Below are 187,547 nucleotides of genomic sequence, written 5' to 3'. Positions count from 1 at the left end.
TGCCGGAAGTTGCGCCGCAAGTTCCGGAAATGACTATCGAACTGACCAGCCCGACACCGCCCGCGCCGGAACCGCCGCCGCCCGAGCCACCACCTCCGCCACCTCCCCCGCCGCCGCCACCCGAACCGGAACAACCGGTCGAGGACCCGGACGCGGTCGAGCCGCCCCCCAAACCGGTGGAGAAGCCAAAGGTCGAGAAGCCCAAGCCGGTGAAGAAAGTTGAACCGGTGAAAAAGCCTACACCGCCCGCGCCGACGCCTGCTGCTGCACCAAGTCCGCCTGCGCCGCCAACCCCTGCGCCCGCGCCTCCGGCACCCGCTGCAGCACCCGCCCCGGTCAAGGAGAGCGCTGCTGTTTCCGGGCTCGCCAGCCTGGGCAATCCGCCACCGGAGTATCCGGGGCTGGCCTTGCGCCGCAGTTGGGAGGGTCGTGTGGTGCTGCGCATCAAGGTGCTGCCCAACGGCCGCGCAGGCGCTGTAGAGGTGACCAAATCCAGCGGCAAACCGGTACTGGACGAAGCGGCTGTAGAGGCCGTGCGCAACTGGAAGTTTATTCCGGCCAAGCGCGGGGACACGCCGATAGAAGGCGTCGCGACGCAGACCATTGACTTCAAGCTGCCGGAATGACCCGGCACCTGACAACCGACCATTCAATTATCAAAGCTGGTGAGGTTTAAACCATGAACGCATCGCTCTCTTCCATGATCGTCCCGGCCGTGCTCTGGGCATTGATTGTATTTTCCGTATTGAGTTGGGCATTGCTGCTGATCAAGTCGGCGCAGTACGTCCGGCAGAAGTCGCAGAACAAGCAGTTCACCAAAGCGTTCTGGAGCGCACCGGACCTGCTCACCGCTGCCGAGCATTCTGCGCAATACCCTGGCGCGCTGGCGCGTATCGCCAACAGTGGCTTTGAAGCTATGGCGGTCGATGAGTCGCCGCGCACCACGCAACAATTGGCGCACACCATCAACCGCTCGGACCGTCTGGAGCGCAACCTGCGCCAGCAGATACAAAAAGAGCGTCGCGCGCTGGAAAGCGGCCAGGCGATTCTCGCCAGTATCGGCAGCACCGCGCCCTTCATCGGCCTGTTCGGTACGGTCTGGGGGATCATGGAAGCGCTGCAAAGCATCGGCGTGACCGGCTCGGCCAGCCTTGAAGCGGTCGCCGGGCCTATCGGTCACGCGCTGGTCGCCACCGGCGTGGGTATCGCCGTCGCCGTGCCGGCAGTGCTGATCTACAACTTCTTCCTGCGCCGCCTCAAGCTCGCCGTGGCCGACATGGATGACTTCGCCCACGACTTCGACGCCCTCGCCCAGCGCAGCGCCTTTGCTGTCACGCGCCAGCCCATCGCCAGCAAGAATGGCCATGCCGTTCGGGAGGCCAGCTAATGTCTTTCTCCACTCAGGACAGCGATGAAGTACTCAGCGAAATGAACGTCACGCCGCTGGTCGACGTGATGCTCGTGCTGCTGGTGGTGTTCATCGTCACCACGCCGCTGATGACCAACGCGATCAAGGTCAACTTGCCCAAGACCGACGCAGTCGCCCCCGCCGAGAAGAAAAACCCGGTGGTGGTCAGCGTCGATCAGGACGGCAAGTTCTACCTCGCCAAATCGGAAATCGCCCCGGAGCTGCTGGAAAAAAGCCTGCAGGACGAAAAGGCAAAGGACCCGGAAATCCGCGTTCAGCTGCAGGCCGACACTGCCGTGAATTACGGCCAGGTGGCCAAGGCGATGGCGTCCATCGAACGCTCCGGCATTACGAAGATCTCCGTCATGACGGCGAAATAACCCTTGAGTGATTTGACGGTTTCGCCGCGCGCAGCCGTCTGACCCGACTCCCGTGAATGCGGTCGTCCGTGGGCTGAAAAGCCCCTGGAGGGGAGCGGCTTGCTGGAAAAAAGAAGTGGAATACCCGCTCGGCACAACCGCGTCGGGAACAGAGGGCTCACAAGGCCATTTCAATAAATGTCTGGATCAAGTCGGAACTAACCATGCTGATGAATCTTCCCGGTTGCACCCTCAAACCACTGGCCCTCGCGGTCCGACGTCATCCACGTGCCTTGCTCTGTGCATTGGCGATGGGCATGAGCGGTGCCCAGGCGGCTGAAGCCGTCGATGCGGACACAGGCGCTTCGGCGGTGTCCACCAGTGCAGCGGTTGTGCCTGCCACGACCCAATTGCAACGTGTCGAAGTGACTGGTTCGGCGATCCGTCGGGTCGATGCCGAAACGGCTGTGCCGATCACCATCCTGCGTGCCGACGACCTGAAGAAACAGGGCGTGACCACCACTCAGGAAATGGTCCAGCGCATCACCGGCAGCCAGTCGATCCAGAACAGCGCCGGCTCGGTTGGCGCCAGCACCGGTGGTGCCTCCTTCGCCGACATGCGTGGCATTGGCGCGAACAAGACGCTGGTGCTGCTCAACGGCCGTCGCCTGGCCAACAATGCGATTTCCGGTGTGGGCACACCCAATGGCAGCGCCATCGACCTGAACATGATCCCGTTCGCCGCCATCGACCGCGTCGAAGTGCTGCGTGACGGTGCCTCGGCGCTGTACGGCACCGACGCCATCGGCGGTGTGATCAACTTCATCACTAAAAAGTCGCTGACTGACGGCACCCTGACGCTGGGTGGCGAGACGCCGACTGCCAGTGGTGGCGGTGCCAGCAAGGACATGAGCGCCAGCTGGGGCTTCGGTGATCTGGAAGAAGACCGCTTCAACGTCATGGGCGTGGTCAACTACAACAAGCAACAGAACCTGGACGCCAACGACCGCTCGTTCACGCGGGATTACCAGCCAGGACGCGGGCTCAATCAGACTTCCGGGACCGCCTACCCGGCCAACTATTATCAGGGCGACAACTCCGGCAACCCGCTGGGCAGAAACTGCAGCGGCCCCAATCTGATCGCCAGCAACGGTATCTGCCGGTTCAGCACCCGCGAATACATCGACTTGATCCCGCAGACCGAGAAGACCTCATTCTTCGGCAAGGCCACCGGCAAGCTGGCCGACGATCACAACGTCAGCCTCGAATATTTCTGGGCACGCAACAATAACCACACCGGCATTGGCCCTGCGCCGCTCACAGGTCTTTCGCTGGACGCGTCGTCACCCTTCTACCCTGGCAACGGCATTACCCCGGCACCTACCGATTTCACCATCGACCCGACGCTACCGGTCAACACCGCCTGGCGCGAAACCGCAGCAGGCCCGCGTGGCGGCAACGATCAGAACACCAGCCAGCGCTTTCTGCTGAATTTCGACGGGCTGGTGGGCGGCTGGGACTATAACGTCGGCGCTTCGTACAACCAGAACAAGGTACTTTCATCGGTTACCAGTGGTTATGTCAGCGACTCGGCGATGCTGAACGGCCTTGCCAATGGCGTGCTCAACCCGTTCGGCCCGCAAACGGCGCAAGGCCAGGCGCTGATCGATGCCAGCGAATACCACGGTCAGTACTCCAGCGCCGTAGGCCGGGTGGCCGGGCTGGATGCACGCATCAGCCGGGAAATCGGCGACTGGTTCGGCGCGGGCCCGTCCGGCCTGGCGCTGGGCGGCGAATACCGCAAGGAGAAGATGCACCAGGACTTCGACCCCTTCGTCAACGACATCAGCAGCCTGGGGCTGGATGCAGCCGGCAGCGTAGAAGGCGACCGCAGTGTCAAAGCCGAATACGCCGAACTTAACGTACCGGTACTGGACAGCCTGGAGCTGACCGCCGCTGTTCGTCACGACAAATACAGTGACTTCGGCAGCACCACCAACCCCAAATACTCGTTCCGCTACCAGCCGTTCAAGCAACTGGTGGTCCGTGGTGCCTACAGCGAAGGCTTCCGCGCGCCGTCACTGTATGAGCTCTATGCACCGCGCAGCCTGAGCTACACCCAAGGCTACTACAACGATCCGGTACTCTGTGCCGGTGGCACTGTGCAACCGGGTGGCAACGCCGGACGCGATTGCGCGCAACAGTTCCTCAACAACAGCGGTGGCAACACTGAGCTGGCCCCGGAAAAAGCTCGCAACATGACGCTGGGCTTCGTCTATCAGCCGGTCAACAACCTGTCGATGGGCCTGGACTTCTGGTGGATTCATATCTCCAACCAGATTCAGTCGTTCCCTGAGTCGACCGTTTTCGATGACCCGAACACCTACGCTGACCGCTACGTACGCGCCGCCGACGGTTCGATTGCCAACATCGTCACCGGCAACGCCAACCTGGGCATCGTCAAGACCAGCGGTATCGACGTGACCCTAGACTATCGCTTTCCGAACACGCCGTACGGTCAGTTCGGTCTGGGCATGACTGGTACTTACGTCACCCGTTATGACTTCCAGAACATCATCGACGGCCCTTACACCGACAAGGTAGGCGACTTCCAGGGAGATGGCGTGATCGCGCGCTGGAAACACGTACTGACCGGCACCTGGTCGCTGGGTGACACCCGTGCATCCCTCACCAACCGCTTCACCAGCGGCTACAACGACTATGACCGCACCACCAACGCCCGCGTCGCGTCGTATGCGCTGTGGGACATGTCGGTGGGTCATACCTTCGACAAGGTGCTGGATATCGATGCAGGGGTACGCAACATGTTCGACCGCAACCCGCCGTTCTCCAACCAGGCCTACAACTTCCAGTCCGGCTATGACCCTCGCTACGCCGACCCGCTGGGCCGCACCCTGTTCGCACGCGCGACTTACCACTTCTGAGTGTAACGAGGTGGCCCATACACGCTCCGTGGGCCACGTCTGATTGCGAGCTCGCCCCCTCCGGCCCAGGCTTCATCCACCTTCCCCGGCCGGGGGCTTTTTCGCGGCTCATCGTCATTCAGTGCGCACGAGGAAAGCCCCATCATGCTGCGTCATTCCCGTTTTCTGCGGCGCCTGATTCTGGGTGTCACGCTATTGAGTTGCTGGCCAGTCGCGCAGGCGGCGCCGACCCATGCCTTGACGGTCTATGGCGAAGCTCCGAAATACCCGGCTGGCTTCCAGCACTTCGACTACGTCAACCCGAACGCCCCCAAAGGCGGCTCGCTGACACGCTCAGCGGAAGAAATCGGCCAGTTCAACTACCTCAACCCTTACGTCGATCAGGGCATCAACGTGAGGGAGGTCGACAGCTGGGTCTACTCGCCATTGGCCTACCGCTCGCTGGATGAGCCGTACACCGTGTATGGGCTGATTGCCGAAAAAATGGAGATGGATCCCGACGGTCTGTGGATTCGCTTTTTCCTCAACCCCAACGCGCGCTTCGAGGACGGCAAACCCGTCACTGCACAAGACGTGCGCTACACCTTCGAGCTGATGACCACCAAGGCCAGCTTCAGCTATCGCCCCATGTTCGCCGACGTCAAAGAGGTGACCATCGAGGGGCCGCTACAGATTCGCTTCGACTTCAAGAACAACCTCAACCGCATGCTGGCGCTGGACATTGCCAGCCTGCACATCCTGCCGGAGCACTGGTGGAAGAACCGCGACTTTGCCAACGGTGGCGGTTTCGAGCCGCCGCTGGGCAATGGCCCTTACCGAGTCTCCAAGGTCGACGCCGGGCGCAGCGTCACATTCGAACGGGTCAAGGACTGGTGGGGCAAGGACCTGCCGGTCAGCCGTGGGCTGTATAACTTCGACAGCCTCAGCGTGAACTACTACGGCGACACCGAGATAGCCCGCCAACTGCTGCAGGCAGGAACCTTCGACTACAACCGCGAGTTCTCTTCTTCCGGCTTCGTGGTCGGCTACAGCGGCCCGGCGATAGACGACGGACGCTTGCAGAAACGCATCTTCGCCCAGCAGCGCCCGGTCGCCGCGCAGGGCTTTGTGTTCAATCTGGACAACCCGATCTTCAAGGATCGCCGCGTGCGTGAAGCGCTGTCGCTGCTGTGGGATTTCGACTGGATCAATCGCCGGGTCATGCGCAATTTCTACGTGCGCGAGCAGAGCTACTTTCCGAAAAGCGACATGGCCGCCACCGAACTGCCGACACCCGCCGAGCTGAAGATTCTAGAACCATTGCGCGCTCAGGTGCCGGACGAAGTATTCACCACGGTCTATCAACCACCAAAAACCGACGGCAGCGGTTACATTCGTGACAAACAATTGCAGGCCCTGAAGCTGCTGGCAGAGGCTGGCTGGCACCCGAAAGACAACAAGCTGGTCAACGCTGCGGGCGAGCCGATGGTGTTCAGTTTTCTCGACGGTCAGGGCGGTTTCGACCGACTGATTCTGCCGTTCAAACGCACCCTGGCGCAGATCGGTATCACCCTGGATTTTCTGCGTATCGATTCGGCGCAGTACATCAACCGGCTCAACGCAAGGGACTACGACATGATCGTGGTCACACTGCCGAAAAACGGCAACCCCATCATTTCTCCAGGGCGCGAGCTGTACAACCTGTACGGCTCGCAAAGCGCCACAGAAGTGGGCAGCTCCAATGCAATGGTGCTACGCAACCCTGCGGTAGACACGTTGATCGACGGGCTGGTGAGCGCCAACACTCGCAATGACATGGTGCTGTATGCGCGGGCGCTGGATCGGGTCCTGCAATGGGGCTACTACATGATTCCCAATTACTATTCCAAAGGCACGCCGCTGGTGTTCGCCAACCGTTTTGGCATGCCTGCGGTGGCGCCGATCTACGACGTGGGGCTGGAAACCTGGTGGCAGATAAGCCCGACGCCGCTGACCAACGCTCAGGCCGCGGCACTAAACGGCAAGACCACCGCTGCGAAGGAGCATTGAGATGCTGGCTTACGTGATTCGACGCTTGCTGCTGATCATCCCCACGCTGCTGGCAATCCTGATCGTCAACTTCCTGATCGTGCAAGCCGCGCCCGGCGGCCCGGTCGAGCAGGCCATCGCCCGCATTCAGGGTTTCAGCCCCAACGGGGTCGGTGGCGGTGGTGGTGAAGTGGCTGCCAGCGGCACCGCCAGCCGTAGCACACGAGGGCTTGACCCGGCGCTGATCGAGCAGATCAAGGAGCACTACGGTTTCGACAAGCCAATGCACGAACGACTCTGGCTGATGCTCAAGAACTACGCGCAACTGGATTTCGGCACCAGCTTCTTCAGGGGTGCGTCGGTCACCGAACTGATTGCACAGAAACTGCCGGTGTCGCTGTCTCTCGGGCTCTGGGCGACGCTGATCACCTACCTGATTTCGATCCCGCTGGGCATTCGCAAAGCGGTGCGGCATGGCAGTGCGTTCGATGTGTGGAGCAGCACGCTGGTGATCATCGGCTATGCGACGCCAGCGTTTCTGTTCGCCATTCTGCTGATCGTGGTATTTGCCGGCGGCAGCTATCTGAGCTGGTTTCCGGCGCAAGGGCTGTTCTCGGACAACTTCGACAGCCTGAGCACCTGGGGCAAGGTGAAAGACTATCTGTGGCACCTGGTGCTGCCGGTCAGTTCGCTGGTGATCGGCGGGTTCGCCACGCTGACCATCCTCACCAAGAACAGCTTCCTCAACGAGATCAGCCGCCAGTACGTGGTCACGGCGCGGGCCAAGGGCCTGACCGAGCATCGCGTGCTGTACGGCCATGTGTTTCGCAACGCCATGCTGCTGGTCATCGCCGGCATTCCGCAGGCATTGATCGAGGTGTTTTTCGCTGGCTCGCTGCTGATCGAAACCATCTTTGGCCTCGACGGTTTGGGGCGAATGAGTTACGAGGCAGCGGTTTCGCGCGATTACCCGATTGTGTTCGGCACGCTGTTCCTGTTCACGCTGTTCGGCCTGCTGATCAAACTGATCGGTGACCTGTGCTACACGCTGGTCGACCCGCGCATCGACTTTTCCGCGAGGAGCGCCTGATGTTCGAATTCTCTCCCCAGACCCGGCGGCGCCTCGACCTGTTCAAGGCCAACCGGCGTGGCTGGTGGTCGCTGTGGATCTTCATCGGGCTGATGCTGGTGTGCCTGTGCGGCGAGCTCATCGCCAACGACAAACCGTTACTGATCAGCTACGACGGGCAGATGTATTACCCGGTGTTGCACACCTACATGGAAACCGATTTCGGCGGCGAACTGCTCTTCGAACCGGACTATGCCAGCGACTACGTGCGCAAGCTGATCGCCGCGAAAAACGGCTGGATGCTGTTTGCGCCGATCCCGTTCAGCTACGACACCATCAACTACGATCTGGACGCGCCGTCGCCCAGCCCGCCTGACCACATCAACTGGCTGGGCACCGACGAGCAGGCGCGTGACGTGTTGGCACGAGTGCTGTTCGGCGCGCGAATCTCCATTCTGTTCGCGCTGTTGTTGACGTTAATCAGCACGGTGATAGGGATATGTGCCGGGGCGATTCAGGGGTATTACGGCGGCATGACCGACCTTATCGGCCAGCGTATTCAAGAGATATGGTCGGGTTTGCCGGTGCTGTACCTGCTGATCATTTTGTCCGGCTTTGTATCACCGAGTTTCTGGTGGTTGCTGGGCATCATGGCGCTGTTTTCCTGGCTGTCGCTGGTGGACGTGGTGCGTGCCGAGTTCCTGCGCGGGCGCAATCTGGAGTACGTCAAAGCCGCCCGCGCACTGGGCCTGACCGATGCCGCGCTGATGTGGCGGCACATCCTGCCCAACGCGATGACCAGCACCCTGACCTACCTGCCGTTCATCATCACCGGCGCCATCGCCACCCTCACTGCGCTGGATTTTCTCGGTTTCGGCATGCCGGCGGGCAGTGCTTCGCTGGGCGAGCTGATTGGAGAGGCCAAGCGCAATCTGCAAGCGCCCTGGCTTGGCCTGACGGCGTTTGTGGTGCTGGCCTTGATCCTTTCGTTGCTGGTGTTCATCGGCGAAGCCTGCCGCGATGCGTTTGATCCTCGGAGCTGACATGCAAGACAACCTGATTGAAATTCGCGACCTGCGGGTCGCCTTCAACGGCCACGAAGTGGTGCATGGCATCAGCCTCGATATCCGCCGTGGCGAATGCCTAGCGCTGGTGGGCGAGTCCGGCTCCGGCAAGTCAGTCACCGCGCATTCGATTCTGCGCTTGCTGCCACCGAAAAACGTCAGTACACAGGGTTCGATTCGCTATGACGGCCTGGATCTGGTCACGGCCAGCGACAAGCAATTGCGCAGCCTGCGCGGCAACCGGGTGGCGATGATTTTTCAGGAGCCCATGAGCTCGCTGAACCCGCTGCACACGGTCGAAAAGCAAATTGGCGAAATCCTCGTCACGCACAAGGGCCTGAAGGGCAAGGCCGCACTGAGCCGGACCCTGGAGCTGCTGGAGCTGGTCGGCATTCGCGATCCGCTGTCGCGGCTCAAGGCCTATCCGCACCAGCTATCGGGCGGGCAGCGTCAGCGCATCATGATCGCCATGGCGCTGGCCAACGAGCCCGACTTGCTGATCGCCGACGAGCCGACCACGGCGCTGGACGTGACCGTACAGGTGAAGATTCTCGAGCTGCTCAAATCGTTGCAGCAGCGACTGAACATGTCACTGCTGCTGATCAGTCACGACCTCAATCTGGTGCGGCGCATTGCTCAGCGGGTCTGTGTGATGCGTGAGGGTGAAATTGTCGAGCAAGCCGATTGCCAGACGCTTTTTGACTGCCCGCAGCACCCTTACAGCCGTCTGCTGATCAACGCTGAACCGGATGGCGAACCGGTGCCGTCCACGCACAGCAACACGTTGCTGTCGGTGCAGGACCTGAAGGTCTGGTTTCCGCTGGGCAAAGCCTGGTTCAAGCGCGAGCCGCATTATGTGAAGGCAGTGGACGGCGTGAGTTTCGAGCTGCTCAAGGGCAAGACGCTGGGCATCGTCGGTGAATCAGGCTCGGGCAAGTCGACGTTGGGCCAGGCAATTTTGCGGCTGGTGGATTCAGAGGGCAGCATCCGTTTCGGCACCAAGGAACTGAGCCTGCACAGCCAGCACTTGATGCGCCCGTTGCGTCGGCAATTGCAGGTGGTGTTTCAGGACCCGTTTGGCAGCCTCAGCCCGCGCATGACCGTAGAGCAGATCATCGCCGAAGGGCTGGTGACGCATAAAATCGGCACTTCGAAAGAGCGTGAGCAGACGGTGATCCGGGTATTGCAGGAAGTGGGGCTAGACCCGGCGACAAGGCATCGCTACCCGCATGAGTTTTCCGGTGGTCAACGCCAGCGCATTTCCATCGCACGGGCGCTGGTACTTGAACCGGACCTGATTCTGCTGGACGAGCCGACTTCAGCCCTCGACCGTACCGTGCAGAAGCAGATCGTTGCGCTGTTGCGCGATCTGCAAATCCGCCATGGCCTGACCTACTTGTTCATCAGCCACGACCTGGCAGTGGTTCACGCGCTGGCCCATGACCTGATCGTGATCAAGGACGGCAAGGTAGTCGAACAAGGCCCATCCCGCGACATCTTCGCCGCGCCGCAGCAAGCCTACACACAGGAACTGCTGCGCTCGTCGGGGTTGGTGTTTGCCTGAGCTCAGGCAACTGTGTTCTGGAATCCTTATGGGAGATCCCTGTGGGAGTGGACCGGGCGACGCTGCGCCTGTCCACGAAGACTGGCTATCAACCACCGAATTAATATGCCGTAAAGCATTCCTCCGCTGCTTCGCCGCGCCAAGCGCTAACGTTCCCCTTCAGATAGCCTTTGAGGTCATGGAATGCATGCTTACTCTGCGTCACGCCGTTTGCGCACGGGCCTATGCTCCGTAATAGGCCAGATTTATATGGTGACGTCAGTCACGAAGGGGCGCGAACCTGTGTTTGCCGACTTCCGCCTCGGACGCTTGCTGGTGAAAGAACTGAGGCGTTGCAAAGAGCAGGAACTGGCCAAGTCGCTTGCCTGGGTCGTGATGCCCGACCACGTTCATTGGCTTTTTGAGCTAAGACAGAATGATCTGCCCATGCTGATGCGACAGCTCTCGCAGCTCGATAGCCATCGGAAAAGTCAGAGACCACCCCGAAACTCTATGGCAGTCCGGGTACCACGATCATGCCGTACGCAACGAGCAAGACATGGTCGGCCTGGCTCGCTATGTCGTCGCTAACCCGCTACGCGCCGGGCTGGTGAGGAAGATTGGAGATTATCCATTATGAGATGCGGTCTGGATGTGACCTGTGTCTCTACACAATCAAACGTCACAGCAAGCCGGCGCTCTTTTTTAGCCGCTTCAATGCCGCAACAATTTGCGCAACGGCACGCCGTCTTTCATGACCGGGGATTTGATGACGATGTAGCTGAAGTACTTGGAAATGCCGATGTTCTTGTCCAGCAGTTCTTCAATCACTTCCTGGTAGTGCTGAATGCTGCGGGTCATGAAGCGCACGAGGTAATCGTAGCCGCCACTGATCAAATGGCACTCGAGCACTTCGTCCACATGGCGGATGTTGGCTTCGAACTTGGCGAAGTCTTCGCGCTTGTGGTCGCTGAGGGAGATTTCCGTGAACACGGTAACCGATTCGGTGATTTTCGCGAGATTGAGGTGCGCCTTGTAACTGGAGATGTAACCCGCCGACTCAAGTCGTTTGACGCGTTGCAGGCAAGGGCTCGCGGAAAGCCCTACTGCATCGGCCAGGCTGACGTTGGTCATGCGCCCGTCTTTCTGGAGTTCTACCAGGATATTGATATCAATCCGATCCAGTTTGACCAAGCCTTCCATCACCTACCTCATGTATTGCCATTACGGTGCCTACCTTCTAGCAAAATCAGCGCCGTAAAGACAGCTGATGCTGAGCAACGAGGTCCGCCATGCTGTTGATGCAGATATCTGCGGCGCAAGGCTGACTGTGCTCTTCGCGGCTGCGGCGGATCAGGCACAACCCGCCCAGGCCCGGCGCAGAGGCCGGTGGACGGGATACTAGCAGGGTGTCTCGGGTGTCCAGATCCATTTTGGCAAGCCAGCGTGTGTCATCCAGCGGGTGCGTGGTCAACGACAGCAGGCTGTCAGGCTCGAGCCCCAATCGCTCGCACAGGATGCCGCGATCCTGCAGATCACGGTCGGCGTAAACCAACAGCCGGTAGAACTTGCGCAGGTAGAGCATCGCGCCCGGTGCATCCTCGAACAGCGTCCAGTTCGACACTGAGCGGGCGAAACTCATGCCTTCCTCCCAGCTCGCCTTGATCCCCAGTCGTTCAGCCAGCTGTCGATGCGCAAAGCACAGCAGCCCGCTGAAGCCCAATTCATCAAAGCGCGGGTACAACGTGCGGATGACATCATTGAATTCAGTGAGTATCTGGTCTTTGCCGGGTGTACTCAGACCGTTATCCAGCAACGGCTGCAAGGCCGACCAGACGCCTGAGTCGCGGTCCACCAGAACCTCATCACAATCGATCAGTAATGCGCGGTAATCAATAAGCCCCATGGCAGGCAACGTCTCCATTCAACAATGATCCCCAGCGCTGGTGGTCGCAGCGTCTCGCAACAGCTGCGACCACGCTCACGCTCAGCTGGACTTCAATACTCGTGCCAAGGCGGCATCGAGGATGGTCAGCGCTTCATCAATCTGCTGCTCGGTGGTCACCAGCGGTGCCAGGAAACGCAGCACGTTGCGGTACACACCGCACTTGATCACCAGCAGACCGCCAATGCGCGCCTGATCGATGATTTTCTGGTTGAGATCGGCGTCCGGACTGCGCGCGGCATCGTCCTTGACCATTTCCATAGCGAGCATAAAGCCAGTGCCGCGCACGTCGCCGATGAAGCTGTAACGCTCTTTGAGCGCTAGCAGACCGGCACGCAGGCGATCGCCCAGTAGCTTGCCACGCGCCAGCAGGTTTTCCTGCTCGTACGTATCGATGACCGCCAGCGCGGCGGCGCACGACAGAGCATTACCGCCGTAAGTGCCACCCAGGCCGCCCGGAAGCGGTGCATCCATGATTTCAGCGCGTCCGACAACGCCTGACAGCGGCATACCGCCAGCGAGGCTTTTGGCAACGGTGACCAGATCTGGCTGGATGCCCGAATGTTCGAAGCCGAACCACTTGCCGGTACGACCGAAACCGGTCTGGATTTCATCGAGAATCAGCACGATGCCGTGTTTCTCGGTCAGGGCACGCAATGCCTTGAGGAACTCGACCGGCGCGGCCAGGAAGCCACCATCGCCCTGCATGGGTTCGATCAGAATGGCTGCCACTCGATCCGGGGCTACTTGGGTAGCCAACAGCTCATGCAATGCCGCCAGTGCCACTTCGGTGGTCACGCCACGGTACTCGTTCGGGTACGGGGTGTGGAACACTTCAGGCGCCATCGGGCCGAAGTTCTGCTTGTACGGCTGACTCATGCCGGTCAGCGTGGTGCCGAGCAGCGTGCGGCCATGAAAGCCGCCCCGGAACGAGATGATCGCCGGACGATTGGTGTGGGCGCGGGCAATTTTCACCGCATTTTCCACAGCTTCGGCACCGGAGGTGAAAAACACTGCCTTGTGATCGATGCCGCTCTGGCCTGCGATCAACAGACTCAAGCGTTTAGCCAGGTCGATGTAGGGCTGGTAGGAGGCTACCTGAAAGCAGGCGTGGGTGACTTTGGTCAGCTGTGCCTGAATCGCCTTGACCACATTCGGGTGGTTGTGGCCGATGTTCAATACGCCGATACCGCCGACGAAATCCAGGTAGCGCTTGCCATCGACGTCCCACAATTCAGAACCCTGGGCGCGGTCGATGACCAGCGGGTGGGCCGTGACAATGCCACGCGGCACAAACTGGTCGCGCTGGCGGATCAGATGAGGGGTGTCGTCGACTTTGCTGTTCATGGTTTTACCTATCATGGGCCAGGCAGCCGGCGGGGGTGGCTGCGATGGTGTTCAGGTTAAGCGTTCAGCGAAATGATCTACGCCGAACTTCGCCCCTCAGAAGTCCATATCGACTGTTTTTCGCCTTGCAAACGGCAGATTCCTTCATGCCCCGCAAGCACCATGCAATCTGCCGGGCAGCGCTGCTTTTCAGGCGTGGCGAGGCGCTGGAAACGGCCGTTTCGACAGATCCTGCTCCCGACTTGCGGCATGATGGGGCTCCACTTTCATGCTCAGGAAATGCCCATGCCCGCCCTGCTCTACAAAGCTGATCCCGCACGCGCCGAACGCTGGCGTGTCCTGTTTGCCGAGCACGCGCCGGACATCGAATGGCGGGTGTGGCCAGATATCGGCGACCCGGCCGACATCCACTACTTGGGCGCCTGGCTGGCGCCTGATGACCTGCAGGAGCTGCTGCCCAACCTGAAAGTGCTGTTTGCTCTCTCGGCCGGAGTGGATCAACTGGACCTGAGCCGTATCCCGAAAGCCCTGCCGGTGGTTCGCCTGCTGGACCCCGGCATCAGTCGCGGGATGTGCGAGTACGCTTCTTTTGCGGTGCTGAGCCTGCACAGAGAGATGCTGCGTTATCAGCAGCAGCAGGTTGAAGGCGTGTGGAAAGCTCACCCGCTGATACCGGCGCACAAGCGTCGGGTGGGCGTCATGGGCCTCGGTTTGCAGGCGCAACAGATTCTGGCGAGCCTGAAGCCGTTCGGTTTCGAGCTGTCAGGCTGGGCACGCAGCGAACATCAGCTTGACGGTGTGACGTGTTATGCGGGTGAGGTACAGCTGGAGGCATTTCTCGGGCAGTGCGACATTCTGCTTTGCGTGTTACCGCTGACGGGGCAAACCGAAGGTATCCTCAATCGCCAGTTATTCGATCACTTGCCCAAAGGTGCAGCCCTCATCAACATGGGCCGTGGTGGGCATCTGGTAGAGGCTGATCTGCTTGAAGCGCTGGACAGCGGCCAGTTGAGCGCTGCGGTGCTGGATGTGTTGCAACAGGAACCCGCGCCTGCCGATCATCCATTCTGGAAACACCCGAAGATCCTGCTGACGCCGCACGTCGCGGCCATGACCCAGCCGGAAAGCGCATTCCCCGGTCTGCTCGACAACATCCGCCGCTTTGAGCGGGGTGAGGCAATGCAGGGCGAGGTTGATCGCGGGCAGGGTTACTGACTAATTATTATCGTTCCAGAGTTCCGTGTGGGCATGCAGTTCTGGACGCTCCGCGTCCGGGCCTGAGCGTGCGGCGCTCTGTGGGTTTGTGACGCGGGGCGTCACGAACTGCATGCCCACGCGGAGCATGGGCACCATCGTCACGCGGGCACGGGCGCGAGAGTCGGTTGTACTGCGCGCCCTACAACCCACCCACGTGAAACGCCTTCACTTCCAGGTATTCGTCCAGACCGTAGCTGGAGCCCTCGCGGCCCAGGCCGGACTGTTTGACGCCGCCGAACGGGGCGACTTCCATAGAGATGATGCCGGTGTTGAGGCCGATCATGCCAAACTCCAGCGCTTCGCCGAAACGCCACGAACGGCGCAGGTCCTGGGTAAAGTAATACGCGCCAAGGCCATAAGGCGTTGCGTTGGCTAGTGCCAGCGCCTCGGCTTCATCGGTGAAGCGCATCAGCGGGGCGACCGGGCCAAAGGTCTCTTCGTTGGCCAGCAGCATGCCTGCATGAGCATCGCCCAATACCGTTGGCTGGACGAACTGGCCGTCGCCCTCGGGACGTTTCCCATACAGCAATTTCGCGCCCTGGCTCAACGCGTCATCAATGTGCCGGGCTACCTTGCTGACGGCTGCCGGGTTGATCAGCGGACCAATCGTCACGCCGTCTTCCAGGCCATTGCCAACCTTGAGTTTGGCGACCTCTTCCACCAGCCGCGCAGCGAAGCGGTCGTAAATGCCGCTCTGCACCAGAATCCGGTTCGCACACACGCAGGTCTGACCGGCGTTGCGGAACTTGCTGAGCATAATGCCAGCCACGGCCTGTTCCAGATCGGCGTCGTCGAACACGACAAACGGCGCGTTGCCGCCAAGTTCCAGGCTCAGACGCTTAATGTGTTCGGCACTTTGACGCATCAACAGACGGCCCACCGCCGTGGAGCCGGTGAAGGAAATCTTGCGCACCACCGGGTTTCCGGTCAGCTCTTCGCCGATGCCGGCAGGCATGCCAGTGACCACGTTGAAGACACCAGCAGGAATGCCTACACGCTCGGCCAGCACTGCCAACGCCAGAGCGGACAGCGGCGTAAGGTCAGAAGGCTTGACGATGATCGGGCAGCCCGCGGCCAGCGCTGGTGCGCATTTACGGGTGATCATCGCGTTGGGGAAATTCCATGGCGTGATCGCGGCGCAGACACCCACCGGCTGCTTGAGCGTCATCAGGCGACGGTCGGCACTGGGCGCAGGGATGGTTTCACCGTAGGAGCGACGCGCCTCCTCGGCGAACCATTTGACGAAGCTGGCACCGTAGCGAATCTCGCCCCGAGCCTCGTTCAGCGGCTTGCCCTGCTCGAGGGTCATGATCAGCGCCAGGTCTTCGACGTTCTCGAGCATTGCCTGATGCCAGCGATCCAGCAGGGCCGCCCGCTCGGCGGCAGGACGGGCACGCCAGGCCGGCCAGGCGCGATCAGCGGCCTCGATGGCACGGCGGGTTTCAACCCCTTGCAGGGCAGGAACCGTTGCGATCACTTCGCCCGTTGCCGGGTCGGTTACCTTCAGCGTTGCGCCGTCGTCAGCGTTGATCCATTGGCCATCGATGTAAGCGCGGTCTACCAGCAGGCTGGGGTCTTTCAACTGATTCTTGAGCATGGTCGAGTCCTGTTTCGGGATACCTGCCAGTCTAGGCAGACGTCACAGTCCAGGATGCTGAAAGCGGGATAACGGCAGTGTCCGATGCTGAAATTTACGCCCGGACGGCAGCCTCTACTGCTTCAGCGAGCCGAGCAGACTTTGCAGAAAACGCTCGCCTGCGTCCATCTGACTCTCTTCGATAAACTCGTCCGGCTTGTGCGCCTGCTCGATGGAACCCGGGCCGCAAACCACTACCGGCACGTTGAGTCGCCCTGCAAACAGACCGCCTTCGGTGCCATAGGACACCTTGATGTGTTGCGTACCCGGCTCGGCAAAAGCATGCAGCATGCGCACCGCTTCGACGCTTGGGTGAGTCTCCAGTGCCGGGTATTCGTTCATGACTTCGATCTCGATGGCGGCCACGCCCGACAGCAGTCGCGCTTCACGTACCAGCACCTCGGCACGCTCGCGCAATTGCTCCAGCAATGCATCGGGATTGTCACCTGGCAGGTTGCGGTACTCGAACTCCATGGTGCACAGGTTCGGCACAATATTCAGCGCCTTGCCGCCATCGATACGGCCGATGTGTACGGTGCTGTAAGGGATGTCATAACCCTCGTCACGCGCGCCTTGCTGTTCGATCTGCTTCTGGCTCTTGCGCAGTTCGGCGATGAAATCGCTGGCCAGATGAATCGCGTTAACCGCCCTGGGCGCCAACGAAGAGTGCGCTTCCTGACCGCGACAGAACGTGCGATAGGACGCCTTGCCTTTGTGTCCGACCGCAAACTGCATCATCGTGGGTTCGCCCACCACACACAGGAAGGGCCGCATCGGTGCCAGATGCAGCACGTCCAGCAGCCGACGCACGCCGACGCAGCCGATTTCTTCGTCATGCGACAAGGCCAGTTGAAGCGGACGGAGCAGCGTCATGTCTGCGGCATCGAGCATTGCGTCGATGGCCAGCGCAACAAAACCCTTCATGTCGCAGGTGCCACGACCATAGATGCGCCCGTCACGCAGCGTTGCCTGAAAGGGCGGCATCGTCCACGCCTGACCAGCCGCCGGCACGACGTCGGTGTGGCCGGAAAGCAGCACACCGGGCACGTCTTGCGGTCCGGTACTGGCGAACAGGTTGGCTTTCTTGCCAGTTTCGTCCTTGACGATCAACGACTCGATGCCCTTGCTGGCCAGCAGCTCGCGGACATATTCGATCAGTGCCATGTTTGGCTCAGACGACACAGTGTCGAAGGCAATCAGGCGCTTGAGGATATCCAGTGCGCGTGGGCTCATGAGGCTTTGCTCGCTTGTTCATTGAAAAGGTCGAAACGACGGATGTCGAACGGGCTGATCGAAGTGCTGGTCGCGCCGGTACTGATCAGCTCGGCCATCACGTCGCCCACGCCAGGGCCGAGCTGAAAGCCGTGGCCGCAGAAGCCGAACGCATAGAACAGCCCGTCGACCTTACCGCTGGCGCCCATCACCGGCAGTGAATCGGGCGTGTAGCCTTCGATGCCGCTCCACACGCGGATGATGTTCAGATTACCGACGCCGGGCAGCAGACGACGCATCTGCTGCACCTGATTGATGATGCTGCGTGGCTCGACATGGGCACGACGATTGGCCATGTCCGGCTTGCTGCGAAAACCACCGCCGATGACGATGTTACCGCGCGCAATCTGCCGAAAATAGATGACTTCATGAGGGATTTTGGTGAACACACCGATCACTGTCGGCAGCGCGTAAGGCACCGGTTCAGTAACAGCCATCTGCGGGCCGTGAGTGTCCAGCGGTACCGGCTCGCCGAATTGCGCGGAGATTTTCTGCCCCCATGCGCCTGCGGTGATCAGCAATTGATCGGCAGTGAAGACACGTCCGTCAGTGGTGGTTACTTCGAACGCGTTACCGACCTTTTCGACCTGTGCCACTTCGGTGCGCTCTTCGATCCGCGCCCCGGCCCTGATTGCGGCGCGGGCAAAGGCCGGTGCAGCGAGACGCGGGTTGGCGTGGCCGTCGTGCGGCGCATAAGAGCCGCCCTTCACGTCGGGGCCGAGAAACGGAAAGCGCTCGTGCAGTGCTTTCCCGCTGTAGATTTTCAGGTCCAGCTCGCGCGCTTCAGGAGCCGCCGCGTAGGCTTCCAGTTCGCAGATTTCGTCTTCGCGGTAGCAGACGCGCATATGGCCGCTGGGCAGGAACTCCAGGTCTTCGCCGATCAGTTGCGGCAGCTTCTGCCACAACGCCCTGGAGCGATTGGCCAACTCCAGTTGCCCCAGATGGCGACCCTGGCGCCGTACATTGCCGAAGTTCACGCCGCTGGCATACTGGCCGATCACGTCGCGCTCCAGCAGCGTCACCGACTTGCCGTGCTGCCGCAGAAAAAACGCCGACGCCGAGCCCATGAAACCGCCACCAACTATCAGTACATCGACCTTGGGCTGCTTCATGAAATCACCTCGTCCACCAGCATCGACAATGGTTTGACCGGCGCTTGACCGCGCTGGCGACCGACTTGCTCGACCGGCACACCGGCCTCGGCAGCGATCACTTCGGCGCCGGCCTGCGAGCAATAACGCCCTTGGCAGCGGCCCATACCGACACGGCTGAACGCCTTGGCGCGATTGACCTCGCAAGCGCCTTTCTCACGCACCACGCCACGGAGCTCGCCTGCGCTGATCATTTCGCAACGGCAGACAATGGCGTCATCGGGCAGTGCAGCGGCTTGAGCGGAGGGCCAGGGGAATGCTTCGGTGAGACCAACGCGGAAGCGATCCATGACCACCAAATGCTTGCGCACGTCTTCACGACGCGCGTTATCCACAGGCAGGCCAAGGTCGTCCAGCAGCGCTATCGCGGCCAGTCTACCTGCTTGCTCGGCGGCATCGGCACCGCGAATCTTCGCACCATCGCCCGCCGCATAGACACACTTGACCGAGGTGCGGCCCTCTTCGTCGACCGCCAGCACCCATTGCCCGGAATCCTCATCGAAACGCAGGCCGCAACCGGCCAGATCTGCCAGCTGGGTTTCCGGGCGCAGGTGATAACCCAGCGCCAGCGCATCGCAATCGACGGTCAGCAACTTGCCATTGGCAAGCTTCACACGCACGCCCGAGACACCGGCCTGCTCGTCACCCAGAATTTCTTCAGGTTGCACGCCAAGATGCACCGGCACCCTGGCGCTGTATAAACGGGCCAAAAGCTTCATGCCGTCGAACAGGACACCGGGGCGCGCCAGCAATTTGGGCATCGCGGCAACGCGCTTGCTGAACGGAGAAGTATCGAGCACCGCTGCGACATCGGCACCGGCCTTGACGTACTGGCTGGCAACCAGATAAAGCAACGGGCCACTGCCCATGAACACCACGCGACTGCCAATCGAGACCGATTGCGACTTGAGCGCGATCTGCGAACCGCCCAGGCTGTAGGTGCCCGCCAGTTGCCAGCCCTTGATCGGCATCAGACGGTCGGTGGCGCCTGCGCACAGCATCAGCGCGTCGTACTCGACCACGGTGTGCAGGCCTTGGCTGGCGCAGCACAGCTCGCCTGGCGTGAGGTTCCAGGCGAGGGTATCGGGGCGATAGTCGATCTGCGTGCGCAAGCGATCGAAGCTTTCGTGCAGGTCGCGCGCCTTGGCTGCTTCAGTGCCATACAACGCCGGATAATCACGCTTGAAGCCTTCCGGCTGGCGACGGTAGATCTGCCCGCCGTCACGCCGGTTCTCATCGATCAGAATCGGTCTGATCCCGGCGGCCAGCAGGGTTTCTGCACAACGGGTGCCCGCCGGGCCAGCGCCAATGATGACCACTCGAGGGCTGGCAGGGTTCTGAACGTCTAACCGTGAAGAAGTGGCCATTTCGCCTCCGGTTGAGTGGTGACGATATCCAGCCCGTCGCGGACTTCACTGGAGCAGGCGCGCAGCCGTTCACCGCTGCGCGTCCAGACCCAGCAGTCCTGGCAGGCACCCATCAGACAAAACCCGGCACGCCGCCCGGCGTCGAATTCGGACTGGCGCAAAGCGGCCGTGCGTGTCAGCAACGCCACCATCAGCGTATCGCCTTGCAAGGCTTCGATGGACGCGCCATCGACCGTGAGGCTCACCATCGGACGATCACGCTCGCCCAGCCTCACAAAACGGCTGTTCATGCGTACGCTCCGGCAGTGACAGGGTTCAGGTCTTTCTGCACGGCTTGCAGCTCGTCGCCGTCACGATGGCAGAGGATTTCGCTGCCGCCAGCAATCCGGCGACGGCCTGGAGCGGTCTTGTTGCACAGGCCCTCGACGCGGGACGGGCAGCGATTGAGAAAAGTACACAGCTCAGGATTACTGGCCGGAGCACTGATCGGCGGCAGCTTGCCGCTGGTCACGCCGCAGCTTTCCAGCCAGCCCTGACGCAGCTCCGGTACAGAATGCACCAACAGGTCGGTGTACGGGTGGAAGGGCACGCGGCTGAAGGACTCGCGGGTGCCCTCTTCGACCTTGTGGCCGCTGTACATCACCACAATGTCATCGCACAGCGCACGCACAGTGGAGATGTCATGGCTGATGAACAGGTAGGAAACACCCAGCTTGCGACGCAATTCGCCGAGCAGTTCGAGAATGCACGCGCCGACCACGGTATCCAGCGCCGACGTCACTTCATCACAGAGGATCAAATCCGGTTTGGCCGCCAAAGCACGGGCCAGGTTGACGCGTTGTTTCTGCCCGCCAGACAGTTCATTGGGGCGCCGATCCGCCAGCTCGCGCGGCAGGCGCACAAGGTCCATCAGCTCACCAATACGATCGTTCAGCGGCTTGCCTTTCAGCCCGAAATACATCTTCAGCGGTCGGGCGAGAATAGCGCTGACGCTGTGCATCGGGTTGAGCGCGGTGTCGGCATTCTGGAACACCATCTGGATGCGCCGGAACTGCTCTTCAGTGCGGCCTGACAGCGAGCCGGACAACTCCGCACCGTCGAATGTCAGGCTGCCGAGGGCCGGGTCCAACAGACCGGCAACCACACGAGCCAAGGTTGATTTGCCCGAGCCGGATTCGCCGATCACACCGACCGCCTGACCACGGCGGATGGTAAGGTCGATGCCTTCCAGCACCCGAATCATCGGCATGCCTTGCAGGTCCTTCTTGCCGTAGCCAGCGGTCAGGCCCTTGATGGTCAACAGCGTGCTGTCCTTGGCCACCTCGCTGGCCGGGGTCAGCACTCTGTCCGGACGCGCCGCCGCCAGCAGGCTCTGGCTGTAAGGGTCTTTTGGCCCGCCGAGCAGCGCCGCGGTGCTGCTGGTTTCGACAATCTGCCCGCCGTTGAGCACGACAATCTGGTCAGCCATTTGCGCCACGACGGCCAGGTCGTGAGAAACATACACCGCTGTTGCCCCACGCTCGCGAACCACACGCTTGAAAGCGCGCAGCACATCGATCTGCGTGGTCACGTCCAGGGCCGTGGTGGGTTCGTCGAGGATCACCAGCAATGGATCGCTGATCAGCGCCATCGCCGCCATTACACGCTGCAACTGGCCGCCTGAGACCTGGTGCGGATAACGCTTGCCGATGGTGTCCGGGTTGGGCAACGCAAGGTCTCGGAACAACTCGACAGCTTTGGCCTCCAGCGCCGCACGGCTGCCCAGGCCATGAATCAGCGCGCCCTCGATAACCTGATCGATCAGCTTTTTCGCGGGGTTGAAAGCCGCTGCCGCACTTTGCGCGATGTAGGAAACACGATTGCCACGCAGGCCCTGCAACTGGCTTTCCGGCAGGTTGAGCATGTCGTGCTCACCAACCTGAACCACGCCGCCGGCCAGCTTGCAGCCACGTCGGGCATAGCCCAGCAGCGCCAGGGCAATGGTGGTCTTGCCTGAGCCGGACTCACCGATCAACGCCAGCACTTCGCCTTTTTCCAGCGAGAAACTGACGCCTTTGACGATTTCCAGTTCGCCGTGATCGCCGTCGGCTACCACGCGCAGGTCTTGCACTCGAATCAACTGGCTCATATCAATGCCCTCCCGAACGGCGACCGCGCCGTGAAGCCAACCGGTCGATGAAAAGGTTGACACCGATGGTCAGCGTACCGATCGCCAGCGCAGGAATCACGATGGCCGGAGCGCCCTGACTGAGGCCGCCGATGTTTTCGCGCACCAGCGAACCAAGGTCGGCGTCGGGCGGTTGCACGCCGAGCCCCAGAAAGCTCATGCCGCTGAGCAGCAACACAATGAAACCGAAGCGCAGCCCCAAGTCAGTCATGACCGGGTTGAGCATATTCGGCAGGATCTCCCGACAGGCAATATAAATGCGGCCTTCGCCTCGGGTACGCGCTACCTGCACGTATTCCAGCGCTTCGATATTCACCGCCAGGCTGCGCGCAATACGAAATGCACCCGGCGTGTAACTGAGCACCGCCGTGCAGATCAGCAAGACTTCAGACGATCCGAATGCCGACACCATGATCAGCGCCAGCATCTTGCTGGGGATCGAGATGAACGCATCCATCAGGCGACTGATGACTTCGTCCAGCCACTTGGGCGCGACCACCGACAGCAGCGCGCACAACGTGCCGAGACCACTGGCCAACACGGCAGAAATCAAGGCCAGGCCCACCGTGAAGCGCGCGCCGACCAGTACCCGGCTGAGCATGTCACGGCCCAGGTAGTCAGTACCAAAGGGGTAAGCAGCGCTGATGTTTTCGAACATGTTGTCGGAAACCACCTCACCCACCGGATGCGGCGCGAGCCAGGGTCCGAACAGCGCGACCATCAGCCAGATGAAGCACACCGTCGCGCCCAACAGGCCCAACCAGGAGGTCGGCCGGGACACTTTTTTGCTCGGCATCGGTTCCGCCGCAACAGGCGTCGATTTCGCAATGAATTCAGTCATTGGGTTCTCAGCCTCGGGTTAGAAAGAATTGCACACAGGTCGGCCATCAGCACCAGACCCAGGTAAGCGGAACAGAACAGCATGGTGCAGCCCTGAACCAGCGCCATGTCTCGGTTGGTCACGGCATCGACCATCAGGCTGGCAATGCCGGGATAGTTGAAGATGGTTTCAACGATGACCACCCCGCCCAGCAAGTAGGAAAGGCTCAAGGCCACTGCATTGACGATCGGCCCGATGGCGTTCGGCAGTGCGTGACGTAATACGATGCGAACCGGTCCGACGCCCTTGAGGCGCGCCATTTCCACATAAGGGCTGTCCAGTTGGTCGATGACTGCAGCACGTGTCATGCGCGCCATCTGCGCCACGATTACGCAGCACAGGGTCATGACCGGCAATGCGTAGGTGCGCATGAACTGCCAGGGTGAACTGACATCGCCGCCATACGACAGGGCTGAGAGCCAGCCCAGGTTGACGGCGAAAATCAGCACCGCCAGGGTTGCCACCAGAAACTCGGGCACCGCCACCAGCGTCAGCGTGATGAAGTTCAAGGCGCTGTCCAGACGACTGCCGCGATACATCGCGGCACCAATGCCCAACGCCAGAGCGACAGGCACCGACACCAGCGCGGTGGTTGCCGACAGCATCAGGGTCTTGGGAAAACGCCCTGCAATCAGCTCGGAAACCGGCATCGCGTTGGAAACGGACTCACCGAAGTTGCCACCGAGCAGATTGGTCAACCAATGCAGATAACGCACCACACCGGGTTGATCCAGGCCCAGTTTTGTCCGCAATGCCGCGACTTGTTCAGGCGTCGCAAATTGCCCAAGAGCCTGTTGCGCAGCGTCTCCAGGCAGCACCGCCGTAATGGCGAAAACCACGATGGAAACGATCAACAACGTCACGATCGCCGCGCCGAAGCGCTGCACGATCAACCAGAGTGTGTTGCTATTCATCTGCACCTCCCGCTCGATTCAGCGTTTCATTTACGCGTCCAGCCACACCTGCTCGCTGAACATGTAACCCATGAAGCCGCCCAGCGGGTTGCTGGAATAGCCCTGGATACGCTTGTCCACACCATCGATATTGCTGATGAAAACCGGGATGCCGACGCCGCAGTTCTGGCTGACCAGCGTCTGCATGTCGCCATACATCTTGGCGCGTTTGGTGTCGTCGGTTTCACCACGGGCCAGCATCAGCAACTGGTCGAACTGATCGTTCTTCCAGCCGGATTCGTTCCATGGCGCGGTGGACTGGAAGAACTGCGAGAAGATCACGTCGGCGTTCGGGCGCGGGTTGATGTTGCCGAAGCTCAGCGGATGCTTCATCCAGTGGTTGGACCAGTAGCCGTCGCTTGGCAGACGGTTGACGTTGAGGGTCAGACCAGCCTGCTTGGCCGACTGTTGCAGCAACACCGCAATGTCCACCGAACCGGTCGCAGCAGGCGATGCCGCCACGGCCATGGTGATACTTTCCATGCCGGCTTTCTTGAGCAGGAATTTGGCTTTCTCGGGATCGTAGGCGCGCTGCGGCAGATCCGCGTTGAAATAGCGCGAGCCAGGCGAGATCGGATGGTCGTTGCCGACGCGTGCATAACCACGGAACACCGCCGACTTGACCTGTTCGCGGTCCAGCAGGTATTTCATGGCCTCGGTAAATTCCGGGCTCTTGCCAGGCATCTGATCCTGACGAATGATCAGGTCGGTGTAGTTGCCGGACGGCGCATCGACCACACGGTGCGTGGAACTGGCCGCAATGCGCGAGGTGGAGCGCGGGTTGACCTCGTTGATCATGTGTACGTCGCCGGACAGCAACGCGTTGACCCGCGATGGTTCGTCGGCAATCGCGATGAACTCGATCTCGTCCAGGTAGGGCAGACCCGGCTTCCAGTAGTTGGGGTTGCGCGCACTGACCGAACGCACGCCAGGGTTGAACTCCTTGACGGTGAACGGGCCGGTGCCGATGCCTTTGCTGAAATCGGTGGTGCCTTCGGGCACGATCAGCAAATGCGATACCGCGAGGATCGACGGCAGCTCGGCATTTGGCGAACTGAGGGTGATCTGCACTTCCATCGGGCCGGTGGCCTTGATCTCGGAAAACTGCGCCATCAGTGGCAACACTTTCGAGCCGGTGGCCGGGTCCTTGTGACGCGACAGAGAGAACACCACGTCGCCAGCAGTCAATGCCTTGCCGTTGTGGAAAGTCACGCCCTTACGCAAGGTCACGGTCCAGACTGTGGCGTTGTCGCTTTCGATCTTCTCGGCCAGCTCCATGTGCGGAACCAGATGGCTGTCGAAACGGGTAAGACCGTTGTAGAACATGAAATGGCGAACATAGTCGGTGGACAGCGCGCCCTTGGCCGGGTCGAGTGTATCGGCCGTGGAGCTGGACATGCCGGCAACCCGAATGCGACCGCCCGGCTTACCTTTGACCGGAGCATCCGCGTCATCGGCAAAGACTTTACCCGCCGCGCTGAACAGGCTGGTGGAGCCGGCTGCGACCACACCTGCAACGCCCAGCATGCGCAGCGCATCGCGACGTGACAGACCGCGATTGAGCCCTTCGAAAACCCGCAGGCTGTCTTCGCCTGTGATCAACGTGGAGTCGTTTTTTTTGTCAGTCATATCAGTTCTACCTGTCGAAAAGGGGAAATTCCGAGTTGCTCACGGTTGGCCGGAGCGTCCTTCATGCACACACAACGACGGTCAAACGAAAAATCAGTGGCGGCTGTCCTGATAGCGGTAATAAGCGCCTACCAAAGGCAGAAACCAGGGCTTGCCGAAGTGGCCGGGAATGGCGGACCACTTCAGGTCTTTCCAGGGGTTGGCTTGCGCCTTGCCTTCCATGACCTCGGCCATCACCTTGCCCATGTGTACCGACATCTGCACACCATGACCGCTGTAGCCCATCGAGTAGAAGACGCCGTCGTGTTCGCCTGCACGCGGCAAACGATCGGAAGTCATGTCCACCAGTCCGCCCCAGCAATAGTCGACCTTGACGTGCGCCAGCTGCGGGAACATCTGCACCATCGCCGCTTGCAGCACCTTGCCGCTTTTGGCGTCGGAGCTGCTGTTGGACATGGCAAAGCGCGCCCGACCGCCGAACAGCAAACGGTTATCCGGTGTGAGGCGGAAATAGTTGCCGATCAAGCGACTGGTCACGTAAGCACGCTGATGGGGGAACAACTGATTGATCAGCGCCTGCGGCAACACTTCGGTGACAATCACAAAACTGCCGACCGGCACGATGCGACGCCGATACCAGCCCAGCCCGCCATGCTGACAGGCACCCGTCGCCAGCAACACTTGGCCGGCCTGAATCGAGCCCTTTGAAGTGTTTACCACGAAGCCGCCACGGTTGGCTTTCCAGTCCTTCACCGTAGCGCCCTGATACACCCGTGCGCCATGACGCACAGCGGCATCAGCAAGGCCCAGGCCAAAACGACCAACGTGCATCTGCACGCCGTTGCGCTGCAGCAGGCCACCGTGAAATTCGTTTGAACCGATCTCGCTGCGTACGTCTTGAGCCGAAAGCAGCTCGACGTCCGGATCGACCTCACGGCGTATCAACTCGCAGGTGCGCGCCAGACCTTCGTAATGCCCAGGCTTGGCGGCCAGCTTGAGCTTGCCGTTACGCTTGATGTCACAGGCAATGCTTTCCTGCTCGATCACGTTCACGACGCTCTGCACGGCGCTTTCATAAGCCTTGTAATACTCACGCGCCTGATCGGCACCCAGGGTCGTGCTCAAAGAGGCATAGTCCTGAGCCACACCGGTATTGCACTGCCCGCCATTGCGGCCAGACGCTTCGCCGATCACCCGACCAGATTCCAGAACCACCACGCTGGCACCTTTCAAGGCCAATGCACGTGCTGCCGCGAGCCCGGTAAAACCACCACCGACCACCACCACGTCAGCTTGCCCCTCCACTGCGCCATCTTGCGCGCCGGTAAAATCTGGAGCGGTGTCGAGCCAGTAAGACTCACTGCGCATTCTGTTCCCCTTCTCACTCATTGAAGAGCACCTTGAAAAATGCCGATGTTGCCCGTGCGCCTGGCTTAAAGGCCTACCAGCCCGGCCAGACCGCCGATGTCCGGGATCTGGTGGTATTCGTAGGAGCTGTTGGCTGGTTGCTCGTGGCCTCGAGCCACAAACGCCTTGTTTCTGATTTTCATGTCGTGAGCCGAGAACAGGTCGTAACGGAAGCTGGAAGACACATGCAAGATGTCGTCCGGACCGCAACCCAGGTTGTCGAGCATGAACTCAAAAGCAGCCAGACGGGGCTTGTAGGCTTGGGCCTGTTCAGCGGTGAAGACCTTGTGGAAAGGAGCGCCGAGTTTCTCGACGTTGGACATGATCTGGCTGTCGCTGGCGTTGGAGAAAATCACCAAGGGGATCTTGTCGGCGATTTTCGACAGACCGGCCGGCACGTCGGCATGCGGGCCCCAAGTCGGCACGGCGTCGTAATAGAGCTGGCCTTCTTCACGGTATTCAACGTTCCAGCGCTTGCAGGTACGAGCCAGTGCGACTTTCAGGATTTCGTCATAAGGCATCCAGTCACCCATGACCTGGTCCAGGCGATACGCCGAGAAATCCTTGACGAACTGATCCATTTGTTCAGCCGGAACGCGGTCGGCGAAGAGCTCGCGCGTCATGGTGCCCATGTGGAAATTGGTCAAGGTGCCGTAGCAGTCGAACGTAATGAATTTTGGTCGAAGAAAGCTCATTTTGTGCGGTCCTGAAGGTTTGTTGAGGTCATGGCATGACGAGCAGTCCGACCTCGTCTCAAGGGCGGTGATGCACGCTGCAGCACACCCTCATTACAACACCGTGAAATCAGCATATGGCGTTAAAAGTGATGGCTGCTTGATAGAAACCACCGTTTTGAGGCATGCGCTCAGCAGACTTTGCGGGGCGCTCCAGCCTTGGGCAAACCCCGGTTTTCAGTGCCTTTTTGACCCTTTTCAGGGCGCTCAGGCTCAAGCACGCGGCTTTGCACCGCAGAACCTGCGCCGCCATGCCGATTAGTGAGAGAGCAAAATCCGACAGCTATATATAGAGCTTCATCGGCACGAAAAACCACAAGCATTTGCTGCCGGGTCTTCGACTCATTTAAGCAGTAACTGTGGTCTGGCGAACGGTGGTTTGCGGAATCTGCCGAATGCTCGCCCGCCTCTTGTCACCTCTCGCCGCAGGTGGGATACAGCACGTCTGCAGTATCTTTTTATTGCCTGTGCATTCTTCTGGACGGAGACACGTCATGCTCGCTCAGCAACGCCTCGACTTTGAATACCGCCCCATGACCGCAGCCGACGTCGGCAACGCTCATGAATTGTCCATCGCCTTGAAGTGGCCGCATCGACTTGAAGACTGGGCCATGCTGCAACGTGTCGCGCAGGGCTTCGTCGCGTTACATAACGGCCGTTTGATCGGCAGTGCGTTCGCCTGCCATCAGGGTAAATTCTCGACCATCGGGCTGGTTATCGTCAGCGGTGACTATCAGGGCAAGGGCATTGGTCGCAAGTTGATGGAGATGGCGGTAGGCAGCGTTCCACCGCGTACCGCCGTGCTCAACGCGACGCTGGCAGGCGCGCCACTGTACGAAAAAATGGGGTTCGTCAGCTTTGGCGAGGTTCACCAGCGCCAGGGTCAGGCGCAACAACCGACACCGAACGGGTTGAACGCCGGGGAAGACTGTCGCGCCCTCAGCGAAGCTGACCATCCTCGCGTGCTGGAACTGGCAAACGCCGGTTCGGGCATGGATCGCTCAGTCACGCTGGGCGATTTGCTGAACGACATCGAACATGCCGTCGGTATCGAACGTGACGGCCAACTGCAGGCCTTCGCTTTACTCCGCCCATTCGGCCGTGGCCTGTGCATTGGTCCGGTGGTTGCCCAGACAGTCGATCAGGCCCGGCACATGATCGGGCAATTGCTGACCAAAGTGCCCTACGCCTTCGTTCGCATCGATATCCCGGCCGAGTGTGGCCTGGACGACTGGCTGGAAGAGGCGGGCCTCAAACGCGTCGACAGCGTGACCTGCATGAGCATGGGCGCAGTGCCGCAATCTAGCCAGGGCGTGCGCCAGTTTGCGCTGATTACTCAGGCAATCGGTTAGGAGCCAGCTCAAGAACACTGTCTTGCCAATGCTCCGCGCTGGCAAGCAGCTCCGGACGCGCTGCGTCCGGGCTTGAACATGTGACGCAGAGGTCACGAAATGGATTACCACGCCAGAGCGTGGGAACGATCATCGACTCGTCAAACTCAGGAACCAAGTCAATGCCCCACCCAACTGTATTGCTGCTTGCCCGTGCCGACCTCAGCCCGGTAGACACCGAATTCACCGCCGGCCCCCTCGACGCGCATGACCCGTTCGATAATGGCCGTCGCACGGCGTTCATCGATGATCAGGGCATCGCTGCCGGTGTGGTTCACTTCGGCACATCACTAACAGTAGAGGCCTATCCCTACACCGAAATGCTCGTGATGCATCGCGGGTCCGCAACGCTGAGCTCCGGCACCCACCGCATCACCATCAGCACCGGTGAAAGCGCGGTGATCGGTCGCGGCACTCACGTGCAAATCGAAGCACAACCGGACAGCCTCTGGGCGTTCTGCACGTCGACTAAGACCAGCGGGCCAGACAAACCCGGCATCGTCCCGCTCGACCGCCTCGCCATGCTCACGCCCTCCTCGCCGCCAGACCCGGCGATCATGATCAGCCCGCTGCCGCAGTGCCGCAGCAACAATTTGTTCGAGGACACCGCAAGCACCCTGCGCATCGGTGTGTGGGATTCCACCCCCTACGAACGCATCTCGCGTCCGCACAAGATCCACGAACTGATGAACCTGATAGAAGGCAGCGTCGAGCTGAGTCTGGAAAACGGCCCAAGCCTGACGGTGAACACAGGCGACACAGTATTCGTCGCCCAAGGCGCACCCTGCAAGTGGACCAGCACGGGGTATGTGCGCAAGTTCTATGCGGTGACGTGAAACGAGTTTGTTGCGCCCTTCAGCTCTGTAGGGCGCATTTTCTACATAGGTATATAACTCCCGCCAGCGCAGTTAATCCAACACTGCACTAAAAGACAAGCGCAATAATGTTTATTAACTGATTAACAAACAATCAGAAACGTCCTACTTTACTCACCTGCCTACTGTGTTAAATATCTTCACGGGCTGCGGAAATTTAGATTTTTCTTCTGCCCCACCCAGCGGAACAGCGCTTATCTTCGGCGCAGACTTCCTCTATCTATTATCTAATCAACAGTAATTAATGTGACTGACGCACCCACTTTACGTACAGGCACATCACCATGCTTGCCTGAACGATAACCGTCGGCCGTGAATTCACGCTGACCTTTATTGCCCCGGACACGCATTACCCAAACAACAAATTCGGTAATAAACTCAGGAACTACCACTCATGGAAAACAAAATTTTTTTACGCTCAGCCATTGCTCTTGCAACACTATTCAGCATCGTTGCGGCGCATGCGGGACCGCCGGTAACGGTAGTGTTCAAAAATCTGGGGACAGAGGTGGCGGAATATAAACCTGTCACCCGCAATGAGATGTCAGCCAAGCAAAACGCCAGATCACCGATTGAATCTAACGTTCGCCCAGGTGGTTTAGATACGTACTCCATACAAAGCAAGATCTCACCAGATACCAACTACGCCAGTGTTCGTTACGTCATGGGTTCCAAAGCCTGTGCATTCTCGACCACCTTCATAAAGGCTCAGGGTGCGGGCGGGGTCAAGCTGCCGAAATGGAACCGGACCGCAACGCCAGAAGGAGGTGCAATTTGTACTGCGACCTCCAGAGTAACCAGCCTCTCCACTTATGCATGGACTGCCGAGTTCACCATGAAATAGTATAAAGGCGTGCGCGTTGCATGTCGACGCGTACGCCTTTTCTCGAAGAAACCTAAAGCGAACCCTGGCAGTGCCGATACAGAGACAGAATATTAAGCCATGGATCGGCCACTGACGCGAGGACGCAGCATGTTCGACATCTCTTACATCACAAATCTCACCCCCAGTACTGTCATAACAACTAGCGCGAAAACAGCCTCCCCTCTTGTTCGCACATTAGCACCCACTGAACTACCTTCTGAACGCTCCGCTGACAGAGCAACACTTTCAACATTATCCAGTCAGTTGAACAGTAGCGCGGTGCGTGCCTTGGCTCGCGACGCCAACCTGAACGTCAAAGAACTGAATGCGCTGGCAAAATCCATTAACGATAACATCGCGGGTACACATTATTACGCCCACAGGGCGCTGCACGATGCGGAAGTACCCGACACGGACGATCCAGCGCTGCTCGAAAGGGCCAGACAGGCTACAAAATTCAATAATGGTTCTGGGGCGAACCCTTTTGCCGGTTTGCCTCAGGATCAACTGAGGCTGATTATGTACGACGAATCTGGCGATTTTACAGTGAACGAAAGAAGTGCAGCCTCATTTGAGAACCACATTCAAGAGCAAACATGGAAAGCAGCTATCTGTAAGCGCTACACCGATGAATACAACGAAACCGGCGAAAGCACTCAAACACTGGTCATGCTTCTCGCACACTACGACCAACTGCCACCCATAGAAAAAGCGCAATACCCTGCCAACTATGCCGCCACCATCACCTCGGGTGACAGCTCGGCCATGGGTATTTTCAGCGCACTTAAAAACCAGTCAGGCATACAGCAAACCTAAACGTGAAGGGGCACGCGGTTTCGCCTGCGTCTTATGCTGCCAGCAGTACACGGATGTGGGCTTAAGCCGATCCAACGCCTGTGCGGCCAGGCGACTACTCTGCGCTGAGTTCCAGCAGGTAGAACTTGCTGTCAACGGCGATCAACGGAAAGCTCGCGGGAAGCGCTTCTTTGACGATTTCTCTGAAACCGTGCTTTTCATAGAACCGATGCGCAGCAAGGAATTTGTCGGTCGTGCCCAGGAATATGTCAGTAACGCCCCTGAGAGTGGATTGCTTGATCAAGCAATCCAGCAACCTTGCCCCAACCGAAAACTCACGCCCGCGAAACGGCGCCGCAACAAACATCTTTCGTAGCGCAGCGTGGCCTGAACCGATGTCTTTGAGCGCAATGCTTCCGATCACGCGCTCACCTTGTACGGCAACCCAGAAGTCGCCGGCACCGGTCTGATAAAACACCGAAATCGCCTTCAGGTCAGGCTGATCCTCGGCAGTGATGGCTATGTCGAATTCCTCGCGCTGAATGGGCAGAATCAGCGCCAATACACCTGACTCATCGCTCGGCACAAAACGGCGTATCTCAATCTCGTCCGCGCTCACAGCCACCTCCTTCATCCTCATAAACCGAAAACCAGTATTCCAGACAAGCAAACTTCCCGACAAATCGAGGCGTTTACCTGCGCATTTCCGGCGGTCACACGAGCGTATGACCTCGAAGATGTTTAATTACAACATAGCCAGCGGCCTGTCGGTCGCGGCCGTAGCTTTGACCCACGCTGCAGATCTGGCGCTTCAAACCTGGCAGTAGGCAGTTCCCCGACATGCGCGATTGATGGCTTAAGCGATGCCGACGCCTTATAAAGCGAATAGATGACGGTAGCATGATGCTTCGCCCCTACACCTTAAGCTGATCACTGGCTTCCTGAGCAGTGGCCGAAGCGCAATGCATTACGTCGATATGAGTATCAGCGTTTATTCAAGACTTGAGTAGGTTTAGGATAGGTCTAGAGTGGGCCCGGAGTGATGCTGGCGATACGCCTAATCAATGTCGTTACTGAGTTTACAATGACAAAAAACAGGCTAGGTCCAGTAGAGATCGAACGCCACCTGCTGGATAATCTAGGAAATTTCACACAAGAGACAGGGAAAGACCTCTCAAACTTGAGATATTTTCAAACTCAGTGCTGTAGACATCGGAACATTAACAAGATTAATTATTCGCTTGCAGCAAACAAAACCCCCTGATATTTTTGATTCTGAACACCACTGCTTGAACGTAAAAAACACAAGGAAACAGTGAAATGGCATTTGGTGCGCATATAAAAACAGAAGGCATACCCGGTGAAGCTTTGGATGATGCTTATAAAGATTGCATCGAAATTACTGGCTATGGTTTCGAAATGCACCAAAGCACCTCGGCCACAGCAAGTTCCTCCGGAGGAACCTCTTCGGGAAGGTCGTCTTTAAGTGACTTTACTTTCACAAAAGCCTTAGACAAAGCAAGCTGCAAAATTATCGGAACAGTATGTGCAGGCAAACATTTGAAAGAAGTTGTCTTATCATTGACACCGCGCAGGTGGAGACAAGGTTAAGTATTTTGAGATAATATTAATGGGAAAATACGTGTGCAGTCAGAATGAGCTATGTATTAGATTATTCGGGCTTGATCATACCCAAGACACCTGGACAAACAGTTTCCGGTAACGACCAACGGCAATATTTCTTCCGCGTCAAAAACCTTATACATTTTCTGGAAGCACGGTGGGGCAAGCCCGACGTCGTTAAGTACCCTCCCACTGGCGGCGGTGCACTGGCTAACAAGAAAGGCTTCATACTTTTTGAAATATCTGGATGGCAGGATGCGTCAGGCCATGCAACGCTATACGATGGAAACATTTGTTATGATCACTGCTATTTTAATGAGCCAGGCGCTAACTAAAGTACAGAAAAAGCAAACGTCTGGAGTCTAAGTTAATGAGAGTTATTTTTGCTGTCGGTTTATTGTTTTCGTGCCTCGCGCCCACAAGTTTTGCATCGCCTCCTGAGTCCTCCCCCCAAGGAATGGAGAGGACTTACGCACAAAATTACAGGGATATGGTGCTGGCGACCTGTATAGCCAATGCCTACAAGGGAGAAAAAAGCACCGCGATGGATGCAGGAAGCAGTGTCACTGCTTTACGCGAATGGGCCTATTATGATTTCGAGAAAAGCCCTGACGCCGTCAAAGCGCTCATTGATAAATATTTGGCCAGAGACTATACAAACCCACTGGTTGAATCTGAAATAAAAGGAGTCAAGTTTGATTTACTGAAGTGCCTGGATCTCTATCACAGTAAAGAGCTCAACGCCCTGGTAAAGGAGGTTGTGATAAAACCTGGCCACACTTATGTTCAAGACAATAAATAACAGATCCTAAAATTCGTAAAACGAAGGCAAAAAAAACCGCCCGATGAAGGCGGTTTTTTTAAACGTTACCCGTTACAACTTTGGACCCGCTGCCTTGATGGCATCGCTCACGTCGAACTTCTTGAAGTTCTCCACGAACAGGCCAGCCAGTGCTTTGGCCGCTTCGTCGTAAGCAGCCTTGTCAGCCCATGTGTTGCGTGGGTTGAGTAGGCCGGTGTCTACGCCGGGAACCAGTTTCGGTACGTCGAGGTTGATGGTGTCGAGGTGTTCGGTTTCGGCACCGATCAACGCGCCGCTCTGGATAGCTGCGATCACGCTGCGAGTGGTCGGGATGTTGAAGCGCTTGCCGACGCCGTAGCCACCACCGGTCCAACCGGTGTTGACCAAGTACACCTTGGATTTGAAGCCGCGGATGCGCTTGATCAGCAATTCAGCGTATTCGCCAGCCGGACGCGGGAAGAACGGGGCGCCGAAGCAGGTGGAGAAGGTGGACTTGATGCCCGAACCCGAACCCATTTCGGTCGAACCGACCAGTGCGGTGTAGCCCGACAGGAAGTGGTAGGCGGCTTGTTCTTCGCTGAGGATGGATACTGGCGGCAGCACGCCGGTCAGGTCGCAGGTCAGGAAGATCACGGCGTTCGGCTCGCCACCGAGATTTTTCGGTGCGCGTTTTTCGATCAACTCACGCGGGTAGGCTGCGCGGCTGTTCTGGGTCAGGCTGCTGTCGGCGTAGTCGGCTTTTTTGGTAACCGGGTCGAGTACGACGTTTTCCAGTACAGCACCGTGCTGGATAGCTTTCCAGATGACCGGCTCGTTCTTCTCGGACAGGTCGATGCACTTGGCGTAGCAACCGCCTTCGATGTTGAACACCACGCCTTCACCCCAACCGTGCTCGTCGTCACCGATCAGGTAACGGCTTTCATCGGCGGACAGGGTGGTTTTGCCAGTACCGGACAGACCGAAGAACAGCGTCACGTCGCCCTCTTCACCCATGTTGGCGGCGCAGTGCATCGGCAACACATCGACGGCTGGCAGCAGGAAGTTCTGCACCGAGAACATGGCTTTCTTCATTTCGCCGGCATAGCGCATGCCTGCAATCAACACCTTGCGGGCTGCGAAGTTGATGATGACGGTACCGTCGGAATTGGTGCCGTCACGCTCAGGGTCACAGACGAACCATGGCGCGTTCTGGATTTCCCACTCGTCCTTGCCTGCCGGGTTGTACTGTTCAGGGTTGATGAACAGGCAACGGCCGAACAGGTTGTGCCACGCGGTTTCGGTGGTCATCTTGACGGGCAGGTAGTGCGCAGGATCAGAACCTACATGAACGTGGGAAACGAAACGCTCACGTTCTGCCAGGTAAGCACCGACACGGTTCCACAGAGCATCGAATTTCTCGGCCGGAAACTTGCGGTTGATCGGTCCCCAGGCGATGGCGTCCTGAGTGCTCGGCTCTTCCACAATGAAACGATCGACCGGCGAACGGCCAGTACGATGGCCCGTTTGCACAACCAGTGCGCCAGTGTCAGAAAGTTCGCCTTCGTTACGGGCAAGGGCTTCCTTGACCAGTTCGTCGGTGCTCAGATCGGTGTACACAGCGTTGTTGGTTTGCGTCATGAGGTTCCCCGTCGGCCTGTAGCCGAGTGCTCCAAACGGTTTTGTAGTAAAAAAACAACCACTACTACAGCGTAAAAGTGGGCCGGATTATGCCAGAAATGCCCAGAAATGGTAGGACCCTCCTGTCAGAACAGCATTACAGGCGCCCACACCGTATTCTGAGAGCCTTTACGCGTTGATCAATGGCGCGTGTCAGATGGCGAATCGACACCGCCGCCAGCAAACAGCTGCGCGACGTCAGTGGCATCGAACAGGTAGCGCTCGTTGCAGAACTGGCAGTCGACTTCAATTTGGCCGTTATGCTCGATCACCAGTTGCTGCGCATCTTCCAGACCGAGGCTGACCAGTGCATTGGCGGACCGCTCGCGCGAGCAGCTGCAGCGGAAGCAGATCGGCTGCACGTCGAAAAAGCGAACCGGGTCCTGGTGATAAAGGCGATGCAGGATGGTCTCGTTGTCCAGGCTTAGCATTTCTTCGGCCGACAGGGTGTTGGCAAGCGTGATGACGTGTTCCCAGCTGGCAGAGCGCTCGTCAGGGTCGGTGATCTGCGCGGCAGGCAACTGTTGCAGCAGCAAGCCGCAAGCGCGGTGACCGTCAGCCTTGAGCCAGAAACGCGTACCCAGCTGCTCGGACATCACGAAGTAGTTGGAAAGGCTTGCCGACAGGTCGACGCCGTCCAGCGCTACGATGCCCTGATAACGCTTGCCCTTGCGCGGGTCGACAGTCAGCGCCAGCGAGCCATCGGGCATCAGGTCCTGAAGCCCGGCACCTGGCGTTATCTGCGATTCGTCGTACCGGGCAATGCCCCGCAGCTCTCGCTCGCTGGAACATTCGACCATCAACAGCGGTACGGCGCCATTGGAGCGCGCCTGCAGAATCAGCAGGCCGTCAAACTTTAGCGTGCCGACCAACAAGGCCGCAGCCGCCATCAGCTCGCCAAGCAACTGCGCGACAGGTTCCGGGTAGGGGTGCTTGGCCAGTACTTCGGCGTAGCTACGCTCCAGCTCTACCAGCTCTCCACGGACGTCGCTTTCGTCGAAGATGAAACGCTGGGTGAAATCGGTGTCCGGTAAATCATGCATAGGAAGGGGGTATCTGAGTTGATGACAATGGATGGCCGTCGGCTGCAAGCGCGCCAAACGGCATTTGAAAGTGCTGTGCACCATGAGGTTTGACCGGCATTTTAGGAGCTATACGGCGCGCTTCCAAGCTGGAAGCGCGCTTGGGCGACTGTCCGGTATGCCATTCGGCGGTTTTTCAGTCGCTGTCCCGGGCACCGCGGAAATCAAAAAGCTGCCTGCGCTGCTTCTTGGTCGGCTTGCCGTCGGTGGTCACGCCCAGGTTGCCGGCCTTGCGCTGAGCCGCTGCATTTTCTCGCCGGGTAATGCTCTCTGGCGTCTCGCGATAGAGCGTCTGGGCTTCCGGCGCGCCTCGTCGAACAACCGAGAGAGCCTCGACAACGACCGTGCGCTCGTCGAAGCCCATCCGGATCTGAAATTCATCGCCGAGACGCGGCTCCTTGCCAGGCTTGCAACGTTCGCCGCGACAGTGCACCTTGCCGCTTTCGATGGCAGCCTTGGCCAGCGCACGCGTTTTGAAGAAGCGCGCCGCCCACAACCATTTGTCCAGACGAACCTTGTCGTCTTCAAGCTTTTGTGCCATTTGAATTCCTCATCGATGCGGCAGTCTGAACGATATCTGACTCATCGGGAAACTTGACAGCACTCGGATGGCTAACGTTTCAACATCCTGCCAACATGAAGTAACCGATCCTTGCTTGTCAAAATCAGCCATTCATCATTGTATTGCCCCGACCTCACATGGAGTGCGACGTGACAGAATTTCCAACTTCGTTAACCTCCCCCAGGAAGGGGTGTGAGGGCTGCACCGGCAGTCCGGAACTGGGCTTCTCGTTCGATTATGCCTATCAGCCCATCGTGGACCTGCGCGACCAGTCCACTTTTGCCCATGAAGCGCTGGTGCGTGGGCCGAATGGCGAGAGCGCGTATTCGGTGCTGAGTCAGGTCAATGACAAGAACCGTTATCGCTTTGACCAGATGTGTCGCACCACGGCCATTGCCGGTGCGGCAAGGCTGGGCATGACCGAGCGTTTATCGATCAACTTTTTGCCCAATGCCGTGTATCGTCCCGAATTATGCATCCGCAGCACACTGGAAGCCGCCAAGCTTCACGACTTCCCGATCGACAGGTTGATTTTCGAAACCATCGAAAGCGAGCACGTGTGCAGCAAGGGCCATTTGAGCAACATCCTGCGTGAGTATCGACAGTTCGGCTTCATGACCGCCATCGATGACTTCGGCGCCGGGTATTCAGGCCTGACGCTGCTCGCTGATTTCCAGCCCGACCTGATAAAACTCGACATGCATCTGATCCGCGATGTTCATCGTGATCGCGCGCGTCAGGCAATTGTTCGCGGGGTTGTCACAATGTGTTCGGACTTGGGGATTAAAGTCATCGCAGAAGGCATAGAACAGATAGAGGAGCGGGATTTTCTCGCCGACTGCGGCATTGTGCTGATGCAGGGTTATCTGTTCGCCAAACCTGCCTTCAGAGCCTTGGCTCAGGTAACACCGGAAGCCTGGAAGACGCCTTGAAAAATACGGAATCGCATTGAAGACATTTGATCACCTGACCGTTATCGGCCTGCGCGAGTGGGTAGCGCTGCCCGACCTGGGGGTGGCTGGCCTGCGGGCAAAAATCGATACCGGCGCAAGCACTTCAAGCCTGCACGCCACTGAAATCGAGCCTTTCGAACGCGACGGACAGAAATGGGTTCGCTTCAACGCACACCTCGGAACGGTGGTTCAGCTACGGCATCGTCGATGCGAAGCGCCGCTGGTCGCCTTGAAAACCATAAAAAGCTCCAACGGCCACGCACAGGTGCGCTACGTCATTCGCACCACACTGGCACTGGGCGATCTTATCTGGCCGGTGGAATTCACACTGGCGTGCCGCAAGTCGATGCGCTATCGACTGCTGCTGGGTTCAAAGGCTCTGATAGACGGCCAGCTGGTCGTCAATCCGGGCATAACGTATGTACAAGACAAGCCGGTGTTCCCGGCCTCTACTTCCTCAGGTGTTGCATGAAGATCGCTGTGCTTTCGCGTAATCCGCGTCTGTATTCCACCCGTCGTCTGGTTGAAGCCGGTATCGAGCGGGGCCATGAGATGGTGGTGATCGACACCCTGCGCGCCTACATGAATATCGCCAGCCACAAGCCGCAGATCCATTATCGCGGCAAACCGCTGGAAGGCTTCGACGCAGTGATTCCGCGCATCGGTGCCTCGGTGACGTTCTATGGCTGCGCGGTGTTGCGCCAGTTTGAAATGATGGGCGTGTTTCCGCTCAATGAATCGGTCGCCATTGCCCGCTCGCGGGACAAGCTGCGTTCGCTGCAGTTGCTGTCACGTCGCGGTATCGGCTTGCCTGTTACCGGTTTTGCCCACTCCCCGGACGATATTCCGGACCTGATCCAGATGGTCAACGGCGCGCCGCTGGTCATCAAGGTGCTGGAAGGCACTCAAGGGATCGGGGTGGTGCTGTGTGAAACTGCCACCGCAGCAGAATCGGTGATCGAGGCCTTCATGGGCCTCAAGCAGGACATCATGGTTCAGGAGTACATCAAGGAAGCAGGTGGCGCAGATATTCGCTGCTTCGTAGTCGGTGACAAGGTCATTGCCTCGATGAAACGTCAGGCCAAACCGGGGGAGTTCCGCTCCAACCTGCACCGTGGCGGCAGCGCCAGCCTGATCAAGATCACGCCGGAAGAACGCATGACTGCGCTACGTGCAGCGAAGGTCATGGGGCTGAGTGTGGCGGGCGTGGATATCCTGCGCTCCAACCACGGGCCGCTGGTAATGGAAGTAAACTCGTCTCCCGGCCTGGAAGGCATCGAAGTGACGACCAGCAAAGACGTGGCCGGGATGATCATCGAATATCTGGAAAAAAACAGCGGCCCGCACATGACACGCACCAAGGGCAAAGGCTGATCCATCAGAAACCTGTCGAGCGCCTGAGCCATCCATCCATTGCGGATACGCAGGCTTGGGCGTCTTGATACCGTACATCTGTTAAATACCTCGGGTAATCGATTCAGCACTGCGATATTCGTCTTTCCACCACTATCTCTTCCACCACGCCAAAGGCGACGTTTTAGCCACCTTTGCGCCGAATAGCCACTTCCTCGCCTGACATAAATCAATACTTATTTACGTTTTTGTATGCCGATTCGGCATGAGGTAGTCGTTTACGGCATTAGACGTGAGCGCGCGCCATGGGAATAGTTGCGACTTTTTTCGCCTGCTACAGAGCTCGGATGCTCGCCTGCGGTGACCTTCTCGGGACATTTCCAAAGGGATTCCCCTGCCCTGAAAATGCTGCAAAAAGCACGCTCGGCGCATCGGTTTTGGACTTGCCCAAGCCACTTCCAACAAGGGTAATAATATGAAGAAGGCAAAGCTGAGTCTGGCCTGGCAGATTCTGATCGGACTGGCACTGGGCATCGCTGTGGGCGCGCTGCTCAACCATTTCAGTGCCGAAAAGGCCTGGTGGATCAGTAATATCCTGCAGCCAGCGGGCGACATCTTCATCCGTCTGATCAAGATGATCGTTATCCCTATCGTGGTTGCGTCGCTGATTGTGGGTATCGCAGGCGTGGGCGATGCCAAAAAGCTAGGGTGCATCGGCCTCAAGACCATTCTGTATTTCGAAGTAGTGACCACCATAGCCATTCTGGTGGGGCTGGTTTTGGCCAACGTGTTCCATCCGGGCACCGGCATCGACATGAGCACACTGGGCACGGTCGACATTTCGAAATACCAGCAAACTACAGCTGAAGTTCAGCACGATCATGCCTTCGTCGCGACCATTCTCAACCTGATCCCTTCCAATATCTTTGCCGCGATGGCGCGCGGCGAGATGCTGCCGATCATCTTTTTCTCGGTACTGTTCGGTCTGGGCCTTTCCAGCCTGCAAGCCGAAGTTCGCGAGCCTCTGGTGAAGCTGTTTCAGGGTGTCTCGGAAACCATGTTCAAGGTCACGCACATGATCATGAGCTACGCCCCGATAGGCGTATTCGCGCTGATCGCGGTGACCGTGGCCAACTTTGGCTTTGCATCGCTGTTGCCGCTCGCCAAGCTGGTGATTCTGGTTTACGTGGCGATTATCTTCTTCGCCTTCGTGGTACTGGGCCTGATCGCCAAGGCTTTCGGCTTTTCGGTCATCAAGCTGATGCGCATCTTCAAGGACGAGCTGATTCTGTCCTACTCCACCGCCAGCTCGGAAACCGTCCTGCCGCGCGTGATCCAGAAGATGGAAGCCTACGGCGCACCGAAAGCGATCTGCAGTTTCGTGGTGCCCACTGGCTATTCGTTCAACCTCGACGGTTCGACGCTTTATCAGAGTATTGCGGCGATATTCATTGCCCAGCTTTACGGCATCGACCTGTCGATAGGTGCACAGCTGATGCTGGTACTGACGCTGATGGTCACCTCCAAGGGCATCGCGGGCGTACCGGGTGTCTCCTTCGTCGTGTTGCTGGCGACACTGGGCAGCGCCGGTATCCCACTGGAAGGCCTGGCCTTCATCGCGGGCGTCGACCGGATCATGGACATGGCGCGCACGGCCCTGAATGTGATCGGCAACGCACTGGCGGTACTGGTGATCTCGCGCTGGGAAGGCATGTATGACGATGCCAAGGGCGAGCGCTACTGGAACTCCCTGCCGCACTGGCGCAGCAAGCAACCTGTGCCACTGGCTCAGCCGACCGCCGACTGACCTTCACGCCTGACTGACAGACCCCGGACTTCCGGGGTTTGTTGTTTTCAGGTCGCCGGTTAGACTGCCCGCCTTACTTGAGGATTTACCATGACCGACGCAATCGACAACGACGAAGAAGAATTTGCCGCTTCGACCCTGATCGAAGCCATCGAGAACCAGATAGAAGCCGGTAACCCGCCAGCGGCCAAAGCGGTATTCAACATGCTGACCCTGGTGAATTACGAGCGTGAAGACATTCTCGAAATGATGGCGCACGTTCTGGCCATCGAAATCGACGCCTTGCTTGAACAGGACCGTCCGTTCGACACGCAATGGTACGAAGCTGCCTTGCGCGCCCTGCCTGAGCTGCCGCCCGAGAAATAATCATCCGACCGTTCATGTCGTCGATATATATGCTGCAAACACTTCGGACGCTGACTACACTGCAAATGCCCCGCTGCCGCTGAATCCTCCGGGGCCATCTCGCCAAACCGGCTTTAACGGTCATCCAGAACCGACGAGCGAAGAACGGACACGTCGATTCCAGAACCCACCCGCCAGCCGGCCAGGTCGTACCATTACAAAAAGTCTGGAGTACCTATGTCGTATACCCCTGAGTTGGTTGCCGAACTGGAAATCCTTGCACTGTTCAATCTGGGAAATACCCAGGAAGGCCTCAAAGTTCATCACGTCGCGGCCCCCACTGCCGTCGCAGCAGCAAAAAGACTGTTCGAAAAAGGTCTCACGACTCAGGTCGATGGCGGTTATCTGACCAGCCTCGGACTTGAAGCGGCGCAACACGCCCAATCCCTGCTGACCATCCTCAGCGTATCTGAACAGGCGGCCTGAAGGCCGCGGGGCCTGCACAAAAACCTGTGGCAGGCCCTTCACTTATCTGACTCCCGGTCGATAACCGATACTGGCGCCAGAACGACAACCCGAACGAACCCGTTTCTCTCGGCTGCAAACCTTCTTCGCCATCTTGCTCAGCAATTCCACGGCTGCATAGGCCAGATGCCTTGAGTTGCGATGACGCGTAATCCTGAAATTCGCCCCGACCTGGATGAGGGCATCGACCGCAAGGTGCTCAGCCAGTTGCGCAACCGCTTCCTGTCCCTCAATGACGGGCGGTACGCGCGCGCCCTCGAAGGGCTCTCAACCCGCCAGCAAAGTGTTCTGACCCTGCTGCCGCTGTTTTTCCACGTCAATCATCCTCTGTTGCCGGGCTACGTTTCAGGCAGCACGCCAGCGGGTGTCTCGCACTATGAGCCAGACACCCTGGCGCTGGCAGAAGCTCAGCGCCTGACGCGCTCGTTCTCGTACAAGGCGCGCCACGGTCATCCGCCTCAACCTATTCATGGCCTGTTCCTGATGGGCAGCCTCGGCACGCTCGCTCAGGCTGAACAAAGCGATATGGATGTGTGGGTCTGTCACGACAGTACGCTGGACACAGACGCCATCGCCGAGCTGCGCAAGAAATGTCAGGCCCTCGAAGCCTGGGCGGCCACGATGGGAGCGGAGGCGCATTTTTTCCTGATCGACCCACAACGCTTCAGAAGCGGTGACCGCGACTCGCAGCTCAGCTCGGACGATTGCGGCACGACTCAGCATTACCTGCTGCTGGACGAGTTCTATCGCACCGCAATCTGGCTCGCTGGCCGCACCCCGATGTGGTGGATGGTGCCGGTCTATGAGGAGCAGAATTACGAGGAATACACCCACACGCTCCTCAACAAACGCTTCATTCGCGCCAGTGAAGTGCTCGATCTAGGCCCGATGTCGCACATTCCGCCGGCGGAGTTTGTTGGCGCAGGGTTGTGGCAACTGTTCAAAGGCATCGAATCACCCTACAAGTCAGTGCTCAAGCTGCTGTTGATCGAGGTGTATTCCAGTGAGCATCCGCGCGTCCAGTGCCTGAGCCTGCGTTTCAAGCAGGCTGTGTTCGCCAATCAACTGAACCTGGATGAGCTGGACCCGTATGTGGTCGTCTACCGGCGTATCGAAGAGCACCTGCAAGCGCGCAATGAGCCGGAACGGCTGGAGCTTGTGCGCCGCAGTCTGTACCTGAAGGTCAACAAGAAGCTCAGCGGGTCCACTCGTCAGCGCAACATCGGCTGGCAGCGCCAGTTGCTGGAACGCCTGACCTCGGAATGGGGCTGGGACGAGCGGCACTTGGCGCTGCTCGACAGCCGCAGCCAATGGAAAGTACGCCAGGTAGCGAGTGAGCGCCGCGCGCTGGTCAACGAGCTGAATTACAGCTATCGATTTCAGGCCCAGTTCGCCAAAACGCAACGCACCGCCGACACGCCCGGCGCCCGCGACCTGACTATCCTTGGACGCCGCCTCTATGCAGCGTTCGAGCGCAAGGCGGGCAAGGTCGAATTCATCAACCCGGGGATCGCTCCGGACTTGGCCGAAGACACACTGACGCTGGTGCATTCGCCCAATAAACGCGAGCCCGGCAAGCATCAATGGGCGTTGTACAACGGCAACCTGAGCATTCATGAATGGCCAAACTTCACGCCGATCAAACGTAGCCGGGAGTTGCTGGAACTGTTGACCTGGTGCCACCGCAACACCGTGATCGACTCCACGACCCGTTTGGCGCTGCACCCGGGCGCCAGCGATCTGAGTGAATCCGAGCTGTTCAACCTGCTCGGCGCCCTGCAGCAGAGCATCGAATTGCCGCTTCCCGAAGTGGACGACGAGGCGTTGCTCAAGCCAAGCGTGCCCAGTGAAATATTGCTGCTGATCAATGTCGGCGTCGACCCGCTCAGGCATCACCGCGATCTCAACATCCTGATGACAACCGAGCGCACGGATGCGCTCAGTTACGCCGGGGTGCGGGAAAACCTGGTGCTGACGCTGGACCAGATCACGCTCAATAGCTGGAACGAAACGCTGGTCAGCCGCTATGACGGCCCGCACGCCTTGCTTGATTGCATGAGCGAACTGCTCGGCAGCTTGCCGGTAGATGGAGAACAGCCACGGATTCAGGTGCGTTGCTTCTGTCATAACCGCGCGCCAGCCATCGCCCAGCGTGTCGAGGAACTGATCAGCACCGCGCGGTTGTTACTCGCCAGACGGCTGAACCATCGCTACCTGATTCAGGTGCAGCAGCAGTACCACGTTCTGGAAATAAGGCCAGGGCAGGTCGGCCATGTGGTGGTGAACAGTTTGCCAGGGTTATTCAAATACCTGGGTGAGGAGCTGCCGACTTACAGTCCCTTGCACCTCGACCCTCAGGCACTCGACGGCCACGACCTGGCCCTGATTCTGCCGTTCGGGCAGCCGGAATGCATTCAGGTGTTTTACCGGATCAACGAGCCGGATACCGATCTGTACGTGCTAGACGAGCACAATTCGCTCTGGCACCAGCGCGTGCCCTACCACGACGAGCAAAGCCTGTTACTGCCGCTGCAGCGCTTTTTCCACTCATTGGTCTATCGTCGGGGCGCCTCCCTGCCGCTGGATAATCCGTCCGAGCCGCTTTCCCTCGAGACCCTTTACTATCAGGTGCTGCCTTCCGGGCCCGGTCTTGCGCGACGCATCGAACAGCGCCTGGCGCCAACTGCAACGGACAAACCGTTTTACGACGTGCAGGCAATCATCGAAGAAGCCTCACCGGGACAGCTGAACACTACGCTGTACTGCGACAACAGCGAGTTTTCCGAGCTGGAATACGGCGATCAGCTATACGCCGCCGTTGCTCGGCAAATCCTCGGCAAACGTCTGGAACCGCAGCGCTATCGCTGTTACATCACTGACCTGGATATTTCCGGCCTGCTGGATGAGCGGCACGGGCAGAGCATCCTCTTTCTGCGCCACAAGGCCGAGCTGGAAAAGCTGCTGAACGAGGCGATGGATCAAGCGTGACTATCACCTTACTTATCGTCCCGGCGCTCCGCGTGGGTATGCAGCTCTGGACGTTATGCGTCCGGTATTGATCGTGCGGCGCCGCAAGAGAGGTTCTCGATTACTCGTACTCACCCGCCGCTTCCGGCTGATATTCCACCGCCAGCAAGGTCAGTTTCAGGGTCTTGCCGCCCGGCGCGGGCCAGTCGATATGCTGGCCGACCTGCAGGCCCAGCAAGGCCGAGCCCATAGGCGCGAGAACCGAGACAGTGCCCTCTGCGCCAGCATCCTGCGGGTAGACAAGCTTGAGGTGGTAATCCTTGCCACTGACTTCTTCGCGGCAGTGCACGCGTGAGTTCATGGTCACAACGCCTGCAGGCACTTCATCGTGGCCAACCACTTGCTCGGCACGGTCCAGTTCGGCCTGTAACGCCTGGATACCCGGCGCGTCTTCGTCCTGGCTGGCGATAAAGCTTTCAAGACGCTGTACGTCGAGACGGGTGAGGATGATCGAAGGTGCTGTGGTCATGGTCTGGGCAGACTCCTTTATTCTCCATGAATAAAACAAAACCCCGCCGATAGGCGGGGTTTGACGGGCTTCTTTATCTAAAGAAGCAGCCTTCGACACTAACACAGCGCAGCAAATACACAACCCGACGACGTCTCAGCTAGCAGGCTGGCCGTTCTCGACGCTGGCACGGCGATCTTCTGCCTCGCGGCGAATCTGCCGACGCCGGTCGTCATCGGCCGAGCGCCATTCGCGGATGTCTTCGACGTGACGAAAACATCCCAGGCAGACCTTTTGCTCATCGAGCCGACACAGACTGATGCAGGGCGACGCTACTGCAGGGCTGACGTTGCTGAACAATGGCTTGGGCGGTCTGGCGGTAGTCTGGCGAGAAGTCCAAGTCGGCACCAGCCTGCTCGAGCGTCATGCGCGCAAGCATCTCGCTGAGCAGCTCGTCACTGGTGTCACATGCCCAACGGCTCTCGTCTTCATCGTAGTCGAAGTGAAAACCACCCGATTTAGCGGCTAGCCAGAGCTGACGGAGCGGTTCCTGACGGCTGAAAATCAGCTGCGAGCCGCCTTCGAACTTGACGGTCAGTACACCGGCCGAGTTTTCCAGATCGACATCCAGACCGCTCTCGTCGAAAACGTCTTCGATATTCTGTTGAGTCGCATCGACGAGGTCGTGGAAACGCGCTTCGGTCAAACTCATTACGGGAACCTCGATTAATGTCTGCTGATAGCGCAAACGCGCAAGATACGGACGCTGTCGGGCAAATGCAAAGCCTAACCGTCGGTTGTTGTCAGATGAACACATTAATGCACGAGCCCCGCTCGACGGGAGGCCCCTCGCATAGGCAAGGTGCCGGGTGGTCGGTATACTCGGGCGCAATTAATGCTTTTACAAAGGATTTCGCCATGAAGCGCCTGATCTCTTCGCTTGCTGCGCTTGTCGCGGTCGCTTGTCTTGTTACCGCCTGCGGCCAAAAAGGCCCGCTGTATCTGCCGGATGACACCAAAACTCCGGAAGAACAAGCCAAATCGCAATCGCACAAGCACCTTTAAGGGAATCCAATGGACGCCTTCAACTACCGCGACGGTGAGCTGTTCGCGGAAGGGGTAGCATTGTCTGCCATTGCCGAGCGCTTCGGCACGCCGACGTATGTCTACTCACGCGCTCACATCGAGGCGCAATATCGTGCCTACGCCGACGCGCTGAGCGGTATGCCGCACATGGTCTGCTTCGCTGTCAAAGCCAACTCCAACCTGGGTGTGCTCAATGTCCTGGCGCGTCTTGGCGCCGGTTTCGACATTGTGTCGCGTGGTGAACTTGAGCGCGTGCTGGCCGCTGGCGGCAAGGCGGAGAAGATCGTCTTCTCCGGCGTCGGCAAGACCCGTGAAGACATGCGCCGCGCCCTTGAAGTCGGCGTGCACTGCTTTAACGTCGAATCAACCGACGAACTAGAGCGCCTGCAGGACGTCGCCGCTGAACTCAACGTTCGTGCGCCGATTTCGCTGCGCGTCAATCCGGACGTGGACGCGGGCACCCACCCGTACATCTCCACCGGCCTGAAAGAAAACAAGTTCGGCATCGCCATTGCGGCGGCCGAAGACGTTTACATTCGCGCCTCGCAGTTGCCAAACCTGGAAGTGATCGGCGTCGATTGCCACATCGGTTCGCAGCTGACCACGCTTGAGCCGTTCATCGATGCACTGGATCGCCTGCTGCAGTTGGTCGATCGTTTGGGCGATTGCGGCATTCACTTGCACCACATTGACCTGGGTGGAGGCCTGGGTGTGCGTTACCGCGATGAAGAGCCACCGCTGGCAGCCGACTACATCAAGGCTGTGCGCGAGCGTCTGGCCGGTCGCGACCTGGGCTTGCTGTTCGAACCGGGGCGCTTCATCGTCGCCAACGCCGGCGTGCTGCTGAGCCGTGTCGAATACCTCAAGCATACCGAGCACAAGGACTTCGCCATCGTCGATGCGGCGATGAACGACCTGATCCGCCCGGCCCTGTATCAGGCCTGGATGGACGTAACGGCGGTGCGCCCTCGTGACGGCGAAGCTCGTGCCTATGACATAGTGGGTCCGATCTGCGAGACCGGTGATTTTCTCGCCAAGGGCCGCGAACTGGCACTGGCCGAAGGCGATCTGCTGGCGGTGCATTCAGCCGGTGCCTATGGCTTCGTCATGAGCTCGAACTACAACACCCGTGGCCGCGCCGCCGAGGTACTGGTCGACGGTACTCAGGCTTTTGAAGTCCGTCGTCGCGAAACCGTGGCCGAGCTGTTCGCTGGCGAAAGCCTGCTGCCGGAGTAATCCCATGCTGCTGCGTTTTACCAAGATGCACGGGCTGGGTAACGACTTCATGGTTTTGGACCTGGTCAGTCAGCACGCGCATATTTTGCCCAAGCACGCCAAACAATGGGGCGACCGCCACACCGGCATCGGTTTCGACCAGTTGCTGCTGGTCGAGGCGCCTACCAACCCGGACGTTGATTTTCGTTACCGAATCTTCAATTCGGACGGCTCTGAAGTCGAACAATGCGGCAATGGCGCACGCTGTTTCGCACGCTTCGTGCTCGACAAGCGCCTGACCGCCAAGAAACAGATTCGCGTCGAAACCAAAGGCGGCATCATCGAGCTGGATATCCGCAGCGACGGGCAGATCAGCGTCGATATGGGGCCGCCTCGGTTCGCTCCGCAAGAGATTCCGTTTCAGGCAGCGGAGCAAGCCAGCAGCTACTCGGTCGAATTAGACGGGCAGACGGTCGAGCTTGCCGCTGTGTCGATGGGCAATCCTCACGCCGTACTGCGTGTCGATGACATCAACAATGCGCCGGTACACGAACTGGGCGCGAAGATCGAACATCACCCGCGCTTTCCGGCACGGGTCAATGTCGGCTTCCTGCATGTTGTGGATCGCCAGCGCGCGCAGTTGCGCGTCTGGGAGCGCGGCGCAGGGGAAACCCAGGCCTGTGGCACCGGCGCCTGCGCGGCAGCAGTTGCCGCTATCAGCCAGGGCTGGATGGATTCACCCTTGCTGATCGACCTGCCCGGAGGTCGCCTGTCCATCGAATGGGCTGGCCCGGGACATTCAGTGATGATGACCGGCCCTGCGACTCGGGTCTACGAAGGCCAAGTTCGTCTTTAAGCGAGTAACCATGATGACCGATCAGCCTCCAGCTTCAACCGGCACCCCCCGCGAATCGCCCGTCGATGCCGCAGCGCCAGACCTTGAGGCAGAAGCGGTCATCGCTTTTCTGCTGGAACACCCGGAGTTCTTTGCCGAGCACGACGAGCTGCTGGTATCGATGCGCATTCCTCACCAGCGTGGTGACACCGTCTCGCTGGTCGAGCGGCAGCTCAAACTGTTGCGTGAACGGAACATCGAAATGCGCCATCGCCTGTCGCAGTTGATGGACGTCGCACGGGACAACGATCGCCTGTTCGAAAAAACCCGACGCCTGAACCTTGCCCTGATGGACGCCACCAGCCTGGACGAGCTTGTCATCGCAGTGGAAGACAGTTTGCGCCAGGACTTTCAGGTGCCCTTCGTCAGCCTGATCCTGTTCAGCGACACCCCGATGCAGGTAGGTCGCTGGGTCAGTACTGTCGACGCGCAGAAAGCCATCGGCGGTCTGATTGGCGACAAGATCATTTGCGGCGCGCTGCGTGAGCATGAGCTGGCCTTTCTGTTTGGTGAAGAGCAAGGCAAGGAAGTCGGCTCGACCGCTATCGCCAGCCTCAACCATCTGGGCCTGCATGGCGTGCTGGCAATTGGCAGCCGTGATCCGCAGCACTACAAAAGCTCCGTCGGCACGTTGTTTCTCAGCTATATCGCTGACGTGCTGAGCCGTCTTCTGCCCCGTTTCGCCCATTCGTTACGCTCGGTCCGCTAGCCGTGGAACAGCACCTGGACGCGTACTGCATGCACCTGCGCAGTGAGCGCCAGGTGTCGCAGCATACGCTTGAAGCCTACCGACGCGATCTGGGCAAGGTTCTGGCGTATTGCCAGAAAGCCCAACTGTCGAGCTGGAATGAGCTGGATATCCAGCATCTGCGCAGCTTTACTGCCCGCCAGCACCAACAAGGCCAGTCTTCACGAAGCCTGGCGCGAATGCTGTCGGCGGTGCGTGGCTTCTACAAATACCTGAACCGTGAGGCCATCTGCGCACACGATCCTGCCAATGGCCTGTCTCCGCCCAAGGGCGAACGCCGCTTGCCCAAGACACTCGACACCGACCGCACCGCGCAATTGCTGGACGGTGGCGTTGAAGATGATTTTCTGGCGCACCGCGATCACGCCATTCTGGAGCTGTTCTACTCATCAGGCCTGCGCCTGTCGGAGCTGACCGGCCTGAACCTTGACCAGCTAGACCTTAGCGATGGCCTGATACAGGTTCTGGGCAAGGGCAGCAAAACCCGTGTGCTGCCTGTCGGCAGCAAGGCACGTCGGGCGCTGGAAACCTGGCTGCCGCTACGCGCGCTGGCCAACCCGCAGGACGATGCGGTGTTCGTCACCCGGCAAGGCAAGCGTCTCGGCCCACGGGCGGTTCAGGTCAGGCTCAAGGCGGCTGGCGAGCGAGAGCTGGGGCAGAATCTGCACCCGCACATGCTGCGTCATTCTTTCGCCAGTCACCTGCTGGAATCGTCCCAGGACTTGCGCGCAGTGCAGGAGCTGCTCGGCCACGCTGACATCAAAACGACGCAGATCTACACGCACTTGGACTTTCAGCACCTGGCGACTGTCTATGACAACGCCCACCCGCGCGCCAAACGTAAAGGATCTGCAGATGATTAAGCTGGTGACGTTCGATCTTGATGACACGCTCTGGGACACAGCCCCAGCCATTGCCAGTGCCGAAGCCATTTTGCGTGACTGGCTGACAGAACATGCGCCGAAGCTGGGGCCGGTCCCCGTCGAACACCTGTGGGAAATCCGCTCGCGGCTGCTGGCGGCAGACCCCTCACTTAAGCACCGGATCAGCGCGCTGCGTCAACGTGTGTTGTTTCACGCCCTTGAAGATGCCGGCTACGACTGCGACGAAGCGCAAAGCCTCGCCGATGAGAGCTTTGAGGTCTTCTTGCACAACCGTCACAAGGTGCAGATTTTTCCGGAGGTGCAGCCCACTCTGGAAATCCTCGCCAAGACTTTTACCCTGGGCGTGATCACCAATGGCAACGCCGATGTACGGCGACTGGGGCTGGCAGACTACTTCGCCTTTGCCCTGTGCGCCGAAGACCTCGGCATTGGCAAGCCAGACCCGGCGCTGTTCCACGAGGCACTGAGGCGCGCAGACGTTGATGCCTCGGTGGCAGTGCATGTCGGCGATCACCCCAAAGACGATATTGCAGGCGCACAGCAGGCTGGCATGCGCGCGATCTGGTACAACCCGCAGGGCAAGGTCTGGGACGCAGACCGCCTGCCGGATGCCGAGATACACAACCTGTCGCAACTGCCGGAGGTATTGGCGCGCTGGGCCTGAAACCGGCATGAAACGCCCACAATAGAAAAAGCCCGCAGCGACGGCGGGCTTTTTCTCATACAGCGTCTGTGCCCTTAAATAGGTCGGCTGCCGTATTTGTTGTCAGGCTTCTTGGGCGGATCGGCGACCACATTGGCCTCCACTTCCTGCACCTTGCCGCCGCGCGCCAGGAATTCTTCCATGGCACGCGCCAGAGCATCACGCTCCTTGTTTTTGGCTTCTACGCTAGGCAACTCCTCGACCGACACTGCGGCCTTGGCCTTGCCTTTGGCGGGTGCTGCCGGAGCGTCGGAGTCGTCTGGCTCAGCAGACTCGTCTTCCGGGGAAGCAGCTGCAAGCTCCTCACCGTCCTCTTCGCCTTCCAGGTCGTCTACCAGATCGTCGTTAGTATCGTCGTCGTCGCTCATGTTCTACCTCATGACTTGCGAAAGCTGATTAGTTATAGCCCAAGCGCCGGGAACTGCTATGGCGATCGGAAAAATTCAACACCGCTGACAGCAGCGGCGATGTCTACTCACCCTGAAGGGTGGCGAGGACGTTACGAGACCCACCAGCATCTCGATGTTCGCCCAGGTAAATACCTTGCCAGGTGCCCAGCGCCAGTCGACCCGCCGTGACCGGCAAAACCAACTGGCAGCCCAGCAAACTGGCCTTGAAATGCGCTGGCAAGTCATCAGGGCCTTCGTCGTCATGTTCGTAGCCGTCCACGCCCTGAGGCACCAGACGGTTGAAAAAACGCTCAAAGTCACGACGTACCGCCGGGTCGGCATTTTCGTTGACGGTCAACGAAGCCGAGGTATGTTGCAGCCATACATGCAGCAACCCGACGCGACAATCCCGCAGCTGGGGCAAGCCTGCGACTATTTCGTCAGTCACCAGATGGAACCCGCGGGGCCTCGCCCGCAAGGCAATCCTGGATTGATGCCACATACCGTTCTCCGCACCTTCGGCGCGCATTCTAACTCGACTGAGAAAAAAGCAAAGCGCGCAATAAACCGGCTTCCCTGCAAGTTAACGAAGACTGCTGCAGCATCGTCACCTGCTCTGCGTCACGTCGCCGAAATCATTGACACAGGCAAGATCAATGACAGCAAAACGGCGCGGTTTATCCGCAAACTTCAGACAAAAAAAATGCCCGGAGACCGGGCATTCTTTTTTGCATCGCCAGCGGGTTACAAGTTGTAGCCACGCTCGTTGTGTTGCGCAAGGTCCAGACCGACAGACTCTTCCTCGTCGGTGACACGCAGACCCATCACCGCATCCAGCACCTTTAGGATGATGAAGGTCACGATCGCGGTGTAGACGACGGTGAACGCAACGCCCTTGAACTGAATCCAGACCTGAGCACCGACGTCGGTCACGGTGCCGAAGCCACCCAGTGCCGGCGCGGCAAACACGCCAGTCAGGATTGCACCGACGATGCCGCCGATACCGTGCACGCCGAACGCATCCAGGGAGTCGTCATAGCCGAGCTTGCGCTTGAGGCTGGTGGCGCAGAAGAAGCAGATGACGCCTGCTGCCAGACCGATGATCAAAGCGCCCATCGGGCCGACTGTACCGGCGGCCGGGGTAACGGCGACCAGACCGGCAACCACACCCGATGCGATGCCCAGAGCGCTTGGCTTGCCGTGGGTCAGCCACTCGGCGAACATCCAGCCCAGTGCGGCAGCGGCGGTAGCGATTTGCGTGACCAGCATTGCCATACCGGCTGTGCCGTTGGCCGCTGCGGCAGAACCTGCGTTGAAGCCGAACCAGCCCACCCAGAGCATTGCTGCGCCGATCAGGGTGTAACCCAGGTTGTGCGGAGCCATCGGCGTGGTAGGGAAGCCTTTGCGCTTGCCCAGTACCAGGCAAGCCACCAGACCGGCCACACCGGCGTTGATGTGCACCACAGTGCCGCCTGCGAAGTCGAGAACGCCCCAGTCCCACAGCAGACCACCAACGCCGCCCCAGACCATGTGGGCGATAGGTGCGTAGACCAGAGTGAACCAGATACCCATGAAGATCAGCATCGCGGAGAACTTCATGCGTTCTGCGAAAGCACCGACGATCAGCGCGGGGGTGATGATTGCAAAGGTCATCTGGAAGGTGACGAACACCGCCTCAGGGAACAATGCGGCAGGACCGGTAATGCTCGCCGGCGTGATGCCCGCCAGGAACGCTTTACCCATACCGCCAAAGAAAGAGTTGAAATTGACGACGCCCGCTTCCATACCGGTTGTGTCAAACGCAATGCTGTAGCCGTAGACGACCCAGAGGATGCTGATCAGACCGGTGATAGCGAAACACTGCATCATCACAGACAGGATGTTTTTCGAGCGAACCATGCCGCCGTAGAACAGCGCGAGGCCGGGAATGGTCATGAACAGGACCAGAGCGGTCGCGGTCAGCATCCATGCGGTGTCGCCAGAGTTCAGCACCGGCTCGGCCACTGGATCAGCCGCCAGGGCAAGACCAGGTATTGCGAGGGACAACAGGGCACCTAGCCCTGCGAATTGACGCAGAGTCATATTGTTTTCTCCTGGGGCGTTGGGGTTTGGCGGCTTAAATTGCGTCTGTATCGGTCTCGCCGGTACGGATGCGAATGGCCTGTTCCAGATTGACCACAAAAATCTTGCCGTCACCAATCTTGCCGGTGTTGGCGGCCTTGGTTATGGCTTCGATGACACGATCCAGATCCTTGTCATCGATAGCGACGTCGATCTTCACTTTTGGAAGGAAGTCGACAACGTATTCAGCACCGCGGTACAGCTCAGTGTGACCCTTCTGACGCCCGAAGCCTTTGACTTCAGTGACGGTGATGCCCTGCACGCCGATCTCGGACAACGACTCGCGCACGTCATCCAGTTTGAACGGCTTGATGATGGCAGTGACTAGCTTCATGAAAACTTTCTCCCGAATTTGGTGGACTTGCCCCAGGAAAACAAACCCGACTCAAGTCTAAGCGCAGTGCCTGGCTTTGTAACGTGTCGGCCGCCTGATCAGGCCAGACCAACGCCAGAAGACCGCGTATGACGAAACATCCCCGCTCCGCCTGCCGCACTGCATTCGTCACAGCGACTGCATCAGTGCATGGGTCATAAGCCACTAAGCAGAAAGCTTGCCATCTCGTGAATATTCATTGAATACAGGTTCTTGGGCAGGTTTTGCGTGGTCAGAGCGGTGTCGCAATGAAGCGAATGCACAGCAATGGTGCCCGCGTGCACGTCACAGCGCCCCATAAACGTGCACATCACACCTGAAAATGACTATAGACACTGCGTGTTACACTGCCGCCATCTGTTTCAGGGAAATCATCATGCTCGCACCCAAAGCCTTTCTCGACGCCCTCAGCGGCCACGCCTCCCGCCTGTTCAACGGCGAAACGCCAGTGCCCCGCAGCGAATTCGAAACCCAGTTCAAGGCCCTGCTGCAAAGCGGCTTCAGCAAACTTGATCTGGTCAGCCGCGAAGAGTTCGACAGCCAGATGGCCGTCCTCGCCCGCACCCGCGCCCGCCTTGAAGCGCTGGAGGCCAAAATGGCCGAGTTGGAAGCGAAGACAGGCGCGACTGAAAAAACTGAGGCTGAAAAGGCTGAGTAAGGTTTTGCTGGCTACGCTGACTGGTGAGTGTCATCAGGCGCAGCGGGCCAGACACCTGACTTGCTCACGAATCTGCGCGCCCTTCTCGATCTCTGCCTTGCGCAGATTGTGCGTAGGCGTCTCTGTCTATTGATCACCCAAAGACGCTCTTGAAAGCGATCTGTACCTGTAGGTCATTTTTCCTCATCAATGGACTGAAGCATGACGCACAACCTTCCCCTGCTCCGATGGCTCGTAACGGCAACCGTTTCATTCTTTGCCGGCATATCCGCCGCCGCTGACAATTCGACACTGCATTCCGGCAAATACGAGCAATTGTTGCTCGCCGTGACGCCCGAGCATCAAGTCGAAGGCTACTACGCGGAAGAAATAGGCGAAGACCCACCCTTCAGTTGTGCGTTCTATCTAAAAGGCGCTGTCGAGGCCGGGAAAGACGTAACGATAGCGTCTTGGTCTGACGGCGCCTATCCGGGAACACTAAAGCCCTCGACTGATGGTGTGACACTGACCATCGAGCACGGCCAGCAACACTCTGGCTGTCTGAATGTATTGGTGCCGGAAATCGCCACAGGCCTGGACCTGAGCCGCACGGCAAGCAAGCAGTGGATAAGTCTGGTAAAGGTCAAGGCTGACAAGGCATGGCTGCAGAAGACGCCAAATGCCAAAGCCACTCGTGGCTCCTACATCGTCAAAGGTGATGTCGTCGGGGTATTGGCCTTCAAGGATGGCGCGGCCCAGGTTGAGTTCATCAACGCCGATGATCGTTCGTTCACGGGATGGGTCAGTCAGGATCAATATGCGCATCTGACAGCGCCCAGGCAGTGACTGCATGACGCTGCGTCAGACTATCTGACGTACCCGGCTCAGGTCTGTTGAAGGCGGGCAGCCAAATTGGCGGCTGTACTCCCTGCTGAATTGCAAAGGGCTTTCAGAACCGACGCGGTAGCAGGCGCTGGATACATCCAGACCTTCATTGATCATCAACCATCGGGCCTCTTGCAGTCGCAATTGTTTCTGATACTGCAGCGCCAGCGGCGCGAGCATGCCGATGTCTCTGGGTGTATCGAGCAGGCGCACGAGTCGCAGCACCGTATCAAGCAGAAGCTGGTCAATGCGATCCAGAAACAGACCGCGCTGTGGCTCGTCCGATACGCCACTGAGCGGCGCATCGGCAATAAGCCGGGCGATTTGCACAGGGTCGAAATCCAGACGAATACATAGATAAGGTGCGTCGCAACTCGCTTCAATCACCTGCCCGGAAACCGGCACAGTCACCGCGACCACAAGGTAGCTGAGCGGGTCGTACACATACTGCTCATCGCCCAGCCCAACCTCTTTGCGGCCCTGAACAATCAGGCAAAGGGCTGGCCGATGAACAGCATGAATCAATTCGGACGGCGCGTCGGAGCGGATGACGTGCAGCGGCGCACCGAGCGTTTGAAGGCGCTGGCAACAGACATCGAAGCGCAAGGCGGCTCGGTGCGTTTCCGCGCGCTGGACGTCACCGATGCAGCCGACGTGCAGGCATTTGCCGACTTCGCCAAGCGTGAATTCGGCAAGATCGACGTGATCGTCAACAACGCAGGCGTCATGCCCCTGTCGCCACTCGCCTCGCTGAAAATCGCGGAATGGAACCAGATGCTCGACGTCAACATTCGCGGCGTGCTGCACGGCATCGCCGCCGTACTGCCGGGCATGGAAGCACAAGGGCATGGTCAGGTGATCAATATCTCGTCCATCGGCGGCCTCGCCGTTTCCTCGACCGCCTCGGTGTACTGCGCCACCAAATTCGCTGTCTGCGCCATCTCCGATGGCCTTCGGCAGGAAACCGACAAAATTCGCGTTACGGTCATATGCCCCGGCGTGGTCGAGTCAGAACTGGCCGACTCGATTTCAGACGAAACGGCGCGTGAAGCAATGAAAACGTTTCGAAAAGGTGCGTTGGGGCCGAACGCGATCGCCCGGGCGCTTGTGTATGCGATCAAGCAGCCTGACGGGGTGGATGTAAGTGAGATTGTGGTCAGGCCTTCGGGGAGTGCTTATTGAGGCAGTACAAACAGGGGGACACAGCTTTTTATCGTCCGGACAATATTGCATACAGATAACGAGTTCACGTCTTGTATCGACCGCTCCAGAATAAGGCGCTCAACACGATACCCAATAACCCACATTAAATGCGTCAAACGACGCTATACTTGCGTCAAATGTCACACACGGAGGACGCATGATGGTTTCCGCCAACACACGTAACGTCGAGTCCGCGCCGACCACCCGAAAGCCAACGGAATATCTGCTCAGGACTGACGTGGGTCAGCTCAGTCAGGTCATGGTCTATAAGATGACTGTCAAAGGCTTCGAACTTAAAGACGTACAAGACATGCTGTCGATCTCTGACCTTTATTCGACAAATAAAATCATGAGCCGCATCGTCGGCAAGTCCATAAGGACGATCCAGCGTCAAGGCAGCAGCAAGCAGCCTGTACACCTCAATTCCCAGCAAAGCGCAGTGGCGTTCCAGTACGCGAAGGTTCTGGAGCACGCTATTCATGTTTTCGGTAACCAGAAGCTTGCAGAAGAGTGGCTCGGGCGTCCCTGCAAATACTTGGATGGCGACATACCGCTGGACGTTATCGACAACCCCATCGGGTTCCAGGCAGTCGAAGACTACCTGGAGCGTATCGAGTACGGTGTCTATCAGTGAATCCATTGCCCTGGACTGACTCATGGCGCGCATGGCGGCTTGATCGCGAGATCTACAAGGACAGTTGGGACAGCGGCATTGGTGCTCATAAGCTGGGTGGGCGCTGGAACCCTCCGGGTCGATACGTTGTTTACGCATCGGCTGACCCCTCAACGGCCATCCTTGAGGTAGCAGTGCACGCTGGTTTTGATGCGCTGGATACCGTTCCGCATGTGCTCACCTGTTTCGAAGTACTTGATCAAAGTCTGATCAAAACAGTGCAGCCGGAAGATGTTCCCAACCCTGTCTGGCTGACAAGCGCATCAGCCTCACCGAACCAGCAGAAATTCACCGACGCCCTTCTGGCTAAGCACCCATTCGTGCTTATCCCATCTGCCGTCACACGCCACTCCTGGAATTTGCTGATCAGTTGCGAGCTGGCCAAGGACAAATATCGTGTGATCCATCAGGAACGCTTTGGTCTGGATACGCGGCTCGTGAAGGGTTGAGTCTTCTTCGAATGAGGGGTTACGCCTGCTTGCAGACTCTGGACATAGTTTGAATCCAATTGTCATGCGCTAATTTCTCTACTTCATTTTCGTCTCCACATTGCTGGCCGCTATTACCAGCCGCATGCTCGGTTAGGGAAACGCTGAAGAAGACTTTCATATCTTGTAGAATGTCTGATCTTAATCGCCGAGATGCTTGATGAAGCAGATGACCTTCGCCACCGTCAAGTACGCTGAAAAGAGACTGATCAACCTGATCGAACCTCATTACCCGAGGGCGAGTTGTGATGGCTTTTTTATTCTGCTCGCTTCTTTTGATTTCGATTAAAACCAAACTCCCTGTCAAAGCAGAATTTCAATTCTGCTTTGACAGGGATGTAAGTTACTGAAGATTAGTGCTGTCTAGAAGTGCCTGATATTGGTCAGGGTCTTTTTGTTTAATTGTGTCCAGCACAAAATTTGCTAGCCTAGTAATTTCGGGAACATCGAGAGGCCTCATACTTCTATCGAACATTTCTTCCAGATGCGATAGTTCATTATTAATCCTATTGGCCAAGCTTGTGGCTATTTGGTCTCCTCCAAAAAAAGCTTTCAAATTTTCATCATTAGATTTGTTATTCGGAAACTTGTAAAATAGATAAGCCTCAAGGAATTTTCTGAGATTGTTCCCGAAGTTATAAAATGATTCATGCCCGATCTCTATAGCTGTCGAGTTAGCACAAGCATGTACCTGGCTGAACAGATAGTTAAATTCAGTAACGTACTGCTTCAGGTACTTGGGCATCAACTTCAAATGACTTACATCGTTCGAACGCTCAAGTATAAAGTACTCACAGTCGATTTTGGGCTTGAGGGAATTATCCATCGGCTTGGATAGTTTTTTAAGATATTTCAAGAAGTCTAAATTATGAGTCGAGATGAAAAGCTGATTATATTTGTAGGTGTTTTTTTGATTTGGCATCTTTATTGGACTTGCAAGTACGTGCTCTATGAGGCTATAGACGAAGAAAATATGGTTGCTGTCCAAGCTTGAGATTGGATCATCAATCCATACGACAAGTTCTTTTCCCTGTGTTTCAACGTCCTCTAACTTCGCAATAAAGTAGCAAAAAGCGACGAGACTGCACTCTCCTTCACTGAGATTTTCCGCAGGTAAATCACCGCGAAATATTCTAAAGTTTATTTCTGTTACCGCCTCGTTATCTAACGCTGATAGTTTTAATCCGGTATGACCAAAGTGATTTTCGAGGTAGTGATTTACGCGCTCAGCTCCTCTTCTTTCGTCTTTGAGTTTGTTCTTTAACTTCTGAATATCTTTTTCAAGCTGAAGTATTTCTGTACTTGTCTTGCTTTTGGTATCGGCTTTTGAAGTAATCTCTTCTTTGAAATCATCTATTGCGCCAAGCTCTTTTTTATAGGATATGTCGGTTAAAAATTTTGAAACTTCGTCGAGACGCAATACGCTTCTTGCGGTTGATTGGTCATTGTCTAGGGTTTCCGTTTTTTTGTTGTGTTTTGTTACCATTTCTGACACAAAGCTATAGACTGCATCTATGCTTGAATCTTCCTGTTTTAATATGGGCGTGGGGAATATGCGAAAAATATCGTTAAGACGCAATGACAGTACAGTAGCAATCAATAGTAAGTTATTATCATATTGCTTAACAGACTCTAAAAACTGCTCATTTAGGCCTGAAAACTCTTCATGGTAGGTGCTATAAAAATCTAACTGTTTTATCGGCAACGATTTAAGTATCTGCTCTCGCTCTGTATTGACTTTATCTAAAAGCGCTTGGATGTCCGTCCGCAAGCTGTCGGACTCCTTACTAAAGTGCGCGTCTAATTTTCTCCATAGGTCTGCGGGTATTGGACTACCACAAAAGGCACAAGCTGAACGAATATTTTTATGGCTTTCAATTCCCTCGCGGACCCATTTTTGCAATAAAGCATCATTAATTAAGTCCTGAATGCTTTGTGTCGGCTTAACTTCTTTTTCAAGCAAGATCCGAGCTTCCGCCAAGAACGTGTTTCTTTTATCAATAAATTTTTCACTAAACACTATTTCGGGTTTTGCTTGATCACTCAACAATGTAATTAATTCAGCTTGTTGTTCAGGCATAAGTGTGGGCTGTGGCTTCTTATCTAGAGCGGCAATATCAGCCTTGATGTTAGCAATCGTATACGTGAATTGCCTATAGTTCGGATTTGTTTTTATAGGACCGTTAGCTTTGTCACGAAGTTTGTTATCTAATCCAGTTTGTGCTGCTTTCACTCGGCGTTGAACTGCCGCTAAATCTTCTGACTCTATCTTTAGTCGATTCCGCAGACTACCAATAGTATCTTCTGTTCCGAGCAGACTTTCCTTTTCTTCGATTTCTTTTTCGAGTGCAATGTTCTCATCACCTAAGACAGCAAATGGTTTTATACTTCCGTCAGGATTTGAAAGCCATCGAAGATTATCGTCAACAAAGTCTTTGTTATACACTCTGACGCTGTATTGGCAAGTGTCTAAATTTTGCTGATTTAATAGTTCAGGACCTTCATGTGAGAAGCTGTACTCTGCATTTTGATATTTATCATGCTTCTTTTTTAACTCTAGGCTTCGGACAATTCTTGAAAGACTGGTTTTCCCGGAATAATTTCGGCCATAGATAATGTTCAGCTTTTTAAATTTACCTATGGTCCTGCCTTCATCCCTGACTGAAACGTCCCAGTCAAACTCCTTGAAGACAGCGAAATTCTTAATTTTATTGATTTTTGTGAACACAGCCCGCTCCTTGTGCTTGTCGGTAGTGGCAGATTGTTTGCCCTCTACAATCTGGCACATACGGGGTGCTAATTGAAGGGAGAACATTTTTTGATTTTGTCTGTTAAGTAGCTAGTAAATCGCGCGCAAGAGAGTAGTAACCGGGTGCGCAACGCCATTCTGAATTCCGGACTGGTATACCAGCGCGGTATATCACGCTTCATCTGGCCACGATTGATCTGCCCAAAGATGGCGTTCGGTTTGACATCGCGATTGCGCTGGGTTTGATGGTCACCAGCGGGCAAATGCCTCTGGTTGCGTTGCAGGATGTCGAATGCTTGGGCGAGCAGGCGTTGTGGGGGGCGATTCGGCCTTTTCAGGAGTGTTGCCTACTGCGATGGCTGCGCGAGCGGACGCTGATCATCCCGGCTGTGAATACCGAAAAAGCTTGTCTGGTGTCTGGCGTCGGGATTGCGGTCAATCACTTGCTGGAGCTGGTCGTGCATTTCAACGAAAATGCGGTGATTGCGCCGTCTCAGTCCAGCGGACTGCTGCATTAACCCAAGCCGTATTCCGATTTAAGCGAAATGCAGGTCCAGACAGCTGCCAAGTCTCAGAAAAGCTCTAGTTTCCTGAGCATCGCTTCGCTTTAGCGTTGACCTGAAGCTTTGCTCAAAGCCTTTGCCACTCGTCATTACAAGCCTCAGTAGCCCATGTTGTAAGTGGACCACGCAGCTTGAGCACTAACTGAATCCCCTTAACCAGCCCCCAGAACTATTCCAGCGGCACAAGAAAGCAAAGGGTGCTCCCCTCAGTCGCTAGTGCCGCCCGAGCTTCAAGTGCTTCATTTTCTCAATGGCATTTCTGAAACACTCCCACTAAAACCACGTTTCCATCTGAACACCGAATTGCCATACGCCACCGGCGCTGAAGTCGCTTTTGCCGAAATTGCCGGTCGTGCTATATCGGTCCAAGTCCGAGGACCAGTTCATAAGGCTGGCGAACACTCGCAATTCGGGACGGGTGAGCAAATCGCCCATGTCCGGCTTGAATGTCGGCGCGACCGTAAACTTCCAGAAGTTGCCGTCAACTGCATTGCGTTGCAGGTAGCCTTTGGGGTCCAGGTCCATGGTTTGCCAGCTAAGTTCGTAGGCCATCTCGAAGTTACTGTTGATTTCATTGGCCAGGCGCATGTTCAGAGTAAGCCAGCGATAGTCGTCGCCTTTGACGTATCGGTCTTTGCTCTGCTCGGCCAGCAGGCTGGGGCCGATGCGCCATCCAGGTGCGATGGGTGTTTCGCCATACAGCGCCAGACGCAGTGCACGGGCGTCGTCGAGCAGTTCGCCATCCGAGCCAATGTCCTTAACCTGCGCGCCCAGGCCTTGCCCATAAAGCAACGCGGCCTTGGAGAAGCCCTCCCTGCCGAAAAAGTCTTTCTGGTGGATGGCCAGCATGGAATGCAAGCCCGAGTCTGCAGGCGCAAAGCCGGCCTGATTGGTGCGAGTGCCTATGTCGTTTTTCTTTGCACCAATGGCATTGAACATCCACTGCCACTGACCATCGTCGAAAAACTGGTTGGAGGTCAGGATGTAGCTTTCTACATCGGCATCGACGCCGCCCTCACTGAAATCGCCGTAGTTACGTCCGATCAAGGAATAGTTCGAACGCCAGTCCTTGGTCATCTGCACATCGTAAATACCGCCGCCGGTCCCGGCCAGAAAGACCACGTCCGAGTCCAGCCAGTGAATATCGAAATTATCCCTGTCGAAGCGCTTGCCGGCCCACAGCGTGGAGTTCTCGAACATTGAATTGCCCTTGAAAGCGGCGATGTGGTCGAGTTCGGTAAACACCTGGCGCACGTTCAGTTTGCTTTCGGTGGCCGTCCAGTCGTTGTAGCTTTCGACGCCATCGGCGATGGAAACCGTGAATTTGGAACGAGTGCCGTTCTGCGCGTAGATTTCTTTCGACAGGTCGAAACGCATGTAGGTGTCGTCTTCATTACCCAACCGCCCCACCGCGCCACCGACCGAACCCGCCGGGGTCGTATAGGGCCCACCACGACCGCCGCCCAACCCGTCGTTGATCAACAAGCCGGAGCGAGCATAACCCTTGAAGCTGAACCCGTCGGTGAGGTGCCCGGTAACGCTTGGCTTTTCCATGCTTTGCTGGCGTGCTTCGAGTTTTGCCACGCGATCGTCCAGGGCAGGCGCTGGACTGGCCGCCACAACAGGGGCAGCACCAGAGGCGGCAGGCTGCAAAGCAGGGTTGGCGAGTTTGATTTGCTGCAGCTCCCTGGCGAGCGCCCGGGTTTGCTGTTCGGCTGCGGCTGCACGCTGTTCAGCAGCGCTGGCACGGGCTTCGAATGCGGCCATCCGCTCTTCCAGAGTGGCTGCCTGAGTGACCGTCGTCGAGGTACCGAGCACCCCGGCGAGTACCCATCTTGATGCGTTCTGCATATGGACTTCCTGCTTTGTTTTTATTGTTTTTGTGGCGTAGGCCACGCCTTTTTTCCTTCGAGGCTGAATCGTGCAAATCGAAGAAAAAAGGGTGCCACATCGAAAATACGCTGTTACATTAACGATGTTAACGTTAACTTTTATAAAAACAAAAATAAAGAGGGCTCTATGAAACAGCTGAAATCTCTTCTCGCCGCCGTGCTGCTCACCTCCTCTGCGGGGGGCTCTGCGCTATCGAACGCCGCAAATCTGACGATCTCCTGCGGGGCCGTCGGGGCGGAGTTGCAACTGTGCAAAGAGGCTGTTGATACGTGGTCGAAACAGACCGGCAACAATGTCCAAGTGGTGTCGACGCCCAACTCGGCAACCGAGCGCCTGTCGTTTTACCAGCAGATCCTCAGTGCCAAATCCACCGACATCGACATCATCCAGATCGACATGGTTTGGCCAGGCATGCTCGCCAAACACCTGACGGATTTGCATGAGCTACTCCCGGCGGATGCTACAAAAGGCTACTTCCAGGCGCAGGTAGACAACGCCACGGTCGATGGCCGGTTGGTGACGATGCCGTGGTTCACCGATTCGGGGCTGCTGTACTACCGCAAGGATTTGCTCGAAAAGTACCAAAAGCCGATCCCCCAGACCTGGGAGGAAATGACCGCTACGGCCACGCAAGTGCAACAAGCCGAGCGCGATGCAGGGAACGCGAATATGTGGGGTTATGTCTTCCAAGGGCGCGCCTATGAGGGGCTGACGTGCAATGCCCTGGAATGGATCAGCAGCCAGCCGGACGGCGGGCTGATCAACCCACGAGGAGACATCGTGGTCAACAGCCAGGCCTCAAGAGCCGCATTGACCCTGGCGAAAAGCTGGGTCGGCGTCATCTCTCCGCGCGGTGTACTCAACTACACCGAAGAAGAAGGACGTGGTGTGTTCCAGTCCGGGAATGCGCTGTTCATGCGCAACTGGCCTTACGTCTGGGCCTTGGTGCAAAGCCAGGACAGCGCCGTAAAAGACAAGGTCGGCATCGCGCCCCTGCCCCGAGGCGGCGCAAACGGTACCCATGCCTCCACGCTCGGAGGCTGGGGCCTGGCGGTTTCGCGATACAGCAGCAATCCCAGGTTGGCGGCAGAGCTGGTGGCCTACCTGACCAGCGCCCGACAGCAAAAACAGCGTGCCTTGGCAGGCGCTTACAACCCGGTTATCGAGTCGCTCTATGACGACCCCGAGTTGCTCGCCGCGATGCCTTATTACACCCAATTGCGCGGCATTCTCAGCAATGGGGTCATGCGCCCCGCCGCTATCACCGCCAGCGGCTACCCGCGCGTATCCAACGCATTCTTTGACAGGGTGCATAGCGTGCTGGCGGGCGATTTACCGGTCGATCAGGCACTGGTTGAACTGGAAACCGAACTGAAGCGCATCAAACGACGCAACTGGTAAGCCACACGCAAGGAACTCACAATGCCTTCCTCTTCTATCGACTTTCCCGGTGACGACGCCTTCATCACTCGAGAAACGCCTGTACAACGTCGCAGGGTACGGGCCGCCTGGCTGTTTCTGACGCCGATGCTGGTGTGCCTGACGCTGGTGGCGGCCTGGCCGTTGCTGCGCACATTCTGGTTCAGCCTGACTGACGCCGACCTGTCGGACACTGAAGCTGGCTCATTCATCGGTTTGAGCAACTATCTGTTTTACGACGGCACCCTTTGGTCAGGCGTTCTGGTCGATCCACAGTGGTGGCACGCAGTGCGCAACACCTTGCACTTCACTGTGGTGTCGGTAGGCCTGGAGATGATCCTGGGACTATTGGTGGCATTGCTGTTGAACGTCAAGTTCACTGGACGCGCGCTGGTCCGTGCGTTGATTCTGATCCCTTGGGCGATCCCGACTATTGTCTCGGCGAAGATCTGGTCATGGATGCTCAATGATCAGTTCGGCATCATCAACCACCTGATGCTGGGCCTTGGCCTGATCGATGCGCCTCTGGCCTGGACTGCAGATGCGGATCTCTCTATGTGGGCAGTCATCATCGTCGACGTCTGGAAGACCGTTCCCTTCGTCACCCTGCTGATGCTGGCAGCCCTGCAGATGCTGCCAAGTGATTGCTACGAAGCCGCCAGAGTCGACGGCATTCATCCGTTGCGCGTGTTCTGGCGTGTCACGTTGCCGCTGCTGATGCCGGCCTTGCTGGTCGCGGCGATCTTTCGCATCCTCGATTCGTTGCGGGTCTTCGACGTTATCTATGTCCTGACCTCCAACTCCTCCAGCACCATGAGCATGTCTGTCTATGCCCGCCAGCATTTGGTGGAGTTTCAGGACGTCGGCTATGGCAGCGCAGCCTCGACCCTGCTGTTTCTGGTGGTGGCGGTGATTGCCATGCTTTATCTGTACCTCGGACGCCGCCAACTGGAGGTGCGCTCATGAACCTGCGCCAACTGAAGAAAGCACTGCTGCGCGCAGGTTTCTGGTGCCTTGTCGGGATCTTGCTGTTCTACGCGATCTTCCCTTTCTACTACGCCATCGTGACATCGCTGAAGCCTTCCAGTGCCTTGTTTGAGGCGAGCTACTGGATCACCGAACCCGACTTCTCCAATTACACGACGGTCCTCAGCCAGCCTTCATTCCTTCAGGCCATCGCGAACTCGCTCGTGGTTTCGCTGTGTGTAGTGATGCTCGCGTTGTTTCTCGGCCTGACAGCGTCCTATGCCTTGGGCAGGGTCAAGTTTCGTGGGCGCGGCACGGTGCTGATGATGGTTCTCGGGGTCTCTATGTTTCCGCAGGTTGCGGTGCTGTCGGGGCTGTTTGAAGTCATCCGCATGCTGGGGCTCTATAACACCTCATGGGCGTTGATTTTGAGCTACACCATTTTCACCCTGCCCTTCACCGTCTGGGTGCTGACCACGTTCATGGGGCAACTGCCGCATGAACTGGAAGAAGCAGCCATCATGGATGGCGCCTCGCCTTGGGTCACGCTGACCCGTGTGCTGTTGCCGCTGCTGTGGCCGGCATTGGTCACCACAGGCCTGCTGGCCTTTATTGCCGCGTGGAACGAATTCCTGTTTGCCCTGACCTTCACCCTGACAGACGCCCAGCGCACGGTGCCGGTCGCCATCGCCCTGATTTCGGGTGGCAGCTCCCACGAATTGCCCTGGGGCTTGCTGATGGCGGCGTCGGTGATTGTGACCGTCCCGCTGGTGATTCTGGTGCTGATATTCCAGCGCCGCATCGTTTCCGGCCTCACTGCCGGCGCGTTAAAGGGTTGATGCACAATCATGACAAGGAACAGCATCGTGATGAAATTAAAGCTAGCCAACATCAACAAGCAATTGGGCGGCGTACGTATTCTGCGCAACGTGAGCCTGGAGATCGCTGCAGGTGAGTTCGTTGTGTTCGTTGGGCCATCGGGCTGCGGAAAGTCGACATTGCTGCGATTGATCGCAGGGCTGGATTCGATCTGTGGCGGCGACCTGCTGATCGACGGACGACGCGTCAACGCACTGGAACCGCGCGAGCGTGGCGTCGGCATGGTCTTTCAGTCTTATGCGCTTTACCCGCACATGAGCGTTTACGACAACATCAGTTTTGGTCTCAAGCTGGCCAAGACCGAAAAAAGCAGCCTGCGTGAACGCGTACTGAAAACCGCAAAAATCCTGCAACTGGACAAGCTGTTGCAACGCAAGCCCAAGGAACTGTCTGGCGGGCAGCGCCAGCGTGTGGCAATGGGCAGAGCCATGGCGCGGGAACCGGATATTTTGCTGTTCGATGAACCGCTCTCCAACCTCGATGCCTCATTGCGGGTGCAGATGCGCAACGAGATCGCCCGGCTCCATCAACGGCTGGGCTCGACCATGATCTACGTCACTCACGACCAGGTAGAGGCCATGACCCTGGCGGACAAGATTGTCGTACTCAACGGCGGTCGGGTCGAACAGATTGGCTCGCCACGCGAGCTCTACGAACGCCCCGCCAGCCGCTTCGTCGCCGGTTTTCTGGGCTCGCCCAGAATGAATTTCCTGCCAGTGCGCCTGCACGCGGCGAACCGCAGCAGCCTGATTGATATCCCGGCACTGGGCATGGCATTCCTGCCCTTCGACAGCTCGAACCTGGCTGACGACGCGCAACTGACGTTGGGCGTACGTCCGGAGCATATATCCCTCAGTGCTGCAAACAGTGGCAGTGGCGTTAGCGTGACCGGCGTTGAATATCTGGGCAGCGAGGTCTATGTACACCTCGCTACAGGCGAGAACGAACCCTTGATCTGTCGTTGCGAAGCCACAGCCGGATGGCAAGTGGGCGACCGGGTCGCGCTGCAACTGGATACTGGCAATGTGCACTTGTTCGACGCCGATGGCGTTGCATTGAGGCGACACCCAAATACCCATCAGCACCAGACCAACGACACCACGGCGCACGTCGTACAGGCGGGTACCCTATGAGTGTTTGTGTGAATGGCATGAGCGATCCAATGCCCGCCGCCCTCGAGCGTGCGCACGATGCGCTCAAGGATGGCCTGTCGCAGATCGTCCACGATTATCGACCCGCTTATCATCTGGCCCCGCCTGCTGGCTGGATGAACGACCCGAACGGTGTGGTGTACTTTCGCGGCGAATATCACGTGTTCTATCAGCACCACCCCTTCGACGCGAAGTGGGGTCCAATGTACTGGGGCCACGCCAAGAGCGCTGACCTGGTCCATTGGCAGCATTTGCCCATTGCGTTGGCACCCGGCGCTGACTTCGACCAGGACGGTTGTTTTTCCGGCAGTGCCGTGGTGTGTGGCGATACCCTGGCACTGATCTACACCGGGCACACCTGGCTGGGTGACGTGGGCGACGAGCGCTTTATCCGTCAGGTGCAGTGCCTGGCCACGAGTGTCGATGGCATCAGCTTTACCAAACATGGCGCCGTCATCGATACCCCGCCGCAAGATGCGATTATTCATTTTCGTGACCCCAAGGTCTGGCAGCAGGATGACCATTGGTACCTGATTGCTGGCGCGCGTCTGGGTGACACGCCGCTACTGCCGTTGTATCGATCTGCGGACCTGCACGTCTGGGAATTCGTGAACTATGTGTCCACCGGCAACGAGGGCGATGGCTATATGTGGGAATGCCCCGACCTGTTTCGCCTCGACGCACGCGACGTACTGCTTTACTCGCCCCAAGGCATGCCCGCTGAGGGCTACGAGCGACTGAACAAGTTTCATACCGGCTACCGAGTAGGTCAGGTCGACAGGCAGTGGCAGTTCACTGGCGGGCCTTTCATCGAGCTGGATAACGGCCACGACTTCTATGCAGCGCAAACGCTGGTGGCTGCCGATGGCAGACGTCTGGTGTGGGCGTGGCTCGATATGTGGGAGAGCCCGACCCCCAGCGCGGCGCATCATTGGCGCGGCATGCTCGGCCTTCCGCGCGAACTTGAATTGCGTGCCGATCGCCTTTGCGTGCAACCCGCACGCGAACTGACGGCATTGCGCAACACGTCGATGTCAGGCACCTCATGGTGGAGCGAAGCGGGTACCCGGTGGCTGACTGATGTACACGGCGACCTGCTCGAAATTCATGTGAGCCTGGACCTGCGCGACTGCATCAAAGGCCGCCTTGGCGTGGCACTGCGCTGCAGCACAGATGGCAAAGAGCAGACTCTGCTTTACTACGATGCTTCGCTGAAGCGCTTGATATTGGACCGTGACCAGTCGGGTACCCACGTTTTCGGTCAACGCAGCGTGGCAATAGATCCGCAACAGGACCGGCTCGAGCTGAGAGTCTTCCTTGATCGCTCCTCCATCGAGGTGTTCGACCAAAATGGCAGCTTCACCCTCAGCAGCCGCTTTTATCCACAGAACGACAGCCTGGGGGTCAAGCTGATTGCCAACGGAACCGGAGGCCGAGTCTGTATTGCAAACGCCTGGACACTCTCCTCGGGCTACGTGTAGGTAAATCATTGACGTCGCGAAAAAAATCAGGCCTCTGTAGCATGATAATCATCAGTCAACCTGACAGGCCCCGCCTCGCATGACCTCAGTTAAAGACGTTGCACGATTGGCCGGTGTTTCCCTGATGACGGTGTCTCGAGCGCTCAATAATCCGGAAAAACTGAGCCCCGAGACCTATCAGCGAGTCCGCAGCGCGATTGACGAGCTTCAATTCGTACCCAGCCTGTCGGCTCGCAGAATTCGCGGCGACAACCTGCAGACACGAACGATCGGCGTGTTTGCCCTGGACACCGCGACAACACCCTTCGCGGTCGAGCTGCTGCTGTCCATCGAACAGACCGCGCAGCAAGCAGGCTGGAACGTATTTATCCTAAACCTGCTAAGCAACCCGCCAACCGACCAGAACATCGACCTGATGCTGTCACACCGGCCTGACGGGTTGATCTTCAGCGCCATGGGGTTGCGCGAAGTGAGCATTCCGCAGCGCTTGAAGAGCAAACCACTGGTGCTCGCCAATTGCGTGGCTGATGACAGCAGCCTCGTCAGCTATGTGCCAGACGACGAAACCGGGCAGTATCGCGCCTTGCATCACGCGTTCAGCCAGGGTTATCGACGCCCGTTGTTTATCAATCTGCCAAAACAGAGCCTGGCCTGGAAAATTCGGCAAGCGGGTATGCAGCGTGCCTGCCAGGCATTCGGCCTGGCTACCGGCGAGCTCTTGCAATACAACCTGTCCGAACATGACGCCTATGGAGAAACCGCAGGCATCCTCGAACGGCACATGACTGATGGCCGTCCGCAGTTCGACATTCTGATCTGCGGCAATGACCGCATTGCCTTTTGTGCCTACCAATTGCTGCTGGGCCGTGGCCTGAAAATCCCCGGTGATGTCGCCGTGCTTGGCTATGACAATATGATCGGCATCTCCGAACTGTTCATCCCTGCACTGACCACGGTGCAACTGCCGTATTACGAGATCGGTCGCAATGCCGCCAGGCACTTGATAGAAGGTCTCGAAGTTTCAGGCACCCAGCAGGTGGATTGCCCACTGGTGGTCAGGGAATCGTTATAAAGAACTTGCGTGGCACAGGTCACGCATCAGCGCTGAGCACACGCGGTTTGTATAACGAACGTTGACCGTCAGCGAAACGACTGACGAATCAACAAAACAAATGAAGCGACCCTCAGGCCGCTTCATTTGTTGTTGCAGGGAACAGCGAAATCACCGCTGCGTCTTATCGAGTTCGCCCCACGTCATGTCACGTACGGCATCGCTGAAGCTGCGCTCACCCTCAAGAGCAGCGCGGTTTGCCTGGTCCAGGCGTTTAGCGGTCGCGTCCATCGCTTGCTGCTCGCCAAGCCAATGGGCGCGCAGCCATTGCAGCGATGAATTAATGCTTTGCAGCTCCAGCGCCATCTCTTCGCTGTTGCCACTGCCCTCCTGACCGCCGCTTTCAAGTTGCATCAGGAGCGCGTCTCGACGTGCGACCTTGTCATCCACTTGCGATGAGATGCGGTTAATTTCAAGCCCAGTCGCCGTGCCCACTTTCGCCCCTTCTTCAGCAAGTGTTCTTATGGCATTTCCGAGTGAACGCCGACGCGTTTCAACAGTAAGCAGATGGGCCGAAGCCGGGTTCTCCTCCTGCGCGGTCTGATCGCCAGTTGTCGTGTACACCATTTCGCTGGCCTGACGCATGTCCTGCTCAGCCTGATCCAGTGTCTGATGATATCGATCAAGCGACGCAAACGTCCCCTGCGCGCCTTCTCCATCAGCGTCACGGTCATCAATTTCAGGCACTGGCAATTCAGGGATGCGTACAAGCAGCCTGTCTATATGTGCGGACGTCAGCCCATAAACCTGCTGAAACGAACCGATAGCCTTCGCCTCACGCTTAAGCGCCGAACTCATACGCTGAACTCTACCGTCAAGTTGGCTTATCAGGTCATTGGTTGTTCGCTCAGCAACATCGCCTGTGGCGCGTATCGTTGTCTCTCTACGCGGCGACGGAGGGGAGTAAGGAACTTCCCCAGCCTGCGTTCTCTGCCCCAAGGCCTGAAGACCGAATCCTTGTAATGCGCTTAACGGTCTCTGCAACGCTCTGTTTCCGGCTTCCAGTACTTCAATACCTTGCAAACCGTCATAAAGACCGTAGCGGAACTGGATCTCTGCTTCGAACAGTTGATGCGATGTCGCGCCAGTGGCCGAAACATTCAACAGCGGCAGGCCTATTCTTGAAGTCACCGGGTTTTCATCAGTGTTGTGTACGGCAATCGCCGCCAGTCGATACAGATCAGGCGTGTTTTTGATCTTGTCCAGAACGCCGCGCCAATTCAGTTCGCTTGCAGAGGGCCCCTGCAAACCGATCGCGCGTGCCGAAGCGTTCTGCTCCCGTGCCAGTAACGCGTCGTTGATGGCGAACCTCGCCTGTGGACGCATCTCGAAGACATATCGCACCTGATTGACGTTGGGCAACGACTGGAAACAGAGCATGACCTGATCAAGGCCAGGTATCTTGCGACGCAGCTCCGCCAGGTCGTTAAGTTTGCTGCCAAGCCCCAGATGACCGATGGCGTGAAAGACTACTGTTTCCAGAGATTCACGCCCGAACAGGTTGAACTCCACGCGCGCCCCCGGAATGGCCCTGGCACGGTGCTGAACGGCGCTTTGGTCCTGCTGACGCAATTGATGCAGCATCTCCACTACCGAGGCGCGGTCAATTTCGGAGCTCGCACGCCACACGCTGCTGTGCGCATCCGACATTTCTCTGGCCGCATTGAAGCGCTGACGGCGCAGAGCCCCACCCTCAAGGGCACCACCGGCTTCCACCCTGCGCGCCTCGGGACCCTGAATGCGGTCGATCATCTGTTCGATTGCTGCAATACGCTGGCCAGCGCTGGCAGAGTAATTGAGGGCACTCAACTCCCCGCTATTGTCAGGAAAGGCGCTGGCCAGACGCTGACGCATAATGTTCCATTCCTTGGCCGTAACAGGCTTGGCGACCTCAGTATCAAAGGTGCGCTTATAGCTGGCCGTCGACAAAAAAGGGCCCCGACGCTTATCGTCCACTGCGGCATCGGTCGGCAACTGCACATCGCTTGACGCAACGCGGATGCCGGCGAGCTGCAAGTTACCGTTCCCAGTGGACGCATTTATCAGCTTTTTAGGGTTATTGCCGAGTGCAGAAGACAGCGAGCCCCCAAGGTTCAGATTGCTATTGAACTCAAGATTGAAATCCGTGCGCCCCTGAAATTCCAGACCGATGATATCTGCCCAGGCGTGATCCAGATGCAACTCCATTTGGCCCCAGTGCGCGCCAGCCTGAGCTGTCCCGCCTGCCGACAACGCCATCGACGCGGTACTGCGCCGGTTGTCTGCACTGGATACTGCAGCAGCTGCCGTCGGCTTTTGTGGCCCGTATTTCTGGCTCAAGCTAAATGGCGACACGCTGACGTTCGCCCCCACAGACGCATTCAAATTGGTTTCGAACAGGTCCAGGCCAATCGAACCACCGTTCACACCGGTGCGCAGGATTTGGGTGCTATCGGGGTGATCGACGTCGAACAACAGCCGCACGAAATCGGAAATCGTCGAAGGCGCGATGATTACGGCGGCGCCCTGACCATGTTGATACGCACCGGACAGGCTCAGGTTGCCGGAGCCTCCCCAAGTCGAGTTCATCGAGCGCCCCGGCCGCGCATCAAGAACACGTCCGCCGCTGCCAGCGCCCGGCTTGAAGTCGATTCCTACCCCGGACGTTGCTGCTACAGAGGCCTTGGAATGGCGCACAAAAAACGCGACCAGCCCGGCATCGCTGTCCTTGCCATCGCCGATACGCTCTACACCAAGCACCTGAAGCGCCTCGCCAGTCACCCCGACGCTGAACGCATTAAGATGCTTCCAGTCAGACGCGCCCAACGAACCGCGAAGTTCCAGACCACGCGATTGCGTCGAGAAAAAAGTACTTCTGTTGAAAAGATCCAGGAGTAGGTCGGACATACGCGCCGCCATTTCGTCCGGCTTGGCATCGGGCGGCAAGCCAAGATTCTTGAGCAACTGAGTGCGGCGCGCCGATCCCGGCAACGTTATCTGTTCACGAAACGTCGTCACCACGTCATCGAAGGCTGCTAATTGCCCCCACGAAGACAGGCCGAGTTTGCACAGCGCCGGAAGCCTGGCATCTTGCTGACGCTTATCAGCCATTTCGAGCGCCTGCGCGTCAGTGCTTCTCAACAGCTCGTCATAATCCACCAGGCCGGCAACCAACCCCGCTGTTCGCAAACCGTAGGGAGCATTGCGACTGGCGCTATCAGCGTATCCATCATCAGCCGGTAAACGTACGCCGGCACGCATCATTTTTTCGCTGACCTCGTACAAGACACCCAGCAATTCAGCCTCACGTTCGCTCATACGATCAGCGTAAAGCGCAGCGCCTGCAGCCAGGGCTTTAATGCTCATGTTGAGGTTCGGCAACATGTCTTCCGACCTGGACAACCCGACGGAAGACAGCGTTTTATCCACTTGCGAGTGCTGTCGTCGCCATAGCTCGGCCATCCGGAACGTCGGCGTAGAGGTGGTAGAACTCAGATCATGCGCACTGTCACTGCCGCCCATATCGCCCATGATTACGCCTTCATGGAAGCCGATCTTGCGCAAGTCACGCAACAAGGCTTCCAGTTTCTCTTCTCGCAGGTTCAACAAGCGTTGTGTTTGCTGATGTGACAGCCCGAACCGTTCTCCGTCAGACGGTCCTACGGCCAAATCGACACGCACCTGCGCGAGCGTCGGCAGATTTTCGAACAGCGTTTTGCCTGATGCATAAGCCTGTTTCGCCTCATTGTGGAAACCGGCCAGGCGTCTCTCCTGAGCGGTCGGTGGCAGAACAACGCCAAGCGTGTGTGCCATTGCCCGCGCCGTGCTATTCACCGCGGCGCCCAATACATCTCTCGTCAATGCGCCAACCTGAGCGCGAGTTGTATCAACCACTGCCTGCAGGCTTGACGCCGTGGTCAGCGGGTTATTTGCTGTTGTCCCCAACAGCGTTGTCACCAATGACGCGTCATGATGCGGTGTGCTGATACGACTGGCTTGCTGTTGATTGGCGAGGGCGTTGCTACCCGCAAGAAAGTTCTCCGAAGGCACTTCATCCCCCTCCGGCTCAGGCTTTACGCGTGCCGGCAAAGGCTGGTTGTCGTGTGACGTCATTGAAGGCAGTAATGTGTGCCAGTTTTCTCCCAGTTGTAATTGTATTTGCCCTGTTCGAGTGGCACGAAGACTTGAAGGATGAACAGTGCCCGGCAGCTCTATCTGCACCGGCTCCCAGTCATCGTTTGCGCTCAACCGTTTCAACTGAGGCCGTTGGTTATGGGGATGATGCAGTACGAGCAACTGATCGTTGAGCCCAATAGCGATGGCAAGGGGGCGCTGCAACGATGGAAGCTGGCGGGCTTCGCCACCTGCGGCGGCCACTAATCGCCCCGATTCTGTCAGCGCGACACTCCGACGATTGCTGTGAACCGACAGCGCGCGTACTGGCTCGTCAAACTGCGCGATAAGACCGGTACGTACCCCGACCGTATCCGGTACGACCGCCAAGGGCCCACCCGCAGGATAACGCGAAAGTTCGGCATCACTCGGCAACCATGAGGTTCGCCCCTCCAGCTTCAGTTCGAAGACTTGCCGGGCATCACCACACAAAGCAAAAACCGGTTTCCTGTCAATAAATCCCGACGCAGATGAGTGAACAGATGTGACACCGGTGAGCGGTTCGCCACCGGGCTGCTTTAACCGCTCCCATGGCTGGTCGGGAGCAGGCTGATAATGAAGCACGCCGTCTATATGCCCCACCTGAGCATGACCATCAAGCTGAACACGCGACTGCACATCTGCGTCCGATGGAACATGCAGTCCCTCGGTGTGGAGCAGCAGCAAGGGGCGATCCAGCAGATACGCTGGACGAAACAGCGCCTCGCCTGGCGCTTGCTGCAAGCTCATGCGCCTACCGTTTTGATCCTGCAGCATCAGGTGAACAGTGTCGTCCCTGGACAATCCCATAGCAGTCACGGCCCAGCCTTTAGCCCGCGAAAAATCGTCAGGCAAGTTCAGCCGGTGGGCTTCTACAGGCCCGTTACCTTGCAGCTCGGCTTGATAAACGCGTCCTTTATCATCCAGGACCAGCGCAGCGTTGCCGCTCGGCAATGGCAGGAAATCAATGGGGCTCGCCGGGCTCTGCTCGCTACCCTGGCTGTTGGCTGCTGACCGCCACAGCTCGACAGCACGGGAACTGCCATTCGAATGAAGCACTCCCTTATGCAGCCACTGCACCTCGCCACCGGCGTCAATCCGTACTGCCGCACCTGCAGGAGGTCGCTGGGTTGCCACGGACTCGGCAGACGTCTCGGTTGCGCGCCAGAGTTGACTGCCGTTATGTACATAGACACGACCGTCCGCCTGCAAACCAATCATCCGCAGTGGCTCACGGCGATCCATGCCAGGCAGCGTCAGGGGCGTCCAGCGTCCTTCCAGACTTGCGGCATGAACCACACCGCCTCGCTCTAGATAGGCTCGATCCGGGGAAGACTGCCAGACCCCTGTCAATAATCCTATTGGCGGTTCGGCAAGTCGGGCAGCTACGCCATCAGCGTTTATTTCCCCGCTGATACCTCGCTCGACTTGCGGATGGACCGTCAAAACTGCCATCAACATGCCAGGTACGGAGGTGAAAAAGGCCTCATTGCTCGGTGCTTGCTGGTCGTGGGGTACAGCGGCATAGCGCAGTAGCTTGCCGTCGTTACCAAGGCTGGTTTCGCTGCGAACCGGCGGTCGCTTTGCCAGCCAGGCATTAATGACACTTTCTCCCTGCGCATCGTTTCTGACGCGAACACGCCTTCCAGACTGCGACGGCACGGCTTGCAGTCCGAGTACCTGGCTATTCAAACCTGCATGAGGTCGATTTCGCATGCCGCCTCTGCGAGACGACTCACTTTCGGCAGCCAAGGGTTCTGGCGATGGGGAGGGAGGAGGACTGACCGCGGGCGAGGCCCTGTCCATGTCTTGAAGCTCTGAAACGGCAGTAAATCCGGAAGAGGTAATCTTTACCATAATTATTATTAAGTCCCTGTACAGTAAATTTATATTCCGTTTATCACCCACGAAGAAGCAACGGCATCAAGCCGAGGAAGACGCGTTTCAAATCGTTGTTACAGGTTGAACGTCCAGAGCATTATAAAAATTGCTAATTAATGCCTTCTCCGTGGCAGCCATAAACGACAGTAGTTTAAGTGGCTATGCAACCCGTTCAGTTCCTATAGTTGTCATAAAAAAGTCACAAGCATTTTACGCAGCGGCTTAACGGTTAAGTCGTTCCAAAACGGTTTTTTTGACCACCGCGGTTCAACCGGAGTCTACGTGTTGTAAATGAGCATTCCGATTGGACTCGCATCCGGGCACGGACCTTTCAATCCCTCCTCCACTCACACTCTGTATCCATTCCTCGCCTACCCTCACCCGCCAAATAAAGCACGATACCCGCCCATCGCTCATATCAAGGAATGATCTATGTCGCTGGCCATCGTCCATAGTCGTGCCCAGGTCGGGGTGGAAGCCCCGGCGGTTACTGTTGAAGCGCATTTGGCAAACGGCCTGCCAGCCCTGACGCTGGTGGGGCTGCCGGAAGGTGCGGTCAAGGAGAGTAAAGACCGGGTGCGCAGCGCCATTCTGAATTCCGGGCTGGATTTCCCGGCGCGGCGTATCACGCTTAATCTGGCCCCGGCTGACCTGCCCAAGGATGGCGGTCGCTTTGACCTCGCGATTGCCCTGGGTTTGCTGGCCGCCAGCGGGCAAGTGCCTCTGGTTGCGTTGCAGGATGTTGAATGCCTGGGCGAGCTGGCGCTATCGGGGGCGATTCGGCCGATTCAGGGGGTGTTGCCTGCTGCGCTGGCTGCACGCGCGGCAGAGCGGACGCTGATCATCCCGGCGGTGAACGCCGAGGAAGCCTGTCTGGCTTCCGGGTTGCGGGTGATTGCCGTCAATCACTTGCTGGAGCTGGTCGCGCATTTCAACGGCCGCGCGGTAATTGCGCCGTATCAGTCCAGCGGCTTGCTGCATCAGCCCAAGCCGTATCCCGATTTAAGCGAAGTACAGGGTCAGACAGCTGCCAAGCGTGCGTTGGTGATTGCCGCTGCCGGGGCGCATAACCTGTTGTTCAGCGGGCCGCCTGGCACGGGTAAAACACTGCTTGCCAGTCGCCTGCCGGGCTTGCTGCCGCCGCTGGATGAGCACGAAGCGCTGGAGGTGGCGGCGATTCAGTCGGTCGCCAGCCAAGTGCCGTTGACCAGTTGGCCGCAGCGACCGTTTCGGCAGCCGCATCACTCGGCATCCGGGCCGGCGCTGGTGGGCGGTGGCAGTCGTCCGCAACCTGGCGAAATCACCCTCGCCCATCATGGTGTTCTGTTTCTTGATGAACTGCCGGAGTTTGATCGTCGAGTGCTGGAGGTTTTACGCGAACCGCTGGAGTCCGGGCATATCGTGATCTCCAGGGCACGGGACCGCGTGCGCTTTCCGGCGCGGTTTCAGCTGGTGGCTGCGATGAACCCGTGCCCCTGTGGCTATCTCGGCGAGCCGACCGGACGCTGCCGCTGTTCTACCGAGCAGGTGCAGCGTTATCGCAACAAGCTGTCTGGTCCGCTGCTGGACCGGATCGACCTGCACCTGACCGTCGCACGTGAGGCTACGGCGCTCAATCCCGACCAGACCACCAGCGAAAACACTGCCAGCGCCGCAGCGGTAGTTGCTCAGGCACGCGAACGCCAACAGCGTCGTCAGGGCTGCGCCAATGCCTTTCTTGATCTGCCGGGGCTGCGCAAATATTGCGCGTTGTCGAGCACTGACGAACGCTGGCTGGAAACAGCCTGTGAGCGCCTGACCTTGTCACTGCGCTCGGCCCACAGGCTGCTGAAGGTAGCGCGCACCCTGGCTGATCTGGAGCAGGTGGATGCGATCAATCGCAGCCATCTGGCTGAAGCGTTGCAATATCGGCCTTCGAATAATTGAATACCCTGAACGCGAAACTCGCCGCCGAGCGCCATAGCCATGGCAACGGATGCCCCACAGCAAGGAACTCATTACAGCGAAGCGCCACTCAGCGGCAGTAAAAGGAGTTTGCTCAATGAATATAACGTCACTCACATCAACCGCCGGCAAAAGTCCGACCGCTCAAGGCACAGAAAAAATTTCCATTCCCGACTCCTCGCGCATGATCAATGCGGGTTCGACGAGGTGGTTGAACAGGAACCGTAGCGTCATCGGTAACCACATCAGCACCAGTATCGAAAAAGGGAAACTGTTCGAGTTGGCCTCGCTGGGTGACAACATGTTCGGTGTTCCTGCCATTGCAGTGCGCAACTCGACATATCGTCCTGTTTTGAGGTTCGAGCCCGACCACAATCAGGACTTAAACCTGGTCGAAGTGTCTATGCAGGACAGCGCAGGCAAGCTCAATCCTTGGCAGCCGTCACCCGACGAAATGGCTCCACCCTCGCCTGCATCTCTGCCAGACGCGCAAGCCAGTTCTGCTTCGTCATCATTACCGCGCATGCCACCCGCAGGCGCGACGTTGAGTTCGTTGGGCACTGCGTTAAATCAGGCACAGCGCCACAGTGCGCGTGTGGATAAGTCTGTTGCGAGAAGTTCTGGCCAAGACGAGAGGAACGGGGCAAGGATCAATGCAAAGCAACCAAAGCCCGTAGCGACTAAAGATTGTGACGATCCTCAGACAACTCATTCTGATCTCGACAGGCAACAAGATGCAGACCCGCGCCCTGCTGAAGGTATGAACAGCATGGGAGAGCATCAGAATGAAATGCATCACGCTGAAGCGCTTCTCAAAGCCAAATCAGATTTGCAAACCCGGGAGGCGATGCACAAACAGCATATGGACGTGCTTGATGCCATCCAGTCTGGTCGTGAGGACTCCTTCGACAAGAAGATCAGCGCTACCGACGAGAACGCCAAGGGCATCAATTATGTGTGACCTGCCCCTCGGCGATAGAAAACGCGCCTTGAAGCGCCCTGCTGCGTTCCGTGCATAAATACCCCAAACGCAAAAACTCGCCGTCAACGGTCAAGTCGACGGCGAGTCTCTGGTAGCGCAGCGAGGCTTACATGCTGCTGTAGAGCGGGAAGATGCCCATCAGCAGTGCGGCAACCAGAATGCACATGCACACCAGAATCGCCCATTTCAGGGTGAAGCGCTGATGGTCACCGAACTCGATACCGGCCAGAGCAACCAGCAGGTAGGTCGACGGCACCAGCGGGCTGAGCAGGTGAACCGGTTGACCGACAATTGAAGCGCGGGCCATTTCCACAGGGCTGATGCCGTAATGAGCGGCGGCTTCAGACAGCACTGGCAGCACCCCGTAGTAGAACGCGTCGTTGGACATGAAGAAGGTAAACGGCATGCTCACCAGCGCAGTGATGACAGCGAGGTAAGGGCCCAGTGCGTCCGGGATAACTGCCAGCAGGCTTTTCGACATCGCGTCGACCATGCCAGTGCCAGACAGGATGCCGGTGAAAATGCCGGCGGCAAAGATCAGGCCTACTACTGCCAATACGCTACCGGCGTGGGCCGATACGCGATCCTTTTGGTCCTGCAGGTTCGGGTAGTTGATGATCATCGCGATACTGAAGGCGATCATGAACAGTACCGGCAGCGGCAGCAGGCCCATGATCAGGGCAACCATCAGCGCCAGGGTCAGCGCGCCGTTGAACCAGATCAGTTTTGGACGACGTGCATCCGGAAACTGCGAGACGCTGATTTCACTGTGGTCGACTTCATCACCTTTGAGGTGCAGTTCGCCAAGACGGGCGCGCTCGCGTTTGCCGTAGAAGTAGGCAATCGCCAGGATCGCAACCACACCGGCCAGCATGGCAGGGATCATCGGTACGAAGATATCGGATGCATCGACGTGCAGCGCACTGGCCGCACGAGCGGTCGGGCCGCCCCACGGCGTCATGTTCATCACGCCGCCTGCCAGAATGATCAGGCCGGCCATGATGCGCGGGCTCATACCGACGCGGCTGTACAGCGGCAGCATGGCAGCAACGCAGATCATGTAAGTGGTCGCGCCATCACCGTCGAGGGACACCACCAGCGCCAGCACCGCGGTGCCGATCGAGATGCGCATCGGGTCGCCTTTGACCATTTTCAGGATCTTGCGCACGGCCGGGTCGAACAGGCCGGAGTCGATCATCAGCGCAAAGTACAGAATGGCGAACATCAGCATCACGCCAGTCGGCGCGAGCTTGGTAATACCGGCGAGCATCATCGGGCCGATCTGCGACGCAAAACCGCCGAACAGGGCAAAGATGATCGGAACCAGAATCAGAGCGATGAGCGCAGTCAGGCGCTTGCTCATGATCAGGTACATGAACGCAATAACCATGGCAAAGCCAAGGAAAGTCAGCATGGGAATACTCCAGACGTCAAACGGCTACAGAACGTGAATTGAACCAGTCAGCTCAGCAGATCGGTACGTGGAGTGGGGGCGCAAGAAGGGTGTACACAGAGAAGTCAGCAAGCATCGGAATCACCATTATTGTTGTTAATTGGGCCTGAAACACCTTGGAGTCCGTTCCTGGCTAACCGGTCTTTTTGCCGGAAGTGAAGCGATGCTAATTGCCCAAGCTTTCACAAAGCTTTCAATCGACGGTTGTGGAAATTTATTGTTGAACAGAGACAGATTGCCGTGGCATCTGGCGTGATGCAGGAGTGGACTTGTCCAGGAACTGCCGGGAACCGGCAGCAAAATCGGTGCATACCGAAAATCAGACACAACCGAGGCCACCAGGCAGAAGCCCCGTTTCATGGGCCTCCCAGGCAGTCAGCGTTGTGTACAACGCAGGCACTGCCTGCCAACCCACAGGCTACTTACTGAACTGTGACGCCAGTTCGCGCAGCAATACTTCTGCTTCCAGCACTTTTCTTACAGACTCGTTGGCCTTTTCACGGCTTAGGCCGAGTCGGTCGAACAGTTCGTCAGGGATCTCTTGTTCCGGGCCGGCGCCTACGCCATTCGCCCGCAACAGGCGGACCGCCAGATACACCAGATTGGCATAAGCGTAATGCTCGCCGGCATAGTGGGGGTCGTGTTGAAAGCGCAACGCGGTAGAGAGTTCGTCCGGCATGTCCCAGTAACGCATCAGCCAGGCACCGATCTGCTCACGGCTGATACCCAGCAAGTGATGCTCGATGTAGCTGTGGTGCAGGTGCGGATTGACTTCGAGCTGGCGACAGATCAGCGTGAAGTGCGGCGGGAATACGTGCGCCAGCAATAAATAACCGAAGTTGTGCAGCAAGCCTGCGAGGTAGCTCAGGCCGGCTTCCGGGCGCTTGGCGCGCGGGATCGCGCGGGTCAGGCCTTCGATGACCGCTGCGGTGTAGATCGATTGCTGCCAGTAAGGCGTGGTCTGTTGTGGCTGATCCTTGGGCAGGCTGAGGGTTTTGCCCAAAGCCAGACCAAGTGCAAGATTGATCACCAGATCAAAACCCAGCACGCGGACGATCGCATCTTCGACCGAACGAATCTTGCCGGTCGATGCGTAGTATGGCGATGCCGCCCAACTGACAACCTGTGCAGCCAGCGCCGGATCGGTTTCGACCACGCCGGTGATATCGTCGATGGTTGCATCGGGATCGACCCGCAGCTTGATGATCTTCTGTGCGGTTCCGGCCAGCGGCGGAATCTCCAGGGTCGCTTCCAGACGCTGCTGAATGCGGCGCGCTGTAAACGCACGCATGGCCTGGGTGATTTCTGCGGGATCATCGTCAGGACGATCAAGGTTCGGATGAATCGACATCACGGACTGGCCGAAGTGAGCCGCGCTGGCTTTGCTCAGCATGCCCTTGAAATCGTCACTGCTGATTTCCAGCAACAGACCCGGTTCGCCCGACCCTACAAGCAGTGTCGGCTCTTGCAGCAGACGATCATCGTAAAGGCATGGTGAGCTGGTCAACGCAGGGAGACCCGGCAACACCTGCAGGTTGTGCTTGGTAAGCATGCGCGCCAGCCGATCGTGAGAAACGGCGGTCAGTTGTCGTCCGGTCAGCTCGGTGATCCGGCTCAGGTCAAGCAATTGGCTTTGCGGGAACAGGATAAGCAACGCGCCGACAGCGTCCTCGACCAGCACGGCCTGAACCTTGCGTGCCGGAGGCAGACTTTTGTCGTCCACGACTTCGTTGTAGCTGATGGCCAATTTTTCAAGCAACTGCCGGATGACCGACGGTGCATGGTGCGAATCATTGACGTGGGCAACTTCTGTCATGAGCTTTGTCCAAATTCCTACATTTTTTGAAGTATAACCACGTTATTCCGTTTCGGTTGCACGTGGTGTCCAAAGCGTAGCCTGCATCACACCTGGCCATACTGCTGGCCATGACGCAACCATCTGTCCAGCAACGGGCTCACATGTTGCGGCCAGCGCTCAAGCAGGGCCTGGGCTGCGTCGCGGACAGCCGGGAGCAGATCGGCATCGCGCATCAGGTCGGCGACCTTGAATTGCAGCAGGCCCGTTTGTCGTGTTCCGAGCATTTCACCGGGGCCACGCAGTTCAAGGTCTTTTTCAGCGATAACGAAGCCATCGTTGGTTTCGCGCATGATCCCCAGCCGCTGACGACCGATTTGCGAAAGCGGTGGGTGATAGAGCAGCACACAGTGACTGACGGCACTGCCGCGCCCGACGCGCCCGCGCAACTGGTGCAATTGAGCGAGACCGAGGCGCTCGGGGTTTTCGATGATCATCAGGCTGGAATTCGGCACATCGACACCGACTTCGATAACCGTGGTGGCCACCAGCAACTGCAGAGCGCCCTGTTTGAACTCGGCCATGATCGCGGCTTTTTCTACGGGCTTCATGCGCCCGTGGATCAGCCCGACGCGTACCTCGCCCAGCGCGCTGCTGAGCTCTTCGTATGTGGTTTCAGCGGCTTTGCAGGTCAGCTCTTCTGATTCTTCGATCAGGGTACAGACCCAGTACGCCTGCCGGCCCTCGGCACACGCGGCGCGCACACGCTCGACGACTTCCAGGCGGCGACTGTCGGCAACCAGCACAGTATTGACGGGGGTGCGGCCAGGCGGCAGCTCATCAAGAATCGAGGTGTCCAGATCAGCGTAGGCGCTCATGGCAAGCGTGCGCGGGATCGGTGTGGCGGTCATGATCAACTGATGCGGACACATCAGCCCCCCGACGCCTTTTTTGCGCAGCGCAAGGCGCTGCTGAACGCCGAAGCGGTGCTGCTCATCGATGATCACCAGTGCCAGGTTCTTGAACTGCACTTCGTCCTGAAACAGCGCATGAGTGCCCACCACCATCGGTGTACCACTGGCGATCTGTTCCAGGGAGGTGACACGCGCCTTGCCTTTCAGCTTGCCTGCCAGCCACGCTACACCCACGCCCAGCGGCTCGAGCCAGCGCTGGAAGTTAATGTAATGCTGCTCGGCGAGAATTTCCGTGGGTGCCATAAGCGCCACTTGATAACCCGCTTCCAGCGCCTGCAGGGCAGCCAGCGCAGCGACAACTGTCTTGCCCGAGCCCACGTCGCCCTGAATCAGGCGCAGCATCGGCTCTGGCTGACTGAGGTCGTAAGCCACTTCCTTGCCGACGCGTTGCTGGGCACCGGTGGGTGTAAAACCCAAATTGGCGAGAAATTGTTTCGGCAGTTTTTTCGCGAGCGGCAACGCTGGCGCACGCTGCGAGCGCAGACTTTCACGCAGGCGCTGTTGGGACAACTGGTGGGTCAGCAGCTCTTCAAAGGCAAGGCGATGCTGCGCCCAATGATGCCCGAGGGCTAATTCATCGACATCAGCATCGGCAGGCGGATGATGCAGATAGCGGATCGCGTCATCCAGCGGCGCCAGTTGATAATCCCGGGCCAGTTCTTCCGGCAGCCAGTCCGGCAGGCTTTTGGGGCCAAGCATTGCAAGGCTTTGCTGACACAGCTGACGCAGACGCTGCTGAGTAAGACCTTCGGTAGTGGGATAGATCGGCGTGAGTGTCTGTTCGACGGGCGCAGGTTCATCGCCGGTGATCGCACGGTATTCCGGGTGATAGATTTCCAGCCCGGAAGCACCAGGCCGTGCTTCACCGAAACAACGCAAGTGCGTGCCGCGCTTCATGCTTTCTTTCTGGGCATTGCTGAAGTGATAGAAACGCAGGCTGACAACGCCTGTTCCGTCACCGAGCCTTACCAGCAGGCTGCGACGCTTGCCCATCACCACGTCGGCGCCGCTGACGACGCCTTCGATAACGGCATCCTGACCAGGACGCAACGCACCGATCGGCACGATGCGGGTCCGGTCCTGATAACGCAACGGCAAATGAAACAGCACGTCCTGCAGGTTTTCCAGACCGACCTTGGCCAGCTTTTCTGCCATCGCGTCACCGACGCCCTTGAGCGCCGTGACCGAAACCCGGGAAAGCTCGCTCATTTTTCTTTTCTGCCTAGCTCGCGACTTGTTTCGGGCGCGCCACTGAGCACAAGCGTGCAGAGTCAGCAAGAATCTCGATGGCTTTCGGCCGCGGGAAGCTCGCACGCCAAGCGATGGCGACGGTACGGAAAGGCACAGGCGGTGTAAGCGGACGCACTTCGATCACGCCAGGGGCGTAATGATGGCTATCGACCGCCGACAGCGGCAGGATTGAAATACCCAGTCCGGAAGCGACCATGTGGCGAATGGTTTCCAGCGAGCTGGACTCGACTGTGGTGTGCCTGGAACCTTCATTGCCTTTACCCAGTGCAGGGCAGGCTTCAAGTACCTGATCACGGAAACAGTGACCTTCACCCAGCAACAACAGGCTCTTGTCGTTGAGCGCAGAGGCATCGATGGACTCTTTCTGGGTCCAGGGATGATCAGCCGGCATCAGTACCGAAAACGGTTCGTCGTAAAGGGGCAGGGTCAGCACATCGGCTTCGTTGAACGGCAAGGCAATGATGACGGCATCCAGTTCACCATTACGCAGCTTGTCACGCAGCACGTGCGTGAAATTCTCTTCGATGTACAACGGCATCTGCGGGGCGACCCGATGCAGTTGTGGAATCAGATGAGGGAACAGGTAAGGGCCGACGGTGTAGATCGCGCCGACTTTCAACGGTGCGGTCAGCTGATTCTTGCCTGCCTGGGCCAGTTCGCGAATGCCTTGCGCCTGCTCGAGCACCTTTTGCGCCTGAGCAACGATGCCTTCACCGACAGGTGTCAGACGCACAGCGCTCTTGCTGCGCTCGAAAATCAGCACACCGAGTTCGTCTTCGAGTTTTTTCACACCCACTGACAGCGTTGGCTGGCTGACATGGCAGCGTTCGGCTGCGTGACCAAAGTGCTGCTCTTGAGCAAGCGTGACGATGTAGCGCAATTCTGTAAGAGTCATAACGTGCGTCCATGAAGTTGCGGCCCCAGCATAGCGGGTGCAATCGATAGACGCACGTTATCAGAAGCACTCATGCGTAACAAAAGTACGATTCAACGCTTATCGAGCGAATAAACGAACGGTGCGAGGATTTCAATGGTGCCGTTGTTAAGGATTTCCTTGGGGGGCTTGGGCAACGGCTGCGCGCGACGGATCATCTCCATGGTCGCCCGGTCCAGCGAAGAGCTGCCCGAACTGGCGGCAATCGAGTAGGACAGCACGTTGCCATCAGCGTCCACAACAAAACGCAAACGGGCAACGCCCTGCATGCCGCGACGACGCGCATCCTCAGGGTACTTCTTGTATTTGCTCAAATGACCGAGCAAATCACCCTGCCAGTTCGGCAACGCGTTGCTGGGTGGCGAAGGCGGAGCAGGCGGCGTCGGAGCTGCTGATTTTTCCGGCTTGGCGGTCGTTGGCGGCGTGTCGACCGGTTTTTCGGCAGCGGGCTCTTCCTTGGGCGGCTCAGGCTTTTTCTGCGGCTTGGGCGGCTGCGGTTTTGGCTTGGGCTTCTCTACTTTCTTGGGCACCACGATTTCCGGTTTTGGCGCTTGCGCGAATTCCGGCATGGGCGCCTGCTCTTCGGGCACGGGTGGCTGCGGCGGCTCAACGACCTTGGGCGGTGGCGGCGGAGCGGGCTCGGGCACTGGCGCAAGTTCGACCATCATGGCAGCCGGTGGCAATTCGACAGGCTGCGGAGCAGGCCAGCGAACGGCAACAATGATTGCGATAGCGTGCACCGCCAGCACCACCAACAGACTACCGCCATAGCGCGTCAGTTTTTGGCGCGTATTGATCATTTCTTACCAGCCGTCTCAAGACCTACCAGCCCGACCTTCAGGTAACCCGCACTCCGAAGCGTGTTCATGACTTCCATCAGGTCGCCGTAATCGACGCCTTTATCGGCCTGAAAGAAGATCGTAGTGTCCTTCTTGCCTTTGGTCCGCGCATCCAGAACCTGACCGATCTGCTCACGAGCGACCTTCTCTTCACCGAGGTACAGGACCTTGTCTGCCTTGACGCTGAGGAAGACAGGCTTTTCAGGCCTGGGCTGCGGCTTGGCCGTAGAGGCTGGCAGGTCGACCTTGATATCCACAGTGGCCAGCGGAGCAGCCACCATGAAGATGATCAACAGCACCAGCATGACGTCGATGAACGGCGTCACGTTGATTTCGTGGTTCTCGGCGAGATCGTCGCCGCCTTCGTTAAGATGCAGGCCCACGTGTTAGCCCACCTTGACCATGTGCGGTTGTTGTTGATTGCGCTCGGTCGGCTCTGGCAAATGATCCAGATCACGGCTGACCAGCAGCAGGACGTGTGCAGAAGCGTCGGAAACCTGTGCCTTGTAACCGGCGATGGAGCGAGCAAACACGTTGTAGATAACTACCGCAGGGATGGCTGCAACCAGACCCAAAGCCGTCGCCAGCAGCGCTTCGGCAATGCCGGGGGCGACCACGGCGAGGTTGGTGGTCTGGGTCTTGGCGATGCCGATGAAGCTGTTCATGATGCCCCATACCGTACCGAACAGGCCCACAAACGGTGCTGTCGAGCCGATGGTCGCCAGCACGCCGGTGCCCATGCTCATGTTCCGGCCACAGGCGGCTACCAGACGTTCGAGACGGAAGCTGACGCGTTCCTTGATACCTTCGCGCTCACGGCTGTTGGCCGACAGGCGCATTTCTTCAAGGGCGTCATGCACCAGCAGATGGGCGAGGGTGCCTTCCTTGCTGGCGCTGGCGCTGGCTTCGTTCAGCGAGCGGGCCTTTTTCAGATTGGCAATCTCGCCGCGCAGCCGACGCTTGGCGCCCAGCAGCTCGAAACCCTTGGATATCCAGATGGTCCACGTGATGATCGAGGCGATGGCAAGGCCGATCATGACCGCTTTGACCACGACATCGGCGTTCTGATACATGCCCCACGGCGACAGGTCGTGCGCCATGCCGAGGCTGTTGTCCTCGGCCACTGGCTCCAGCGCTGGCGCGGGTGCGGCAGCATCTGGCGCGACGGCGTCAGTGGCGGCTGGTGCGCTTGCAGCTGGCGCAGCGGATGGCGCAGAAGCCGGTGCCGATTGATCAGCGAGCGCCATTGGTGCGAGCATCAGACTCAAGACAAGGGCTGCGATACCGCGCCATGCACGAGGCAGGCGGGGCAGCTTGGTTGGCGAAGCGATTGATTGAATGCGTGTCATGCTGGCCTGACCTGAGAGAGAAATAGGGGATGGTTCCAGTGCGTCGCGTGAAGCAATCGACGTTCATCGGGAACAAATGGGCTGCCATTATTGCAAATCGTTCTTGTTAACAAAAGTAATACTGTATCTTTTTTACATATTGGCTTGACCGTACGCCCCTCAACGACTCTTTTAAAAGGTGCTGACACCACCTTCCTGTGGAGATATCCGAATGACTGCTCCTTCACTTCTGATTGCCGGCTGCGGCGATATCGGCTCTCGGCTCGCCACGCGGTTGCTACCGCACGGCTGGGCTGTGTATGGGCTGCGACGTACCGTGTCAGAGCTGCCAGCTGGCGTTATCGGCGTGCAGGGTGACTTGTTCCAGCCTGTGAAACCCGCGCAATGGCCTTCGACAACGCTGGACTACGTGGTGTATTGCGCGACGCCCTCACAGCGCGACGAGGCGGGTTACCGAATGGCCTATGTCGAAGGCCTGCGCAACGTCCTGAACTGGCTTGAGCAGACCGGCCAGCAGCCAAAGCGGCTGCTCTTTGTCTCGAGCAGCGGTGTGTATGGCCAACAGGATGGTGAGTGGGTGGACGAGGACTCCGTGACCGAGCCTGGCGGCTACACCGGCACCGTGATGCTGGAAGCGGAGCAGCTTGCCCTGAACAGCGGCTTGCCCGCCACGGCGGTACGGCTGACAGGCATCTATGGCCCGGGCCGCAACGACCTGTCGAATCGCGTGCGCCAAGGGCACAGCGTCAGGATTGATCCGCCGGTATACGCCAACCGGATTCACGCAGACGATGCCGCAGGCCTGCTGGAGCACCTGCTGCAAGCCGATAAACGCGGTGTGGCACTGGAGGCTTGTTATCTGGGCGTCGACGATGATCCGGCCGCGCTGGCCGAGGTGGTGGCGTGGATACGCGATTATCTGGGTGTGACCGAATGGTCTGACGATGTCAGCGTGCAGCGCGTTGGCAGCAAGCGTTGCAGCAATGCGAGGGCACGTGCGCTGGGCTGGGCACCGATGTACCCGGATTACAAGGCGGGTTACGCAGCATTACTGGGATAGGAAGCTGTTCATGAGCGCCGCAGTCGGCGCTCATGAATCAACGATCGCTTATTGCTGCTCCAGCAACCAGCGACGTGCGCCTGGGCGCAGCTCGGGCATCTGGTCCGCTCCGGCGTTGTTCATCGCCTGGAAAATCTCCAGCTGCTTGCCTTTGCGGGCAAATATCCAAGGGTTGCCTTTTTCGGCTTTTTCGAGCCACATACTGTCGTATTCGCCGCTCATGGCTGCACAATCGCCAGCAAGGCACAGAGCGTAGCGGTCGTTTTCCGGAAGCCCCTGCACGCTGCCATCAGGCATGAACTGCACGGTGCTGCCTTGGCCATCGCCTTCTACGATGGTCCATTTGCCACCCATGTAAGCGCCGTACAGGGCTTTTTCAAAGCTGGTGCCTGGCTGTGCGCCTTCAGGTGCCGGGGCTTCAGGCTTCTGGAAGTGCTGTTCAGAGCCTGACTCGCTGGCCGCTTGAACCAGTTCGTCGCCCTTCACACTCAGGTCTTCAAAGAAGTTGCCGTAGAAATCGATGTGGAGCTTGCCTTCGGCGGCGCTGACAATCTTGCCTTCACCCAGCTCAAAGCCGTTGGAGTAAATCGCCTGGTTGGTTTTGGAGTTGATCTGCCATTCCAGGTTAGGGCCGTTGGCGAGCAGCGCCTGGCGCAGGTTACCTTGTTTGACGGCGGCATCGATGGCGGTCTGATTGATCCAGGTGCCGTCCGGGTTGCGGTCGGCGTGGCTGGCGCAGCCGCCCAGAATGACGGCGAGCAGCGAGATGGCGAGCGCGGAGCGCATAACGGATTCCTTCCTTCAGGGAGAACGGAGCGCAGATGACGCTCCGTCGGGAAATTTATTCGATGACGAGAATGGCGTCCATTTCGACCTGGGCGCCACGCGGCAATGCCGCAACGCCGATGGCTGCACGCGCCGGGTAGGGCTGGGTGAAATAGGTGCCCATGATTTCATTGACCTTGGCGAAGTGACCCAGGTCGGTCAGAAAGATGTTCAGTTTGACGATGTCCTTGAACGAGCCGCCTGCCGCTTCGGCAACCGATTTGAGGTTCTCGAAGACCTGAGTGATCTGGGCTTCGATACCTTCGACCAGCTCCATGGTGCCTGGGTCCAGCGGGATCTGTCCGGACATGTAGACGGTGTTGCCAGCCTTGATCGCCTGGGAATACGGGCCGATGGCCGCAGGGGCTTTATCGCTGGTGATGACAGTCTTGGTCATGAAGAACTCCTGATGATTGGATTGCCTACGCGCGCATCCGGGTGATGCGTGTGACACCGGTCAACGCGCGCAGTTTCTTGATCACTCGGGCCAGATGCACGCGATCATGTACGCTGACTACCAGCTGAACCACGCTGATGCGCCCATCGCGTTCGTCCATGCTGATTTTTTCGATATTGCCGTCCGCGGCGTTGACGCTGCTGGCCAGCAGGGCAATCAGGCCGCGCTGATGCTCCAGTTCGACACGCAATTCGACGTTGAATTCGCCGGTGACGTCCTTGGCCCAGGACAACTGGATGCATTTTTCCGGGTTATGACGGATTTCGCTGATATTGCGGCAGTTATCCAGGTGCACAACCATGCCCTTGCCCGCAGACAGGTGGCCGACAATCGGGTCGCCGGGAATAGGCGTACAGCACTTGGCGTAGCTGAGTACCAGGCCTTCGGTGCCGCGAATGGCCAGCGGACCTTCAGGGCTTGGCAATTGATCGCCTTCGCCCAACAGGCGGCGGGCGACCACGTAGGCCATGCGATTGCCCAGACCGATGTCTTCGAGCAGATCCTCGAGCACCTCGACCCTATACTCGCTCAGCACCAGCTGAATACGCTCCGGCGTGACCTTCTCCAGGCTGCATTCAAAACCGTTGAGCACCTTGTTCAACAGCCGCTCACCCAGGTTGATCGACTCGGAGCGACGTTGCAGCTTGAGCGCGTGACGGATATGGGTGCGCGCCTTGCCGGTGACCACAAAGTTCAGCCAGGCCGGATTCGGACGTGCGCCGGGGGCGCTGACAATCTCGACAGTCGAGCCGCTTTGCAGGGGTTCGGACAATGGCGCCAGTCGGCGATTGATGCGGCAGGCAATGCAGCTGTTGCCTACATCGGTATGTACCGCATAAGCGAAGTCCACCGCAGTGGAGCCTTTTGGCAGCTCCATGATTCGGCCTTTCGGCGTGAAAACGTAAACCTCGTCCGGAAACAGGTCGATCTTGACGCTTTCAATGAACTCCAGAGAGTTGCCGGCACGCTGCTGCATTTCAAGCACACCCTTGACCCACTGCCGGGCGCGGGCGTGAGTGCCTTTGGGCTGCTCGTCGTCACTGGATTTGTACAGCCAGTGCGCGGCGATCCCGTTATTGGCCATCTCTTCCATTTCACGAGTGCGGATCTGGATTTCGATAGGCACGCCATGCATGCCGAACAGCGTGGTATGCAACGACTGATAGCCGTTGGCCTTGGGGATCGCGATGTAATCCTTGAAACGGCCGGGCAGCGGCTTGTACAAATTATGTACAGCACCCAGCACGCGGTAACAGGTATCGACCTTGTCGACGATGATACGGAACGCATAAACGTCCATGATCTCGTTGAAAGCGCGGCGCTTGCCGCGCATCTTCTTGTAGATACCGTAGAGGTGTTTCTGGCGACCGCTGACATCGCCTTCAATACCGTCCACTGCCAGGCAATGGCTCAGCGACTCTTCAATCTTGTTGACCAGCTCCTTGCGATTACCCCTGGCGCGCTTGACCGCCTGGTTGATTCGCGAGGAACGCATCGGGTACATGGCCTTGAAACCCAGGTCCTCGAATTCGATACGCACGTTGTGCATGCCCAGCCTGTTGGCGATGGGGGCATAGATTTCGAGGGTTTCCTTGGCGATACGGCGACGTTTTTCGCCGGAAAGGACTTCCAGCGTGCGCATGTTATGCAGACGGTCGGCGAGCTTGACCAGAATCACGCGAATATCACGCGCCATGGCCATGGCCATTTTCTGGAAGTTTTCTGCCTGGGCTTCGGCCTTGGTCTCGAAATTCATCTGGGTCAGTTTGCTGACCCCGTCGACCAGTTCCGCAACGGTCTCGCCAAATTGGGCGCTGAGCGCTTCCTTGGCAATACCGGTATCTTCGATGACGTCATGCAGCATCGCGGCCATCAGGCTCTGATGGTCCATGTGCATGTCAGCAAGAATATTGGCCACCGCAAGAGGGTGGGTGACGTAGGCCTCACCGCTGCGACGGCGCTGGCCATCGTGGGCTTGTTCGGCGTAGAAATACGCTCGGCGGACCAGATTGACTTGGTCCTTGCCGAGGTAGGCCGACAGTCTGTCGGCGAGGGCGTCTATGCTCGGCAAGGCGCTACCCCCTGCCAATGGCTTTTACCCTGCGCCGTACTACGTCGACCCGGCATAGGCTTAGACGGCCTCGTTGGACTCGTCCTCGAACGCTGCGAACAATGGTTCATCTTCAACGATTTCGGCTTCTGCGATTACAGCGTAATCCATCAGGCCAGCCGCGATTTCGCGCAGTGCCATAACGGTAGGCTTGTCGTTTTCCCACGCCAGCTTTGGTTCTTTGCCGCCGGTTGCCAGTTGACGGGCACGCTTTGTAGAGAGCATGACCAGCTCAAAGCGGTTATCCACGTGTTCTAGGCAGTCTTCAACGGTTACGCGGGCCATGGGTATTCCTCGTAGCAAATGCGGATGCGCGATGCCCGGATGGGCGAGCGGACTCGGTAGTTTACAAGCGGACAGCATCATGCATCAAGCGGCACGCCACCAACGGCATGCTTTTAACCTGTTGCCTGCTGTCCGAAAACGACTCGATCAGGCCAGTAACTCCTGAAAAAGCTCACTGTATTGTTCTTCCTGATGCTGCTGGGTAAGGCGATTGGCGCGAAAAATAGCCTTCAGATCTTCCAGCGCACCGGCAAAATCATCATTCACCACAACGTATTCGTACTCGCTGTAATGACTCATTTCGCTGACCGCTTCGCGCATACGCGCCTCGATGATCTCATCGCTGTCCTGGCCCCGGTTGGTCAGGCGCTGACGCAGTGCCTGCTGGGTGGGCGGCAGAATGAAGATCGAGCGAGCCTGCGGCATCTGCGCGCGAACCTGCCGTGCGCCCTGCCAGTCGATTTCCAGAATCAGGTCATGACCCTCATCCAGCGTCTGCTGCAGATGGCTTTGCGAAGTGCCGTACAGATTACCGAACACCTCGGCCTGCTCAAGAAAGTCGCCATGCTCGATCATGCGCAAGAACTCGGCACGATCAACGAAGTTATAGTTCACGCCATCCACTTCACCGGGGCGCATGGCACGCGTGGTGTGCGAGACCGAGACGCGGATCTTTGCCTGCGCGCCGTGCTGGGGCTCTTGCTGAGAGTCCATCAGGGCCTTGACCAGGCTGGTCTTGCCCGCGCCGGACGGGGCGGAAATGATATACAGGGTACCGGTGATATGGGTCATGTCAGGTTCAGCCTTACTCAATATTCTGCACTTGCTCACGCATCTGCTCGATCAACACTTTAAGGTTGACGGCAGCCTGCGTGCTGCGTGGGTCAAAGGCCTTGGAGCCCAGAGTGTTCGCTTCGCGGTTAAGCTCTTGCATCAGGAAATCAAGACGGCGACCCGCCTGGCCACCAGTCTTGAGCACGCGACGCACTTCGGTAACGTGTGTGCTGAGGCGGTCCAGCTCTTCGGCAACGTCGCTTTTCTGCGCCAGCAGAACCATCTCCTGCTCAAGTCGCTGAGGATCCAGCTCGGCCTTCATGTCGGCAAAGCGATCCAGGACTTTCTGGCGCTGGGCCGCCAGCATCTGAGGCACCAGTGTGCGCAGGGTTGCGACCTCCTGAACGATGGAAGATAACCGCTCATCCAGCAATCTGGCCAGGTCTGCGCCTTCGCGACCACGGCCATTCTTCAGTTCGCCCAGCGCTTCACTGAACAGCGCCAACGCTTCGGTATTCAGCGCCTGAGGGTCGCTGGCGTCGGCGACCAGTACGCCCGGCCACGCCAAAACCTCAAGAGGGTTCAAGGCGGCAGGCTGCTTGATCAAGCCGGCAACCGACTCGGCGGCGGCGATCAACTGGGCTGCGCGCTCGCGATCCACTTGCAGCGGTTTGCCGGCGGTCTCCTCGACAAAGCGCAGCGTGCATTCAACCTTGCCACGCGACAGGCCTTGACGCAGGGCTTCACGAATAGCACTTTCCAGATCGCGAAACGACTCAGGCAGACGCAGATGGGGCTCGAGGTAACGGTGATTGACCGAGCGCAACTCCCAGCTCAGTGTGCCCTGGGCGCCAGCCCGCTCTACTCGGGCAAAGGCAGTCATGCTGTGCACCATGGGAAGTACCTCTTTTTCAGTTCAGGTGGTTCAGCTCAAGGGCGCGAAAGAGCGGCCATCACGGATGCGCGCGAGCCGACAGGCTGCAGAGGCGCAGGATTGTAGCGCAGTGCAGCGCAGGCTCCCAATCCGACAGTGCGACAAGTGATGCGAGGCACTGTGATTGGGTTCGCATTCGCCCTGAAAGCCCTTGCCCAGAGCGTCTTGCATCCTTCTACTCGGCCCTGGCGACTTTAGAGATGCCCTGTTTCAGCTATGGCCTCTATAATGACCGACAGTTTTCCGTCTCAGTACAGGTATCCAGATGAAACGTCCAAGTGGTCGCGCCGCCGATCAGCTCCGCTCGATCCGCATCACCCGCAACTACACCAAACACGCCGAGGGTTCTGTACTGGTGGAGTTTGGTGATACCAAGGTGATCTGCACCGTCAGCGTCGAAAACGGCGTGCCGCGCTTCCTCAAGGGCCAGGGTCAGGGCTGGCTGACTGCCGAATACGGCATGCTGCCGCGGGCGACCGGCGAACGTAACCAGCGTGAAGCCAGCCGCGGCAAGCAAGGCGGGCGGACCCTTGAAATTCAGCGTCTGATCGGTCGTTCGCTGCGCGCTGCACTGGACATGTCCAAGCTGGGCGACGTCACCCTGTATGTCGACTGCGATGTCATTCAGGCCGACGGCGGCACGCGCACGGCATCCATCACCGGTGCAATGGTTGCTCTGGCAGATGCGCTGAAAGTGATCAAGAAGCGTGGCGGCCTGAAAGGCGGCGATCCGCTCAAGCAGATGATCGCAGCAGTGTCGGTCGGCATGTATCAAGGCGAGCCGGTCCTTGACCTCGACTACCTCGAAGACTCCGCTGCCGAAACCGACCTGAACGTGGTCATGACCAGCGAAGGCGGCTTCATCGAGATCCAGGGCACGGCCGAAGGTGCGCCGTTCCAGCCTGAAGAACTGAACGCGATGCTCGCGCTGGCGAAGAAGGGCATGAACGAGTTGTTCGAATTGCAGCGCGCCGCACTGGCCGACTGATACACACCAGGAGTCTGAAAATGAGCGACAGCCTGCAACCGTTGAGTAAACCGCCGCAAAGCGCTCGTCAGTGGGCGATGTTCTGTCACTTGGCAGCATTTGCCGGGCTGATGTTCCCGTTCGGCAACTTGCTGGGGCCGTTGATTATCTGGCAACTGAAGAAAGACTCCGACCCGTTTATCGATGCGCAAGGCAAGGAAGCGCTCAATTTTCAGATCACGGTAGCCATTGCAGCGACCATCAGCATGCTGTTGGTACTGCTGGTCATCGGCTTTGCGCTGTTGACGCTGGTAGGCATTGGCGCCTCAGTGCTGGCGATCATCGCCGGGGTGAAAGCCAATGACGGTGTGGATTATCGCTACCCGTTTACCTGGCGCCTGATCAAGTAGCTTTAAAGAAGCTTTCATTGCAGGCAACGCGAAAAAGCCGACTTCAAGTCGGCTTTTTCGTGTGTGCTGCCTTACCTGACTATCAGATAGTCAGGGTCCAGTCGTAATCCACGATCAATGGCGCGTGCTGCGAGAAGCGCGGTTGACGCGGCAGACGGGCGCTACGCACAAAACGGCGCAGGCCTGGTGTCAGGATCTGATAATCGAAGCGCCAGCCCAGATTCAGCATCTCGGCCTGTTCGTTATCCGGCCACCAGCTGTACTGATCACCTTCGCGACTGACTTCACGCAGCGCGTCCACGTAACCCATTGTGCCGACAATCTCGTCCATCCAGGCGCGTTCAGGCGCCAGGAAACCAGGAGATTGCTGGCTGTCACGCCAGTTCTTGACGTCGAGCTTCTGCTGCGCCACGTAGAGCGACCCGCAGTAGATGTATTCGCGGCGCTTGCGACGCTGCTTGTCCATGTACTTGCCAAAGTCGTCCATGAGCTTGAATTTCTGATTCAGGTCTTCATCGCCGCTCATCCCCGAAGGAAAGAGCAGGGTTGCGATACTGACCTTGTCGAAATCTGCTTGCAGGTAGCGCCCGTAGCGGTCGGCTGTCTCGAAGCCGAGACCACTGATTACTGCCTTCGGCTGCAACCGCGAATAAAGCGCCACACCGCCCTGAGCAGGGACTTCGGCTTCGCAGGCATAGAGGAAGTAACCATCCAGCTGAAAGGCTGGATCATCCAGTTCAAAGGCGGAGGCGCGGGTGTCCTGTAAGCAGATGACGTCGGCATTCTGAGCTTGCAGCCAGCTGAGCAACCCACGCTCGACCGCAGCCTGAATGCCATTTACGTTCACACTGATGATCCGCATAAATGGCCCCAAAAATCACGTGCGTGTATGATACCCGAGCTCTACCTAATTAGCTAAATCCGTGGTGTTCGGGGCTTTTTTCATGCAAGCGTATCAGCGCGATTTCATTCGTTTTGCCATCGATCGTGGTGTTCTGCGCTTCGGTGAGTTCACTCTCAAGTCAGGGCGCACAAGCCCGTACTTCTTCAATGCCGGGCTGTTCAACACCGGCTCGGCGCTGGCTCAGCTGGGTCGCTTCTACGCGGCGGCAGTGGTTGAAAGCGGTATTTCCTTCGACGTGCTGTTCGGCCCGGCCTACAAGGGCATTCCACTCGCCTCTGCAACAGCCGTGGCACTGGCCGAGCATCATGACCTGGACCTGCCGTGGTGCTTCAACCGCAAGGAAGCCAAGGCGCACGGCGAAGGGGGCAGCCTGGTCGGCTCTCCGCTGGCGGGCAACGTGCTGATCATCGACGACGTGATCACCGCCGGCACTGCAATCCGCGAAGTCATGCAGATCATCAAGGACCAGAACGCAACGGCGGCTGGCGTGCTGATCGCGCTCAATCGCCAGGAGCGCGGCAATGGTGAATTGTCGGCCATTCAGGAAGTCGAGCGCGACTTCGGTATTCCGGTGGTGAGCATCGTGTCGTTGAATCAGGTGCTCGAGTTCCTGGCCGATGACCCGCAACTCAAACAGCATTTGCCTGCGGTTGAAGCTTATCGCACACAATACGGAATCTGAGGACAGGCCTATGGCTGTCGGCGGCAAGGTGCAGGTTTCGGGCTCAGGTACGCTGAGTATTTTGAAGGTCTGGCTGGCTCTGGCCATGCTTGCGCCCTTGCTCGCCCAGGCTGCCGATGCGCCTGAATCCCGCTTGTACCGTTATGTCGACAGTCGCGGCGTGACAGTGATCGATACACAAGGGGTGCCGCCCGACTATGTAGCCAAAGGCTATGAAGTGCTCAACGGCCGTGGCCGGGTGATCCAGGTCGTGCCGCCCGCGCCCACTGCGGAGCAGATTCGCCAGTCCGAAGCCGACAAGCGCCAGACCGCCGCCGACGCACAGTTGCTGAGCCTGTACAGCAGCGTGGCAGAGGTGGACCGCGTGAGGGCCCGCAAACTGGCCGAACTGGATGCGCTGGTTGGCGTTGCCCAAGGCAATATTCAAGGGCTGGCGGCCCAGCAGCGCAGCCTGCAAAGCCAGGCCGCGGACCAGGAGCGTGCGGGACGCCCTGTTCAGCAGGCACTTGTCGATCAATTGAGTGACCTGCGTGACCAACAGCAAAAGCTGCAGTCCGATATCGCCGGGTATCAGGCGGCACGTGCGCAAGCCGAAGCGGACTTCGCCAAGGATCGGGTACGCGTACAGCGGCTGACTCAATGACCTGACACAGAGCCTCCAGAACCGCATGCCTACGCGGAGCATTGGCGCGATAGTGACCTCAGCCAAAAAGGCCCCGTGAGTGTTAACTCACAGGGCCTTTGGGTGTCATGCCTGGATCAATGCCGCTTGCGATTGGTGATCTGGGTGCCGACACCGCTGTCGGTGAAGATCTCCAGCAAGACCGCATTGGGCACTCGACCATCGATGATGTGCGAGCTGTTGACCCCGCCCTGAACCGCTTCGAGCGCGCAGCGAATCTTCGGCAGCATGCCACCATAGATAGTGCCGTCAGCGATCAGGCTGTCTACCTGCTCGGTATTCAGGCCGGTCAGGACTTCACCCTGCTTGTTCATCAGCCCGGCGATATTGGTCAGCAGGATCAGCTTCTCGGCCTTCAGGGCCTCGGCAACCTTGCCCGCCACCAGATCGGCGTTGATGTTGTAGGACTCGCCATCCGGACCCACGCCGATAGGCGCGATCACCGGAATGAAATCCCCTTTGACCAGCATGTTGAGCAAGCCGATATTGACGCCGACCACTTCGCCCACCTGGCCGATGTCGATGATTTCCGGCTTGGTCATCTCTGGCGTCTGACGCGTGACGATGAGCTTCTTCGCACGAATCAGCTCAGCGTCCTTGCCGGTCAGACCGATAGCACTGCCGCCATGCCGGTTGATCAGGTTGACGATGTCCTTGTTGACCTGACCGCCCAACACCATCTCCACGACATCCATGGTCTGCGCGTCGGTAACACGCATGCCGTCGATGAAATGACTCTCGATGGACAGTCGCTTGAGCAGATCACCGATCTGCGGACCGCCGCCATGAACCACGACCGGGTTGATACCGACCGCTTTCATCAACACGATGTCACGCGCAAAGCCGGTCTTCAGCTCTTCGCTCTCCATGGCGTTGCCGCCGTACTTGATAACCAGCGTCTTGCCGACAAAGCGGCGAATGTACGGCAGTGCTTCGGAAAGGACCTTGGCTACATTAGAGGCGGCATCACGTTCGAGGGTCATTCAGAGCTCCAGTCAAAAGGGAAAACAATCAAAATGGCAGGTCGAGATCCGGCGCGACTTTTTTCAGCTCGGCGTGGAACACGTCCTTGATACGCTGCAACTCGGCCTCGGTTTCGGCTTCGAAACGCAGCACCAGTACCGGCGTGGTATTGGAAGCACGAACCAGACCCCAACCCTTCGGATAGTCCACGCGGACACCGTCGATAGTGGTCAGTTTGGCTTCGCCCCATTGCGCGTCTTTTTCAAGGGCCTCAATGATGCTGAACTTGGTGTGATCCGTCACCTTGATGTTGATTTCCGGCGTCGAAATATCGTTCGGGAAGGTTTCGAACAGGTCTTCGGCGTTGGCCGATTCCTGGCTGAGGATCTCCAGCAGGCGTGCGGCGCTGTAGATACCGTCATCGAAACCGAACCAGCGTTCCTTGAAGAAGATGTGGCCGCTCATTTCACCTGCCAGCAGCGCGCCGCTTTTCTTCATTTCTTTCTTGATCAGCGAGTGACCGGTTTTCCACATCACCGGACGGCCACCGTGCTCGCTGATCAGCGGCGTCAGGCGACGGGTGCATTTGACGTCGAAGATGATGTCGGCGCCCGGATTGCGCTTGAGCACGTCCAGGGCAAACAGCATCAACAAGCGGTCCGGATAGACCACATTGCCTGCGTTGGTCACGACGCCGACACGGTCGCCATCACCATCAAAAGCCAGACCCAGGTCGGCGCCGGTTTCCTTGACCTTGGCGATCAGGTCCTGCAGGTTTTCCAGCTTGCCTGGATCCGGGTGGTGGTTAGGGAAGTTGCCATCCACCTCGGCGAACAGGGAAATCACTTCGCAACCCAGCGCTTCGATCAGTTGCGGAGCGATCACGCCCGCTGCGCCGTTGCCGCAATCGACCACGACCTTGAGCTTGCGCGCCAGGACGATATCGTCCTTGATCTGCTTGAAGTAGCGATCGAGGATGTCGACTTTGGTGATGCTGCCTTTCTGCGAGGTCAGGTTGTTGGTCTTGATGCGCTCGTGCAGCGCCTGAATCTGCTCGTTGGCCAGGGTATCGCCAGCGATGACGATCTTGAAGCCGTTGTAGTCCTTCGGGTTGTGGCTGCCGGTCAGCATCACACCGGTCTTGCCGGCCAGCACGTTGGCTGCGTAATACAGCGCAGGAGTTGGCACCAGACCGACATCGCTGACGTGGCAACCGCTGTCATGCAGGCCCTGGATCAGTTGCTGCACCAGCTCCGGACCGGACAGGCGACCATCGCGGCCAACGCTGACATTGGGCTCGTTCTGCGCCAGGCTCTCGGAACCTATGGCACGGCCGATCCAGTAGGCGGTTTCAGCGCTGAGGGTGTCCCCGACCACGCCACGAATGTCATAGGCGCGAAAAATGGTCTCGGGAAGATTGGGTGCCACGGATGCTGGGCTGTTCATAGCGAGGGGATGCTCCGATCTCAGGAAGTCCTGGTTTTCGTCGAGAAGGTCGATATCTAGAATATCGGTATCTTGAAACAGTGGATCAGCCCAGTCGGTGCGCGATGCAGCGACGGCGGACGAAGCACTGCCTTGGGTAATATCTGCATCGCGCTGCTCGCCCGCAGTAGAGGCAGGCATTGCCTGAGGCTGACTACGAAGCGAAACGCGAGCGAGCGCCTGAGCCAGACCACTGAGGGCTGGAAGGCTCAAACCGAAGGGTTTGACGGCTTTTCCGCCTGAGAGTTCTTGAAGCAGCTGATCCAGCTGCCGGGCATCGGCACAAATGCGACGCTGCAACGCTCGCTCATTGAGATGCAGGCCAAGCAATACGCCAGCTGCAGCGATAACCAGCGCCAACAGCAAGAGCAGGATGGAAGGCGAGATTTTCAACGCAGGGCCCGGCGTGAACTCGAGTTTCCAGCCGGGATAACCCGTATCGAACGCTTGGGGCTTGTCGTCGCCCGCTTGCCCGTGCTGCAGGAAAACCTGAGCAGGACCATTGCCGAACTGCTGACTGAGCACAATCTGCCCGGCCTCGGCAGGGATAGTCGGCAAAGCGTTGAGCAGGCGATTCAGGTCGAAGGCCAATAACAATGTGCCAGCGACCGGCTGATTAACAGCTGCGCGCACTGGCGCTGCGCTGTAGATCAACCATCGCTCACCGACCTTGCGAGCTTCAGGGCTGACGATGTCACCTTGCGCAGCCTTGTTCAGCATATCCAGCGTGGCGAAGCTGACTGGCAGGGCGCCTTGCGTATCAACATCGGCCAGGCCCTTGGGGTACAGCCGCGCGCCAGCCATACCGTCCCAACGGGTGAGGCGGTCCTGCGCTGCCACCAATACCAAGGCGTCATTGCCTTGCAGCGCCTGAACGAGCGCGGCGCCAGAGGCTGCTGCCTGGGTGTCGGCATTGATCTGCCGGAGCGCCACACCAATGGCTGCCGCCTGGCTGCCGCCCCATGCCTGGGCCAACTGGTCCTGCTGCTGCGGGCTGGTCATCAAGGCCAACCAGACCAGCGCCGCTGCCACGATCAAGCCGATTGCCGCAGGTACGATGCCTGGGGCGAGCGCGTTGAGACTCGCAGCCGGAGGAGCGTTATCGGCGGGTGCAGCTTGCTTTGAAGCGTTGCGTTGACTGCCTTTCACCGACCTCTCCCTGAGCCATGCCAAAGAACCGGATTATTCGCCGAATGGCGATCAATGACTGCCGGAATGGCCGAAACCACCTGCGCCGCGCTGACTTTCGTCAAAGTCTTCGACCAGCTCGAAGTGCGCCTGCACGACAGGCACCAGCACCAGTTGCGCAAGACGCTCACCGACCGCAATCCTGAATGCAGTCTGACCCCGGTTCCAGCACGACACCATCAGTTCGCCCTGATAATCGGAGTCGATCAGGCCGACCAGATTACCCAGCACGATGCCGTGTTTGTGACCCAGGCCGGAGCGCGGCAGAATCAGCGCAGCGAGACCAGGATCGCCGATGTAGATCGACAGGCCGGTAGGGATCAGCAAGGTCTGACCGGGCTCTAGGACGGTGTCTTCCTTGAGCATGGCACGCAGGTCGAGACCTGCCGAGCCAACGGTGGCGTAAGCCGGGAGCGGAAATTCGTTGCCAATGCGGGGGTCGAGGATCTTGGCTTGTAGAGCGTGCATTCGTAGTTAAACCTGATTCATGCGGTCGGCGATAAAAGTGATCAGCTGGCGAGCAATCTTGGCCTTGCTGGTCTGGGTAAAAAGCGTTGCGTGCAACGCCCGGTCGATCACGCTGCAAGCGTTCTCTTCACTATTGAAACCGATGCTGGGGTTAGCCACGTCGTTGGCAACAATGAGGTCGAGGTTCTTGTCTTTCAGCTTGCGTGCAGCATAGTCGAGAAGGTGTTCGGTCTCGGCAGCGAAGCCAACGCTGAAGGGGCGATCCGGGCGGGTGGCGATGGTCGCCAGAATATCCGGATTACGGACCATCTGCAGCAGCAGGCCGTCACCATTCGTAGGGTCTTTCTTTAGTTTGTGCGGGGCGATGACTTCCGGGCGGTAGTCAGCCACGGCTGCGGAGGATATGAACAGATCACAGGGAATGGCCGCCTCACAGGCCGCCAGCATGTCCCTGGCGCTGACCACATCGATGCGTGAGACACGGTCAGGCGTTGGCAGACTGACTGGACCTGTTATCAGCGTAACCCGCGCACCTGCCTCTACAGCCGCTTCAGCCAGGGCGAAACCCATCTTGCCGGAGCTGTGGTTGGTGATGTAACGCACCGGGTCGATGTTTTCCTGAGTAGGGCCTGCAGTAATCAGCACGTGCTTGCCGGTCAGGCTCTGGCGCTGGAAGCAGTCGGCTGCGCACTGAGCCAGATCGTCGGCCTCGAGCATGCGGCCGAAACCGACATCGCCACACGCCTGACTGCCCGAGGCCGGGCCGAAAACGCGAAAGTCGCGCGTTTCGAGGAGGCGGGTGTTGGCCTGCACGGATGCGTCACGCCACATCGCCTGGTTCATCGCCGGGGCGATGGCAACGGTGGCGTCGGTGGCTAGCACGATGGTGGTCAGCAGATCATTGGCGATGCCTTGAGCCAGACGCGCGATCAGGTCGGCGGTGGCCGGGGCGATCAGGATCAGGTCGGCCCATTTGGCCAGCTCTATGTGCCCCATCGCAGCTTCGGCTGCCGGGTCGAGAAGGTCCAGATGCACGGGATGGCCGGACAGGGCCTGCATGGTCAGCGGTGTGATGAACTCCGCCCCGCCCTTGGTCATGACGACACGCACTTCAGCGCCCTGATCGCGCAGACGGCGGACCAGCTCGGCGCTCTTGTAGGCCGCGATGCCGCCGCCGACGCCCAGCACGATGCGTTTTCGATACAGCCGCTGCATAGACCTGCCTTTGTGATCGAGTGAGTACGCGACGGCCATGACGCCTCCCCAGGCCAGATCGACGCGCAAAAAGATGGGCTAAGATAGCACAGCGACCGCGCTGGAACAGCGGTGCCCAAACACATGGAGGTGCTATGAGTATTCGCAGTTGGCCCGTGGCCGAACGCCCGCGGGAACGCTTGTTGGAGCTAGGGGCGGCGAGCCTTTCGGACGCCGAATTGCTGGCGATCTTTTTACGCACCGGGGTGGCCGGGAAAAGCGCTGTAGACCTCGCGCGTCACCTTCTGAATCAATTCGACGGGCTCAGATCGTTACTGGATGCCGACCTGACCACGTTTACCTCTCAGCTGGGTCTGGGGCCTGCGAAGTTCGCCCAGTTACAAGCGGTAATGGAAATGGCACGACGGCACATGGCCGAGGCACTGCGTCGTGACTCAGCGCTGGAAAATCCGGCTCAGGTGCGTAATTACCTCAAGGCCCAGCTAAGGCACGAACCCCATGAAGTCTTTGCCTGCCTGTTTCTGGACAACAAGCACCGAGTCATGAACTTCGAGATACTGTTCCGGGGAACGATCAATGCGTCTTACGTGCATCCACGCCAAGTGGTGAAGCGCGCGCTGGCGCACAACGCTGCCAGCCTGATCCTCTGCCACAACCACCCCTCGGGCATCACCACCCCCAGCCGCTCCGACATCGACCTGACCAAGCGCCTCAAGGAAGCACTCTTGCTGGTGGACGTGCATGTGCTTGACCACGTGATCGTGGGGGACGGCGAGCCGCTGTCGATGGTGGAACGCGGGCTGATGTAGCGCTGGGCACGACAGGGCGGCGCTCGGATTATCGTTACCACGCTTTGCATGGTAATGCCGTTCTGGGCGCTCTGCGTCCGGTCTTCAGATGGGGCGTGCCAATGCAGGGCATTGGCACGCAATCATGCCGAAGGGCCGAGGTCAGTCTGGCCAGTTACTTCACTTGCACCTTATAAAAGTCCTGACGGCCGAACGGGCTGACCTGATAGCCCGTGACGTCCTTGCGCACCAGTGCTGCGGCTGTCGGGTGAGCGAGGGGGATCCACAGCGCCTGCTGCTGGATCTGCGCCTGAGCCTGGTGATACAGCTTGCTGCGTTGGCCCTGATCACTGATGGATTTACCGTCTGCGATCAGCTTGTCCAGGGCTGCGTCGCAATAACGGGCAAAGTTGGTGCCCGACTTCACCGCAGCGCACGAGAACTGCGGCGTCAGGAAGTTATCCGGGTCGCCGTTGTCGCCCGCCCAACCCATGAACAACAGATCATGCTCACCGGCCTTGGCGCGGCGAATCAGCTCACCCCACTCAATGACCTTGACCTCGGCATCGATACCGATCTGCTTCAGGTCAGCCTGCAGCAATTGAGCGCCCAGACTTGGGTTCGGGTTCAGCAGACTGCCGGAAGGTCGCGTCCAGATAGTGGTCTTGAAACCCTCCTTCACACCAGCCTTGGCCAGTAAAGCCTTGGCCTTGGCAACATCGTGCTTATAGCCCGGCAAGTCTTTGGCATAGCTCCAGGTGTTCGGCGGGTAAGGGCCGCTGGCCGCTTCCGCAGTGCCTTCAAAAACCGCTTTCAGGTAATTGTCCTTGTCGAAGGCCAGGTTGAGGGCCTGACGCACTTGCGGCTTGTCAAACGGCGGATGCTGGCTGTTGATCGCCACGAACGCGGTCATGAACGCTTCGGTCTTCTCGACCTTGAGCGAGTCGATCTTGCTGGCCGCCTGGATATCCAGTGGCTTGGGCGAAAGCGCTATCTGGCATTCGTCCTGACGAATTTTCTGCAGGCGGACATTGGCGTCAGGTGTGATCGCATACACCAGTGTGTCGACATCAGACTTGCCGGCGAAGTAATCCTTGAACGCCTCGTAACGCACTACAGCATCTTTCTGAAAGCGCTTGAACACAAACGGCCCGGTGCCTATTGGCTGACTGTTGAGTTTTTCCGGCGTGCCCGCCTTCAGCAACTGCGCGGTATATTCCGCCGAGTAGATCGACGCAAAGCCCATGCTCAAGGTGGCGAGGAAGGTCGAGTCTGCTCTATTGAGCGTAAAGCGGACAGAGTGTTCGTCTGGCGCCTCAATGCTCTTGATCAGCGCGGGCAACTGCATGGACTGCGCATGCGGGAAGCCACTCTGGGCAATCTTGTGCCACGGGTTCTGCGGGTCGAGCATGCGCTGGAAGCTGAACAGCACATCATCTGCCGTCAGCTCGCGGGTTGGCGTGAAATAGTCGGTGGTATGAAACTTGACGCCCGAACGCAGTTTGAAATCGTACGTCAGGCCATCGGCGGACACGGTCCAGCTTTCCGCCAGACTCGGGACCAGCTTGCCACTCTTGGCATCGAAGTCCACCAGGCGGTTCATCAGCACATCGGCTGATGCGTTGGTGGTGGTCAGCGAATTGTACTGAACGACGTCAAAACCTTCAGGACTGGCTTCAGTGCATACCGCAAGGCTCGATGCCTGAGCGGCAACCGGAAGTAACAGCGGAACGAGCAAAAGAGGAAGTGCAGCTAGGCGCATGGCGATATTTCCTGTTCAGAAAGGGCCCCATCTGCCGGTGCAGTCTGGTGAGGGACTAACCCTAGACTATGTATTGGCGCAGAACAATCGACATCGTGCGACGAGCGGTCGTTTTGACTGCACCCCCGCAGCGCTTGAGCATGGCGCCTTGCGAGGCGTGCCCCGTCGGGCTGCAGCGCTTTGCCTGTTGTTGCATCGAAGGGTTTCTGGTATAAAGCAGCGCTCTTTTCTAGGGGCCCGGTTCCTTCACTGTAGGTGTAGCCGGTAAGACCCTTAAAGAAACGCGGCGCCTGGCGCCAAATGACTGAGAGATTAAGCGGCCAACCCATGCCGGGTTGGGCATGTGGTTTTAGAGGGCTGAGGCATGTCGAGAGTATGTCAAGTTACCGGTAAGGGTCCGGTGACTGGGAATAACATTTCCCACGCAAACAACAAAACCCGTCGTCGTTTCCTGCCAAACCTGCAGCATCACCGCTTCTGGGTTGAAGGCGAGAAGCGTTTTGTTCGTCTGCGCGTATCTGCTAAAGGCATGCGTATCATCGACAAGCGTGGCATTGAAGTTGTGCTCGCTGAACTGCGTCGCGACGGCAAAATTTAAGGGAGAGAATCATGCGTGAATTGATCCGTTTGGTGTCGAGCGCTGGTACAGGCCATTTCTACACCACCGACAAGAACAAACGTACTACCCCGGATAAAATCGAAATCAAAAAATTCGATCCGGTTGTACGCAAGCACGTGATCTACAAAGAAGGCAAAATCAAGTAATTGATTCTGTCGACTACAAAAAACCCGCCTTCTGGCGGGTTTTTTGTGCCTGTCTGATCTGAGGCCTCAAGGGGCTCAAGCTCGCAAATTTTGGCCAAAAGCCAGAATGCAAAACACCCGACGCAACGCGCCGGGTGTTTTTTAAACGTGAAAGCCTTGTACCAGTACGATAAAGAGAACGGCTTTTGAATCAGCCGAAAATGAAACCGGACACCAGACCAGCCGTGTCGACTTTTACCTGCAGTCGCATTGGGTTGATATCCAGAGTAATGACGTCGCCGGGACCGACAACCTTCTCAAAACCGGTAATTTCGCTGATGTAGGCTTTGACGGTAGGCACGTAGCGGCTGCCGACAAGGTATTGAAGCGCTTGGGTGACAACTTCGTTTGTCATTTTCAAAATCCTTTTTTGAGTGAGCGTCCTTCAGTGGACGCACTCAGAATCACCCATAACGCCCCAAGCGATGCGTTATCTATGTATGTTCAGTCGCCTCGAACACCACATAAATCTTGCGACATGTTTCCAGCACCTCCCACGTCCCCTTGAAACCCGCCGGGATCACGAAGCGGTCGCCCGCACGCAATGTTTTGGCGTTACCTTCCTCGTCCCGAAGTACCGAAACGCCCTGAACGATTTCGCAGTACTCATGTTCGGTGTAATTCACCTGCCATTGACCTGGTTCGCCATTCCAGACACCCGCGCTCATCTGCCCGCACGGGCTGTTGTAGTGGTTATAAATTGTCTGTGCAGGGTCGCCCTTGAAGACCTTTTCCGGCGCCGGGCGGTAGTGTTCGGCTGCGGTGCTGGCTTCGCTGAAGTCGACGATACTTGCGATACTCATGATGACCCCTTGAGCTGAATACGTTGACGGTTTGACGAGGGAATCAGGCATAAGTGCCTTGCTGCCCCCATCCGGCCTGTTTAATAAAATCAACGAAAAGGCACCTCAACCGCTACCTCTGTCAAATATATTGGTTTTGATTGGCCGCTGGTTTAGGGTATCGGCTGCCCTGAAACATTCGAATTGTGTCTGAAATCAAGCATGACACACCCATATTCCGCAAGAGGAGGACATGCAAATGACCACCCTGACCCACGCCTACTGGGAGCAACGCGCCCAGAATCTGAAGATCGAAGGCCGCGCCTTCATTCAAGGCGAGTACACCGCTGCTGCCTCCGGCGAAACTTTCGATTGCATCAGCCCGGTTGATGGCCGGTTGCTCGCCAAGGTTGCCAGCTGCGACGCTGACGATGCCCAGCGTGCTGTAGATAGCGCTCGCAGCGCTTTTGAATCAGGCGTCTGGTCACGCCTGGCACCAGCCAGACGCAAAGCCGTCATGATCCGTTTCGCAGGGCTGCTTGAGCAGAATGCCGAAGAGCTGGCCCTGCTTGAAACACTGGACATGGGCAAACCCATCAGCGATTCGCTCGGTGTCGACATACCCGGCGGCGCCAGAGCCTTGAGCTGGAGCGGCGAGGCCATCGACAAGCTGTATGACGAAGTGGCCGCCACACCTCATGACCAATTGGGCCTGGTGACCCGCGAGCCGGTCGGCGTGGTTGCTGCCATCGTGCCGTGGAATTTCCCGTTGATGATGGCCTGCTGGAAGCTCGGCCCTGCGCTGTCCACCGGTAATTCGGTTGTTCTCAAGCCCTCGGAAAAATCTCCGCTGACTGCCATTCGCATCGCGCAACTGGCCATCGAGGCCGGTATTCCTGCAGGCGTGCTCAATGTGTTGCCGGGCTATGGCCATACTGTCGGCAAAGCACTGGCGCTGCATATGGACGTCGACACCGTGGTGTTTACCGGCTCGACCAAAATCGCCAAGCAGCTGATGATCTACGCGGGCGAATCGAACATGAAGCGCGTCTGGCTCGAAGCTGGCGGCAAAAGTCCGAACATTGTGTTTGCCGACGCACCGGATTTGCAGGCAGCCGCCGACTCCGCTGCCAGTGCGATTGCTTTCAATCAGGGCGAGGTATGCACCGCAGGTTCACGCCTGCTGGTCGAGCGCTCCATCAAGGACCTCTTCCTGCCGATGGTCATAGCAGCGCTGGGCACCTGGAAGCCTGGCAACCCGCTGGACCCGGCCACCAATGTCGGTGCGCTGGTCGATACACAGCAGATGAATACCGTACTGTCCTACATTGAGGCTGGCCACGCTGATGGCGCCAAACTGGTCGCAGGTGGCAAGCGGATTCTGCAGGAAACCGGCGGCACTTACGTGGAGCCAACGATATTCGACGGGGTTAACAACGCGATGAGAATCGCTCAGGAAGAAATCTTCGGGCCGGTACTGTCGGTATTGACCTTCGACAGCGCCGAAGAAGCCATCCAGATCGCCAACGATACGCAGTACGGTCTGGCCGCTGCGGTATGGACCGCGAACATCTCCAAGGCGCACCTGACCGCCAAGGCATTGCGTGCAGGCAGCGTATGGGTGAACCAATACGACGGCGGCGACATGACAGCACCGTTTGGCGGCTTCAAACAGTCAGGCAACGGTCGCGACAAGTCGCTGCACGCGTTTGACAAGTACACCGAGCTGAAATCCACCTGGATCAAGTTGTAATCCCAGGCTTCACGCTCCGCCTGGTATTGCCGGGCTGGAGCGTGAGTAGCGATGAGTGGGAGAATACTGTCGTGCCCACGCTCCAGCGTGGGCACGCCGTTCTGGACGCTCTGCGTCCGATGTTGAACGCGCAATAAGGGTTTGCAGGAGCTTGAAGATGCGTTGGGGGACATATTTTGCCGTGCTGGCGTCTGTACTGGGCGTCGGTCTGGCAATGGGCGTCAGCATGCCGCTGGTTTCGTTGCGTCTGGCAGGCTGGGGCTATGGATCGTTTGCCATCGGTATCATGGCGGGAATGCCTGCGGTAGGCGTGCTGGTCGGTGCTGCGCTGGCAAGCCGCCTCGCGGCGCGCTTCGGTACAGCTAATCTGATGCGCCTGTGCCTGTGGGGCGGCGCCGTATCGGTCGGGGCGCTGGCGCTGCTGCCGTACTACTGGATATGGCTGGTCCTGCGTCTGACACTCGGGGTCATTCTGACCATCGTCTTCGTGCTGGGCGAAAGCTGGATCAACCAGTTGGTGATCGAACGCCTGCGCGGGCGACTGGTCGCGCTGTATGGCAGCACCTACGCACTGAGCCAGCTGGCCGGCCCGTTGTTGCTGGGCGTAATTGGCACCCACGCCGACTACGGCTTCTGGATCGGCGTCGTGTTGCTGGTCGGCTCGCCGTTTCTGCTTCTGGGTCGCACCGGCGCGCCTTTGACCGAATCCTGCAATGTCACCTTCACCGACCTGCTTGGCTTCTGTCGCGGCATGCCTGCCATTGCCTGGGCCGTGGCGTTGTTTGCGGCGTTCGAGGCGCTGATCCTGACGCTGTTGCCGCTTTACTGCATACGCCACGGCTTTACCCCGGAGATCGCGCTGATCATGGTCAGTGTCGTGGTAGTCGGCGATGCCTTGCTGCAACTGCCGATCGGCATGCTCGCCGACCGCATCTCGCGGCGCCCGATGTTCACCGGCTGCGCGATACTGTTGCTGGCGTCCAGCCTGATGGTGCCGCTGTTGATCGATACCGTTCTGATCTGGCCGTTGTGGGCTGTATTCGGTGCCAGCGCAGGCGGGTTGCTCACCCTTTCACTGATCCTGATCGGCGAGCGTTATCGCGACAATGCGCTGGTGCGCGCCAACGCCCATGTTGCGCAGCTCTGGGGCATCGGCTGCCTGATCGGGCCCTTGGCCGCAGGTGCGGGCGGCCAGTGGGTCAGCGGCGAAGCCTTGCCACTGCTGATGGCGGCCGGCGCACTGGGGCTGTTGATTCTGATCAGGCGACGCGGTGCTTTCGGGGCACTGGCTGCGCCCGCTTAAAGCATTCTTTCAAGACCGATAGCCTGGCTCATCCACGCGTTGAAACGTCGCCACAAATCGCCAGGCTCGGTATGCAGGGTGTGGATCTGACCATTGTCTTCGGTTACCCACACCACCTTGCCATCCTCCAGCCTCGCCTCGTAAGTCAGCGACGGGGCCATACCCTGCAACGTCAGCTCGCGCAGTTGGTCGGCCAACTGCGGGCTGTCGACCAAAACCCCGACTTCGGTGTTCCACAACACGGAACGCGGGTCGAAGTTGAATGAGCCGACAAAGACTTTCTGCCGATCGAAGATCATCGCTTTGCTGTGCAGGCTTGATTCGGAGCTGGCCAGCGAATGGCTTTTCTTGAATAGATGAGGCCCGCTGCTGCGCATGGTTTCGGTGTCGCCCGGCTGGCGGCGCAATTCGAAAAGTTTGACACCATGTTCCAGCAGCGCCTTGCGATAAGGTGCGTAGCCACCATGCACGGCAGGTACATCGGTGGCTTCCAGCGAATTGGTCAGCAAGCTGACCTTGACGCCAGCATCGGCACGACCCGTCAGGTACAGCAAGCCTACCTGCCCCGGCACGAAGTAGGCGGAGATCAGCATCAGCTCCTTGCGGGTGTTCAGCAGTTCCGGAGCCAATTGCGTGGTCAGCAGCAGGTGCGGGTCGGGTTCGCCCTGCGCCAGGACTTTGGTGGGCGCATCCCACAGCGCCTGGTTGTAAGCCCAGACCAGTTCGTTGAGCCAGGTTTTCATGCGTGGCTGAGTCTTGTAGGCCATCAACCGATCATAAAGGGCCTTGTGCTGCTGGTGCGCCTGCTCAAGTGAGTCTTCAAGCTTGCGACGGGCTTCGGCAAGGTCCTCGCCGTCAGGCAAAAAGTACATGAACTCGGCGATAGGCTTGCTCAGTGTGCTGTTCCAGTACTGATCGAAGCTGTGCCCCAGTTGCTCGGCAACCGGCCCGACGCTGAGCATGTCGATGTCAGTGAAGTTCAGGTTCGGTTCGGCATCGAAGTACTCATCGCCCAGGTTACGTCCACCGACAATCGCCACACTGCTATCGGCCAGCCACAGCTTGTTGTGCATGCGCCGGTGCTGACGCGAGAGGTTCATCAAGCGACCCAGGCTACGAGTGATCCCGGTCTCGCGCCCCAGGTTTTGCGGGTTGAACAGGCGAATCTCGATGTTCGGATGGGCAGCGAGCGTAGCGATAGCCTGGTCTACCCCGTCGCTGGTGGTGTCGTCCAGCAGGATGCGCACACGAACGCCACGGTCTGCTGCTTTGAGCAACTCGTCGATCAGCGCGCGCGTACTCAGGCCGTCGTGAACGATGTAGTACTGCAGATCAAGGCTGCTTTTGGCGTTACGGATCAGTTCGGCGCGAGCCTTGAAGGCATCGCTGCTGTCAGGCAGAAGACGAAAACCCGAGCGCCCGTCGTGCGGCATCGCCATGGCCTGAATGGAGCGCCCGAAAGCCGACCCTGAAGGCGGCATGGCCTGGCTTGGCTCGCTGGCGATTTCCTGGTGCGCGCAACCGCTGACGCACAATGCAACCAGCAGGCAAAAGGGCAAGGCCCATGAATGGTTCAAATTGGTTTCCGTGTCTGTACATGGCTCGACTTGCGGATAAGACCGACAAAACCGGGAAAGATTTGCCAGCGTCAGTCAGTTTGCGCATTCAGTTGCGTGATTGTCTCGCCCACGATACGCACTGCGTTCTCGATTTCCCGTGTGGGTCTGGACGCGTAATTCATGCGCAGGCAGTTTCGATACTTGCCCGATGCCGAGAAAATACTGCCCACGGCGACCTGCACGCCTCTGTCCAGCAAGACACGGTTCAGGCGTTGAGTGTCAAAGCCCTCGGCCAACTCTACCCACAGCATGAAGCCGCCTTGCGGACGACTGACGCGTGTGCCTTCGGGAAAATAGCTCATCACCCAGTCGATGATCTGATCTCGACTGCGCTGGTACTGGGTACGCATACGTCTTACGTGCGGCGTGTAATGACCGCCTTCGAGAAAGTCTGCGATAGCCAGTTGCGGTTGAGGGGCAGTGGAACCGGTGCCGATGTATTTCATGTGCAGCACTTGCTCCAGGTAACGCCCCGGCGCCACCCAGCCAACCCTCAGGCCGGGCGCAAGCGTCTTGGAAAAAGAACTGCAGAGCAGCACGCGACCGTCTTCATCGAAGGACTTGATGGTGCGCGGGCGAGGGTAGTTGTACGCAAGGTCGCCATACACATCGTCTTCGATGATCGCCACATCGAAGCGTTGCGCCAAGGTGAGCAGGGCACGCTTGCGGTCTTCCGGCATGATGTAGCCGAGCGGGTTGTTGCAGTTTGGCGTCAACTGGATGACCTTGATCGGCCACTGCTCGAGCGCCAGCTCCAGCGCTTCCAGACTGATGCCGGTCAGTGGGTCGGTCGGAATCTCCATGGCTTTCATGCCGACGCCCTTGAGGGTCTGCATGGCGCCGAAAAAGCTGGGCGAGTCCACGGCAACGATGTCACCCGGCTCACAGATTGCGCGAACGCTGGCAGAGAGGGCTTCGTGACAACCGGTGGTGATAATCAGGTCACTGGCGCTCAAATTGCAGCCTGAATCGAGCATCAGCCGGGCGATCTGTTCGCGCAACCTAGGCACGCCATAGATGTTGTCGTAATACAGACCCGGCATGTCCTGATGACGACTCAATTGGCTGAACGCGCGCATCAGCGGCTTCAGAGTCGGGCTGGTGACATCAGGCATGCCGCGCCCCAGTTGGGTCACGGCGTCGCGCGGCGCCACGCGGATCAGCTCCAGCACCTGATCCCATTGGGAGATATCCACAGGCCTCTGCACCGGACGGCCTACTGCCGGAAGCGCAGGAGCGCGCTTGCTGACCGACACAAAATAACCGGACTTGGGTTTGGGTGACGCCAGGCCGTTGTCTTCCAGTAACCGATATGCCTGCTGCACAGTGCTCAGACTGACGCCGTGTTCGAGGCTTAGCGCACGCACCGAAGGCAGGCGGTCACCAGGGCGATAAAAACCGTTTTCGATGCGCGAGCCGAGTAGTTCGGCAAGGTTGACGTAGAGCGTCATGACGGCCTCTTGTTATTTACAACGCCAATAGCAGTACAGATGGGGCAGAAATATAGCATTCAGAGCTATTTATCAGCAGTCTGTATGGAAAATATAACTGCATTTTGAATCTGTATTGGTTTTGCCCGTCGTTTCATCATAGACCCACGCCCAACCAAGATGAGTGAATCGAAATGAACGGGTTCAGCGATGTGCGTCTGACGCTTCACAGCCAGGAACTGAATGACTATCGGGCGGCAGCCATCAAGACAGTCCGTCCGCAAAAGATCGACCTGCTGGCGGGCATGAGCCGCTGGGCGCGCTACCAGCATCGCTGGACATCCCGCCGCGCCTTGCTGGAGCTGACCGATGATGAGTTGCGCGACATCGGCCTCGATGCCCGGCAGGCCAGGGCCGAGGCCATGAAACCGTTCTGGAGGACGTGAGCCTTCAGCGCAATTCTTTCAGCCGGTGCCAGAGCATGCCCAGCGCCAGTAAGGGCGAACGCAGATGCTTGCCGCCCGGAAAGGTCATGTGCGGCACCTTGGCGAACAGCTCGAAACCATCACTGTGCTGCCTGCTGATGGCTTCGGCGAGCAAGCGGCCCGCAAGGTGCGTGGCGTTCACGCCGTGCCCCGAATAGGCCTGGGCATAAAACACGTTGGGATGGGACTTGAGCCGACCGATCTGCGGCAGGCGGTTGGCGCCGATACCGATCATGCCGCCCCATTGATAATCGATTTTCACGCCTTTCAGCTGCGGGAATACTTCCAGCATCTTGGGACGCATATAAGCGGCGACATCCTGCGGATCACGCCCTGAATAATGACAGGCACCTCCGAACAACAGGCGACGGTCGGCAGACAGGCGATAGTAGTCCACTGTCACGCGCTGATCGCAGACGGCCATGTCCTGTGGCAGCAATGCACTGGCCTGAGCCTCGCTCAAGGGCTCAGTCGCAATGATGTAACTGCCTGCGGGCAAAACCTTGCCGCTGAGTTCCGGGTTCAGGTCATTGAGGTAAGCGTTGCAACCGAGCACCAGGGTTTTCGCCAGTACCGTCCCTTGAGCCGTGTGCACCTTGACCTGCGAGCCATAGTCGATGCGAGTCACAGCAGAGTGCTCGAACACCTGCACGCCCAGCGCTTGTGCGACCGCCGCTTCGCCCAACGCAAGGTTCAACGGATGCAGATGCCCGGAGCCCATGTCGATCAGCCCGCCGACGTATCGATCGGAACCCACCACGCTGCGCATCTGATCAGGTTGCAGCAGCTGCAAAGCATGGCGATAACCGAGGCTGCGCAGTTCATCTGCGTCCTCGGCCAGGCTGTCCAGATCACGCGGTTTGTTGGCCAGATCGCAATAACCCCATTTCAGGTCGCAGTCGATGCCGTAACACTCGACACGCTGGCGTACGATCTCGACGGCCTCGATACCCAGCAGCTTGAGCTGGCGCACGCCGTCACTGCCAATGACATTGGCGAACTGCCCGACGTCATGGCCGACGCCGCGAATCAACTGCCCGCCGTTACGCCCGCTGGCCCCCCAACCAATCTTGCGCGCTTCCAGCAGCGCCACGCTCAAGCCGCGCTCGGTCAGTTCGATGGCAGTGTTGAGCCCGGAAAATCCACCGCCCACGACACACACGTCCACCTTCAGCTCGCCTTGAAGCACAGCATGATCCGGTTGCGGATGGCTGCTGGCAGCATAGTAGGAGGCAACATGAGGGGCGTCACGGTTCGGATGCTGAACGCGAGCGTTCATGGATTCTTCCTGTTGGCGATGTTTGTATGCAGGGGAGGATAAGCCGCTGTCATGAGCCTGCCAACTGAGGCAAACTCCCTGCATTGTGTGTGGATGATCGATTCAATGAGCTGCAACCGCCAAAAAGTCAGCGATCTGCGACGTCAGATTCCCTCGTTCGAGTGCGTGCCCGGCTGTCACGATTGCTGCGGGCCGGTCACGACGTCGCCCGAAGAAATGTCGCGCCTGCCGCGCAAGACTGCCGCCGAGCAGGAAGCCGCGCTCGATGAGCTGAACTGTGTCCACCTGGGCCCGCAAGGCTGCACGGTGTATGACGAACGCCCGCTGATCTGCCGCCTGTTTGGCACCACTGCAAGCCTGCCGTGCCCGAACAACCGCCGCCCGGTGGAGCTCATCCACCCGCAGGTCGAAAAACAGATACACGCGTACATGGCGTCGACCCGCCAGGTGCTGGTGTAAGCGCCAGAATCACTCGGGAACAGGCAGGTTCAGGCTTTCTTTCACTTCCTCCATCACGATGTAGCTCTTGGACTCGCGCACATGCGGCAGCTTGAGCAGGATGTCGCCCAGCAGTTTGCGATACGACGCCATCTCGGAAATACGCGCCTTGACCAGATAGTCGAAGTCGCCGGACACCAGGTGACACTCCAGCACGTGCGGCAGCTTCAGCACGGCGCGGCGAAATTCTTCGAAGGTGTCGCCAGACTTGTAATCCAGGCTTATTTCCACGAAGACCAGCAGGCTGGCCTTGAGGCTTTGCGGGTTCAGGCGGGCGTTGTAACCCATGATGATGCCCTCGCGCTCCAGCCGACGAACGCGCTCGGTACAGGGCGTGGTCGAAAGGCCGACCCTTTCGCCCAGCTCGGTAAACGAGATACGTGCATCTGCCTGAAGAATGCGCAGGATATTGCGATCAATCTTGTCCAGTTCGCGATTTGACTGATGTTGAGTACGCACGGGCAAGTTCCCCTCTACCAAAGCGTTTAATGCCGTGAATAAAAGCTGAATATAAACGGTTATACAGTGAGAAACACTGCCCGTAGCTCAATATACTGCGCACATTCTGGCTTTAACCTTAAAAATATCAGCGGATATCCGCGATGAGGTCGTCGACATGCGCGTTCTGGTCCTTGGTAGTGGCGTCATCGGTACCACCAGTGCTTATTATCTGGCGCGTACCGGTTTCCAGGTGACCGTGATCGACCGCCAGCCCGCTGCCGGCATGGAGACCAGTTTTGCCAATGCCGGCCAGGTCTCTCCGGGCTATGCCTCGCCCTGGGCTGCGCCAGGTGTGCCGCTCAAGGCCATCAAGTGGCTGCTGGAGCGCCATGCGCCACTGGCGATCAAAGCCACCACCGACATCGATCAATACCTGTGGATGGCCCAGATGCTGCGCAACTGCACGGCAAGCCGGTATGCCGTCAACAAGGAGCGCATGGTGCGCCTCTCCGAATACAGCCGCGATTGCCTGGACGAGCTGCGCATCGAAACCGGGATTGCCTACGAGGGTCGTCGCCTGGGCACTACCCAGCTGTTCCGTACTCAGGCGCAACTGGACAATGCCGCCAAGGACATCTCGGTGCTCGAGCAGTCCGGTGTTCCTTATGAGCTGCTGGACCGCGAGGGCATTGCCCGTGTCGAACCGGCACTGGCCGGGGTGACCGGCATACTGAGCGGCGCATTGCGCTTGCCCAACGACCAGACCGGTGACTGCCAGCTGTTCACCACGCGGCTGGCGGAGATGGCGGTGGCACTGGGCGTCGAGTTCCGTTACGGCCAGAACATCGAGCGCCTTGACCACGCAGGCGATAGCATCAACGGCGTGTGGGTCGATGGCGTGCTGGAAACCGCAGACCGCTATGTGCTGGCGCTGGGCAGTTACTCGCCACAGTTGCTCAAGCCGCTGGGCATCAAGGCCCCGGTGTACCCGCTCAAGGGGTATTCGCTGACGGTGCCGATCACCCGCCCCGAGATGGCGCCGAAATCGACCATTCTCGATGAAACCTACAAGGTCGCTATCACCCGTTTCGATAACCGAATCCGGGTCGGTGGCATGGCCGAAATCGCCGGGTTCGACCTCTCGCTCAACCCTCGTCGTCGCGAAACGCTGGAGATGATCGTCGGTGACCTCTATCCTCAGGGCGGCGACTTGAGCCAGGCGAGCTTCTGGACCGGGCTGCGTCCGACCACACCCGACGGGACGCCGATCGTGGGTGCAACACCGTTCCGCAACCTGTTCCTCAACACAGGCCACGGCACGCTGGGCTGGACGATGGCGTGTGGTTCCGGTCGTTTGCTGGCAGATATCATCGCCCGCAAGACACCTCAGATCAGTGCCCAAGGGCTTGATATCTCTCGTTACGGCCACACCCAGGAGAATGCACAGCATGTCAATCCAGCGCCAGCTCACCAATGAGCGCATGAGTCAGGTCGTCGTCCACAATGGCACCGTCTATCTGTCAGGCCAGGTGGGCGATGACATGACCGCAGGTGTCGAGCAACAGACCCGGGAGGTCCTGAACAGCATCGAGCGTCTGCTCGACCTGGCTGGCACCGACAAGACGCGTATTCTGGCGGTCACGATTTACCTGAAGGACATCGACGCGCACTTCGCCGGCATGAACAGTGTGTGGGACAAGTGGTTGCCCAAGGGCTTCGCTCCCGCCCGTGCAACGGTCGAAGCCAAGTTGTGCGAGCCGGAAATCCTTGTCGAACTGTCGGTTGTCGCAGCACTGCCATAACGCTTCGCAACGGTCCGGCGCAGCCTCCACAACGCCGGGCTTTCTTCTTCGATTACTCTCTTCAGGCAACTACCGTCACCATGCGTCCAGCCCGCGCCCTTATTGATCTTCAGGCACTGCGCCACAACTACCAACTGGCTCGAGAAAGCAGCGGCGGCAAGGCCCTTGCGGTCATCAAAGCCGATGCTTATGGCCACGGCGCAGTGCGTGTCGCCCAGGCACTGGAGGCACAGGCCGACGGTTTCGCAGTTGCCTGCATCGAAGAGGCGCTGGAGCTGCGCGCAGCCGGCCTTCGCGCGCCCATCCTGCTGCTCGAAGGCTTCTTTGAAGCGGATGAGCTGGCGCTGATTGTCGAGCATGACTTATGGACGGTTGTGCATACGATTTGGCAACTGGAGGCCATTGAAAAGGCTCGCCTCGACAAGCCGTTAACCGTCTGGCTCAAGCTCGACACCGGCATGCACCGCGTCGGGCTGTACCCTTCGGAATATCGCGCGGCCCACCAGCGTCTGCTGGCCAGCGGCAAAGTGGCGAAAGTCGTCCTGATGACTCACTTCGCCTGTGCAGACGAACTGGACAGCCCGTCGAGCGCCGAACAGTACGCAGTGTTCGAAGCCACCTGCCAGGGGCTGGCGGCAGAAACCAGCCTGAAAAACTCGCCTGCCGTGTTGGGCTGGCCGAAGATCCGCAGCGACTGGTCGCGTACCGGCATCATGCTTTACGGCGCTACGCCGTTTGGCCAGTCGCAGCCACTGGCAGACCGGCTGCAACCGGTCATGACGCTGGAATCGAAAATCATCAGCGTGCGCGAAGTGCCTGCTGGCGAGGCCGTGGGTTATGGCGCGACCTTCGTCAGCGACTGCCCATTGCGGGTCGGCGTAGCGGCCATGGGATATGCCGACGGTTATCCGCGCCACGCGCCGTCCGGCACGCCTGTGCATGTCGATGGCCAGCGCTCCAGGCTGATTGGCCGAGTGTCCATGGACATGCTCTGCGTGGACCTGACCGGGTTGCCACAGGCCAGGCTCGGCAGTCGGGTCGAGCTGTGGGGCAAGGGCGTGCTCGCCAGCGAAGTTGCAGCGCAGGCTGAGACGATTCCATACCAGATCTTCTGCAATCTGCGTCGTGTTCCGCGTATCTATTCCGAAAACTGATCCCTGCGTCTCGGCGCCAGTCCTTTACGTTTCGGTTTCTGTCGAAGTGTTGTAAATATTGAACGCTGTTGCCATGATGGCGTTCATAACGACCTGACCTGACAAAAACCGGGGGAATGCCGCATTGGACGTGGGTGAACGGCTGCAATCGATCCGCAAGCTCAAGGGCCTGTCCCAACGAGAACTCGCCAAGCGCGCAGGCGTGACCAACAGCACCATTTCCATGATCGAGAAAAACAGCGTAAGCCCTTCGATCAGCTCACTGCGCAAGGTGCTGGGCGGCATCCCGATGTCCATGGTCGAATTCTTCTCGGAAGAAACCGTGCCGGAGAACGCAGCCCAGGTGGTCTACAAGGCCAGCGAGCTGATTGATATCTCGGACGGTGCCGTCACTATGAAGCTGGTCGGCAAGTCGCATCAGGGCCGCGCCATCGCGTTCCTGACCGAAACCTACCCGCCGGGCGCCGATACCGGCGAAGAAATGCTCGTTCACGAAGGCGAAGAAACCGGAATTCTCGTTGAAGGACGGCTTGAGCTGGTTGTCGGACACGACACTTACGTGCTCGAGGCAGGCGACAGTTATTACTTCGAAAGCACTCGACCGCACCGCTTTCGCAACCCGTTCGATGTTGCGGCGCGACTGATCAGCGCTGCAACGCCTGCTAATTTCTGACCGCCTTATGCCGATGAGTGCAGCGTGAAGACGACCCTGAAGAACCTGGCCATAGCGGGCACGTTGACGATTTTGGCGCTGAACACTCAGGCCGCCGACAATGCCCGATCCCCTGACGACATCATTGCTGCGCATTGCGTAGCCTGCCACAGCGTCGGCCTGCTCAACGCGCCGAAGATCGGTGACACGCCAGCCTGGGAAGAGCGGGCGAAAAAAGCAGGCGGCCTGGATGGCCTGCTGGCCAGCACCATCAAAGGCCTGAGCATCATGCCCCCGAAAGGCACCTGCGGCGATTGCACTGACGAAGAACTCAAAAGCACCATCCAGAGCATGTCCGGACTGAAATAACCCTATGATTCCGGTCCCTCACCTGACCGTAATCGCGCGGCATGGCGAAGGCCTCTCGTTCTTCACGCGCGTGGGAATGCATTTCGTGACGCTCCGCGTCACACTCTGGAGCATCAGCACGGTGGCCATGCAACACTTTCACTTCGTCACCGGTCCAACCTGCATCCAATAACAATTCAGGAGAGCCGGGATGCCGTATTCCTGTTCCATCGAGCAAGCCGTCGATCACGTTCTGGCGCAGTTACCCGAGCATATTCATCTCGGCATGCCGTTGGGGCTGGGCAAGCCCAATCGGTTCGTCAACGCCCTGTACCAACGTATCAGTCAGCTGCCCGAGCGAAGGTTGACGATCTACACCGCCCTGACGCTTGGTCGACCCACGCCGGGCGAGGGCTTGCAGGCGCGGTTTCTGGAGCCGTTTCTGGAACGGACATTCGGAGACTATCCGGAGCTTGAATACCTCTCCGCCCTGCGCCGCGACAAACTGCCCGCCAATATTCGCGTCCAGCAGTTCTTCATGCAGCCAGGCAGCCTGCTCGACAGTGCGCCGGCCCAGCAGGACTACGTCAGCAGCAATTACAGCCACGCCGCCCGCGACATCAACGCCAACGGGCTGAACCTGATTGCGCAGCTGATAGCGCGCGATGATCAGCGTCCGACCACGCTGAGCCTGAGCTGCAACCCGGACGTGACCCTCGATCTGCTGCCCATGATCGCCAAGCGTCGAGCTGCCGGAGAAACCATTCTGATGCTCGGCCAGGTCCACGCTGACCTGCCGTACATGCCGGGCGACTCGGAGCTGGACGTCGAAGCCTTCGATCTGCTGTTGAACGAAGACGAGCGCAGCACGCTGTTTTCGACGCCCAACATGCCGGTCGGCTATCAAGATCATCTGATCGGCCTGCACACCAGCACATTGGTGCGCGACGGCGGTACGCTGCAGATAGGCATCGGCTCGATGGGCGATGCGCTGACCGGCGCATTGCTGGCGAGGCAGGCCGACAACGAAACCTGGCGTAGCCTGCTGGCCGAGCTGAACATGAGCAACTGGCAGACCCTGATCGACCGGGAGGGCGGTACCCAGCCTTTCGCCAGCGGTCTTTATGGCTGTAGCGAGATGTTCGTCAACGGGCTGTTGGTGCTGGCCGATGCAGGCATTGTGCGGCGCAAGGTGTATGCCGATGCAGAGCTGCAGCGGTTGGCCAACATGGGCACCCTGGACGAAGACGCGCACCCTGAAGGCGTAATCGTGCACGGCGGGTTCTTCCTCGGGCCGTCGAGTTTTTACCAACGCCTGCGCGAGCTGCCTGCCGAACGCCTGGCACAATTCAACATGACTGCCATCAGCTACATCAACGAGCTTTATGGCCAGGAAGACCTCAAGCGCCTGCAACGACGCGATGCGCGCTTCATCAACAGCGCATTCACCGTCACGCTGATGGGCGCAGCAGTGGCCGACCAGCTGGAAGACGGCAGGGTGCTCAGCGGTGTTGGCGGGCAATACAACTTCGTCGCCCAGGCTCATGCACTGGAAGGCGCTCGTTCGATTCTAATGCTGCGCAGTTGGCGCGAGTCAGGCGGCGAGGTCAGCTCAAATATCGTCTGGCAATATGGCCATACAACGATCCCCCGGCACCTGCGCGACATCGTCGTGACCGAATACGGCATTGCCGACCTGCGCGGCCAGACCGACGCCACAGTCATCGAACGCATTCTGAATATCACCGACTCAAGGTTTCAGCCTGGCTTGATCGAGCAGGCCCAAAAGGCTGGCAAGCTGCCCAAGGATTTCCACCTCGACCCGCGCTTTACTCAGAACACACCAGAACGCCTGCGAGAAACTTCAGCGCATTACCCATCGTTGTTCACCGAGTACCCGTTGGGCTGTGATTTCACGCCTGAAGAGCGCGATCTGCTGCGGGCGCTGAACTGGCTGAAAAGCAAACTCAAGCTCACAGAAATTCTCGAACTGGGCAAAGCCACCCTCGATGCTCCAGAGCCGGAAGCCTTCCAGCAGCATCTGCAGCGCATGCAACTGGACAACCCGCAGGGCCTGCGCGAAGAGCTGTACCAGCGGCTGCTGCTGGCTGGGCTGCAGAATACAACCGGGCTGACGGGCTGATGCTCGTCCCCACGCTACAGCGTGGGGGACGCAGTTCTGGATGCTCTGCGTCCGATGTTGATGTGCGGGTACGAGACTCATAGAAGAGCCAACGCCAACTACACCACCGTAAGCACCAACATAACCGCAGCAACGAGCCCGCACACAGCAAACAACTGCTGTAAACGCGGGCCAGCAAGGTAGCGGGAGATTTGTCTGCCACCGACCAGGCCGGCAACCGCGCCGAGCGCGAAGGGCGCGCCTACCGCCCAGTGCATGACCCCGCTGAGCGAAGCGATGATGACACTGCCTGCAGAAACCAGAGCGATCACCGCCAGTGAGGTCGCCACGACGCTCTTCATGTCCAGATCGCTATAGCGGGTCAGCGCCGGAATTATCACAAAGCCGCCGCCCACGCCGAGCAGCCCGGACAGCAACCCCGAGCCCATACCGGTCAGCGTCAAGGCACGCAGGCACGGCATCGTCCAGCGCAGTCGTCCTTGCAGCGGGTTGAGAACGCAGGGCAGTATTTCTGCTCGCGGCGCAGCCTGGCCGTCACGCAGTTCACGGCTGGCCCGCATGAACATGCGCCCGCAGGCATACAGCAACACTGTCGAAAATATCAGCGCCAGCGGCGCGGCGGGCAGACGGTGGGCAAGCCAGAGGCCGATGGGAGACATCAGCACGCCGATACCTGCGATGTACCCTGCCGCGCGATAGCGCACGATGCCCTGGCGCAACCCCAGCACAGCGCCGACCCCGGCAGCCAGCCCCACCGCCAGCAGGCCGACCGGCGCTGCTTCGACAATCGTCAGCCCAAGCCCGAACACCAGCAACGGCACCGCGAGAATGCCGCCGCCTGCCCCGGTCAGTGCCAGCACCACCCCGATGATTGCGCCCAGACCTGCGCCCAATAACTGATGCTCAACCATGCGGAGCGTTAGCCTTCTTGGGTTTTGCCAGCCATTCACGGCCCTTGAGCATGGCGTTCCAGTACAGCGCGGGTAGCACGCGCTCTTTCAACCACCACGCCAGTCGAGTCGGTTTGCGCCCATCCAGCAACCAGCCCGGAAAGCTGGGCGCCACCTTGCCGCCATAGGTGAACTCGGCCAGCACGATTTTGCCTTTTTCGACAGTCAGCGGGCAGGAGCCATAGCCGTCATAAGCAGCCGAACCGCTCAGCCGACCCAACGCAACCAGTACATTATTGGCCACTACCGGTGCCTGTTTGCGGGCGGCAGCAGCGGTCTTGGCGTTGCTGGTATTAGTGGCGTCGCCCAACCCGTGAATGTTGGCAAACTGCCGATGCCGAAGCGTGGCAGGGTCCACATCTACCCAGCCGGCCGCGTCGGCGAGCGGGCTGTTGCGAATGAAATCGGGGGCAGTCTGCGGAGGCACGACATGCAGCATGTCAAAACTTTGCTCGACGGTTTCACTGCTGCCGTCGGGCTGGCTGCGAATGAACGTGGCGCGTTTCCCCGGCCCGTCAACAGCCACCAGTCGGTGGCTGAACTTGAGGTCGATGGCGTAACGATCCACATAGCTCATCAGCGCCGGAACGTAATCTGCAACACCGAACAGCACGCCACCGGCGTTATAGAACTGCGTATCGATCTGCGCGAGATACCCGGCTTTCAGCCAGTGATCGCAGGACAGGTACATGGCCTTTTGCGGCGCACCGGCGCACTTTATCGGCATCGGCGGCTGGGTGAACAAAGCGCGGCCCTGCTTGAGTTCCTGCACCAGTTTCCAAGTGTAAGGCGCCAGGTCAAAACGGTAATTGGACGTCACGCCGTTGGCACCCAGGGTTTCGACCAACCCGTCGATGGCTGCCCAGTCCAGCTTCAGCCCGGGGCAGACCACCAGTTGCTGATAGCCGATCGTGCTGCCGTCTTCCAGTGTCAGGGCGTTGTCCTGCGGTTCGAAGCTTGCCACCGCGGCCTTGATCCACTGCACGCCCTTGGGGATCAGTGAAACCATACTGCGCGCCGTCGATTGCGCTTCAAAGATGCCTGCACCGACCATCGTCCAGCCAGGCTGGTAGTAGTGGGTGTCGGCAGGATCAACAAGCGTGATCTGCAGCGAGGCATCGCGGGCGAGCAGGCTTGTGGCCGTGGCTATGCCGGCAGCACCCGCGCCGACGATCAGGATCTGACAGGTAGTATTCGAGGCATTCATTGCAGAGTTTCCAATGGCAGGCAGGGCTCATAGCGCATTGAGCGGGATCTTCAGATAAACGACGCCGTTGTCTTCGGGCTCCGGAAAGTGCCCGCAACGCATGTTGACTTGCACCGAAGGCAGCATCAGCACCGGCATCTCCAGCGTCACATCGCGGGCTTCGCGCATGCTGACGAATGTGTCTTCATCGACGCCGTCATGCACATGAATATTGCTCGCGCGCTGCTCAGCGACGGTAGTCATGTATTTCAGCGCCCGGCCGTTGGGCAGGTAGTCGTGACACATGAACAGAAGGGTTTGCGGTGGCAGGGCCAGCAGCTTGCGAATCGAACGGTACAAGGTGCGTGCATCGGCGCCCGGGAAGTCGCAGCGGGCGGTGCCGTAATCGGGCATGAACAGCGTATCGCCGACAAACGCGACGGTCTGTTCGCCGACCTGCACCAAGTAGCTCATACAGGCCGGCGTGTGTCCGGGCGTGTGCATGGCTTTTACCTGCAGCGTGCCGATGGCGAATGCAGCGTCATCATCCAGAAGTACATCGAACTGGCTGCCATTGCGCGCGAAATCCGACGATGCGTTGAACAACGCACCGAAAGTCTTCTGCACGACAGTGATGTGGCTGCCTATCACGATCTTGCCGCCAAGGTTCTGTTTCAGATAAGGCGCTGCCGACAGATGATCCGCATGTACATGCGTTTCGAAAATCCATTGCACCGAGGCCTGCAAGGCCCGTACGCGGTCAATCATCCGGTCGGCGGACTCAGTCCGGGTGCGACCGGACTTGGGGTCGTAATCGAGCACGCTGTCGATCAGCGCGCACTGCTTGCTCTCCAGGTCCATCACCAGATAACTGATGGTCCCGGTCTCGCTGTCGAACAACGCTTCAACGTGAAGCTTTTCACCAATGATCATGTGCAATTCCCATGGCTGTAATCGCCCCGAAGCTGTTTGGAGCTGGACGGTTGGCAGTCGTTGCATTGCAGTCTCAATTACCATGCCAACCACGCTGACGCACCTGGCGCTTAGTCATTGCAAGGGGCAGGTCTGTTCTACGCCTCGCCCGGTTGACAGCCGATCATGCCTGACTGCCACTTTCTGGCAGCTTGCTGGCAGTAAATGGCATAAACTGGCAGCCCGTTGACCAGCGGGCCACCCGTCTTCAGGAGCAATCATGTCAGTCATCGCCACCGATTTTACCGGCAGCCGCATGCAGTCGCTGGTGTCGTACCTCGAGCATGATCTGCGTCCGACCATCGTGCTGGACACCGACTACAACATCATCGCCGCCAATACCGCCTACCAGCGCCAGTTTGGCGTCGAGGGCACGCCGCACGTTGGCGAGAAATGTTATCGGGTATCCCACCAGTTTGCCGTGCCCTGCGATCAGGCCGGTGAGCATTGTCCGATGCGCAAGGCCCATGAAACCAGGTTGCCTGAGCGCCTGCTGCATATTCACCACACGCCGCGCGGCCCGGAGCATGTCGACGTAGAACTGCGGCCGATTCTGGACGATCAGGGCGAAGTGATCGCTTACGTCGAGCGATTGAGTTCAGTGGCGGTGGCGTCGGTCCAGCCTCAGCAACATGGGCTGGTGGGGCGTTCGGCTGCATTCAAGGAGGTGTTGAGCGCCTTGCAGCGCGCCGCGCCAGCGCAGATACCGGTGCTGCTGCAAGGCGAATCCGGGACCGGCAAAGAGCTGTTTGCACGTGCGCTGCATGCCAGCAGCTCGAGGTCTGCCGGGCCACTGGTGGTCGTGGACTGCACCGGGCTGACTGAAAGCCTGCTGGAGAGCGAGCTTTTCGGTTATGAAAAGGGTGCATTTACCGGAGCATTGCAACGCAAGACCGGCCTGGCCGAGGCCGCTCATGGCGGTACGCTGTTTCTCGACGAGATTGGCGAGGTGCCGCTGGCCATGCAGGTCAAACTGCTGAGGCTGATCGAGTCGGGGAGTTTCCGTCCGGTAGGCAGCCTGAGAACCGTGCATTCCGATTTCCGGCTGGTTGTGGCGACCCACAAGCCGCTCAAGGACATGGTCGCCGAAGGCAGCTTTCGTCAAGACCTGTTCTACCGAATCAGCGCCTTTCCGATTCGTTTGCCCGCCCTGCGTGAGCGCAGCGAGGACCTGCCGCTGCTGATCGACAGCCTGCTGCAACGCATCGCGCCAGGTGCTGCGCCACGTGTCGATAACGAGGCCATGAAACTGCTGAGCTTCTACAGCTACCCCGGCAACATCCGCGAGCTGCGCAACATCCTTGAACGCGCCAGGCTGTTCACCGATGACGGCATCATTCGCGTGCAGGATCTACCCGCTGAAGTGCGCGGGCATGGCGAGCCGAGCGGCGTTTCTTATCGCCGGCAGGATGATGGCCTGGAGAAGCTTGCCCACGCGCTGCGGGTGTTCAAAGGCTCACGCAGTGAGCTGGCCCAAGAGCTGGGATTGAGCGAACGCACCCTGTATCGGCGTTTGCGCGCACTCGGTATTTAGAGCCTGCGACGCAGAGCGTCACGACCGGCATTCCCACGCTGGAGCATGAGGAACGAGAGGTGCCTGGAAAACGCTACCGCGCCCAAGCTCCGCGTTCAGCGTTATACACAGGTCTTGAAGAGCGCGAAAAACGGGGCCTTTGCGGGAGCGGACTTGTCCGCAAAGACGGTATTTCAGACAACGCATGTTTCGGCGATCATACCGGCCCTTTCGCGAACAAGTTCGCTCCCACGCCCCACAGGCAGAAGCTCGGAGGCGTGTCCATCATTGTGGCCTTACTTGAACGTCACCACCCCGCCGGCCAGCGATTCGACCCGTGCCAGCGATTCAACGCGATAGCCCTGTGCATCCAGCTCGGCGCGGCCGCCCTGGAAGGACTTCTCAATTACGATGCCCAGGCCGGCGACAGTGGCGCCAGCCTGCTTGATGATCGAGATCAGTGCCTGCGACGCTTTGCCGTTGGCCAGGAAGTCATCGATGATCAGCACGTTGTCTGTGCTGTTCAGATGCCGCGGCGAGATGGCGACAGTGCTTTCCACCTGTTTGGTGAAGGAATACACGGTAGCCGACAGCAGGTTTTCAGTCAGGGTCAGGGACTGATGCTTGCGGGCGAAAATCACCGGCACGCCCATATTCAGGCCCGCCATCACGGCCGGTGCAATGCCGGACGCTTCGATGGTGACAATCTTGGTCACGCCCGCATCCGCGAACAGCCGGGCGAACTCGTCGCCGATTTGCTTCATCAGCGCAGGATCAATCTGGTGATTGAGAAACGCATCGACTTTCAACACCTGTTCGGACAGTACGATGCCTTCTTCGCGAATCTTCTTGTGCAGTGCTTCCACTTCAATTCCTTGGCTGCGCCATTGCGCAATAAATGATCAATTTTGTGTCGGCTAGCGTTTCAGCATCGCGCGAATATCGGCCAGCGCTGTGTTGCCGCGCACCGCTTTGACTTCCACTGGCGTGTCATCGGTGCCTTCCCAGGCCAGATCGTCCGGCGGCAGCTCATCCAGAAAACGGCTTGGCGAGCAGTCGATGATTTCCCCGTACTGCTTGCGCTTGGCGGCGAAGGTAAACGCCAGGGTCTGCCGCGCGCGGGTGATGCCCACGTACGCCAGGCGGCGTTCTTCCTCGATGGTGTCGGCCTCGATGCTGGAGCGGTGCGGGAGGATTTCTTCTTCCATGCCCATGATGAACACGTACGGAAATTCCAGCCCCTTCGACGCGTGCAAGGTCATCATCTGCACGCCCTCGGCACCGTCTTCCTCTTCCTGCTGACGCTCGAGCATGTCCCGCAAGACCAGCTTGCCGATGGCCTCCTCGATGGTCATGCCGCCTTCTTCGTCTTTTTCCAGCGTGTTTTTAAGCGCCTCGATCAGAAACCAGACGTTACTCATCCGGTAGTCGGCAGCTTTCTCACTGGAGCTGTTCTGCCGCAGCCAGTTCTCGTAATCGATGTCCATGACCATGCTGCGCAGCGCAGCAATCGGGTCGTTCTGCGCGCATTGCTGGCGTACGCCATCCATCCAGCGCTTGAAGCGTTGCAGGCGGTCGGTGAAACGGCTGTCCAGATGCTCGCCAAGGCCGATTTCATCGGTGGCGGCGTACATCGATACCTTGCGTCCGGTGGCGTAGTTGCCGAGTTTTTCCAGCGTGGTCGAACCGATTTCCCGACGCGGAACGTTGATCACACGCAGAAACGCATTGTCGTCATCCGGGTTCACCAGCAGCCGGAAGTAGGCCATCAGGTCTTTCACTTCCTGACGACCAAAGAAGCTGTTGCCGCCCGACAGGCGATACGGCACCTGATGGTGCTGCAGTTTCAGCTCGATCAGTTTGGCCTGATAGTTACCGCGGTACAGAATGGCAAAGTCGCTGTAGGGCCGGTCGGTGCGCAGGTGCAGGGTGAGGATTTCCATCGCCACCCGCTCGGCCTCGGCGTCTTCGTTACGGCAGCGGATGACCCGGATCTCGTCCCCGTGGCCCATGTCGGACCACAGCTGCTTTTCGAACGCATGCGGGTTGTTGGAGATCAGCACGTTGGCGCAGCGCAGGATGCGGCTGGTCGAGCGGTAGTTCTGCTCCAGCATGACCACTTTCAGCGACGGGTAGTCATCCTTGAGCAGCATCAGGTTTTCCGGTCGCGCGCCGCGCCAGGCGTAGATCGACTGGTCGTCGTCGCCCACCACGGTGAACTGGTTGCGCGAGCCGATCAGCAACTTCACCAGCAGGTACTGACTGGCGTTGGTGTCCTGGTATTCATCCACCAGCAGATAACGCACTTTGTTCTGCCATTTTTCCAGGATGTCGGCGTGTTCCTGGAAGAGTTTGACCGGCATCAGGATCAGGTCATCGAAGTCCACCGCGTTGTACGCCTTGAGCGTGCGCTGATAGTGGGTGTAGACGATGGCAGCAGTCTGTTCCTTGGGGTTGCGAGCGTTTTCCAGGGCCTCGGCGGGCAGGATCAGATCGTTTTTCCACGAGCCGATCATGTTCTTGATTTCGTCGACACCGTCGTCGCCGGAATACTCTTTTTGCATGATGTCGGTCATCAGGGCCTTGACGTCGGTCTCGTCGAAGATCGAGAAGCCCGGCTTGTAACCCAGCCGCGTGTGTTCCTTGCGGATGATGTTGAGGCCCAGATTATGGAAGGTCGAGACCGTCAGACCACGCCCTTCGCCACCTCTGAGCAATGTGCCGACCCGCTCTTTCATTTCGCGCGCGGCCTTGTTGGTGAAGGTCATGGCGACGATGTACTGGGCCCGGATCCCGCAATTCTGGATCAGGTGGGCAATTTTGCGAGTGATCACGCTGGTCTTGCCGGAACCAGCACCGGCGAGCACCAAAAGAGGGCCGCCGACGTAGTTCACGGCTTCCTGCTGCCGGGGATTGAGTCGGGACATGGCGGTAAGAGGGGTCGTCTGCGAAAAAGGTCGGGCATTTTAACAGGCCCACAGGTTTGTGCAGCGATCATCGCGACGGGCAGTGACCGCTATCTAATTTTTCTGGTTTTGTTACATTTGCGCCGCGACGCGACGATACGTGTATCTGTTGGGCTCCCGCGAGAGCGTGGCCACCGGTTTTTCCTTTGTGCTTAGGAAGTTAGATTGCCTACACCTGTCGAACCCCTGCGATTGCTTTTATTGGCACACGAGCCTTTCTGGCAGGCGCTCCTGAACGGTTGCGTCGCCGCACCGAGTGGTAACATCACACTGCTGCATGGCGCGAACTGGGACGTTTTCAGTGCCCGGTACGGTGATGAACGCAATACCGTCCTGCTGACCACCCCCGACCTGCAGCCCAGAACCGGCGCTTGCCTGCTACCCACCGTAGTGCTGCTGGAAGAGGAACCGCTGGTCGCGCCGAGCGGTGTCTGCGACTGGCTGGTGCGCGACACGCTGACCGGCGATGTACTGCGCCGTTGCCTGCGTTATGTGCATGAGCGCAGCAGCCTGGAAGACACCTTGCGTCGCCTGGCAGGTCAGGACCCCTTGACCGGCATCGCCAACCGCCAGGGTTTTCAGGCCCAGCTGGCCACCCGTCTGGCCGAGGGTGGCAACCTGGCGATGGGGCATCTGGACCTGGACAACTTCCGCCGCGCCAACGACTCGCTGGGGCATCAGGCCGGTGACCGGCTGATTCTGCAAGTGGTGGCGCGCCTGAAAAACCAGCTGGACGCCGGTGATCAGATCGCCCGACTCGGCGGCGACGAATTCGCTCTGCTGATCGATACCCAAGCCACGCCCGCACGCGCCCTGCAACTGGCCGAACGCATTACCGACGTTCTGGCAGAGCCTTACTGGATCGATGGCGAAAGCCTGCTGCTGGGTTGCAGCCTGGGCATTGCCCACTCGCAGAGCCGTCTCGAAGCCGACCCGCTGATGTGGCACGCACATATTGCGATGCGTCAGGCCAAGAGCATCCAGGGCTGCACGTTCCACCTGTTCGACGAGCGCATCAACCGCAACGCTCGCAGCCTCGCCGACCTGGAAGGCGAGCTGCGTCGTGCCTTGCGCCGTGACGAGATGGAGCTGCATTACCAACCGCGACTGTGCCTGAGCAGCGGCCGCGTGGTCGGCCTGGAAGCGCTGGTGCGCTGGCGTCACCAAGAGCGCGGGCTGCTGGCGCCCAGCGAGTTCGTGCCGCTGGCAGAGCAGAGCGGCCTGATCGTGCCGCTCGGTTACTGGGTTATCTTGCGCGCCCTGCGCGACATGCAGACGTTGCGCGAGCAGGGCTTTGCGCCGCTGCACATGGCGATCAACCTGTCGTTCAGGCAGTTTCAGGACAGCCAGTTATTGCCGACATTGAGCCGCCTCATAGAGCAACACAGTGTTGACGCGCGCTGGCTGGAATTCGAGCTGACCGAAACCGCAATCATGCGGCGCAGTGACCAGGTCAGACAGACCATGGAAGCATTGCGACGGCTGGGCGTGCGGTTCTCGCTGGACGACTTCGGCACTGGCTATTCATCGTTCATGCACCTCAACAGCCTGCCCATCGCGCTGCTCAAGATCGACATGGGTTTTGTCAGCCAGATGGAAACACGCGAAGAAAACCGCAAGCTGGTCAACGCGATGATCAATCTGGCGCACAACCTGAACCTGGAAGTGGTTGCCGAAGGCGTCGAAACCGTCGGGCAACTGGAGTTGCTGCGCAGTTTCGGTTGCGATCAGGTGCAGGGCTATTTGCTGAGCAGGCCACTGCCGCTGGATGAACTGATGACCTATCTGTACTCGGAAGCCTCACACACAGAAGCTTTGACTTCCGCCTGAGCAGGCGCCAGGTCAGCCCGAAACAAGCAGCCCTGCGGCCTGCCGCCGCAACAGGCGGGTGGTCTTCCATTCAAACGCATACGTCAGCGCCACTGCCGAACAGAACAGGCCCAGCGCCAGCCCCCACCAGACGCCTGATGCGCCAGCGTCGGTAGAGAAGCCGAGTACCCAGGCGGCAGGCGCGGCGATCAGCCAGTAACAGCCCAGACCGATCAGAAAGGTCGTGCGTGCATCCTTGAGCCCGCGAATCGCGCCCATAGCAATCGTCTGGGTGCCGTCGAAGAACTCGAACAACGCTGCAATGGCCAGCAGTTTGGCGGCCAGCACGACAATCTCAGCGAACGCCGGGTCATCGATATCCAGAAACAGGCCGATGACCAGATGCGGTGCCAGCCAGAACAGCATCCCGAACATCAGCATCACGGCACCGCCAAAACCGATGCCCAGACGGCCAGCCATGCGCACCATCTCCAGGTTGCCTGCACCGTAATGCTGGCCGATACGCATGGTCACCGCGTAAGACATTCCCACTGGAACCATGAACGCCATCGACACCGTTTGCAGGGCGATCTGGTGCGCTGCCATCTGCGTGCTGCCCATCGCGCCCATGCAGAACGCTGCAAATGTGAACAGGCCGACTTCCACCGCGTATGTCCCGCCAATCGGCAGGCCCAGGCGCCACAGCTCTTTCAGGTGACTGCGCGACAGTTTCGAGAGCCCTTTGCTGATCGGGTAAGCCGCGTAGGCCGGATGCCTTTTGATATGCAGGGCCAGCGCCAGCGCCATGCAGTTGGTCACGATGGCTGTAACCAGCCCGATCCCCATCAGCCCCAGATTGGGCAGGCCGAGCCATTGATGGATCATCGCGTAATTGAGAACGAAGTTTGCTGCCGCGCCAGCCAGGCTGATGGTCATGACCGGCCCTGCACGCCCCAGAGCGCTGGTGAAACCACGCAAGGCCATGAAGCTGAGCAAGCCGGGCAGGGCGAAGGGCAGGGTGATCAAAAATTGAGCTGCCATATGCACATTGGCTTCGGCCTGCCCGAATTGCAAAAGGATCGGCTCAAGGTTCCACAGCAACAACGCAGCGATCAGCGCCATGCCCCAGGCCAGCCACAATCCGGCCTGGGTCAGGCGGGTCGCGCCTTCTGCATCGCCGGCACCATGCCGAATCGAAACCAGCGTACCGACCGCAGCCATCACGCCGACGCAGAAAAACGACACGAAGCTGTACGTGGCAGCGCCCAGCCCGCCGCCCGCCAGCGCTTCCGGTCCGATCTTGCCCATCATCACCGTGTCGGTGAACACCATCAGCATGTGCGCCATTTGCGATGCGATCAGCGGCCCGGCCAGGCGCAGGATGATCCAGAGTTCTTTGAGGGCGGGATGCTGCATGGTGGCAATGCTCTACGGCGGAGTTCAGATGGACGCCTATTCTGGGTGGATACGCGCGCAAGCACAAAACGATAAATGCGATGCTCAGCATGACTAAAACTCATGCGAGATGATTTGCGTTACAGTGACTGCCCATCGCCGGCAGGACGCTATGCATGTCCCGTAATCTTCCTCCTCTTTACGCACTAAGGGCATTTGAAGCTGCCGCACGACATACCTCGTTCACGCGCGCGGCTGAAGAACTATCAATTACCCAAAGTGCAGTAAGCCGTCATATACGCACCTTGGAAGAGCATTTCGCCTGCCGTCTTTTTCAGCGTAATGGCCGCAACTTGCAACTTACCGAGTCGGCACGTGCCTTGTTGCCCGGTGTACGCGATGGCTTCCTGGCGCTGGAGCGGGCCTGCAGCACCCTGCAGACCGAAGAGGGCATTCTGCGCATGAAAGCGCCCTCTACGCTGACCATGCGCTGGCTGCTGGCCCGTCTGAGTCGCTTTCGTCATCTGCAGGTGGGCAACGAGGTGCAATTGACCAGCGCCTGGATGGACATCGATGCCGTGGACTTCGCCCAAGAGCCGTTCGACTGCGCGATCCTGCTCAGTCATGGGCACTTCCCATCGGATTGGGAAGCTACCCTGCTGTTCCCGGAGCTGTTGATCCCAGTGGGTGCGCCGACGTTGCTGCAAGATCCGCCATGGGACGTCGAGCGTCTGGCCAAGGCGGAGTTGCTGCACCCCACGCCCGACCGACGTGACTGGCGCACCTGGCTGAACCGCATGGGCCTGACAGACCAGGTATCGCTCAAGGGCGGGCAAGTGTTCGACACCCTCGAGCTGGGAATGATTGCCGCAGCACGCGGCTATGGCGTGTCGATGGGTGATCTGCTGATGGTCGCCGAAGACGTGGCGCAATCGCGCTTGAGTATTCCTTGGCGCACAGCTGTGTTTAGTGGCGAAAACTATTATCTGGTGTGGCCGCGCACAAGGCCCGGTGCAGAGAGGTTGCGGCGCCTCAGTGATTTTCTTCAGTCGGAAGTGAAAGCCATGGAGTTGCCGTTAGTTGAAATACTGAAATGAAAATTTGTTTAGTATTGAACTGCCATCATTTGTTAATGTCTCGCCTCGCGCTCAAGTAACGATCTTGCTAGCCGAAGCATTTCCTGACGACTGCCCCTGCGGCGGCTTAAAACCTTAACTTAATTCAGCTGAATGGTAAGCCACGGACCCGGCGACTCCAATCATTTGGCGTGGAGTCTCTATGTCCAAGCCCCGTACCCGAATTGCCTCGCAACTCGGTATTGCTCTGGCAGTGATCCTGGCAGTTGTCATCAGCGGCAGTACGCTATTTGCCTTGAGGTCTCTGGACGCATCCAATCTGGTCATTCGCGAAGAACACATGTCGAGCGAAGCCAGACTGCTGGCCGATCAGCTCAACACGTTCCACAGCACGCTGCGCGACAGTACCCAGCGCTTGAGCGGATTGTTCGAGAAGCGCTTCGCCGGAGGCCTGAGTTTGCAGGCTGACAAGCCGGTTAACGTAGCGGGCACGCAGACCCCCGGCCTGTATTCCGGCGATACCGCGCTGAACAATGACTTTGCCGAAGTCGACGAATTTCGCTCGATGACCGCAGGCGTGGCCACGATCTTCGTGCGCAGCGGCGACGACTTCATCCGCATCAGCACCTCCCTGAGCAAGCAGGATGGCACTCGCGCCATCGGCACCGTGCTTGATCGCAAGGGTGCAGCGTATGAGCGCTTGATGGCCGGCCAGAGCTACGTCGGCAAAGCGGTCCTGTTCGATCGCTATTACATGACCCAGTACAGCCCGGTTCGCGACAGCAGCGGCAAAATCATTGCGGCACTGTTCGTGGGTTTCGATTACACCGATGCGCAGAAAACCCAGTTCGACAACCTGAAGAGTTTCCGTATCGGCTCCACCGGTTCGCTGGCCCTGCTGGACGACAAGGGCAACTGGCTGGTTCCGCCTGCGGGCGTAAAATCTCCGGAAGGCGCCGCAAAAGCCGTTGCGGACCTGGCTAGCAAACCAGGCAAGGCGCAGTTCTGGGATGAAGGTGGCGATGACTATTACAGCGTAGGCCAACCGTTTGCCGGTGGCCCCTGGACAGTCATTGCCAGCATGCCACGCAATGAAATCAGCGAAGTGACCTGGAGCGTGGGCACCCAGTTGGCTATAGGCAGTCTGCTGGCCATGCTGATCGCAGTCATCAGCGCCATCTGGCTGCTGCGCAGCAAGCTGCGGCCGCTGTCCGAACTGGTCCGTCAGGCAGATGCCCTGGGCGCCGGCGACCTGAGCGTTCGCCTCAACGTCACCAGCAATGATGAAATCGGGCAGTTGTCCGGCAGCTTCAACAAGATGAGTGAGGCACTGTCGTCGATGGTGTCGCACATCCGCATCGCCGCGCAGGAAGTCAGCAGCCGTGCCAACGCACTGTCCGGTCTGTCCGGTGGCGCTTTCGAGGGCATGGAGCAACAGTCCGGCGAGATCACCAGCATGGCTGGTGCCGTCGAGGAGTTCAGTGCCACGTCGATGAACATTGCCGACAACATGGGCAATACCGAGCGTCTGGCGCAGGAAAATGCGCAACAGACCCGAATCGGTCGGACCTCGATGGACGAAGCGTCTTCATCGCTGCAACAGATCGCGACCTCTCTCGGCAGCACGGCGAAGGTCATCGACACACTGGGCCAGCGTTCACAGGAAATCGGCAGTATCGTCGGGGTGATTACCTCGATTGCCGACCAGACCAACCTGCTCGCCCTCAACGCCGCCATCGAGGCTGCACGTGCCGGTGAACAAGGCCGCGGCTTTGCCGTGGTGGCGGATGAAGTTCGCAGCCTGGCGTCACGGACGCGCGAAGCCACTGACGAAATCTCCGGCATGATCGCCAGCATCCAGCAGGAAACCGGCAACGCGATCAGCACCATGCAACAGGGCAACACCCTGATGCAGGAAGGCCTGGCGCTTAACTCCAAAGTAGCCTCTGCGCTGGCGCAGATCGACGAACAGAGCCGTTCGGCAGGCCATCAGTTCGCAGCCATCACCACCGCGACCCAGGAGCAAAGCAGCACAGCGACCATGCTCAGCAGCAACTTGCAAAGCATCGCCATGGCCAACAGCGAACAACGCCAGGTGATGTCCAACCTCGCGATCACCGCTCAGGAACTGAACGGCCTGGCGACTGAGTTGCGCAATGAGGTTGACAGGTTTCGTTGAGTGCTCATATCTGATCAGCCTGCCAATGCTCAGCACTGGCGTGCGACCGGTACGCAGTAAACCGGGTTCAGGGTGCAATGGGCGGCCGTATTGCGGTCGCCGACATGAGCGCCCGCTCGCCTGGATATCAATGGTCGGTGTTAACAGGGCGGCCATTGCCGAGCGGCAGGCAGCCTGGGTGTCTGAGTTGCCATAGTCGTCTCTGCTGATAAGTGATTTGTCACCATGTATCTCAAATGAGACACAAGCAACGCCTCGCGTCATCAGCCCTTATTTCGCCAAGTGAGTTCGAGTTGAGCTCAGGTTAGCGCTTTCACGAAATTGAATAGTCAGCCGATAACCCGCTGTATCAGCGGATATTTCCGATAACCCCGCATCACCAGACGCCGACTCTTTGAAAGCCCCTACACTGTCTTGACTGATGCCTGAACCCGACGCGGATGTTTCAGCAGAATCCCCGGAATACCTCATCCAGCCCACCGCAATTACCCCGTCAAGGATTCCGACCATGAAGCAATATGTTGAAGACTATCAGCCCACCGAAGGCTTTCCCCCTGCAACGGGCTATGTAGAAGGTGATTCGGTCTCTCCAAAGGCGATGATTTTCCATATCCTGAAAGACACGGGCGCCGAGGTTGAAGTGCTGGATATCGGGTTTGGCTCCGGTACGCTGGGGGCTTTGATCAAATCAAACCCGGACACTGCACACTGGTCGGTGGACGGCATCGATGGCTGGGAAGCCAATTGCCAGAATTCGCAGCTGTATGAAAACGCCACCTACCGCAATATCTGGCATGGCCTGGCTCAGGAATTGTCATCCGAGCGACTGGCCCAGTACCGGATAATCTGCCTGCTGGACGTGGTCGAGCACCTGACGGCTGACACTGCCCGGTGGCTGGTGCGGACGCTGCTGTCCAGTCTGGGGCCTGATTCCTACCTGTTTATCAGCACACCTTTGTGGTTCTACCCGCAAGATGCTCAGCAGGACGGCGATCTTGAGGAACATCTGATCGGCGTACCGGCTTCGTCGATGATGGCGCTGTGTCCGCACCTTTATGCGGTCAATCAGCCGCTGATTGGCGGTTTCGTCTTCAGCCGCCGCAGCCTGGATTTCATCGAGTTTTTTCAGCCCACTGCGGATAAATCCTTTTCGTATGAGAAGGGCATGACCGTCGCCAAGGCTGTCGGGATGAAATTCGACCCCAACGTCGCGTTCACAATGGATTGACCCGGCAATCGGCTTGCCTCCCTTGGGCGGCAGGCGCGCATTGGCATGAACAATTCGTGGCGTATCTACGTCAGGTGCCAGTACGCGACATCAAAATACTGATTTATGACACTTTTATTTCAATGAAACCCGCCCTGTGCGATGCTGGCGCCAAGGCCAAAGGCCGACTAAAGCTTAGTGGAGCGCTACAAACCCATCCCCGCTCGCTACACGCTGCATCTTTAATTTTATCGCCTGAATGGGCAAAACTCAGGGGGCTTTCTGCATGCTGACCCTGCTCGATTTGTTGTCTGCCGTCGCCCTGCTTATCTGGGGCACGCATATCGTGCGCACTGGCATCCTTCGTGTTTACGGAGCGCAACTGCGCCGTCTGCTCAGCCAGAACATGTCCAGACGACCACTGGCCTTCATTGCCGGCATTCTGGTCACAGCCCTGGTACAGAGCAGCAACGCCACGGCCATGCTGGTGACGTCTTTCGTGGGCCAGGGCCTGATGACGCTGACGCCAGCGCTGGTGATCATGCTCGGGGCCGATGTAGGTACGGCGCTGATGTCGCGCGTGCTGACGTTCGACCTTTCATGGCTGTCACCGCTGCTGATTTTCCTTGGCGTGGTGTTTTTTCTGTCGCGCAAGCAGACCCGTGCCGGGCAGTTGGGTCGGGTCGGTATCGGTCTGGGCCTGATCGTGCTGGCGCTGCAATTGATCGTTGCAGCCGCTGCGCCCATCACTCAGGCGGCGGGGGTCAAAGTGCTGTTTGCCTCGCTGACCGGCGACCTGCTGCTGGATGCGCTGGTGGGCGCCATGTTCGCATTGATTTCCTATTCCAGCCTGGCAGCGGTGCTGCTCACCGCCACGCTGGCAGGCACCGAAGTCATTGGCTTGCCGGTCGCGATCGGCCTGGTGATCGGCGCCAATATCGGCAGCGGTCTGTTGGCTTTTCTCAGCACCAGCATGCAGAACGTCCCGGGCCGGCAGGTTGCGTTGGGCAGCCTGCTGTACAAACTGCTCGGCCTGCTGCTGATCATCCCGGTGCTTGACCCGCTGGTTGAATGGATCGACACGCTGGGCTTCCGGCCACAGGAGCTGGTCATCGGCTTTCACTTGATCTACAACACCACGCGTTGCCTGATCATGCTGCCCACGGTGGGGCCAATGGCGCACCTGTGTGCAGCCTTGCTGCCGCAGCAGAACGAGGTCGGCGGCCTGGCCAAACCTCGTCATCTGGACCTGGCCGCGCTGGCGACGCCCAGCCTTGCTCTGGCCAACGCCGTACGCGAAACGCTGCGTATGGGCGATCTGATCGAGAGCATGCTCGGCTCAATGTTGGCGGTGCTGCGCGGTACGCAAACGGCAGTCACACAGGAAGTACGCCGCCTGAATGATGATGTCGAAGCGCTCTACAGCGCGATCAAGCTGTACCTGGCGCAGATGCCGCGTGAAGACCTCGGCGAGCACGATAATCGTCGCTGGGCCGAGATTATCGAGCTGACCATCAACCTCGAACTGGCCAGCGGCCTGATCGAACGCATGCTGCGCAAGATTCAGCAGCAGAAGACCGCGCATCGTCGTTCGTTCTCTGAGGTCGGCCTGGAAGAGCTGGCCGACCTGCAGATCCAGTTGCAGTCAAACCTGCGTCTGGGGCTTTCGGTATTCCTCAGCGGCGACCCGGAAAGCGCACGGCAGTTGTTGCGCGAGAAACGCCGTTTTCGCGCGCAGGAGCGACGCCTGGCACATGCCCATGTCAGCCGCCTGCGGCAGAAGGTCGTGCAAAGTATCGAGACCAGCTCGCTGCACCTGGAACTGATCGCCGATATGAAGCGCCTGAACTCGCTGTTCTGCAGCAGCGCCTACGCAGTGCTCGAAACCGCTGACACTGGCGCCCTGTCCAGCGAGGACGAGCCAGAGCGATCACTGTGAACGTAAGGGCCGGGGTGAAGTCTGTTACACATACCGGCCCGCCAGGAAAGCTGTTTTATGCGTTGCCTGCTGTTCGCTTGTCTGCTCCTCGGCTCATTCCCTTCGTTTGCCCTTGACCGTCTTCAGGTCGAGGGCTATCTGCTGCCCAACGGTTTGCAAGTCCTTCTCAAACCCGGATACGAAAAAGGCCATGTCGCGATTCGGCTGGTCGTCGGCATCGGTTTCGATGACTTCCCGTGCCAGGACAAAGAGCTGCCGCACTTGCTTGAACACCTGCTGTTCAGCGGGGTTGATGACAGTGGCGAAGGCGGGCTAGAGGAGCGTATGCAGGCACTCGGCGGCGAGTGGAACGCCTTCACCAGCAATGCCGACACCACATTTGTGATCGAGGCGCACGCACGCAATCAGCGCAAGGTGCTGGACCTGCTGCTGGAAATCATGACCCGCACAGAACTCAGCCAGGCGCATCTGGATGGCGTCAAACGTGTCGTCGAGCGCGAAGACGGCGGGCACTCTTCACACTTGCAGCGCCTGCTGGACCGGCGCGATTCGGGCCGCAGCGCCAGCAGCCAACTGGCAGTAGAACTGGGTCTGAAATGCGCCGAGCGGCCAGAAGTGGGTGGCATCAAGCTTGAGCACATCGAAGAGGTATTCGCCAATTGGTACGCCCCCAACAACATGACCTTGATTGTGGTCGGCGACCTGGACAAGCTGCTGCCGGCGTATCTGGAACGCACTTACGGCAAACTGGCGCCTACCGACCCGATCGATCATCCCCCGCTGGCGCAAAGCAACGGTTCCGCCGAGCCGCGCCGTGAGCTGCAACGCGGCGGACTGGGTGACAGCGCAAAGCTGCACCTGATCTACCCCGAACCACAACTGGACGAGCAGCACGACGAAACCTGGGACCTGGTCAAGGGCTATCTGGACTGGGCGCTCTATACCGAGCTGCGCCTGAAGCGCAATCTGTCCTATGGCCCTTCGGCGGAGCGAGAAGTGTTCGGTGACAGCGGATTTTTGAGCCTGAACGCCGATGTAGAGCGCGACGATGTCACAGAAGCCGAGCAGGATATTCGGGCGCTGGTCGAGACCCTGCAGAAAGACGGCATGCAGCCCGCCATGTTTGCGCGCTTGCAGCAGCTCGCCATTGACCGCCAATCGTGGGCCACACAAGGCAACAGTGCGTTGGCCGACTACTATTGGAGTGCGCTCAACGATTACGAGAAAGGCCGCTTTGAAGATCCGGCCAAACGCATCAAGGCCGTCAGTCTGGAAACAGCCAATCGAGCCATGCGGCAGTTGCTTGCTCAGCCGGGTTATATGCGAATTGAAAAACCGCTGCTCAGCTATGAAAGCCTGTATGGCTTGATTTCCGGGGTGCTGAGCCTGATCGTTGCCTTGGGCATCTGGCGCTGGCGAACACGACACAAATAGCATTGCGACGCCGAACTGCACGTGGGGTGCAGTCATCGCGCAGCGTTTGTTACGCTGCGCGTTTTTTTGTATGAACAGAACCGAGTGAACAATCGACATGCTTGACGTGAACCGCTATGTGACACCCGTGCTCAACTTGATGCAGCGCTATCCGGGGCTCATTGCGGCATTTGGTTTCGTCTCCGGCATCGCCAGTTTCATTCTGGTTGATCGCCAGGCGGGTCTGGCGACCTGGATTGCCGTGGTGATGCTGATCAGCTGGCTGTGGCTGATGGTCGAAAACACCATGGTCGGGCTGCTCAACAAGGCACTGGGCCGCGAGATTCCACAAGGCCTGCTGCGTTATGGCACGCAGATGATCCACCAGGAAAGCCTGTTCTTCGTGTTGCCGTTCTTTTTCATCACCACCACCTGGAACAGCGGTCAGGCTGTTTTTACCGCAGCCTTGGGCGCCGCCGGGCTGATCTCGATCATCGATCCGCTGTATTACAAATGGCTGGCCCCGAAACGCTGGCTGTTCATGACGCTGCATACGCTGACCCTTTTTGCTGCCTTGCTCACAGCGCTGCCGATCATCCTGCATCTGACCACTGCCGAGAGCTACAAACTGGCGCTCGGCGTCGCCATGCTGTTATCGGCTCCCAGCCTGATGTCGAGCTTTGCGCTGAACACCTGGCGTAGCGCGCTGACCGTGTTCGCGATGATCCTCGCCATAGGCGCTGCGGGCTGGCTGCTGCGCTCGTGGGTGCCACCTGCCACGCTGTGGCTGACCGAAGTGGCGGTCAGCCCGGATTTCGACAACAAAAACCGTACACCGGGCGACAGCATCTCGCTGATCAGCGCCAAACAGTTGCGCAACGGCGGCTTGTACGCGTACACCGCCATCAACGCACCGCGTGGCCTGGACGAGCGCATCTACCATGTGTGGTGGCACGAAGGTAAAGAGATGGACCGCATCGCCCTGGATATCCACGGCGGGCGCAAGGAAGGCTACCGCGCCTGGACGCGCAAGCAGAACTTCCCCGAGGACGTTACCGGCCGCTGGCAGGTGAGGGTGCTGACCGAGGACGGACAGATGATCGGTGTGCTGCGCTTCGTGGTGACGGACAACGATCAACCGACAGAGAAGCGCCCGACCGGTCGAATCATCAAGCTCAAGCCAGGAGGCGACTCGGCGGAAGAGGCAACGCCTGAGCCTGCCCCCGAAAAGCCTCAGGCCAGCGAGCCTAAGGCGGATGACCCGGCTGCCGGTTCGACGCCAACCGAGCCCGCGCCGGCTGAATCGACGCCCGCCGAGCCGGCGCCTTGATGTCTTAGCTGGCGGTGGCGCCGAAGAACCAATAGCAGACGAAGATGGCCGCCACCACGCCGGAAAATTCGGCCAGCAGCGCGCAACCTACCGCATGGCGGGCGCGCTGAATGCCCACGGCGCCAAAGTACACCGCCAGTACATAGAACGTGGTTTCGGTACTGCCCTGAATGGTCGCGGCCGCCAAAGCGGCGAAGCTGTCCACGCCTTGGGTCTGCATGGTTTCGATCAGCAAGGCGCGCGCGGCACTGCCGGAAAAGGGTTTGACCATTGCAGTTGGCAGCGCATCGACAAAGCGCGTGTCCAGCCCCAGCCACTCCACCAGATGCCGAATACCTTCAAGGCCGAAATCCAGCGCGCCGGATGCCCGCAACACGCCCACCGCGCAGAGCATGGCGACCAGATAAGGCAGCAGGCTCTTGGCAACATCGAAGCCTTCCTTGGCCCCTTCCACGAAAGCCTCGTAAACCAGCACCTTGCGTAGCGTGCCGATGAGCAGAAACATCATGATCAGGCCGAACAGCGTGAGGTTGCCCAGAATGGACGACAAGCCCGCCAGTGCTGCCGCAGACAGCGTGCCAAGGAATGCCATGAACGTGCCCAGCAGCAGCGCACCGGGAATCAGGTAGGCAAGCACCACCGGGTCCCAGAGACGCAGGCGCTGCATGAACGCGACCGATAGCAGGCCGACGATCGTCGAGACGCTGGTGGCGAGCAGGATCGGTAGAAATACCAGGGTCGGATCGGGCGCACCCTGCTGGGCGCGGTACATGAAGATCGTCACCGGCAACAGCGTCAGGGACGACGCATTGAGCACCAGAAACAGGATCTGCGCGTTACTGGCGGCAGTCTTGCTCGGGTTGAGTTCCTGCAACGAACGCATGGCCTTCAGGCCGATAGGCGTAGCCGCATTGTCTAGCCCAAGTGCATTGGCGGCAAAGTTGAGGGTTATCAGACCCAGCGCCGGGTGGCCTGGCGGGACTTCCGGCATCAGGCGCAAAAACAGTGGCCCGAGGACTTTGGCCAACCAATCGACAATACCGGCCTTCTCGGCGATACGCAGAAAACCAAGCCACAAGGTCAGCGTACCGAACAACAGCACCATGACCTCGACCGAGAGCTTTGCCATGGCAAAGATGCTTTCGACCATCGCCGCAAAAATCCCCGCATTGCCGCCCACCAGCCATTGCACCAGTGCGGAAATCGTCGCCACGACAAAAAAACCAAGCCACAGGCCATTGAGCATCGGATAAGTCCCTCACAAGATGCGGGGATGATAACGGCGGGGTGCGCTGGAGGGAAATCGAGTGCTGCTGCGCCACGCATTCAGGATTGGACGCAGAGCGTCCAGAAAGACATGCCGACGCGGAGCATCGGCACGATAGTTGTGGGCACAATAGTTGGGGTTATCGTTCCTCACGCTCTCTTTGGCTGTATTCAGCGCCCGGCCAGTAGCTCCTGACCACGAACCACGGCGGCGCGGACCTGTTCAGGTGCAGTGCCGCCGATGTGGTTGCGGGCGTTGACCGAGCCTTCCAGGGTCAGTACGGCAAACACGTCCTGCTCGATCTGGTTGCTGAATTGACGCAGCTCTTCGAGGCTCATTTCCGCCAGATCCTTGCCGGTTTCCACGCCATATTTCACGGCATGACCGACGATTTCATGGCAATCACGGAACGGCAGGCCACGGCGTACCAGATAGTCGGCCAGGTCAGTCGCGGTCGAGAACCCGCGCAGAGCCGCTTCGCGCATGATCGCGTGCTTCGGTTTGATCGCAGGGATCATGTCGGCAAACGCACGCAGCGAATCGCGCAGGGTGTCGGCTGCGTCGAACAGCGGCTCCTTGTCTTCCTGATTGTCCTTGTTGTAAGCCAGAGGCTGGCCTTTCATCAGGGTCAACAAACCCATCAACGCACCGAATACGCGGCCGCTTTTGCCACGCACCAGTTCAGGCACGTCAGGGTTTTTCTTCTGCGGCATGATCGAACTGCCCGTGCAGAAGCGATCCGGCAGGTCAATGAACTGGAATTGCGCACTGGTCCAGAGCACCAGTTCTTCGGAAAAGCGCGACAGGTGCATCATGGCGATGGACGCTGCCGAGCAGAATTCGATGGCGAAATCGCGATCCGATACGCCGTCCAGCGAGTTGCCACCCACCACGTCGAAACCCAGCAGTTTGCAGGTCAGTTCACGATCGATCGGGTAGGTAGTGCCTGCCAGCGCAGCGCTGCCCAGTGGCATGCGGTTCAGACGCTTGCGGCAGTCCACCAGACGCTCGTAGTCGCGGCTGAGCATTTCGAACCAGGCCAGCATATGGTGGCCGAAGGTAACCGGCTGCGCCGTCTGCAAATGCGTGAAACCGGGCATGATGGTTTCGGCTTCGCGTTCCGCCTGGCCCAGCAGGCCTTTCTGCAGGCGTGTTATTTCGCTCAGGATCAGGTCGATTTCGTCACGCAACCACAGACGGATGTCAGTGGCCACCTGATCGTTGCGACTGCGCCCGGTATGCAGCTTCTTGCCGGTGATGCCAATGCGATCGGTCAGGCGTGCTTCGATATTCATGTGCACGTCTTCCAGATCGACGCGCCATTCGAAGCTGCCAGCCTCGATCTCGGCCTGGATGGTGTTCAGGCCCTCAACGATGGTATCGCGCTCGGCGTCGGTCAGAACGCCCACCTTGGCCAGCATGGTGGCGTGGGCGATGGAGCCCATGATGTCGTGGCGATACAAACGTTGATCGAAGGTGACGGAGGCAGTGAAACGCGCTACAAACGCGTCGACGGGTTCACTGAAGCGGCCGCCCCAGGACTGGTTGGTCTTGTCGGTGCTCATGGATTCACTCGTTGCTCAACAGAAAATGGCATGCCCGATACCTGGCACAAGGGCGGTAGCGATGATAACAGGGTTAATGCTTTTTTATCCCCGGAGCGCTTGCCGCTGACGAGGCCAAGGCCGAGACTGGAGCCATGCGAACCCAACCTGTGAAGCACGACGCTGGCCCCACCCCCGGCAAAGACTTTTTCCTCCCCGAACTGTGCCTGCCCCAGGCATTGCTGGTGCTCGTCGTTCTGTCCGAGCTGCTGGTGGTGGTGCTGGTCCTGGTCGAGCCAATGCGTGCAGGCTTCGACTGGGTACGCCTGGCACTGATGTCGCTGTTCGTGCAATGGATCGTGCTGCTGTCGGCTGCGTTGCTTTGTGGTCTGCGACCCTGGCTGGCGCGCCTTACGCCGGGGCTGGCGGGCATGCTCAGTTGCCTGCTGGTGGTCGGTCTCACTCTTTTATGCACCGCCGTGACAGATGTGTGTCAGCTTACTGGCAGGATCTCGGTCAGTGGGATGGTTGAACGCTACCTGCGTTATTCGACCATTGCGCTGATCATGTCGGCACTGATGCTGCGCTACTTCTACCTGCAGAGTCAGTGGCGCAAACAGCAGCAGGGCGAGCTGCGGGCGAGGATCGAATCGCTGCAGGCGCGCATCCGCCCGCACTTTCTGTTCAACACCCTCAACAGTATCGCGAGCCTGGTTGCCAGTAACCCGGTCAAGGCCGAGCAGGCGGTACTGGACCTTTCAGACCTTTTTCGTGCCAGTCTGGCCAAGCCGGGCAGCCTGATTACGTGGAGCGAAGAGCTCGCATTGGCAAAACGATATTTATCGATTGAGCAATATCGTCTTGGCGAGCGTCTACAGTTGGACTGGAGGGTGAGTGCAATTCCTGATGACTTGCCGATTCCCCAGCTAACCTTGCAGCCATTATTGGAAAACGCTTTGATTTATGGCATTGCTCCGCGTGTCGACGGGGGCGTTGTAACAGTCGAAGCGCACTATGAACGGGGGGAGTTCATGTTGATCGTCAGCAATCCCTATGAAGAAGTTGCCAACCGGCAGACTTCCAACGGTACTCAGCAGGCCCTGACAAACATCGGCGCACGTATTGCGGCACTTTTTGGTCCGCACGCCAGTCTGAGCGTGGAGCGCCGTGACGGTCGTCACTACACCTGTCTACGCTATCCTTGTGCGAGACTCACGCAGGAAGCCAGAGCTATATGAATGTCCTGATCGTTGATGACGAACCCCTGGCCCGCGAGCGACTGAGCCGCATGGTCAATGAAATAGAGGGTTATCGAGTACTGGAACCCAGCGCCGCCAATGGTGAAGAAGCCCTGGCGCTGATCGAAAGCCATAAACCCGATGTCGTACTGCTTGATATCCGTATGCCGGGCCTCGACGGCCTGCAGGTCGCTGCCAAACTGTGCGAGCGGGAAGTACCGCCCGCGGTGGTGTTCTGCACTGCCCATGACGAATTCGCCCTGGAAGCCTTTCAGGTCAGTGCGGTCGGCTATCTGGTCAAGCCTGTGCGCCCCGAGCACCTGCTTGAAGCACTGAAAAAAGCTGAACGTCCAAACCGTGTACAGCTGGCAGCCTTGACCCGGCCAGCCGCCGAAACAGGTTCAGGGCCGCGCAGCCATATCAGTGCTCGCACCCGTAAAGGCATCGAACTGATTCCGCTGGACCAGGTGATCTACTTCATCGCCGACCACAAGTACGTCACGCTGCGCCATGAAGGTGGAGAGGTGCTGCTGGACGAGCCGCTGAAGGCGCTGGAAGACGAGTTCGGCGACCGATTCGTGCGTATCCATCGCAATGCATTGGTGGCGCGTGAGCGAATCGAACGCTTGCAACGTACCCCGCTGGGGCATTTTCAATTGTTCCTCAAGGGTCTCAATGGCGATGCCTTGATCGTCAGCCGTCGGCATGTAGCGGGCGTTCGCAAAATGATGCAGCAGCTCTAGGGCCCCGACAGGGAAGCCGCCCGAGAGCCCGGAACGCCGAGACCGAGTCACAAAACTGATCGACATGTCAGGTCTGTGTGTTTTCCGGCAACTCGGTCCTCAACCCTCCTTGTCAGCCCTTCCAGCCACTGGCCGATTCGCCAATCGGAATCAGTGCGCTGCCGCGCGTTTTCAGTCAACGCTGAAGCTGTACCGGCTGAGCTGTTATTATCCGTGGCATCTACTCAGTACGGATTGTTCAATGTCCACTCGCGAAATCCGCATCGCCACCCGCCAGAGCGCGCTGGCGCTCTGGCAGGCCGAATACGTCAAGAGCCGCCTTGAACAGGCGCACCCCGGCCTGCTCGTCACGCTGGTGCCTATGGTCAGCCGCGGCGACAAGCTGCTTGATTCGCCTCTGTCGAAGATCGGCGGCAAGGGTCTGTTCGTCAAAGAGCTGGAAACAGCGCTGCTGGAAGATCGGGCCGACATCGCCGTTCACTCCATGAAAGACGTGCCGATGGACTTCCCTCAGGGGCTGGGCCTGTTTTGCATCTGCGAGCGTGAAGACCCGCGCGATGCGTTTGTGTCCAATACCTTCGACAGCCTGCAGGCGCTGCCAGCCGGAAGCGTCGTCGGCACCTCAAGCCTGCGTCGCCAGGCCCAATTGCTGGCACGTCGGCCCGACCTGCAGATCCGCTTCCTGCGTGGCAACGTCAATACCCGTCTGGCCAAGCTGGATGCCGGTGAATACGATGCAATCATCCTCGCCGCTGCTGGCCTTATCCGCCTCGGCTTCGAAGACCGGATCACTTCGGCGATCAGTGTTGAAGACAGCCTGCCCGCAGGGGGGCAGGGCGCAGTAGGCATCGAATGCCGCAGCGTCGATGCCGAAATCCACGCCCTGCTGGCGCCCCTGCATCACGAAGACACTGCTGTGCGGGTGATTGCCGAGCGCTCGCTGAACAAGCACCTCAATGGCGGCTGCCAGGTGCCGATCGCCTGTTACGCCATTCTGGAAGGCGACGATGTCTGGTTACGCGGGCTTGTCGGCGACCCTTCCGGCAGTGTGCTGCTGCATGCCGAGGCCCGCGCCCCGCAGACATCAGCGCAGGCGCTGGGTGTAGAAGTCGCCGAAGCCCTGCTGGCCCAAGGCGCCGCCAAGATCCTCAAGGCTGTCTACGGCGAGGCCAACAACGAATGAGCACCTGGCGCCTGCTGCTGACCCGTCCCGCCGAGGAATCGGCTGCACTGGCAACCGTGCTGGCCGAGGTCGGCATTTTCAGCAGCAGTCTGCCCTTGCTTGAAACCGAGCCTTTACCCTTGACGCCCGCGCAGCGTTCGATCATTTTCGACCTGCTCAATTATTGTGCGGTGATCGTGGTCAGCAAACCCGCAGCGCGGCTGGCCATCGAAATGATTGATGAAGTGTGGCCGCAGCCGCCCATGCAACCATGGTTCAGCGTGGGTTCAGCGACAGGACAGATACTGATCGACTACGGCCTTGATGCGAGTTGGCCAGCACAGGGCGACGACAGCGAAGCCTTGCTAGGGCTGCCGCGCCTGAAACAGGCGATTGCCGTACCGGGAAGTCGCGTGCTGATAATGCGCGGTGACGAAGGCCGCGAGCTGCTGGCCGAACAACTGCGTGAGCAAGGGGTGGAGGTTGACTACCTGCCGCTGTATCGCCGTTACCTGCCGCAGTACGCGCCTGAAGCGCTGGCGCAACGTGTGAGGGTGGAACGCTTGAACGGGCTGGTGGTCAGCAGTGGGCAGGGTTTTGAACATTTGCTTCAACTGGCCGGTGATTCATGGCCGGACCTGGCCGGTTTACCGTTGTTTGTTCCGAGCCCCAGAGTTGCCGGCATCGCCCGTGCAGCGGGTGCCCGGACAGTTATTGATTGCCGTGGCGCCAGCGCCGCGGCATTGCTGGCAGCGTTACGGGATCAACCCGAGCCTGCCGTCAAGGCGTATTGATCGACACCTGTCGTTTACGCTATTACGCCAAAATGCAAAGGATGGGATACGTGAGCGAAACAGCCTTGCCTAAAGACGAAGAATCGGTGTTGAAAACGCCTGCCTCCACGCCTGATCCGGTGCGCGTCGAGCGGACCGGAGCCCGCAGCAGCGGGCTGGTCTTCCTCGCATTATTGCTGGGCATCGCCGGTATCGCCGTGGCGGGTTGGGGCGTCTGGCAATTGCGCATGCTCCAGGCCGGACACCAGCAGCAGCGCGGCCAGGTCGAAGACATCGCCGAACAGACACTGGTGCTGGCTCAGAATGACCAGCAACTGAGTGCGCGTCTTGCGCAGCTTCCTCCTGCCGATCAACTGGAAGACAGCCGTCGCCTGGTCGCGCAATTGCAGGGTGATCAGCAGCGTCTCAGCCAGCGTCTCGAAACCGTTCTCGGGGCAAGCCGCAAGGACTGGCGCCTGGCCGAAGCCGAGCATTTGTTGCGTCTGGCCAGCCTGCGCCTCTCGGCGCTTCAGGATATAAACAGCGCCAAGGCGCTGGTTCAGGGCGCCGATGAAATTCTGCGCGAACAAGACGATCCGGGATCTTTTGCTGCCCGCGAGCAATTGGCCAAAAGCCTTGCTGCACTGCACAGCATCGAGCAGCCAGACCGTACAGGGCTGTTCCTGCAACTGGCTGCCTTGCGCGATCAGGTCACGCAGCTCAACAAGCTGGCCCCCGAGTATGAAGACAAGGGCGAGTCGCTTCTGGGCCTGACCTCGGACAAGACCGAGCAAAGCCGCTGGTCGCAGTGGTGGGATCAGATTTCCCGTTATTTCCGTGTCGACTTCAACGCCGACAAAGACATTCGTCCGATATTGGCAGGGCAGAGCCTGGCGCAGGTTCGTCTGGCCCTGAGCCTGGCGCTGGAGCAGGCACAATGGGCAGCGCTTAACGGCGAGCCTGAGGTGTACAGCAAAGCCATCACAGAGGCGCAGAGTGTCCTGAAAGCCAACTTCGATCAGGACGACCCGCAAGGCAAGGCACTCGTTCAGGGCCTTGATGCACTGGCCAGCCAGCCGGTATCGGTCAAGACTCCTGATCTGGCACCAAGCCTGAGTGCGGTTCAGGCTTACCTTGAACGCCGCCACGCCGCCGGCAAACCAGCCGAGGCGCAGCAAGGGGCCAGCCGATGAAGCGCTTCTATGTGCTGTTGTTTATCGCTATCGTCGCTGCGGCGCTGATCGGTGTTGCAGTCGCTGAACATTCCGGCTACGTGCTGATCGCCTATCAGAACTTCCGCTACGAATCGAGCCTGTGGGCGACGCTGGCGCTGCTGGTCGCCGTCCTGCTGGTGATAGCCGCCATCAGGTTGGTGATAACGCTGCTGACGACATCGGGAGGCGTGGTCAACCCGTGGTCGCGCCGTAACCGCAGCCGTCGAGTGCAGCTGGCGATCGAACAAGGTCAGATGGACCTGGCTGAAGGCCGCTGGTCCAGCGCACAGCGTCATCTGCAACGTGCGGCTGAAGCTGATGCTCACCCTCTGCTCTACTACATCGGTGCTGCTCGCGCAGCCAACGAACAGGGTCGCTACGAAGACTGCGACGCTCTGCTGGAGCGCGCCCTGGAGCGTCAGCCGCAGGCAGAGCTGGCCATCGCCCTGAACCACGCGCAGTTGCAGCAGGACCGTGGCGATACCGATGGCGCGCTCACTACGCTGCAGGCGATGCACCAGCGTCATCCGCATAACCCTCAGGTTCTTCGCCAGTTACAGCGCCTGTATCAGCAGCGCGGAGAGTGGTCCGATCTGATTCGCCTGATGCCCGAGCTGCGCAAGGACAAGGTCCTGCCGCCCAAGGAGCTGGCGGAACTGGAGCGCCGCGCCTGGGGCGAAAACCTCACGCTCGCCGCTTACCGCGACGACACCGATGGCGCACTAACGGGCCTGCCTTCGCTGGAAAAAGCCTGGCAAGGCCTTAGCGCAGCGCAGCGTCAGGAACCGCAACTGGTGCAAGCGTATGCCGATCAGTTGCGTCGTCTGGGCGCCGAAGCTCAGGCTGAAGAAGTGCTGCGCGTTGCGCTCAAACGTGAATATCACAGCCCCCTTGCACGACTATACGGGCTGGTACGCGGCGGCGATCCGTTGAAGCAGTTGCAGGTCGCGGAAGGCTGGCTCAAACATCACCCTGCCGATCCAAGCCTGCTGTTGAGCCTGGGGCGCATCTGCCTGCAAGGCCGACTGTGGGGCAAGGCAAGGGATTATCTGGAAAGCAGCCTGCGTCTCGAACGAAACCCGGAAACCTGCGCGGAGCTGGCTCGCCTGCTGGCGCAACTGGGTGAAACGGACAGAAGCAATAAACTGTTTCAGGAAGGTTTGGGTCTGCTCGACGAACGTCTTCTGTCACGGACGTTGCCCACGCTGACCAAGGCATAAAGATGCCCGAGGGCCCTGTTCAAGGGCTCTTTTTACCTGCCCTGCAACCTTGCGCACTGGCACGCAGGAACCTTCCTACGTCGATGAGTAAAATAACCGCATTGCAGCGTGATTGTTTTCCTCGGTAAACAGCGACGCATCCGTACGCAGCCACCTTGAAAGCGCCGAGGCCTTTCCTCTACCGTAATCGCCTCGTCCTTTGTTACGGATTTGCCATGTATCTGGCTCGTTCACGCTTTCTGTTTTTTCTGGCATCCCTGGCATGTGCATTGATCATCGGAACCGCTGTTTTTCTCCAGCAAGCCTTTGGTCTTGAGCATTGTGTGCTGTGCGTCGTACAGCGGGCCTTGTTTGTCGCCTGCGGTCTTCTGGCACTGGCAGCCGCCTGCCACGCGCCAGGCTGCAAAGGCTGGCGCCGCTACAGCTTCTGGCTGTTGCTGATCGCCCTCGCGGGTGCATGCACGGCAGGTGCTCAGGTCTGGCTGCAAACGGCTTCAGCCGATCAACTGATCCCGTTCATTGCCAGGCTGGAATACGTACTGGGCCTGCTTTCCCTGGACACGTGCGTTGACCGCCTGCGACATGACGCAATGCTCTGCGCAGAGGTTACCTGGTCACTGTTCGGTATCAGCCTGCCCGAGTGGAGCCTGCTGGCGTTCACAGGCCTGGTTCTGCTGCCTCTGTACCCTCTTTTCAGCGAATTCAGTCACTGGCTGAAAGACCAGGGGCAGGGCGCGCATTAAACGCTTGTATGAACTTTATCTCCTGCGTACCTTGATGGGCTAGTCGAGCGGGCATAATCTGGGCCGCACGCGTCACTGGAAACAGGCTGTCCTGACGCCCCGTCAGGCGAAAGCCTGATCAACAGGCTGGTACAGGACCGCACGCCCTAAAGGGAAGAGAGAAGACCATGCTGGAAAGTTGTCAGAATGCGCAGGAACGCTGGGGCGGGGTCAATAAGCTGATTGATCGCTGGCTACAAAGCCGCCTCGAACTGATCGAAGCCTACGACGCACTGGGTGACACACCCGAAGCATTGGCAGCCGATCGTGAAGGTCTGCAGAATTTTTGCGGCATCCTGGTAGACTACGTCTCGGCCGGGCACTTTGAAGTGTATGAGCAACTGGGTGACGAGGCCCGGGCGTTCAATGATGAGCGCGGGCTTGAACTGGCGGATACGATCTACCCCCGCCTGGACGTGATCACCAAGTTTGCATTGACGTTCAATGACCGTTGCGACAAGGGCGATTGCTCGGACGCTGCTGTGGTGGCCAAGGAGTTCAACCAACTGGGGCGCCTGCTGCACGAACGCTTCGAACTCGAAGACTGCCTGATCGAAGTGCTGCACACGTCTCACAAAGAAGACATCGCCGCTCAGGTCTGAACGATCACTGCGCCGACACTCCAGAGAAATACCGTTGCCAAAGGGTGCGTTCGCACCCTTTTTGCATTTTTGAACGCCAGCTGGCTGATTACTGTGAAACCGCGACCAGTTCTATTTCGAACACCAGCGGCGTGAACGGATCAATCAGGTCACCTGCGCCCTCGGCGCCATAGGCTTGGTCCGACGGTATTACCAGCCGCCACTTCGCACCAGTCGGCATATTCTGCAGGGCGCTGGTCCAGCCGCTGATCACGCTGTCGAGCCTGAACCATTGAGGTTGAGTGCTCTGATCGAAAATCGTGCCGTCCGGCAGGCGACCCACATAACGCACTTCAACCCGGCCGTTCACATCCGGCTTGGGGCCTGTGCCTGGGGTCAGCTCAGTCATGAGAATGCCATCGGCCAGTACCTTCACGCCCGGTTTGGCCTTCTCGCTTTCCATGAAACGCCGCTCCGCGCCCAATGCCGCTTCAGTCGGCGCATCCGTACCTGCAGTCTCGGCTTGCGCAACCGCTGCGTCGTGCTCACGCAGAATCTGGTCGATGCGCTCTTGCTTGAGCGCCAGCGGTTTGCCCTGATAGGCCTGCTTCAGGCCTTCGACCAGCGCCTTGAGATCAAGATCGGGGACTTCCTGGTGCAGACGCTCGCCAAGACTGGCTCCCAGACTGTATGCAAGATCATGGCTGTCATTGGCCGATGGTGCTTCGGCGGCCTGGGCCAAGGGTAGCAAGAGGAACAACGACGTTAACAGGTAGCGCGACATTAATGCTCTCCGGCCTGGGAAGTCAGCGATTATGCCAGCGCCAGGGCGTGTAGTGACGAGTGTTGCGAAGTGAATTTCACAATGCCTGCGCATCGTATCGAGCAATCATTTTTTGCAGTATGCAACAGCGCATCGTTAGTGGTGTCAAGATGCCCTAGCGGCGATGCGCGCAGAAGCCTAGTATGAGCCGCAATTTCGTCACCCAGGAGGTAAGTCATGTCGGCCAAAAAGAAGCCAGTAAATACTCCGTTGCATTTGCTCCAACAATTATCGGGCAGCTTGCTTGAACATCTGGAAGACGCCTGTTCCCAAGCTTTGGCTGATGCTGAAAAACTGCTCGCCAAGCTTGAGAAACAACGCGGCAAGGCGCAGGAGAAACTGCACAATTCCCGCATCAAGCTGCAGGATGCTGCCTCCGCCGGAAAATCCAAGGCACAGACCAAGGCGAAAGACGCCGTGTCTGAACTTGAAGAACTGCTCGATGCACTCAAAGAGCGCCAGACTGAAACACGCACCTACATTCTGCACCTCAAGCGCGACGCTCAAGAAAGCCTCAAGCTGGCACAGGGTATTGGTCGTGTGAAAGAAGCCGTCAGTAAAATCCTGACCACTCGCAGCGCCAAGCCTGCCACGCCAAAAGTCGCTGCCAAGGCACCGGCCGCAAAAGCGCCGGCAAAAGCACCAGCCAAGGCAGCTGTAAAGGCACCGGCTAAAACTGCCGCTGCCAAGCCTTCAGCAGTTGCGAAACTGGCTGCAAAACCAGTAACCAAACCAGCAGCAGTCAAGGCGCCAGTGAAAGCGGCGGCCAAGCCTGCTACCCGGACTGCCGCAGCAGCCAAGCCCGCTGTCGCTAAAGCAACTGCCGCCAAACCAGTTGCTGCCGCCAAGCCTGCCGCTGCCAAACCCGCAGCCAGAAGCGCCGCAAGCAAAGCGCCCGCGACCAAAACTACTGCCAGCACTGCAGCCAAACCAGCCGCCGCCAAGCCGGCTGCCAAAGCGCCGGTAAAAGTACCTGCGAAAGCAGCAGCCAAGCCTGCTGCGGCGAAACCGGCGGCACCTGCCGCTGCCAAGCCAGCATCTGCGCCGGCGGCTCCAGCCGCTGCACCGGCAAAACCTGCCGACAGCGTGACGCCAACCAGCGCTTCCTAAGCCTGGTCGTCGGTTCGACCCGCCGCAATGCGCAGCACATGCAGCGCATTGCGGTTTTCTTCTGCTGGCCAGGTTGCATCACTGTCGACAAGCCCGATCAGCCACTCCTCCGCATCCCTTGCTTCGCCAGCCGGCCAGTCCCCCGTCAGCCCCTCGAGCTTCAGCATCAGACTCTGCTCGGCTTCAAGTTCCAGTGCCTTGACCTTCGCACGCAGCCCGCCAAGCGCAGCGTCCTCAAGCGCCGCATTTCGCCATTCATTGCGCAAATCCCGCAGCGGACGCACCACATCGTCGTGCCAAGGCGTCGCCAGTTGTCTTATTTGCAGCAATCTTTGCGCGTTGCAGGCTACTTCACGCGTGCCAAGCCAGACCCCGCAAAGCACCATGCACACGTTGCCCCCATTGGCTTGCAGCGTCAGACAAGCCTGCTCCACACCCGGCCGGGTGTAGAAATCGAGGGTGAAACTCCAGAGCGCTGAAGGCATAGTGATCCACCTGTTCAGGACGAAGCTGGTAGACTCCGCCGCCATTATGATTCGACTTCAAAGCCTTACCTTACAGCGTGGCCCGCAACGTCTGCTAGAAGACGCCGAGCTGACCCTGCACGCCGGCCATAAAGCCGGTCTGATCGGTGCCAATGGCGCCGGTAAATCCAGCCTGTTTGCCTTGCTGCGCGGCGAGCTGACGCCCGACGCCGGCGATTGCCTGTTGCCCGCTGACTGGCGCATCGCTCACATGCGCCAGGAGGTCGATACCCTTGAGCGCATGGCGGTGGACTACGTGCTTGATGGCGATGAGCGTCTGCGCGAAGTGCAGGGCTCGCTGGCCGAAGCCGAGGCGGCTCAGGACGGGGCTGCTCAGGCGCGTCTGCATTCGGAGCTCGACAGCGCCGACGGCTACACCGCTGATGCGCGCGCGCGCAAGCTGCTGGCCGGTCTGGGGTTCACCAACGAACAGATGGAACGACAAGTCGGCAGTTTCTCCGGCGGCTGGCGGATGCGCCTGAACCTGGCGCAGGCACTTATGTGCCCTTCGGACCTGCTGCTGCTCGACGAACCGACCAACCACCTGGACCTCGACGCCATTCTTTGGCTTGAGGACTGGCTCAAGAGTTATCCCGGCACCTTGCTGCTGATTTCCCACGACCGGGACTTTCTCGATGCCGTTGTCGATCACATCGCCCACGTCGAGCAGCGCAAGATCACTCTGTATCGTGGTGGCTACAGCGCCTTTGAACGGGCCCGCGCCGAACGTCTCGCTCAGCAGCAGCAAGCGTACGAGAAGCAGCAGGTGCAACGTGCGCACATGGAGAAGTACATTGCGCGCTTCAAGGCCCAGGCCACCAAGGCCCGTCAGGCCCAGAGCCGCATAAAGGCGCTGGAGCGCATGGAGGAGTTATCCGCCGCGCACGTCGATTCGCCGTTCAACTTCGTCTTCCGTGAGTCCGACAAGATCTCCAGCCCCTTGCTGGACCTGTCCGACGCGCGTCTGGGTTACGGCGACAAGACCGTACTGGAGAAGGTCAAACTGCAACTGACGCCTGGCGCGCGCATCGGCCTGCTCGGTCCCAACGGAGCGGGCAAGTCGACGCTGATCAAGAACCTCGCAGGCGAGCTTGAGCCGCAGAGTGGGCGACTGGTCCGCGGCGAAAACCTCACCGTCGGTTACTTTGCCCAGCATCAACTCGACTCACTGGACGCCAAGGCCACGCCATTGCTGCACTTGCAGCGTCTGGCGCCCACTGAACGCGAGCAGACACTGCGCGACTTCCTCGGCGGCTTCGACTTTCGGGGCGCGCGTCTGGACGAACCGGTGCTGAATTTTTCCGGTGGCGAAAAAGCCCGACTGGCGCTGGCACTGATTGCCTGGGAAAAACCCAACCTGTTGCTGCTCGACGAACCGACCAACCACCTGGACCTGGAAATGCGCCTGGCGCTGACCATGGCCCTGCAGGAGTTTGGGGGCGCGGTACTGGTGGTGTCTCACGATCGACACTTGCTGAAAAGCACCACCGATGACTTTCTGCTGGTGGCCGACGGCCGCGTGCAGGAGTTCGATGGCGATCTGGACGACTACACGCGCTGGCTGGCGGATTACCGTTTGCGTAACGCGCCGGTCAGCACCACGCCGGTCAACGCCGACAAGACCGACAAGAAAGCCCAGCGCCAGCAAGCTGCGGCGTTGCGTCAGCAACTGGCCCCGCACAAGCGTGAAGCCGACAAGCTGGAACGCGACTTGGGGTTGGTGAACGAAAAGCTCGCCAAAGTCGAAGAGGCACTGGCCGACAGCGCCAACTACGACGCTGCCAACAAGGACAAACTACGCGATCTGCTGGCCGAGCAAGCGAAGCTGAAAGTGCGCGAGTCCGAACTGGAGGACGCGTGGATGCAGGCGCTGGAACTGCTTGAGTCCATGCAGGCAGAACTGGAAGCACTGTCGTGAGCGAGGCAAGGGATTGATGGAAGTCTTGGGGTTGCAGATATCCGCCTACTGGATTGAGCCTGTGCTGATCGGCGTGCAAATTCTGCTGATCCTGCTGGCCGGTTATGTTTTGCAGCGGGTCGTGGGTGGTTTTCTCACCGGCCTGGGAGAGCGTTATCCATTGCCGCCAGAGCTGCTGGTGCCGGTTCGCGGAGGGCTGCGCTGGCTGATCATGGGCAGCGCATTTGTGTTCGTGCTGGGCAGGCTAGGGGTTTCAGCCACAGTACTGTGGACGGCGCTTTCCGGCTTCGTGGCCGTGGCGGCGGTTGCGTTCTTCGCAATGTGGAGCGTGCTGTCGAACCTGCTCTGCGCCATTCTGATCTTCACCATCGGGCCGTTCCGCATCGGCGACATGGTTGAGCTGGTCGACACACTGGACAAGCCCGGCGTGAAAGGCCGAGTCGTCGCCATCAACCTGATGTTCACCACGCTTATCGAGACGCCAGAAGCCGGCGGCGCGCTGGTTCAGGTGCCCAATAGCCAGTTCTTCCAGAAGTCAGTGCGTCGCTGGCGCGGCAGCGATCTGTTTCCGCAGATGGTGGTCGCAAAGCAGCCGGATGAGCAGGATTGAAAACAGTTAGCCTTCCCAAGCATTAACCACTAATTTATCGGGCATTCGACTTTGCTTGAGGTGCGTCATGGCGCTTGAAACGTGGCTGGGCTTTTTCGCGGCCTGCTGGATCATCAGTCTTTCTCCCGGCGCAGGCGCTATCGCCTCGATGTCCTGCGGCCTGCAATACGGCTTCTGGCGTGGCTACTGGAATGCCTTGGGCCTGCAGATCGCACTGGTGGCCCAAATAGCGATTATCGCGGCAGGGCTTGGCGCGATATTGGCAGCCTCCGAGATGGCGTTCACACTGATCAAGTGGTTTGGCGTGGCGTACCTGGTCTATCTAGGCATCAAGCAGTGGCGTGCGCCGCCCACCGACCTTGGCGACGAATCTGCCGTGCGCCCCGTCGGCAAACCGATGACACTGGTAATGCGCGGCTTTCTGGTCAATATCAGCAACCCCAAAGCAATGGTTTTCATATTGGCGATTCTGCCGCAATTCATTGATCCGGCTGCGCCATTGCTGATCCAGTACGTGATCATCGCCGCAACCATGGTCGTGGTCGACCTGATCGTCATGGCGGGCTACACCGGGCTGGCGTCGAAAGTGTTGCGCCTGCTCAAGACACCTCGCCAGCAACGCCGCCTGAACCGCACCTTTGCAAGCCTGTTCGTGGGCGCGGCGGGCTTCCTGGCGACGTTGCATCGCGGCACGGCGTAGCCACTTATTCTGCGCTCATGAAAGCTCATTGTTGCGCGCTTGCGCCCTCAGGGGGCAAATGAACATTCCATAACATTCAACTTTTTAAGGCGTTTCCTACAAGAAAAAGGGACATGTTCTCTTTTTGTCTGTGCAAATCAGGAACAAGATCTGTTCGGGTTGATGGCTGGCTACGTAAAACGTGCGCTTCTAAAGTGGCCTCTCACCTCACCCACAGGTTCGCCAACATGTTTTCAAATACCCTGATCGCCTTTACTCAGCCCGCCACTCGCTGGTTTGGCAAGCCTCTCAAACTGTTTATGGCAGGTCTCGGACTGCTCGGTGCCAGCCTTTCCGTTGCTGCATCCAGTGAAGGCAATACACACCCCACCTTGCGCGCCTTGTCGGGCGTCTCGCCTGTCGATCATTTGCAGGCAGCGACCACAGCGTTGGTGGTAATCGACTTCCAGAACGAGTACTTCACCGGCAAGTTACCAATCCCGGATGGCATACAGGCGCTCGACAACGCCCGACGCCTGATCGACTTTGCCGATCAGTCGGGCATCCCGGTGTTTCATGTCCAGCACGTAGCGCCGAAAGACTCACCGCTGTTTGCCGAAGGGAGTCACGAAGCGCAATTCCATCCCTTGATGCAACCCCGTGCTCAAGACCAACATGTACAGAAGAGCACCGTAAGCGTGTTCGCCAGTACTGACCTGGACAGTCAGCTGAAAGCCCGCGGAATCAAGACCGTTATTCTGGCAGGCCTCATGACTCATGCGTGCGTCGCCGGAGCCGCCAGGGATGCAACCCCGCTGGGCTACACTGTAGTGGTAGCCGCAGATGCATCGGCCACTCGGGCGATAACCCGGTTTGATGGCAACTCCGTGACCAGCCAGCAACTGCATCAGGCAGCCCTGACTGAAATTGAAGACACCTTCGGGGATGTGCTGTCGACAGACCGTATCACAGCGTTGTCTCTGCGCTAGGCACATCGGGGGAAGGTTCTTGAACCAGTTGCACGCCATCAAGGCTTTTCGCAGCCTCGTCGAGGCCGGGAGTTTTTCCTTGGCAGCAGAGCGTCTGAACACCACACATTCGACGATCTCCAGGCACTTGCAGCAACTGGAACACGCCTTGGGTGCGCAACTGGTAAACAGGACCACTCGCCATCTGAGTGTGACCAGTGCCGGAGAACACTATTATCTGGCCTGTATCGACATACTCGACCGTCTGGATCAGGCAGCGCTGTCAGTCTCGTGTGCCAGCCAAAAGCTTGGCGGCTCCCTGCGAATCAGTGTACCGATGGTCATCGGCACTCTGGAGCTGGCCAGTTGGTTGCCTGCTTTTCAGAAGCGCTACCCGGAGATACGTCTCGAGTTGAGTTGTAGCGACCGGTTTGTCGATCTGGTCGCGGGAGGGTTTGATCTGGCTTTGCGTATCGCAGAGTCTTTGACAGATACCACCCTTGCAGCAAGGCTTCTCGCCGTATCGGAGGTTCGTCTGGTGGCGTCACCTGGCTATATCGCTCGCCATGGTCTGCCACGCACAGCAAACGACTTGCAGCATCATCAGTTGTTGGGGTTCTCTGGTAGCCATGCAGAATGGCTACTGACCTCGGCCACGGGTCAGCCTGAGCGCATAAGGCCAGCAGGCATGCTACGCAGCGATTCGATTGCAGCCTTGCACGCTGCTGCACTGGCAGGTTCGGGCATTGCTGCCTTCACTGACATCACTGTCAGACAACCATTGGCGCAAGGGCAGCTCGTGACAATTCTGCCCGACTGGAGCCTTGGGCAGCGTCGCTATCATGCGCTTTACCCGCAAACCCGCTACGTATCTCCATGGGTACGCGCTTTCATCGACTTCATGGTTGAGCATTACCGAGGCGCGTCTGGCTGACCTGGGTTGCTCTTGCACTGCTAGCGCAAGATTCGCGGTGCTTCATCTCTCGGCAGGCTATTTTGTGGCTCGCGTCGTTCGGTGAACCCGATCTCGCCACGCAACTGCTCACGTAACTGACGAGTGACGTCTTCACCGATGGACCTTGAGACTTCCCGAACAACCAGACCGCGATTGTGCGAGACCTTGATGTCACGCCCGTTCACCAGCTTTGTGTCCTGCCCCTCACCCATAGCGGTGAAGGCCGAGGTGACCTCGAAAGTACGTGTGTTGATCAGGCTGAAATCGGCAACAAGGGTTAGTCCAAGAATCGCCGAATGACTATTGGTGTTGGCTATTTCGCCGACGTCCTCGCGAAAGTCGATGTCCGAGACAGTCCCGAACAACACATAGTCCGCGCCTTTGAAGTGGCCGTCCTTGATACGCTTGATAACGTCGTAGACATCTTCCTTGGAGCCAGTGGTGTAAGGCGTACCCTGCACCAACTGGAACATCCCGGACTTTAGAATCTCGCCCTTGATGTCACCACTGAATTTGCGCAGCTCACTTTGCTCGATATAGCTGGTCCGCGACTCGTATTCGTCATAACTGGACGACGCTCGGGTACTGTAGTAATCCGCGCTCAGGGTGGAGCGTGCAGAAACGGTATGGATGTATTGCTCCACACGCTCCTGAAATGCCATATCCGTCACTGCCACCTTCGGGGCCGCCTGCGCCCCTATGGCGCAGACCAAGCTGATAATTCCGATCCATGTGCGCATTGATTAACGCTCCGTGGTTTTACGAATTTCTTTTTCATCCATCCACTCTGCAAGACCGCTTTCGACGTCAACCAATTGCAGGCTGAACTTGTAGAAGACGTCCTTGTAGTCGGCGCTGCGCTTGACGATGGAACTGATCGAGCCTTCCAGGCGATATTTGGCGGCGATCATATTGCCGGTCTTGGCAACAGTGGCTTTCTTGTACAGACCGCTCTGGTTTTGCAGCTTGAGCTGATCGACCTGGTTCTGCATCTGGTTGTCATCACTGGCAAAACGGGCTGTGCCGCTTTTCATCAACTGGGTCTTGATCGACGTTGTGATTTCACGGGTGTCGATATACTCGCTGGTCTTGTTCTTCACATCGTAGACCTGGACAACCGGGCGCCCTTGCAGGATGCCTGACTGGGCCAGAGAGCGAGTCATGCTTTCCGCGATCATTTGCAGATCGGTAGAGCCGAACTCATTGGTGATTGTCTCGACAGCCTTGGTGTCGCCGTAACTGATGTTCTTGCTGCCCAGACCCGGTGAGGTATTGGCACAGCCGTTAATCAGCAGTGCAGCGGCAGCGATGAAACAAAAACGTTTGAACAGCATTGTTTGATTCTCCAGAACCGAAAAATGGGCTATGAGCTCAAGGCGTATTGATTTCGATGCGGAAATCGGTAGCGCGCGGGACCGGCGCAATGGCTGGCAGCACGGCGCTTTGCGAGCCATACAGCGTCATGCTTTTCCAGCTTTCTTCATCGGCAACAGGGAAGCCATCGTTGCCCAGCCAGGCGAAGCGGTAATACATCATCTTGTTGCGGCTGCTGGTGTTGGTCAGTTGTGCCTTGACCGTCAGGAAGCCATTTTCGCGTGCAACGCGCATGGCCCCGACTTCAATATTTTTCATGTTACCCATCACTACTACCTTGCTGGCAGCACTGCCCGGAGCGGGCGGCGGCGGGGTAGCGCAGCCAGCCAGCAGGGCGAGCGCCAGCACGCCGAAATACTTCATGCACATGGAAAGTCTCCGTTCAGGGTTATTTGGCGGTGGCTATGGCCTGCGGCACGTTCGACGGATTGACCTGCGCCGCGAGACTGCCCGCAAACACCTGACTACCCAAGGCACGCAAGGAAACCACCTGGTAGCGTTGATCGACCTTGACCCGCACGTGAGAACCGCCCAGTGAGTTGGGCAGGATGATCTGATGCTCGCCATGCGTCAGACGCAAACGAGCGACGAGCGTATTGTCCGGCAACGTGCGCCAGGTACGTGTGTCGGCACCTTCGGTAACGGCCGAAGCAATTCCCACCGCAAGACCTGCCAGCGGGTTGACGTCGTTGAGTTGCTTTTGCGCAACACCACGGGTGATGGCGCGCACCGTGGTCCGCAGGATGATGCCCGGCATGTCGTCACGCAGCGCACGGCGTGACATGGTTGTGGTGCTGTTGAGCAGAGTGAGATTGAGTGGCTGGCCGTCCAGCACGATCTGGTTGAACGTCGGCGTGGTGGTATCCGCCGTTATGACCGGGAAAGACAACGGCGTGATGACCAGATTTCCGCTGATCGGCAGCGGCAATGGAATGCTCACCGAACCACGGGCAGGGGCAAAGCCACTCTGCACAATGATCAGCACCTCACTGTTACCGTCCTTGCTGACAGCGGCGTCGAGATCCTTGATGGCCTGTTCCAGCAATGGTGTGTTGGGCCGTAGTTCGGCCGCTTTGCGATAGCCCGGCGCAGCGAGGCCCTTTTCGCCCAGCGCTTCATAGACAAAGCCCGCCAGATAATGACTGAACGCGCTCTGGTAGCTGTTTTTCAGGCTGATGACTTCCGGGGCGTCAAGCAAGGCCACCGGATAGCCACGCAGCTCCTTGAATTGGGTTTTAACGCCTTGATTCTCGGCTTCGTGCTCGCTTTTCAGGTACTGCTTGTCACGCAGTTCGGCAATGACCGCTTCGCGTTCGTGAGTTTTCTTTATCTCGGTCCGGGCACCTTCGAAGTCGTTGCGAGCCAGCAGGTTGAGCGCCATCTGGGTGGTCAACATGACTTTTTCGTAGTCGTAGCCTTCGTAGCGACGCACCTTGTCGTTCACCAGAAAGCTGCCGAAGCTGGCCAGATACTTGTCGGTATCGAGCTTGACTGACTCCTCCCACTTGAACACCGTCCGATCAGCCGTGCGCCATGCGATCTGGCTGCCGCTGAAATCGCCTTTGGCGCGTAGCAGCTCGCCTTTCTCAAAGTAGTAGAGAAGGTCTTTATCTTCGCCCGTGTTGTTTTTCTCCAGCGAACCCAGTGCAGCGTCAACATTGCCGCTGGCCAGCTGCTGGCTGGTTTCCTTCAGTTCTGCGTCGTAGCTACGAAAAGCAGAGCAGCCTGCCAATTGCGTCGCAATGATCAATACGAGCGCGGTCAAGGCACGAGGAGAAGACATGGTGCGTTCTATTCCCTTAGTGATTGCAGAGGCGAGAGGCGCCTGCCATGCAGTCCATGATCAAACAGCAGTGCTGTCTGAGTGTCGTTTACACAACCAAATCAAGGTGGTGGCGAAAGCGCGGGAGTATAAACTGCGAAACGTTTAAAGCAATGGCATTTTGATATCTCACATGTCTTTCAGACTTTTCCCACTTCCAACCCACCTGTTGTCGGCAACGTGACTGGGTTTTCCAGCCCTTCCTGAAAAATTCAGTAACAAAAACCTGTCATCACTCTTGAGTAGCGCTCTGGCTGAGTTAACAATGCAACGCATCGCATTCTTACTGAGATTCTGCAATGCCCCTCCGTTCTCGTTTCCTTGCATGGCTGTTAGTGCCGTTACTGACGCTGTGCAGCCTTGGCGTGCTGGCCGACCCCGTCGAGGGCGCAGCTCAGGCATTGCATCTGCTGGACTATCTCAGCGCCGATTACCCTTCAGCGGTGGCAGATGGCAAGGTTGTGGCCGAAACCGGCTATCAACGGCAGACCGATGCCCTGACCACGCTACAGGCGCTGATCCTGACGCTGCCAAAGCGTGCCGAGCGTGCGGAACTGGAGCAAGGCATCGCTGAGCTGGCACGTGCAGTCAGTGATCGGCAGGACGGCGCTCGCGTCGCCCGTCAGGCCCGGCAACTGGCCGCGAAACTGGCGGCGGCCTATGAAGTCAGCCAGGCACCGGCCATCACGCCGGACCCTGCGCGTGGCGCGCCCTTGTATGCCCAACATTGTTCGGTCTGTCACGGCGATACAGGGGCCGGTGATGGCCCTGCAGGCATCGGCCTGGAGCCGGCACCTTCCAACCTGCGTGATACGGCGCGCCTGGACCGCCTGAGCCTGTACGACCTCTACAGCTCGCTCGGGCTGGGCATCGCTGGCACCGACATGCCTGCGTTCGCTGATCAGCTGGACGATCGTCAGCGCTGGGACATTGCCACCTATATCGCCAGTTTCAGCGCGCAACCGGTGGCCAACGCCACAAAAACCTTCAACATTGCCGACTTGGCGCGTCAGACCCCGGCAGAAGTCCTGGCAGCCGAAGGCTCCGATGCTGCAGCGACCTTTCGTGCTCAACGCGCACAGCCACCACAAGTGCAGCGCGGTCCGGCGCAATTGCTCGACTACACCAGCGTAACGCTGGACAAAAGCCTGGCCGCTTATCAGGCAGGTGACCGCGAGCAGGCCTACGACTTGTCAGTAGCGGCTTATCTCGAAGGCTTCGAGCTGGTCGAAAGCTCGCTGGACAACGTGGACGCCAACGTTCGCAAGGACACTGAAAAGAGCCTGATGGCTTACCGGCAGTCGCTGCAGGACAGCTTGCCGCTTCCGCAGGTCGTACAAAAACTGGAGGTCGCCAAAGCCAGACTCAAGCAATCGGCGGGGCTGTTGGGCAGCGATGGCCTGAGCCTGTCGCTGAGCTATATTTCGGGCCTGTTGATCCTGCTGCGTGAAGGGCTGGAAGCGATTCTGGTGCTGGCAGCGATTCTGGCGTTCCTGCGCAACACCGGGCAACAGTCTGCGGTGCGCAGCGTCAATGTGGGCTGGGGCCTGGCGTTGCTGGCCGGCCTGGGTACTTGGGCGCTGGCGGCTTATGTCATCGATGTCAGTGGTGCACAGCGCGAGTTGCTGGAGGGCGCCACGGCGCTGTTTGCCAGCGTGATGGTGCTCTGGCTAGGCGTGTGGATGCACGACCGTCGTCACGCTGACGCCTGGCAGGATTACATCAAAAGCAGCCTGGTCGGCGGCGGCGGCCGTTTCGGGTTCGCGGTGCTGGCCTTCTTCTCGGTATACCGGGAGCTGTTCGAAGTCATCCTGTTCTACGAAACCCTTTGGTTGCAGGCAGGCCCGGCCGGTCACGATGCAGTATTGGCGGGTGGTGCCACAGCGTTGGTGCTGCTGGTGGGTCTGGCGTGGATCATCTTGCGCGGCTCGGCAAAACTGCCCCTGTCGATGTTCTTCGGCATCAACGCCGCGTTGCTCTGCGCACTGTCGGTGGTCTTCGCCGGGCATGGCGTGAAGGCGTTGCAGGAAGCGGGCATATTCGGCACACGTCCGGTTCCGTTCTTCGAATTCGACTGGCTGGGCATTCACGCCGACCTGTACTCGCTTGGCGCACAGGCCGTCGCCCTGACAGCCATCGCTATTCTGTACGGACGAAGCCGCCTGGCCGACAAACGCAGGCATCGGGCAGCAGACTGAACTTACACATGCTCAAGGGCAAGCGGCGTCCGCCGCTTGTCCGGACAGTATTCATACTTGCGATCAACGCCCCGCGTCAGATGTTATGCACACTGTACAAAGAACCACCTGTCAGTTCTGTCAGTAGACGCACTTTTTCTTCAGGCCTAGTGTAGCGGGACGCCAACTCGGCTATCGGGTACTGGCGCATTTACCTGAGAACGAGGTGGGTGATGGCCAAGTACGAGATACGGTTGTGGGCTGAAGATATCGAGCAACACGACCATCCTGAAATAGCCATCCAGTTTTTCGAGGACGACGACCTGCAAGAACAGGCCTGGGTGAGGTTGCATCCCCACGGCACACACCATATTCGCGGTGAACTGGGAAGGGATGAGGAAGTGCTGACTGTTCTGGCACTGGCCTTCAGGAAAAAGGTTTCTGAATTGGCAGATTGGTAAAGCCTGGTTAGCGCTTGTAATAACACCTGACTTACACAGGTGCCGGAGAAGCGGGCAGTACTGGCATCTCAATCAATAAAAGAGGATTGAGAAGATGGCTAATTATGAAATAAAGTTATCGACCGATGAACTGATGGGCGACAGCAGTCCTGAAGTCATGGTGGAATTCTGGAACACCAAGCTCAATGCTGGAAAGGGAGATGTCGAATTTATAAGCTTCGTTACTTCCTCCGGTCAAGGCAAGGGTTATGACACTGTACGAAGCCAGGCAGATGCTGATGGCGATGGCATTCTGGATGCTCGAGACAACACGTTATTGATCGCATTGGCCAACGCGTTTGTGGGGATAGACACGTTGATAAAAAAGAAAAAAGTAAAGAAACCGAATTGATCGTTACATAAAAAGGGGCGCATTAGCGCCCCTGAACACATGGATCGTCACTGAAGTCAGCTCGGATCAACCGGCTTCTTCAACTTCGGATTCGGGAAAAACTGCACGCCTTGAACCTTTGGGTCAGCCAGTTTTACCGCAGCCTTGTTGACGCGCGTGCCCAACTCCTTAGGGATCGAAATCCCTTGGGCATTAAGCGTATCGCTGTAGCCACACCCCACGCACTCGCGGTGCGGTACGTCGTCTTCGCTCCACATCATCAGCTTGTCAGGCTCGCTGCACGCCGGGCAGACAGCCCCGGCGATGAAGCGTTTCTTGGTAACGATTACCGGTGTATCGGTCATGCTGCCGCATCCTCACTCAAGCCACTGTGACGCAACAATGCGTCAATCGACGGCTCGCGTCCGCGGAAGTCGACGAACAGCACCATCGGCGCCTGTGAGCCACCACGCGCCAGAATCGCTTCGCGGAAAGCGCGACCGGTTTCGGCATTGAGCACGCCATCTTCCTCGAACTTCGAGAACGCGTCGGCAGACAGCACTTCGGCCCACTTGTAGCTGTAATAACCGGCTGCATAGCCGCCTGCGAAAATGTGCGCGAAGCTGTTCGGGAAGCGGTTGTAGGCGGGCGGACGCATCACAGAGACTTCGTCACGAACGCCCTCCAGAACTTCAAGCACGCTGCGGCCATCACCGTGAGTAGCGTGCAGCTCGAAGTCGAACATCGAGAATTCCAGCTGACGCACCATCATCAGACCGGACTGGAAGTTCTTGGCTGCGAGCATCTTCTCCAGCAAGTCCTGCGGCAGTGGTTCGCCGGTTTCGTAATGACCGGAAATCAGTGCCAGACCTTCAGGCTCCCAGCACCAGTTTTCCATGAACTGGCTCGGCAACTCGACCGCGTCCCAGGCCACGCCATTGATACCGGACACACCGGCATGCTCGACACGGGTCAACAAGTGGTGCAGGCCGTGACCGAACTCGTGGAACAGGGTGGTGACTTCATCGTGGGTCAGCAGTGCAGGTTTACCGGCAACGGCCGGTGTGAAGTTGCACACCAGATTGGCCACCGGGCTTTGCAGCGTGCCTTCAGCCGTGCGGCGACGGTCACGAGCGCCGTCCATCCAGGCACCGCCACGCTTGTTGGCGCGGGCATACAGATCGAAAAAGAAACGCCCGACGTGCTGGCCGTTTTCCTTGATCTCGAACAGACGAACGTCCGGGTGCCAGGTATCGAAGCCTTTCTGCTCGGCGATCTCGATGCCGTAAAGACGCTGGACGATAGCGAACAGGCCGCCGAGCACTTTGTCGATGGGGAAGTAGGCGCGCAGGATTTCCTGAGAAACGCTGTAACGCTGCTCACGCAGCTTCTCGCCGTAGAAACCGCTGTCCCAGCTTTGCAGATCCGGGCAGCCCTGTTCGGCGGCGTAAGCCTTGAGCTGCTCCAGGTCCTGAGCGGCGAAGGGCTTGCTGCGCTTGGCCAGATCGCGCAGGAAACTCAGCACCTGATCGCTGGACTCGGCCATCTTGGTCGCCAGGCTCAGCTCGGCGAAATTCGCATAACCCAGCAACTGCGCCAGCTCCTGACGCAGATCGAGAATCTGCTCCATGACCGGAGTATTGTCGTTCTTGCCAGCGTTCGGGCCTTGATCCGAGGCGCGAGTGCAGTAGGCCGCGTAGACTTCTTCGCGCAGCGCGCGGTCTTCGGCGTAGGTCATCACCGCGTAGTAGCTCGGGAATTCCAGGGTGATCAGATAGCCTTCGAGATCCTTGGCCTTGGCGGCGGCAGCCATCTGCTGTTTGGCAGAATCGGTCAGACCAGCGAGGGCGGACTCGTCAGCGACCAGCTTGGTCCAGGCCTGAGTGGCATCGAGCAACTGATTGGAAAACTGACTGCCCAGCTCCGACAGCTTGCTCTGTACTTCGGCGTAACGCTTCTGCTGCTCGGGCGGCAGATCGATACCGGACAGACGGAAGTCGCGCAGCGCCTGTTCCAGGATGGTCTTCTGACCCACATCGAAACCGGCCGCTTCCGGGCCGTTGGCCAGCGCTTCATACGCCTGGAACAACGCGCGGTTCTGACCCATCTCGGTGGAGTAAGCACTCAACGCCGGCAGGCACGATTCGTAGGCTTCACGCAGTTGCGCGCTGTTGCACACGGCATTCAAGTGGCTGACCGGACTCCATGCCGCGCCCAGGCGGTCATTCAATTCGTCCATGGTCAGCACCAGCCCGGCCCAGGTCGGTGTAGAACCCTGTTTGGCGAGGATGTCAGCAATCGCGGCACGGTTGTCGGCCAGGATCTGTTCAATAGCAGGTTTGACATGTTCGGCACGAATCGCCGAAAAGGGTGGCAGGTCGTACGATTGCAGAAGAGGGTTGTTCGCGCTCACGGTTTTGCACCTTGCCTTGAAGAAACACTCAGCCATCTTAATTACAATCGACGCCGACCGCAGCAACCAAACCTGTTCTGCACGCCTATCACTGTCAAAGAAGGAGCCTATCGTGGCTATCCGCACGTTTCAGGAGCACACCCCAGCCCTCGGCGAACGGGCCTTTGTCGATCATTCGGCGATCGTCATCGGCGATGTCGAAATTGGCGACGACAGTTCAGTCTGGCCGCTGACGGTCGTACGCGGCGACATGCACCGCATCCGCATCGGCGCACGCACCAGCGTGCAGGATGGCAGCGTGCTGCACATCACCCACGCCGGCCCTTTCAACCCGGACGGCTTCCCGCTGCTGATCGGCGACGAAGTAACCATCGGCCACAAGGCCATGCTGCACGGCTGCACATTGGGTAACCGCATCCTGGTCGGCATGGGCACCACCATCATGGACGGCGCTGTTGTCGAAGACGAAGTGATCATCGGCGCAGGCAGCCTGGTGCCACCGGGCAAAGTGCTGGAAAGCGGCTTTTTGTACGTTGGCCGTCCAGTCAAACAAGTGCGCGCACTCACCGAAAAGGAAATCGCCTTTTTCCCTTACAGCGCTACGAACTACGTGAAGCTCAAGGACCAGCATCTGACGGAGGGGTTTGATAAGCCGTAACTATCGTTCCTACGCTCCAGCGTAGGAATATCTCCCGTGACGAATTCTGCGCCGCGCCACGTCCTCAGGGTCGGACGCAGAGCGTCCAGAAAGGCATTACCACGCGGAGCGTCGTAACGATAATCGGGTGCTCAAGGCATCAATGCTCGTAGCGCCGCCTTGCGCGCCTCGACCGGCATCCCGCCCAACTTATCCACAGCCCGATAAAACGCCTGCCAATCCCCGTTCTCCTGCCTGAACAACGCCGCAAACGCTGGCACCCATTGATCATAAAGCCCGAATGGCAGCAGTTTGGCGTTGTTCATCGGGCCTTTGATCCAGCCATCAAAACGCTTGTCGCCCGCCCATTGCTCGTCACGTACCTTCCGATAATCCCGTCGCAGCCGCTCGAACTCCTCAGCCTTGCGCATGCGCATCACCTCAGCCGACAGCGGCTGACGATAAAGCGCCTTGAGCCGCTCGCGGGTATCCAGCACCAGCTGAATAAACTGATCACGCCGCGCCGACTGCGAAACATTCTCGGGCGGCAAACCGCGCGCAGCGCGCCACTGCCGCGTACCTTCCTGCTCGACGAAACTGGCGTAGGACTCATTGAACTCAGTGTCGTCCTTCACATAAAAACGCTGATGCGCCAGCTCATGAAAGATCAGCGTCGCCAAACGCTCGTCGCCCCAGCCCAGCATCGAGCTGAGGATCGGATCATCAAACCAGCCCAACGTCGAATACGCCTCGACGCCACTCAGATACACATCCTTGCCCGCCTGCCGCTGCAACGCCGCCTCGCCACGCGCTCCGCCAGGGCTGTAATAACCGCGATACGCCACACACCCGGCGATCGGAAAACAGTGCGTGACAGGCTCCAGCGAAAACTCATCCGTCGCAAACACATTCCACACCACATAAGGCCGCCCCAAATCCGCATACAGGCGATAGCTCTTGTTATCCGGCAGGTGCAAATGCTCGCTGGCAAACGTCCGCGCCAGTTGCGACCGGGCCAGATGGTCGCGTAAACCGGCGTCCCGCGCCGGGTCAGCGATAATCTTGTCCACCGGCTCACGCGCCTGCAGCAACTGCCACTGCCCCTGCGCCAACTGTCCATAGTAGGAAACGCTGGAGCAACCGGCGAGCAGCGTAAGGGCCATGAGTGCTAAAAGGTTGCTAAGGCGTGAAGCGGCAGGCGTGGGCATGGAGGGCAGGGCTTTGGTAGTTGTGATGGGGTGATGTTATGCCGGACGGGTGGGGGGAGGTGCAAGTGCTGCACTTCACAGCCGAGACCAGCCCCATTGGTCAAATTTGATTGACAGCTTGCCAGCGCACCAATAGCCTTGTGCCCAAGAATAACCCCCACGCCTCGGGCGGGACTTGTCCCGTACTGCGCACCAGGGGGTTAGTTTTTTCTATACCTTGCCAGCAGGAAGCTAAGGCTTGTCACACGTCCCCGTCCTTTTCGATAAGCCTGCAAAAACCCCTCATGCACTCCTGCGCCACCTGCGCAAAAAAGGACTGGATACACGAGGTCAGACTGAAAAAGCACTTCGCGCTTTACAATTTATCGGGCATTACCGATTGCTGATTTACATACGCCCCCTGCAAGATTCAGCCAAGCAGTTTTTTCCTGCTGTGCAGTTTGATGACATTCTGGCGCTCTACGATTTTGATCGAAGACTGCGCCTGCTTTGTCTGGACGGCATCGACCGTATCGAAGTGGCGTTTCGTTCAGTAATCGCTAATACATTGGCTAATCATCGCGCCTGCGGCCCCCATTTTTACTTAAATGCCGTTCATTTCCGGAATATGGATGAGCATCGCGCTTTCCTGAAGCAAGTGATGGGGCTTAGGGGCCAGAATCTTGCGATTCAGCATTATTACGATCACTACAACACTCCAGCCTTTCCGCCCATTTGGGTCGTGCTCGAACAGATGACTATTGGACAGCTGTCGCGACTACTGGCGGGCTTACATCTTGATCACAAGAAAAAAATTGCAACCTGCTTTGGTTATAACGAGGGCGTACTGGGCAGCTGGCTGAAAAGCCTGACGCTGTTACGCAATATCAGTGCTCACCACAGTCGGTTATGGAACACATCAATCACATCCGATACCCCTCAGTTCGCCAAGTCAATAAAGAACGAGTTTCCGACAGAAGCAGATCGAGGACGTTTATTTGCAAGGGCGGTGGCAGTGCAGGCGTTGCTGCAGGTGATTGACCCTACAGCAGACTGGAAACATCGATTCAAAGCGTTAATTGCAACACTTCCCAACGTCACACTAGGAAAATCTGGATTGACCTCAGCTGTCTTAGGTTTACCTACTGGTTGGGAGACTCGCCCTTTTTGGAATTGATCAGCGAAAGGATTCCGCATGCCTACAGCCCCAATCCCGCAAATTCCCCCCGTCCAACGCGAACTCAGCCTGCGTGCCGTCGTTACCGGCGTCATCCTCGGCATCCTGCTTACCCCCTCCAACGTCTACGCAGGCCTGAAGATCGGTTGGTCGTTCAACATGTCGATCATTGCGCTGCTGATCGGTTACGCCATCTGGCAGGGCCTGGCCAAACGCTCGTCCGATCAGCTGCCGTGGACGTTGCACGAGAGCAATATCAATCAAACGGTAGCGTCGGCGGCGGCGTCGATTATTTCCGGTGGATTGGTGGCGCCGATTCCGGCTTATACCTTGTTGACGGGGCAGCAGCTGGATGCGATTCCGATGATGGCGTGGGTGTTTTCGGTGAGTTTTCTGGGGATCTGGATTGCGTGGTATTTGCGGCCTTCGTTGCTCAATGACACCTCGCTGAAGTTTCCCGAGGGCATGGCGACGCTGGAGACCCTGTTGCATATTTACAACCACGGACGGGAGGCGACGACGCGGTTGAAGGTGTTGCTCAGCGCGGCGTTGCTGTCTGCGCTGGCGAAGTGGGTGGATACGTTTGTGTGGGCGTTTCCGCGCTGGTCGCCGAGTGCGCAGCTGGAGCGTTTGACGTTCACCGCAGACCCTTCGCTGCTGTTGGTGGGGTTCGGTGCAATCATCGGCATTCGTGTCGGTATGACGCTCTTGCTGGGTGCCTTGCTGGCGTGGGGCGGGCTGGCGCCTTGGCTGTTGACGCAAGGTTTGGTGACATTGCCGGCTGACAACAGTGGCCCGCAGTTCGCGGCGCTAGTGGAGTGGCTTCTGTGGCCAGGTGTGAGTTTGATGGTCTGCTCGACGCTGGCGTCGCTGACGATTCGGTTGTGGGCATTGCACAAGTCCACAAAGGCAGGCAGCGGCACGATTTGGGCAGTGCCCAAATCGGGACCTGCGCTTGGTCTGATGCTGTCGATCATTCTGGTGGTGAGCCTGCAGGCGCTGTTGTTCGGGATCAATCTGTGGATGGCGTTATTGACCATTCCTCTGGCGGTCTGCCTTGCGGCAGTGGCTGCGCGGGTTGTCGGTGCAACCGGCATTCCGCCTATCGGTGCGATCGGGCAGTTGTCGCAGTTGAGCTTTGGCATCGTCGCGCCAGGTCAGGTCACGATCAATTTAATGAGCGCCAACACAGCGGGCGGGGCGGCAGGACAATGCACGGACCTGATGAACGACTTCAAGGTGGGCAAGGCGATCGGTGCAACGCCACGCAAGCAACTGGTCGCACAAACGCTGGGGATTTTCGTCGGCAGTATCGTCGGGGTGCTGGCCTATATGGCGCTGATCCCGGACCCGCAGACCATGCTGCTCACCGAAGAGTGGCCAGCTCCGGCCGTTGCTACCTGGAAGGCTGTGGCGCAAACCCTGACCCACGGGCTGGACTCGTTGTCGGAGAGCATCCGCTGGGCTATTTTCATTGCGGGCCTGGTAGGTGTATTGCTGGGTGTCCTCGACAGCACGTTGCCAACCCGTCGCGCCCGTTACTTGCCAAGCGCTGCCGCCTTGGGTCTAGCATTTGTGCTTCCGGCGTCAGTGTCGTTGATGATGGCCCTCGGCGCGGTGCTCACGTGGGTGGTGAGCTGCCGCTGGGCGAGCCTCACCGAGCGCTTCGCGATTACTGCAGCAGCAGGGCTGATTGCGGGGGAGAGCATCACCGGGGTGGGGGCGTCGTTGTGGCAGATGTTTGGTAACGGGTAACCAGGAAGGTAAAACCTTCGAATACTTATGGCAGGGTATGCGTCAAGCAACACCTCAATCCACGTAGCCTGGAACTACCAAAATGCGCCTGTTCCCCCTGATAACCGCCTTCACCCTCGCGACTCTCGCTGGCTGCGCCGGTCCGTTGCCAGCCGTCGACCCGAACATGGCGTGGGTCGACATGCGCACTATCACCGGTCAGTTGATCATGGCCGACAAGCTGGATGGCGAAAACACTTACGACGGGCGCTATTTTCAGGTGACGCCGGGCAGCCACGAACTGCAAGTGCGTTATGACTACGAGTACCGGTCGGGCGGGATGGGGATGATTGGTGACGAGTACACAGATATTACCTGCTACGTCAGCGTTCGGTACGACCACTTCGTCGCAGGGCAGCGCTATGTGCTGGAGGTGCGCTCACTGGCTAACAGTGTAGACGCCTGGCTATACGATGCAGAGCGCAAGGTGGTGGCCGAGGAGGAACAAGAGGGCGGCGTTCATTGCATCTGAACAGCCGGTCCAGTCAGCGATCGTTACGCTGATAGATAATCTTTTTAGTGCCGTTATCGCAGGTGCCTACGACCATATTGGGATCGGTAGCCTCTTCGTTGGCAACGATTTCCAGGGTGTAGGACGTCACGTTATTGGCCTGGATCTTGGCTTCGATTTCATCCTTGAGTTCTTCACAGGATTTAGGCGCTGCCAAGGCGCTGGTGGCCAGCACGGTACAGGTCACAGCCAGAATAAAACGTTTCATGCTCGACTCCTGATCAAAATCAAACCACGCGCCGATAGACGCGCGACTGATGAAGCAAGCCAGCTTTATACAGGAGATACAGGAGCGCACAAGGCGCTCCCGCAAGGCTCTCCGTGGATCAGCTCACTAATGTGGCGTCCAGGGTGATCTTGGCGTTCAACACTTTTGAAACCGGGCAGCCTTCTTTGGCCTGCTTGGTCAATTCGTCAAACTTCTCTTGTGTTGCACCCGGCACTTTGGCTTTGAGGGTCAAATGCACAGCGCTGATGGCGAAACCGCCTTCAACCTGGTCCAGCGTTACGTCAGCTTGCGTGTCGATGCTGTCTGCGGTCAGGCCGGCGTTGCCCAGAATCATGGACAGGGCCATCGAGAAACAGCCTGCATGGGCTGCACCGATCAGCTCTTCCGGGTTGGTGCCTTTGCCGCCTTCAAAACGTGCCTTGAAGCCATAAGGTGCTTCACGCAACACGCCGGTTTCCGTGGAGATGCTGCCGATACCGCTTTTCAGATCACCTTCCCAGTGGGCGGATGCTTTCTTGACGATGCTCATGGTGGCTCCTTTTGGAATGAATTTGGATCATTGCTGTTACAAGGTTCTGAGGATAGACGACTCTGGAAAGTTCAACCGTCGGAAAGACCTACCGTTTAAGTAGGTTTTTGCCCGCGTGCCATTGAAAAGCAAGACTTGCGCCCGCACTGCTGTTTCATCATGGGCAGCTCCAGCAGCCAGCCCATCTCAATTCGAGGAGCTTCCCCGGCCTATGAAACGTCTGGCAGATGTAAAAATTTCGACTCTTGATCTGGTCCCTGTGCGTCATGACAGGGGGCCAGCGGAGTCCTTGCGCAACTCTCTGAACCTGGCTCAACACGTTGAAAAACTGGGCTACAACCGCTTCTGGGTGGCGGAACACCACAACATGGACGGTATCGCCAGTTCAGCGACCTCTGTGCTGCTGGCGTACCTGGCCGGTGGTACGTCGACCATTCGCGTGGGCGCTGGCGGGATCATGCTGCCCAACCACGCGCCGCTGGTGGTGGCCGAGCAGTTCGGCACCCTGGCAAGCCTTTATCCCGACCGGATCGACCTGGGCCTGGGCCGCGCACCAGGTTCCGATCAAATGACCGCACGTGCGCTTCGTCGCGAGCGCTCCGGCAGCGCCGAGGATTTCCCGGATGATGTCACCGAGCTGATGGAATATCTGGGGCCGCGCACGGCTGATCAAAAAGTGATCGCTGTACCAGGCTCGGGCACCAATGTACCGATCTGGTTGCTGGGGTCGAGCCTGTTCAGCGCTCAACTGGCCGGCATGCGCGGGCTACCGTATGCCTTCGCTTCGCACTTCGCGCCGCGCTACATGCACGAGGCGATTCGTGTTTATCGCAATCATTTCCAGCCATCCGCAGTGCTCGACAAGCCGTACGTGATGCTCGGCGTTCCGCTTTCTGCGGCAGACACCGACGAACAGGCCGAGTACCTGGCGACCTCGGTCTACCAGCGCATTCTGGCGTTGATGCGCGGGCACAGCCTGATGCAGCGGCCACCGGTCGAATCGATGGACGGCCTGTGGCTGCCACATGAGCGTGAAGCAGTAGCGAGTTTTCTGGGGCTGGCAATGGTCGGCGGTCCGGACAAGATCCGCGCCAAGCTGGATGTGCTGCTCGAGCAGACCGATGCCGATGAACTGCTCTTCACCTGCGACATGTATGAGCATCAGGATCGACTGCGCTCATACGAGATTCTGGCGCAGGTTGCACACGGCTAGGCGACTTTCCGAATCGGAAATAATCGACCGCAAACACAATCGCCCCGGACAGAGAACACTCGGTCCGGGGCGATTCTGTTCATCTACCCCGCAAACGGGATTAACCGACGGCCCGACCTGAATCAGGTTCGAACGTCAGGCTCGACCGGTAATCAACCGCGCTGGTAGACAATTTCCTTGGCGCCGCCTTCACAGGTGCCGACGACTTGCTTGTCGGACGAAGCACTGCCTTTCTCGACGACTTCCAGCGTGTAGGACGTTACGCCCTTCGCTTGCAGTCTGGCGTCGATTTCACTTTTCAGTTCTTCACAGGGTTTGCCTGCCGCGAGGGCAGTGCCTGCGATGCTCAACAAGCCTACAGCCAACAAAAACTTCTTCATGGGTAATCCCTCTCGTCCGGCCATATACAGACGCCATCGGAACAGGCGCCCACTCAACATCCCACGCTCATACCCCTCCCGTGACGGGTAACAGGGTATGTAGCGCAGATTATGGCAATCGGCCAGCCAAAAGGTTCAGCGGTGCTTAGCTGTGAGTGATACGGAAGCCGACTTTCAGGGTGACCTGAAAATGCGCCACTTTGCCATCTTGGATATGACCACGTGTTTCGGTCACTTCAAACCATTCCATAAGCTCAAGGCTTTTGCTGGCTTCGGCCAGGGCGTTATGGATTGCATCTTCGATGGTGGTGGTGGAAGAGCCGACGATTTCGACTTTTTTGTACGTGTGGTGATCGGTCATGGCAGTTCTCCTGGGGTCTGAAAAAGGCGCGATATAAAGCGCGCTCCCTGCTTCTGTCAGGGGAACGCGCGCAAAAGTTCAGCGCTTTATACAAATCGCATCGCACTTTCCAAAAAGCCCGCAGTCCGAAACAACACGCTCACTCATCATTGCAGGAGAAACACCATGGCTACTACTTCACTTCGTAAGGCCTCGTTGCAGAGTATGGAAGCTGAGATCGAGAGCCTCTTGAAGTCGCTCGAAGGCCTGAAAGCCGATGCTACCGACGAGTCGCGCAAGACCCTGAAAACATTGAAAGCCAATGCGGAAAGCGCATTGAGCCATTCGCGCAGCCTGCTCAGCGATGTCTACGAAGACGTCAAAGAGAAGACCCGCGAAAACGCGCTGGCTACCCGTGACTACGCTCAGGAACACCCATGGACTACCGCCGGTGTTGCCGTCGGTGCTATCGGCCTGATCGCAGCCTACATGCTGTTCAAGCGCGGCAACTGATCAGATTTTGATCGGGTCTCCAGACTGCCTTAGCTCATTTTTTAACCACTGAGCCAACTGTTGCGCCCGACCATCGGCCGCACGTCTGGGTACCCAAAGCGCCAGCTGCGCCGGGGTTTCGCTGAAACCCCATGGCGCAGCCAGGCGTCCGGCCTTCAGGTCATCGATGACCAGCGGCTCCGGTGCAATCGCAATCCCCAGGCCGGCCACGGCCGCCTCCAGCAAATAATACAAATGCTCGAACCCCTGACCATAGCGCAGCGTCTGCGGATCGATCCCGTTTTGTTGCGCCCAACTCGGCCATGCCTGAGGCCTTGAAGTCGTTTGCAACAAAGACTCCTCCAGCAATACATCGGCAGGCGCTTCACGCAGGCTGTCGAATCGTGCGAAGCGGGGGCTCAATACCGGTCCTATTCTCTCGCTGGCCAGTTCGAATACCTGCATGTCAGCCGGCCACGGTGGCTCGGCAAATACCAACAATGCATCCAGCCCCGGACGACGCGGATCAAGATCGCCTTCGCCAGCCGACAGATGCAAGCGCAGGTCAGGCAACTCAGCATTCAAACGGCTCAGACGCGGAATGAACCAGCGCGCCAGCAGGCTCCCGGAGCAGCCCAGTACGAAGGGCGCATTGGCGCTTACCTTGCTCAGTTCGACGCAGACACCACGCAACCGATCAAACGCTTCGCCACTGACATCGCGCAGCCGAATACCCGCATCTGTGAGTTTCAGGCCACGTCCGTCCTTGCTGAACAGGCTCACGCCCAGATGCTCCTCAAGCACCTTGAGCTGACGACTGACAGCGCCATGCGTAACGCTTAACTGTTCAGCAGCCTGGCTGACGCTGCCCAGTCGGGCAGTGCTTTCGAAGGCGCGCAGGGCGTTGAGCGGAGGGAGGTCACGGCTCATGATCTGTGAGTTTTCCTGACAGGTTTCTGCGATCTTATCGGTTTTCTTTCGGGTATGTGATGGTTAAAGTGGACTCATTGCCGATCCGGCTCACTCAATTCGCATAACACTGCAACTGGAGTATTTCATGACCCAGACCAACTTCCGCAGCGGCCCTGACGCCAACGGCCTGTTCGGCTCATTCGGCGGCCGCTACGTGGCAGAAACCCTCATGCCGCTGGTGCTTGACCTCAACCGCGAGTACGAAGCGGCCAAGGCAGACCCGGAATTCGCCAAAGAGATGGCTTACTTTCAGCGCGATTACGTGGGCCGCCCGAACCCGCTGTACTTCGCCGAGCGCCTGACCGAGTTCTGTGGCGGCGCAAAAATCTATTTCAAGCGTGAAGAGCTCAATCACACTGGCGCGCACAAGATCAACAACTGCATTGGTCAGGTGCTGTTGGCCAAGCGCATGGGCAAAAAACGCCTGATCGCGGAAACCGGTGCCGGCATGCACGGTGTGGCTACTGCGACTGTTGCAGCACGTTTCGGCCTGCCCTGCGTGATCTACATGGGCGCCACCGACATCGAGCGCCAACAGGCCAACGTGTTCCGTATGAAGCTGCTGGGCGCTGAAATCGTCCCGGTCACTTCCGGCACCGGCACCCTGAAAGACGCGATGAACGAAGCCCTGCGTGACTGGGTGACCAACGTCGACGACACCTTCTACCTGATCGGTACGGTGGCAGGCCCGCACCCATACCCTGCGATGGTCCGTGACTTCCAGGCCATCATCGGCAGAGAAACCCGAGAGCAGATGCAGGAGAAGGAAGGCCGCCTGCCCGACAGCCTGATTGCCTGCGTTGGCGGTGGCTCCAACGCCATGGGCCTGTTCCATCCGTTCCTCAATGACGCCAGCGTTGAAATCATTGGCGTCGAGGCTGGTGGTCACGGCGTGAGTACCGACAAACATGCAGCCAGCCTGAACGGCGGCGTTCCGGGCGTACTGCACGGCAACCGCACGTACTTGCTGCAGGATGGCGACGGGCAAATCACCGACGCGCATTCGATTTCTGCCGGTCTGGACTACCCGGGCATCGGCCCGGAGCACGCCTTCCTGCACGAAGTGAAGCGCGTCGAATACGTCAGCATCACCGACGACGAAGCACTGGACGCTTTCCACCAGTGCTGCCTGCTCGAAGGCATCATTCCGGCACTGGAAACCGCTCACGCCTTGGCCGAGGCCATGAAGCGTGCGACCAACCTGCGTGACGATCACTTGATGGTCGTGTGCCTGTCCGGGCGCGGTGACAAAGACATGCAAACCGTCATGACCCACATGGCAGCCGCCGAACAAACCAAGGAGATGCTGGTATGAGCCGTCTAGAGCAACGTTTCGACCAGCTGAAAACTGAGGGCCGTGCTGCGCTGGTCACCTTCATTACCGCCGGCGATCCTGGCTACGACACTTCATTGAAAGTCCTGAAAGGGCTGCCTGCTGCGGGCGCTGATGTGATCGAACTGGGCATGCCGTTCACTGATCCGATGGCCGATGGTGTGGCCATTCAGCTGGCGACGCTGCGTGCGCTGGACGCGGGCCAGACCCTTCAGAAGACCTTGCAGATGGTCAGCGAGTTTCGGGTCGACGATCAGACCACACCGATCGTGTTGATGGGCTACTACAACCCGATCCACCGTTTTGGCGTTGAAGCATTCGTGGCGCAGGCCAAGGAAGCGGGCGTTGACGGTCTGATCATCGTTGACCTGCCGCCTGAACACGATGCGGAGCTGGCAACCCCGGCACAAGCGTCCGGTATCGACTTCATCCGTCTGACCACGCCAACCACCGACGACGCGCGCCTGCCGCGCGTGCTGGAGCGCAGTTCCGGTTTCGTCTACTACGTTTCGGTTGCCGGTGTGACCGGCGCTGGCTCGGCAACCACCGAGCACGTCACTGAGGCCATTGCGCGTCTGCGTCGTCACACAAGCCTGCCGATCAGCGTGGGCTTCGGTATCCGCACTCCCGAGCAGGCAGCCGCCATTGCTCGTCTGGCGGAAGGCGTGGTGGTGGGCTCGGCGTTCGTCGACAAGATCGCCAATGCCGAGTCGCCGGAGCAGGCAATCGATGACGTGCTGACGTTGTGCGCCGCACTGGCCGAAGGCGTGCGTAACGCACGGGTCAACCGGGGCTAAAGTTTCTGCCGTTGAATAAAAGGGGTTCATGACCAAGTCATGAGCCCCTTTTTGCTGCATCGGGCAAACCGAATTCCGCCCCCATGAAATGCCAAAGCGACGAGTTTCCTAGGATATACCGCCCTCTTCGCGGACAAGTCCGCTCCCACAGAAAGCCCCTCTCTACCTGAGGTCGAGGCGCGACGCAGAGCCTGGCCAGGCTCAATCCTGCTTTTGATTAACCCGCGCCAAAAACGTCATCAATGCCCCTGACACGAAATCAGGGTTTTCCAGATTAGCGATATGACCCGCCTCGGGTACCAGCACATAAGGGCAGCCAATCAGGCTGGCCATCTCACGGGTTTCCTCTGGCGGGCGCGGGATGTCCGCATCGCCACACATCACCAGCGTGGTGTCGGCATTCAGTTGTTCGATCAACCCCAGCCGGTCGTCACGACCAAAAATCATTCGCCCCAATGGCGCAATGGTCTGGCGCAACTGCTCTGCATTCATGCCTGCCAGCGCCGCCCGAAAGACCTGATACACAGGCGACTGCGGATCAATACCAGGACGGAAAAAAATCGGCACCACGATATCCAGCAACGGCGCAGGAAAAGCACCGGTTTCTTCCAGTTTGTCGATCAACGAGAAGTAATAGGCCTTCGTGGCTTCGGTTTCCTTGCCCAGGTAAGTATCCATCAACACCAGCCCGGTGATGCGCTCAGGTGCCAACAGCGCAGCAATGGCACCCCACATACCGCCTACCGACAACCCTACGATACTGCAACGCTCGATGTTCAAATGATCCAGCAGCGCCAGCGCATGACGGGCCAGATCATCGAGATTACGAGTGCCTTCCGGAAAGCCATCAGACTCACCATGCCCCCAAAGGTCCGGCACAATCACCCGATACTGACTGGCCAGGGTATCAAGCTGCGCGCTCCACATGCCTTTGTCCCAGAGATAACTGTGACCCAGCAGGACAACCGGACCGGTGCCCTGGTCCGAGTAGTGGAGAGCCTTGCCATCGATGAGTAGATTCGGCATTTCTGATGATCCTGTGTTCTGGTCTTTCAGCATTCAGTTCAAGCGCCCGTGGCAGGCTACTTATTATTTTGAAGCGTATGCATGACCCTTTTATTGAAGTTCGCGCCGCAACGGACCGAGCGGTCATTTTTCAGCCAGGCAATATTACACCGCAATCGAAGGTAACGGCCTGCCAGCCAGCGACACGCCGCTCAACGCCTGCTCACTCCCCAGCCAATCCATGAACTGCTGGACGATCTGCACGCGCCGTTTGCGCTGGGGTAACACTACGTAATAACCGTGGCCAGAGATTGCTGAGCCAGCGATGGGCCGGCAGAGCAGGCCCTGGTCGAGGAGGTCGTCGACCAGGTGTTTCCAACCGATGGCGATGCCTTGTCCGCCGATGGCGGCCTGGATCAGCAGTGTGTAGTTATCGAAGCGCAACTGGCCGGGGGCGGGGGCTTGGGGAATGTCGAGGGCGCGGAATACACCCGCCCAGTCGAACCAGTTGTTGATGCTTTCGCCGCGCAGGTGCAACAGCGGGAAGTCGCGCAGTGCCTCATTGGGCAGCGGTGTCTGGCGACCGGCAATCAGTTGCGGGCTGCACACCGGAAAGACTTCTTCGCTGAACAGCCAGTGGCTTTCGCCCTGTTTGAAGCGCCCGTCACCGAATAGCACAGCGACGTCGATATCGGCGCGGAGCATGCTGTGGGTACGCTCACTGGTGACCAGGCTGACGTCCACGTCGGGGTTGACCTTGTGGAATCGGTGCAGGCGCGGCATCAGCCAGTAGGCGGCGAAGGCAAAGTCGGTCGCAACCTGTAAAACTTCATGCTGGCGCTGTTCGGTGATCGCTATCAGCCCGCTGTCGATGGACTGCAAGCCCGCCTGAACATGGCTGAACAATATTTCACCGGCCTCGGTAAGCTCGATACCGCGATAGATGCGGTCGAACAGACGAGTTGCCAATTTCTCTTCAAGGCGCTTTATCTGCTGACTGACAGCAGGCTGGGTGGTGCCCAGCTCGATAGCCGCAGCGGTAAAGCTGCGTAGGCGGGCCGCGACTTCAAAAGCACGCAGCAGGTCGAGGGACATGTCGCCAAACGATTTAAACATTAGCTGGGCTTATCCTAGGCATTGCCTGGCATGGGCTTTACCATAAAACACTAGGGTATCATCCTCGTACTTAGCAATTTCGCATAACTTTTCACAATGGGATGCAGCGATTACATGAAGCGCAAAAATATTCTGTTCATCATGGCCGATCAAATGGCCGCGCCAATGTTGCCGTTCTACGCCCAATCGCCAATTCTGATGCCGAACCTGAGCCGCATTGCTGCCAACGGTGTGGTGTTCGATTCAGCGTATTGCAACAGCCCTCTGTGCGCGCCATCGCGTTTCACCCTGGTCAGCGGTCAGTTGCCGAGCAAGATCGGCGCGTACGACAACGCAGCCGACTTCCCGGCGGATATCCCGACCTACGCTCACTATCTGCGCGCGCTGGGCTACAAGACCGCTCTGGCAGGCAAGATGCATTTCTGCGGGCCGGACCAACTGCACGGTTACGAAGAGCGCCTGACCAGTGACATCTACCCGGCCGACTACGGCTGGTCGGTCAACTGGGACGAGCCGGATGTGCGCCCGAGCTGGTATCACAACATGTCGTCGGTATTACAGGCCGGCCCGTGCATTCGTACCAACCAGCTGGATTTCGACGAAGAAGTGCTGTTCAAGTCCCAGCAATATCTCTATGACCACGTACGCCAGGACGGTGATGCGCCGTTCTGCCTGACCGTTTCCATGACTCACCCTCACGACCCGTACACCATCCCCAAGCCGTTCTGGGACCTGTACGCCGACGAAGAAATTCCGATGCCGCCGCCGCACGCCAATCAGGCGGCGCTGGACCCGCACTCACAACGGCTGCTCAAGGTGTATGACCTGTGGGACAAGCCGATGCCGACAGACAAGATTCGTGATGCACGGCGTGCCTACTTCGGCGCCTGCAGCTATATCGACCTGAACGTCGGCAAGCTGATGCAGACGCTTGATGAAGTGGGTCTGGCGGACGACACCATCGTGGTGTTCTCCGGTGATCACGGCGACATGCTTGGCGAGAAGGGTCTCTGGTACAAAATGCACTGGTTCGAAATGGCTGCTCGCGTACCGCTGGTGGTTTACTCACCGGGGCAGTTCGAGCCGGGGCGCGTGAGTGCCTCTGTATCGACTGCCGATCTGCTGCCGACTTTTGTCGAAATGGCCAACGGCAAACTCGACAAAGGCATGCCGCTGGACGGGCGCTCGTTGATACCGCACCTGAAACGCAAAGGCGGTCATGACGAGGTGTTTGGCGAGTACATGGCCGAAGGCACCACCAGCCCGTTGATGATGATCCGTCGCGGCGCTTACAAATTCATCTATTCGGAACAGGACCCGTGCCTGTTGTTCGATGTGAAGAACGACCCGAAAGAGCAGAAGGACCTGAGCAAGTCGTCAGCCCATGAAAAGCTGTTCAATGACTTCCTGGCTGAAGCTCGGGCCAAATGGGACATTCCGGCGATACACCAACAGGTGCTCGCCAGCCAGCGCAGAAGACGCTTCGTCGCTAAATCGCTGGCAACCGGCAAGCTGAAGAGTTGGGATCACCAGCCACTGGTCGACGCCAGTCAGCAGTACATGCGCAACCATATTGATCTGGACGATCTGGAGCGCAAGGCACGTTTTCCGCAACCTTGACCCTGCCCACACCAAAAAAATCAAAAGGGGTACATCAATGATGAAGTTAACCACAGCCGCAGCGGTCACGGTCATGACGCTCACCAGCCTTGCGGCGCAGGCCGAGGACGCGAGTTGCAGCACCGTGAAGATGGCCGACCCGGGCTGGAGCGACATCGCGGCCACCAACGCAATTACCAGCACAGTGCTTCAGGGCCTGGGCTACAAGCCCAAGGTTGACACGCTGGCGGTGCCAATCGCCTATGGCGGCTTGAAAGACGGAAAGCTGGATGTGTTTCTGGGTAACTGGATGCCGGCGCAGCAGGGCTTTTACGACAAGTTCGTGGCGACCGGCGAGGTGACGCAACTGGCCAGGAACCTTGAGGGCACAGAATTCACGCTGGCCGTGCCGGATTACGTCTGGGACGCAGGCGTGCATGATTTCGCCGACCTGAGCAAGTTCGCCGACAAGTTCGACAAGAAGATCTACGGCATTGGCTCTGGCGCACCGGCCAACCTGTCGCTACAGGAGATCATCAAGAAGAACGAGTTCGACCTGGGCAAGTGGAAGCTGGTTGAGTCGAGCGAGCAGGCGATGCTCGCCGAGGTTAATCGCAACGTGAAGAAGAAGGCGTTCGTGGTCTTCCTTGGCTGGACGCCACACCCCATGAACGTGCAGATCAAGGGCATGCACTACCTCAAGGGTGGCGAAAAATATTTTGGTGACACGGGCTCGGTCTTCACCCTGACCCGCAAGGGTTACGCTGAAGCCTGCCCGAATGTGGGCAAGCTGCTGACCAACCTGAGCTTCACCCTGGACATGGAAAACAGCATCATGGCCGAGGTGACCAACAAGAAGGTCAGCAACAGTGAAGCAGCAAAAGCCTGGATCAAGGCCAACCCGGCGGTACTGGACAAGTGGCTGGATGGGGTGAAAACCGTCGATGGCAAAGACGGCCTGGCGGCGGTGAAAGCGAAGTTGTAGGCGTAAGATTCCGAGTACGCAGCGTGGCGCAGATTTGTGACGCGGAGCGTCACCCAGGGCATTCCCACGCGGAGCGTGAGGAACGATAGTTCTATAACTATCGTGCCCATGCTCTGCGTGGGCATGCAGTTCCGGGACGCTCTGCGTCCTCTACGTTCAATTCACCCGAGGGACCGATGCGCTGGCTCAATCGCCATAAATTTCTACCGTTCCTCGCCTGGTTGCCCCAGCAGACTCGCAACAGCATCGGGCGGGATGCGCTGGTAGGTTTGAGCGGGGCCATTCTGGCGCTGCCGCAGTCCATCGCTTACGCACTCATCGCCGGGTTGCCGCCGGAGTACGGCCTGTATGCCGCCATTGTTCCCGTCATCATCGCCTGTCTGTGGGGCTCGTCCTGGCACCTGATCTGCGGGCCGACGGCGGCTATTTCCATCGTTCTGTATGCCAGTGTCAGTCCGCTTGCCATGCCAGCCAGTCAGGACTACATAATGCTGATCCTGCTGCTGACATTCATCGCCGGAGCCTTCCAGCTGTTGCTGGGGATGGTGCGTTTCGGCGCGCTGGTAAATTTCGTTTCGCACTCGGTGGTGCTCGGCTTCACGTTGGGCGCCGCCATCGTGATCGCCCTTGGACAGATGCCAAACCTGCTGGGCCTCGATCTGCCGAGCCAGACCACTGCCCTCAATAGCCTGAACGCGATACTCGAGCATCGCGGCGACGTCGACATGCCTTCACTGATACTCGGATTGCTGACCCTGGCACTGGGTATCGGCCTGAAAGCTCTGGTGCCGCGCTGGCCGACACTGCTGATCACATTGGTGGCGAGCAGTCTGTTGGTGTGGCTATGGCCGGCGATGTTCGGTCAAGTGCGGGTGGTCAGCACCTTCCTCGGGCATCTTCCGCCTTTCAGCCCGCTGCCGATGGACCTAGAGCTGATCCTCAAACTACTGCCGACCGCAGTGGCGGTGGGCATGCTCGGGCTGGTCAACAGCCTGTCGATTGCCCGCTCGCTGTCAGCTCGTTCGCAGCAGATGCTCAACGCCAATCAGGAAGTGCGTGCCCAAGGCCTGTCGAACATGGTCGGCTCACTGTTTTCCGGCTATCTGTCAGCAGGCTCGTTCACCCGTGCGGCGCTGAGTTACGAGGCGGGCGCTCGCTCGCCGTTGGCCGGGGTGTTTTCAGCGCTGTGGGTGGCACTGTTCGCCGTCGCCGGAGCCTCGTTGATCTCGCATATTCCGATCCCGGCCATGGCGGCTTCAATCCTGCTGATCTGCTGGGGCCTGGTGGATCGTCGCGGCATTCGCGCACTGTTCCGCGTCAGCCGCGCCGAATTTTTCGTGATGGCGCTGACCTGCCTGGCCACGCTGCTGCTTGAGCTGCAAACTGCGATTTATGCGGGCGTGCTGGCCTCACTATTCTTCTACCTCAAGCGCACCTCACAACCGCGCGTGCAGCAATGGCGCGAAGGAGACGAGGATGTGCTGCGGGTCGGCGGGTCGATCTTCTTCGGCGCCAGCCATTACCTGCAAACCCGACTGCAACGCACTGAAGGGCTGCGTGTGGTCATCGATGCGCAGCAGATCAACTTCATTGATTACTCGGGCGTGGAAATGCTCCATCAGGAAGCACGACGCCTGGGTCAACAGGGGCGAGTACTGGTACTGCGCAATGCCAGACCACAAGTGATAGAGGAACTGCGCAAGCTGGAAGGAGCAGAGAAATGCCCGATCCTGTTTGAGGAGTGAGTTGTAACTCATCGTCGCGACGCTCTGCGTTCAGTGTTATACGCAAGCCCGCTTTTGATTCTGGCCGAAGGCCGTGGAAGCGAAGCGTCGCCCGGTC

The 187,547-nt window shown here is 58.7% G+C and carries 171 protein-coding genes and 6 pseudogenes; 98 read left to right on the top strand and 79 right to left on the bottom strand.

Annotated features, from left to right (window positions below; translation table 11 throughout):
- From ALO43_RS05240 to ALO43_RS28330, 9 genes and pseudogenes are all read left to right on the top strand, one after another.
- Positions 1 to 626 (top strand): energy transducer TonB (locus ALO43_RS05240; RefSeq protein WP_054997211.1); only part of this gene is annotated, 626 nt, incomplete at its 5' end.
- A 74-nt stretch (positions 627 to 700) separates the two neighbouring features.
- Complete coding sequence (locus ALO43_RS05235; protein WP_010220340.1) at positions 701 to 1,387, top strand: MotA/TolQ/ExbB proton channel family protein; 687 nt, start codon at positions 701 to 703, stop codon at positions 1,385 to 1,387.
- Positions 1,387 to 1,788: an ExbD/TolR family protein gene (locus tag ALO43_RS05230; protein WP_002555939.1), complete on the top strand. Its 402-nt coding sequence runs from the start codon at positions 1,387 to 1,389 to the stop codon at positions 1,786 to 1,788. The genes ALO43_RS05235 and ALO43_RS05230 overlap by 1 nt, the downstream gene beginning before the upstream one ends.
- Before the next feature lie 203 nt (positions 1,789 to 1,991).
- Positions 1,992 to 4,712 carry a TonB-dependent receptor gene (locus ALO43_RS05225; protein WP_054997206.1) on the top strand — a complete coding sequence of 907 codons (2,721 nt, stop codon included), beginning with the start codon at positions 1,992 to 1,994 and terminating at the stop codon, positions 4,710 to 4,712.
- 144 nt (positions 4,713 to 4,856) lie between these two features.
- A complete protein-coding gene (locus ALO43_RS05220; RefSeq protein ID WP_054997205.1) occupies positions 4,857 to 6,740 on the top strand; it encodes an extracellular solute-binding protein in 1,884 nt (627 codons plus the stop codon).
- Position 6,741: 1 nt separating this feature from the next.
- Positions 6,742 to 7,809: a microcin C ABC transporter permease YejB gene (locus ALO43_RS05215; protein ID WP_054997204.1), complete on the top strand. Its 1,068-nt coding sequence runs from the start codon at positions 6,742 to 6,744 to the stop codon at positions 7,807 to 7,809.
- A complete protein-coding gene (locus ALO43_RS05210) occupies positions 7,809 to 8,831 on the top strand; it encodes an ABC transporter permease (protein WP_054997203.1) in 1,023 nt (340 codons plus the stop codon). Before ALO43_RS05215 ends, ALO43_RS05210 begins: the two co-directional genes overlap by 1 nt.
- Position 8,832: 1 nt before the next feature.
- Entirely contained in the window at positions 8,833 to 10,416 is a 1,584-nt protein-coding gene (locus tag ALO43_RS05205) for an ABC transporter ATP-binding protein (RefSeq protein WP_054997202.1), read from the top strand.
- Between the two features lie 183 nt (positions 10,417 to 10,599).
- Positions 10,600 to 11,035, top strand: a pseudogene (locus ALO43_RS28330) (REP-associated tyrosine transposase).
- Positions 11,036 to 11,109: 74 nt separating this feature from the next.
- Here ALO43_RS28330 and ALO43_RS05200 read toward each other — a convergent pair.
- The 3 genes from ALO43_RS05200 to gabT form a co-directional block, all read right to left on the bottom strand.
- Complete coding sequence (locus tag ALO43_RS05200; RefSeq protein ID WP_002555947.1) at positions 11,110 to 11,598, bottom strand: Lrp/AsnC family transcriptional regulator; 489 nt, start codon at positions 11,596 to 11,598, stop codon at positions 11,110 to 11,112.
- Between the two features lie 46 nt (positions 11,599 to 11,644).
- A complete protein-coding gene (locus tag ALO43_RS05195) occupies positions 11,645 to 12,301 on the bottom strand; it encodes an HAD family hydrolase (RefSeq protein WP_005887848.1) in 657 nt (218 codons plus the stop codon).
- Positions 12,302 to 12,382: 81 nt separating this feature from the next.
- A complete protein-coding gene (gabT, locus tag ALO43_RS05190; protein ID WP_005887847.1) occupies positions 12,383 to 13,687 on the bottom strand; it encodes a 4-aminobutyrate--2-oxoglutarate transaminase in 1,305 nt (434 codons plus the stop codon).
- 285 nt (positions 13,688 to 13,972) lie between these two features.
- Between gabT and ALO43_RS05185 the strand changes: the two genes are divergently transcribed.
- Positions 13,973 to 14,902: a 2-hydroxyacid dehydrogenase gene (locus ALO43_RS05185; RefSeq protein WP_024668957.1), complete on the top strand. Its 930-nt coding sequence runs from the start codon at positions 13,973 to 13,975 to the stop codon at positions 14,900 to 14,902.
- Between the two features lie 181 nt (positions 14,903 to 15,083).
- Here ALO43_RS05185 and ALO43_RS05180 read toward each other — a convergent pair whose 3' ends face one another.
- The 11 genes from ALO43_RS05180 to ALO43_RS05130 form a co-directional block, all read right to left on the bottom strand.
- A complete protein-coding gene (locus tag ALO43_RS05180) occupies positions 15,084 to 16,541 on the bottom strand; it encodes an NAD-dependent succinate-semialdehyde dehydrogenase (RefSeq protein ID WP_005887844.1) in 1,458 nt (485 codons plus the stop codon).
- Between the two features lie 114 nt (positions 16,542 to 16,655).
- Positions 16,656 to 17,813 (bottom strand): acetylornithine deacetylase, encoded by a 1,158-nt coding sequence (argE, locus tag ALO43_RS05175; RefSeq protein ID WP_024690307.1) that lies wholly within the window; start codon positions 17,811 to 17,813, stop codon positions 16,656 to 16,658.
- Positions 17,810 to 18,964, bottom strand: a complete 1,155-nt coding sequence (locus ALO43_RS05170) for an NAD(P)/FAD-dependent oxidoreductase (protein ID WP_024690306.1) — start codon at positions 18,962 to 18,964, stop codon at positions 17,810 to 17,812. Before ALO43_RS05170 ends, argE begins: the two co-directional genes overlap by 4 nt.
- Entirely contained in the window at positions 18,961 to 20,370 is a 1,410-nt protein-coding gene (locus ALO43_RS05165) for an FAD/NAD(P)-dependent oxidoreductase (RefSeq protein WP_024690305.1), read from the bottom strand. The genes ALO43_RS05170 and ALO43_RS05165 overlap by 4 nt, the downstream gene beginning before the upstream one ends.
- Positions 20,349 to 20,660, bottom strand: a complete 312-nt coding sequence (locus ALO43_RS05160; protein ID WP_005887839.1) for a (2Fe-2S)-binding protein — start codon at positions 20,658 to 20,660, stop codon at positions 20,349 to 20,351. The genes ALO43_RS05165 and ALO43_RS05160 overlap by 22 nt, the downstream gene beginning before the upstream one ends.
- On the bottom strand, positions 20,657 to 22,498 hold the full coding sequence (locus ALO43_RS05155; protein ID WP_005887837.1) for an ABC transporter ATP-binding protein: 1,842 nt from the start codon (positions 22,496 to 22,498) through the stop codon (positions 20,657 to 20,659). Before ALO43_RS05155 ends, ALO43_RS05160 begins: the two co-directional genes overlap by 4 nt.
- 1 nt (position 22,499) lies before the next feature.
- The gene (locus tag ALO43_RS05150) at positions 22,500 to 23,378 is read right to left on the bottom strand and encodes an ABC transporter permease (RefSeq protein ID WP_005887835.1); all 879 of its coding nucleotides are present in this window, start codon (positions 23,376 to 23,378) and stop codon (positions 22,500 to 22,502) included.
- Positions 23,375 to 24,331, bottom strand: coding sequence for an ABC transporter permease (locus ALO43_RS05145; RefSeq protein ID WP_005887833.1), 957 nt, complete (start codon positions 24,329 to 24,331; stop codon positions 23,375 to 23,377). The genes ALO43_RS05150 and ALO43_RS05145 overlap by 4 nt, the downstream gene beginning before the upstream one ends.
- A 30-nt stretch (positions 24,332 to 24,361) precedes the next feature.
- Positions 24,362 to 25,999: an ABC transporter substrate-binding protein gene (locus tag ALO43_RS05140; RefSeq protein ID WP_005887831.1), complete on the bottom strand. Its 1,638-nt coding sequence runs from the start codon at positions 25,997 to 25,999 to the stop codon at positions 24,362 to 24,364.
- Positions 26,000 to 26,092: 93 nt separating this feature from the next.
- Positions 26,093 to 27,367: an NAD(P)/FAD-dependent oxidoreductase gene (locus tag ALO43_RS05135; RefSeq protein ID WP_005887829.1), complete on the bottom strand. Its 1,275-nt coding sequence runs from the start codon at positions 27,365 to 27,367 to the stop codon at positions 26,093 to 26,095.
- Positions 27,368 to 27,432: 65 nt separating this feature from the next.
- Positions 27,433 to 28,101 carry a haloacid dehalogenase type II gene (locus ALO43_RS05130; protein WP_024668952.1) on the bottom strand — a complete coding sequence of 223 codons (669 nt, stop codon included), beginning with the start codon at positions 28,099 to 28,101 and terminating at the stop codon, positions 27,433 to 27,435.
- 533 nt (positions 28,102 to 28,634) lie between these two features.
- Between ALO43_RS05130 and ALO43_RS05125 the strand changes: the two genes are divergently transcribed.
- The 4 genes from ALO43_RS05125 (at position 28,635) to ALO43_RS05110 (ending at position 32,087) form a co-directional block, all read left to right on the top strand.
- On the top strand, positions 28,635 to 29,492 hold the full coding sequence (locus ALO43_RS05125; protein WP_054997201.1) for a GNAT family N-acetyltransferase: 858 nt from the start codon (positions 28,635 to 28,637) through the stop codon (positions 29,490 to 29,492).
- A 161-nt stretch (positions 29,493 to 29,653) separates the two neighbouring features.
- Entirely contained in the window at positions 29,654 to 30,367 is a 714-nt protein-coding gene (locus ALO43_RS05120) for a cupin domain-containing protein (RefSeq protein WP_054997200.1), read from the top strand.
- A 433-nt stretch (positions 30,368 to 30,800) separates the two neighbouring features.
- Positions 30,801 to 31,250, top strand: coding sequence for a hypothetical protein (locus ALO43_RS05115; RefSeq protein WP_054997199.1), 450 nt, complete (start codon positions 30,801 to 30,803; stop codon positions 31,248 to 31,250).
- Between the two features lie 129 nt (positions 31,251 to 31,379).
- Positions 31,380 to 32,087, top strand: coding sequence for a hypothetical protein (locus tag ALO43_RS05110; protein ID WP_054997198.1), 708 nt, complete (start codon positions 31,380 to 31,382; stop codon positions 32,085 to 32,087).
- 94 nt (positions 32,088 to 32,181) lie between these two features.
- Here the strand turns inward: ALO43_RS05110 and ALO43_RS05105 are convergent, their stop codons facing one another.
- On the bottom strand, positions 32,182 to 32,700 hold the full coding sequence (locus ALO43_RS05105) for a GNAT family N-acetyltransferase (RefSeq protein ID WP_268949025.1): 519 nt from the start codon (positions 32,698 to 32,700) through the stop codon (positions 32,182 to 32,184).
- A gap of 686 nt (positions 32,701 to 33,386) precedes the next feature.
- Here ALO43_RS05105 and ALO43_RS30660 point away from each other — a divergent pair.
- The 3 genes and pseudogenes from ALO43_RS30660 to ALO43_RS05100 all read left to right on the top strand — a co-directional run.
- Positions 33,387 to 33,696 (top strand): annotated as a pseudogene (locus ALO43_RS30660) (type VI secretion system tube protein Hcp); the annotation flags it as partial.
- A gap of 1 nt (position 33,697) precedes the next feature.
- Positions 33,698 to 34,024 (top strand): annotated as a pseudogene (locus ALO43_RS28315) (type VI secretion system amidase effector protein Tae4); the annotation flags it as partial.
- 35 nt (positions 34,025 to 34,059) lie between these two features.
- Complete coding sequence (locus ALO43_RS05100; protein WP_024690704.1) at positions 34,060 to 34,491, top strand: type VI secretion system amidase immunity protein Tai4; 432 nt, start codon at positions 34,060 to 34,062, stop codon at positions 34,489 to 34,491.
- A 72-nt stretch (positions 34,492 to 34,563) separates the two neighbouring features.
- On the opposite strand, the gene ALO43_RS05095 is transcribed toward ALO43_RS05100, so the two are convergent.
- The 3 genes from ALO43_RS05095 to ALO43_RS05085 form a co-directional block, all read right to left on the bottom strand.
- Positions 34,564 to 36,108 (bottom strand): phosphoenolpyruvate carboxykinase, encoded by a 1,545-nt coding sequence (locus ALO43_RS05095; RefSeq protein ID WP_005887809.1) that lies wholly within the window; start codon positions 36,106 to 36,108, stop codon positions 34,564 to 34,566.
- 179 nt (positions 36,109 to 36,287) lie between these two features.
- Entirely contained in the window at positions 36,288 to 37,190 is a 903-nt protein-coding gene (hslO, locus tag ALO43_RS05090; protein WP_054997197.1) for an Hsp33 family molecular chaperone HslO, read from the bottom strand.
- Between the two features lie 175 nt (positions 37,191 to 37,365).
- Positions 37,366 to 37,770, bottom strand: a complete 405-nt coding sequence (locus ALO43_RS05085; protein WP_005887806.1) for an RNA-binding S4 domain-containing protein — start codon at positions 37,768 to 37,770, stop codon at positions 37,366 to 37,368.
- A gap of 170 nt (positions 37,771 to 37,940) precedes the next feature.
- Between ALO43_RS05085 and rimA the strand changes: the two genes are divergently transcribed.
- From rimA to ALO43_RS05050, 7 genes are all read left to right on the top strand, one after another.
- Complete coding sequence (gene rimA / locus ALO43_RS05080; protein ID WP_024668946.1) at positions 37,941 to 38,723, top strand: S6 modification regulatory phosphodiesterase RimA; 783 nt, start codon at positions 37,941 to 37,943, stop codon at positions 38,721 to 38,723.
- A gap of 16 nt (positions 38,724 to 38,739) precedes the next feature.
- The gene (rimB, locus tag ALO43_RS05075; RefSeq protein ID WP_005887802.1) at positions 38,740 to 39,216 is read left to right on the top strand and encodes a retropepsin-like aspartic endopeptidase RimB; all 477 of its coding nucleotides are present in this window, start codon (positions 38,740 to 38,742) and stop codon (positions 39,214 to 39,216) included.
- Positions 39,213 to 40,118, top strand: a complete 906-nt coding sequence (gene rimK / locus ALO43_RS05070; protein WP_003318100.1) for a 30S ribosomal protein S6--L-glutamate ligase — start codon at positions 39,213 to 39,215, stop codon at positions 40,116 to 40,118. Before rimB ends, rimK begins: the two co-directional genes overlap by 4 nt.
- Positions 40,119 to 40,572: 454 nt before the next feature.
- On the top strand, positions 40,573 to 41,904 hold the full coding sequence (gene gltP / locus ALO43_RS05065) for a glutamate/aspartate:proton symporter GltP (RefSeq protein WP_054997196.1): 1,332 nt from the start codon (positions 40,573 to 40,575) through the stop codon (positions 41,902 to 41,904).
- Positions 41,905 to 41,994: 90 nt separating this feature from the next.
- Positions 41,995 to 42,270, top strand: coding sequence for a hypothetical protein (locus ALO43_RS05060; protein WP_005887799.1), 276 nt, complete (start codon positions 41,995 to 41,997; stop codon positions 42,268 to 42,270).
- A gap of 216 nt (positions 42,271 to 42,486) precedes the next feature.
- Entirely contained in the window at positions 42,487 to 42,735 is a 249-nt protein-coding gene (locus ALO43_RS05055) for a TIGR02647 family protein (protein ID WP_024690703.1), read from the top strand.
- Between the two features lie 180 nt (positions 42,736 to 42,915).
- Positions 42,916 to 45,762, top strand: coding sequence for a class I adenylate cyclase (locus tag ALO43_RS05050; protein ID WP_024690702.1), 2,847 nt, complete (start codon positions 42,916 to 42,918; stop codon positions 45,760 to 45,762).
- A gap of 100 nt (positions 45,763 to 45,862) precedes the next feature.
- Here ALO43_RS05050 and rnk read toward each other — a convergent pair whose 3' ends face one another.
- The 3 genes and pseudogenes from rnk to cyaY all read right to left on the bottom strand — a co-directional run.
- Complete coding sequence (gene rnk, locus ALO43_RS05045; RefSeq protein ID WP_024668944.1) at positions 45,863 to 46,270, bottom strand: nucleoside diphosphate kinase regulator; 408 nt, start codon at positions 46,268 to 46,270, stop codon at positions 45,863 to 45,865.
- A 135-nt stretch (positions 46,271 to 46,405) separates the two neighbouring features.
- On the bottom strand, positions 46,406 to 46,657 hold the full coding sequence (locus tag ALO43_RS28310; protein ID WP_055002984.1) for a DUF1289 domain-containing protein: 252 nt from the start codon (positions 46,655 to 46,657) through the stop codon (positions 46,406 to 46,408).
- A pseudogene (cyaY, locus tag ALO43_RS05040) lies at positions 46,638 to 46,961 on the bottom strand (iron donor protein CyaY); the annotation flags it as partial. The pseudogene cyaY and the gene ALO43_RS28310, both read right to left, overlap by 20 nt.
- 206 nt (positions 46,962 to 47,167) lie before the next feature.
- Between cyaY and lptM the strand changes: the two are divergent.
- The 6 genes from lptM to ALO43_RS05015 are packed head-to-tail and all read left to right on the top strand — an operon-like array spanning position 47,168 to position 51,741.
- Entirely contained in the window at positions 47,168 to 47,314 is a 147-nt protein-coding gene (gene lptM / locus ALO43_RS28305) for an LPS translocon maturation chaperone LptM (protein ID WP_003377923.1), read from the top strand.
- A gap of 9 nt (positions 47,315 to 47,323) precedes the next feature.
- Positions 47,324 to 48,571 carry a diaminopimelate decarboxylase gene (gene lysA / locus ALO43_RS05035; RefSeq protein ID WP_024668942.1) on the top strand — a complete coding sequence of 416 codons (1,248 nt, stop codon included), beginning with the start codon at positions 47,324 to 47,326 and terminating at the stop codon, positions 48,569 to 48,571.
- Positions 48,572 to 48,575: 4 nt separating this feature from the next.
- Positions 48,576 to 49,406, top strand: coding sequence for a diaminopimelate epimerase (gene dapF / locus ALO43_RS05030; RefSeq protein WP_005887785.1), 831 nt, complete (start codon positions 48,576 to 48,578; stop codon positions 49,404 to 49,406).
- Positions 49,407 to 49,419: 13 nt separating this feature from the next.
- Entirely contained in the window at positions 49,420 to 50,154 is a 735-nt protein-coding gene (locus ALO43_RS05025; protein WP_054997209.1) for a DUF484 family protein, read from the top strand.
- A gap of 2 nt (positions 50,155 to 50,156) precedes the next feature.
- Complete coding sequence (gene xerC, locus ALO43_RS05020; RefSeq protein WP_054997195.1) at positions 50,157 to 51,056, top strand: tyrosine recombinase XerC; 900 nt, start codon at positions 50,157 to 50,159, stop codon at positions 51,054 to 51,056.
- Positions 51,049 to 51,741 (top strand): HAD family hydrolase, encoded by a 693-nt coding sequence (locus tag ALO43_RS05015; RefSeq protein WP_005887780.1) that lies wholly within the window; start codon positions 51,049 to 51,051, stop codon positions 51,739 to 51,741. Before xerC ends, ALO43_RS05015 begins: the two co-directional genes overlap by 8 nt.
- Before the next feature lie 74 nt (positions 51,742 to 51,815).
- Here the strand turns inward: ALO43_RS05015 and sutA are convergent, their stop codons facing one another.
- The 4 genes from sutA to glnK all read right to left on the bottom strand — a co-directional run bounded on the left by sutA (position 51,816) and on the right by glnK (position 54,624).
- The gene (gene sutA / locus ALO43_RS05010) at positions 51,816 to 52,148 is read right to left on the bottom strand and encodes a transcriptional regulator SutA (RefSeq protein WP_005887778.1); all 333 of its coding nucleotides are present in this window, start codon (positions 52,146 to 52,148) and stop codon (positions 51,816 to 51,818) included.
- 103 nt (positions 52,149 to 52,251) lie between these two features.
- Positions 52,252 to 52,671: a secondary thiamine-phosphate synthase enzyme YjbQ gene (locus ALO43_RS05005; RefSeq protein ID WP_005887776.1), complete on the bottom strand. Its 420-nt coding sequence runs from the start codon at positions 52,669 to 52,671 to the stop codon at positions 52,252 to 52,254.
- Positions 52,672 to 52,913: 242 nt separating this feature from the next.
- A complete protein-coding gene (locus ALO43_RS04995) occupies positions 52,914 to 54,251 on the bottom strand; it encodes an ammonium transporter (protein ID WP_005887772.1) in 1,338 nt (445 codons plus the stop codon).
- 34 nt (positions 54,252 to 54,285) lie between these two features.
- Positions 54,286 to 54,624, bottom strand: coding sequence for a P-II family nitrogen regulator (gene glnK / locus ALO43_RS04990; RefSeq protein ID WP_002555808.1), 339 nt, complete (start codon positions 54,622 to 54,624; stop codon positions 54,286 to 54,288).
- A 415-nt stretch (positions 54,625 to 55,039) separates the two neighbouring features.
- On the opposite strand from glnK, the gene ALO43_RS04985 reads away from it, so the two are divergent.
- Positions 55,040 to 55,321: an accessory factor UbiK family protein gene (locus ALO43_RS04985; protein ID WP_005887770.1), complete on the top strand. Its 282-nt coding sequence runs from the start codon at positions 55,040 to 55,042 to the stop codon at positions 55,319 to 55,321.
- Between the two features lie 33 nt (positions 55,322 to 55,354).
- Here ALO43_RS04985 and ALO43_RS31310 read toward each other — a convergent pair.
- Positions 55,355 to 55,432: pseudogene (locus ALO43_RS31310) on the bottom strand (addiction module antidote protein, HigA family); the annotation flags it as partial.
- A gap of 90 nt (positions 55,433 to 55,522) precedes the next feature.
- Here ALO43_RS31310 and ALO43_RS04980 point away from each other — a divergent pair.
- Entirely contained in the window at positions 55,523 to 56,146 is a 624-nt protein-coding gene (locus ALO43_RS04980; protein ID WP_024668938.1) for a hypothetical protein, read from the top strand.
- 15 nt (positions 56,147 to 56,161) lie between these two features.
- Here the strand turns inward: ALO43_RS04980 and ALO43_RS04975 are convergent, their stop codons facing one another.
- Complete coding sequence (locus tag ALO43_RS04975; RefSeq protein WP_081023913.1) at positions 56,162 to 56,791, bottom strand: AraC family transcriptional regulator; 630 nt, start codon at positions 56,789 to 56,791, stop codon at positions 56,162 to 56,164.
- On the opposite strand from ALO43_RS04975, the gene ALO43_RS04970 reads away from it, so the two are divergent.
- The 3 genes from ALO43_RS04970 to ALO43_RS04960 all read left to right on the top strand — a co-directional run bounded on the left by ALO43_RS04970 (position 56,693) and on the right by ALO43_RS04960 (position 58,510).
- Entirely contained in the window at positions 56,693 to 57,367 is a 675-nt protein-coding gene (locus ALO43_RS04970; protein ID WP_054997193.1) for an SDR family oxidoreductase, read from the top strand. The two genes, ALO43_RS04975 and ALO43_RS04970, sit on opposite strands and share 99 nt — an antisense overlap.
- A gap of 178 nt (positions 57,368 to 57,545) precedes the next feature.
- A complete protein-coding gene (locus tag ALO43_RS04965) occupies positions 57,546 to 58,022 on the top strand; it encodes an antitoxin Xre/MbcA/ParS toxin-binding domain-containing protein (protein WP_081023905.1) in 477 nt (158 codons plus the stop codon).
- Positions 58,019 to 58,510 (top strand): RES family NAD+ phosphorylase, encoded by a 492-nt coding sequence (locus ALO43_RS04960; RefSeq protein WP_024668935.1) that lies wholly within the window; start codon positions 58,019 to 58,021, stop codon positions 58,508 to 58,510. The genes ALO43_RS04965 and ALO43_RS04960 overlap by 4 nt, the downstream gene beginning before the upstream one ends.
- A gap of 382 nt (positions 58,511 to 58,892) precedes the next feature.
- On the opposite strand, the gene ALO43_RS04955 is transcribed toward ALO43_RS04960, so the two are convergent.
- Complete coding sequence (locus ALO43_RS04955; RefSeq protein WP_235662568.1) at positions 58,893 to 61,277, bottom strand: AAA family ATPase; 2,385 nt, start codon at positions 61,275 to 61,277, stop codon at positions 58,893 to 58,895.
- A gap of 126 nt (positions 61,278 to 61,403) precedes the next feature.
- Here ALO43_RS04955 and ALO43_RS04950 point away from each other — a divergent pair.
- Positions 61,404 to 61,813 (top strand): annotated as a pseudogene (locus tag ALO43_RS04950) (magnesium chelatase domain-containing protein); the annotation flags it as partial.
- Positions 61,814 to 62,134: 321 nt separating this feature from the next.
- On the opposite strand, the gene ALO43_RS04945 reads toward ALO43_RS04950, so the two are convergent.
- On the bottom strand, positions 62,135 to 63,712 hold the full coding sequence (locus ALO43_RS04945; RefSeq protein WP_054997191.1) for a carbohydrate porin: 1,578 nt from the start codon (positions 63,710 to 63,712) through the stop codon (positions 62,135 to 62,137).
- A gap of 168 nt (positions 63,713 to 63,880) precedes the next feature.
- On the opposite strand from ALO43_RS04945, the gene ALO43_RS04940 reads away from it, so the two are divergent.
- The 6 genes from ALO43_RS04940 (at position 63,881) to ALO43_RS04915 (ending at position 70,722) form a co-directional block, all read left to right on the top strand.
- Positions 63,881 to 65,155 (top strand): ABC transporter substrate-binding protein, encoded by a 1,275-nt coding sequence (locus ALO43_RS04940; RefSeq protein WP_005887756.1) that lies wholly within the window; start codon positions 63,881 to 63,883, stop codon positions 65,153 to 65,155.
- Between the two features lie 21 nt (positions 65,156 to 65,176).
- Complete coding sequence (locus ALO43_RS04935; RefSeq protein WP_005887755.1) at positions 65,177 to 66,139, top strand: carbohydrate ABC transporter permease; 963 nt, start codon at positions 65,177 to 65,179, stop codon at positions 66,137 to 66,139.
- The gene (locus ALO43_RS04930; RefSeq protein ID WP_005887752.1) at positions 66,136 to 66,978 is read left to right on the top strand and encodes a carbohydrate ABC transporter permease; all 843 of its coding nucleotides are present in this window, start codon (positions 66,136 to 66,138) and stop codon (positions 66,976 to 66,978) included. The genes ALO43_RS04935 and ALO43_RS04930 overlap by 4 nt, the downstream gene beginning before the upstream one ends.
- 27 nt (positions 66,979 to 67,005) lie before the next feature.
- Complete coding sequence (locus ALO43_RS04925; RefSeq protein WP_174518489.1) at positions 67,006 to 68,151, top strand: ABC transporter ATP-binding protein; 1,146 nt, start codon at positions 67,006 to 67,008, stop codon at positions 68,149 to 68,151.
- Entirely contained in the window at positions 68,148 to 69,650 is a 1,503-nt protein-coding gene (locus ALO43_RS04920) for a glycoside hydrolase family 32 protein (protein WP_054997189.1), read from the top strand. The genes ALO43_RS04925 and ALO43_RS04920 overlap by 4 nt, the downstream gene beginning before the upstream one ends.
- Before the next feature lie 79 nt (positions 69,651 to 69,729).
- Positions 69,730 to 70,722, top strand: a complete 993-nt coding sequence (locus tag ALO43_RS04915) for a LacI family DNA-binding transcriptional regulator (RefSeq protein ID WP_005887746.1) — start codon at positions 69,730 to 69,732, stop codon at positions 70,720 to 70,722.
- A gap of 150 nt (positions 70,723 to 70,872) precedes the next feature.
- Here ALO43_RS04915 and ALO43_RS04910 read toward each other — a convergent pair whose 3' ends face one another.
- Entirely contained in the window at positions 70,873 to 76,608 is a 5,736-nt protein-coding gene (locus ALO43_RS04910) for a hypothetical protein (protein ID WP_054997188.1), read from the bottom strand.
- 597 nt (positions 76,609 to 77,205) lie between these two features.
- Between ALO43_RS04910 and ALO43_RS04905 the strand changes: the two genes are divergently transcribed.
- Positions 77,206 to 78,699: a YifB family Mg chelatase-like AAA ATPase gene (locus ALO43_RS04905; protein ID WP_024668929.1), complete on the top strand. Its 1,494-nt coding sequence runs from the start codon at positions 77,206 to 77,208 to the stop codon at positions 78,697 to 78,699.
- A gap of 115 nt (positions 78,700 to 78,814) precedes the next feature.
- A complete protein-coding gene (locus tag ALO43_RS31800) occupies positions 78,815 to 79,678 on the top strand; it encodes a type III secretion system major pilin HrpA (protein ID WP_054997187.1) in 864 nt (287 codons plus the stop codon).
- 127 nt (positions 79,679 to 79,805) lie between these two features.
- Here ALO43_RS31800 and ALO43_RS04895 read toward each other — a convergent pair whose 3' ends face one another.
- The 7 genes from ALO43_RS04895 to exbB form a co-directional block, all read right to left on the bottom strand.
- Complete coding sequence (locus ALO43_RS04895) at positions 79,806 to 81,113, bottom strand: CitMHS family transporter (protein WP_005887737.1); 1,308 nt, start codon at positions 81,111 to 81,113, stop codon at positions 79,806 to 79,808.
- 457 nt (positions 81,114 to 81,570) lie between these two features.
- Entirely contained in the window at positions 81,571 to 82,968 is a 1,398-nt protein-coding gene (locus ALO43_RS04890) for an aminoacyl-tRNA deacylase and HDOD domain-containing protein (protein ID WP_024668927.1), read from the bottom strand.
- Between the two features lie 86 nt (positions 82,969 to 83,054).
- Positions 83,055 to 85,130 (bottom strand): ATP-dependent DNA helicase RecG, encoded by a 2,076-nt coding sequence (gene recG, locus ALO43_RS04885; protein ID WP_005887733.1) that lies wholly within the window; start codon positions 85,128 to 85,130, stop codon positions 83,055 to 83,057.
- A 13-nt stretch (positions 85,131 to 85,143) separates the two neighbouring features.
- The gene (locus ALO43_RS04880) at positions 85,144 to 86,067 is read right to left on the bottom strand and encodes a hydrogen peroxide-inducible genes activator (RefSeq protein ID WP_005887731.1); all 924 of its coding nucleotides are present in this window, start codon (positions 86,065 to 86,067) and stop codon (positions 85,144 to 85,146) included.
- A gap of 92 nt (positions 86,068 to 86,159) precedes the next feature.
- Positions 86,160 to 86,906, bottom strand: a complete 747-nt coding sequence (locus ALO43_RS04875; RefSeq protein ID WP_024690468.1) for an energy transducer TonB — start codon at positions 86,904 to 86,906, stop codon at positions 86,160 to 86,162.
- The gene (gene exbD / locus ALO43_RS04870; protein WP_024690467.1) at positions 86,903 to 87,328 is read right to left on the bottom strand and encodes a TonB system transport protein ExbD; all 426 of its coding nucleotides are present in this window, start codon (positions 87,326 to 87,328) and stop codon (positions 86,903 to 86,905) included. Before exbD ends, ALO43_RS04875 begins: the two co-directional genes overlap by 4 nt.
- Positions 87,329 to 87,331: 3 nt before the next feature.
- Positions 87,332 to 88,294 (bottom strand): tonB-system energizer ExbB, encoded by a 963-nt coding sequence (gene exbB / locus ALO43_RS04865; RefSeq protein ID WP_024690466.1) that lies wholly within the window; start codon positions 88,292 to 88,294, stop codon positions 87,332 to 87,334.
- Positions 88,295 to 88,505: 211 nt separating this feature from the next.
- Between exbB and ALO43_RS04860 the strand changes: the two genes are divergently transcribed.
- A complete protein-coding gene (locus tag ALO43_RS04860) occupies positions 88,506 to 89,354 on the top strand; it encodes an SDR family oxidoreductase (protein ID WP_024690465.1) in 849 nt (282 codons plus the stop codon).
- A 48-nt stretch (positions 89,355 to 89,402) separates the two neighbouring features.
- Here ALO43_RS04860 and ALO43_RS04855 read toward each other — a convergent pair whose 3' ends face one another.
- The 6 genes from ALO43_RS04855 to ALO43_RS04830 form a co-directional block, all read right to left on the bottom strand.
- Positions 89,403 to 90,140 (bottom strand): hypothetical protein, encoded by a 738-nt coding sequence (locus tag ALO43_RS04855; protein ID WP_005887719.1) that lies wholly within the window; start codon positions 90,138 to 90,140, stop codon positions 89,403 to 89,405.
- Between the two features lie 55 nt (positions 90,141 to 90,195).
- Positions 90,196 to 90,576 carry a RidA family protein gene (locus ALO43_RS04850; RefSeq protein ID WP_024668924.1) on the bottom strand — a complete coding sequence of 127 codons (381 nt, stop codon included), beginning with the start codon at positions 90,574 to 90,576 and terminating at the stop codon, positions 90,196 to 90,198.
- A 25-nt stretch (positions 90,577 to 90,601) separates the two neighbouring features.
- Positions 90,602 to 92,707, bottom strand: a complete 2,106-nt coding sequence (spoT, locus tag ALO43_RS04845; RefSeq protein WP_005887717.1) for a bifunctional GTP diphosphokinase/guanosine-3',5'-bis pyrophosphate 3'-pyrophosphohydrolase — start codon at positions 92,705 to 92,707, stop codon at positions 90,602 to 90,604.
- Between the two features lie 60 nt (positions 92,708 to 92,767).
- Positions 92,768 to 93,031 carry a DNA-directed RNA polymerase subunit omega gene (gene rpoZ / locus ALO43_RS04840; RefSeq protein ID WP_002551500.1) on the bottom strand — a complete coding sequence of 88 codons (264 nt, stop codon included), beginning with the start codon at positions 93,029 to 93,031 and terminating at the stop codon, positions 92,768 to 92,770.
- Between the two features lie 147 nt (positions 93,032 to 93,178).
- Positions 93,179 to 93,823: a guanylate kinase gene (gmk, locus tag ALO43_RS04835; protein WP_024668923.1), complete on the bottom strand. Its 645-nt coding sequence runs from the start codon at positions 93,821 to 93,823 to the stop codon at positions 93,179 to 93,181.
- A 13-nt stretch (positions 93,824 to 93,836) separates the two neighbouring features.
- A complete protein-coding gene (locus ALO43_RS04830) occupies positions 93,837 to 94,700 on the bottom strand; it encodes a YicC/YloC family endoribonuclease (RefSeq protein WP_024668922.1) in 864 nt (287 codons plus the stop codon).
- Positions 94,701 to 95,004: 304 nt separating this feature from the next.
- Here ALO43_RS04830 and rph point away from each other — a divergent pair, with 304 nt between their 5' ends.
- Entirely contained in the window at positions 95,005 to 95,727 is a 723-nt protein-coding gene (gene rph, locus ALO43_RS04825; RefSeq protein WP_005887709.1) for a ribonuclease PH, read from the top strand.
- A 20-nt stretch (positions 95,728 to 95,747) separates the two neighbouring features.
- A complete protein-coding gene (locus ALO43_RS04820; RefSeq protein WP_005887707.1) occupies positions 95,748 to 96,116 on the top strand; it encodes a DUF4870 domain-containing protein in 369 nt (122 codons plus the stop codon).
- Positions 96,117 to 96,198: 82 nt separating this feature from the next.
- Here the strand turns inward: ALO43_RS04820 and ALO43_RS04815 are convergent, their stop codons facing one another.
- Positions 96,199 to 96,978, bottom strand: a complete 780-nt coding sequence (locus ALO43_RS04815) for an exodeoxyribonuclease III (RefSeq protein WP_005887705.1) — start codon at positions 96,976 to 96,978, stop codon at positions 96,199 to 96,201.
- A gap of 82 nt (positions 96,979 to 97,060) precedes the next feature.
- Here ALO43_RS04815 and pyrE point away from each other — a divergent pair, with 82 nt between their 5' ends.
- Together pyrE and ALO43_RS04805 are read left to right on the top strand one after the other, a co-directional pair.
- A complete protein-coding gene (gene pyrE / locus ALO43_RS04810) occupies positions 97,061 to 97,702 on the top strand; it encodes an orotate phosphoribosyltransferase (RefSeq protein ID WP_005887703.1) in 642 nt (213 codons plus the stop codon).
- Positions 97,703 to 97,712: 10 nt separating this feature from the next.
- Positions 97,713 to 98,345, top strand: a complete 633-nt coding sequence (locus ALO43_RS04805) for a hypothetical protein (protein WP_005887702.1) — start codon at positions 97,713 to 97,715, stop codon at positions 98,343 to 98,345.
- Positions 98,346 to 98,461: 116 nt separating this feature from the next.
- Here the strand turns inward: ALO43_RS04805 and argB are convergent, their stop codons facing one another.
- The 4 genes from argB to coaBC are packed head-to-tail and all read right to left on the bottom strand — an operon-like array spanning position 98,462 to position 103,703.
- Positions 98,462 to 99,367 (bottom strand): acetylglutamate kinase, encoded by a 906-nt coding sequence (gene argB, locus ALO43_RS04800; protein ID WP_005887700.1) that lies wholly within the window; start codon positions 99,365 to 99,367, stop codon positions 98,462 to 98,464.
- A gap of 28 nt (positions 99,368 to 99,395) precedes the next feature.
- Positions 99,396 to 101,981 (bottom strand): phosphomannomutase/phosphoglucomutase, encoded by a 2,586-nt coding sequence (locus ALO43_RS31795; protein ID WP_024690464.1) that lies wholly within the window; start codon positions 101,979 to 101,981, stop codon positions 99,396 to 99,398.
- Between the two features lie 51 nt (positions 101,982 to 102,032).
- Positions 102,033 to 102,488: a dUTP diphosphatase gene (gene dut, locus ALO43_RS04790; protein WP_005887696.1), complete on the bottom strand. Its 456-nt coding sequence runs from the start codon at positions 102,486 to 102,488 to the stop codon at positions 102,033 to 102,035.
- 6 nt (positions 102,489 to 102,494) lie between these two features.
- Positions 102,495 to 103,703 carry a bifunctional phosphopantothenoylcysteine decarboxylase/phosphopantothenate--cysteine ligase CoaBC gene (gene coaBC, locus ALO43_RS04785; RefSeq protein ID WP_005887694.1) on the bottom strand — a complete coding sequence of 403 codons (1,209 nt, stop codon included), beginning with the start codon at positions 103,701 to 103,703 and terminating at the stop codon, positions 102,495 to 102,497.
- Positions 103,704 to 103,837: 134 nt separating this feature from the next.
- On the opposite strand from coaBC, the gene radC reads away from it, so the two are divergent.
- Entirely contained in the window at positions 103,838 to 104,512 is a 675-nt protein-coding gene (radC, locus tag ALO43_RS04780) for a RadC family protein (RefSeq protein WP_005887692.1), read from the top strand.
- A 154-nt stretch (positions 104,513 to 104,666) separates the two neighbouring features.
- Here radC and ALO43_RS04775 read toward each other — a convergent pair whose 3' ends face one another.
- Positions 104,667 to 106,253 carry an ABC transporter substrate-binding protein gene (locus ALO43_RS04775; RefSeq protein WP_005887690.1) on the bottom strand — a complete coding sequence of 529 codons (1,587 nt, stop codon included), beginning with the start codon at positions 106,251 to 106,253 and terminating at the stop codon, positions 104,667 to 104,669.
- Between the two features lie 364 nt (positions 106,254 to 106,617).
- On the opposite strand from ALO43_RS04775, the gene rpmB reads away from it, so the two are divergent.
- The gene (gene rpmB / locus ALO43_RS04770) at positions 106,618 to 106,851 is read left to right on the top strand and encodes a 50S ribosomal protein L28 (RefSeq protein WP_002551514.1); all 234 of its coding nucleotides are present in this window, start codon (positions 106,618 to 106,620) and stop codon (positions 106,849 to 106,851) included.
- Between the two features lie 11 nt (positions 106,852 to 106,862).
- Positions 106,863 to 107,018 carry a 50S ribosomal protein L33 gene (gene rpmG / locus ALO43_RS04765; RefSeq protein WP_002551515.1) on the top strand — a complete coding sequence of 52 codons (156 nt, stop codon included), beginning with the start codon at positions 106,863 to 106,865 and terminating at the stop codon, positions 107,016 to 107,018.
- 190 nt (positions 107,019 to 107,208) lie between these two features.
- Here rpmG and ALO43_RS04760 read toward each other — a convergent pair whose 3' ends face one another.
- Both ALO43_RS04760 and ALO43_RS04755 read right to left on the bottom strand, forming a co-directional pair.
- Positions 107,209 to 107,412: an I78 family peptidase inhibitor gene (locus tag ALO43_RS04760; protein WP_005887688.1), complete on the bottom strand. Its 204-nt coding sequence runs from the start codon at positions 107,410 to 107,412 to the stop codon at positions 107,209 to 107,211.
- A gap of 79 nt (positions 107,413 to 107,491) precedes the next feature.
- Positions 107,492 to 107,860 carry a cupin domain-containing protein gene (locus tag ALO43_RS04755; protein ID WP_005887686.1) on the bottom strand — a complete coding sequence of 123 codons (369 nt, stop codon included), beginning with the start codon at positions 107,858 to 107,860 and terminating at the stop codon, positions 107,492 to 107,494.
- Positions 107,861 to 108,098: 238 nt separating this feature from the next.
- Here ALO43_RS04755 and ALO43_RS04750 point away from each other — a divergent pair, with 238 nt between their 5' ends.
- Positions 108,099 to 109,592: an aldehyde dehydrogenase gene (locus tag ALO43_RS04750; RefSeq protein WP_054997207.1), complete on the top strand. Its 1,494-nt coding sequence runs from the start codon at positions 108,099 to 108,101 to the stop codon at positions 109,590 to 109,592.
- 157 nt (positions 109,593 to 109,749) lie between these two features.
- On the top strand, positions 109,750 to 110,895 hold the full coding sequence (locus ALO43_RS04745; RefSeq protein ID WP_005887682.1) for an MFS transporter: 1,146 nt from the start codon (positions 109,750 to 109,752) through the stop codon (positions 110,893 to 110,895).
- Here the strand turns inward: ALO43_RS04745 and ALO43_RS04740 are convergent.
- Positions 110,892 to 112,472, bottom strand: a complete 1,581-nt coding sequence (locus ALO43_RS04740; RefSeq protein WP_024671436.1) for a phospholipase D family protein — start codon at positions 112,470 to 112,472, stop codon at positions 110,892 to 110,894. The two genes, ALO43_RS04745 and ALO43_RS04740, sit on opposite strands and share 4 nt — an antisense overlap.
- A 71-nt stretch (positions 112,473 to 112,543) precedes the next feature.
- Positions 112,544 to 113,965, bottom strand: coding sequence for an aminotransferase-like domain-containing protein (locus tag ALO43_RS04735; protein ID WP_005887678.1), 1,422 nt, complete (start codon positions 113,963 to 113,965; stop codon positions 112,544 to 112,546).
- A 173-nt stretch (positions 113,966 to 114,138) separates the two neighbouring features.
- Here ALO43_RS04735 and ALO43_RS04730 point away from each other — a divergent pair, with 173 nt between their 5' ends.
- Positions 114,139 to 114,390, top strand: a complete 252-nt coding sequence (locus ALO43_RS04730; protein WP_005887677.1) for a DUF1127 domain-containing protein — start codon at positions 114,139 to 114,141, stop codon at positions 114,388 to 114,390.
- 4 nt (positions 114,391 to 114,394) lie between these two features.
- On the opposite strand, the gene ALO43_RS04725 is transcribed toward ALO43_RS04730, so the two are convergent.
- Positions 114,395 to 115,708: an NAD(P)/FAD-dependent oxidoreductase gene (locus tag ALO43_RS04725; RefSeq protein ID WP_053479911.1), complete on the bottom strand. Its 1,314-nt coding sequence runs from the start codon at positions 115,706 to 115,708 to the stop codon at positions 114,395 to 114,397.
- 105 nt (positions 115,709 to 115,813) lie between these two features.
- Here ALO43_RS04725 and ALO43_RS04720 point away from each other — a divergent pair, with 105 nt between their 5' ends.
- The gene (locus ALO43_RS04720; RefSeq protein WP_005887673.1) at positions 115,814 to 116,167 is read left to right on the top strand and encodes a YkgJ family cysteine cluster protein; all 354 of its coding nucleotides are present in this window, start codon (positions 115,814 to 115,816) and stop codon (positions 116,165 to 116,167) included.
- 9 nt (positions 116,168 to 116,176) lie between these two features.
- Here the strand turns inward: ALO43_RS04720 and ALO43_RS04715 are convergent, their stop codons facing one another.
- Positions 116,177 to 116,665, bottom strand: a complete 489-nt coding sequence (locus ALO43_RS04715; protein ID WP_005887671.1) for an Lrp/AsnC ligand binding domain-containing protein — start codon at positions 116,663 to 116,665, stop codon at positions 116,177 to 116,179.
- A gap of 157 nt (positions 116,666 to 116,822) precedes the next feature.
- Here ALO43_RS04715 and dadA point away from each other — a divergent pair, with 157 nt between their 5' ends.
- The 6 genes from dadA to ALO43_RS04685 all read left to right on the top strand — a co-directional run bounded on the left by dadA (position 116,823) and on the right by ALO43_RS04685 (position 122,746).
- Positions 116,823 to 118,124, top strand: a complete 1,302-nt coding sequence (gene dadA, locus ALO43_RS04710; protein ID WP_054997186.1) for a D-amino acid dehydrogenase — start codon at positions 116,823 to 116,825, stop codon at positions 118,122 to 118,124.
- A complete protein-coding gene (locus ALO43_RS04705) occupies positions 118,096 to 118,449 on the top strand; it encodes a RidA family protein (protein WP_005887667.1) in 354 nt (117 codons plus the stop codon). The genes dadA and ALO43_RS04705 overlap by 29 nt, the downstream gene beginning before the upstream one ends.
- A gap of 80 nt (positions 118,450 to 118,529) precedes the next feature.
- Positions 118,530 to 119,603, top strand: coding sequence for an alanine racemase (gene alr, locus ALO43_RS04700; RefSeq protein ID WP_054997185.1), 1,074 nt, complete (start codon positions 118,530 to 118,532; stop codon positions 119,601 to 119,603).
- A 124-nt stretch (positions 119,604 to 119,727) separates the two neighbouring features.
- Positions 119,728 to 120,276 (top strand): cupin domain-containing protein, encoded by a 549-nt coding sequence (locus tag ALO43_RS04695; RefSeq protein ID WP_005887663.1) that lies wholly within the window; start codon positions 119,728 to 119,730, stop codon positions 120,274 to 120,276.
- Positions 120,277 to 120,300: 24 nt separating this feature from the next.
- Entirely contained in the window at positions 120,301 to 120,624 is a 324-nt protein-coding gene (locus tag ALO43_RS04690) for a c-type cytochrome (RefSeq protein ID WP_005887662.1), read from the top strand.
- Between the two features lie 190 nt (positions 120,625 to 120,814).
- Complete coding sequence (locus tag ALO43_RS04685; RefSeq protein WP_024691587.1) at positions 120,815 to 122,746, top strand: acetyl-CoA hydrolase/transferase C-terminal domain-containing protein; 1,932 nt, start codon at positions 120,815 to 120,817, stop codon at positions 122,744 to 122,746.
- Positions 122,747 to 122,844: 98 nt separating this feature from the next.
- Here the strand turns inward: ALO43_RS04685 and ALO43_RS04680 are convergent, their stop codons facing one another.
- The 3 genes from ALO43_RS04680 to ALO43_RS04670 are packed head-to-tail and all read right to left on the bottom strand — an operon-like array spanning position 122,845 to position 125,815.
- Positions 122,845 to 123,657 (bottom strand): sulfite exporter TauE/SafE family protein, encoded by an 813-nt coding sequence (locus tag ALO43_RS04680; protein ID WP_024671442.1) that lies wholly within the window; start codon positions 123,655 to 123,657, stop codon positions 122,845 to 122,847.
- Complete coding sequence (locus ALO43_RS04675; RefSeq protein ID WP_054997184.1) at positions 123,650 to 124,903, bottom strand: NAD(P)/FAD-dependent oxidoreductase; 1,254 nt, start codon at positions 124,901 to 124,903, stop codon at positions 123,650 to 123,652. The genes ALO43_RS04680 and ALO43_RS04675 overlap by 8 nt, the downstream gene beginning before the upstream one ends.
- 27 nt (positions 124,904 to 124,930) lie before the next feature.
- Complete coding sequence (locus ALO43_RS04670; RefSeq protein ID WP_005894592.1) at positions 124,931 to 125,815, bottom strand: MBL fold metallo-hydrolase; 885 nt, start codon at positions 125,813 to 125,815, stop codon at positions 124,931 to 124,933.
- 259 nt (positions 125,816 to 126,074) lie between these two features.
- Here ALO43_RS04670 and ALO43_RS04665 point away from each other — a divergent pair, with 259 nt between their 5' ends.
- On the top strand, positions 126,075 to 127,388 hold the full coding sequence (locus ALO43_RS04665; protein ID WP_024671444.1) for a sigma-54 interaction domain-containing protein: 1,314 nt from the start codon (positions 126,075 to 126,077) through the stop codon (positions 127,386 to 127,388).
- A gap of 275 nt (positions 127,389 to 127,663) precedes the next feature.
- Here the strand turns inward: ALO43_RS04665 and ALO43_RS04660 are convergent, their stop codons facing one another.
- The gene (locus tag ALO43_RS04660; protein WP_024671123.1) at positions 127,664 to 128,233 is read right to left on the bottom strand and encodes a xanthine phosphoribosyltransferase; all 570 of its coding nucleotides are present in this window, start codon (positions 128,231 to 128,233) and stop codon (positions 127,664 to 127,666) included.
- Between the two features lie 51 nt (positions 128,234 to 128,284).
- Positions 128,285 to 130,294 (bottom strand): DNA helicase Rep, encoded by a 2,010-nt coding sequence (gene rep, locus ALO43_RS04655; RefSeq protein WP_024671124.1) that lies wholly within the window; start codon positions 130,292 to 130,294, stop codon positions 128,285 to 128,287.
- A gap of 204 nt (positions 130,295 to 130,498) precedes the next feature.
- Here rep and ALO43_RS04650 point away from each other — a divergent pair, with 204 nt between their 5' ends.
- Positions 130,499 to 132,163: a putative bifunctional diguanylate cyclase/phosphodiesterase gene (locus ALO43_RS04650; RefSeq protein ID WP_024671125.1), complete on the top strand. Its 1,665-nt coding sequence runs from the start codon at positions 130,499 to 130,501 to the stop codon at positions 132,161 to 132,163.
- A gap of 12 nt (positions 132,164 to 132,175) precedes the next feature.
- Here ALO43_RS04650 and ALO43_RS04645 read toward each other — a convergent pair whose 3' ends face one another.
- On the bottom strand, positions 132,176 to 133,558 hold the full coding sequence (locus ALO43_RS04645; protein WP_054997183.1) for a NorM family multidrug efflux MATE transporter: 1,383 nt from the start codon (positions 133,556 to 133,558) through the stop codon (positions 132,176 to 132,178).
- A gap of 155 nt (positions 133,559 to 133,713) precedes the next feature.
- On the opposite strand from ALO43_RS04645, the gene ALO43_RS04640 reads away from it, so the two are divergent.
- The 6 genes from ALO43_RS04640 (at position 133,714) to ALO43_RS04615 (ending at position 142,681) form a co-directional block, all read left to right on the top strand.
- Positions 133,714 to 134,634: a LysR substrate-binding domain-containing protein gene (locus tag ALO43_RS04640; protein WP_005894603.1), complete on the top strand. Its 921-nt coding sequence runs from the start codon at positions 133,714 to 133,716 to the stop codon at positions 134,632 to 134,634.
- 181 nt (positions 134,635 to 134,815) lie between these two features.
- Positions 134,816 to 136,792, top strand: a complete 1,977-nt coding sequence (locus ALO43_RS04635) for a methyl-accepting chemotaxis protein (protein ID WP_024691103.1) — start codon at positions 134,816 to 134,818, stop codon at positions 136,790 to 136,792.
- Positions 136,793 to 137,300: 508 nt separating this feature from the next.
- Positions 137,301 to 138,020: a class I SAM-dependent methyltransferase gene (locus tag ALO43_RS04630; protein WP_054997182.1), complete on the top strand. Its 720-nt coding sequence runs from the start codon at positions 137,301 to 137,303 to the stop codon at positions 138,018 to 138,020.
- Positions 138,021 to 138,285: 265 nt separating this feature from the next.
- Positions 138,286 to 139,938 carry a Na/Pi cotransporter family protein gene (locus tag ALO43_RS04625; protein ID WP_024691105.1) on the top strand — a complete coding sequence of 551 codons (1,653 nt, stop codon included), beginning with the start codon at positions 138,286 to 138,288 and terminating at the stop codon, positions 139,936 to 139,938.
- A gap of 57 nt (positions 139,939 to 139,995) precedes the next feature.
- Positions 139,996 to 141,372 carry a M16 family metallopeptidase gene (locus tag ALO43_RS04620; protein ID WP_054997181.1) on the top strand — a complete coding sequence of 459 codons (1,377 nt, stop codon included), beginning with the start codon at positions 139,996 to 139,998 and terminating at the stop codon, positions 141,370 to 141,372.
- Between the two features lie 97 nt (positions 141,373 to 141,469).
- Positions 141,470 to 142,681, top strand: coding sequence for a DUF5924 family protein (locus ALO43_RS04615; protein ID WP_024691107.1), 1,212 nt, complete (start codon positions 141,470 to 141,472; stop codon positions 142,679 to 142,681).
- A gap of 4 nt (positions 142,682 to 142,685) precedes the next feature.
- On the opposite strand, the gene ALO43_RS04610 is transcribed toward ALO43_RS04615, so the two are convergent.
- Both ALO43_RS04610 and argH read right to left on the bottom strand, forming a co-directional pair.
- Positions 142,686 to 143,927 (bottom strand): nucleoside recognition domain-containing protein, encoded by a 1,242-nt coding sequence (locus ALO43_RS04610; protein WP_005894626.1) that lies wholly within the window; start codon positions 143,925 to 143,927, stop codon positions 142,686 to 142,688.
- A gap of 191 nt (positions 143,928 to 144,118) precedes the next feature.
- Positions 144,119 to 145,513, bottom strand: coding sequence for an argininosuccinate lyase (argH, locus tag ALO43_RS04605; RefSeq protein ID WP_005894629.1), 1,395 nt, complete (start codon positions 145,511 to 145,513; stop codon positions 144,119 to 144,121).
- Between the two features lie 134 nt (positions 145,514 to 145,647).
- Here argH and ALO43_RS04600 point away from each other — a divergent pair, with 134 nt between their 5' ends.
- The 8 genes from ALO43_RS04600 (at position 145,648) to ALO43_RS04565 (ending at position 153,226) form a co-directional block, all read left to right on the top strand.
- Positions 145,648 to 146,730 (top strand): sensor histidine kinase, encoded by a 1,083-nt coding sequence (locus ALO43_RS04600; protein ID WP_005894632.1) that lies wholly within the window; start codon positions 145,648 to 145,650, stop codon positions 146,728 to 146,730.
- Positions 146,727 to 147,473: a LytR/AlgR family response regulator transcription factor gene (locus ALO43_RS04595; protein WP_054997180.1), complete on the top strand. Its 747-nt coding sequence runs from the start codon at positions 146,727 to 146,729 to the stop codon at positions 147,471 to 147,473. Before ALO43_RS04600 ends, ALO43_RS04595 begins: the two co-directional genes overlap by 4 nt.
- A gap of 241 nt (positions 147,474 to 147,714) precedes the next feature.
- Positions 147,715 to 148,656: a hydroxymethylbilane synthase gene (gene hemC, locus ALO43_RS04590; protein ID WP_005894637.1), complete on the top strand. Its 942-nt coding sequence runs from the start codon at positions 147,715 to 147,717 to the stop codon at positions 148,654 to 148,656.
- Complete coding sequence (locus ALO43_RS04585) at positions 148,653 to 149,429, top strand: uroporphyrinogen-III synthase (protein ID WP_024691108.1); 777 nt, start codon at positions 148,653 to 148,655, stop codon at positions 149,427 to 149,429. The genes hemC and ALO43_RS04585 overlap by 4 nt, the downstream gene beginning before the upstream one ends.
- Positions 149,430 to 149,479: 50 nt before the next feature.
- A complete protein-coding gene (locus tag ALO43_RS04580) occupies positions 149,480 to 150,601 on the top strand; it encodes a uroporphyrinogen-III C-methyltransferase (protein WP_005894645.1) in 1,122 nt (373 codons plus the stop codon).
- Entirely contained in the window at positions 150,598 to 151,842 is a 1,245-nt protein-coding gene (locus ALO43_RS04575; protein WP_005894648.1) for a heme biosynthesis protein HemY, read from the top strand. The genes ALO43_RS04580 and ALO43_RS04575 overlap by 4 nt, the downstream gene beginning before the upstream one ends.
- A 215-nt stretch (positions 151,843 to 152,057) precedes the next feature.
- Positions 152,058 to 152,585, top strand: coding sequence for a disulfide bond formation protein B (locus ALO43_RS04570; RefSeq protein ID WP_005894651.1), 528 nt, complete (start codon positions 152,058 to 152,060; stop codon positions 152,583 to 152,585).
- Positions 152,586 to 152,752: 167 nt separating this feature from the next.
- Positions 152,753 to 153,226 carry an Rsd/AlgQ family anti-sigma factor gene (locus tag ALO43_RS04565; RefSeq protein ID WP_005894653.1) on the top strand — a complete coding sequence of 158 codons (474 nt, stop codon included), beginning with the start codon at positions 152,753 to 152,755 and terminating at the stop codon, positions 153,224 to 153,226.
- An 88-nt stretch (positions 153,227 to 153,314) separates the two neighbouring features.
- Here the strand turns inward: ALO43_RS04565 and ALO43_RS04560 are convergent, their stop codons facing one another.
- Positions 153,315 to 153,989: an FKBP-type peptidyl-prolyl cis-trans isomerase gene (locus ALO43_RS04560; RefSeq protein ID WP_005894656.1), complete on the bottom strand. Its 675-nt coding sequence runs from the start codon at positions 153,987 to 153,989 to the stop codon at positions 153,315 to 153,317.
- 216 nt (positions 153,990 to 154,205) lie between these two features.
- Here ALO43_RS04560 and ALO43_RS04555 point away from each other — a divergent pair, with 216 nt between their 5' ends.
- The gene (locus ALO43_RS04555; protein WP_053479917.1) at positions 154,206 to 155,138 is read left to right on the top strand and encodes an AlgP family protein; all 933 of its coding nucleotides are present in this window, start codon (positions 154,206 to 154,208) and stop codon (positions 155,136 to 155,138) included.
- Here ALO43_RS04555 and ALO43_RS04550 read toward each other — a convergent pair.
- Positions 155,135 to 155,623 carry a TIGR02444 family protein gene (locus ALO43_RS04550; protein ID WP_054997179.1) on the bottom strand — a complete coding sequence of 163 codons (489 nt, stop codon included), beginning with the start codon at positions 155,621 to 155,623 and terminating at the stop codon, positions 155,135 to 155,137. The genes ALO43_RS04555 and ALO43_RS04550 overlap by 4 nt on opposite strands.
- 46 nt (positions 155,624 to 155,669) lie before the next feature.
- Between ALO43_RS04550 and ALO43_RS04545 the strand changes: the two genes are divergently transcribed.
- The 5 genes from ALO43_RS04545 to ALO43_RS04525 all read left to right on the top strand — a co-directional run bounded on the left by ALO43_RS04545 (position 155,670) and on the right by ALO43_RS04525 (position 160,771).
- Positions 155,670 to 157,580 (top strand): ATP-binding cassette domain-containing protein, encoded by a 1,911-nt coding sequence (locus ALO43_RS04545; protein WP_053479956.1) that lies wholly within the window; start codon positions 155,670 to 155,672, stop codon positions 157,578 to 157,580.
- 16 nt (positions 157,581 to 157,596) lie between these two features.
- A complete protein-coding gene (locus ALO43_RS04540; RefSeq protein WP_005894672.1) occupies positions 157,597 to 158,190 on the top strand; it encodes a mechanosensitive ion channel family protein in 594 nt (197 codons plus the stop codon).
- Between the two features lie 67 nt (positions 158,191 to 158,257).
- Complete coding sequence (locus ALO43_RS04535; protein WP_054997178.1) at positions 158,258 to 158,890, top strand: LysE family transporter; 633 nt, start codon at positions 158,258 to 158,260, stop codon at positions 158,888 to 158,890.
- A gap of 227 nt (positions 158,891 to 159,117) precedes the next feature.
- The gene (locus ALO43_RS04530; protein ID WP_054997177.1) at positions 159,118 to 159,858 is read left to right on the top strand and encodes a cysteine hydrolase family protein; all 741 of its coding nucleotides are present in this window, start codon (positions 159,118 to 159,120) and stop codon (positions 159,856 to 159,858) included.
- 19 nt (positions 159,859 to 159,877) lie between these two features.
- Positions 159,878 to 160,771 (top strand): LysR family transcriptional regulator, encoded by an 894-nt coding sequence (locus ALO43_RS04525; protein WP_053479921.1) that lies wholly within the window; start codon positions 159,878 to 159,880, stop codon positions 160,769 to 160,771.
- A 20-nt stretch (positions 160,772 to 160,791) separates the two neighbouring features.
- Here the strand turns inward: ALO43_RS04525 and ALO43_RS04520 are convergent, their stop codons facing one another.
- From ALO43_RS04520 to ALO43_RS04505, 4 genes are read right to left on the bottom strand one after another with little or no spacing between them, the layout of a single operon-like run.
- Positions 160,792 to 161,532, bottom strand: coding sequence for a hypothetical protein (locus tag ALO43_RS04520; protein ID WP_005894683.1), 741 nt, complete (start codon positions 161,530 to 161,532; stop codon positions 160,792 to 160,794).
- A gap of 3 nt (positions 161,533 to 161,535) precedes the next feature.
- Entirely contained in the window at positions 161,536 to 162,126 is a 591-nt protein-coding gene (gene lpoB / locus ALO43_RS04515) for a penicillin-binding protein activator LpoB (protein ID WP_005894686.1), read from the bottom strand.
- 37 nt (positions 162,127 to 162,163) lie between these two features.
- Complete coding sequence (locus ALO43_RS04510; protein ID WP_024670010.1) at positions 162,164 to 162,535, bottom strand: YcfL family protein; 372 nt, start codon at positions 162,533 to 162,535, stop codon at positions 162,164 to 162,166.
- 19 nt (positions 162,536 to 162,554) lie between these two features.
- A complete protein-coding gene (locus ALO43_RS04505; protein ID WP_032619075.1) occupies positions 162,555 to 163,949 on the bottom strand; it encodes a COG3014 family protein in 1,395 nt (464 codons plus the stop codon).
- A gap of 338 nt (positions 163,950 to 164,287) precedes the next feature.
- Here ALO43_RS04505 and ALO43_RS04500 point away from each other — a divergent pair, with 338 nt between their 5' ends.
- From ALO43_RS04500 to ALO43_RS04490, 3 genes are all read left to right on the top strand, one after another.
- Entirely contained in the window at positions 164,288 to 166,186 is a 1,899-nt protein-coding gene (locus ALO43_RS04500; protein WP_024691227.1) for a cytochrome c/FTR1 family iron permease, read from the top strand.
- 212 nt (positions 166,187 to 166,398) lie between these two features.
- Positions 166,399 to 166,626, top strand: a complete 228-nt coding sequence (locus ALO43_RS04495) for a hypothetical protein (RefSeq protein ID WP_005894697.1) — start codon at positions 166,399 to 166,401, stop codon at positions 166,624 to 166,626.
- A gap of 94 nt (positions 166,627 to 166,720) precedes the next feature.
- Positions 166,721 to 167,017 carry a hypothetical protein gene (locus tag ALO43_RS04490; RefSeq protein WP_005894700.1) on the top strand — a complete coding sequence of 99 codons (297 nt, stop codon included), beginning with the start codon at positions 166,721 to 166,723 and terminating at the stop codon, positions 167,015 to 167,017.
- A gap of 56 nt (positions 167,018 to 167,073) precedes the next feature.
- On the opposite strand, the gene ALO43_RS04485 is transcribed toward ALO43_RS04490, so the two are convergent.
- Both ALO43_RS04485 and prlC read right to left on the bottom strand, forming a co-directional pair.
- Complete coding sequence (locus tag ALO43_RS04485; RefSeq protein WP_054997176.1) at positions 167,074 to 167,361, bottom strand: YheV family putative zinc ribbon protein; 288 nt, start codon at positions 167,359 to 167,361, stop codon at positions 167,074 to 167,076.
- Positions 167,358 to 169,445, bottom strand: a complete 2,088-nt coding sequence (gene prlC / locus ALO43_RS04480) for an oligopeptidase A (protein ID WP_162010115.1) — start codon at positions 169,443 to 169,445, stop codon at positions 167,358 to 167,360. The genes ALO43_RS04485 and prlC overlap by 4 nt, the downstream gene beginning before the upstream one ends.
- A gap of 76 nt (positions 169,446 to 169,521) precedes the next feature.
- On the opposite strand from prlC, the gene ALO43_RS04475 reads away from it, so the two are divergent.
- The gene (locus ALO43_RS04475) at positions 169,522 to 170,067 is read left to right on the top strand and encodes a gamma carbonic anhydrase family protein (RefSeq protein WP_024670006.1); all 546 of its coding nucleotides are present in this window, start codon (positions 169,522 to 169,524) and stop codon (positions 170,065 to 170,067) included.
- 131 nt (positions 170,068 to 170,198) lie between these two features.
- Here the strand turns inward: ALO43_RS04475 and ALO43_RS04470 are convergent, their stop codons facing one another.
- A complete protein-coding gene (locus tag ALO43_RS04470) occupies positions 170,199 to 171,254 on the bottom strand; it encodes an aminopeptidase (protein ID WP_054997175.1) in 1,056 nt (351 codons plus the stop codon).
- A gap of 238 nt (positions 171,255 to 171,492) precedes the next feature.
- Here ALO43_RS04470 and ALO43_RS04465 point away from each other — a divergent pair, with 238 nt between their 5' ends.
- The 3 genes from ALO43_RS04465 (at position 171,493) to ALO43_RS04455 (ending at position 174,676) form a co-directional block, all read left to right on the top strand.
- Positions 171,493 to 172,410: an Abi family protein gene (locus tag ALO43_RS04465; RefSeq protein WP_054997174.1), complete on the top strand. Its 918-nt coding sequence runs from the start codon at positions 171,493 to 171,495 to the stop codon at positions 172,408 to 172,410.
- An 18-nt stretch (positions 172,411 to 172,428) separates the two neighbouring features.
- The gene (locus ALO43_RS04460) at positions 172,429 to 174,165 is read left to right on the top strand and encodes an OPT family oligopeptide transporter (protein WP_054997173.1); all 1,737 of its coding nucleotides are present in this window, start codon (positions 172,429 to 172,431) and stop codon (positions 174,163 to 174,165) included.
- Positions 174,166 to 174,247: 82 nt separating this feature from the next.
- Entirely contained in the window at positions 174,248 to 174,676 is a 429-nt protein-coding gene (locus tag ALO43_RS04455; protein WP_080268016.1) for a PA0061/PA0062 family lipoprotein, read from the top strand.
- A gap of 13 nt (positions 174,677 to 174,689) precedes the next feature.
- Here the strand turns inward: ALO43_RS04455 and ALO43_RS04450 are convergent, their stop codons facing one another.
- Together ALO43_RS04450 and ALO43_RS04445 are read right to left on the bottom strand one after the other, a co-directional pair.
- Entirely contained in the window at positions 174,690 to 174,923 is a 234-nt protein-coding gene (locus tag ALO43_RS04450; RefSeq protein ID WP_005894724.1) for a DUF1161 domain-containing protein, read from the bottom strand.
- A 118-nt stretch (positions 174,924 to 175,041) separates the two neighbouring features.
- A complete protein-coding gene (locus ALO43_RS04445; RefSeq protein WP_005894726.1) occupies positions 175,042 to 175,473 on the bottom strand; it encodes an OsmC family protein in 432 nt (143 codons plus the stop codon).
- A 211-nt stretch (positions 175,474 to 175,684) separates the two neighbouring features.
- On the opposite strand from ALO43_RS04445, the gene ALO43_RS04440 reads away from it, so the two are divergent.
- The gene (locus ALO43_RS04440; RefSeq protein ID WP_053479931.1) at positions 175,685 to 176,686 is read left to right on the top strand and encodes an LLM class flavin-dependent oxidoreductase; all 1,002 of its coding nucleotides are present in this window, start codon (positions 175,685 to 175,687) and stop codon (positions 176,684 to 176,686) included.
- Positions 176,687 to 176,838: 152 nt separating this feature from the next.
- Here ALO43_RS04440 and ALO43_RS04435 read toward each other — a convergent pair whose 3' ends face one another.
- Positions 176,839 to 177,066 (bottom strand): DUF1161 domain-containing protein, encoded by a 228-nt coding sequence (locus tag ALO43_RS04435; protein ID WP_005894730.1) that lies wholly within the window; start codon positions 177,064 to 177,066, stop codon positions 176,839 to 176,841.
- 145 nt (positions 177,067 to 177,211) lie between these two features.
- Complete coding sequence (locus ALO43_RS04430; protein ID WP_005894732.1) at positions 177,212 to 177,427, bottom strand: dodecin; 216 nt, start codon at positions 177,425 to 177,427, stop codon at positions 177,212 to 177,214.
- A 165-nt stretch (positions 177,428 to 177,592) separates the two neighbouring features.
- Between ALO43_RS04430 and ALO43_RS04425 the strand changes: the two genes are divergently transcribed.
- The gene (locus tag ALO43_RS04425; protein WP_005894735.1) at positions 177,593 to 177,919 is read left to right on the top strand and encodes an ElaB/YgaM/YqjD family protein; all 327 of its coding nucleotides are present in this window, start codon (positions 177,593 to 177,595) and stop codon (positions 177,917 to 177,919) included.
- Here the strand turns inward: ALO43_RS04425 and ALO43_RS04420 are convergent, their stop codons facing one another.
- Positions 177,920 to 178,828 carry a LysR family transcriptional regulator gene (locus ALO43_RS04420; protein ID WP_024669998.1) on the bottom strand — a complete coding sequence of 303 codons (909 nt, stop codon included), beginning with the start codon at positions 178,826 to 178,828 and terminating at the stop codon, positions 177,920 to 177,922.
- Between the two features lie 127 nt (positions 178,829 to 178,955).
- Here ALO43_RS04420 and trpB point away from each other — a divergent pair, with 127 nt between their 5' ends.
- The gene (gene trpB, locus ALO43_RS04415) at positions 178,956 to 180,185 is read left to right on the top strand and encodes a tryptophan synthase subunit beta (RefSeq protein ID WP_024669997.1); all 1,230 of its coding nucleotides are present in this window, start codon (positions 178,956 to 178,958) and stop codon (positions 180,183 to 180,185) included.
- On the top strand, positions 180,182 to 181,000 hold the full coding sequence (gene trpA / locus ALO43_RS04410; RefSeq protein WP_005894742.1) for a tryptophan synthase subunit alpha: 819 nt from the start codon (positions 180,182 to 180,184) through the stop codon (positions 180,998 to 181,000). Before trpB ends, trpA begins: the two co-directional genes overlap by 4 nt.
- A 201-nt stretch (positions 181,001 to 181,201) precedes the next feature.
- On the opposite strand, the gene ALO43_RS04405 is transcribed toward trpA, so the two are convergent.
- Together ALO43_RS04405 and ALO43_RS04400 are read right to left on the bottom strand one after the other, a co-directional pair.
- A complete protein-coding gene (locus ALO43_RS04405; protein ID WP_053479932.1) occupies positions 181,202 to 182,026 on the bottom strand; it encodes an alpha/beta fold hydrolase in 825 nt (274 codons plus the stop codon).
- Positions 182,027 to 182,170: 144 nt separating this feature from the next.
- A complete protein-coding gene (locus ALO43_RS04400) occupies positions 182,171 to 183,121 on the bottom strand; it encodes a choline sulfate utilization transcriptional regulator (protein ID WP_054997172.1) in 951 nt (316 codons plus the stop codon).
- 114 nt (positions 183,122 to 183,235) lie between these two features.
- Here ALO43_RS04400 and betC point away from each other — a divergent pair, with 114 nt between their 5' ends.
- The 3 genes from betC (at position 183,236) to ALO43_RS04385 (ending at position 187,450) form a co-directional block, all read left to right on the top strand.
- Positions 183,236 to 184,741 (top strand): choline-sulfatase, encoded by a 1,506-nt coding sequence (betC, locus tag ALO43_RS04395; protein ID WP_024691235.1) that lies wholly within the window; start codon positions 183,236 to 183,238, stop codon positions 184,739 to 184,741.
- Between the two features lie 37 nt (positions 184,742 to 184,778).
- Positions 184,779 to 185,705, top strand: coding sequence for a choline ABC transporter substrate-binding protein (locus ALO43_RS04390; protein ID WP_024691236.1), 927 nt, complete (start codon positions 184,779 to 184,781; stop codon positions 185,703 to 185,705).
- Positions 185,706 to 185,881: 176 nt separating this feature from the next.
- Positions 185,882 to 187,450 (top strand): SulP family inorganic anion transporter, encoded by a 1,569-nt coding sequence (locus ALO43_RS04385; protein WP_054997171.1) that lies wholly within the window; start codon positions 185,882 to 185,884, stop codon positions 187,448 to 187,450.
- Positions 187,451 to 187,547: the final 97 nt, after the last annotated feature.

The sequence above is a fragment of the Pseudomonas tremae genome (genome assembly GCF_001401155.1).
GTDB classification, from domain to species: domain Bacteria; phylum Pseudomonadota; class Gammaproteobacteria; order Pseudomonadales; family Pseudomonadaceae; genus Aquipseudomonas; species Aquipseudomonas tremae.
Note: the sequence above shows the minus strand (reverse complement) of the source record. Positions and strands in the feature narration are given on the sequence as shown.

Bases quoted from the DNA above. Each gene is read 5' to 3' on its own strand.
- ALO43_RS05235 (WP_010220340.1), top strand. From the start codon at position 701: ATGATCGTCCCGGCCGTGCTCTGGGCATTGATTGTATTTTCCGTATTG.
- ALO43_RS05230 (WP_002555939.1), top strand. From the start codon at position 1,387: ATGTCTTTCTCCACTCAGGACAGCGATGAAGTACTCAGCGAAATGAAC.
- ALO43_RS05225 (WP_054997206.1), top strand. From the start codon at position 1,992: ATGCTGATGAATCTTCCCGGTTGCACCCTCAAACCACTGGCCCTCGCG.
- ALO43_RS05220 (WP_054997205.1), top strand. From the start codon at position 4,857: ATGCTGCGTCATTCCCGTTTTCTGCGGCGCCTGATTCTGGGTGTCACG.
- ALO43_RS05215 (WP_054997204.1), top strand. From the start codon at position 6,742: ATGCTGGCTTACGTGATTCGACGCTTGCTGCTGATCATCCCCACGCTG.
- ALO43_RS05210 (WP_054997203.1), top strand. From the start codon at position 7,809: ATGTTCGAATTCTCTCCCCAGACCCGGCGGCGCCTCGACCTGTTCAAG.
- ALO43_RS05205 (WP_054997202.1), top strand. From the start codon at position 8,833: ATGCAAGACAACCTGATTGAAATTCGCGACCTGCGGGTCGCCTTCAAC.
- ALO43_RS05200 (WP_002555947.1), bottom strand. From the start codon at position 11,598: ATGGAAGGCTTGGTCAAACTGGATCGGATTGATATCAATATCCTGGTA.
- ALO43_RS05195 (WP_005887848.1), bottom strand. From the start codon at position 12,301: ATGGGGCTTATTGATTACCGCGCATTACTGATCGATTGTGATGAGGTT.
- gabT (WP_005887847.1), bottom strand. From the start codon at position 13,687: ATGAACAGCAAAGTCGACGACACCCCTCATCTGATCCGCCAGCGCGAC.
- ALO43_RS05185 (WP_024668957.1), top strand. From the start codon at position 13,973: ATGCCCGCCCTGCTCTACAAAGCTGATCCCGCACGCGCCGAACGCTGG.
- ALO43_RS05180 (WP_005887844.1), bottom strand. From the start codon at position 16,541: ATGCTCAAGAATCAGTTGAAAGACCCCAGCCTGCTGGTAGACCGCGCT.
- argE (WP_024690307.1), bottom strand. From the start codon at position 17,813: ATGAGCCCACGCGCACTGGATATCCTCAAGCGCCTGATTGCCTTCGAC.
- ALO43_RS05170 (WP_024690306.1), bottom strand. From the start codon at position 18,964: ATGAAGCAGCCCAAGGTCGATGTACTGATAGTTGGTGGCGGTTTCATG.
- ALO43_RS05165 (WP_024690305.1), bottom strand. From the start codon at position 20,370: ATGGCCACTTCTTCACGGTTAGACGTTCAGAACCCTGCCAGCCCTCGA.
- ALO43_RS05160 (WP_005887839.1), bottom strand. From the start codon at position 20,660: ATGAACAGCCGTTTTGTGAGGCTGGGCGAGCGTGATCGTCCGATGGTG.
- ALO43_RS05155 (WP_005887837.1), bottom strand. From the start codon at position 22,498: ATGAGCCAGTTGATTCGAGTGCAAGACCTGCGCGTGGTAGCCGACGGC.
- ALO43_RS05150 (WP_005887835.1), bottom strand. From the start codon at position 23,378: ATGACTGAATTCATTGCGAAATCGACGCCTGTTGCGGCGGAACCGATG.
- ALO43_RS05145 (WP_005887833.1), bottom strand. From the start codon at position 24,331: ATGAATAGCAACACACTCTGGTTGATCGTGCAGCGCTTCGGCGCGGCG.
- ALO43_RS05140 (WP_005887831.1), bottom strand. From the start codon at position 25,999: ATGACTGACAAAAAAAACGACTCCACGTTGATCACAGGCGAAGACAGC.
- ALO43_RS05135 (WP_005887829.1), bottom strand. From the start codon at position 27,367: ATGCGCAGTGAGTCTTACTGGCTCGACACCGCTCCAGATTTTACCGGC.
- ALO43_RS05130 (WP_024668952.1), bottom strand. From the start codon at position 28,101: ATGAGCTTTCTTCGACCAAAATTCATTACGTTCGACTGCTACGGCACC.
- ALO43_RS05125 (WP_054997201.1), top strand. From the start codon at position 28,635: ATGCTCGCTCAGCAACGCCTCGACTTTGAATACCGCCCCATGACCGCA.
- ALO43_RS05120 (WP_054997200.1), top strand. From the start codon at position 29,654: ATGCCCCACCCAACTGTATTGCTGCTTGCCCGTGCCGACCTCAGCCCG.
- ALO43_RS05115 (WP_054997199.1), top strand. From the start codon at position 30,801: ATGGAAAACAAAATTTTTTTACGCTCAGCCATTGCTCTTGCAACACTA.
- ALO43_RS05110 (WP_054997198.1), top strand. From the start codon at position 31,380: ATGTTCGACATCTCTTACATCACAAATCTCACCCCCAGTACTGTCATA.
- ALO43_RS05105 (WP_268949025.1), bottom strand. From the start codon at position 32,700: ATGAAGGAGGTGGCTGTGAGCGCGGACGAGATTGAGATACGCCGTTTT.
- ALO43_RS05100 (WP_024690704.1), top strand. From the start codon at position 34,060: ATGAGAGTTATTTTTGCTGTCGGTTTATTGTTTTCGTGCCTCGCGCCC.
- ALO43_RS05095 (WP_005887809.1), bottom strand. From the start codon at position 36,108: ATGACGCAAACCAACAACGCTGTGTACACCGATCTGAGCACCGACGAA.
- hslO (WP_054997197.1), bottom strand. From the start codon at position 37,190: ATGCATGATTTACCGGACACCGATTTCACCCAGCGTTTCATCTTCGAC.
- ALO43_RS05085 (WP_005887806.1), bottom strand. From the start codon at position 37,770: ATGGCACAAAAGCTTGAAGACGACAAGGTTCGTCTGGACAAATGGTTG.
- rimK (WP_003318100.1), top strand. From the start codon at position 39,213: ATGAAGATCGCTGTGCTTTCGCGTAATCCGCGTCTGTATTCCACCCGT.
- gltP (WP_054997196.1), top strand. From the start codon at position 40,573: ATGAAGAAGGCAAAGCTGAGTCTGGCCTGGCAGATTCTGATCGGACTG.
- ALO43_RS05060 (WP_005887799.1), top strand. From the start codon at position 41,995: ATGACCGACGCAATCGACAACGACGAAGAAGAATTTGCCGCTTCGACC.
- ALO43_RS05055 (WP_024690703.1), top strand. From the start codon at position 42,487: ATGTCGTATACCCCTGAGTTGGTTGCCGAACTGGAAATCCTTGCACTG.
- ALO43_RS05050 (WP_024690702.1), top strand. From the start codon at position 42,916: ATGACGCGTAATCCTGAAATTCGCCCCGACCTGGATGAGGGCATCGAC.
- rnk (WP_024668944.1), bottom strand. From the start codon at position 46,270: ATGACCACAGCACCTTCGATCATCCTCACCCGTCTCGACGTACAGCGT.
- lptM (WP_003377923.1), top strand. From the start codon at position 47,168: ATGAAGCGCCTGATCTCTTCGCTTGCTGCGCTTGTCGCGGTCGCTTGT.
- lysA (WP_024668942.1), top strand. From the start codon at position 47,324: ATGGACGCCTTCAACTACCGCGACGGTGAGCTGTTCGCGGAAGGGGTA.
- dapF (WP_005887785.1), top strand. From the start codon at position 48,576: ATGCTGCTGCGTTTTACCAAGATGCACGGGCTGGGTAACGACTTCATG.
- ALO43_RS05025 (WP_054997209.1), top strand. From the start codon at position 49,420: ATGACCGATCAGCCTCCAGCTTCAACCGGCACCCCCCGCGAATCGCCC.
- ALO43_RS05015 (WP_005887780.1), top strand. From the start codon at position 51,049: ATGATTAAGCTGGTGACGTTCGATCTTGATGACACGCTCTGGGACACA.
- sutA (WP_005887778.1), bottom strand. From the start codon at position 52,148: ATGAGCGACGACGACGATACTAACGACGATCTGGTAGACGACCTGGAA.
- ALO43_RS05005 (WP_005887776.1), bottom strand. From the start codon at position 52,671: ATGTGGCATCAATCCAGGATTGCCTTGCGGGCGAGGCCCCGCGGGTTC.
- ALO43_RS04995 (WP_005887772.1), bottom strand. From the start codon at position 54,251: ATGACTCTGCGTCAATTCGCAGGGCTAGGTGCCCTGTTGTCCCTCGCA.
- glnK (WP_002555808.1), bottom strand. From the start codon at position 54,624: ATGAAGCTAGTCACTGCCATCATCAAGCCGTTCAAACTGGATGACGTG.
- ALO43_RS04985 (WP_005887770.1), top strand. From the start codon at position 55,040: ATGCTCGCACCCAAAGCCTTTCTCGACGCCCTCAGCGGCCACGCCTCC.
- ALO43_RS04980 (WP_024668938.1), top strand. From the start codon at position 55,523: ATGACGCACAACCTTCCCCTGCTCCGATGGCTCGTAACGGCAACCGTT.
- ALO43_RS04970 (WP_054997193.1), top strand. From the start codon at position 56,693: ATGAACAGCATGAATCAATTCGGACGGCGCGTCGGAGCGGATGACGTG.
- ALO43_RS04965 (WP_081023905.1), top strand. From the start codon at position 57,546: ATGATGGTTTCCGCCAACACACGTAACGTCGAGTCCGCGCCGACCACC.
- ALO43_RS04945 (WP_054997191.1), bottom strand. From the start codon at position 63,712: ATGCAGAACGCATCAAGATGGGTACTCGCCGGGGTGCTCGGTACCTCG.
- ALO43_RS04940 (WP_005887756.1), top strand. From the start codon at position 63,881: ATGAAACAGCTGAAATCTCTTCTCGCCGCCGTGCTGCTCACCTCCTCT.
- ALO43_RS04935 (WP_005887755.1), top strand. From the start codon at position 65,177: ATGCCTTCCTCTTCTATCGACTTTCCCGGTGACGACGCCTTCATCACT.
- ALO43_RS04930 (WP_005887752.1), top strand. From the start codon at position 66,136: ATGAACCTGCGCCAACTGAAGAAAGCACTGCTGCGCGCAGGTTTCTGG.
- ALO43_RS04920 (WP_054997189.1), top strand. From the start codon at position 68,148: ATGAGTGTTTGTGTGAATGGCATGAGCGATCCAATGCCCGCCGCCCTC.
- ALO43_RS04915 (WP_005887746.1), top strand. From the start codon at position 69,730: ATGACCTCAGTTAAAGACGTTGCACGATTGGCCGGTGTTTCCCTGATG.
- ALO43_RS04910 (WP_054997188.1), bottom strand. From the start codon at position 76,608: ATGCGAAATCGACCTCATGCAGGTTTGAATAGCCAGGTACTCGGACTG.
- ALO43_RS04905 (WP_024668929.1), top strand. From the start codon at position 77,206: ATGTCGCTGGCCATCGTCCATAGTCGTGCCCAGGTCGGGGTGGAAGCC.
- ALO43_RS31800 (WP_054997187.1), top strand. From the start codon at position 78,815: ATGAATATAACGTCACTCACATCAACCGCCGGCAAAAGTCCGACCGCT.
- ALO43_RS04895 (WP_005887737.1), bottom strand. From the start codon at position 81,113: ATGCTGACTTTCCTTGGCTTTGCCATGGTTATTGCGTTCATGTACCTG.
- ALO43_RS04890 (WP_024668927.1), bottom strand. From the start codon at position 82,968: ATGACAGAAGTTGCCCACGTCAATGATTCGCACCATGCACCGTCGGTC.
- recG (WP_005887733.1), bottom strand. From the start codon at position 85,130: ATGAGCGAGCTTTCCCGGGTTTCGGTCACGGCGCTCAAGGGCGTCGGT.
- ALO43_RS04880 (WP_005887731.1), bottom strand. From the start codon at position 86,067: ATGACTCTTACAGAATTGCGCTACATCGTCACGCTTGCTCAAGAGCAG.
- ALO43_RS04875 (WP_024690468.1), bottom strand. From the start codon at position 86,906: ATGATCAATACGCGCCAAAAACTGACGCGCTATGGCGGTAGTCTGTTG.
- exbB (WP_024690466.1), bottom strand. From the start codon at position 88,294: ATGACACGCATTCAATCAATCGCTTCGCCAACCAAGCTGCCCCGCCTG.
- ALO43_RS04860 (WP_024690465.1), top strand. From the start codon at position 88,506: ATGACTGCTCCTTCACTTCTGATTGCCGGCTGCGGCGATATCGGCTCT.
- ALO43_RS04855 (WP_005887719.1), bottom strand. From the start codon at position 90,140: ATGCGCTCCGCGCTCGCCATCTCGCTGCTCGCCGTCATTCTGGGCGGC.
- ALO43_RS04850 (WP_024668924.1), bottom strand. From the start codon at position 90,576: ATGACCAAGACTGTCATCACCAGCGATAAAGCCCCTGCGGCCATCGGC.
- rpoZ (WP_002551500.1), bottom strand. From the start codon at position 93,031: ATGGCCCGCGTAACCGTTGAAGACTGCCTAGAACACGTGGATAACCGC.
- gmk (WP_024668923.1), bottom strand. From the start codon at position 93,823: ATGACCCATATCACCGGTACCCTGTATATCATTTCCGCCCCGTCCGGC.
- ALO43_RS04830 (WP_024668922.1), bottom strand. From the start codon at position 94,700: ATGGTGCACAGCATGACTGCCTTTGCCCGAGTAGAGCGGGCTGGCGCC.
- rph (WP_005887709.1), top strand. From the start codon at position 95,005: ATGAAACGTCCAAGTGGTCGCGCCGCCGATCAGCTCCGCTCGATCCGC.
- ALO43_RS04820 (WP_005887707.1), top strand. From the start codon at position 95,748: ATGAGCGACAGCCTGCAACCGTTGAGTAAACCGCCGCAAAGCGCTCGT.
- ALO43_RS04815 (WP_005887705.1), bottom strand. From the start codon at position 96,978: ATGCGGATCATCAGTGTGAACGTAAATGGCATTCAGGCTGCGGTCGAG.
- pyrE (WP_005887703.1), top strand. From the start codon at position 97,061: ATGCAAGCGTATCAGCGCGATTTCATTCGTTTTGCCATCGATCGTGGT.
- ALO43_RS04805 (WP_005887702.1), top strand. From the start codon at position 97,713: ATGGCTGTCGGCGGCAAGGTGCAGGTTTCGGGCTCAGGTACGCTGAGT.
- argB (WP_005887700.1), bottom strand. From the start codon at position 99,367: ATGACCCTCGAACGTGATGCCGCCTCTAATGTAGCCAAGGTCCTTTCC.
- dut (WP_005887696.1), bottom strand. From the start codon at position 102,488: ATGCACGCTCTACAAGCCAAGATCCTCGACCCCCGCATTGGCAACGAA.
- coaBC (WP_005887694.1), bottom strand. From the start codon at position 103,703: ATGCAGCGGCTGTATCGAAAACGCATCGTGCTGGGCGTCGGCGGCGGC.
- radC (WP_005887692.1), top strand. From the start codon at position 103,838: ATGAGTATTCGCAGTTGGCCCGTGGCCGAACGCCCGCGGGAACGCTTG.
- ALO43_RS04775 (WP_005887690.1), bottom strand. From the start codon at position 106,253: ATGCGCCTAGCTGCACTTCCTCTTTTGCTCGTTCCGCTGTTACTTCCG.
- rpmB (WP_002551514.1), top strand. From the start codon at position 106,618: ATGTCGAGAGTATGTCAAGTTACCGGTAAGGGTCCGGTGACTGGGAAT.
- rpmG (WP_002551515.1), top strand. From the start codon at position 106,863: ATGCGTGAATTGATCCGTTTGGTGTCGAGCGCTGGTACAGGCCATTTC.
- ALO43_RS04760 (WP_005887688.1), bottom strand. From the start codon at position 107,412: ATGACAAACGAAGTTGTCACCCAAGCGCTTCAATACCTTGTCGGCAGC.
- ALO43_RS04755 (WP_005887686.1), bottom strand. From the start codon at position 107,860: ATGAGTATCGCAAGTATCGTCGACTTCAGCGAAGCCAGCACCGCAGCC.
- ALO43_RS04750 (WP_054997207.1), top strand. From the start codon at position 108,099: ATGACCACCCTGACCCACGCCTACTGGGAGCAACGCGCCCAGAATCTG.
- ALO43_RS04745 (WP_005887682.1), top strand. From the start codon at position 109,750: ATGCGTTGGGGGACATATTTTGCCGTGCTGGCGTCTGTACTGGGCGTC.
- ALO43_RS04735 (WP_005887678.1), bottom strand. From the start codon at position 113,965: ATGACGCTCTACGTCAACCTTGCCGAACTACTCGGCTCGCGCATCGAA.
- ALO43_RS04730 (WP_005887677.1), top strand. From the start codon at position 114,139: ATGAACGGGTTCAGCGATGTGCGTCTGACGCTTCACAGCCAGGAACTG.
- ALO43_RS04725 (WP_053479911.1), bottom strand. From the start codon at position 115,708: ATGAACGCTCGCGTTCAGCATCCGAACCGTGACGCCCCTCATGTTGCC.
- ALO43_RS04720 (WP_005887673.1), top strand. From the start codon at position 115,814: ATGAGCTGCAACCGCCAAAAAGTCAGCGATCTGCGACGTCAGATTCCC.
- dadA (WP_054997186.1), top strand. From the start codon at position 116,823: ATGCGCGTTCTGGTCCTTGGTAGTGGCGTCATCGGTACCACCAGTGCT.
- ALO43_RS04705 (WP_005887667.1), top strand. From the start codon at position 118,096: ATGTCAATCCAGCGCCAGCTCACCAATGAGCGCATGAGTCAGGTCGTC.
- alr (WP_054997185.1), top strand. From the start codon at position 118,530: ATGCGTCCAGCCCGCGCCCTTATTGATCTTCAGGCACTGCGCCACAAC.
- ALO43_RS04685 (WP_024691587.1), top strand. From the start codon at position 120,815: ATGCCGTATTCCTGTTCCATCGAGCAAGCCGTCGATCACGTTCTGGCG.
- ALO43_RS04680 (WP_024671442.1), bottom strand. From the start codon at position 123,657: ATGGTTGAGCATCAGTTATTGGGCGCAGGTCTGGGCGCAATCATCGGG.
- ALO43_RS04675 (WP_054997184.1), bottom strand. From the start codon at position 124,903: ATGAATGCCTCGAATACTACCTGTCAGATCCTGATCGTCGGCGCGGGT.
- ALO43_RS04670 (WP_005894592.1), bottom strand. From the start codon at position 125,815: ATGATCATTGGTGAAAAGCTTCACGTTGAAGCGTTGTTCGACAGCGAG.
- ALO43_RS04665 (WP_024671444.1), top strand. From the start codon at position 126,075: ATGTCAGTCATCGCCACCGATTTTACCGGCAGCCGCATGCAGTCGCTG.
- rep (WP_024671124.1), bottom strand. From the start codon at position 130,294: ATGTCCCGACTCAATCCCCGGCAGCAGGAAGCCGTGAACTACGTCGGC.
- ALO43_RS04645 (WP_054997183.1), bottom strand. From the start codon at position 133,558: ATGCAGCATCCCGCCCTCAAAGAACTCTGGATCATCCTGCGCCTGGCC.
- ALO43_RS04640 (WP_005894603.1), top strand. From the start codon at position 133,714: ATGTCCCGTAATCTTCCTCCTCTTTACGCACTAAGGGCATTTGAAGCT.
- ALO43_RS04635 (WP_024691103.1), top strand. From the start codon at position 134,816: ATGTCCAAGCCCCGTACCCGAATTGCCTCGCAACTCGGTATTGCTCTG.
- ALO43_RS04630 (WP_054997182.1), top strand. From the start codon at position 137,301: ATGAAGCAATATGTTGAAGACTATCAGCCCACCGAAGGCTTTCCCCCT.
- ALO43_RS04625 (WP_024691105.1), top strand. From the start codon at position 138,286: ATGCTGACCCTGCTCGATTTGTTGTCTGCCGTCGCCCTGCTTATCTGG.
- ALO43_RS04620 (WP_054997181.1), top strand. From the start codon at position 139,996: ATGCGTTGCCTGCTGTTCGCTTGTCTGCTCCTCGGCTCATTCCCTTCG.
- ALO43_RS04615 (WP_024691107.1), top strand. From the start codon at position 141,470: ATGCTTGACGTGAACCGCTATGTGACACCCGTGCTCAACTTGATGCAG.
- ALO43_RS04610 (WP_005894626.1), bottom strand. From the start codon at position 143,927: ATGCTCAATGGCCTGTGGCTTGGTTTTTTTGTCGTGGCGACGATTTCC.
- argH (WP_005894629.1), bottom strand. From the start codon at position 145,513: ATGAGCACCGACAAGACCAACCAGTCCTGGGGCGGCCGCTTCAGTGAA.
- ALO43_RS04600 (WP_005894632.1), top strand. From the start codon at position 145,648: ATGCGAACCCAACCTGTGAAGCACGACGCTGGCCCCACCCCCGGCAAA.
- ALO43_RS04595 (WP_054997180.1), top strand. From the start codon at position 146,727: ATGAATGTCCTGATCGTTGATGACGAACCCCTGGCCCGCGAGCGACTG.
- hemC (WP_005894637.1), top strand. From the start codon at position 147,715: ATGTCCACTCGCGAAATCCGCATCGCCACCCGCCAGAGCGCGCTGGCG.
- ALO43_RS04585 (WP_024691108.1), top strand. From the start codon at position 148,653: ATGAGCACCTGGCGCCTGCTGCTGACCCGTCCCGCCGAGGAATCGGCT.
- ALO43_RS04575 (WP_005894648.1), top strand. From the start codon at position 150,598: ATGAAGCGCTTCTATGTGCTGTTGTTTATCGCTATCGTCGCTGCGGCG.
- ALO43_RS04570 (WP_005894651.1), top strand. From the start codon at position 152,058: ATGTATCTGGCTCGTTCACGCTTTCTGTTTTTTCTGGCATCCCTGGCA.
- ALO43_RS04565 (WP_005894653.1), top strand. From the start codon at position 152,753: ATGCTGGAAAGTTGTCAGAATGCGCAGGAACGCTGGGGCGGGGTCAAT.
- ALO43_RS04560 (WP_005894656.1), bottom strand. From the start codon at position 153,989: ATGTCGCGCTACCTGTTAACGTCGTTGTTCCTCTTGCTACCCTTGGCC.
- ALO43_RS04555 (WP_053479917.1), top strand. From the start codon at position 154,206: ATGTCGGCCAAAAAGAAGCCAGTAAATACTCCGTTGCATTTGCTCCAA.
- ALO43_RS04550 (WP_054997179.1), bottom strand. From the start codon at position 155,623: ATGCCTTCAGCGCTCTGGAGTTTCACCCTCGATTTCTACACCCGGCCG.
- ALO43_RS04545 (WP_053479956.1), top strand. From the start codon at position 155,670: ATGATTCGACTTCAAAGCCTTACCTTACAGCGTGGCCCGCAACGTCTG.
- ALO43_RS04540 (WP_005894672.1), top strand. From the start codon at position 157,597: ATGGAAGTCTTGGGGTTGCAGATATCCGCCTACTGGATTGAGCCTGTG.
- ALO43_RS04535 (WP_054997178.1), top strand. From the start codon at position 158,258: ATGGCGCTTGAAACGTGGCTGGGCTTTTTCGCGGCCTGCTGGATCATC.
- ALO43_RS04530 (WP_054997177.1), top strand. From the start codon at position 159,118: ATGTTTTCAAATACCCTGATCGCCTTTACTCAGCCCGCCACTCGCTGG.
- ALO43_RS04520 (WP_005894683.1), bottom strand. From the start codon at position 161,532: ATGCGCACATGGATCGGAATTATCAGCTTGGTCTGCGCCATAGGGGCG.
- lpoB (WP_005894686.1), bottom strand. From the start codon at position 162,126: ATGCTGTTCAAACGTTTTTGTTTCATCGCTGCCGCTGCACTGCTGATT.
- ALO43_RS04510 (WP_024670010.1), bottom strand. From the start codon at position 162,535: ATGTGCATGAAGTATTTCGGCGTGCTGGCGCTCGCCCTGCTGGCTGGC.
- ALO43_RS04505 (WP_032619075.1), bottom strand. From the start codon at position 163,949: ATGTCTTCTCCTCGTGCCTTGACCGCGCTCGTATTGATCATTGCGACG.
- ALO43_RS04500 (WP_024691227.1), top strand. From the start codon at position 164,288: ATGCCCCTCCGTTCTCGTTTCCTTGCATGGCTGTTAGTGCCGTTACTG.
- ALO43_RS04495 (WP_005894697.1), top strand. From the start codon at position 166,399: ATGGCCAAGTACGAGATACGGTTGTGGGCTGAAGATATCGAGCAACAC.
- ALO43_RS04490 (WP_005894700.1), top strand. From the start codon at position 166,721: ATGGCTAATTATGAAATAAAGTTATCGACCGATGAACTGATGGGCGAC.
- ALO43_RS04485 (WP_054997176.1), bottom strand. From the start codon at position 167,361: ATGACCGATACACCGGTAATCGTTACCAAGAAACGCTTCATCGCCGGG.
- prlC (WP_162010115.1), bottom strand. From the start codon at position 169,445: ATGGCTGAGTGTTTCTTCAAGGCAAGGTGCAAAACCGTGAGCGCGAAC.
- ALO43_RS04470 (WP_054997175.1), bottom strand. From the start codon at position 171,254: ATGCCCACGCCTGCCGCTTCACGCCTTAGCAACCTTTTAGCACTCATG.
- ALO43_RS04460 (WP_054997173.1), top strand. From the start codon at position 172,429: ATGCCTACAGCCCCAATCCCGCAAATTCCCCCCGTCCAACGCGAACTC.
- ALO43_RS04455 (WP_080268016.1), top strand. From the start codon at position 174,248: ATGCGCCTGTTCCCCCTGATAACCGCCTTCACCCTCGCGACTCTCGCT.
- ALO43_RS04450 (WP_005894724.1), bottom strand. From the start codon at position 174,923: ATGAAACGTTTTATTCTGGCTGTGACCTGTACCGTGCTGGCCACCAGC.
- ALO43_RS04445 (WP_005894726.1), bottom strand. From the start codon at position 175,473: ATGAGCATCGTCAAGAAAGCATCCGCCCACTGGGAAGGTGATCTGAAA.
- ALO43_RS04440 (WP_053479931.1), top strand. From the start codon at position 175,685: ATGAAACGTCTGGCAGATGTAAAAATTTCGACTCTTGATCTGGTCCCT.
- ALO43_RS04435 (WP_005894730.1), bottom strand. From the start codon at position 177,066: ATGAAGAAGTTTTTGTTGGCTGTAGGCTTGTTGAGCATCGCAGGCACT.
- ALO43_RS04430 (WP_005894732.1), bottom strand. From the start codon at position 177,427: ATGACCGATCACCACACGTACAAAAAAGTCGAAATCGTCGGCTCTTCC.
- ALO43_RS04425 (WP_005894735.1), top strand. From the start codon at position 177,593: ATGGCTACTACTTCACTTCGTAAGGCCTCGTTGCAGAGTATGGAAGCT.
- ALO43_RS04420 (WP_024669998.1), bottom strand. From the start codon at position 178,828: ATGAGCCGTGACCTCCCTCCGCTCAACGCCCTGCGCGCCTTCGAAAGC.
- trpB (WP_024669997.1), top strand. From the start codon at position 178,956: ATGACCCAGACCAACTTCCGCAGCGGCCCTGACGCCAACGGCCTGTTC.
- trpA (WP_005894742.1), top strand. From the start codon at position 180,182: ATGAGCCGTCTAGAGCAACGTTTCGACCAGCTGAAAACTGAGGGCCGT.
- ALO43_RS04405 (WP_053479932.1), bottom strand. From the start codon at position 182,026: ATGCCGAATCTACTCATCGATGGCAAGGCTCTCCACTACTCGGACCAG.
- ALO43_RS04400 (WP_054997172.1), bottom strand. From the start codon at position 183,121: ATGTTTAAATCGTTTGGCGACATGTCCCTCGACCTGCTGCGTGCTTTT.
- betC (WP_024691235.1), top strand. From the start codon at position 183,236: ATGAAGCGCAAAAATATTCTGTTCATCATGGCCGATCAAATGGCCGCG.
- ALO43_RS04390 (WP_024691236.1), top strand. From the start codon at position 184,779: ATGATGAAGTTAACCACAGCCGCAGCGGTCACGGTCATGACGCTCACC.
- ALO43_RS04385 (WP_054997171.1), top strand. From the start codon at position 185,882: ATGCGCTGGCTCAATCGCCATAAATTTCTACCGTTCCTCGCCTGGTTG.